Origin of the sequence: Oceanobacillus piezotolerans (assembly GCF_003665065.1) — a bacterium.
Taxonomy (GTDB): Bacteria; Bacillota; Bacilli; order Bacillales; family Amphibacillaceae; genus Oceanobacillus; species Oceanobacillus piezotolerans.
Map to the genome: position 1 here is coordinate 403,698 of NZ_RCHR01000001.1, position 230,686 is coordinate 634,383.

Annotated in this window: 247 protein-coding genes, 1 other RNA gene and 4 pseudogenes (2 of these 252 only partly in view); 175 read left to right on the forward strand and 77 right to left on the reverse strand. The window is 36.0% G+C overall.

Features of this window, described 5'->3' with window-relative positions; genetic code table 11:
- Positions 1 to 522: the final stretch of a peptidoglycan D,D-transpeptidase FtsI family protein gene (locus D8M04_RS02000; protein ID WP_121520893.1), read on the forward strand. It extends 1,638 nt beyond the left edge of the window; only the last 522 of its 2,160 coding nucleotides appear in the window; its start codon lies off the left edge, out of view; it ends in the stop codon at positions 520 to 522.
- Positions 523 to 744: 222 nt separating this feature from the next.
- Complete coding sequence (phoU, locus tag D8M04_RS02005) at positions 745 to 1,398, forward strand: phosphate signaling complex protein PhoU (RefSeq protein WP_121520895.1); 654 nt, start codon at positions 745 to 747, stop codon at positions 1,396 to 1,398.
- 72 nt (positions 1,399 to 1,470) lie between these two features.
- On the opposite strand, the gene D8M04_RS20315 is transcribed toward phoU, so the two are convergent.
- Positions 1,471 to 2,052 carry an MltG/YceG/YrrL family protein gene (locus D8M04_RS20315; RefSeq protein ID WP_246001091.1) on the reverse strand — a complete coding sequence of 194 codons (582 nt, stop codon included), beginning with the start codon at positions 2,050 to 2,052 and terminating at the stop codon, positions 1,471 to 1,473.
- A gap of 11 nt (positions 2,053 to 2,063) precedes the next feature.
- Positions 2,064 to 2,285, reverse strand: coding sequence for a hypothetical protein (locus tag D8M04_RS02015; protein WP_121520897.1), 222 nt, complete (start codon positions 2,283 to 2,285; stop codon positions 2,064 to 2,066).
- Between the two features lie 234 nt (positions 2,286 to 2,519).
- On the opposite strand from D8M04_RS02015, the gene rpmG reads away from it, so the two are divergent.
- The 6 genes from rpmG (at position 2,520) to D8M04_RS02050 (ending at position 9,560) form a co-directional block, all read left to right on the forward strand.
- On the forward strand, positions 2,520 to 2,669 hold the full coding sequence (gene rpmG / locus D8M04_RS02020; RefSeq protein WP_121520899.1) for a 50S ribosomal protein L33: 150 nt from the start codon (positions 2,520 to 2,522) through the stop codon (positions 2,667 to 2,669).
- Positions 2,670 to 3,135: 466 nt separating this feature from the next.
- On the forward strand, positions 3,136 to 4,689 hold the full coding sequence (locus D8M04_RS02030; protein ID WP_121520903.1) for a rhomboid family intramembrane serine protease: 1,554 nt from the start codon (positions 3,136 to 3,138) through the stop codon (positions 4,687 to 4,689).
- Positions 4,690 to 4,777: 88 nt separating this feature from the next.
- Positions 4,778 to 6,235 (forward strand): spore germination protein, encoded by a 1,458-nt coding sequence (locus tag D8M04_RS02035; protein WP_121520905.1) that lies wholly within the window; start codon positions 4,778 to 4,780, stop codon positions 6,233 to 6,235.
- A gap of 74 nt (positions 6,236 to 6,309) precedes the next feature.
- Positions 6,310 to 6,510 carry a YqgQ family protein gene (locus D8M04_RS02040; protein ID WP_121520907.1) on the forward strand — a complete coding sequence of 67 codons (201 nt, stop codon included), beginning with the start codon at positions 6,310 to 6,312 and terminating at the stop codon, positions 6,508 to 6,510.
- Positions 6,511 to 6,515: 5 nt separating this feature from the next.
- Positions 6,516 to 7,487 (forward strand): ROK family glucokinase, encoded by a 972-nt coding sequence (locus D8M04_RS02045; RefSeq protein ID WP_121520909.1) that lies wholly within the window; start codon positions 6,516 to 6,518, stop codon positions 7,485 to 7,487.
- A 174-nt stretch (positions 7,488 to 7,661) separates the two neighbouring features.
- Positions 7,662 to 9,560 carry an LTA synthase family protein gene (locus tag D8M04_RS02050; protein WP_121520911.1) on the forward strand — a complete coding sequence of 633 codons (1,899 nt, stop codon included), beginning with the start codon at positions 7,662 to 7,664 and terminating at the stop codon, positions 9,558 to 9,560.
- Between the two features lie 667 nt (positions 9,561 to 10,227).
- Here D8M04_RS02050 and D8M04_RS02055 read toward each other — a convergent pair.
- On the reverse strand, positions 10,228 to 10,401 hold the full coding sequence (locus tag D8M04_RS02055) for a DUF2759 family protein (protein WP_121520913.1): 174 nt from the start codon (positions 10,399 to 10,401) through the stop codon (positions 10,228 to 10,230).
- Between the two features lie 162 nt (positions 10,402 to 10,563).
- Here D8M04_RS02055 and D8M04_RS02060 point away from each other — a divergent pair, with 162 nt between their 5' ends.
- Complete coding sequence (locus tag D8M04_RS02060) at positions 10,564 to 11,187, forward strand: MBL fold metallo-hydrolase (protein ID WP_121520915.1); 624 nt, start codon at positions 10,564 to 10,566, stop codon at positions 11,185 to 11,187.
- A gap of 295 nt (positions 11,188 to 11,482) precedes the next feature.
- Here D8M04_RS02060 and D8M04_RS02065 read toward each other — a convergent pair whose 3' ends face one another.
- The 9 genes from D8M04_RS02065 to comGA all read right to left on the reverse strand — a co-directional run bounded on the left by D8M04_RS02065 (position 11,483) and on the right by comGA (position 16,000).
- Positions 11,483 to 11,725, reverse strand: coding sequence for a DUF2626 domain-containing protein (locus tag D8M04_RS02065; protein WP_121520917.1), 243 nt, complete (start codon positions 11,723 to 11,725; stop codon positions 11,483 to 11,485).
- A gap of 73 nt (positions 11,726 to 11,798) precedes the next feature.
- Positions 11,799 to 12,044: a methanogen output domain 1-containing protein gene (locus D8M04_RS02070; protein ID WP_121520920.1), complete on the reverse strand. Its 246-nt coding sequence runs from the start codon at positions 12,042 to 12,044 to the stop codon at positions 11,799 to 11,801.
- A gap of 97 nt (positions 12,045 to 12,141) precedes the next feature.
- On the reverse strand, positions 12,142 to 12,528 hold the full coding sequence (locus D8M04_RS02075; protein ID WP_121520922.1) for a hypothetical protein: 387 nt from the start codon (positions 12,526 to 12,528) through the stop codon (positions 12,142 to 12,144).
- Positions 12,497 to 12,916, reverse strand: a complete 420-nt coding sequence (locus D8M04_RS02080) for a ComGF family competence protein (RefSeq protein WP_222928570.1) — start codon at positions 12,914 to 12,916, stop codon at positions 12,497 to 12,499. The genes D8M04_RS02075 and D8M04_RS02080 overlap by 32 nt, the downstream gene beginning before the upstream one ends.
- On the reverse strand, positions 12,897 to 13,271 hold the full coding sequence (locus D8M04_RS02085; RefSeq protein WP_121520926.1) for a hypothetical protein: 375 nt from the start codon (positions 13,269 to 13,271) through the stop codon (positions 12,897 to 12,899). The genes D8M04_RS02080 and D8M04_RS02085 overlap by 20 nt, the downstream gene beginning before the upstream one ends.
- Positions 13,222 to 13,644, reverse strand: coding sequence for a competence type IV pilus minor pilin ComGD (gene comGD / locus D8M04_RS20675; RefSeq protein ID WP_121520928.1), 423 nt, complete (start codon positions 13,642 to 13,644; stop codon positions 13,222 to 13,224). The genes D8M04_RS02085 and comGD overlap by 50 nt, the downstream gene beginning before the upstream one ends.
- Complete coding sequence (gene comGC / locus D8M04_RS02095; protein WP_121520930.1) at positions 13,641 to 13,964, reverse strand: competence type IV pilus major pilin ComGC; 324 nt, start codon at positions 13,962 to 13,964, stop codon at positions 13,641 to 13,643. Before comGC ends, comGD begins: the two co-directional genes overlap by 4 nt.
- Positions 13,965 to 13,977: 13 nt before the next feature.
- The gene (gene comGB / locus D8M04_RS02100; RefSeq protein ID WP_246001112.1) at positions 13,978 to 15,030 is read right to left on the reverse strand and encodes a competence type IV pilus assembly protein ComGB; all 1,053 of its coding nucleotides are present in this window, start codon (positions 15,028 to 15,030) and stop codon (positions 13,978 to 13,980) included.
- Positions 14,990 to 16,000, reverse strand: coding sequence for a competence type IV pilus ATPase ComGA (gene comGA / locus D8M04_RS02105; protein ID WP_121520934.1), 1,011 nt, complete (start codon positions 15,998 to 16,000; stop codon positions 14,990 to 14,992). The genes comGB and comGA overlap by 41 nt, the downstream gene beginning before the upstream one ends.
- Positions 16,001 to 16,166: 166 nt before the next feature.
- Between comGA and D8M04_RS02110 the strand changes: the two genes are divergently transcribed.
- Positions 16,167 to 16,343: a YqzE family protein gene (locus D8M04_RS02110; protein WP_121520936.1), complete on the forward strand. Its 177-nt coding sequence runs from the start codon at positions 16,167 to 16,169 to the stop codon at positions 16,341 to 16,343.
- Between the two features lie 33 nt (positions 16,344 to 16,376).
- Here D8M04_RS02110 and D8M04_RS02115 read toward each other — a convergent pair whose 3' ends face one another.
- Both D8M04_RS02115 and D8M04_RS02120 read right to left on the reverse strand, forming a co-directional pair.
- On the reverse strand, positions 16,377 to 17,150 hold the full coding sequence (locus D8M04_RS02115) for a YqhG family protein (protein WP_121520938.1): 774 nt from the start codon (positions 17,148 to 17,150) through the stop codon (positions 16,377 to 16,379).
- Positions 17,137 to 18,789: a DEAD/DEAH box helicase gene (locus D8M04_RS02120; protein WP_121520940.1), complete on the reverse strand. Its 1,653-nt coding sequence runs from the start codon at positions 18,787 to 18,789 to the stop codon at positions 17,137 to 17,139. The genes D8M04_RS02115 and D8M04_RS02120 overlap by 14 nt, the downstream gene beginning before the upstream one ends.
- Positions 18,790 to 19,288: 499 nt before the next feature.
- Between D8M04_RS02120 and D8M04_RS02125 the strand changes: the two genes are divergently transcribed.
- Positions 19,289 to 19,471, forward strand: coding sequence for a hypothetical protein (locus tag D8M04_RS02125; RefSeq protein WP_121520942.1), 183 nt, complete (start codon positions 19,289 to 19,291; stop codon positions 19,469 to 19,471).
- Between the two features lie 131 nt (positions 19,472 to 19,602).
- Here D8M04_RS02125 and D8M04_RS02130 read toward each other — a convergent pair whose 3' ends face one another.
- Positions 19,603 to 19,983 (reverse strand): rhodanese-like domain-containing protein, encoded by a 381-nt coding sequence (locus tag D8M04_RS02130; protein WP_121520944.1) that lies wholly within the window; start codon positions 19,981 to 19,983, stop codon positions 19,603 to 19,605.
- Between the two features lie 343 nt (positions 19,984 to 20,326).
- Between D8M04_RS02130 and D8M04_RS02135 the strand changes: the two genes are divergently transcribed.
- The 6 genes from D8M04_RS02135 (at position 20,327) to D8M04_RS02160 (ending at position 27,478) form a co-directional block, all read left to right on the forward strand.
- Positions 20,327 to 22,888, forward strand: a complete 2,562-nt coding sequence (locus tag D8M04_RS02135) for a vitamin B12-dependent ribonucleotide reductase (protein WP_121520946.1) — start codon at positions 20,327 to 20,329, stop codon at positions 22,886 to 22,888.
- A 235-nt stretch (positions 22,889 to 23,123) separates the two neighbouring features.
- On the forward strand, positions 23,124 to 23,381 hold the full coding sequence (locus D8M04_RS02140) for a TnsD family Tn7-like transposition protein (protein ID WP_121520948.1): 258 nt from the start codon (positions 23,124 to 23,126) through the stop codon (positions 23,379 to 23,381).
- A 351-nt stretch (positions 23,382 to 23,732) separates the two neighbouring features.
- Complete coding sequence (locus D8M04_RS02145) at positions 23,733 to 24,695, forward strand: helix-turn-helix transcriptional regulator (protein WP_121520950.1); 963 nt, start codon at positions 23,733 to 23,735, stop codon at positions 24,693 to 24,695.
- 75 nt (positions 24,696 to 24,770) lie between these two features.
- Complete coding sequence (locus D8M04_RS02150; RefSeq protein ID WP_121520953.1) at positions 24,771 to 25,403, forward strand: type 1 glutamine amidotransferase family protein; 633 nt, start codon at positions 24,771 to 24,773, stop codon at positions 25,401 to 25,403.
- Between the two features lie 578 nt (positions 25,404 to 25,981).
- Positions 25,982 to 26,404 (forward strand): transcriptional regulator MntR, encoded by a 423-nt coding sequence (mntR, locus tag D8M04_RS02155; RefSeq protein ID WP_121520955.1) that lies wholly within the window; start codon positions 25,982 to 25,984, stop codon positions 26,402 to 26,404.
- Between the two features lie 180 nt (positions 26,405 to 26,584).
- Positions 26,585 to 27,478: a patatin-like phospholipase family protein gene (locus tag D8M04_RS02160; protein WP_121520957.1), complete on the forward strand. Its 894-nt coding sequence runs from the start codon at positions 26,585 to 26,587 to the stop codon at positions 27,476 to 27,478.
- Between the two features lie 10 nt (positions 27,479 to 27,488).
- Here D8M04_RS02160 and D8M04_RS02165 read toward each other — a convergent pair whose 3' ends face one another.
- Positions 27,489 to 27,869 (reverse strand): SA1362 family protein, encoded by a 381-nt coding sequence (locus D8M04_RS02165; RefSeq protein WP_121520959.1) that lies wholly within the window; start codon positions 27,867 to 27,869, stop codon positions 27,489 to 27,491.
- Between the two features lie 337 nt (positions 27,870 to 28,206).
- Here D8M04_RS02165 and D8M04_RS02170 point away from each other — a divergent pair, with 337 nt between their 5' ends.
- From D8M04_RS02170 to spo0A, 25 genes are all read left to right on the forward strand, one after another.
- Positions 28,207 to 28,704, forward strand: a complete 498-nt coding sequence (locus tag D8M04_RS02170) for a YqhR family membrane protein (protein WP_121520961.1) — start codon at positions 28,207 to 28,209, stop codon at positions 28,702 to 28,704.
- Positions 28,705 to 28,934: 230 nt separating this feature from the next.
- Complete coding sequence (locus D8M04_RS02175) at positions 28,935 to 29,996, forward strand: M24 family metallopeptidase (protein ID WP_121520963.1); 1,062 nt, start codon at positions 28,935 to 28,937, stop codon at positions 29,994 to 29,996.
- A gap of 136 nt (positions 29,997 to 30,132) precedes the next feature.
- Positions 30,133 to 30,690, forward strand: coding sequence for an elongation factor P (efp, locus tag D8M04_RS02180; RefSeq protein WP_121520965.1), 558 nt, complete (start codon positions 30,133 to 30,135; stop codon positions 30,688 to 30,690).
- A 127-nt stretch (positions 30,691 to 30,817) separates the two neighbouring features.
- Complete coding sequence (spoIIIAA, locus tag D8M04_RS02185) at positions 30,818 to 31,801, forward strand: stage III sporulation protein AA (protein WP_121520967.1); 984 nt, start codon at positions 30,818 to 30,820, stop codon at positions 31,799 to 31,801.
- Positions 31,737 to 32,249, forward strand: coding sequence for a stage III sporulation protein SpoIIIAB (spoIIIAB, locus tag D8M04_RS02190; protein WP_121520969.1), 513 nt, complete (start codon positions 31,737 to 31,739; stop codon positions 32,247 to 32,249). Before spoIIIAA ends, spoIIIAB begins: the two co-directional genes overlap by 65 nt.
- A gap of 18 nt (positions 32,250 to 32,267) precedes the next feature.
- Complete coding sequence (spoIIIAC, locus tag D8M04_RS02195; protein ID WP_121520971.1) at positions 32,268 to 32,468, forward strand: stage III sporulation protein AC; 201 nt, start codon at positions 32,268 to 32,270, stop codon at positions 32,466 to 32,468.
- A 12-nt stretch (positions 32,469 to 32,480) separates the two neighbouring features.
- On the forward strand, positions 32,481 to 32,870 hold the full coding sequence (gene spoIIIAD, locus D8M04_RS02200) for a stage III sporulation protein AD (protein ID WP_121520973.1): 390 nt from the start codon (positions 32,481 to 32,483) through the stop codon (positions 32,868 to 32,870).
- Positions 32,871 to 32,901: 31 nt separating this feature from the next.
- Positions 32,902 to 34,077, forward strand: coding sequence for a stage III sporulation protein AE (gene spoIIIAE, locus D8M04_RS02205; RefSeq protein ID WP_121520975.1), 1,176 nt, complete (start codon positions 32,902 to 32,904; stop codon positions 34,075 to 34,077).
- A 1-nt stretch (position 34,078) separates the two neighbouring features.
- Positions 34,079 to 34,705, forward strand: a complete 627-nt coding sequence (spoIIIAF, locus tag D8M04_RS02210; protein WP_246001092.1) for a stage III sporulation protein AF — start codon at positions 34,079 to 34,081, stop codon at positions 34,703 to 34,705.
- Entirely contained in the window at positions 34,702 to 35,337 is a 636-nt protein-coding gene (gene spoIIIAG / locus D8M04_RS02215; RefSeq protein ID WP_121520979.1) for a stage III sporulation protein AG, read from the forward strand. Before spoIIIAF ends, spoIIIAG begins: the two co-directional genes overlap by 4 nt.
- Before the next feature lie 16 nt (positions 35,338 to 35,353).
- Positions 35,354 to 35,977: a SpoIIIAH-like family protein gene (locus D8M04_RS02220; RefSeq protein ID WP_121520981.1), complete on the forward strand. Its 624-nt coding sequence runs from the start codon at positions 35,354 to 35,356 to the stop codon at positions 35,975 to 35,977.
- 410 nt (positions 35,978 to 36,387) lie between these two features.
- Complete coding sequence (accB, locus tag D8M04_RS02225) at positions 36,388 to 36,900, forward strand: acetyl-CoA carboxylase biotin carboxyl carrier protein (protein ID WP_121520983.1); 513 nt, start codon at positions 36,388 to 36,390, stop codon at positions 36,898 to 36,900.
- 15 nt (positions 36,901 to 36,915) lie between these two features.
- Positions 36,916 to 38,271 (forward strand): acetyl-CoA carboxylase biotin carboxylase subunit, encoded by a 1,356-nt coding sequence (gene accC / locus D8M04_RS02230; RefSeq protein WP_121520985.1) that lies wholly within the window; start codon positions 36,916 to 36,918, stop codon positions 38,269 to 38,271.
- Between the two features lie 26 nt (positions 38,272 to 38,297).
- Positions 38,298 to 38,690 carry an Asp23/Gls24 family envelope stress response protein gene (locus tag D8M04_RS02235; RefSeq protein WP_121520987.1) on the forward strand — a complete coding sequence of 131 codons (393 nt, stop codon included), beginning with the start codon at positions 38,298 to 38,300 and terminating at the stop codon, positions 38,688 to 38,690.
- A 640-nt stretch (positions 38,691 to 39,330) separates the two neighbouring features.
- The gene (gene nusB, locus D8M04_RS02240; protein WP_121520989.1) at positions 39,331 to 39,714 is read left to right on the forward strand and encodes a transcription antitermination factor NusB; all 384 of its coding nucleotides are present in this window, start codon (positions 39,331 to 39,333) and stop codon (positions 39,712 to 39,714) included.
- 16 nt (positions 39,715 to 39,730) lie between these two features.
- The gene (gene folD / locus D8M04_RS02245; protein WP_121520991.1) at positions 39,731 to 40,588 is read left to right on the forward strand and encodes a bifunctional methylenetetrahydrofolate dehydrogenase/methenyltetrahydrofolate cyclohydrolase FolD; all 858 of its coding nucleotides are present in this window, start codon (positions 39,731 to 39,733) and stop codon (positions 40,586 to 40,588) included.
- Positions 40,581 to 41,933 carry an exodeoxyribonuclease VII large subunit gene (gene xseA, locus D8M04_RS02250; protein WP_121520993.1) on the forward strand — a complete coding sequence of 451 codons (1,353 nt, stop codon included), beginning with the start codon at positions 40,581 to 40,583 and terminating at the stop codon, positions 41,931 to 41,933. The genes folD and xseA overlap by 8 nt, the downstream gene beginning before the upstream one ends.
- The gene (locus tag D8M04_RS02255; protein WP_121520995.1) at positions 41,923 to 42,156 is read left to right on the forward strand and encodes an exodeoxyribonuclease VII small subunit; all 234 of its coding nucleotides are present in this window, start codon (positions 41,923 to 41,925) and stop codon (positions 42,154 to 42,156) included. Before xseA ends, D8M04_RS02255 begins: the two co-directional genes overlap by 11 nt.
- 2 nt (positions 42,157 to 42,158) lie before the next feature.
- Complete coding sequence (locus tag D8M04_RS02260; protein WP_121520997.1) at positions 42,159 to 43,043, forward strand: polyprenyl synthetase family protein; 885 nt, start codon at positions 42,159 to 42,161, stop codon at positions 43,041 to 43,043.
- A 756-nt stretch (positions 43,044 to 43,799) separates the two neighbouring features.
- Positions 43,800 to 44,063 (forward strand): hypothetical protein, encoded by a 264-nt coding sequence (locus D8M04_RS20625; protein ID WP_342772613.1) that lies wholly within the window; start codon positions 43,800 to 43,802, stop codon positions 44,061 to 44,063.
- Positions 44,064 to 44,087: 24 nt separating this feature from the next.
- Positions 44,088 to 44,909, forward strand: a complete 822-nt coding sequence (locus tag D8M04_RS02270; RefSeq protein WP_121520999.1) for a TlyA family RNA methyltransferase — start codon at positions 44,088 to 44,090, stop codon at positions 44,907 to 44,909.
- Positions 44,902 to 45,351, forward strand: coding sequence for a transcriptional regulator AhrC/ArgR (ahrC, locus tag D8M04_RS02275; protein ID WP_121521001.1), 450 nt, complete (start codon positions 44,902 to 44,904; stop codon positions 45,349 to 45,351). Before D8M04_RS02270 ends, ahrC begins: the two co-directional genes overlap by 8 nt.
- 21 nt (positions 45,352 to 45,372) lie before the next feature.
- A complete protein-coding gene (gene recN, locus D8M04_RS02280) occupies positions 45,373 to 47,076 on the forward strand; it encodes a DNA repair protein RecN (protein WP_121521003.1) in 1,704 nt (567 codons plus the stop codon).
- 236 nt (positions 47,077 to 47,312) lie between these two features.
- Complete coding sequence (gene spoIVB / locus D8M04_RS02285; RefSeq protein ID WP_121521005.1) at positions 47,313 to 48,599, forward strand: SpoIVB peptidase; 1,287 nt, start codon at positions 47,313 to 47,315, stop codon at positions 48,597 to 48,599.
- A 240-nt stretch (positions 48,600 to 48,839) separates the two neighbouring features.
- Entirely contained in the window at positions 48,840 to 49,616 is a 777-nt protein-coding gene (gene spo0A, locus D8M04_RS02290; protein WP_121521007.1) for a sporulation transcription factor Spo0A, read from the forward strand.
- A 190-nt stretch (positions 49,617 to 49,806) separates the two neighbouring features.
- Here spo0A and D8M04_RS02295 read toward each other — a convergent pair whose 3' ends face one another.
- Both D8M04_RS02295 and D8M04_RS02300 read right to left on the reverse strand, forming a co-directional pair.
- A complete protein-coding gene (locus D8M04_RS02295) occupies positions 49,807 to 51,153 on the reverse strand; it encodes an aspartate kinase (RefSeq protein WP_121521009.1) in 1,347 nt (448 codons plus the stop codon).
- A 167-nt stretch (positions 51,154 to 51,320) separates the two neighbouring features.
- Entirely contained in the window at positions 51,321 to 51,563 is a 243-nt protein-coding gene (locus tag D8M04_RS02300) for a DUF2627 family protein (RefSeq protein WP_342772614.1), read from the reverse strand.
- Positions 51,564 to 51,757: 194 nt separating this feature from the next.
- Between D8M04_RS02300 and D8M04_RS02305 the strand changes: the two genes are divergently transcribed.
- From D8M04_RS02305 to D8M04_RS02335, 7 genes are all read left to right on the forward strand, one after another.
- Positions 51,758 to 53,803 (forward strand): sigma-54 interaction domain-containing protein, encoded by a 2,046-nt coding sequence (locus tag D8M04_RS02305; protein ID WP_121521011.1) that lies wholly within the window; start codon positions 51,758 to 51,760, stop codon positions 53,801 to 53,803.
- 157 nt (positions 53,804 to 53,960) lie between these two features.
- Complete coding sequence (locus D8M04_RS02310; RefSeq protein ID WP_121521013.1) at positions 53,961 to 55,058, forward strand: Leu/Phe/Val dehydrogenase; 1,098 nt, start codon at positions 53,961 to 53,963, stop codon at positions 55,056 to 55,058.
- 142 nt (positions 55,059 to 55,200) lie between these two features.
- Positions 55,201 to 56,625, forward strand: a complete 1,425-nt coding sequence (gene lpdA, locus D8M04_RS02315; RefSeq protein ID WP_121521015.1) for a dihydrolipoyl dehydrogenase — start codon at positions 55,201 to 55,203, stop codon at positions 56,623 to 56,625.
- A 67-nt stretch (positions 56,626 to 56,692) separates the two neighbouring features.
- The gene (locus tag D8M04_RS02320) at positions 56,693 to 57,679 is read left to right on the forward strand and encodes a thiamine pyrophosphate-dependent dehydrogenase E1 component subunit alpha (protein WP_121521017.1); all 987 of its coding nucleotides are present in this window, start codon (positions 56,693 to 56,695) and stop codon (positions 57,677 to 57,679) included.
- A gap of 11 nt (positions 57,680 to 57,690) precedes the next feature.
- Complete coding sequence (locus tag D8M04_RS02325; protein WP_121521019.1) at positions 57,691 to 58,674, forward strand: alpha-ketoacid dehydrogenase subunit beta; 984 nt, start codon at positions 57,691 to 57,693, stop codon at positions 58,672 to 58,674.
- 23 nt (positions 58,675 to 58,697) lie between these two features.
- Entirely contained in the window at positions 58,698 to 59,954 is a 1,257-nt protein-coding gene (locus D8M04_RS02330; protein ID WP_121521021.1) for a dihydrolipoamide acetyltransferase family protein, read from the forward strand.
- Between the two features lie 84 nt (positions 59,955 to 60,038).
- Positions 60,039 to 60,470, forward strand: coding sequence for a BrxA/BrxB family bacilliredoxin (locus D8M04_RS02335; protein WP_121521023.1), 432 nt, complete (start codon positions 60,039 to 60,041; stop codon positions 60,468 to 60,470).
- A gap of 602 nt (positions 60,471 to 61,072) precedes the next feature.
- Here D8M04_RS02335 and prli42 read toward each other — a convergent pair.
- Complete coding sequence (prli42, locus tag D8M04_RS02340; RefSeq protein WP_121521025.1) at positions 61,073 to 61,222, reverse strand: stressosome-associated protein Prli42; 150 nt, start codon at positions 61,220 to 61,222, stop codon at positions 61,073 to 61,075.
- 138 nt (positions 61,223 to 61,360) lie between these two features.
- Between prli42 and D8M04_RS02345 the strand changes: the two genes are divergently transcribed.
- The 5 genes and pseudogenes from D8M04_RS02345 (at position 61,361) to D8M04_RS02370 (ending at position 67,243) form a co-directional block, all read left to right on the forward strand.
- Positions 61,361 to 63,001, forward strand: a complete 1,641-nt coding sequence (locus tag D8M04_RS02345) for an acyl-CoA mutase large subunit family protein (RefSeq protein WP_121521027.1) — start codon at positions 61,361 to 61,363, stop codon at positions 62,999 to 63,001.
- A gap of 11 nt (positions 63,002 to 63,012) precedes the next feature.
- Positions 63,013 to 63,793: pseudogene (gene mce, locus D8M04_RS20110) on the forward strand (methylmalonyl-CoA epimerase); the annotation flags it as partial.
- Positions 63,794 to 64,057: 264 nt separating this feature from the next.
- Positions 64,058 to 64,705, forward strand: a pseudogene (locus tag D8M04_RS02360) (carboxyl transferase domain-containing protein); the annotation flags it as partial.
- Between the two features lie 42 nt (positions 64,706 to 64,747).
- Positions 64,748 to 65,875, forward strand: coding sequence for a M20/M25/M40 family metallo-hydrolase (locus tag D8M04_RS02365; protein ID WP_121521031.1), 1,128 nt, complete (start codon positions 64,748 to 64,750; stop codon positions 65,873 to 65,875).
- A 117-nt stretch (positions 65,876 to 65,992) separates the two neighbouring features.
- Positions 65,993 to 67,243: a DNA polymerase IV gene (locus D8M04_RS02370; protein ID WP_121521033.1), complete on the forward strand. Its 1,251-nt coding sequence runs from the start codon at positions 65,993 to 65,995 to the stop codon at positions 67,241 to 67,243.
- A 33-nt stretch (positions 67,244 to 67,276) separates the two neighbouring features.
- On the opposite strand, the gene D8M04_RS02375 is transcribed toward D8M04_RS02370, so the two are convergent.
- From D8M04_RS02375 to D8M04_RS02385, 3 genes are read right to left on the reverse strand one after another with little or no spacing between them, the layout of a single operon-like run.
- Positions 67,277 to 68,647 (reverse strand): aldehyde dehydrogenase, encoded by a 1,371-nt coding sequence (locus tag D8M04_RS02375; RefSeq protein ID WP_121521035.1) that lies wholly within the window; start codon positions 68,645 to 68,647, stop codon positions 67,277 to 67,279.
- Between the two features lie 10 nt (positions 68,648 to 68,657).
- Positions 68,658 to 69,584: a ribonuclease Z gene (gene rnz / locus D8M04_RS02380; RefSeq protein WP_121521037.1), complete on the reverse strand. Its 927-nt coding sequence runs from the start codon at positions 69,582 to 69,584 to the stop codon at positions 68,658 to 68,660.
- Positions 69,585 to 69,603: 19 nt separating this feature from the next.
- Positions 69,604 to 70,341 carry a glycerophosphodiester phosphodiesterase gene (locus D8M04_RS02385; RefSeq protein ID WP_121521039.1) on the reverse strand — a complete coding sequence of 246 codons (738 nt, stop codon included), beginning with the start codon at positions 70,339 to 70,341 and terminating at the stop codon, positions 69,604 to 69,606.
- A gap of 76 nt (positions 70,342 to 70,417) precedes the next feature.
- Between D8M04_RS02385 and D8M04_RS02390 the strand changes: the two genes are divergently transcribed.
- Positions 70,418 to 70,747, forward strand: coding sequence for an iron-sulfur cluster biosynthesis family protein (locus tag D8M04_RS02390; RefSeq protein WP_121521041.1), 330 nt, complete (start codon positions 70,418 to 70,420; stop codon positions 70,745 to 70,747).
- A gap of 104 nt (positions 70,748 to 70,851) precedes the next feature.
- Here the strand turns inward: D8M04_RS02390 and D8M04_RS02395 are convergent, their stop codons facing one another.
- Entirely contained in the window at positions 70,852 to 71,769 is a 918-nt protein-coding gene (locus tag D8M04_RS02395; RefSeq protein WP_121521043.1) for an aldo/keto reductase, read from the reverse strand.
- A gap of 186 nt (positions 71,770 to 71,955) precedes the next feature.
- Between D8M04_RS02395 and D8M04_RS02400 the strand changes: the two genes are divergently transcribed.
- The 17 genes from D8M04_RS02400 to D8M04_RS02480 all read left to right on the forward strand — a co-directional run bounded on the left by D8M04_RS02400 (position 71,956) and on the right by D8M04_RS02480 (position 85,696).
- On the forward strand, positions 71,956 to 72,504 hold the full coding sequence (locus D8M04_RS02400) for an NUDIX hydrolase (RefSeq protein ID WP_121521045.1): 549 nt from the start codon (positions 71,956 to 71,958) through the stop codon (positions 72,502 to 72,504).
- Between the two features lies 1 nt (position 72,505).
- Positions 72,506 to 73,678 (forward strand): endonuclease Q family protein, encoded by a 1,173-nt coding sequence (locus D8M04_RS02405; RefSeq protein ID WP_121521047.1) that lies wholly within the window; start codon positions 72,506 to 72,508, stop codon positions 73,676 to 73,678.
- A gap of 97 nt (positions 73,679 to 73,775) precedes the next feature.
- Positions 73,776 to 74,417 carry a stage II sporulation protein M gene (gene spoIIM / locus D8M04_RS02410; RefSeq protein WP_121521049.1) on the forward strand — a complete coding sequence of 214 codons (642 nt, stop codon included), beginning with the start codon at positions 73,776 to 73,778 and terminating at the stop codon, positions 74,415 to 74,417.
- 178 nt (positions 74,418 to 74,595) lie between these two features.
- Positions 74,596 to 75,075, forward strand: coding sequence for a ferric iron uptake transcriptional regulator (gene fur, locus D8M04_RS02415; protein WP_121521051.1), 480 nt, complete (start codon positions 74,596 to 74,598; stop codon positions 75,073 to 75,075).
- Between the two features lie 160 nt (positions 75,076 to 75,235).
- Positions 75,236 to 75,442, forward strand: a complete 207-nt coding sequence (locus D8M04_RS02420) for a DUF4227 family protein (RefSeq protein ID WP_187695393.1) — start codon at positions 75,236 to 75,238, stop codon at positions 75,440 to 75,442.
- Positions 75,443 to 75,446: 4 nt separating this feature from the next.
- The gene (gene xerD, locus D8M04_RS02425) at positions 75,447 to 76,340 is read left to right on the forward strand and encodes a site-specific tyrosine recombinase XerD (protein ID WP_121521055.1); all 894 of its coding nucleotides are present in this window, start codon (positions 75,447 to 75,449) and stop codon (positions 76,338 to 76,340) included.
- A gap of 240 nt (positions 76,341 to 76,580) precedes the next feature.
- On the forward strand, positions 76,581 to 77,762 hold the full coding sequence (locus tag D8M04_RS02430; RefSeq protein WP_121521057.1) for a D-alanyl-D-alanine carboxypeptidase family protein: 1,182 nt from the start codon (positions 76,581 to 76,583) through the stop codon (positions 77,760 to 77,762).
- A gap of 105 nt (positions 77,763 to 77,867) precedes the next feature.
- Positions 77,868 to 78,221: an anti-sigma F factor antagonist gene (gene spoIIAA / locus D8M04_RS02435; protein ID WP_121521059.1), complete on the forward strand. Its 354-nt coding sequence runs from the start codon at positions 77,868 to 77,870 to the stop codon at positions 78,219 to 78,221.
- The gene (spoIIAB, locus tag D8M04_RS02440) at positions 78,218 to 78,658 is read left to right on the forward strand and encodes an anti-sigma F factor (protein WP_121521061.1); all 441 of its coding nucleotides are present in this window, start codon (positions 78,218 to 78,220) and stop codon (positions 78,656 to 78,658) included. Before spoIIAA ends, spoIIAB begins: the two co-directional genes overlap by 4 nt.
- Before the next feature lie 11 nt (positions 78,659 to 78,669).
- Entirely contained in the window at positions 78,670 to 79,425 is a 756-nt protein-coding gene (sigF, locus tag D8M04_RS02445; RefSeq protein ID WP_121521063.1) for an RNA polymerase sporulation sigma factor SigF, read from the forward strand.
- Positions 79,426 to 79,954: 529 nt separating this feature from the next.
- The gene (locus D8M04_RS02450) at positions 79,955 to 80,575 is read left to right on the forward strand and encodes a stage V sporulation protein AA (protein WP_121521065.1); all 621 of its coding nucleotides are present in this window, start codon (positions 79,955 to 79,957) and stop codon (positions 80,573 to 80,575) included.
- The gene (locus D8M04_RS02455) at positions 80,553 to 80,984 is read left to right on the forward strand and encodes a stage V sporulation protein AB (RefSeq protein WP_121521067.1); all 432 of its coding nucleotides are present in this window, start codon (positions 80,553 to 80,555) and stop codon (positions 80,982 to 80,984) included. Before D8M04_RS02450 ends, D8M04_RS02455 begins: the two co-directional genes overlap by 23 nt.
- 63 nt (positions 80,985 to 81,047) lie before the next feature.
- A complete protein-coding gene (locus tag D8M04_RS02460; protein ID WP_121521685.1) occupies positions 81,048 to 82,487 on the forward strand; it encodes a spore germination protein in 1,440 nt (479 codons plus the stop codon).
- A 128-nt stretch (positions 82,488 to 82,615) separates the two neighbouring features.
- Entirely contained in the window at positions 82,616 to 83,923 is a 1,308-nt protein-coding gene (gene lysA, locus D8M04_RS02465; RefSeq protein WP_121521069.1) for a diaminopimelate decarboxylase, read from the forward strand.
- A 250-nt stretch (positions 83,924 to 84,173) separates the two neighbouring features.
- Complete coding sequence (locus D8M04_RS02470) at positions 84,174 to 84,608, forward strand: peptidylprolyl isomerase (RefSeq protein WP_121521072.1); 435 nt, start codon at positions 84,174 to 84,176, stop codon at positions 84,606 to 84,608.
- A gap of 17 nt (positions 84,609 to 84,625) precedes the next feature.
- Positions 84,626 to 85,087 (forward strand): M50 family metallopeptidase, encoded by a 462-nt coding sequence (locus tag D8M04_RS02475; protein WP_121521074.1) that lies wholly within the window; start codon positions 84,626 to 84,628, stop codon positions 85,085 to 85,087.
- Positions 85,088 to 85,318: 231 nt separating this feature from the next.
- Complete coding sequence (locus D8M04_RS02480; protein WP_121521076.1) at positions 85,319 to 85,696, forward strand: GNAT family N-acetyltransferase; 378 nt, start codon at positions 85,319 to 85,321, stop codon at positions 85,694 to 85,696.
- 209 nt (positions 85,697 to 85,905) lie between these two features.
- On the opposite strand, the gene D8M04_RS02485 is transcribed toward D8M04_RS02480, so the two are convergent.
- Entirely contained in the window at positions 85,906 to 85,992 is an 87-nt protein-coding gene (locus tag D8M04_RS02485; protein ID WP_121521078.1) for a YjcZ family sporulation protein, read from the reverse strand.
- Between the two features lie 140 nt (positions 85,993 to 86,132).
- On the opposite strand from D8M04_RS02485, the gene D8M04_RS02490 reads away from it, so the two are divergent.
- The 15 genes from D8M04_RS02490 (at position 86,133) to D8M04_RS02560 (ending at position 100,854) form a co-directional block, all read left to right on the forward strand.
- Positions 86,133 to 86,873, forward strand: coding sequence for a segregation/condensation protein A (locus D8M04_RS02490; protein WP_121521080.1), 741 nt, complete (start codon positions 86,133 to 86,135; stop codon positions 86,871 to 86,873).
- Between the two features lie 3 nt (positions 86,874 to 86,876).
- A complete protein-coding gene (scpB, locus tag D8M04_RS02495) occupies positions 86,877 to 87,464 on the forward strand; it encodes an SMC-Scp complex subunit ScpB (RefSeq protein WP_121521082.1) in 588 nt (195 codons plus the stop codon).
- A gap of 652 nt (positions 87,465 to 88,116) precedes the next feature.
- A complete protein-coding gene (locus tag D8M04_RS02500) occupies positions 88,117 to 88,971 on the forward strand; it encodes a superoxide dismutase (RefSeq protein WP_187695394.1) in 855 nt (284 codons plus the stop codon).
- 132 nt (positions 88,972 to 89,103) lie between these two features.
- Positions 89,104 to 90,192, forward strand: a complete 1,089-nt coding sequence (locus tag D8M04_RS02505; protein ID WP_121521084.1) for a D-alanyl-D-alanine carboxypeptidase family protein — start codon at positions 89,104 to 89,106, stop codon at positions 90,190 to 90,192.
- Between the two features lie 4 nt (positions 90,193 to 90,196).
- The gene (locus tag D8M04_RS02510; RefSeq protein WP_121521086.1) at positions 90,197 to 90,784 is read left to right on the forward strand and encodes a nucleoside recognition domain-containing protein; all 588 of its coding nucleotides are present in this window, start codon (positions 90,197 to 90,199) and stop codon (positions 90,782 to 90,784) included.
- Positions 90,784 to 91,314: a spore maturation protein gene (locus D8M04_RS02515; protein WP_121521088.1), complete on the forward strand. Its 531-nt coding sequence runs from the start codon at positions 90,784 to 90,786 to the stop codon at positions 91,312 to 91,314. Before D8M04_RS02510 ends, D8M04_RS02515 begins: the two co-directional genes overlap by 1 nt.
- 73 nt (positions 91,315 to 91,387) lie before the next feature.
- On the forward strand, positions 91,388 to 92,119 hold the full coding sequence (locus D8M04_RS02520) for a pseudouridine synthase (protein WP_121521090.1): 732 nt from the start codon (positions 91,388 to 91,390) through the stop codon (positions 92,117 to 92,119).
- Between the two features lie 71 nt (positions 92,120 to 92,190).
- The gene (gene resA / locus D8M04_RS02525; RefSeq protein WP_121521092.1) at positions 92,191 to 92,763 is read left to right on the forward strand and encodes a thiol-disulfide oxidoreductase ResA; all 573 of its coding nucleotides are present in this window, start codon (positions 92,191 to 92,193) and stop codon (positions 92,761 to 92,763) included.
- A gap of 29 nt (positions 92,764 to 92,792) precedes the next feature.
- Positions 92,793 to 94,436: a cytochrome c biogenesis protein ResB gene (resB, locus tag D8M04_RS02530; RefSeq protein ID WP_121521094.1), complete on the forward strand. Its 1,644-nt coding sequence runs from the start codon at positions 92,793 to 92,795 to the stop codon at positions 94,434 to 94,436.
- A gap of 160 nt (positions 94,437 to 94,596) precedes the next feature.
- Positions 94,597 to 95,784, forward strand: coding sequence for a c-type cytochrome biogenesis protein CcsB (gene ccsB, locus D8M04_RS02535; protein ID WP_121521096.1), 1,188 nt, complete (start codon positions 94,597 to 94,599; stop codon positions 95,782 to 95,784).
- 278 nt (positions 95,785 to 96,062) lie between these two features.
- Positions 96,063 to 96,779, forward strand: a complete 717-nt coding sequence (locus tag D8M04_RS02540) for a response regulator transcription factor (protein WP_121521098.1) — start codon at positions 96,063 to 96,065, stop codon at positions 96,777 to 96,779.
- Positions 96,779 to 98,545 carry an ATP-binding protein gene (locus D8M04_RS02545; RefSeq protein WP_121521100.1) on the forward strand — a complete coding sequence of 589 codons (1,767 nt, stop codon included), beginning with the start codon at positions 96,779 to 96,781 and terminating at the stop codon, positions 98,543 to 98,545. The genes D8M04_RS02540 and D8M04_RS02545 overlap by 1 nt, the downstream gene beginning before the upstream one ends.
- A gap of 94 nt (positions 98,546 to 98,639) precedes the next feature.
- Positions 98,640 to 99,065: a DUF4430 domain-containing protein gene (locus tag D8M04_RS02550; protein WP_121521102.1), complete on the forward strand. Its 426-nt coding sequence runs from the start codon at positions 98,640 to 98,642 to the stop codon at positions 99,063 to 99,065.
- Positions 99,066 to 99,142: 77 nt separating this feature from the next.
- A complete protein-coding gene (sigX, locus tag D8M04_RS02555; RefSeq protein WP_121521104.1) occupies positions 99,143 to 99,676 on the forward strand; it encodes an RNA polymerase sigma factor SigX in 534 nt (177 codons plus the stop codon).
- On the forward strand, positions 99,676 to 100,854 hold the full coding sequence (locus tag D8M04_RS02560) for a hypothetical protein (RefSeq protein WP_121521106.1): 1,179 nt from the start codon (positions 99,676 to 99,678) through the stop codon (positions 100,852 to 100,854). The genes sigX and D8M04_RS02560 overlap by 1 nt, the downstream gene beginning before the upstream one ends.
- A gap of 687 nt (positions 100,855 to 101,541) precedes the next feature.
- Here D8M04_RS02560 and D8M04_RS02570 read toward each other — a convergent pair.
- Positions 101,542 to 101,784 carry a ferredoxin gene (locus D8M04_RS02570; protein WP_121521110.1) on the reverse strand — a complete coding sequence of 81 codons (243 nt, stop codon included), beginning with the start codon at positions 101,782 to 101,784 and terminating at the stop codon, positions 101,542 to 101,544.
- Positions 101,785 to 102,118: 334 nt separating this feature from the next.
- Between D8M04_RS02570 and D8M04_RS02575 the strand changes: the two genes are divergently transcribed.
- The 8 genes from D8M04_RS02575 to D8M04_RS02610 all read left to right on the forward strand — a co-directional run bounded on the left by D8M04_RS02575 (position 102,119) and on the right by D8M04_RS02610 (position 110,111).
- Positions 102,119 to 102,958, forward strand: a complete 840-nt coding sequence (locus tag D8M04_RS02575; protein ID WP_158595075.1) for a helix-turn-helix domain-containing protein — start codon at positions 102,119 to 102,121, stop codon at positions 102,956 to 102,958.
- An 11-nt stretch (positions 102,959 to 102,969) separates the two neighbouring features.
- The gene (locus D8M04_RS02580; protein WP_121521114.1) at positions 102,970 to 104,523 is read left to right on the forward strand and encodes a RecQ family ATP-dependent DNA helicase; all 1,554 of its coding nucleotides are present in this window, start codon (positions 102,970 to 102,972) and stop codon (positions 104,521 to 104,523) included.
- A 191-nt stretch (positions 104,524 to 104,714) separates the two neighbouring features.
- Positions 104,715 to 105,026 carry a hypothetical protein gene (locus D8M04_RS02585; RefSeq protein ID WP_121521116.1) on the forward strand — a complete coding sequence of 104 codons (312 nt, stop codon included), beginning with the start codon at positions 104,715 to 104,717 and terminating at the stop codon, positions 105,024 to 105,026.
- A gap of 50 nt (positions 105,027 to 105,076) precedes the next feature.
- The gene (locus D8M04_RS02590; RefSeq protein ID WP_121521118.1) at positions 105,077 to 105,862 is read left to right on the forward strand and encodes a metallophosphoesterase; all 786 of its coding nucleotides are present in this window, start codon (positions 105,077 to 105,079) and stop codon (positions 105,860 to 105,862) included.
- A 111-nt stretch (positions 105,863 to 105,973) separates the two neighbouring features.
- Positions 105,974 to 106,552, forward strand: coding sequence for a genetic competence negative regulator (locus D8M04_RS02595; protein WP_121521120.1), 579 nt, complete (start codon positions 105,974 to 105,976; stop codon positions 106,550 to 106,552).
- Between the two features lie 33 nt (positions 106,553 to 106,585).
- A complete protein-coding gene (locus D8M04_RS02600) occupies positions 106,586 to 107,509 on the forward strand; it encodes a D-alanine--D-alanine ligase (protein ID WP_121521122.1) in 924 nt (307 codons plus the stop codon).
- Positions 107,510 to 107,640: 131 nt separating this feature from the next.
- Positions 107,641 to 108,921 (forward strand): Glu/Leu/Phe/Val family dehydrogenase, encoded by a 1,281-nt coding sequence (locus D8M04_RS02605; RefSeq protein ID WP_121521124.1) that lies wholly within the window; start codon positions 107,641 to 107,643, stop codon positions 108,919 to 108,921.
- Between the two features lie 212 nt (positions 108,922 to 109,133).
- Positions 109,134 to 110,111, forward strand: coding sequence for a YpdA family putative bacillithiol disulfide reductase (locus D8M04_RS02610; RefSeq protein WP_121521126.1), 978 nt, complete (start codon positions 109,134 to 109,136; stop codon positions 110,109 to 110,111).
- Between the two features lie 21 nt (positions 110,112 to 110,132).
- On the opposite strand, the gene D8M04_RS02615 is transcribed toward D8M04_RS02610, so the two are convergent.
- Positions 110,133 to 111,101: an asparaginase gene (locus D8M04_RS02615; RefSeq protein ID WP_121521128.1), complete on the reverse strand. Its 969-nt coding sequence runs from the start codon at positions 111,099 to 111,101 to the stop codon at positions 110,133 to 110,135.
- A 90-nt stretch (positions 111,102 to 111,191) separates the two neighbouring features.
- On the opposite strand from D8M04_RS02615, the gene prsW reads away from it, so the two are divergent.
- The 37 genes from prsW (at position 111,192) to D8M04_RS02800 (ending at position 142,766) form a co-directional block, all read left to right on the forward strand.
- Positions 111,192 to 111,830 carry a glutamic-type intramembrane protease PrsW gene (prsW, locus tag D8M04_RS02620; RefSeq protein ID WP_121521130.1) on the forward strand — a complete coding sequence of 213 codons (639 nt, stop codon included), beginning with the start codon at positions 111,192 to 111,194 and terminating at the stop codon, positions 111,828 to 111,830.
- Positions 111,831 to 112,021: 191 nt separating this feature from the next.
- The gene (gene sleB / locus D8M04_RS02625; RefSeq protein WP_246001114.1) at positions 112,022 to 112,807 is read left to right on the forward strand and encodes a spore cortex-lytic enzyme; all 786 of its coding nucleotides are present in this window, start codon (positions 112,022 to 112,024) and stop codon (positions 112,805 to 112,807) included.
- A 17-nt stretch (positions 112,808 to 112,824) separates the two neighbouring features.
- A complete protein-coding gene (ypeB, locus tag D8M04_RS02630; protein WP_121521134.1) occupies positions 112,825 to 114,168 on the forward strand; it encodes a germination protein YpeB in 1,344 nt (447 codons plus the stop codon).
- A gap of 178 nt (positions 114,169 to 114,346) precedes the next feature.
- On the forward strand, positions 114,347 to 115,003 hold the full coding sequence (locus D8M04_RS02635; protein WP_121521136.1) for a flagellar brake protein: 657 nt from the start codon (positions 114,347 to 114,349) through the stop codon (positions 115,001 to 115,003).
- Between the two features lie 269 nt (positions 115,004 to 115,272).
- A complete protein-coding gene (gene cmk, locus D8M04_RS02640) occupies positions 115,273 to 115,950 on the forward strand; it encodes a (d)CMP kinase (RefSeq protein WP_121521138.1) in 678 nt (225 codons plus the stop codon).
- 19 nt (positions 115,951 to 115,969) lie between these two features.
- Positions 115,970 to 116,572 (forward strand): lysophospholipid acyltransferase family protein, encoded by a 603-nt coding sequence (locus D8M04_RS02645; protein WP_121521140.1) that lies wholly within the window; start codon positions 115,970 to 115,972, stop codon positions 116,570 to 116,572.
- Between the two features lie 84 nt (positions 116,573 to 116,656).
- Positions 116,657 to 117,790 carry a 30S ribosomal protein S1 gene (rpsA, locus tag D8M04_RS02650; RefSeq protein WP_121521142.1) on the forward strand — a complete coding sequence of 378 codons (1,134 nt, stop codon included), beginning with the start codon at positions 116,657 to 116,659 and terminating at the stop codon, positions 117,788 to 117,790.
- A 625-nt stretch (positions 117,791 to 118,415) separates the two neighbouring features.
- A complete protein-coding gene (locus D8M04_RS02655; protein ID WP_121521144.1) occupies positions 118,416 to 119,021 on the forward strand; it encodes a YphA family membrane protein in 606 nt (201 codons plus the stop codon).
- Entirely contained in the window at positions 119,018 to 119,899 is an 882-nt protein-coding gene (locus D8M04_RS02660) for a YIEGIA family protein (protein WP_121521146.1), read from the forward strand. The genes D8M04_RS02655 and D8M04_RS02660 overlap by 4 nt, the downstream gene beginning before the upstream one ends.
- Positions 119,900 to 119,914: 15 nt before the next feature.
- Entirely contained in the window at positions 119,915 to 120,100 is a 186-nt protein-coding gene (locus tag D8M04_RS02665; RefSeq protein ID WP_121521148.1) for a capping complex subunit for YIEGIA, read from the forward strand.
- Positions 120,101 to 120,220: 120 nt separating this feature from the next.
- Positions 120,221 to 121,531 carry a ribosome biogenesis GTPase Der gene (gene der, locus D8M04_RS02670; RefSeq protein WP_121521150.1) on the forward strand — a complete coding sequence of 437 codons (1,311 nt, stop codon included), beginning with the start codon at positions 120,221 to 120,223 and terminating at the stop codon, positions 121,529 to 121,531.
- Positions 121,532 to 121,542: 11 nt separating this feature from the next.
- Positions 121,543 to 122,580, forward strand: a complete 1,038-nt coding sequence (locus D8M04_RS02675) for an NAD(P)H-dependent glycerol-3-phosphate dehydrogenase (RefSeq protein WP_121521152.1) — start codon at positions 121,543 to 121,545, stop codon at positions 122,578 to 122,580.
- A 59-nt stretch (positions 122,581 to 122,639) separates the two neighbouring features.
- The gene (locus D8M04_RS02680; RefSeq protein ID WP_121521154.1) at positions 122,640 to 122,900 is read left to right on the forward strand and encodes a stage VI sporulation protein F; all 261 of its coding nucleotides are present in this window, start codon (positions 122,640 to 122,642) and stop codon (positions 122,898 to 122,900) included.
- A gap of 260 nt (positions 122,901 to 123,160) precedes the next feature.
- Positions 123,161 to 123,358: a DUF2768 domain-containing protein gene (locus D8M04_RS02685; protein WP_121521156.1), complete on the forward strand. Its 198-nt coding sequence runs from the start codon at positions 123,161 to 123,163 to the stop codon at positions 123,356 to 123,358.
- Positions 123,359 to 123,378: 20 nt separating this feature from the next.
- A complete protein-coding gene (locus D8M04_RS02690; protein ID WP_121521158.1) occupies positions 123,379 to 124,107 on the forward strand; it encodes a hypothetical protein in 729 nt (242 codons plus the stop codon).
- A gap of 309 nt (positions 124,108 to 124,416) precedes the next feature.
- On the forward strand, positions 124,417 to 125,895 hold the full coding sequence (gene spoIVA, locus D8M04_RS02695; RefSeq protein ID WP_121521160.1) for a stage IV sporulation protein A: 1,479 nt from the start codon (positions 124,417 to 124,419) through the stop codon (positions 125,893 to 125,895).
- Positions 125,896 to 126,221: 326 nt separating this feature from the next.
- On the forward strand, positions 126,222 to 126,494 hold the full coding sequence (locus D8M04_RS02700) for an HU family DNA-binding protein (RefSeq protein WP_121521162.1): 273 nt from the start codon (positions 126,222 to 126,224) through the stop codon (positions 126,492 to 126,494).
- Between the two features lie 83 nt (positions 126,495 to 126,577).
- Positions 126,578 to 126,802 carry a trp RNA-binding attenuation protein MtrB gene (gene mtrB, locus D8M04_RS02705; protein WP_121521164.1) on the forward strand — a complete coding sequence of 75 codons (225 nt, stop codon included), beginning with the start codon at positions 126,578 to 126,580 and terminating at the stop codon, positions 126,800 to 126,802.
- Between the two features lie 107 nt (positions 126,803 to 126,909).
- Positions 126,910 to 127,644: a heptaprenyl diphosphate synthase component 1 gene (locus tag D8M04_RS02710; RefSeq protein ID WP_121521166.1), complete on the forward strand. Its 735-nt coding sequence runs from the start codon at positions 126,910 to 126,912 to the stop codon at positions 127,642 to 127,644.
- 36 nt (positions 127,645 to 127,680) lie between these two features.
- The gene (locus tag D8M04_RS02715) at positions 127,681 to 128,388 is read left to right on the forward strand and encodes a demethylmenaquinone methyltransferase (RefSeq protein WP_121521168.1); all 708 of its coding nucleotides are present in this window, start codon (positions 127,681 to 127,683) and stop codon (positions 128,386 to 128,388) included.
- Positions 128,389 to 128,456: 68 nt separating this feature from the next.
- The gene (hepT, locus tag D8M04_RS02720; protein WP_121521170.1) at positions 128,457 to 129,428 is read left to right on the forward strand and encodes a heptaprenyl diphosphate synthase component II; all 972 of its coding nucleotides are present in this window, start codon (positions 128,457 to 128,459) and stop codon (positions 129,426 to 129,428) included.
- Positions 129,429 to 129,562: 134 nt separating this feature from the next.
- Positions 129,563 to 130,009, forward strand: coding sequence for a nucleoside-diphosphate kinase (gene ndk / locus D8M04_RS02725; RefSeq protein ID WP_121521172.1), 447 nt, complete (start codon positions 129,563 to 129,565; stop codon positions 130,007 to 130,009).
- Positions 130,010 to 130,270: 261 nt separating this feature from the next.
- Positions 130,271 to 131,065 carry a CheR family methyltransferase gene (locus D8M04_RS02730; RefSeq protein WP_281277105.1) on the forward strand — a complete coding sequence of 265 codons (795 nt, stop codon included), beginning with the start codon at positions 130,271 to 130,273 and terminating at the stop codon, positions 131,063 to 131,065.
- Positions 131,066 to 131,199: 134 nt separating this feature from the next.
- Positions 131,200 to 132,369, forward strand: coding sequence for a chorismate synthase (aroC, locus tag D8M04_RS02735; protein WP_121521174.1), 1,170 nt, complete (start codon positions 131,200 to 131,202; stop codon positions 132,367 to 132,369).
- On the forward strand, positions 132,369 to 133,442 hold the full coding sequence (gene aroB, locus D8M04_RS02740; RefSeq protein ID WP_121521176.1) for a 3-dehydroquinate synthase: 1,074 nt from the start codon (positions 132,369 to 132,371) through the stop codon (positions 133,440 to 133,442). The genes aroC and aroB overlap by 1 nt, the downstream gene beginning before the upstream one ends.
- Entirely contained in the window at positions 133,439 to 133,813 is a 375-nt protein-coding gene (aroH, locus tag D8M04_RS02745; protein ID WP_121521178.1) for a chorismate mutase, read from the forward strand. Before aroB ends, aroH begins: the two co-directional genes overlap by 4 nt.
- The gene (locus D8M04_RS02750; protein ID WP_121521180.1) at positions 133,810 to 134,910 is read left to right on the forward strand and encodes a prephenate dehydrogenase; all 1,101 of its coding nucleotides are present in this window, start codon (positions 133,810 to 133,812) and stop codon (positions 134,908 to 134,910) included. Before aroH ends, D8M04_RS02750 begins: the two co-directional genes overlap by 4 nt.
- 33 nt (positions 134,911 to 134,943) lie before the next feature.
- A complete protein-coding gene (gene aroA, locus D8M04_RS02755; protein ID WP_121521688.1) occupies positions 134,944 to 136,230 on the forward strand; it encodes a 3-phosphoshikimate 1-carboxyvinyltransferase in 1,287 nt (428 codons plus the stop codon).
- A gap of 143 nt (positions 136,231 to 136,373) precedes the next feature.
- Entirely contained in the window at positions 136,374 to 137,639 is a 1,266-nt protein-coding gene (locus D8M04_RS02760) for a tetratricopeptide repeat protein (RefSeq protein ID WP_121521182.1), read from the forward strand.
- Between the two features lie 36 nt (positions 137,640 to 137,675).
- A complete protein-coding gene (locus D8M04_RS02765) occupies positions 137,676 to 138,251 on the forward strand; it encodes a ReoY family proteolytic degradation factor (protein WP_121521184.1) in 576 nt (191 codons plus the stop codon).
- Positions 138,252 to 138,380: 129 nt separating this feature from the next.
- Positions 138,381 to 138,833 (forward strand): YpiF family protein, encoded by a 453-nt coding sequence (locus tag D8M04_RS02770; RefSeq protein ID WP_121521186.1) that lies wholly within the window; start codon positions 138,381 to 138,383, stop codon positions 138,831 to 138,833.
- A gap of 159 nt (positions 138,834 to 138,992) precedes the next feature.
- A complete protein-coding gene (locus tag D8M04_RS02775) occupies positions 138,993 to 139,505 on the forward strand; it encodes a QcrA and Rieske domain-containing protein (protein WP_121521188.1) in 513 nt (170 codons plus the stop codon).
- Between the two features lie 6 nt (positions 139,506 to 139,511).
- The gene (gene qcrB / locus D8M04_RS02780) at positions 139,512 to 140,186 is read left to right on the forward strand and encodes a menaquinol-cytochrome c reductase cytochrome b subunit (RefSeq protein WP_121521190.1); all 675 of its coding nucleotides are present in this window, start codon (positions 139,512 to 139,514) and stop codon (positions 140,184 to 140,186) included.
- Between the two features lie 18 nt (positions 140,187 to 140,204).
- The gene (locus tag D8M04_RS02785; RefSeq protein ID WP_121521192.1) at positions 140,205 to 140,984 is read left to right on the forward strand and encodes a menaquinol-cytochrome c reductase cytochrome b/c subunit; all 780 of its coding nucleotides are present in this window, start codon (positions 140,205 to 140,207) and stop codon (positions 140,982 to 140,984) included.
- A gap of 72 nt (positions 140,985 to 141,056) precedes the next feature.
- Positions 141,057 to 141,632: a lipoprotein heptaprenylglyceryl N-acetyltransferase LhaT gene (lhaT, locus tag D8M04_RS02790; RefSeq protein ID WP_121521194.1), complete on the forward strand. Its 576-nt coding sequence runs from the start codon at positions 141,057 to 141,059 to the stop codon at positions 141,630 to 141,632.
- 141 nt (positions 141,633 to 141,773) lie between these two features.
- Positions 141,774 to 142,034 (forward strand): sporulation protein YpjB, encoded by a 261-nt coding sequence (locus D8M04_RS02795; RefSeq protein WP_121521196.1) that lies wholly within the window; start codon positions 141,774 to 141,776, stop codon positions 142,032 to 142,034.
- A 54-nt stretch (positions 142,035 to 142,088) separates the two neighbouring features.
- Positions 142,089 to 142,766 (forward strand): zinc metallopeptidase, encoded by a 678-nt coding sequence (locus D8M04_RS02800; protein ID WP_121521198.1) that lies wholly within the window; start codon positions 142,089 to 142,091, stop codon positions 142,764 to 142,766.
- Between the two features lie 29 nt (positions 142,767 to 142,795).
- On the opposite strand, the gene D8M04_RS02805 is transcribed toward D8M04_RS02800, so the two are convergent.
- A complete protein-coding gene (locus tag D8M04_RS02805) occupies positions 142,796 to 143,671 on the reverse strand; it encodes a YitT family protein (RefSeq protein WP_121521200.1) in 876 nt (291 codons plus the stop codon).
- Positions 143,672 to 143,960: 289 nt separating this feature from the next.
- Here D8M04_RS02805 and D8M04_RS02810 point away from each other — a divergent pair, with 289 nt between their 5' ends.
- The 12 genes from D8M04_RS02810 to nth all read left to right on the forward strand — a co-directional run bounded on the left by D8M04_RS02810 (position 143,961) and on the right by nth (position 156,203).
- Positions 143,961 to 144,287 carry a nucleotide pyrophosphohydrolase gene (locus D8M04_RS02810; protein ID WP_121521202.1) on the forward strand — a complete coding sequence of 109 codons (327 nt, stop codon included), beginning with the start codon at positions 143,961 to 143,963 and terminating at the stop codon, positions 144,285 to 144,287.
- Between the two features lie 75 nt (positions 144,288 to 144,362).
- Positions 144,363 to 145,154, forward strand: a complete 792-nt coding sequence (gene dapB, locus D8M04_RS02815; RefSeq protein ID WP_121521204.1) for a 4-hydroxy-tetrahydrodipicolinate reductase — start codon at positions 144,363 to 144,365, stop codon at positions 145,152 to 145,154.
- Between the two features lie 24 nt (positions 145,155 to 145,178).
- Positions 145,179 to 146,312 (forward strand): N-acetyl-alpha-D-glucosaminyl L-malate synthase BshA, encoded by a 1,134-nt coding sequence (gene bshA, locus D8M04_RS02820; RefSeq protein ID WP_121521206.1) that lies wholly within the window; start codon positions 145,179 to 145,181, stop codon positions 146,310 to 146,312.
- Positions 146,312 to 147,514, forward strand: a complete 1,203-nt coding sequence (locus D8M04_RS02825) for a CCA tRNA nucleotidyltransferase (RefSeq protein WP_121521208.1) — start codon at positions 146,312 to 146,314, stop codon at positions 147,512 to 147,514. The genes bshA and D8M04_RS02825 overlap by 1 nt, the downstream gene beginning before the upstream one ends.
- On the forward strand, positions 147,490 to 148,470 hold the full coding sequence (locus D8M04_RS02830; protein WP_121521210.1) for a biotin--[acetyl-CoA-carboxylase] ligase: 981 nt from the start codon (positions 147,490 to 147,492) through the stop codon (positions 148,468 to 148,470). The genes D8M04_RS02825 and D8M04_RS02830 overlap by 25 nt, the downstream gene beginning before the upstream one ends.
- Positions 148,471 to 148,514: 44 nt before the next feature.
- A complete protein-coding gene (dinG, locus tag D8M04_RS02835) occupies positions 148,515 to 151,310 on the forward strand; it encodes an ATP-dependent DNA helicase DinG (RefSeq protein ID WP_121521212.1) in 2,796 nt (931 codons plus the stop codon).
- A 271-nt stretch (positions 151,311 to 151,581) separates the two neighbouring features.
- Positions 151,582 to 151,755 (forward strand): YpmA family protein, encoded by a 174-nt coding sequence (locus tag D8M04_RS02840; RefSeq protein ID WP_121521214.1) that lies wholly within the window; start codon positions 151,582 to 151,584, stop codon positions 151,753 to 151,755.
- A complete protein-coding gene (locus tag D8M04_RS02845) occupies positions 151,718 to 152,251 on the forward strand; it encodes a cell wall elongation regulator TseB-like domain-containing protein (protein ID WP_121521216.1) in 534 nt (177 codons plus the stop codon). Before D8M04_RS02840 ends, D8M04_RS02845 begins: the two co-directional genes overlap by 38 nt.
- Before the next feature lie 15 nt (positions 152,252 to 152,266).
- Positions 152,267 to 153,448, forward strand: a complete 1,182-nt coding sequence (locus D8M04_RS02850) for a pyridoxal phosphate-dependent aminotransferase (RefSeq protein ID WP_121521218.1) — start codon at positions 152,267 to 152,269, stop codon at positions 153,446 to 153,448.
- A 24-nt stretch (positions 153,449 to 153,472) separates the two neighbouring features.
- Positions 153,473 to 154,765: an asparagine--tRNA ligase gene (gene asnS / locus D8M04_RS02855; RefSeq protein ID WP_121521220.1), complete on the forward strand. Its 1,293-nt coding sequence runs from the start codon at positions 153,473 to 153,475 to the stop codon at positions 154,763 to 154,765.
- 96 nt (positions 154,766 to 154,861) lie between these two features.
- Positions 154,862 to 155,542, forward strand: coding sequence for a DnaD domain-containing protein (locus D8M04_RS02860; protein WP_121521222.1), 681 nt, complete (start codon positions 154,862 to 154,864; stop codon positions 155,540 to 155,542).
- Positions 155,543 to 155,546: 4 nt separating this feature from the next.
- Entirely contained in the window at positions 155,547 to 156,203 is a 657-nt protein-coding gene (nth, locus tag D8M04_RS02865) for an endonuclease III (RefSeq protein WP_121521224.1), read from the forward strand.
- Positions 156,204 to 156,328: 125 nt separating this feature from the next.
- On the opposite strand, the gene D8M04_RS02870 is transcribed toward nth, so the two are convergent.
- Both D8M04_RS02870 and recU read right to left on the reverse strand, forming a co-directional pair.
- Entirely contained in the window at positions 156,329 to 159,184 is a 2,856-nt protein-coding gene (locus D8M04_RS02870) for a transglycosylase domain-containing protein (RefSeq protein ID WP_121521226.1), read from the reverse strand.
- 17 nt (positions 159,185 to 159,201) lie between these two features.
- On the reverse strand, positions 159,202 to 159,792 hold the full coding sequence (gene recU / locus D8M04_RS02875) for a Holliday junction resolvase RecU (RefSeq protein ID WP_121521228.1): 591 nt from the start codon (positions 159,790 to 159,792) through the stop codon (positions 159,202 to 159,204).
- Between the two features lie 89 nt (positions 159,793 to 159,881).
- Between recU and D8M04_RS02880 the strand changes: the two genes are divergently transcribed.
- Positions 159,882 to 160,829 (forward strand): DUF2515 family protein, encoded by a 948-nt coding sequence (locus D8M04_RS02880; protein ID WP_121521689.1) that lies wholly within the window; start codon positions 159,882 to 159,884, stop codon positions 160,827 to 160,829.
- A 163-nt stretch (positions 160,830 to 160,992) separates the two neighbouring features.
- On the opposite strand, the gene D8M04_RS20240 is transcribed toward D8M04_RS02880, so the two are convergent.
- The gene (locus tag D8M04_RS20240; protein WP_222928571.1) at positions 160,993 to 161,103 is read right to left on the reverse strand and encodes a spore protein; all 111 of its coding nucleotides are present in this window, start codon (positions 161,101 to 161,103) and stop codon (positions 160,993 to 160,995) included.
- Positions 161,104 to 161,270: 167 nt separating this feature from the next.
- Here D8M04_RS20240 and D8M04_RS02885 point away from each other — a divergent pair, with 167 nt between their 5' ends.
- From D8M04_RS02885 to D8M04_RS02925, 9 genes are all read left to right on the forward strand, one after another.
- A complete protein-coding gene (locus D8M04_RS02885; protein WP_121521230.1) occupies positions 161,271 to 161,486 on the forward strand; it encodes a hypothetical protein in 216 nt (71 codons plus the stop codon).
- A 162-nt stretch (positions 161,487 to 161,648) separates the two neighbouring features.
- The gene (locus D8M04_RS02890; RefSeq protein ID WP_121521232.1) at positions 161,649 to 161,999 is read left to right on the forward strand and encodes a DUF1798 family protein; all 351 of its coding nucleotides are present in this window, start codon (positions 161,649 to 161,651) and stop codon (positions 161,997 to 161,999) included.
- A gap of 90 nt (positions 162,000 to 162,089) precedes the next feature.
- A complete protein-coding gene (locus D8M04_RS02895; protein ID WP_121521690.1) occupies positions 162,090 to 162,491 on the forward strand; it encodes a cytidine deaminase in 402 nt (133 codons plus the stop codon).
- A 164-nt stretch (positions 162,492 to 162,655) separates the two neighbouring features.
- Complete coding sequence (gpsB, locus tag D8M04_RS02900) at positions 162,656 to 162,964, forward strand: cell division regulator GpsB (protein WP_121521234.1); 309 nt, start codon at positions 162,656 to 162,658, stop codon at positions 162,962 to 162,964.
- Between the two features lie 67 nt (positions 162,965 to 163,031).
- Positions 163,032 to 163,418: RNase P RNA component class B (rnpB, locus tag D8M04_RS02905), an RNA gene on the forward strand.
- 135 nt (positions 163,419 to 163,553) lie between these two features.
- Positions 163,554 to 164,696, forward strand: coding sequence for a THUMP domain-containing class I SAM-dependent RNA methyltransferase (locus tag D8M04_RS02910; RefSeq protein ID WP_121521236.1), 1,143 nt, complete (start codon positions 163,554 to 163,556; stop codon positions 164,694 to 164,696).
- Positions 164,672 to 166,189: a carboxypeptidase M32 gene (locus tag D8M04_RS02915; protein ID WP_246001094.1), complete on the forward strand. Its 1,518-nt coding sequence runs from the start codon at positions 164,672 to 164,674 to the stop codon at positions 166,187 to 166,189. The genes D8M04_RS02910 and D8M04_RS02915 overlap by 25 nt, the downstream gene beginning before the upstream one ends.
- A 76-nt stretch (positions 166,190 to 166,265) precedes the next feature.
- Positions 166,266 to 167,357 carry a type III polyketide synthase gene (locus tag D8M04_RS02920; RefSeq protein WP_121521240.1) on the forward strand — a complete coding sequence of 364 codons (1,092 nt, stop codon included), beginning with the start codon at positions 166,266 to 166,268 and terminating at the stop codon, positions 167,355 to 167,357.
- The gene (locus tag D8M04_RS02925; RefSeq protein ID WP_121521242.1) at positions 167,357 to 167,869 is read left to right on the forward strand and encodes an isoprenylcysteine carboxyl methyltransferase family protein; all 513 of its coding nucleotides are present in this window, start codon (positions 167,357 to 167,359) and stop codon (positions 167,867 to 167,869) included. The genes D8M04_RS02920 and D8M04_RS02925 overlap by 1 nt, the downstream gene beginning before the upstream one ends.
- Before the next feature lie 187 nt (positions 167,870 to 168,056).
- Here the strand turns inward: D8M04_RS02925 and D8M04_RS02930 are convergent, their stop codons facing one another.
- The gene (locus tag D8M04_RS02930) at positions 168,057 to 168,257 is read right to left on the reverse strand and encodes a cold-shock protein (protein ID WP_121521244.1); all 201 of its coding nucleotides are present in this window, start codon (positions 168,255 to 168,257) and stop codon (positions 168,057 to 168,059) included.
- A 296-nt stretch (positions 168,258 to 168,553) separates the two neighbouring features.
- On the opposite strand from D8M04_RS02930, the gene D8M04_RS02935 reads away from it, so the two are divergent.
- The 6 genes from D8M04_RS02935 (at position 168,554) to D8M04_RS02960 (ending at position 172,339) form a co-directional block, all read left to right on the forward strand.
- Positions 168,554 to 169,153, forward strand: a complete 600-nt coding sequence (locus D8M04_RS02935; protein WP_246001095.1) for an HD domain-containing protein — start codon at positions 168,554 to 168,556, stop codon at positions 169,151 to 169,153.
- A gap of 301 nt (positions 169,154 to 169,454) precedes the next feature.
- Positions 169,455 to 170,411 carry a thymidylate synthase gene (locus tag D8M04_RS02940; protein WP_121521248.1) on the forward strand — a complete coding sequence of 319 codons (957 nt, stop codon included), beginning with the start codon at positions 169,455 to 169,457 and terminating at the stop codon, positions 170,409 to 170,411.
- 29 nt (positions 170,412 to 170,440) lie between these two features.
- Complete coding sequence (locus D8M04_RS02945; RefSeq protein ID WP_121521250.1) at positions 170,441 to 170,929, forward strand: dihydrofolate reductase; 489 nt, start codon at positions 170,441 to 170,443, stop codon at positions 170,927 to 170,929.
- A 98-nt stretch (positions 170,930 to 171,027) separates the two neighbouring features.
- Positions 171,028 to 171,225, forward strand: coding sequence for a twin-arginine translocase TatA/TatE family subunit (locus tag D8M04_RS02950; RefSeq protein ID WP_121521252.1), 198 nt, complete (start codon positions 171,028 to 171,030; stop codon positions 171,223 to 171,225).
- Between the two features lie 128 nt (positions 171,226 to 171,353).
- Positions 171,354 to 172,109, forward strand: a complete 756-nt coding sequence (tatC, locus tag D8M04_RS02955; protein ID WP_121521255.1) for a twin-arginine translocase subunit TatC — start codon at positions 171,354 to 171,356, stop codon at positions 172,107 to 172,109.
- Between the two features lie 14 nt (positions 172,110 to 172,123).
- Positions 172,124 to 172,339: a YozE family protein gene (locus tag D8M04_RS02960; RefSeq protein WP_121521257.1), complete on the forward strand. Its 216-nt coding sequence runs from the start codon at positions 172,124 to 172,126 to the stop codon at positions 172,337 to 172,339.
- An 84-nt stretch (positions 172,340 to 172,423) separates the two neighbouring features.
- Here D8M04_RS02960 and D8M04_RS02965 read toward each other — a convergent pair whose 3' ends face one another.
- The gene (locus D8M04_RS02965; protein WP_121521259.1) at positions 172,424 to 172,753 is read right to left on the reverse strand and encodes a YolD-like family protein; all 330 of its coding nucleotides are present in this window, start codon (positions 172,751 to 172,753) and stop codon (positions 172,424 to 172,426) included.
- A 242-nt stretch (positions 172,754 to 172,995) separates the two neighbouring features.
- Here D8M04_RS02965 and vrrA point away from each other — a divergent pair, with 242 nt between their 5' ends.
- The 4 genes from vrrA to D8M04_RS02985 all read left to right on the forward strand — a co-directional run bounded on the left by vrrA (position 172,996) and on the right by D8M04_RS02985 (position 175,487).
- Positions 172,996 to 173,541, forward strand: a complete 546-nt coding sequence (gene vrrA / locus D8M04_RS02970) for a VrrA/YqfQ family protein (RefSeq protein WP_121521261.1) — start codon at positions 172,996 to 172,998, stop codon at positions 173,539 to 173,541.
- Positions 173,542 to 173,619: 78 nt separating this feature from the next.
- The gene (msrA, locus tag D8M04_RS02975; protein ID WP_121521263.1) at positions 173,620 to 174,582 is read left to right on the forward strand and encodes a peptide-methionine (S)-S-oxide reductase MsrA; all 963 of its coding nucleotides are present in this window, start codon (positions 173,620 to 173,622) and stop codon (positions 174,580 to 174,582) included.
- Between the two features lie 47 nt (positions 174,583 to 174,629).
- Positions 174,630 to 174,836 carry a DUF6501 family protein gene (locus D8M04_RS02980; RefSeq protein WP_121521265.1) on the forward strand — a complete coding sequence of 69 codons (207 nt, stop codon included), beginning with the start codon at positions 174,630 to 174,632 and terminating at the stop codon, positions 174,834 to 174,836.
- 87 nt (positions 174,837 to 174,923) lie between these two features.
- Entirely contained in the window at positions 174,924 to 175,487 is a 564-nt protein-coding gene (locus D8M04_RS02985) for a histidine phosphatase family protein (RefSeq protein WP_121521267.1), read from the forward strand.
- On the opposite strand, the gene D8M04_RS02990 is transcribed toward D8M04_RS02985, so the two are convergent.
- Entirely contained in the window at positions 175,476 to 176,666 is a 1,191-nt protein-coding gene (locus D8M04_RS02990; RefSeq protein ID WP_121521269.1) for a M14 family metallopeptidase, read from the reverse strand. The two genes, D8M04_RS02985 and D8M04_RS02990, sit on opposite strands and share 12 nt — an antisense overlap.
- A 227-nt stretch (positions 176,667 to 176,893) precedes the next feature.
- Here D8M04_RS02990 and D8M04_RS02995 point away from each other — a divergent pair, with 227 nt between their 5' ends.
- The 3 genes from D8M04_RS02995 (at position 176,894) to D8M04_RS03005 (ending at position 180,118) form a co-directional block, all read left to right on the forward strand.
- The gene (locus D8M04_RS02995) at positions 176,894 to 177,130 is read left to right on the forward strand and encodes a ferredoxin family protein (protein ID WP_121521271.1); all 237 of its coding nucleotides are present in this window, start codon (positions 176,894 to 176,896) and stop codon (positions 177,128 to 177,130) included.
- A 107-nt stretch (positions 177,131 to 177,237) separates the two neighbouring features.
- Positions 177,238 to 178,761, forward strand: a complete 1,524-nt coding sequence (locus tag D8M04_RS03000; RefSeq protein WP_121521273.1) for an FAD-dependent oxidoreductase — start codon at positions 177,238 to 177,240, stop codon at positions 178,759 to 178,761.
- Positions 178,762 to 178,978: 217 nt separating this feature from the next.
- Positions 178,979 to 180,118 carry a glycosyltransferase family 4 protein gene (locus tag D8M04_RS03005; protein WP_121521275.1) on the forward strand — a complete coding sequence of 380 codons (1,140 nt, stop codon included), beginning with the start codon at positions 178,979 to 178,981 and terminating at the stop codon, positions 180,116 to 180,118.
- 198 nt (positions 180,119 to 180,316) lie between these two features.
- On the opposite strand, the pseudogene D8M04_RS03010 reads toward D8M04_RS03005, so the two are convergent.
- The 6 genes and pseudogenes from D8M04_RS03010 to D8M04_RS03035 form a co-directional block, all read right to left on the reverse strand.
- A pseudogene (locus tag D8M04_RS03010) lies at positions 180,317 to 181,284 on the reverse strand (LAGLIDADG family homing endonuclease).
- 207 nt (positions 181,285 to 181,491) lie between these two features.
- The gene (locus tag D8M04_RS03015) at positions 181,492 to 182,697 is read right to left on the reverse strand and encodes an alanyl-tRNA editing protein (protein ID WP_121521277.1); all 1,206 of its coding nucleotides are present in this window, start codon (positions 182,695 to 182,697) and stop codon (positions 181,492 to 181,494) included.
- Between the two features lie 40 nt (positions 182,698 to 182,737).
- Entirely contained in the window at positions 182,738 to 183,445 is a 708-nt protein-coding gene (locus D8M04_RS03020) for a hypothetical protein (RefSeq protein WP_121521279.1), read from the reverse strand.
- Between the two features lie 286 nt (positions 183,446 to 183,731).
- Positions 183,732 to 183,884 carry an ATP-binding cassette domain-containing protein gene (locus D8M04_RS03025; protein ID WP_121521281.1) on the reverse strand — a complete coding sequence of 51 codons (153 nt, stop codon included), beginning with the start codon at positions 183,882 to 183,884 and terminating at the stop codon, positions 183,732 to 183,734.
- Positions 183,885 to 184,025: 141 nt separating this feature from the next.
- Positions 184,026 to 184,370 (reverse strand): VOC family protein, encoded by a 345-nt coding sequence (locus D8M04_RS03030; protein WP_121521283.1) that lies wholly within the window; start codon positions 184,368 to 184,370, stop codon positions 184,026 to 184,028.
- Between the two features lie 117 nt (positions 184,371 to 184,487).
- A complete protein-coding gene (locus D8M04_RS03035; RefSeq protein WP_121521285.1) occupies positions 184,488 to 187,019 on the reverse strand; it encodes an AAA domain-containing protein in 2,532 nt (843 codons plus the stop codon).
- A 495-nt stretch (positions 187,020 to 187,514) separates the two neighbouring features.
- Between D8M04_RS03035 and D8M04_RS03045 the strand changes: the two genes are divergently transcribed.
- Positions 187,515 to 188,480: a GGDEF domain-containing protein gene (locus D8M04_RS03045; RefSeq protein ID WP_121521289.1), complete on the forward strand. Its 966-nt coding sequence runs from the start codon at positions 187,515 to 187,517 to the stop codon at positions 188,478 to 188,480.
- A 35-nt stretch (positions 188,481 to 188,515) separates the two neighbouring features.
- Here D8M04_RS03045 and D8M04_RS03050 read toward each other — a convergent pair whose 3' ends face one another.
- Together D8M04_RS03050 and D8M04_RS03055 are read right to left on the reverse strand one after the other, a co-directional pair.
- The gene (locus tag D8M04_RS03050; protein ID WP_121521291.1) at positions 188,516 to 189,385 is read right to left on the reverse strand and encodes an EAL domain-containing protein; all 870 of its coding nucleotides are present in this window, start codon (positions 189,383 to 189,385) and stop codon (positions 188,516 to 188,518) included.
- 300 nt (positions 189,386 to 189,685) lie between these two features.
- Positions 189,686 to 190,237: a short-chain dehydrogenase gene (locus tag D8M04_RS03055; protein WP_121521293.1), complete on the reverse strand. Its 552-nt coding sequence runs from the start codon at positions 190,235 to 190,237 to the stop codon at positions 189,686 to 189,688.
- 341 nt (positions 190,238 to 190,578) lie between these two features.
- Here D8M04_RS03055 and D8M04_RS03060 point away from each other — a divergent pair, with 341 nt between their 5' ends.
- Positions 190,579 to 191,343 carry a tyrosine-protein phosphatase gene (locus D8M04_RS03060; protein ID WP_121521295.1) on the forward strand — a complete coding sequence of 255 codons (765 nt, stop codon included), beginning with the start codon at positions 190,579 to 190,581 and terminating at the stop codon, positions 191,341 to 191,343.
- Between the two features lie 102 nt (positions 191,344 to 191,445).
- Here D8M04_RS03060 and D8M04_RS03065 read toward each other — a convergent pair whose 3' ends face one another.
- Both D8M04_RS03065 and D8M04_RS03070 read right to left on the reverse strand, forming a co-directional pair.
- The gene (locus D8M04_RS03065; RefSeq protein ID WP_121521691.1) at positions 191,446 to 191,619 is read right to left on the reverse strand and encodes a DUF2187 family protein; all 174 of its coding nucleotides are present in this window, start codon (positions 191,617 to 191,619) and stop codon (positions 191,446 to 191,448) included.
- Positions 191,620 to 191,727: 108 nt separating this feature from the next.
- On the reverse strand, positions 191,728 to 193,014 hold the full coding sequence (locus D8M04_RS03070) for a glycosyltransferase family 2 protein (RefSeq protein ID WP_121521297.1): 1,287 nt from the start codon (positions 193,012 to 193,014) through the stop codon (positions 191,728 to 191,730).
- A gap of 456 nt (positions 193,015 to 193,470) precedes the next feature.
- On the opposite strand from D8M04_RS03070, the gene D8M04_RS03075 reads away from it, so the two are divergent.
- Positions 193,471 to 193,797, forward strand: a complete 327-nt coding sequence (locus D8M04_RS03075; protein ID WP_121521299.1) for a four-helix bundle copper-binding protein — start codon at positions 193,471 to 193,473, stop codon at positions 193,795 to 193,797.
- A gap of 256 nt (positions 193,798 to 194,053) precedes the next feature.
- Here D8M04_RS03075 and D8M04_RS03080 read toward each other — a convergent pair whose 3' ends face one another.
- Together D8M04_RS03080 and D8M04_RS03085 are read right to left on the reverse strand one after the other, a co-directional pair.
- Complete coding sequence (locus D8M04_RS03080) at positions 194,054 to 194,230, reverse strand: helix-turn-helix domain-containing protein (protein ID WP_121521301.1); 177 nt, start codon at positions 194,228 to 194,230, stop codon at positions 194,054 to 194,056.
- Positions 194,231 to 194,396: 166 nt separating this feature from the next.
- Positions 194,397 to 194,741, reverse strand: a complete 345-nt coding sequence (locus tag D8M04_RS03085; RefSeq protein ID WP_147436750.1) for a hypothetical protein — start codon at positions 194,739 to 194,741, stop codon at positions 194,397 to 194,399.
- A 49-nt stretch (positions 194,742 to 194,790) separates the two neighbouring features.
- On the opposite strand from D8M04_RS03085, the gene D8M04_RS20320 reads away from it, so the two are divergent.
- A complete protein-coding gene (locus tag D8M04_RS20320; protein WP_246001096.1) occupies positions 194,791 to 194,985 on the forward strand; it encodes an NADPH-dependent FMN reductase in 195 nt (64 codons plus the stop codon).
- A gap of 256 nt (positions 194,986 to 195,241) precedes the next feature.
- On the opposite strand, the gene D8M04_RS03095 is transcribed toward D8M04_RS20320, so the two are convergent.
- The 7 genes from D8M04_RS03095 to D8M04_RS03125 form a co-directional block, all read right to left on the reverse strand.
- Positions 195,242 to 195,418: a hypothetical protein gene (locus D8M04_RS03095; RefSeq protein WP_222928572.1), complete on the reverse strand. Its 177-nt coding sequence runs from the start codon at positions 195,416 to 195,418 to the stop codon at positions 195,242 to 195,244.
- Positions 195,419 to 195,422: 4 nt separating this feature from the next.
- Complete coding sequence (locus D8M04_RS03100) at positions 195,423 to 196,175, reverse strand: type II toxin-antitoxin system SpoIISA family toxin (RefSeq protein WP_121521307.1); 753 nt, start codon at positions 196,173 to 196,175, stop codon at positions 195,423 to 195,425.
- A 192-nt stretch (positions 196,176 to 196,367) separates the two neighbouring features.
- Entirely contained in the window at positions 196,368 to 196,880 is a 513-nt protein-coding gene (locus tag D8M04_RS03105) for an RDD family protein (RefSeq protein ID WP_121521309.1), read from the reverse strand.
- A 71-nt stretch (positions 196,881 to 196,951) separates the two neighbouring features.
- Complete coding sequence (locus tag D8M04_RS03110) at positions 196,952 to 197,842, reverse strand: TIGR01777 family oxidoreductase (RefSeq protein WP_121521311.1); 891 nt, start codon at positions 197,840 to 197,842, stop codon at positions 196,952 to 196,954.
- A 263-nt stretch (positions 197,843 to 198,105) separates the two neighbouring features.
- Positions 198,106 to 198,294, reverse strand: coding sequence for a hypothetical protein (locus D8M04_RS03115; RefSeq protein WP_121521313.1), 189 nt, complete (start codon positions 198,292 to 198,294; stop codon positions 198,106 to 198,108).
- A 203-nt stretch (positions 198,295 to 198,497) separates the two neighbouring features.
- On the reverse strand, positions 198,498 to 199,829 hold the full coding sequence (locus D8M04_RS03120) for an FAD-dependent oxidoreductase (RefSeq protein WP_121521315.1): 1,332 nt from the start codon (positions 199,827 to 199,829) through the stop codon (positions 198,498 to 198,500).
- A 341-nt stretch (positions 199,830 to 200,170) separates the two neighbouring features.
- Positions 200,171 to 200,992, reverse strand: coding sequence for a Cof-type HAD-IIB family hydrolase (locus D8M04_RS03125; protein WP_121521317.1), 822 nt, complete (start codon positions 200,990 to 200,992; stop codon positions 200,171 to 200,173).
- A gap of 232 nt (positions 200,993 to 201,224) precedes the next feature.
- Here D8M04_RS03125 and D8M04_RS03130 point away from each other — a divergent pair, with 232 nt between their 5' ends.
- Positions 201,225 to 202,004, forward strand: a complete 780-nt coding sequence (locus D8M04_RS03130) for a class I SAM-dependent methyltransferase (protein ID WP_121521319.1) — start codon at positions 201,225 to 201,227, stop codon at positions 202,002 to 202,004.
- A 61-nt stretch (positions 202,005 to 202,065) separates the two neighbouring features.
- Here D8M04_RS03130 and D8M04_RS03135 read toward each other — a convergent pair whose 3' ends face one another.
- From D8M04_RS03135 to D8M04_RS03190, 12 genes are all read right to left on the reverse strand, one after another.
- Positions 202,066 to 203,103 (reverse strand): serine hydrolase domain-containing protein, encoded by a 1,038-nt coding sequence (locus D8M04_RS03135; RefSeq protein WP_121521321.1) that lies wholly within the window; start codon positions 203,101 to 203,103, stop codon positions 202,066 to 202,068.
- Positions 203,104 to 203,271: 168 nt separating this feature from the next.
- Entirely contained in the window at positions 203,272 to 203,811 is a 540-nt protein-coding gene (locus D8M04_RS03140) for a GNAT family N-acetyltransferase (protein ID WP_121521323.1), read from the reverse strand.
- 103 nt (positions 203,812 to 203,914) lie between these two features.
- Positions 203,915 to 204,397: a GNAT family N-acetyltransferase gene (locus D8M04_RS03145; RefSeq protein ID WP_121521325.1), complete on the reverse strand. Its 483-nt coding sequence runs from the start codon at positions 204,395 to 204,397 to the stop codon at positions 203,915 to 203,917.
- A 267-nt stretch (positions 204,398 to 204,664) separates the two neighbouring features.
- Positions 204,665 to 205,855 carry a DUF4317 domain-containing protein gene (locus D8M04_RS03150; protein WP_121521327.1) on the reverse strand — a complete coding sequence of 397 codons (1,191 nt, stop codon included), beginning with the start codon at positions 205,853 to 205,855 and terminating at the stop codon, positions 204,665 to 204,667.
- Between the two features lie 334 nt (positions 205,856 to 206,189).
- Positions 206,190 to 207,419 carry an erythromycin esterase family protein gene (locus D8M04_RS03155; protein WP_121521329.1) on the reverse strand — a complete coding sequence of 410 codons (1,230 nt, stop codon included), beginning with the start codon at positions 207,417 to 207,419 and terminating at the stop codon, positions 206,190 to 206,192.
- 180 nt (positions 207,420 to 207,599) lie between these two features.
- Entirely contained in the window at positions 207,600 to 207,800 is a 201-nt protein-coding gene (locus tag D8M04_RS03160; protein WP_121521331.1) for a DUF2188 domain-containing protein, read from the reverse strand.
- A 72-nt stretch (positions 207,801 to 207,872) separates the two neighbouring features.
- Positions 207,873 to 208,409, reverse strand: a complete 537-nt coding sequence (locus tag D8M04_RS03165; RefSeq protein ID WP_121521333.1) for a hypothetical protein — start codon at positions 208,407 to 208,409, stop codon at positions 207,873 to 207,875.
- Positions 208,410 to 208,511: 102 nt separating this feature from the next.
- Positions 208,512 to 209,489 carry an HD domain-containing protein gene (locus D8M04_RS03170; RefSeq protein WP_121521335.1) on the reverse strand — a complete coding sequence of 326 codons (978 nt, stop codon included), beginning with the start codon at positions 209,487 to 209,489 and terminating at the stop codon, positions 208,512 to 208,514.
- A 235-nt stretch (positions 209,490 to 209,724) separates the two neighbouring features.
- On the reverse strand, positions 209,725 to 212,061 hold the full coding sequence (gene helD / locus D8M04_RS03175; RefSeq protein ID WP_121521337.1) for an RNA polymerase recycling motor HelD: 2,337 nt from the start codon (positions 212,059 to 212,061) through the stop codon (positions 209,725 to 209,727).
- Between the two features lie 230 nt (positions 212,062 to 212,291).
- Positions 212,292 to 212,828 carry a GrpB family protein gene (locus D8M04_RS03180; protein ID WP_121521339.1) on the reverse strand — a complete coding sequence of 179 codons (537 nt, stop codon included), beginning with the start codon at positions 212,826 to 212,828 and terminating at the stop codon, positions 212,292 to 212,294.
- Positions 212,829 to 212,868: 40 nt separating this feature from the next.
- Positions 212,869 to 213,084 (reverse strand): hypothetical protein, encoded by a 216-nt coding sequence (locus D8M04_RS03185; RefSeq protein WP_121521341.1) that lies wholly within the window; start codon positions 213,082 to 213,084, stop codon positions 212,869 to 212,871.
- An 18-nt stretch (positions 213,085 to 213,102) separates the two neighbouring features.
- A complete protein-coding gene (locus D8M04_RS03190; protein ID WP_121521343.1) occupies positions 213,103 to 213,624 on the reverse strand; it encodes a P-loop NTPase family protein in 522 nt (173 codons plus the stop codon).
- A 541-nt stretch (positions 213,625 to 214,165) separates the two neighbouring features.
- On the opposite strand from D8M04_RS03190, the gene D8M04_RS03195 reads away from it, so the two are divergent.
- A complete protein-coding gene (locus tag D8M04_RS03195) occupies positions 214,166 to 214,930 on the forward strand; it encodes a TerC family protein (RefSeq protein WP_121521345.1) in 765 nt (254 codons plus the stop codon).
- Between the two features lie 306 nt (positions 214,931 to 215,236).
- Here D8M04_RS03195 and D8M04_RS03200 read toward each other — a convergent pair whose 3' ends face one another.
- The 6 genes from D8M04_RS03200 to D8M04_RS03225 form a co-directional block, all read right to left on the reverse strand.
- A complete protein-coding gene (locus D8M04_RS03200; protein ID WP_121521347.1) occupies positions 215,237 to 215,995 on the reverse strand; it encodes an ABC transporter ATP-binding protein in 759 nt (252 codons plus the stop codon).
- Between the two features lie 4 nt (positions 215,996 to 215,999).
- Entirely contained in the window at positions 216,000 to 218,315 is a 2,316-nt protein-coding gene (locus D8M04_RS03205; RefSeq protein ID WP_121521349.1) for an ABC transporter permease, read from the reverse strand.
- Between the two features lie 341 nt (positions 218,316 to 218,656).
- Entirely contained in the window at positions 218,657 to 218,836 is a 180-nt protein-coding gene (locus D8M04_RS03210; RefSeq protein ID WP_121521351.1) for an aspartyl-phosphate phosphatase Spo0E family protein, read from the reverse strand.
- A gap of 291 nt (positions 218,837 to 219,127) precedes the next feature.
- Entirely contained in the window at positions 219,128 to 221,248 is a 2,121-nt protein-coding gene (locus tag D8M04_RS03215) for a glycoside hydrolase family 3 protein (RefSeq protein ID WP_246001097.1), read from the reverse strand.
- A 394-nt stretch (positions 221,249 to 221,642) separates the two neighbouring features.
- On the reverse strand, positions 221,643 to 222,122 hold the full coding sequence (locus D8M04_RS03220) for a GNAT family N-acetyltransferase (RefSeq protein WP_121521693.1): 480 nt from the start codon (positions 222,120 to 222,122) through the stop codon (positions 221,643 to 221,645).
- Positions 222,123 to 222,376: 254 nt separating this feature from the next.
- Positions 222,377 to 223,345 carry a DMT family transporter gene (locus D8M04_RS03225; RefSeq protein WP_121521353.1) on the reverse strand — a complete coding sequence of 323 codons (969 nt, stop codon included), beginning with the start codon at positions 223,343 to 223,345 and terminating at the stop codon, positions 222,377 to 222,379.
- A 144-nt stretch (positions 223,346 to 223,489) separates the two neighbouring features.
- Here D8M04_RS03225 and D8M04_RS03230 point away from each other — a divergent pair, with 144 nt between their 5' ends.
- Positions 223,490 to 224,368: a LysR family transcriptional regulator gene (locus tag D8M04_RS03230; protein WP_121521355.1), complete on the forward strand. Its 879-nt coding sequence runs from the start codon at positions 223,490 to 223,492 to the stop codon at positions 224,366 to 224,368.
- A gap of 598 nt (positions 224,369 to 224,966) precedes the next feature.
- Here D8M04_RS03230 and D8M04_RS03235 read toward each other — a convergent pair.
- From D8M04_RS03235 to D8M04_RS03250, 4 genes are all read right to left on the reverse strand, one after another.
- Entirely contained in the window at positions 224,967 to 225,530 is a 564-nt protein-coding gene (locus tag D8M04_RS03235) for a DUF6434 domain-containing protein (RefSeq protein ID WP_121521358.1), read from the reverse strand.
- Entirely contained in the window at positions 225,527 to 226,399 is an 873-nt protein-coding gene (locus tag D8M04_RS03240) for a metallophosphoesterase (RefSeq protein ID WP_121521360.1), read from the reverse strand. The genes D8M04_RS03235 and D8M04_RS03240 overlap by 4 nt, the downstream gene beginning before the upstream one ends.
- Before the next feature lie 231 nt (positions 226,400 to 226,630).
- Complete coding sequence (locus D8M04_RS03245) at positions 226,631 to 226,936, reverse strand: spore coat protein (RefSeq protein WP_121521362.1); 306 nt, start codon at positions 226,934 to 226,936, stop codon at positions 226,631 to 226,633.
- Positions 226,937 to 227,149: a hypothetical protein gene (locus D8M04_RS03250; RefSeq protein ID WP_121521364.1), complete on the reverse strand. Its 213-nt coding sequence runs from the start codon at positions 227,147 to 227,149 to the stop codon at positions 226,937 to 226,939.
- Between the two features lie 256 nt (positions 227,150 to 227,405).
- Here D8M04_RS03250 and D8M04_RS03255 point away from each other — a divergent pair, with 256 nt between their 5' ends.
- Positions 227,406 to 228,263, forward strand: a complete 858-nt coding sequence (locus D8M04_RS03255; protein WP_121521370.1) for a manganese catalase family protein — start codon at positions 227,406 to 227,408, stop codon at positions 228,261 to 228,263.
- 137 nt (positions 228,264 to 228,400) lie between these two features.
- Here the strand turns inward: D8M04_RS03255 and D8M04_RS03260 are convergent, their stop codons facing one another.
- From D8M04_RS03260 to D8M04_RS03270, 3 genes and pseudogenes are all read right to left on the reverse strand, one after another.
- Positions 228,401 to 229,387, reverse strand: coding sequence for an acrylyl-CoA reductase family protein (locus D8M04_RS03260; protein WP_121521694.1), 987 nt, complete (start codon positions 229,385 to 229,387; stop codon positions 228,401 to 228,403).
- A gap of 470 nt (positions 229,388 to 229,857) precedes the next feature.
- A complete protein-coding gene (locus D8M04_RS03265) occupies positions 229,858 to 230,331 on the reverse strand; it encodes a DinB family protein (RefSeq protein ID WP_121521372.1) in 474 nt (157 codons plus the stop codon).
- An 88-nt stretch (positions 230,332 to 230,419) separates the two neighbouring features.
- Positions 230,420 to 230,686: pseudogene (locus D8M04_RS03270) on the reverse strand (VOC family protein) (it continues 124 nt past the right edge of the window).

A 230,686-nucleotide genomic window follows, 5' to 3' on the forward strand; every position in this document is an offset into this window, starting at 1 on the left:
GGATACCGTGTTGCACCGCATTTCTTAAAAGAAGTTCGTGAACCATTGCCGACGGATGAGAAGCTAGGTCCAATCTATGAAGCAAAGCATACCGATGTTTTAAATAGAATAGATACGGAACATATTGATCGCATTCAGGAAGGCTTTCGCAGGGTGTTTCAAGAACAAGGTGGTACGGCTAGAAGTACCTTTGCTGGTAAACCTTATAATCCTGCCGGAAAAACAGGTACAGCAGAAAGCAGGGTTTATAAAAATGTGAATGGGGAAATAGTAGGGTATGATACTATCAACCTCAACTTGGTCGGTTATGCACCATTTGATAATCCGGAAGTTGCATTCGCTGTTATCGTTCCTGGCTTAAGCCGCGGACATAGTAATTATCCAAATTATACGATTGGCGAAAAGATCCTAGATACTTACTTTGAAATGAAAAAAGAAAGAGCATCAGGAAAATCGAATAATAATGGGGAAGAAGTAGAAGCTGAATCTAGTGAGACAGAATCTGATGATACAGATGAGTAACATGCTAAAAAGTCTAAAATTCCATAAATGAATTTTAGGCTTTTGTTTTTAATATTTGCTTTTATGGGTATATATAAATTCCTGATATAGAATTTAAATAGGTAATGCAAGATTTTTCAATATTAACATAAGATTATAACAAATTTCATGCTAACTTAACATTATTTGTATATAATAAGAAAACACGTTATAAATTGTAATAGCGAAGGAGAGATATTTATTATGGCAACGCGTGGGCAGTTCCAAAGTGAAATAGAGGGGTTAAACAAACAAATTGTACAACTCGCTATTGCTTCAAAAGAGGCGTTAAACAACGCAATGGATTCATTGTTTGAACAAGATCTAGACAAAGCAAATTCGATAATAGAGAATGATTATGAAATTGATCGTGGTGAAATTGAAATTAATGATAAGGCAATTTTGTTAATCGCAAAACAGCAGCCTGTTGCACGAGATTTAAGAAGAATTATTATCGCATTAAGAATTGTAACAGATATCGAACGAATGGCTGACAATGCGAAAAATATTGCAAATTCTACCATCCTATTAGGTAAGAATTATAGCTCTATACCACAGGATTTAAGAAAAATGCAAGAGATGATTTTAAAGATGCTACAAACGGCAATATTAGCTTTTCAAAATGAAGATATTGCACTTGCAGGTAAATTAGCTGAGATGGATGATGATGTAGATAAATTATATAAAACGATTGTAAGCGAACTTCTTGGAGAGACTGCGACAAACCCAGATAAGATTCAATATGTAATGCAAGTAGCGTTTACAGCTCGTTACTTAGAGCGGTATGCAGATCATATTACCAATATTGGAGAAAGTATTCTTTACTTAGTAAAAGGTGAAAATTACAGCTTGAACTAAATGAAATTCTCATACCGATGGTTATCTAAACAGCCCCCCCTTTATTGAATAAAGGGGGGGCTTAATATTGTTTTAATTGGCTATAGTCTCAGCTATTTCGTAAAAGCTCATATCACTTGTTAAAGTGTATTCCCCAAGTTGTACATATAAGCTATAATCATTTTCATTAAGATATTGATCGAATTCAAAAGCATCTTCTATAATATTGTTCTCTTCAAGCAATGAACTGATCTCAGAAGTAAGCATTCCAGGTTTAATGGATATCTTGTAACTTGCTGCTTCGTTGGTGTTTTCTTCTTGAGTCTTTTCTTTTTCTTTTTCTTTTTCCTCATCGGCTTCTTCAGTATTGCTTTCCTTGGTTTCTTCAGTGTCTGATTCTTTCTTTTCTTCTGTATTAGTCGATTTTTGTTCCGTGTTCTCTGCAGGCTTTTTATTAGCTTCAGCAGTTTTAGCACTGCTTTCGGAACTTGGGACTGTTAAAGTAATATATTCTTCACCTGATAGCACATAATACCCGCTATCCTCAACGAGAGGAATTAATTCCTCTGCACTATATTCTTCTATACCTTTTTCGTCAAAGAATTGTAGTCCAATAAGCATTATGACTCCAGCAGTAAGAAGACCGACAGAAAAATACCGTAAAACTTGTTTCATAGGTTTCTCCTTTATTTACTAGTTTTTGAAATCATGTCTTGATCAAGTCCTTCGGGTAGTAATTCCTCTTCAAGGATTTTAATCTTTTTCTTCATCTGATATGTATCTTGCATTGTTGTAATCGATAATTGTTCAACCTGACTTTCTAAATCTTCAAATTTATCATTCACAAAATACGATAAAATGAATAAAGCTACTGCAACAATTAGGATGGCAATTACTGCATAGATCATTTATATACCTCCTTTTTAGTCTACGAATGCTAATCAACCAATCATAGATTTATTAAATGACAAAAAGAGTCATAATTTGTCACATTAATAGTTATAACATAGAAAACGTACTTAGGGAAACTCTAATTATTTTCCAATTATTATTGATTGTTTTCCCAAATTCTGATATTATTATTGAGTCTGAAATGATTTGTACTATCGATTAGCAAGTTTTTATAGTTTGGAGGGAAAATCATGCGCGTAAACATCACTTTAGCTTGTACTGAGACAGGTGAACGTAATTACATTACTACAAAAAATAAACGTAAAAATCCTGAGCGTATCGAGCTTATGAAATATTGCCCACGTCTTAAAAAACACACTTTACACCGTGAAACTAAATAATAAAAATAAGAAAACCCTTGTCATTTGATAAGGGTTTTTTTTATTTGAATAAATAGAGAGGAATAAGTAAAAATTAACCCTAAACGTTTAATAGAAGAAGGTGTGATTAGATGCGTGTCTTATCCTATTTCGTTATTATCTTTACCTTGATATCAGTCCTGTTTAAGTGGAGATATCGAATATTAAACACAATCTTAGCAGTTGGGTTTTTTAGAAAAGTAGCTGTCCGATTTTCCATGAATATCCCGCAGTTAAGGAATCAGCTTATTCCAGGATTATTCGGAGACAAGTTAAAGGATTATCAGAATTAATCGAAGGAAGTTGCGTTTAGAGCAACTTCTTTTTTGTTCTATATTTCATGGAGGTTTGTTATGATTAGATAAAATGATGCTTATGAAATCGAGGTACACATTACTGTTTAAACGGTGAACAAGATTTTTATTACTCATCTAGGGTTGGTGAATATATGTATGTAAATGAACAATATTATCTTTATAAAATAGCATATCAGCTTGTAACAGAAATGGAATTTGATATTTTACATATTGATTCAAATAATCATGAAATCTGGTTAGAAAAATATGAAGACAAGTTATCAAAAGTAGTCCGGCTTATCCATAAAGGTTTTGACTGGAAAAATCATTTAAAAAAAGATGTTGCTATCGTATTCCAGAAGACAAGAAATCTTAAACGCTTTATAAGAGGAAAAGAGATTGAGCTTCATAATATTTATGTTTCTACTTATCCACCTGTCGATGATTGGGAACTTCTCAAAAGGCCTATGAAATTAAAGGATAAAGCCAAAATCAATATGCGTGTATATTACTTTGATAGCAATAGCAATCATGAAGAGCTAGAAAGATTCCAACAACAGGCAGGAGTAAAGATTAATTTAGATGGCATAGCCTTAAGTACGTATGAACAAGAAAAAGTAACTGGAGATTATAAGCAATTTCTCATTGAAAAGCTTACATATAGAAGAAATGAAGTGGAAAATATTTTTACATTTGGAAAGCCGTTTTTCACCTATCTGATAATAGCACTTAATATTTTTATGTTTATTTGGCTAGAAGTAAGCGGCGGGAGTACTCAGATTGACACGTTAATTGATCTTGGTGCCAAATATAACCCTGGTATGATAGAGAACAATGAGTGGTGGCGTATCATTACCTCGATGTTTTTGCATATTGGTATTTTACATTTACTAATGAACTTGATTGCAGTGTACTATCTGGGAACAGCAGTCGAACGTATTTTTGGCAAATGGCGCTTTTTAATTATCTATCTATTAGCTGGTATAGGTGGCGGGCTGGCCAGCTTTGCTTTCTCGACAAATATATCTGCTGGTGCTTCTGGAGCGATTTTCGGTCTATTTGGTGCTCTGCTATTTTTTGGTACCGTTTATAAACAGGTCTTTCTCCAAACCATAGGAACAAATATTATTGCCATTTTAGCTATTAATCTTTTACTTGGTTTTATGGTCGAACAAATCGATATGGCAGCTCACATAGGCGGATTAATTGCTGGATTTATTGCATCTGCTATTGTAAATGTTCCTAAAAAGAAACAGATGAAAAGCCGAATTATCGCAAGTATTGGTTATCCTTTAATGTTGATTACTCTGTTTTTAATTGGCTATTACAATAATCTTCATAATCAAACTTATCACTTAATGAAAATAGAAGAATTATTATTAGCTAACAACTACACGGAGGTTGTAGAGGCAGCAACGGATGGATTAGAGCTGGAAGGTGATGATGAAGCGATCTTATTATTTCAACGATCCTATGCCTATTTAAAGCTGGGTAATATAGAAAAGGCTATTACGGATCTGGAAGAAAGTACGACCTATAATAACGCACCATCAGAGGCCTACTTTAATTTAGCTTTGTTGTATTACAATCAAGGAAACATAGATAGAGCTGCAGAATATATAGCAGAAGCGTACAAGAAGGATAGAAGTAATCCCGATTACCAAAAATTATATGAAGAAATCACAGGTAAATCGGTGGACAAATAGGGCGGTTATTCTTACACTCCTCTTTCCGTATAGAAATCATTTCTTCGTTAACACTAGAAGTAAATGAGGAAAGAGAGGTGTGAAAAACTTGGAGACAGAAAAACAGCCATTATTCGATTCATTTTCTAAAAATGTGGAATATATAAATAACCATTTAGGTGTGGATGAGAGTTTTGATTTAGTAAGGTTGGATTTAGAATATGCCGGTAGAGATATGGCAATATTTTTAGTGGATGGCTTTGCTAAAGACGATATTATGCACTTATTGATGAAATTCCTAGCAAAATTAAAACCAGAACAACTAGAGCCCGATACACTAAACAAGTTATTAAAAACATATATTCCTTATATGGAGTTAGATCAGATAGATGACTTAAATAAAGCAGCAGACTCCGTTTTGGCTGGTACTACAGCTTTAATAGTAGATGGTATAGATAAAATTATACTTATTGATGCACGGACTTATACGGTTCGTTCTCCAGAAGAACCAGATTTAGAACGAGTGGTAAGGGGCTCACGTGATGGGTATGTGGAAACAATCGTATTCAATACTTCTTTAACCCGGCGTAGAGTAAGAGACAGATCTTTACGTATGGAGTATCTGCAAATTGGCAGAAGATCAAAAACAGATGTTGCTGTCTGTTATTTAGCTGATATTGCTGATCAAAAAAGGGTAGACCACCTAAAACATATCTTAAAGAAAATAGATACCGATGGATTACCAATGGCAGAAAAAACCATTGAAGAATTCTTAAGTGGCAGACACTGGAACCCTTATCCATCCATACGTTATACGGAACGTCCTGATACAGCTGCAGCTCATTTATATGAAGGTCATGTTTTAATCATTATTGACGGGTCTCCGAGTGTGATGATCACGCCTTCTACCTTTTGGCAGCACCTGCAGCATGCTGAAGAATACAGGCAAAAGCCACTTGTGGGAGCTTATTTGAGAATGGTCCGGTATTTAGCAGTCTTCTTATCGATTTTTCTTTTGCCACTATATTATTTATTATCTGTTCAACCCGAGTTATTGCCAGCAGCATTAGAATTTATTGGACCAAACGAAAAAGGAAATATACCTTTACTGATTCAATTCTTGCTCGCTGAAATTGGTATGGATGTCTTACGTATGGCCGCTATACACAGTCCCTCTTCTTTAGCCACGGCACTTGGGCTAGTAGCTGCTATTCTAATTGGACAAATATCAGTAGAAGTTGGTTGGTTCTCTAATGAAGTCATTTTGTATATTGCTGTTGCTGCAATTGGAACTTATGCTACTCCAAGTTATGAAATGAGCTTGGCTAACCATATTGTAAGGATTGTCTTATTGCTTATAACAGCTGCATTCGGTGTAATTGGATATGTGGTAGGTATTACCTTATGGATTATTTATCTTGCTAGAATGGAGACATTCCGAATTCCTTATTTTTGGCCGTTTTTACCTTTTTCCTCATCAGGTTTTAAAGAAGTATTATTGCGTACTCCCGTTCCGCTTCACAGAAAGCGACCAGATTTCTTACATCCCCAAGACCCCGATCGTTAATGATCTGGGTCCTTTTTTTGGGTTAAAAATGTATTAAGTTATTGGAATTTGATATAATGGAGGTTGGTGATTAAATGAAAACTGTTTATGATGTCCAACAAGTATTGTTGAAATACGGAACACTTATTTATACTGGGGATCGTATTGGAGACCTGGAATTAATGGATATGGAATTGTATGAGTTATTTTCTTACCGATTTATTGAAAAAGAAACATATATGATAGGGAAATTGATTTTAAAAAAAGAAATAGCAAGATTAAAGGGAACGGAGTGAGCATTTTGAATAAAGAAATGATGGTTGGTGTAGATATCGGAGGTACAACTATTAAACTGGGATTTATTTCCCAAGAGGGAGAAATCTTAACTAAGTGGGAAATACCCACTAATACTGCTGAGGCTGGTCACTTTATTGTTGAGGATATATGGAACGCCGTTCATTCGAAATTAACACAGCTTTCCATTCCAAAGGAGAATATTCTAGGGATTGGTGTAGGTGCACCAGGTTTTATAGAAGCAGGTACCGGGCTGGTATATGAAGCAGTTAATATTGGTTGGAAAAATTTAGGATTAGCGAGAGAATTAAAAGAAAGATCCGGATTACCTGTATATGTCCAAAACGATGCTAACATTGCAGCTTTGGGAGAAAACTGGAAGGGTGCTGGACATCAAGCAAACAACATGATTGCTGTAACACTTGGCACAGGCGTTGGTGGAGGAGTTATAGCTAATGGAGCTATCTTAAACGGGGAAACTGGAATGGCTGGAGAGATCGGCCATATTAAGGTGGAGCCTAATGGTCAAAAGTGTAATTGTGGCGGTTATGGCTGTTTAGAGACAGTGTCATCTGCAACAGGAATTGTCCGTCAAGCATTAATAACGATAGAAGCAAATCCAGATAGTGCACTTGCAAAAGTAATGGAAAAATACGGGAGTGTATCCTCAAAGGATGTTATTGATTTAGCAGAACGAGGAGATGAACCAAGTAAACAAATTATCTCCTATTCTATGGATGTGCTTGGGCGGGCAATTGCAAATATGGCTACGATAATTAACCCTTCTATTATTTTAATTGGGGGCGGTGTTTCAAAAGCAGGTGATCCTTTGCTGCAAGAGGTGAAAAAGGCATTTCAGAAATATGCCATTCCAAAACTTGCTGAAGCCTGTGAAATTAGACTAGCTAAGTTAGGAAATGATGCTGGAATCATAGGTGCTGGATTTTTAGTATTACAGAATGTAAATAAATTGAAATAAAATAAATATTACAGGTTTATTATCTTCATAAAAGTGATATCATATTAAATGAATATTAATTAATTGTAAACTGAATGAAACCTTTTTTAAGTTAAATACGTCATATACTATGAATTGGAAACACCACTCGCATCCATCAATAGATTTAGATGGTTGGAGATGAGGAGGAATTTTATGAAATCTAAACTTCCAAGAGTACCACTATATGTTACAGCAAGCTTGTTGTTCGGTTTAAAAATATATATCACTTACCGCTTCTTGTTTGATATAGAGCTTGAAAATAACATGCAAGAGCTTATTTTATTTATTAATCCATTTGTATCTGCTTTTTTATTATTAGCAGTTAGTGTTTGGTTTAATAAACCGTCCAGACAAAGGAAGTATATAAGATATTCTGTGTTTATTGCTTCTTTTATCGTATATGCTAATCTAGTATTCTATAGACAATTTACTGATTTTATTACGATACCACAATTATTCATGGGAAGTAATATGTCAGATTTAGGATCTAGTATTCTAACCTTAATAAAGCCATATGATCTTCTTCTATTTTTGGATGTAGTGATTATTTGGGTGTTAAGTAAGAAGAAGCAGGAGAAATTAGTTGTTAACTATCAAAAAAGAGGTAAGGTATTTGCTCTTGCAATGTCCCTATTATTAGTTGCTGGTAATTTCTTCTTAGCTGAAATGGAAAGACCTCAATTATTTACTCGTGGGTTTGACAGGGAATATTTAGTTAAAAATATTGGGTTGTTTAATTATCATATTTATGACATCATCCAACATTCCAAGGCGGAATCGCAGCGAGTGTTTGCAGATGGAAATGAACTTAATGACATAAATGAGTATATTGACCAAAAAGTCGCACCAGATAAGAAATCAGATATGTTTGGAGCTGCAGAAGGGAAGAACGTTATTTGGATTAATGCAGAATCCCTTCAAAGCTTTGTTATTAACAATGAAGTAAATGGGGAAGAGGTAACACCATTCTTAAATAGTTTAATAGAAGACGAGGATACGTTTTATTTTGACAATTTTTACGAGCAGACAGGGCAAGGTAATACATCCGACTCTGAGTTTCTTGTAGAGAATTCATTATATCCTTTATCACGTGGTGCAGTATTCTTTACGCATGGTGGAAATGAGTATCACGCTATGCCAGAAATCCTAAGTGAAGAAGGATACACCTCTTCTGTACTGCATGCAAATAATGGCAGTTTCTGGAATAGATTTCAAATGTATGATAGTTTAGGTTTCGACCATTTCTATGATGAAAAAGCGTACGAGATTTCCGCTGAAAATTCTGTGGGCTGGGGATTAAAGGATAAACCATACTTTGAGCAGTCCATAAAATACTTGCAATCCATGGATGAGCCATACTATGCGAAATTTATAACACTTACAAACCATTTTCCATTTGAATTGGATGAGGAAGACAGATCCATTGAACCGTATAATTCTAACTCAAATACGTTAAATAATTACTTCCCAGCGGTTCGTTATATGGATGAGGCGATAGAAGATTTCTTCAATCAACTCGATGCTGCAGGTTTATATGAAGATTCTATCGTTGTAATTATGGGAGATCATATTGGTATTAGTGCGAATCACAATAAAGCAATGGCAATGTATCTAGGTAAAGAAGAAATTACACCTTATGACCAAGTGCAATTACAGCGTGTACCATTGTTTATTCACATCCCTGGAAATGGAGAGGGAGAGGTGATCTCTGAAGTAGCTGGGCAAATTGATATGAAACCAACGATATTAAGCTTGTTGGGAATAGAAGCAAACAAGGATATTTACTTTGGCAATGATTTATTTTCTGAAGATCGAAAAGGATTTATTGCCTTGAGAAATGGTGATTTTGTTAGTGATAATTATATATCTACAGCAGGAGTATGTTATGACCGCGAAACAGGAGAACCTGTTGAGGTACCTGAAGACAGCACGAATGAGGAAGAAACAGCAGATGCTTGTAGCGGTATTGGAGAAATGGTTCAAAAAGAATTGCAGTACTCCGATGATATAATCTATGGGGATCTATTAAGATTTCATGATTTTGAAGAGTAAAAAAGGGTCGTCATTTGATGACCCTTTTTTTGTTGGCTTTTAAATAAAGTGGGAACCAATTTTATTCAAATTAGTGCAAGGAACCGCTGCGGAAATACACTCCGCTTTCCGCTGGCGCTGCTGAGCCTCCTCGAGACTGTCGTCTCTGTGGGGTCTCACCTAGGCTTTCCGATGAACAGGACGTTCTAATGTCGGTGTTGGCCACAGGATGTGGCCGTTTTTAACCGACCTCCCGCAGGAATCTCCGCGTATTTCCTCCGCTAAGTTTGAGCTTTTCGACTTTCGTATTTATTACTGCAATAAGACATTAAATGAAGATCTATGAGACGTTATTAACAGTACTTACACAACAAATAAAGCAGAAAATCTCAATTAGCGTAGGCAGAATACGTAGACTCCTACGGGAATAGCACGTGTCCGAAGACCCCGCAGCGGTGGTTTTTCCGCGAGGAGGCTGAGGCCGTGCCCGTGGAAAGAGGAGTATTCTGCCGAAGCGGCTTCTAGCGCACACCATCATTAGAACAAGCGAGAGTATGATCAGAAGAATCCGACGTAGTGAAAATGTTATTTCCTCTCAATTGCGAAGATAAGAGCAAAAAAAGAATAAAAAATAAAGGCAAGGTAGCTTGTACCTTGCCCTTATGAGAAAAAGTTTACGTTTTCATTATTATAGCGAAGATAGTTCAGAAATAATGGTTGCAATAGAAAAGAAACCAAAAGCAATAGCCGTCAGCCCTGAGAAAAGTAATGCCAGGATATTCTTATACTTTAACTGGCGTACGATAGATACTACAGCTAACAAGGCTACCAATAAAAATAGAATTCCTAAAACGATATTCATTTTTAAACCTCCTTTGCCCATTCTCCCCTAAGTAAATTGATTGAAATTTACTTTTATATTAATATGTAAGTACATAAATACTAATATCATTTTATAATAATGAATAGATTTTGTCGAGATAAATGAAGGCATTTTCATTATATTCAGATCAGAGGAGAAAAGATGGAAGTTCATTCTTTACCAGTAGGGCCTATTGGCACAAATTGCTATTTAATTGTAAAAGAAAGGGAAGTACTAATTGTAGATCCGGGCGGAGAGCCTAACAAAATAATTCGCTTTATTGAAAATAACGGCTACCAACCAATGGCCATATTATTAACACATGCACATTTTGATCATATTGGTGCGGTGGATGAGTTACGAAGTAAATATGCGGTAGAGGTTTACATTCACGAGACAGAGCAAGACTGGTTAAGTGATCCAAAGCTAAACGGTTCTTATGCTTTCATTGGAAAAGAGATAGTCGTGAGGGATGCGGACCAACTATTTAATGAAGGGGAATTAAAGATTGGCGGATTTTCCTTTCAAGTTGCACATACTCCCGGTCACTCGCCGGGCAGTGTCAGTTTTATTTTTAGTAACGAAGAGTTCATTATTGGGGGAGATGTATTATTTAGAGAAGGTATTGGCCGAACAGATTTGATTAACGGGGATATAAAACAGCTTCAGTTATCGATTAAGGAACATTTCTATACTCTTCCTGAGAACTATAAAGTATATCCAGGCCATGGCCCGTTAACTACTATAAAACATGAGAAGATGAATAACCCATTTGTTGCAGGTTAACTGGCTGTAAGATTCTTCATGAGAAGAATTCAGGTAGAATACAAGGATTGTGAGCGGGAGAGTGATTCTTGTCAAACGCTCTATTCATTGGGGCTCCAGGAAGTAGATCGCAAAGACATTGCAACAGAAGGTTTCGGTGAGGGTAGAAAGCGCAGATCACAGGATATAGCGGGTATAGTCTTAGTTCCTCCTCACCGGTGCGTAAAAGAACTTCCTACAGAGTGAAGTTTCACTCAAACCCAGCATAATAGTAAAAAGAACCCAGCACTCTGTAGAAATAGAGCTGGGTTCTCTTTTAATGGCCGAAACCGGGTACTAGTATAAATTCGGAATACCATGTAAATCCAATCATAAAAATTGTACAATAAGCACCGAATAAATACATATACATTCTCTCAGACAACTTCAAATAACCTAATGTAAGGAAAAATACCGTTTGAGCCAGGAATAATAACGCTGCCCCATTCATATCTCCAACATAGAACATTACTGTGAATATCCCTGTCCAAAAGGCAAGTACACGAAACATTCTATCCATGCAAAGTACCCCCTTTAGTTAACGTTATCATTGCTATTATAAACAAAATTTTCCAACTTGTAAATGAAACTTATCAGACACCGGGGATATTTGCGGTATATAAACAATTTTCGCAACCATTGGCAATCGTGTTTTCTTCCATGAATAGCTCTACGTCGTTAAACAATGCCTGAAACATTCCTTTAATAAAGGCATGGTGCATTTGACAAATTAGATCGGGATTTATTGTCACGGCTTCTTTAAAAGGGCAATTATTAACTTGAAAAGATACAGAATGCTTTTCTTCATTATATTCGAATTGTGAATACAAGCCTAACATAGAAGAAGCTTCTTTAAGCAGGATTACTTTTTGCTCCGTGCTACGTAATTTGCAGGCAATAATCTACCATGCAGTATTTAGCGGGGAGAAATCCCCGCTATTGAATAGGATACTCCAACCTAAATGTATCAGATATAGTGTAGCTTATAGGTTCGTTTAGAGGATAGATGGTAAAGGAAGCATGGATGGCTGTTTCTGTAACTGATATAAGTGTTATTTTAACTTCGCCATCAGGAAGTGAATAAGACCTCTCTTTACCAGGTGGAAGAGCAGAAGTGAGTTCATCTTGAAACAATACTCTAGAACTTTGGAAGAGTGTTTCTATTTTTACTTGCTGGATTTGATGCTTTGTCATATTCCGTTCATTAATAAAAAGCTGTATATTTGTATTCACTACTAATATCAGAATAGCAATGATAAATAAGACAACTGGAAACATGAAACCTCTTTGATTATCTATGATAATTGGAAATCGTCTTTTCATAGGTATCTCCTAGCAGGTTGGTAACCTTAATTCTCACCCCATATGTGTAAGAAGTTACTTGAAATGCCTTAACGTCACGCAAATAAATTTCATGTCCTCTTCCATCTAATTGTCTTCTTATGACATCTTGGTACAATGAGAAGCTGACTACCGAATCGTCTTCTTGTATTAATGTAAGCTTTTCCTCTTGAATAAGTGTCTTTTTAGCATGAATAACTTCATCGCGTATCAATTGGAAAAAATGATGTACTGCTAACTCTTCATAATTCGATTGATGATGTACACTATTTATTAAATATCCTATAAAAGGCAAGGTCATGCTTATGATAGCTATCGCAACAAATAAAGTGATAAAGGAAAATCCTTGTTCAGTTCGGTGGTATTCCATACAAACATATTTCTTCCATTTTTTCCCTTGCATTTTCCCATTGAGCACATCCTTTTATATAAATTAAATCTTTTTCAATAGATAATTCAACAAGCTGGTTGTTTATTTGTTCTTTAGAAGAGTGAGGCAAAGATTCTTTTGTCCAAAGATAGATTTGTAGTTCATCGTGAAGAGCATGCACGATATGGCGCCTATTATCCAGTATCGATAGTTCTTTATCCAGTTGTGAGATGAGAGGGATAAAAAATATGATTACCGTTAAGAGAAGGGTAGAAGCAATGATAACCTCCACTAAGGTAAATCCTTCATCTTTGCAAGATGTAAAACCTCCCTTTGCCAAATGGAAAGATGGCATGGTAATTATCCTCCTTATTTGAAAAAACAATGGTTCGTGGTTTTAAGACTGTGCCTGACTTGTTAAAAGAGAGTTTATCCTCTCCACGTGTATCGATCGACCATTGTGGCGGATAATCTCTAGAGATATAGGCTTTAGTACCACGATAAAGTATATACTTATCCTGAAAGAACTGGATACGTAGATGTTCATTAGATGTAGCAGTTATCGTTTGTAAATACATCACATCCGATTGGAATAATTCTAGAAATTGCTGTCCTCGAATTTTCTCTAAAGTTGTGCTTTTTATGATAGGGGTAATTAGTACAAAGACAGAGAGAATACTTAGTGCAAGCAGTAATTCTAATAATGTAAAACCATAAGAATCCCTCATGTCGAGGTAGAATCATAAGGATTAATAATTTGATGGTTACTGTCCATTTCTAAATCTTCTCCATTTGGACAAGTTGTTTGTTCTTCTTTAATATAGCTATTGTTTACAAGCTCATCCAAACTTGAAGGATAGTCGTCATTTTCGATATAGAATGTTTCAACTTGAGCTTGAACTAGAGAAACAAGGGCATCGCAGCCTTTCTCGTTAACATCAGCTGTTCTTCCGCTTAGATTCGGTACAATTAGAATGATGAGAACCGTAATAATCATTAAGACAATTAACATTTCAATCAAAGTAAACCCTTTATTATTACTATACATAATGTTACCTCCATTATATTGTTTTGATTAGTTGAAACATGGGCCACATAAGCGTAACGTAAATAAATATAACGAATAAACCAATTGCTAAAAATAAGATTGGCTGAATGAGTGTTATCAGTTTAGTTATCTGTTGTTCAATCTCTTCTAATTTAAACTCACTGTATAGGGCTAAATCCTTCTCCAGAATTTCTGCATCAGAATTTTTATGGAAAATGGTTGTTAAGTGATTTTCTAAAAATGAGAAGTTGGACAGGATGTAGGAGAGATGGATACCTTTGGATAGTTCATTCATCATGATAGAAGAATAGTGGGCGATAAGGGGTAATCGCTTCTGATTTGCCATATGATATATAATATCTTTAAACGGGATTCCAGATTTTAATAATGAACGAAAATGGGTTGCAAAAAAATAGGAGGTTTGTACTTTTAAATACTGTCGATATACGGGAATACGTTCAAGAATCCTTATTTGCTCTTCGATTGGTAATTTAGGTTGTACATATTTCCATAGTACTAAGAAAACTAAACAGGTAAGAACAACAAATAATGTACACGTAATAAGGAGGTCAACAGATAAGATTGAGAGCTTTACAGTGGAATAGGATTTCGGATTTGATTGGAACATATCTACAAAGGAAGGTAATATGGTTGTTTTAATAAAAAAGAGCAGGATTGTGAAAATAAAGATTAGAAACAATGGATACCGGATTATTTGTTGAAACTTTTTCGTGTGTCTTATACGCTGCTTAAACATATTGGAACATTGTGCTAAACTTCCTTCTAAATCATTATTGGCTCGAACGAAAAATAAAAATGTGGTAATTGATGAATCGAACCCAGCTTTATCCATTGCTTTATCAATGCTTGCTCCATGTTTTAATTCGTGAATAATATGATCGGCTGGTTTCACAAATGGCCTATCCCATTTTAAAGCTTCTAAAGCTTCTATTGTTGAGTATCCATTGTTTAATAGTTGATATAGTTTTTCAATAAAACGCTGTTGTTGTTCCTTTGTTATTTGATTATTTTGTTTCATGGTAAGTTTCTTCATTGATAAATCCATATGCAAATGCTTTCCTCCTTAATTTCTCAAATGTCTCTAATTGAAAATCATGGACATCAACTCCTTTCACAGCTTTCTCAAGATATTCTCCTTCTAAAAGTTCAAGAATAGCAGCTCGTTTTTGAACAGTATTAGGCATATGGAGGGGAATTAATTGGGTGGAAGCTACAGCGATAAGTGTTTGTATAATATCCATCTTTCGAATTCCCATCTCTAGTAAACGCTGAATAGTTCCAACAGCATTTTTAGCGTGAAGCGTACTAAGAACTAGATGCCCCGTTAATGCGGCTTCAAACACGAATGAAGCAGTATATTTATCTCTAATTTCGCCAATCATAATAATATCCGGATCATGCCTAAGTGCAGCCTTCAATCCTGTTTGGTAAGTAACTCCAGCTTTCTCATTGACTTGTACTTGCAGGATATCCTGTAACTCTTTTTCAATAGGATCTTCCAATGTAATGGTTTGATATGATTTTTCCTTAAGGATGGTTTCAAGCAGTGTATATAAAGCTGTTGTTTTTCCACTGCCAGTTGGTCCTGTCAATAAGATTAAACCAGAACGGTTTGCAATCCATTCTTTAATCCTTTTCACCTGGTAAGGAAATAAAAAGAGGTCTTGAAGGGAATATTGTTGATCTTGTGGAAGAATACGAATGGCTAGGCTTTCCATATTGTTCAAAGGTAAGGTAGATAAGCGAAGGGAATAGGATGCATTGTTCTGTTGATATTGATAAGCACCGTTTTGAGGTTTTCTCGTTTCTCCTATGTCCATGCCGGAGATGAACTTATAGTGGGATAGCAGCAAATGATAATGTTGTGGTGTTATTTTCTTATAGAGCATTCTTTTCCCAAGTATGCGAAAATATATATTAGTCGCGCTGGGAAAGGGAGAAAAATGGATATCGGTTGATTCGCGGAGAAGTGCGGCTTTCAGCAATTGGCCGGAGAAAGTGAAGGAAGTATTCAAGGATTAAACTCAACTCCTGTTTCATATCAAATTGTCTTGCGTATAAAGATTTCGACAGGTTCTCTTATAACCCTTCTTTTTTCGTGTAAATTTAATGTAAATTTGAATAGAGATATATTCGCAGTTTAAACTATCTATACGAATTTCTAAAAGAGGTGACTATTAAATGTCAGGAAATGATTATATCAAGTTTTTAACAGAACAATTTGTCTCTTATATGGATTTGCCACCAGAGGAAAAGAAAAAGCGAAGAGTTGAAGGAAATGAACGGCCCAGTATTTCAAATCGTTGGTTTGGAGTATTACCTTTTGCTTTTAAATCGATAAGGAAAAAGGCAGAATAGCGGTTTGTCTCTGACTGCTATTCTGCCTTTATATTAATTTAAAAGATAAAAAATTCCGCCATTGATGGTTTCAATTGAAATAATCGGGCTATATCTTTCTTTTATGGCTTCCATCTCTTTATTCATTTGTTCACTATGTTCTTCGTCCTGATAGAAATGACGGAGGGTTTTTAATTCTTCATTTAGGGTTTTCAAAGAATCTTGTGCCCATTCATGTGTTTGATTTTCAATATAATTAAGAATGACAGATTCAATTCTCTTAAAGCCACTTTGAATTTTAATCATAGGAGAAATAGTATAGCAATAATCACTAATCGTTGCTTGTAAGGGCAGGGTTTTAAGATGATTCATCATTTCCAATTTCATATTACCTGTGACTAATTGTAAACCAATGGATATGATTTCATCCTTTTTATGTTTGCCTCTGTAACTAACTTTTAAATTTGTAACTAACCAAGGATAAAGAGCTGTATTCTTCGTCGTTGTAACTTGCTGAAAAAGCTTTGTATATCGTTCATTCTCTTTTAAATGGCGAATTAACTGCTGTAATCTTGGGCTTCCAAAGTGAATCCATTCACCCTTTTCTGCTTCACGTTTTTCTGGGTTCGTAATTAGGGTTAGTGTCATGGGCTCCCCATCTCTGCCGATTTTTTTAATGTAATGCCAATAAAATGGACGATTCATAATGGCTCGGTCCATTTCCTCGGTTAATTGTATTTGAAGGACCCCGTCTTGATTAGTTAGAATCTGACAATGGTGATTGGTAAAATAATCATGTAAAAACTGATTAAGATTAGTGATTGCCATACCTCTCAGCCTCCTGTTCCCCAAGAGAATGTTCTATGATACTCGTTAGGTTGTCTAGTTTAATTTTAACTTCACCAATAGAATTCGATTCAGCATAGATTTTCTCAATTTCACTTTCCATACTGTTAATATTTAAATCCGCTAAAATATCATCTAAATTTCCAATTACTTGTTCGAAGAGATTAATTTTCTCATATAATAATGTCATAATGTGTTCTTCCATCGTCTCTTTTATGGCAAAATTATAAATCTGGACATCCTTTTCTTGTCCATATCGATGTATTCTCCCAATTCGCTGCTCTACTCTCATAGGATTCCAAGGGAGATCATAATTAATCAAGTGATTACAAAATTGTAGATTTATTCCCTCTCCACCCGCTTCGGTTGCGATTAATACCTGTACATGGTCCTTGAACAGCTGTTTCATCCAATCCTTTTTACTGCGTTTGAATCCACCACGGAAAGGGACGGATTTAAAGCCATGTTGCTGTAAGTACCATTGCAGATATAATTGACTTGCCCGGTATTCAGTGAAAATAATGACCTTCTCATCGCCTACCTCTTTCATAATATCCACTACACGCTTTGCTTTGGCATGATGGGGGAGTCTTCCGATTTTTTCCATTATATTTTGTACAATAGGGTTATCGCCATACTCCTCTATACTCTTCTTTAATGACAGAAAGCAGGCCTCTCGGGAGGAACAAAGTTCTCTTAAATAGGTTATTTTTGAAAAGGTAGAGAAATTTTGAGTAGTTGCTTCCAGTTCCTTATACACTTCCATCTCTTCATTAGAAAATTCTATCCATACTGTTTCTATATTTCGCTTTGTTTGGTTTAATGCAGTAGCTTTCCTTGTATTTCTAATCATTACTTTCTGAATTAGCTGTTTCAAGTAGGCATCCTGTTTAATGTTTTTCCGGTCTTTTCCATACCTGTCCAGGAAGCTTTCATAATTGCCTAGATGGCCAGGCTTAAGAATCGAAATGAGATTAAATACTTCAATTAGCTGATTTTGGACTGGGGTAGCAGTAAGCAATAAGCAATATTTCTTTTTCAGCGATTGAACAAATTCATAGTTTTTCGTTTTATGATTTTTTAACTTATGCGCCTCATCTATAAGTATAAAATCATATTCCATTTCTAAGATATTCTCTCTGTTGGGTGAGCGTTTAGCTGTATCCAAGGACGAAATAATGACATTTTGATCCCAGCTATAATTCTTTCGATGAGCCACAGCGGGAATATAAAACTTCTCATTCAATTCCCTTTCCCATTGCGAGACAAGGGAAGCAGGTACAAGAATCAACGCATTATTAACTAAGCCTCTTACCATGTACTCTTTTAGAATTAAACCGGCTTCGATTGTTTTTCCTAATCCTACTTCATCTGCAAGAATGGCTCGCCCATTCATAAGTTCAATTGCCGTTTCGGCAGCCTTTATTTGATGTTCTAAAAAGGTTACATGTGGGAGATATTCCAACGCTTTTAGTCCTGTAAAAGTAGGGCTGCTAGTTGTTATTTCTGCTTCATAAGCCATTGAAAATAGCTCCCAGCTTGAAAAAGTTCCATCTTTTTCTAGTCTTGATTCTAACTCATTGATAAATTGTAAATCTTTCTTTATTTGAATAGAATCCATGCTTTTACTTCCTTTATATATTAATGTATTAATTAACTGAATTTTATGTAATGATTTTATGAACTTCTGAAAATTATAGTATATTGTAATTATGCTGGTAAGTAAGAGTTAGATACTGGCAAAAAAAGAGTGCAATATATAGTATAACCAACAATTAAATTTATATGATGCAGATGATTAAAAGGGGAGAGCATACTAGGATAGTAACTCCAAAGGAGCAAGTGATACTTGAATATCTCAGACAAAGAGTTTATTTTATGACACAACTCTGGTAAGTTTACATTTTATATATTATGTAAACTAATTGCGAAGCAAATACTTATGAAGGATAAATGCGCTCATAAGTGTGCAACTCCCTGGATCTACCTTATAATCACCATTGTATAAATGTATTCGTTTATCAGACAGTAAACAGAAGTAATTATATAAGAACTTTTATATATTACTAAACGGTTACTTGGCTTTGTTTATCATCCTTTTGAACGTAGAAGAAGCAATGATGATGGAACCAACTGAAATCGAATACAAAGAAACGGTAGATGAATTGATTGAATCCAGGCTTCAAATTGAACGAGAGACAGAAGAAAATCTAGATATCATCCTAGAAGCACCCCATCTCACGGTCATAAAACGCATGGATGAAGCGTTAACTGCACGTCAGCCTGTGCTAAGAAACAAGTAAAGTGAATAAAAAACCCTCAAGGTTAAACTTGAGGGTTTCTATTTTATGTCAGGAGTATAAAGAATGTTCTTGCTGTGATGGAGAGAAATGATAGAATGGCTTCCATGACTCGCAAGGTTTATTCTTTTAATCTAAAAGCGTTTGCCTGTTTTAATCTTTCCTGTCCATTTCTTGAATCCACCTTTTAATTGGTAGATTTCCTGGTAACCTTGTTTATGCAAAAGATGAGCTGCTCTCGCTGAACGGGAACCACTTTGACAATAGAGATATACTGGTTTGTCTTTACGCATTTCGATAAGTCTTTGCTTCATTTGGGTAACAGGAATATTTCTAGCACCAAGAATATGACCACGCTCAAATTCTTGCGGTTCACGTACATCAATTAATTGTGCTTTCCGATAACCTTTTACAAATTCATCTTCTGTAAGTACTTTTAAATAAGCACGCTGTCTATAGTAGCGGAAGATGCCAACTGCCAGTATTACTAAAATAGCTATGATTAAAAATTCCATTTTACTTCCCCCGTCTTTCTAATGTACAAATTATATTATAGGTTTATTTGCGAGTTTTTAAAAGCTTTTTATCTCGAACATAGGTTTTGCATTTCCTTCAAGTCTCAAAAAAGGTTGTTAAGGAAAATTACCGCATAATTGTCTTTTATAATCTACTTCTTTCGACGTTATTCTTGCATTATCATATTTGACATTTTCCATTATTTAGGATTCAATCACAATATATAGTAATTATATTAAATTTAAATACAATATGTTGAGTTTGATTGTCTATGTGTGGTATGTTTATCTTATCATATTTTTAAACATTATAAATACAAATATAGTCAAAGGGTGAGATGAAATGTCAATTTTTGTCAATAAAAGGGATAATATCAATATTGAATCATTGAATAAAGATATAGATTTATTTACTGCTGTTTTTCCTATTACAGATGATATGAAACTAACACATAAAGGTGTGTCTCGTTTAGTAATGCTTGATCGTTACTCATTCAAAGATACCACGAAAAAGACATTAAAAATTGGGGATTTTGTTGTACTTACAGTAAAAGCAGATCCGAAGTTTCCTGCAAGAGGACTTGGATTTATTCAGTCTATCGACTGGGATAAGAAAGAGGCGGAAGTAAAAGTAGAGGCAGACTATCTATCTGTGCTGGATGATGAAAAGGAAGCAGAGACAGGGATTGTAAAACGCTCACTTGACACGATTGATAAACCACTGGAAATTTTCTATGAGCAAATTGCAAAAAGAAATGCAAAGGGTCTTTCGGTTGTAGAGAAGACAGAAGAACAGCAAAATAACTGGTTTGAAGCTTTTTATAGTGAGTTGTCTCAATTAAATTTCATTCCTGCAGGACGGGTATTATATGGTGCAGGCTCTGAAACGGAAGTCACCTATTTTAACTGTTATGTCATGCCATATGTTAAAGACTCACGTGAAGGCATCTCTGACCATCGTAAAAAAGTAATGGAAATAATGAGTCGTGGTGGAGGAGTTGGGACAAACGGCTCCACACTGCGTCCAAGAAATACGCTTGCAAGAGGAGTAAACGGTAAATCATCTGGTTCAGTGTCTTGGTTGGATGATATTGCGAAATTAACACATTTAGTGGAACAGGGTGGTTCAAGACGTGGAGCTCAAATGATAATGTTAGTAGACTCACACCCTGATATTATTGAATTTATAATTTCCAAGATGCAGAATCCAAGAATTCTTCGTTATCTAATTGAGAATACAGAAGATGAACAGATTAAAAAGCTAGCACAAGAAAAATTAAAGTTCACTCCACTCACCCCAACAGAAGAGGACCTTTATCAAGGGATTCTAAATTACCGAAGTATACCAGGTCAAGGTGGATTTACGGATGCGGTTCTTCAGGAAGCAGAGTTGAAATTGAATACAGGTGGAACTTATTCTGTTCAAAATCCTGATTTCTTAACCGGTGCCAATATTTCTGTCTGTATTACGAAAGATTTCATGGAAGCAGTAGAGAATGACGATTACTACGAACTTCGTTTCCCTGATGTGGAAAACTATACAGAAGAAGAAATGAAAGCATACAACGAAAAATGGCACGAGGTTGGAGATGTTCGTAAATGGGAAGATATGGGATTTGGTGTTCGTGTTTACCGGAGAATGCGTGCTAAAGAATTATGGAAATTGATTAATATTTGTGCGACATACTCAGCAGAGCCAGGCATTTTCTTTATTGATAATGCAAATGAAATGACCAATGCAAAAAGCTATGGCCAGCAAGTAGTTGCGACAAATCCTTGTGGGGAACAGCCTCTTGCGCCATACTCTGTCTGCAATTTGGCAGCAGTAAATCTAGCAGAAATGGCTGATAAGAATACAAAAACAGTTGACTTTGAAAAATTAAAGGCAACAGTTGAAGTAGGAGTACGTATGCAAGATAATGTGATTGACGCAACTCCATACTTCTTACCTGAAAATGAAAGACAAGCACTTGGCGAGCGTAGAATTGGTTTAGGTGTAATGGGTCTTCATGACTTGTTGATTTACACAGAGTCACAATATGGTTCAAAAGAGGGCAATGAGCTTGTAGATAAAATTTTTGAAACGATTGCTACTACTGCTTACCGCACTTCAATTGAGTTAGCAAAAGAAAAAGGAAGCTTTCCATTCTTAGTTGGTCAAAGTGATGAAGAGACGAAACAGCTGCGTGAGGCGTTCATCGATACTGGTTATATGAGAAAAATGCCAGAAGATATTCGTCAAGGAGTTCTCGAATACGGTATCCGTAATTCTCATCTGCTGACTGTTGCGCCAACTGGAAGTACAGGAACGATGGTTGGAGTAAGTACTGGTTTAGAGCCTTATTATTCCTTCTCTTATTTCAGAAGTGGACGACTAGGTAAATTCATCGAAGTTAAAGCCGATATTGTACAAGAATATTTGGATAATCACCCTGAAAGTGATCCAGAGAACTTACCAAATTGGTTTGTTACTGCAATGGAACTTTCTCCGGAAGCACATGCAGATACACAATGTGTTATCCAGCGTTGGGTAGATAGCTCTATCTCAAAGACAGTAAATGCGCCTAAGGGTTATACAGTTGAGCAAGTTGAGAATGTCTATGAGCGTCTTTACCGCGGTGGAGCAAAAGGTGGTACAGTATACGTAGATGGAAGCCGTGATTCCCAGGTATTAACATTAAAGGCAGAAGAAAACACGTTTGAACAAACAGAATTGTTCCCAGAAAAGGATGATAAACCTAAGGTTGTATTGATGGATACGGTACAAGAGCTAGGTACAACGAGTGTAACTATTGGTTCAGAAGTAGGAAATACATGTCCAGTTTGTCGGGAAGGTACGGTAGAAGACATAGGTGGATGTAATACTTGTATAAGTTGTGGTGCACAATTAAAATGTGGTCTTTAAATTGATGAACATGAGCCAATTGTGGCTTTGAATCAAAGTTTGATAATTTAAAAAAAGATTGATAAACTGTATTAAAGTTCGATAGAAAACAACCTTTTCGGTATGATAGCCGTAAGAGGTTGTTTTTTTTTATATTTCTGAAAAATACAGTTTTGAATGTTACCTAAGTATTGTCTGATATTTATTCGAAGGGCTAGTTTACTTCAAATGAACCATTTAATTAGGAAGAGGTTTCATGGCAAAACGAAAATGTTCATCAGAGAGGAAGTTGAAGGATGCTACTGACTGGGAAATGCGAGATCAAGAATATTATCAAAAGATAAAGGAAGTTTATCCCGAATTAATGGCATTAGAAAAGCCAGTTAGAATTACAAGTACATTATTTAGCAAACGATTAAATATATTCAACCTCTCAGTTAAAAGTTATGAGGAAAAATTGCCACAGACTTACAAGTTACTTAATGAAATTACAGAAACAGTTCAAGAGTTCTAATTCGACGTTGTTGCATAGTGATAGATCGAAAGATTAAGGGAAACTTGTGCAATAGAAACTAAAAATTTTAAATATATAACCTTATTTAGAGGAGCAGACAGATATATAAATAAAGAATAGAGATTTCAAAGTGTCTGACCTAATTGTATTAATCTTTGATCCGTAAAAGATCGTGGAATAATACAGTTAATAGGTTTTACTAAAATATTAAAAATCAATTGTGAAGAATTATACTTCAACCTAACAAGAGCTAATTTAAGGAAATAAGCTATAATTAAATGTGAAAACAGTATAAATTCCTTATTGCTAATTAGTAACTTGATAATAAAATCAATATAGAGGTGGATTTATATGCCTAAAATTGACAATTTACTAGCAATCCTATGGATGCTAAGTTCAGGTAAAAAGATTACTGCAAAACAAATCTCAGAAAAATTGGAGATGAATATAAGAACTGTGTATCGTTATATTGATACACTTTCAACAAGTGGTGTACCAATAATTTCAGACACAGGTCATAACGGTGGATACACTTTAATGAACAATTTTATTGAAGCTCCTCTTTTTTTTGATTTTGAGGAGCAAACCTCACTATTTCACGCTGCTGTTTTTGCAGAAGAAGCCGGATATTATGGAGGTGAAGCACTAAATAGGGCTATTTCAAAACTAAGCAACTATTCGAATCAAGAGCAAGGAACAAAGATAAACAAACATTTTAATAGTCTTGAAGTAATAAGTCGATTAAGTTCCCCCTCACTGGTCCCTTTATTGAAGGAGTTGGAGATGTCCGTCACTGACAGGTACTCAGTTAAAATTCATTACCCTAAGAGTGGCGAAAAGCAATTAAAGTATAGATTGCTCGACCCGTATAGAATTGTCTATTGGAATAATAAGTGGTATGTGATTGGATTTTGTCATCTTAGGAATGAGATTCGCAGTTTTAGAGTAGACCGAATTAAAAGCTTAATGCTAACTGAAAATAAATTTAATCGGGCAGAAAATTTTTCAGCAAGTGGCTTTTTTATGAAAAACCTTCTTCCAACTATAGAAGATAATGAAAGAATTACTTCTTTAGTTATTAATGGGGATAGAAGGACGTTAGATGATATTTGCCAACATTGGTTTTTAGGACATTATTTACAAGAACGGACTTTAAATCAAGCAGTATTTCTTCTTGAAAAAGATATGCTACATACATTTGTACCTTATTTACTTTTAGCGTATGGTAAATCTATTCAAGTTATTGAGCCAATAAGTCTAAAGAAAAGACTTGTTGAAGTTTTGACTGATTTAATGAAATTTTATCAAGTATGAAAACTTCCCTGACGGTAGTTGTCAGGGAAGTTTTATTATAATAGGATATATCAATTGGGATTGGAGTGTTATTATATGCACACAAAAAATGTTTATCTTTATGTATTTAATACAATGTCAGACTGGGAATATGGTTATTTAATTGCTGAACTAAACTCAGGAAGATATTTCAAAAAGGACTTAGCACCTTTAAAAGTAGTTACAGTAGGAGCTAATAAAGAAATCATTACAACGATGGGAGGTCTGAGCATAAAACCAGATACTTCTCTTGATGAATGTACTTTTGAGGGGAAAGATCTTTTAATCTTACCGGGTGGGACTACTTGGAGAGAAGATATTCATCAACCTATCTTGGAAAGAATTGGCGAATCTTTAAGGCTTGGAACTATTGTTGCTGCAATTTGTGGTGCAACTGAGGGTCTCGCAAACATGGGATACCTAGATTCTAGAAAACATACAAGTAATGACTTAGAGTATATTAAAATGGTATGTCCTAATTATAATGGAGAAAAATTTTATGAGATTGGGCCTGCGGTATCTGATGCGAATTTAGTTACTGCATCAGGAGTAGCGCCTCTGGAATTTGCGATGGAAGTATTAAAAAAAATAGATGTATTTACACAAGATACATTACATTCATGGTATAACTTAAATAAGACTCATAAACCTGAATACTTCTTTCAGTTAATGGATTCAATAAATGGATGAGCTATATAATTAGCTTTGTTAAAATTAGAACTGGTAAATAATTTCTTTGGTAATTATGATGGAACGATCCTCAAGCAAAAATGGCAGTTGCCTTATTTTGTTGATATGCGTGAACCGAGTAAATTGCCCATAGACAAAATAATAGAACTGCATTTGCTTTAATCCTATGCAAACGGGTGCGTTAGTTGAAGATCGGATCTCGGAAAGTTATCAAACTTTTTTACAAAGGATGTTTAATGTATCACAAATAAAGACCCCGTTTTGATCAATCTTTTTTTTCAAAATAGGGTCTTTTGATTTCACGTAAAATGTGGGTTTGTGAGGTATTTTTGATCAAACTTTAATTCAAAGTAACACCAATGTGAAAACATAGGCTCTCTTTTTTATGTCCCGGCTTTCATCTATACATAAATGTGAACCCTTTTAAGAGTATTACATCTGGTAATGGAATGCTCGATGGGATTCAACATGACCTACTGTATAGGTGAAAAGCTTGTTTCTCAACTAACTTTACGATATTCTTGAATAAGAAACAATTTTGCACAATATAAATATTTTTTCAAAGTGAGGGGTTCTTGTTGCCAACACCAAGTATGGAAGACTATATTGAACAAATATATAAGTTAATTGAATCGAAAGGTTATGCTCGCGTTTCCGATATAGCTGAAGCTCTGGCTGTACATCCTTCATCTGTAACCAAAATGGTACAAAAATTAGATAAAGATGAATATTTACACTATGAAAAATACCGAGGCTTTATGTTAACAACAAAAGGAAAAAAAGTAGGCGAAAGATTAGTGTTTCGCCATGAATTATTAGAAGAATTTTTAACGATAATTGGAGTAGAAAAAGAAAATATTTATGAAGACGTAGAAGGAATAGAACATCACTTAAGCTGGAATTCTATTGACCGAATTGGAGACTTAGTTAGTTATTTTAAGGATGACGAAAAAAGGCAATCAGATTTACGCGATATTCAGGAAGCATCAGCAGAAGAATAAGCATAAGATTCTGGGCTGGATATTTGGCTCTTAGGATGGAAGACATGCATGAGGCATATAGAAAGATATGGCGTGTCTTCAGTATTCTAGTCCTGATTTTTAACTTTTAATAAATATGATAGACAAGTTCTATTTTTCTCTCCTTCTTTTTACACTATATAGTAAGAAAGGGGAGTGTGAATGAAAATAGATGCAGTGTTTTCTGGTGGTGGTGTGAAGGCTTTTGCATTTGTTGGCGTTTTAAGAAGCTTCGACGATCATAATTTAATTATAGAAAGAGTAGCTGGAACATCGGCAGGTGCTATTGTTGCATCCCTCATAGCTGCAGGTTACAGATCCCACGAAATGACAGAAATCATCGATAAACTGAATTTACAAGCTTTATTAGATCCCCCATGGCTAACAAGATATATACCCTTCAGTAAATGGTTATTCTTATACTTTCAATTAGGTATAAATAAAGGCGATAAACTAGAAAAATGGTTAAATCAATTGCTTGCAGAAAAGAATGTTAATACATTTAGTGATATTAAAGAAGGATATTTAAAGGTGGTTGTAAGTGATTTATCTCTGGGGAAGCTAGTTATCATACCAGATGATTTAGAAAGAATCTATGGGATTAATCCAAACTACTTTCCAGTATCCAAAGCAGTACGGATGAGTGCAGGATTTCCTTATTTTTTTATGCCAAAAAAATTGCCTGGTAAAGGAGCCTATAAAAGTATTATGGTAGATGGGGGACTTTTAAGTAATTTTCCATTATGGATTTTTTCAAATGGGGATAAGCAAGAGAAACGTCCGGTTATAGGGGTTAAATTCACTGAAGATATTGAAAAACAGAATAGCCCTCATCAAATATCTAATGCGTTCGATATGTTTACCGCTTTGTTTGCTACCATGAAACAAGCGCACGATGCTCGATATATTTCTAAGTCAGAAAAAAACAATATTATTATTGTACCCGTAGAAGGGATAGAAACGGTAAATTTCCATTTGGACGATATAACTAAAGAGCAATTATACATTGTTGGCAGAGAACGTGCAGACCAATTTCTGCAATTTTGGCCTAAATAAAAGACCGAGATCAAAAAGATGCTCGGTCTTTCCTTTTGGTTTTATTACCTTCAATTACTCTAAGGTGATTGGTTGAACGTTTGGTACGTTTCTTTTTTATAGGGCTTGCTTGTTTTTTGTTGGTGGCAGATTTGAAGGAGACGGGTTTATCAGCTTTATATTTGGCTTTAGACTGGCGTACTGCCTTTTTATATTTCTTCATATCATTGGTAGAAGTTTTGCTTCTGGTCATCACGAAATAAATGATGGCAGCGATAACAACCCCAATACCAACCATAATTAAAATATTCTTGAAGAAGCCGCCTGGATTTGTGAAAAGCTGTGTAAATAAACCAACAATTGCAAATCCAATAATGACAAAAAATAATAATGAAAGTTTATTACGTGCCATCTGAAATCTCCTCCTATTGAAAAAGGTCTTATATATAGAATAATTTAAATTTATTCTCTTATATTATCTATACCGTTTTTCCTTGTTCCTTAAACATATAATTAAGCCTCATTTACCATTATTAAGATTTTTGCCTATTTATAACAATTTATTCAGTTTATGGGTATATTTTTATTAACACATATTTATGATTGTTAAAATTATCCTTTGTTTAGATATTAATTATAGCCTTATTTAGTCTTTTTTTCTAGTCATTCTGAAGGTTAATTTTACCTATTCAGCCATTAGATGATTTATATCTTTCATATTGGAAATAATACTGCCTGAGGTGGTTAAAATGAAAGGAAATAAGAAACTAGAACAAAATAAACACATTGAAACATTACCTTTATTACCTAGGTCGCTCCTTACTGGATTTATTGGAGGGATCTTTTGGAGCACGATAGCGATCTTGATGTATTACTTTAATTTTTCTGAAGTTTCCCCTAGGTTGTTTATTCTAAGGTCCTGGCTTAAAGATGAATGGACGGATGGTTGGCTAGGTGATCTAGTATCGATTATCCTGGTTGGGCTCATATCCATTATTGTCGCACTTATCTACTATAGTACACTTAAAAAAGTGAATTCAATGTGGGCAGGGGTACTTTTTGGGATTGTCTTATGGTGTCTTATTTTTCTGTTATTTCAGCCGATCTTTAACAATATTCCTAGTTTTAGTGAATTACAACTAAATACAATTGTCTCGACATTATGTTTGTATATATTATACGGTGCATTTATTGGTTACTCCATCTCTTATGACTATCATGATACACAGGTACGGGAAACCACGTAAATATGAATACTTCTATGTAGTTCGGAATGAAATGGAACAAGGCCTTTAAGGCAAATATGGAATGGATCGCTGTAAATCGTTATTCAAATGAAAGGTTTTATGATAAACTAAAAAATAGTTAAAATTTAACAGAACGATTGAGTTCTAAGAAAAAAGTAATAGTTTAATTTAAAAAGAAAAAAGAGCGATTGTAATTTTGTCAATGTTTGTTGATAGAAGGGGATGTAAGCGTGGAAAAATTAGCTAAATTAAAAAACGCATTGAGCGAACATGAATTGGATGCGCTTTTAGTAACAAGTCCAATTAACCGTAGATATATAACAGGGTTTTCTGGAACTGCTGGAGTTGCTATTATCACTAATGAAGCAAACCGTTTTATTACCGATTTTCGATACACAGAACAAGCAACAGCTCAGGCTACCCATTTTGAGGTTATAGAACATAAGCAGCAAATAGAGCTAGAAATAAAAACACAACTAAAAGACTTAGGTGTAAAACGTGTAGGTTTTGAACAAGATTATGTTTCTTATAAAACTTATGAGTCATATAACAAATTGTTTGATGTTGAATTGGTTCCTGTTAGTGAATTAATTGAAGATATTCGTCTTATTAAGACAAGTGAAGAGCTTAGTATTCTAAAGCAAGCAGCAGAAATTGCTGATAATGCTTTTGAACATATTAAGTCTTTTATTAAACCTGGCGTAAAAGAGATTGAAATTTCCAATGAACTGGAGTTCTTTATGAGAAAGCAAGGTGCTACTGCATCCAGCTTTGATACAATAGTTGCATCAGGTGTTCGTTCAGCACTTCCTCACGGTGTTGCTACAAATAAAGTAATACAGTCAGGTGAACTAGTTACATTGGATTACGGTGCACTTTTTGATGGATATTGCTCTGATATTACTAGAACGGTTGCTGTTGGAGAAGTAAGTGAGGAGCTGAGAAATATCTATAATATTGTACTTGAGGCTAATATTCGAGGCTTAAATGGAATTAAACCAGGTATGACTGGGAAAGAGGCCGATGCTTTAACTCGAGATTATATAAATGAGAAAGGTTATGGCAAATACTTTGGCCATTCCACCGGTCACGGCATCGGCTTAGAAGTACATGAAGGCCCAGGGTTATCCACTCGTTCGGACCAAACTTTAAAATCAGGAATGGTTGTCACTGTAGAACCAGGAATTTATATTGCTGGATTAGGTGGGTGCAGAATAGAAGATGATATAGTTATTACGGAAAACGGTAATGAAAGACTTACATTTGCGCCGAAGGAATTTATCGAATTATAGATTGATTTATTACAGGTAAAGAGGTAACGACTCCCACATTAATTAGTTCATAGAAATAAAGTTGGATTGAGTTTGTAAGGGAGAAACGAAACCTCACCTTAGAGTGATGTTTACTTATATTTTAGGAGGAATAGCAATGATTTCAGTAAATGATTTTAAAACAGGATTAACAATTGAAGTAGATGGCGATATTATGCAAGTAATAGAATTTCAACATGTAAAACCTGGAAAAGGTGCAGCATTTGTTCGGTCGAAGTTACGTAACTTAAGGAATGGAAATATCCAAGAAAAGACATTCCGTGGTGGAGAAAAAGTTGGTAAAGCACATATAGAAAACAAAAAGATGCAATATCTATATGCTTCAGGTAATGCACATGCATTTATGGATATGAATACTTACGAACAAATTGAAATTCCAGCTGAACAAATCGAATACCAGTTGAAATTTATGAAAGAAAACATGGAAGTGAACGTTATTAGCTACGAAGGGGAGATTCTTGGTGTGGATCTACCTAATAATGTTGAACTTGAGGTAATTGAGACAGAACCAGGAATTAAAGGAGATACGGCAAGTGGAGGTTCAAAGCCAGCTACAGTTGAAACTGGCCATGTAGTTCAAGTGCCATTTTTTGTCAATAAAGGAGATGTACTTGTTATTAATACATCAGATGGAAAATATGTATCTAGAGCTTAATAAGTAGAAATTCATTAACAGTCCTTATTTATAAGGGCTGTTTTTTTATTTTGTGACAAGTCATAAAATACCAAAGGAATCATACATTTTACTATATAGCAATACTTATAAAAGAAAGGGAAGTTTTATGGATGAGATTTTAAGAGTATTTCCTGTTGAATTGAGACAAGCTCTAGAATTGAAGATAAAGCAGCGCTGGACCGTGTTACAGGAGATTAGAATCCGCTTAAATAGACCGATTGAATTGAATTTTGATGAGAGTACAGAATGGATCTCAGGAATTCTTCCAACGAAGCAGGATGCATTATTCATAGTGAATCAACTAAGTGAATTCTCTTTATATCGGATGGCTGATGAGTTGCGACAAGGCTATATTACAATTGAAGGTGGACATCGTGTAGGCTTAGCTGGAAAGGTAAATACATTAGATGGTAACGTCAAAGCAATTGGACATATTACTTTTTTTAATATTCGTATTGCCAAACAAAGAATAGGAGCAGCCACACCAATTATCCCCTATATATATAAAGGTAACTATCTGAATACACTTATTATTGGGCCGCCGCAGACAGGTAAGACAACCCTTATTCGCGATATTACACGGACTATGGCTTCCGGTTGGGGGAAGGTACGGGCTCAAAAAGTTGGAGTTATTGATGAAAGAAGCGAAATAGCTGCATCCATAAATGGAATACCACAGCATGATGTTGGTAGGCGAACGGATGTGCTGGATGCTTGTCCGAAAGCTGAAGGAATGATGATGATGATTCGTTCTATGTCCCCAGATGTACTCGTGGTGGATGAGATAGGAAGTAATGATGATGTTAAAGCGTTACAAGAAGTAATTCATGCGGGTGTCAAAGTAATTTGCTCAATCCATGGTTTTAGCTTGGAAGAAGTAAAAAGGCGACCTTCTCTGCAAATATTATTTAAGCAAAGAGTCTTTGAACGAATTATCGTTTTAGATAAAGCCAAAAAACCGGCATCTATTAATATATACAATCAAAGTGGGTTGGATATCTATAAAGAATCGAGGTGGAGCCCTTTTGAAATGGATCGGGGCACTTCTGTTTATCAGTATGACGACCTGGATGGGCTTCGAATGGAGTAACCGTTTAATGAATCGCCCGAAGCACATTAGACAATTAAAAAATGCACTGCAAATCTTAGAGGCAGAAATGATATACAGTCAATTACCACTAAAGGACGTTTTTTTCAGTATCTCTAAACAAATTCCAGAACCAAGTAAGTCATTCTTCAAAGAATTAGGAGAAAGCATTCAAGAACAACCACATCACTTTTATTCCTTTTGGACAAGCAGTGTAGATAATCTCATAGTACGTTCTAGTCTCGGAAGCAATGAGAAAGAGATATTATATCAATTTGGCAGGACGATTGGCCAACATGATTATTATCAACAACAAAAACAAATTCACCTTACCTTAAGCCATTTGGAGCGGGAGCTGGAAGAAGCCCGTGATAATCAATTTAAATACAGCAAAATGGCGAAAAGTTTAGGAATACTAGCAGGTTTATTTGTCGTATTGCTGCTCATCTAGAAAGAAAGGAGTTAGTCCATGTTTACAGATGCAACCGTATTATTTCAAATTGCTGGCATTGGGATTATTGTGGCATTCATCCATACGATCCTTAAACAAATGGGAAAAGAGGAAATAGCACAATTTGCTACATTGATTGGCTTTATCATTGTATTAGTTATTGTTATCAATGGACTTTCGGATTTATTTAACCAAATCAAATCTGTATTCCTTTTTTAGGAGTTAAAAAACATGGATATCTTACAAATTGTATTGCTGGGAATTATTGCAAGTATTGTTTTTATAATTTTACAACAGATAAATCGTTCCTTCGCTTTTTTTATTGCTTTCGTTACAAGCCTTATCATTTTACTGGCGATTATTCAACAGATAAATATTATTTTCGATCTGATTAAGACATTAGGTCAACAGGCAAATGTTAGTGGATTATATTTAGAAACGATTTTAAAAATAATTGGAATTGCATATATTGCAGAGCTTGGTGCTAGTTTAACGAAGGAAGCTGGCCTGTCCTCCGTAGCCAAAAACATCGAGTTGGCAGGTAAAATATTTATTATATTATTAGCTGTACCAATCATTACTGCAGTAATAGAGGCAATTATTAATTTCTTGCCGGCTTAGTAAATGTTAATAAAGGAGGAAAAAAGAGTGAATGAAATGGAATAGAGCATGGATCGTACTTATATTCACTTTCATTTTTCTCTTTGTAGGACAAGGTTCCGCTTTTGCAGCAGTAGAAACCAAGGAGTTGAATGAGACTTTACTAGATGAAATCTCATTAGAGGGGGTAGAAGGCTATTGGGACCAACTTACTAAGGAATATGGCAGCTACTTACCCGAATTGGAAAAAACATCTGTTTATGAATTCATTAAAAATCAAGAATCCATATCTATAAAAAATGTATTGATAGGCTTTATCGAGTATCTTTTTCATGAAATTATTGTAAATGGAAAATTGTTAGGAATGCTTATCATGTTAACTTTGTTCTCCATTTTATTACAAACCATGCATTCAGCATTCGAAAAATCTGCTGTTAGCAAAATTGCCTACTTTGTTGTCTATACGATCTTAATCTTTATTGCTTTAAATAGCTTTTATGTTGCTGTTTCTTATGTGGAGGAAGCAATTCAGACGATGACAAGCTTTATGATTGCCCTTTTACCTCTTATATTAGGTCTTATGGCTACTTTCGGTAACTTAGTATCCGTATCTTTCTTTCACCCAATCATCATTTTTCTTATTAATGTAAGTGGAGTTTTAATCTCCGCTTTCGTTCTGCCATTACTATTTATATCTGCTATCTTAAAAATAGTTAGCAGTATTACCGAGCGTTATAAAGTAACACACTTAGCCAATTTGTTTAAATCTGTCAGCATGGGAACGTTAGGTGTGTTTTTAACGATATTTTTAGGAGTTATATCGGTCCAGGGTACTGCAAGTGCAATTCAGGATGGAGTAGCACTGAAAACGGCTAAATTTATAACCGGAAATTTTATACCAGTTATCGGTAGAACATTTACCGATGCTACAGATACGATTTTAAGTGCTTCCTTACTACTGAAAAACGCAGTAGGGGTTATAGGATTATTAATTGTGCTATTTATCTCGTTGTTTCCTGCACTGAAGGTTATTGCAATTGCTTTAATTTATAAAATAGCTGCAGCTGTTTTACAGCCGATTGGCGATGGGCCTGTTATTTCCACTTTAAATACGATCAGTAACTATATTTTATTTATCTTAGCAAGCTTGTTAGCGGTTTCTATTATGTTCTTTTTAGCTATCGTTATAATTGTCGTTGCAAGCAATCTTACCATGCTATTACGTTAGGATGATAATCTTGGAATTAATTATACAGTGGGTCACACAAATAATCATTTTTGTTATATTAGCAACTATCCTTGATCTTATTATACCTTCTTCCGCCATGAAGAAATATATTCAACTAGTGGTGGGATTAATTTTAATCCTAATTTTATTAAATCCTATCTTTTATATACTGAATATTGATATAGATAGAGCGTTAAATTCCTCATTCCAGCAGTTGAATCAGATAAAAAGTACAGAGGGTTCGGTAGAAAATTTAATTGAATTGCAAAAAAAAGAGATACAAACGACTCAAGATGCATATATTTTAGAACAAATGGCTGTCCCATTAATAGATTTAGCAAAAGAGCCTCTAATTGAAGGGCATAACTTAGAAATCACTAACCTAGATTTCCAATTTTCTACTAATCAGCAATTCACTTATGAGGATCTTCAAGAAGTCATTGTTACTGTCAAAAATTACGAAAAAGGGGAGGGAGAAATGGGGGTAGTTGAAGATGTAGTAATTAATACGAATGAACCTATCGAAAATGAAGACAGGCATGAAGACGAAGTAAAATCTCTTTTAACAGAACTATGGGGTCTGGAAGATAAAGAGATAACCATTTATTGGGAGGGAGGGTCATCTTGAAAAAACTCTTCGAGAAAATCTTTCAACCAAAAAAATCAGAATCAGGGAAGAGCAGCTTAAACAAAGTTGGGTATGTCATAATTCTAGGTTTGGTTGGCCTACTACTTATTATCTTAAGTAATATCTTCTCAACTGAAAAAAATGAAGCAAACCCAAACAACGAAATGCAGCTAGAGGTGAAGGAGGAAGTAGAGGTCTCTAATTCCGAGAAGCCAACTGTTTCAGGTGAAGTTGACGAACTAGAAGCAAGTTACAAAGAAGACCTTGAAGCAATGCTTAATAAAATACATGGAGTATCAGAAGCTGAGGTAATGGTAAACCTCTCTTCAACAAACGTCAATGTATATGAGAAGAACCTCATTCGAGGAGAGCAATCTACAGATGAATCTGACCGTAACGGAGGAACGAGAAAAGTAGACGACCAATCGGAAGAGACCCAGGTTGTGTTTGTAAGACAAGGTGATAGAGAAGTTCCTTTATTGGTTAGGACTGACCGCCCAGAAGTAAGTGGAGTGTTTGTCGTAGCGAAAGGCGCCGAAAATGCCAATATAAAAAACTGGATTGTAGAAGCAGTTTCTAGAGTACTCAATGTTCCAACTCATAGAGTTTCTGTAATGCCAAAAAGTAATTAATGGGAGGAATTTGAAAATGTTAAAAAAGCAAACAGTTTGGTTACTTACCATGCTAAGTCTTATGATTGTTCTAAGTGTGTACTATATTATTTCTCCAAACAATGATGATCTAGCATACATTGATAATGGACAAACAGATACAGAGCAACCAGCAACTACAGACCAACAGGAAGCTGAGGATACCGCTGGAAATGCAGAAGTGAATGAGATGACAAATGTTGGAAATAGTGATGAATTATTTACCTCCATTCGTATGGAGCTTCAAGATGATAGGAGTATGGAGATTGAACGCCTTGAAGATATTGTAGCGTCTAGTAATGCAAGTGTGGAAGAAAAGGATAAAGCTTTACAAGATATTGATGTTCTAGAAGGACTTTCTACTAAAGAATCTATTTTAGAGCAATCCATCCTTCAAACAGCTGAATATGAGGATGTCTTAGTACGTTCTGCTGAGGATAAAGTTCATGTACATGTAAAAGCAGGGGAGCTTCTTACAAATACAGAGGTCGTTAATATCATGCAAATGGTTCGTGATGAATACGGAGAAATTACGGTAGATGTTAATTTTGAACCAACGGAACAACAAGATGACGGATCTGAAGAAGATGGAGAAAAGGGTGAGGGAGAGGGAAGTGAATAAGGACTAACTGCAACTGACGGAGTAAATCGTAAAGAAATCTAGACAAAAGTCTAGATTTCTTTACGTATTTTAACATTCGCTTTTATAGAAAATCATTGATATAATCTTTTTATCGCAGGTTAACTGGTTATAAGGCCCTTAACAATAAGAACTCAAGAAGAACACAAGAATAGTAATTCTTATCCATTGTCCGATTCGTTTAAGGTCCTTATACTCATACCCTTGATGGTAGGTAGCACTCTGCTGGAGATAAAAGAACCCCCAAACTGATCGAAGTTTCGTTTTATTAATGTTGGGGTTTAGATAATTCTTGAACGGATGCATGATTTTATCGTAGAATGTTAGAAGGAGTTATTAGTACCTTGTATTAATTACTTGATATATTAAATATAGTAAAAGGGGTGCCACGCATGTTAAAGGTACAAGAAATTCGAGAATTGATTAAATTAATTGATCAATCGAGCATCGATGAATTTACATATGAATCTGATGGAACGACTGTTTCAATGAAAAAATCAAACACTGCTCCACAAGTAGTGAGGGAAGCAGTAATAAATACGCCGGTGCAAACAACTGATACTAAACTTGTAAAACCAGAACCGGTTATAGAAGCAAGAAAAGAAGTGGATATGGAAAAAGAAAATCAAAAAACAGAGCAGGAAAATACAAGTATAAGTAGTTATGACCACGAGATTGTCTCACCTATGGTCGGCACATTCTATTCTTCTCCAACACCAGAGAGTGATCCTTTTGTATCGATTGGAAGCAATGTTCAGAAGGATACAATAGTATGTATCGTAGAAGCAATGAAACTATTCAACGAAATCGAAGCAGAGGTATCTGGTGAGATCGTTGAAATATTGGTAGATAATGGGGAACTAGTTGAGTATGGTCAACCATTATTTAGAGTGAAGACAAAGTAGTAAGGGGATGAGCCTGTGATTAAAAAGCTGTTAATAGCTAACAGAGGTGAGATAGCCGTTCGTATCATTCGCGCTTGTAAGGAATTAGGGATTGAAACGGTGGCGGTTTATTCTGAAGCTGATAAAGAATCACTTCATGTCCAATTAGCGGACGAAGCATATTGTATTGGTCCCAAGCTAAGTAAGGATAGTTACCTTAATTTTACAAACATTATGAGTGTCGCAACACTTACCAATGTAGATGCAATACACCCAGGTTATGGGTTTTTAGCGGAGAATGCTGACTTTGCAGAAATTTGCAAAGCCTGTAATATACAATTTGTAGGACCTACTTCAGAAGCTATTCAAAAAATGGGAATTAAGGATATAGCCCGAGAAACAATGAAGCAAGCGAACGTTCCGATTGTACCTGGTTCAGATGGGATTATTGAAAGTGAAGAAGAGGCTACCCGAATTGCAAATGAAATAGGTTATCCAGTTATTATCAAAGCTACTGCTGGTGGCGGTGGAAAAGGAATTCGTGTAGCTCGAAGTGAAGAAGAACTGATTAAAGGGATTAGAGTTACGCAGAAAGAGGCAGAAACAGCATTTGGAAACCCTGGTGTTTATTTAGAAAAGTTTATTGAGGACTTTAGACACGTTGAGATTCAAATACTAGCCGATAAGCATGGCAATGTAGTTCATCTTGGAGAAAGAGATTGCTCTATTCAGCGCAGACTTCAGAAACTGATAGAAGAGTCGCCATCTCCTGCATTAACACCTGATATAAGAGAGAAAATGGGAAAAGCCTCCGTAAAAGCAGCTAAGGCAGTCAATTATGTTGGGGCTGGAACTATTGAATATATATTTGATAGAAAAACAAAAGAGTTTTACTTTATGGAAATGAATACTCGTATTCAAGTTGAACATCCAGTAACAGAAATGATTACAGGAATTGATCTAATTAAAGAGCAAATTAAGATTGCAGATAACGAAAAGCTTTCATTTACACAGGCAGATGTAACGTATGAAGGCCACGCTATAGAATGTAGAATAAATGCCGAGAATCCATTTAAAAACTTTATGCCTTCAGCAGGAGAAGTGACAATGTATTTAGCTCCTGGCGGCTTAGGTGTGCGGGTTGATTCTGGGGCATATCCTGGATACAAAATACCTCCATACTATGATTCCATGATTGCTAAGCTCATTGTCCACGCTTCGACTCGTGAAGAAGCGATTAATAGGATGAAACGTGCATTAGATGAATTTGTGATTGAAGGTGTCCATACAACCATTCCTTTTCACCATCTAATAATGGAGAATAACGTATTTATTAATGGTGATTTTAATACAAACTTCCTAGAAGAAAACCCAATTCTAGAAAAGGAATAATTATCGATTATTAAAGGAGTGATACCATGAGTGAACAACCTTTGTTAAAAGTAAGTGATAATTCGACCTTAGGTAAAGTTGAAATTGCTCCAGAAGTAATAGAAGTAATCGCTGGGATAGCTGCCACAGAAGTAGAAGGATTATATGCTATGAGAGGAAACTTTGCCTCTGGAGTCGTTGAGCGACTAGGCAAGAAAACTCATAGTAAGGGTGTGAAAGTTGAATTAACGGATAACGGTGTGACCATCGACCTGTTTGTTCTGCTGCATTTTGGAGTCTCTATTCCAAAAGTTGCCCAAGAGATACAAACTAATATCAGACAGTCTTTAAAATACATGACAGCACTTGAAATTAATGAAATTAATATCCATGTTGTTGGCATGCATATGGACGGAAAAGAAAATACTGAAGTAAAATAATGCTTTATGGTCAAAAGGAATTCTGCCTTTTGACCCTTCTTTTTTTAGACAGGCATCTAGTTGTTAATTAATATGATAGATAGACTGCTGATTAGTTTAATTCAAGATAGTGCGTTAATATCGCTCCGGAAATACACTACGCTTTCCGCGGGCGCTGTTGAGCCTCCTCGTGCTAACGTGCGGGGTCTCACCTAGGCTTCTCATCCCGCAGGAGTCTTCGTGTATTTCCTCCGCTAGTATAGCGCTATAAAGAAAACACAACTTCTCATAAGAAGTGATTGTAGCGGAGGGCAGTCGACTCCTGCGGGAAAAGCAACAAGCGAAGACCCCGCAGGAAGTGGTCTTCTTCCGAGGAGGCTGAGACGTTGCCCGCGGAAAGCGTACTGCCCGCAGCGGAAATCACCAGCATATATTTTCCAGTGTGTTTTCGGTGTGAACGATAAACTATCTTGAATTCAGTTAATCAACATTTTCTATCAACTGAGGAGGAAGATAAAGAATCAGCTGAATATTTATTAACGGACTTTTTTAAGCATATATTTACAGTGTAGGGCTTGTTATCTTCATTAAGGTAGTTTCTAGCGTTGCATAATTAATCATGTTATTATTTGTAAGAGAGTGATTAAAAGGAGTTAAAATAATGAATAGACATACAGCAAGAGAAAAAGCTTTTCAGGTTTTGTTTCAACTTGATTCGAATGATATGGAAATAAAGCAAGCAATGGAATCCTTCTTGCCAGAGAGAGAACAAGAGGATATATTTTTGCGCACCTTGATCGAAGGTGTTGCAAGTAATAAAGACGAGATTGATACACTTATTAAAGACAACTTGGAGAGATGGTCATTCAATCGTATTGCAACTGTAGAAAGAACAATATTGCGAATTGCTACTTATGAATTAAAATATATAGAAGATATCCCTGAGAATGTATCCATTAATGAAGCGGTAGAACTAGGGAATAAGTACGGGGACGAGAAATCAGGCAAATTCATTAATGGTGTATTGTCAAAAATAATGAAATAAAAGGGGACCTTGAGAAATGTCTGCAGATATAATAAATGGAAAAGACTTAGCCCAGGAGTTACGGGCGAACATGAAAGAAGAAGTCTCACAATTAGTTCAAATGGGAATTACTCCTCATTTAACTGTTCTGTTGGTGGGTGATAATCCGGCATCTAAATCATATGTGAAGGGTAAAGAAAAAGCAGCCAAGGAAGTTGGTATTTCTTCTTCATTAATTGAATTACCCGCTTCTACCACAGAAGATGAATTGTTGGAAACGATTATTCAACTTAATAATGATGACTCCGTCCACGGAATTTTAGTACAACTGCCATTGCCGCAACAAATTAGTGAACGGAAGGTAATTGAAGCTATCGACCCATCCAAGGATGTAGATGGCTTTCATCCTGTTAATATTGGAAGAATGATGGTTGGTGAAGATACTTTCCTGCCTTGCACTCCATATGGAATCCTTACCATGCTGAAATCTAGAGATATTGTGATAGAAGGTAAACATGCAGTTATTATTGGAAGAAGTAATATAGTTGGTAAGCCTGTTGGTCAGTTATTACTTAATGAAAATGCAACTGTAACTTACTGTCATTCCAAAACGGAGGATTTAAAAGAACTTACAAGGCAAGCGGATATTCTTGTGGTGGCAGTAGGCAGACCGAACGTAATTACTGGAGACTTTTTAAAAGAAGGTGCAGTAGTTATTGATGTAGGAATAAATCGTTTAGAAAATGGGTCATTAACTGGGGATGTAGATTTTGAAGATGCGAAGGAAAAAGCCGCATATATTACTCCAGTACCAAAAGGGGTTGGGCCGATGACAATTGCAATGTTACTTAAAAATACAATTAAGGCGGCTAAAGGGCTGGTATCCGTTGAATAATCAGTATTTAACCGTAACGGCCCTTACAAAGTATATAAAACGAAAAATAGACACAGATCCTCATCTAAAAAATATATGGCTCAAGGGAGAAATTTCTAACTTTAAACACCACTCCCGAGGTCATATGTATATGACGATAAAAGACGATCAGGCCAGAATACAGGCAGTCATGTTCGCAGGTAATAACAGATATATGAAGTTCCAGCCTGAGAATGGCATGAATGTATTAATCAGAGGCGAAATAAGTGTTTATGAAGCGCATGGTCAGTATCAATTATACATCGCTCAAATGGAACCAGATGGTATTGGTGCCTTATATCTCGCTTTTGAACAATTGAAAGAAAAGTTAAATAAGAAGGGTTATTTTGATCCAATATACAAAAAAGATATACCGTTATATCCAAAAGATATCGGTGTAATTACATCGCCTACCGGGGCAGCAGTGAGAGACATTATTACAACGATCAAAAGACGTTACCCTATTGTTAACATTACAGTTATTCCAGTGTTAGTTCAAGGGCCGAATGCGGCTAAGTCTATTAAGAATGGTATAGAGATAGCGAATAGAGCTGGAAGCTTTGACACATTGATAATTGGACGTGGCGGAGGGTCTATTGAAGAACTGTGGAGCTTTAATGAGGAAATCGTAGCAGACGCGATATTCCATTCATCTATTCCTATCATTTCTGCTGTCGGCCATGAGACAGACACCACCATAAGCGATTATGTAGCAGATTTGCGAGCACCCACACCGACAGGGGCGGCTGAGCTGGCTGTTTTATCAAAAGAAGAATTGAATGAAAAGATTTTTACTTATAAACAAGCATTAACGAGAGAATTAAATAGGGATATTAGAAATTACCAAAGTCAACTAGCAAGATTAAAGAATGCGTATGCATTTCGATATCCAGAACAATTATTAAAACAAAAAGAACAACAACTAGATACTGCTGTAGAGAGACTTCAGAGAATGGTATTAAAAGAACAGCAAAGACACCAGTTGAAATTAAATGGATTAATAAAGCGGCTAGTAGCTCAGCATCCCGAAAAACAATTAAGAGAAGCGTTGCTGCGAATAGAAGGAAATGTAAAAAGGCAAAATAACGCACTTAACAAAATAATAGAGTCAAATAAACTTCAACTAGCATCCTACATAGATAAATTAACATTATTAAATCCTTTAGAAATAATGAAAAGGGGATTTACCTTACCATATAAAGAAAACGGTCAGATTGTTAAAACCGTAAAAGACCTAAAAAGAGACGATCAAATAACTCTAAAATTTAGGGATGGTACTGTGGATTGCCAGGTAGTAGAAGTGGAGGAGAAAAGAAATGACAAATAAGGAAGAGATAACATTTGAAGATGCGATGAAGAAACTTGAAGAAATTGTTGAAAAATTAGAAGAGGGAGATGTCCCTTTAGAAAAAGCAATTAATTATTATCAAGAAGGCATGACGCTTTCCAAGCTTTGCAATGACAAATTGAACAATGTGCAAGAGAAGATGGCTCACATTATGAATGAGCAGGGAGAAATAGAGCCATTTGAAGTACAGGAGGAAGAATAGTCGTGGGGTATAACATAAGTGAATATATTGACCATTATAAAGAAATCATTGAAAAGGAAATTACTGTCTATTTTCAAAAGATGAATGTCCCTCAACAATTAAAGGATTCAATGATTTATTCCTTAGAAGCTGGAGGGAAGAGGCTAAGACCAATTCTACTTATTGCAAGTTATGAAGCTTATAGTAAAGATATTTCAAAAGTCATATCATCAAGTATTGCATTAGAAATGATCCATACTTATTCACTTATACATGATGATTTACCGGCGATGGATGATGATGATTATCGGAGAGGAAAACTTACAAATCATAAGAAGTTTAATGAAGCAACAGCAATCTTAGCCGGAGATGCATTATTAACCACCAGCTTTGAAGCAATTGCTAATGATTCGAAGTTAACGGCAATAGAAAAAGTAGAAATTATAAAAATGTTAGCCCAGTGCAGTGGACCTAAAGGAATGGTTGCTGGACAAATATTAGATATGGAAGCCGAAGAAAAAGTGGTTAGCTTGGAAGAGCTTGAAAAAATCCACACCTTAAAAACAGGAGAATTAGTTCGATTTGCAGTTTATATTGGTGGTTATCTTGCTAATGCATCTAAAGAACAATTAAGTGCTTTAGAAGATTTTGCCTATTATTTAGGGTTAATTTTCCAAGTTCAAGATGATATTCTTGACATAACTGGTGAGGAAGAAAAATTAGGAAAGCCAGTTGGAAGTGATGAACAAAATGAAAAGAGTACTTACCCGAAATTGTTGGGATTGGAAGGTGCTATTAGCAAAAAAGAGAGCTACGTAAAGAAAGCCAAGGAAGCACTCATAAAGGCTGAAGCTGAGAACTCTTATTTAATGGGAATTACGGATTATTTTAGTCAAAGAGATCACTAATTACTTACATTTAGGTAATCGAAGAATAGAGTTTTTGGTAACAATTTGTTATAATAACAAGTATCAAAGTAATGTTGCGGTATTCTAGTCAGTCCTCCTTTATCCGAAGGCGGGCCTAAAATCCGCCAAAGGGCACATCGATAAAGTTCCTTGTGTTCGCTTGAGGCGCCCAGCCTTGGGACGATGATGGGAGTTGAGGATTTCGATCGTTCCACAACGCATGTAGCCTCCGTCCGATACGCGCGGAGGCCCATCTCTATGGTGAAAAGTAAGCCTAGTTAGTTACTGCGATGGAATAGGGTATGGACCAGCAATAGATGGTTAGAGATACCTAATAAGCAGTGTAGCCTTCCTTGAGTTGTCCAAATACAGAGGTATATACTTGGGAAAATATACTGGAACAAAGCCACAGTTCTAACCTTTAAATGACCATTCCTCATACATGACTGTATTAAAGATAGAGGTATATATAAAATCACAACTAAAACGATCGTTTAATTTCAGTCTAACTATTGCCGTTATCACATTCGTGTTAGCGGCTATTTTTTCAGTCGGTATTAAGTGGTAACTCGATTAATTATAGTTTTGATTATTGTATCAAAAGGTGTCGTTTTTAAATGCTTGGAATTGCTTTCAACTGAAGGCGGAAGAGAACCATTCCAGGTATGACAGCAGACAAAGTAGCAGGTGCCAAAGAAGCCGTATATATTGTGCGAAATGCTGACCGTTTTGCAGGTTTTTGTTAAAATGTAATAGGTGATATTAAGTATTTTTATTGGTACCGCATCGGCAGTAGTCAACTTACAAATTGCTGCGCTGCTGGACTATCGCGAAGGATCATCTGGACAGATTATTCTTTCTACGTTCATGACTAGTGTTATTGCTGCATTAACGGTCGGTGGAAAGGCTGTCGAGAAGAGTTTTGCCATCAACTCCTCTACTCATATTATTTCTTTTGCAGGGAGAGTATTATACTATATAGGAGATAAAACTAATATTAAAATCATACCAAAGAAATAAGTTGCAAAGGGATTGCGTGATATAATGAAAAAAATAAAGTTAGATGAATTATTAGTGGAACGAGGCTTAAGTGAGAATATTGATAAGGCGAAGCGGATGATTATGGCAGGACAGGTTTTCTCCGAGCAGGAAAGGTTGGATAAACCTGGCATGAAGGTAAAAACTGAAATTCCTCTCCATATAAAAGGAAAAAAACTTCGTTACGTTGGTCGAGGGGGTCTTAAGCTAGAAAAGGCATTAAAGTATTTTGACATTTCCGTAAAAGATAAAATCTTAATTGATATTGGTTCCTCAACAGGAGGATTTACGGATTGTGCCTTGCAATTCGGAGCCAGTATGAGTTATGCAATAGATGTTGGTTATAATCAGTTAGATTGGAAGCTGCGAAATGATGAACGTGTAGTTGTGATGGAACGAACAAACTTCCGCTATGTTACCAAAGATATGCTAAAAAAGGGTTTTCCCAATTTAGCAAGTATAGACGTTTCATTTATATCTTTAAAGCAAATGCTTCCCGTGTTAAAAACGTTATTGACAGAGACGAGTGATGTGGTAACCCTAATAAAACCTCAATTTGAAGCTAAAAGAGAACAGGTTGGAGAAAAGGGTATTGTCCGTGATCGACTTGTTCATATGGAAGTTATTGAGGAGATGATTAGATTTACAGAAAAAGAAGGCTTTACATTTGTCAATTTAACGTATTCACCGATAACTGGTGGAGAGGGAAATATCGAATTTTTAGCGCATTTCGTATGGAAAAAAGAAATTCCACCCAACAATATAGATATAAAAGCAATTGTAGACGAAGCACATCTTTCGTTAATTAAAGGAGAAAAAGATGAGTAAAATACAACGACATCTAAAGATTCGTGAATTAATTACAGAGAAAGAAATCGAGACCCAAGACGACTTAGTTGAGATGCTAAAAAAGTTAGGATTCAATGTTACGCAAGCTACTGTATCAAGAGATATAAAAGAGCTTGAATTGGTAAAAATCCCTATTGCAGATGGCAGGTATAAGTATAGCCTTCCTGCTGATCGAAGGTATAATCCATTTAAAAAGTTAAAGCGTTTAATGACAGATGTATTTGTTAAAATTGATTCGGCTAATAATCTGATTGTATTAAAAACGTTACCAGGAAATGGAAATGCCATTGGTGTATTAATAGATAGTTTAGATTGGGATGAAATCCTAGGTACAATTTGTGGTGATGACACCTGTCTAATTATTTGTAAAACTACAGAAGAGGCAGAGGAGATTAAAGAACGCTTTATAGAAATGCTATAAAGCAAATCGGGGTGAATAGTAGTGCTTACTGAATTGTCTATACGAGACTTTGCTATTATTGATGAAATCAGTGTTACTTTTTATGAGGGATTAACCGTATTAACTGGTGAAACAGGAGCAGGAAAATCCATTATTATTGATGCAATACAATTATTAGCTGGTGGTAGAGGCTCTGTTGATTATGTTCGACATGGTACGAAAAAATGTGAAATTGAAGGGCTTTTTATACTTGAGGATGACAATCATGACATTTATCGTATTGCGGAACAGTTTGGAGTAGAAATAGTTGATGGACAAGTTGTTCTAGAAAGAGTTATTACTGCCTCTGGCAAGAGTATTTGTCGGGTTAACAGTAAGCTCGTAACATTAGGAATTCTAAAAGAATTTGGTAGAACACTTATAGATATACACAGTCAACATGAAACACAAAGTTTAATGGATGCAGATCATCATATAGACTTTTTAGATTTGTATGATCCAAAATTGATTTTAAAAGCGAAGGAAGAATATCTTGTTTTATATAATAAACTCAAAGCATTACAGAAGCGCTATAAGCAACTGAATGAAAACGAACAAGAAAACGCCCAACGCTTAGATTTGTTACAGTTCCAGCGTAATGAACTAGAAGAAGCGAATCTTTCTCCAAATGAAGATGAACAGCTCGAATTAGAGAGGCAGTCTTTAATGAATTTTGAACGTATATATACTTCTCTTAATGATACATACAATGCTTTATATGGAGAGAGTAAAGGATTGGAATGGGTTAATAAAGCGCATCTGGCACTGGATGAGAGTAAAAGATATGATACATTTATTAACGAAAAAGCAGAAGAAATGGCAGAGCACTATTTCGCTCTAGAAGAGTTAACCTATGATTTAAGAAATCACATGGATCGTCTACAGTATGATCCAGAAAGATTAAATGAGATTGAAGCAAGGTTAAATGAGATAAATCGATTGAAAAGAAAATATGGTTCTACTGTAAATGATTTATTGACATATCAAGCTAAAATAGAAGAAGAAATAGAACAAATTACAAATAAAGATACCCATCTATCTTCGTTGCAAAAACAAATGGAAGAAGTAGAAAAAGACGTCAAGCTTGAAGCGGACCAGTTACATGATTTGCGTAAGAAATCAGCAGAGCGTTTAACAAAAGCTGTTTCTAAGGAATTAAAGGACTTATATTTAGAAAAAGCTTCGTTTGACATTGCTTTCGAAAAAGAAGAACAAAACGGTAAGGTCCAATACAACCAAAATGGATACGATCATGTCAGCTTCCTTATCTCAACGAATCCAGGTGAACCGTTAAAGGAACTGAGCAAAGTGGCATCTGGTGGCGAACTCTCAAGAATTATGCTTGTATTGAAAAAATTATTTGCTAAAAGTCAAGGTGTAACGAGCGTTATTTTTGATGAAGTGGATACCGGGGTTAGCGGAAGAGTGGCACAAGCAATTGCAGAAAAAATTTATCAAATTTCTGTCAATTCGCAAGTGCTATGTATTACTCATTTACCACAGGTAGCTGCAATGGCAGATACCCATAAATTTATACAAAAACAGCTAAAAGGAAAACGTACTATAACAAGTGTTAAGGAGTTAACAAAGGAAGAGCAGATTGTTGAACTAAGCAGAATGATAACAGGAACTAAGTTAACTGAGACAGCAAAAGAACATGCGAAGGAGTTACTGGATTTAGCTTATTCATTCAAGGTAAAGGCCTAATATATTTTTCCATATATAAGAATATTTTCTATCAAAAAGCCAGAAACTATACCATCTGGCTTTTTTTATATGAGGACCCTTTCGTTTTAGCTAATTATGCATGTAAACCTTCATTTATAAAAGGAAATGTTAAACATCTTTTCTTATCTTTCTCCAGTTTAAAACATCTCCTAAGGGTCAAATTAAAAGTACAGAGAAATAAATGGTGTGGGTAAAAACAAGGAGAGTGAACCATATTGAAGCCAAGGAAGTTAAATCGTATCAGACAATGGATAGGCGTTTTGCTCCTTATTGCAGTTATTGCAATTCCTATGTTTACCCCAATTAACAAGTACCTTTCTATTCCTAAAGAAGTGGTTACTTTTAATAATGAAATTCCTGTAGATGTTCCCAATTTAGGCAGTAATGTGGAATTAGGAACTACAGACGAAAGTATGTTGGCAATAGATTCCTCTGCATTCTATCCAAAAGAAGCTGGAAATAGTGAGCTGGTTTACGAAGTCAATGGGTTCCCAATAAAGAAGGTTAACCTTTCTATACTAGAGGATTTAAAGGTAATTCCAGGCGGACAGTCAATTGGAGTTCAATTACAGACATTAGGTGTTCTTGTAGTAGGCCATCATCAAGTTAATGGTAGTGATAAAGCAGTATCTCCCGGCGAAGAAGCGAATATTCACGTTGGTGATGTTATATTAAAAATAAACGGGACACCTGTTAAAGACATGAATGAAATTAAAACTTATGTTGACGAAGCGGGAAAAAACAATAAGGATTTAGACATCACGATTAAAAGAGGGAAAGAAACCATTGATACAACTTTGCATCCATTATTAGATAAGAAGGAAGATGCATATAAGATTGGATTATATATCCGAGACTCTGCAGCGGGTATTGGAACAATGACTTTTTATGAACCTAAATCAAAAAAATATGGTGCATTAGGGCATGTGATTTCGGATATGGATACTAAAAAACCAATTGAAATTCACAATGGCACAATAGTGCGTTCATCCGTTACATCCATTGAAAAGGGAAATAACGGAATCCCAGGGGAAAAGCAAGCTAAATTCTCTATTGAGGATAATCAGATAGGCAATATTACAAAAAACAGTCCCTTTGGGATATTTGGTGAGTTAAATCAGCCGATTACAAATGGTTCTTATGATAAGCCGATGCCAGTTGCTTTATCACATGAAGTTAAAGAAGGACCAGCAAAGATATTAACAGTTGTAAATAATGAAAAAGTAGAAGAATTTGATATTGAAATCGTAAGCAGCGTTCCACAAAAATTTCCTGCAACCAAAGGAATGGTCATAAAGATAACGGACCCAGAATTATTAAAGCACACTGGTGGGATTGTACAAGGAATGAGCGGGAGTCCAATTATCCAAGATGGAAAAGTAATCGGTGCAGTGACCCATGTATTTGTCAATGATCCAACAAGCGGGTATGGTGTTCATATCGAGTGGATGCTTCAAGATGCAGGAATTGAAATTTATAATACAGAAAAAGAAGCTAGCTAATGACAAGATTTGTTATGGTTCTCCATAGCAAATCTTTTTTGTGTGATTTTAGCTCAACAAGTATTCGCTAAAGGACGAGTGAATGCGCGTTTTCAAAATAATAGTCCCCTAATGTTGGCACTATATGTTATAAACAAAAGAATGAATAAAATTATTGAATGATTTTGAATAAAAAAAAGGATAATTAGAAAATTTGTAGAATATGTTTATGTGGATATAAGATTAAAGGAGGAGCTTTGGTTGGATAAAATTTCAGTTTGCTTAGTGGATGATAATCGTGAACTTATTCAAATGATGGAAGAATATTTTAGTGATTTAGAAGATATTGAAGTTATTGGTACTGCATACAATGGTAGAGACTGTTTATCCATGTTGGATGAATTAAATCCTGATGTATTAATTTTAGATATTATTATGCCGCACGTAGATGGATTGGCTGTATTAAATGAAATCAGAAATAGTGATAAAAGCAGTAAACCAAATGTCATAATGCTTACCGCTTTTGGGCAAGAAGAAGTGATGAAAAAGGCAGTTAACTTAGGGGCGTCTTACTTTATCTTAAAACCATTTGATTTAGGTCATTTGGCAGATCAAGTACGTCAAGTGGAAGGGAATCAGGTAGTACAATCAACGGTGAAGAAGCCAACGAAAAAGGAGAAAAAACAAGATTTAGAAGCAAGCATTACGAATATTATCCATGAAATTGGGGTTCCTGCTCATATTAAAGGATATATGTATTTAAGAGAAGCCATTACGATGGTTTATAATGACATTGAGCTCCTCGGTTCCATCACTAAGGTATTGTATCCAGCCATAGCGAAAAAGTTTAATACAACAGCATCCAGAGTAGAAAGAGCTATACGACATGCAATAGAAGTTGCCTGGAGCAGAGGGAATATTGAATCTATATCAGCTTTATTTGGTTATACGATTAATATTTCTAAAGCGAAGCCAACTAATTCAGAGTTCATTGCAATGGTAGCCGATCGACTTCGCCTGGAACATAAAGCAAGCTAAAAAATATTACTGTACAGAACTGTACAGTAATATTTTTTATTGACAGTGGCACATATTTGCTTGGTTCCAAAAATTAAATCAGTTAAGTATACTCCCGGAGGAGGTATTTCTCCTGAAGTTAAATACATATCTATACCTGCCTTATAAATCCAACCATGGATTTGGCCACAGGTTAAGAAATTATTGTTTTTCAATCAAAAAATGAATGATACAATGCGGTAATTGCTTTGTCTAAGTCGTTAGCCTGAATCCCAAACATCATGGATACCTCTGACGAACCTTGGTTAATCATCTCAATATTCACATTCGCTTTTACAAACGCAGATGTAGCTTTATTAGCAACACCGATCGTATTTACAAGTCCTTCACCAACAACCATAATGACTGCAATTCCACGTTGAAGACTTACTGTATCTGGATGCAATTCATTATTAATGCGATTTATAATCATTTCCTCTTTCTCAGGTGTCAAATTTCTTTCCCTAATAATGACCGACATATTGTCTATTCCAGATGGTGCATGTTCAAAGGATATTCCTTCGTCTTCTAGAATATTTAGCAATTTACGACCAAAACCTATTTCTCTATTCATGAGATATTTACTTACGTATAAGCTGCAAAAACCTGTATCACTTGCAATTCCAGAAACGCACTGATCATTTACTTCTCTTTCAGCAACAATGTAAGTACCTCTTGCTTCTGGATTATTTGTATTTTTAATACATACAGGTATCCTCGCCCTAATTGCTGGAATAAGTGCTTCATCATGGAAAACGGAGAATCCTGCGTAAGATAACTCCCTCATTTCTTTATAGGTTAGAGTAGTAATTTCCTTTGGATTTTCAACAATATTAGGATTAACAGTATAAACCGAGTTAACATCTGTAAAATTCTCATACAGAGAAGCCTGAACACCCGCGGCAATAATAGAACCAGTAATATCTGATCCACCCCGGGAGAAGGTAACTAACTTGCCTTCCTCAGAATATCCAAAAAATCCAGGTATTACAAATACACCATCTTTATCACGGAGCGTGTAAATTTTCGCTAGGCTATCTGGTAAAATTCGGGCGTTACCTGGTTCATCACTAACAATGATACCCGCTTCTTTAGGATTTATGTAGGAAGATGAAATGCCGATATCTGACAAATACGCACTGATAATTTTTGCATTGGAATCCTCTCCAATTGCTTTAATAGCATCCATCTTCATATTTGAGTCTACGTTCAACGCAAGTGTTTGCTTTATGGTAACTTCAATTTCTTCGATAAGTGTTTGAGAGAGATTAAGTTCTAAAATAATCTCATTAAATCGTCCCAATACTTTAGTAAAGTACTCCTCGTATTCTTCATTACTAATATAGGCTGTCCCCATTTTGATTAGCATATCTGTCATTTTAAAATCATCTTTATGTCGTTTGCCAGGTGCAGAAACCACGATGAATTTCCGTTCCTGGTCTCCTTTAATAATTTCTCCTACTTTTTTTATTTGTGTTGCATTTGCAACCGAACTACCTCCAAATTTTGCTACTTTCATTACTGGTCCCCCATTTAAACATTATTTTTAATAATAACACAATAATTCGATAAATCTAGGGGGAATTTTTTAATACTTGGCTCCCCCTTAAGGCACTTCACTAATATGTAGATTACTTTAACTCTCTAATTAATTACATCTCTAAAAGTATAAAAAAAGATGGTGCATTATCCATCTTTTTCATCTTTATTTTTAATTGCACGATAATTATTCTTACGATCCCGATAGATTACGAATCCCCCGATAAAAGCAAGTCCAAATCCAAACAAAAGCAGACCGACTAGAAACTGTACCCCTGAGTTGAGTAGAACATGATAATATTCTGCAAAGATAGCATCACGCATTAATTTAATACCATATACAGCCAATAAGCCAGGAATGAATAGTAAAAGTAAAGCAACGATTCTCATTATGATTCCCCTTGTAACATCAGTCAAGTTAAGTATATCAAATTTTAAGAAAAATAGTTAGAGAAACCAACATTTAGTTATCATAAAGGGTAATGTGTTTTTTAGTATTTTTTAACTGAGACTCATAACATCTTGGCTAAATTTTGCATAATCACGTATGATAGAGTCATGCAAGAATTTGCAGGGGGGATGGGATGAAAAAAGTTCTGATTATTGGTGCAGGTAAGGGAGGAAGTATTTTATTAAAAATCTTTCTAGAAATCAAAAGCATGGAAATTATAGCAATTATTGATAAAAATGCCAATGCTCCAGGAATAGAGTTAGCAAATAACCATCAAATTCCTACTGATTATGCATATGAGAAATGGTTGTCAAAAGCTGATATTATTATTGAAGCAACAGGTGATAAACAAGTATTAGAAGATTTGATGAAGGTAAGCCAATCTATTGTTATACCTGGCTCCATCGCTTACATTATTTCTGAATTATTTGATGAGAAAGAGTCGTTACTAGATCAATTCCAACAGTTATTAAAGAACCAAGAGCTAATATTAAGTCATATACATGATGGCATGATTATTATTAATAGCAAAGGAAATATAGAATTTGCCAATGATAGCGCATTAGAGATGTTAGGAATAAGCAGGAATGTATTAATTGGCAAGCCGATGGACTCTATTATAAGTAATACAAATTTGTTAAATGTTCTAAAGACTAAAGAAAAAGAAATAAACCAACCATTTCGGCTCGAGAATGGAAAAAATGTTATTACTACTCGTATACCAGTGATAAATGCTGACAATAAGTTAGTTGGAGCTTTTGCTGTCTTCAAAGACCTTACAGAAGTAATAAAATTAGCTGAAGAGAATACCGACCTAAATGAAATAAAGACAATGTTTGAAGCTATAATTAAATCGTCGGAAGAAGCTATAAGTGTAGTTGATGAAAAGGGATTAGGCTTAATGATTAATCCTGCTTATACCCGCCTTACTGGCTTGGCCGAAAAAGAGGTCATAGGTAAACCCGCAACCACAGATATATCTGAAGGGGAAAGTATCCATATGAAGGTGCTTGAAACAAAAAAATCCTTCCGGGGTGTTAGGATGAAAGTCGGACCTAAAAAGAAGGATGTAATAGTTAATGTAGCACCAGTTATTGTTAAGGGCAAAGTAAAGGGAAGCATAGGTATTATTCATGATGTAACGGAAATTAAATCACTTACGAAGGAATTGAAAATAGCTCGGCAAATTATTCGAAGTTTGCAGGCCAAATACACATTTGATGATATTATCGGAACTTCACAGGAAATGACATTGGCACTTGAACAAGCTAAAGTTGGGGCCAAAACACCAGCAATTGTTTTGTTAAGGGGAGAGTCAGGTACTGGGAAGGAATTATTTGCACATGCCATCCATAATGAAAGTAACCGTAAGCATAATAAGTTTATCCGGGTCAATTGTGCAGCGATTGCTGAGTCTATTCTAGAAAGTGAATTATTTGGTTATGAAGAAGGAGCTTTTTCAGGTGCTAAGTCAGGTGGAAAAAAAGGTCTATTTGAAGAAGCAAACCATGGCAGTATTTTTCTAGATGAGATCGGGGAACTCTCTTTAAACATGCAGGCAAAGCTTCTTCGGGTATTGCAAGAAAACGAAATCATCCGAGTTGGGGGTACTTCCCCAATTATTGTTGATGTACGAATTATCGCTGCAACCAATTTAAACTTGGAGCGTGCTATCGTTAATAAAACTTTTCGGGAGGATCTTTATTATCGCTTAAATCGTTTACCGATTTATATTCCTACGTTAAAGGAAAGACAATCTGATTTACCTGACTTGGCAAGGCATATCATACAAAAGATCAATCAAGATTATGGGAGAAATGTACAAGATATCAGTGAAGGTGCATTAGCGAAATTACAGAATTATGACTGGCCCGGAAATGTAAGAGAACTAGAAAATATTTTGGGAAGAACAATGATTTATATGGGCAACAATGAAGAGATTATTGAAAGTCGGCACATTCCCCAATTAGAATTGAGTTCTTCAAAGCTGAAAACTGGAAAATCTGATTCATCTAAATTTCCTATCCAGTCATTACAACAAGTAATGGAGCAGTCTGAGAAGGACTATATTCAGCAAATTTATATGTACCATGATTATAATAAAACAAAAACAGCTGAAACTTTAAAAATATCTATTCGAAACTTGTATTATAAGTTAGAAAAGTATAATCTAGAATAGGATTGCATGCAAGTTTTTGCATGATTGAAATATATTGCAGATTAATATAATTAACTTACTAATAAATGAAGCGCTTACATTAATTGTATTGTTGGCATGAGTTTTGCTTGCTAGTTTATGGGGCTTTCTTTAAAGAACATTTAAGGGGGATAAAGATATGGAAATCTTTAAGAATATGGAAGAATATGATTATGAACAATTGGTTTTTTGCCAGGACAAAAATTCAGGTTTAAAAGCTATTATTGCTATACATGATACAACGATTGGCCCAGCGCTAGGTGGAACTAGGATGTGGACATATCAAACTGAAGAAGATGCCATTATTGATGCACTTAGACTTGCGAAAGGAATGACTTACAAAAACGCTGCTGCAGGATTAGACTTAGGCGGTGGTAAAACGGTAATTATTGGTAATCCAAAGACTGATAAGAATCCAGAATTATTCCGTGCGTTTGGCAGGTATATTCAGAGTCTCAATGGCAGGTATATCACAGCTGAAGATGTTGGTACAACAGTGAAAGATATGGATATTATTCATCAAGAAACAGATTATGTGACTGGTATATCACCTGAGTTTGGATCCTCTGGAAATCCATCACCTATTACTGCATATGGTGTTTACAGGGGAATGAAAGCTGCAGCGAAGGAAGCATTTGGTGATGATTCCTTAGAGGGAAGAACGATTGCTGTACAAGGTGTAGGAAACGTTGCTTATACACTATGTGAATATCTTCATCGCGAAGGTGCTAAACTTATAGTAACAGATATCAACCAAACAGCAGTACAACGTGCGGTAGAAGCATTTGGGGCAAAAGCAGTAGACCCTAATGATATATACGATGTAGAATGTGATATTTATGCACCTTGTGCGCTAGGTGCAACTATTAATGATAATACGATAAACAGAATAACAGCGAAGGTAATTGCTGGTTCTGCAAATAACCAATTGCAACGTTCTTCACATGGAGATATTCTTTTCGAAAAGGGAGTTGTATATGCTCCTGACTATATTATTAATGCTGGGGGAGTAATCAATGTTGCAGATGAATTATATGGTTATAATCGAGAGCGAGTTCTTAAAAAGGTTGAAATGATTTATGATAGCGTAATGAATGTTTTTGAGATTTCTAAGAGAGATGGTATACCGACTTATTTAGCTGCAGACCGTATGGCTGAAGAGCGGATTGAATCTGTCAGAAAATCAAGAAGACAATTTTTAAGAAATGAACATCATGTATTAAGCAGAAGAAAGTAATGTGAAATCTACTCTATCAGGGGGATGTTTCGCCCTCTGATAGAGATATTAACCACCTAAAGCCAAATCATCTGCAGTAATCGATCCAATAATTTTTCCATTCTTTTGTTTTAAAAAGGTACAATAAAGGAGCGTTTGATAAATGACAGAATCATTCGACTTAGTAGTTCTTGGCGGGGGAACCGGTGGGTATGTTGCAGCAATTAGAGCAGCACAACTAGGAATGAAAGTAGCCGTTGTAGAGAAAGAAGATTTAGGGGGCACATGTTTGCACAAGGGGTGTATCCCATCAAAAGCCCTTTTGCGCAGTGCAGAGATTTATAGACAAACAAAACATGCAATAGAATATGGAATTGAAACAGATAATGTTCGTCTGAATTTCCAGAAGATTCAAGAAAGGAAAGAGAACACCATTTCTAATCTCCACCTGGGAGTACAAGGTTTAATGAAAAAAAATAATATTGAAGTTTTCAAGGGAATTGGGCGTATTTTAGGTTCAAGTATTTTTTCTCCAATTCCTGGTACCATCTCAGTAGAATATGAAAATGGAGAGGAGAATTCAATTCTTATACCTAAGCAGGTTATTATTGCAACTGGTTCCTCTCCTAGGACATTGCCTAATTTAGAGATTGACGGTACACAAGTGCTTCATTCGGATCATGCATTAACTATGGAGGAGCTACCTAGTTCTATCGTTATAATTGGAGCTGGAGCTATTGGCATTGAATGGGCTTCCATGCTAGCAGACTTTGGCGTTGAAGTAACTATAGTAGAATATTTGGATAGAATCTTACCTGCTGTGGATGAAGAAATTTCCAAAGAAGTGGAAAGACTACTAAAGAAAAAAGGCATAAAGTTTATGAAAGGAACAAAGGTGCTGCCAGAGTCCTTAGTTAAAGATCATTCCAATGTAAGGATAGATGTAGACAGGAATGGTGAAATAGAAACAATTTCTTCCGAGAAAATATTGGTTTCTGTAGGAAGGAAAGCAAACATAGAGAATATTGGTCTGGAAAATACAGATATTGAATTGGAAAATGGTTTTATTCAAACAAATGAATTTTGTCAAACGAAGGAATCTCACATTTACGCTATAGGAGATGTAATAGGAGGAATGCAGCTGGCTCACGTTGCTTCTCATGAAGGGATCGTTGCAGTAGAGCATATGGCAAATGAAAATCCTACTCCATTAAATTATCTCCATATTGCCAGTTGTATCTATTCTCATCCCGAGGTTGCTAGTATTGGTTTAACAGAACAACAAGCGTTACAGCAAGGATACAATGTGAAGGTTGGAAAATTCCCATTTAAGGCGATAGGGAAGGCATTGGTACATGGTGAGAAAGAAGGATTTGTTAAAGTGATTGGGGATAAAGAAACAGACGATATACTTGGTGTTCACATGATAGGACCGCATGTAACAGATATGATATCTGAAGCAAGTCTTGCAATGGTATTGAATGCCACACCATGGGAGATATCCCAGACAATCCATCCGCATCCGACATTGTCCGAAGTGATAGGTGAAGCTGCCTTAGCTGTTGACGGAAAGCAAATCCACGGATAAAGAGGTAAATGTGGCACAGTGAAAAAATTACTGTCCACCTATTGGATAAATAAAGGGAGGCACTTATATGAAGAATAGGCATGAAATGTTAGGTATGACAGATGAACAAGTTCTTTCTATCTACGAAATGATGCTACTCGCTAGAAGATTAGATGAACGGATGTGGCTATTAAATCGTTCGGGAAAGATTCCTTTCGTCATTTCCTGTCAAGGACAAGAAGCAGCACAAGTAGGTGCCAGCTTTGCTTTAAATAGAGAAATTGACTATATTGCTCCATATTATCGTGATTTAGGGGTTGTATTATCATTTGGGATGACAGCAAAAGAGTTAATGTTGTCAGCTTTTGCCAAAGCAGAGGATCCTAATTCAGGCGGTAGACAAATGCCAGGCCATTTTGGGCAGAAGAAGAATCGTATTTTAACTGGTTCTTCACCTGTTACGACACAGGTTCCCCATGCAGTTGGTGTTGCGTTAGCTAGTAAAATGGAAAATAAAAACTTCGTATCATTTGTGACATTAGGTGAAGGATCCTCCAACCAGGGTGACTTTCATGAAGGATTAAACTTTGCTGGAGTTCATAAACTGCCAGTGATTACCATGGTAGAGAATAATAAATATGCTATCTCCGTACCTATGGAAAAACAAATAGCAAGTGAGAATGTATCCATACGGGCGAGTAGCTATGGAATGCCAGGGGTTACTGTGGATGGAAATGATCCATTGGCAGTCTACGAGGCTGTAAAGCAGGCGAGAAATAGAGCTGTGAATGGTGAGGGTCCAACACTAATAGAAGCTGTATCTTATCGATTAACTGCTCATTCCAGCGATGATGATGACAAGTACAGAGAAAAAGATGAAGTCAATGAGGCGAAAAAGCAAGATGCTATCGTAACATTTGCAGATTATCTAAGAGATGTCAATGTCTTAAATGAAGAAATAATAGAATCCATAAATCAAAAGATCATGGAAATAGTGAACGAAGCAACTGATTATGCAGAGTCAGCTGCATATGCAGATCCAGAACATGCATTACGTTATGTTTATGAAGAATAGGGGGGAATTAAATGGCAATTATGACATATATTCAGGCAATAACATCCGCTCTGAGAGAAGAAATGCTAAGAGATGAAAAAGTATTTGTATTAGGAGAAGACGTAGGGAAGAAAGGCGGTGTTTTTCGGGCTACTGATGGCTTGTATGATGAATTTGGCGAGTACCGCGTTTTAGATACTCCATTGTCCGAGTCTGCCATAGCGGGTGTAGGAATAGGTGCCGCTATGTATGGAATGCGTCCCGTTGCGGAGATGCAGTTTGCAGATTTCATCCTTCCTGCTGTAAACCAAATTATATCAGAAGCAGCCAAAATTCGTTATCGCTCGAACAATGATTGGAACGTTCCTATGACGATAAGAGCTCCGTATGGTGGTGGAGTTCACGGGGCACTCTATCATTCTCAATCAGTGGAAGCTATATTTGCTAATCAACCAGGGCTAAAGATTGTCATGCCTTCCACTCCATATGATGCTAAAGGACTTCTTAAAAGTGCTATACGAGATAATGATCCTGTTCTTTTCTTTGAGCATAAACGAGCCTATCGCCTATTAAAGGGAGAAGTTCCGGAAGAAGACTATACTCTACCAATTGGCAAAGCAGAGGTAAAGCGCGAAGGTGCAGATATTACGGTAATCACATATGGTTTATGTGTTCACTTTGCCCTGCAAGCAGCAGAAAAATTGGAAAAGGAAGGAATTAGCACTCATATTCTTGATCTACGTACGGTGTATCCGCTTGACAAAGATTCCATTATTGAAGCAGCTAAAAAGACTGGAAAAGTGTTGTTAATTACGGAAGATAATAAAGAAGGAAGCATTATTGGAGAAGTGGCTGCTATTATAGCTGAAAATTGTTTGTTTGATTTAGATGCGCCGATCAAAAGACTCGCGGGCCCTGATGTACCGGCAATGCCGTATGCACCTACTATGGAGAAGTTTTTTATGATTAATCCGGAAAAATGTGAAAAGGCAATGCGCGATTTAGCTGAATTCTAAATTGGAATTGGAGGGATACTCAGGTGACTACAGAAAAAATAACCATGCCCCAACTCGGGGAAAGTGTAACAGAAGGAACAATTAGTACTTGGCTTGTAAGTGTAGGAGATAAAGTCAATAAATATGATCCAATAGCAGAAGTATTGACAGATAAAGTAAATGCGGAAGTGCCTTCATCTTTCACTGGAAAAATAGTCGAATTAACAGTGGAGGAAGGGAAAACTGTAGCTGTCGGTGATGTTATATGTATTATTGAAGTAGAAGGAAATGATAGTGTAACGACTGAGCATGAAAATAAAGAAAATGTAGTATTAGAAAAACAAAATACTGATCATACAGATCATTCCATGAAAAAGAGATACTCTCCTGCTGTCTTAAGATTAGCACAAGAGAATGATATTGATTTAACTTCTGTTATGGGAACAGGAAGAGGTGGCAGAATTACCCGCAAGGATATTGAAAAGCTCCTTGAGACAGGTATAACAAATTCAACAAATAATCCATCACAACCTCGTGAATCCCATGAAAGTAATAAAGGCAAGTCAACCGCTCCTGCTGAATCAGTTTCAGCTGCTCTCGATGGGGATATAGAAATCCCTGTAACTGGAGTACGAAGAGCCATAAGTGAGAAGATGGTTCGGTCAAAACAAGAAATTCCTCATGCTTGGATGACAGTGGAGGTAGATGTTACAGACTTAGTATCTTTTCGAGATAGTAAAAAGGATGAATTTAAGCGGAAAGAAGGGTTTAATCTTACTTATTTTGCTTTCTTCGTAAAAGCCGTTGCTACAGCCCTAAAGAAATATCCTCAACTAAATAGTACTTGGGCTGGAGATAAAATCATCCAGCGCAAGGATGTCCATCTATCCATTGCTGTTGCAGCAAATGATTCGTTATTTGTACCTGTTATTAAGCATGCAGATGAGAAAAGTATAAAAGGAATTGCGAGAGATATACATGAGTTGGCAATGAAGGCAAGGGAGAAACGACTTACACAAGAGGATATTCAAGGTGGTACCTTTACAGTGAATAATACTGGTTCTTTCGGCTCTATCCAATCCATGGGAATTATTAATCATCCACAGGCAGCTATATTGCAAGTAGAGTCAATTGTTAAACGCCCTGTAATTATAAATAATATGTTCGCAGCAAGAGACATGGTTAATCTTTGTCTTTCACTTGATCATCGAATACTGGATGGTCTGATATGTGGACAATTTTTAAGAGAAATTAAGCAAACGCTGGAAAAAATGAATGAAGATACCATTTCGATTTATTGAATAAGTAAAAAATATTGAATTAAATAATTAATCTTGTTAATCTAAGATTAGGCATTTATATTCTGCGGTAAGGAGAGGGATATTATGGATTTTAATTTGTTCATGAACGACATTGTTAATGCTGCAAGGAAAGATATAGTAGAGGCGGGCTATGATGAGTTAACAACACCTGAAGAAGTAGATCAAGCATTTGCAAAAGAGGGTACGACCCTAGTAATGATAAACTCTACTTGTGGTTGTGCTGGAGGAGTAGCAAGACCAGCAGCTGCTAATTCTATTCATTTCGACAAACGTCCCGATCATCTGGTTACAGTATTTGCGGGCCAGGATGCTGAAGCAACAGAAAGAGCTAGAGAATATTTTGAAGGTTTTCCTCCTTCATCCCCTTCATTTGCTTTAATGAAAGATGGCAAGGTTGTTACTATGGTAGAACGCCATGATATTGAAGGACACAGCCCTATGGAAGTTACGAGCAAGCTTCAAGAAGTATTTGATAAATATTGCGAAGAAGTTTAATAACGTTTAAAAGGTGATTCTAATTATAGAATTACCTTTTTTATTATGAAAACAAAAGTGTAGTAAATAAAACAAATTTTGGATAAACTTCTGATTAGTTTAATTCAAGATAGTGCATAAAACGCCCGGAAACACATTGAAAATATGTGCTCGTGATTTCCGCTGCGGGCAGTACGCTTTCCGCGGGCAACGCCTCAGCCTCCTCGGAAGAAAACCGCTTCCTGCGGGGTCTTCGGCTGTTGCTTTTCCCGCAGGAGTCGACTGCCCTCCGCTGCAATCACCTCATTATAGCTGGGTAGTGTTTCCTCTATAAATTGTTTAAAGATGAAAAAGCACAATTCAGCGAAGGAAATACACGGAGACTCCTGCGGGATGAAAAGCCTAGTTGAGACCCCACAGAGACGTTAGTCTCGAGGAGGCTCAACAGCGCCCGCGGAAAGCGTAGTGTATTTCCGTAGCGGTTCTCAGCACTATTCTAAATTCAGTTAATCAACATTTTCTATCAACTATGAATCATTTTATAAAAAACAATACACAAATCAAAAAAAGCAAAGACTACCTATCCAGGTAAATAGTCTTTGCATTTTTTAGTTGAAGGATTTTTATAAATAAATAAAATATGCTAATCCTGCTGTTATTGTAGACAGAACCATAGCAAGAATCATAATATAAACGATTAATTTTTGTCTTTTTGCGCGTTTGGATTGTCTTTTAGTCATATGATTATTTTTATTTGATGTAGTACTAGCCAAATTAAGTCCTCCTTTAAATCCAGCGAAACCTACTTTCATTGTAACTTGAAAATTAACTCTGGACAAGTACTAAAAAGAGATCGAAAAAATAATATATAGAGTATTGTTAGAAAATAAGGGAAAGGAGGCACTTCCTTTATGGATGAGAAACATCATGCTGAAAAAGCAAATTGGGAGAAATTGGTGGATCAAACTTTAAAGCGCTTTCCTGAGAGGTCGCAGAATTTTACAACCTCCTCTAGCATTAAAGTAAAACGTCTCTACGATTCTGAGCCGGAAAGCAATCAGCTAGGATATCCTGGAGAATATCCTTACACAAGGGGTATTCAGTCAACGATGTACCGCAGTCGCTTATGGACAATGAGACAGTACGCAGGATTTGGTTCTGCAAAAGAAACAAATAAGCGCTTTCGCTATTTATTAGAGCAAGGACAGACAGGCTTATCGATCGCATTTGATTTACCAACACAAATTGGCTATGACTCTGATGATGCTATGTCAGAAGGAGAAGTTGGGAAGGTAGGGGTCGCTATCGATACGCTAGCCGATATGGAACAATTGCTTGATGGTATTCCACTAGATAAAGTTAGTACGTCGATGACGATTAATGCCCCTGCATCTGTGTTGCTTTGTATGTATTTAGCTGTAGGTGACAAACAAGGTGTTTCCCTTTCAAAATTAACTGGAACGATACAAAATGATATTTTAAAAGAGTATATAGCAAGGGGAACCTATATTTTCCCGCCAAAGCCGTCTATGCGCCTTATTACTAATATCTTTGAATTCTGTCATGATTACGTGCCAAAATTTAATACAATTAGTATCTCCGGCTATCATATCCGGGAAGCTGGGTCCAATGCGGTACAAGAAGTCGCATTCACAATTGCGAATGGTATGGCTTACGTAGACGCTGCTATTGAATCAGGACTAGAAGTAGATGATTTTGCACCAAGGTTAGCCTTTTTCTTTAATGCTCATAATAATTTCTTTGAAGAAATAGCTAAATTCCGGGCAGCTAGACGGATATGGGCTAAGATTATGAAAGAACGCTATCACGCTAAAAGTGAGAAAAGCTGGAAGCTGCGTTTTCATACCCAAACTGGTGGTTCTACATTGACAGCTCAACAACCCGATAACAACATTGTGCGTGTAACTATGCAGGCGCTTGCTGCAGTGTTGGGAGGCACTCAAAGTCTGCATACAAACTCCCGAGACGAGGCATTGTCATTACCGACTGAAGAATCCGCTCGTATTGCATTGCGTACACAGCAAATCATTGCATATGAAAGTGGCGTCGCGGATACAATTGATCCATTAGCGGGTTCTTACTATGTTGAATCGTTGACTCTTGAAATAGAAAAAGAGGTTCAAAAATATTTAGAGAGAATTGACGACATTGGTGGAGCAGTAAAAGCCGTTGAAGAAGGATATATGCAGCGAGAAATACATCAAAATGCATATCAGATTCAAAAGAACATTGAAAATCAAGAAGAAATTATCGTAGGGCTTAATAAATTTCAATTAGAAGAGGAAGTAGAACCGGATCTTCTTAAAGTTGATGAAACATTGGAGAAAGAACAAATCGCTTCTCTTATTAAAATAAAGCATGAAAGAGATGAAAATGCTGTACAAAAAGCATTGGCTACATTAAGAGATGATGCATGTCAGCCACAAGTAAATTTAATGCCTGCAATATTGGAAGCAGTCAAAGCCTATTGCTCAGTAGGAGAAATATGCAATGTTTTTAGAGAAGAATTTGGAGAATACACTGGAGTTTAAGGAGGATTTAGATGGGGAAAAAGATTCGGGTGTTAGTTGCTAAGCCAGGGCTAGATGGGCATGACCGAGGTGCATTGGTCATTTCACAAGCATTAAGAGATCATGGAATGGAGGTTATCTATACGGGGCTTCGTCAATCTCCAGTTCAAATTGCACAAGCGGCAATACAGGAGGATGTAGATGTTATTGGATTATCTTCTCTTTCAGGTGCGCATAAAACTTTATTTCCTAAGGTAATTGAAGAATTAGAAAAAAGAGACGCAGCAGATATTCCTGTCATTGGTGGCGGGGTAATACCTAGTGAAGATATTCCTTACCTTTTGGAAAAAGGAGTAAAGAAGATCTTTACAAGTGGATCATCGACAGATTTACTTGCTAACTATATTAAAGAACTGATTGAACCAGGGAAAAAGCAGAATCAGCCACCAAAAAAGATAGCTCATATGGAGTAGCGGTTCCTTCCATTGATGAATCTTTGGGGTTATATACGGATGTATTAGGAATGGAGCTAATAGGGGTAGAGGAAGTAGAATCAGAAGGAGTGAAAATAGCATTTATTAAAATTGGGGATACACAATTAGAACTGTTAGAGCCATTACATGAAGATTCCCCAATAAAGACTTTTCTAAAAAAAGAGGACCAGGAATTCATCATATTGCCTTAGAAGTAGACGAGATTGAAGAACGTTTAAAGCAGTTAAAAGCGCAAGGGTTGCAACTTATAAATGAGAAACCAAAAGAAGGCGCCCACAAAACACAGGTTGCATTTATTCATCCGAAATCTTTCAGTGGCGATGAACGAATTGAAAAGCAGCATGCTAAGGGAAATATGACAGAAAGAGAGCGGATTACATACTTGCTTGATGATGAAACATTTGTTGAGTTAAACCCATTTATTGAAACCCGGTCTTCGGACTTTGGAATGAATCATAATTATACAAAAGGAGAAGGGGTTATAACTGGTCCATTACTGCTGCTATCTTCTTTCCATGCATTTCACCAAGGGCTCCACCATAAACTGTAAAATCTTGTGCAAAAGACGATGATAGTTCTCTTGGAAATCCATGAGCATTTTGCTAAAAATATTGTAGTTGGATTTGCCCGAATAAAAGGGCGGGGAGTGGTTTAGTTTGCAACCCAAGTATTTAGCTGGTGGGCTTGATATTGATTCGAGTGACAAGGCTGCAAGATTTATCCGTTTCTGTGACTCCTTTAATATTCCTATTATTACATTTGAGGATGTTACTGGCTTCTTCCCCGGTGTACAGCAGGAACATGGCGGGATTATTCGACATGGAGTGAAGATACTTTATGCCTATTCTGAAACAACCGTTCCTAAAATAACAATAATAACACGAAAGGCCATTGATGGGGCTTATGTGGCTTTAAATAGTAAATCTATTGGGGCAAATCTTGTCTATGCTTGGCCAACACAGAGATAGCGGTTATGGGGCCAGAAGGAGCAGCAAATATTATTTTCGCAAAAGAAATAGCAGAAAGCGATAATACGGAGCAAACTAGAAAGGTTAAAATTAATGCTTACCGAGAAAAGTTTGCTAACCCATATATTGCTGCAGGTTTAGGAATGATAAATGATGTGATTAATCCAAGGGAAACCAGGATTAAACTTATACAAGCGTTAGAGATGCTGGAAAATAAACAGGAGAATAGACCTTACAGGAAGCACGGTAATATTCCTTTGTAAAAAAATGAACTTGTAGTAACCTAGTATCAGGAGGTTATGATAATGACAACAGTGAACGAAGAAAGATTAGTAAAAGAATTTTTTGACTTAGTTAAAGTGAATTCTGAAACAAAGCATGAAGGAAATATAGCTGCTGTTTTAAAGCAAAAATTCTCTGAGTTAGGTGTTCATGTGATAGAGGATGATAGTAAAGAACGAACAGGCCATGGAGCCGGAAACTTAATTTGCACTTTAAAGGGAAATAAGGAAGGAGTAGATCCAATTTATTTCACTTCTCACATGGACACAGTTGTACCAGGTAATAATATCAAGCCATCTATTGTAGATGGACAGATAGTCTCAGACGGTACAACAATATTAGGTGCTGATGACAAAGCTGGTTTAGCAGCTATTATCGAAACGCTTCGCTTGATCAAGGAGCAAGATACCAAGCATGGAGATATTCAATTTATTATTACCGTTGGAGAAGAATCTGGTCTAGTAGGAGCGAAAGCATTAGATCCAAAGATGATTCATGCAAAGTACGGCTATGCACTAGATAGTAATGGTGAAGTAGGAGACATTATTATAGCCGCTCCAACACAAGCAAAAATTTCTGCCATTATAAAAGGAAAAACAGCACATGCTGGTGTAGAGCCGGAAAAAGGAATCTCTGCTATCACCATAGCGGCAAAAGCCATTTCGAAAATGCCACTGGGGAGAATTGATGAGGAAACAACTGCAAATATTGGACGCTTTGAAGGTGGAAAGCAGACAAACATTGTGGTAGATCATGTAGAAATCTTGGCAGAAGCTCGTTCACTTGTACCTGAAAAAATGGAAGCACAGGTTGACAAAATGAAAAAAGCATTTGAAGAAACAGCTAAGAGTTTTGGCGGTGAAGCGGATGTCAATGTGAAGATAATGTATCCTGGGTATAAACAGAACGCAGGCGATCAAGTAGTAGAAATTGCTAGAAAAGCCGCTAAAGCAATTGGCAGAGAGAGCAAGCTGCTGAAAAGTGGTGGAGGAAGCGATGCTAATGTTATTGCTAGCTTTGGAATTCCTACGGTAAATCTTGCAGTAGGATATGAAGGAATTCATACAACAGACGAACGAATTTCTGTAGCGAACTTAGTTAAAGTGACAGAGTTAGTAGTTGCCATCATTCAAGAAGTTGCAAATAGTTAATGACCAAGACACCCTTCCAAAAGAAAAAAGGGTGTCTTTCTGTGTTATAATGATTATAGAAAAAAGGGTACACAGGAAGTTGTGACTTCTCTGAACCCAAAAAAGGATGTTTGAACAATGGCAGTTTCTAATCAGAGGAAGGGCCGAATAATATTTCATATTGATATGAATTGCTTTTATGCATCCGTTGAAATGGCATATAATCCAAGTTTGAAGGGGAAACCTATAGCAATTGCAGGGAATCCGGAAGAAAGAAGAGGGGTCATCGTAACTAGCAGTTATGAGGCAAGAGCTAAAGGGGTTAAAACCACCATGAATATTTGGCAAGCGAAAAAACTTTGCCCAGATCTAATTGTGATGAAACCAAACTTCGATCGTTATCGTGCCGCCTCTAGGGAACTATTTAGAATTTTGTCTGAAATCACCCCTTACGTGCAGCCTGTATCGATTGATGAAGGATATATGGATGTTACGGATGTTCATCAATCCAATAATGCTTTAGAATTAGCTCATGTTTTGCAACAAAAAATTCTAATGGAATTGGACTTGCCGTGCAGTATAGGAATTGCACCAAATAAGTTCCTGGCTAAAATGGGGTCGGATATGAAGAAACCACTCGGAATTACCGTACTGCGTAAACGGGAATTAAACAAAACATTATGGCCACTATCTGTTAGCCAGATGTATGGCGTTGGTGAGAAAACAGCGGATAAGTTAAATGCACTGGGAATTGAAACAATAGGTGATTTAGCAAAATCAGATACCTATCAATTAAAACAGGTATTCGGAATAAACGGTGAGCGCTTGAAGAACCGAGCGAATGGCATTGATCTTAGACCGGTAGATCCTGATGCTATCTACGACTTTAAAAGTATTGGAAATTCTCAAACCCTGCCTGAAGATACAATAGATATTGACCAAATTAACAAGCTAATGACCCAATTGGCTGATAATGTCGAAAGGCGAATGAAACGAAAAAATGTAGCAGGTAAGTCTGTTCAGCTCATGATTCGCTACCATAATAGGAAAACCATTACTAGAAGCAAGAAGCTCCAAAGTTATATTGATAAGAAAGAAGAAATATTGATCATTGCTCAGGATTTATTCCATAGACATTGGACGGAAGAGCCAATCCGATTATTAGGGATTACTGTTCAAGACGTGGAGGAAAAACAAAATATAGGTAAGCAATTAGATTTGTTTACGTATGAAGATGATGCGAGTAAAGAAACTCTATTTAGTACGATAGATAAGCTTACAGAGAAATATGGGGAGAATCCTTTTATTCGTATACAGGGAATAGATACAAATAATGATCAACCCCGAACTAGCTTTCAAAAGGATTTCTTAGATGATTTTAAGAAATAGAGTAGAGAAGTAGCTTAAGTAAAGACTACTTCTCTATTTCATTATACCTTTTAAGACTTTGTCATTCACTTTTCCACCCGGATAACGGAAGGGCAGGTCAAATTTTGTTGTTTGCTTTAAAATACTCTTGGTGTGTGAGAATGTATCAAAACTATATTTTCCATGATATGCTCCAGTACCACTTGCTCCGACTCCTCCAAATGGAAGATGTGGGTTTGCTAAATGGAAAAAGGTATCATTAATGGAACCCCCACCAAAGGAAACATATTCAATAACTTGCTGCTGGATTGTTTCATTCTCACCAAAATAATATAATGCGAGCGGCTTTTCACCCATTTTTATTTTATACAGGGCGTCGTCTAAGCTGGAAAAGCTAACTACCGGCAGAATAGGACCAAATATTTCCTCCTGCATAATTGGATCTTCGAAAGTAATCCCATCTAAAATAGTAGGTTCAATCATCAGTGTCTCTCTGCTTGCATTCCCACCATGTATAATGGTTCCATTGGTTAAAAACCTCGACAATCTATCAAAATGCGGCTCATTAATAATTCGTGTATAGTCTGCATTGCGCAACGGATTTCTTCCATAAAAAGCACGAATGTATCTTTTCATTGATTTCAGGAATTTAAACTTGACTTTATCATGGACAAAAACATAGTCAGGTGCAACACACGTCTGACCTGCATTCGTAAATTTTCCCCAAGCTATCCGTTTAGCTGCTAGATTAATATTAGCGTCTTCATCTACAATTGCAGGGCTCTTCCCTCCCAGCTCTAATGTTACTGGTGTAAGATGCTCACTTGCAGCCTTCATGACTTCTTTACCAACCTTTGTACTTCCCGTAAAGAAAATATAGTCTACTTTTTCTTTGAGTAAGGCTAAACTTACTTCTTTTTCTCCCTCAATAACAGCAAAATACGATGAATCAAATGTTGTTTTGATTAGTTCAGCAAGTAAGGATGAAGTTGCTTTAGCATGCTCAGATGGTTTTAAAATAACACAATTACCTGCAGCAATGGCACCAATAGCAGGTGCTACGGCCAATTGTAATGGATAGTTCCATGGTGAGATAATTAAAGCAACGCCATACGGTTCTTTCATGATATAGTTTTTTGTCCCTTTATGTGTCATTGGAGCAGTAACTTTCTCGGGAGTCATCCAGTGACGAAGGTTTTTAATTGCGAAATCAATCTCAGTATATAAGAAGCCGATCTCGGTCATTAATGCTTCATGTTTAGATTTATTTAGATCTAGCCTTAAAGCACGGTAGAACTTCGATTCATTCTTTTTTAGCATATCTTTTAGCTTTTCCAGTTGTTTTTTTCGGAATTCATATGTCATGGTATTCCCATGCCTGAAATAGGTATGTGCATCTTCTACTATTTGTTTTATTCGCTCCATACTAGTCTCCTTATTGTTGATATTCAATGGATGTATGATAGAAATCTTCTGCTATAACTGTATTCTCGAATAGCTCTTGTGCTTCTCTTAAAAGGGACTGAGTTGTCTCATTTTGATATCGAGAAGAGATATGTGTTAGAACTAATCGTTTTACATTTCCGTTACGTGCCAGTGCTGCTGTTTGAGTAGTAGTAGAATGGTAGTAATTCTTGGCTAACTCTTCATGTTCTTGAGCAAATGTGGCTTCATGTACCAACACATCCGAGTTCTTAATAAATTCTATATGTTCGTCCCGATAACGAGTATCACCAAGGATAGATACTATCCGCCCTTTTTTATTTGGACCTATAACATCCTTCCGAAAAATAACCTGTCCATTATCTAATATCACACTAGGATTCTCTTTGATTTTACTATATATAGGACCTGGTTTTATGCCTAAATCCATTAATTTGTTAACTAGTAATTCACCAGGGCGATCTTTCTCTATTATTCGATATCCAAAGGATGGTATGGCATGGTCAAGCTTTTTTGCATAAACGTGAAAGGCTTCTTCTTCCACAATTATTCCTTCGTCAATCTCAATGATTTCTAAAGGGTAAGTGAGATGTGATTCGCTTAAGGTGAGGCTAGTCTCTATATACTGCTTAATCCCAACAGGACCATAAACTGTTAGGGCTTCCTCTCCTCCCTGAAACGACCTGCTGCTTAGTAAACCTGGTAAACCATAAATATGATCACCGTGTAAATGGGTAATAAATATCTTGTTTATCTTTCTTGGTTTAATGGAAGTTTGTAAAATCTGATGTTGTGTTGCTTCTCCACAATCAAATAACCATATATGATTGATTTCTTGTAACAATGAAAGCACAATGGCAGTTACATTACGTTCCTTAGAAGGTAATCCTGCTCCTGTGCCCAGGAATGTTAACTCCATATGTAAATCCTCCGCTTTTTTATTTCGGGTAATGTTCCCTTCTGATAGTTCGAGCGATATCTGGCACATCTGTAAATATACCATTACAACCTAAATCAAAGCTTTTATAGATGGAAGGGGACGTATTAACCGTATATACTCTTACTTTCATATTCGCCATTTTGCTTTCTTCTATAATCCTGCTCGTTAATAATCGGTACTTAATATGAAGAGCGTTCGCACCTAGATGTCTAGCGCTAGTTACTAAGTTTTTATTTTTCCTAGAGGTCAATAATGCAATTTCAATGTATTGATTTAAAGCTTTTAAACGATTGACACTTAAAGGATTAAAAGTAGATAGTACGGTTTTATCAAGGAGCTTATAAGCTTTTAACATATCGTAAACTATAAACTCCAGATTTTTATAATCAATTTTGTTATTTTTTAATTCAATATTAACCTTTAAAGGTTTGTACCTGACCCAGGCTAAGAACTCCTCTAACGTTGGAATAATTTGACCAGAATAATTATTGCCAAACCAGTTACCAGCATCCAGCTCTTTTAATTCATGATAGGTATAATCTTTCACAAGTCCAATTCCATTTGTTGTTCGACTTAATTTTTCGTCATGGATCAAAATAGGGATATTATCTTTCGTTAATTGCACATCCGTTTCAATCCCATCGGCTTGCATCTTATATGCTAGTTCAAACGCAGCCATTGTGTTCTCAGGAGCATATTTACTTGCACCACGATGTGCATAAATTTCTGTACCCATCTTTATCCCTCTTTCATAATCATCTGTTTTTAACTTAATTGCAAAACATGATATGATAGCTACTGAGGTGATAGTCTTGCAATTAAGTATAACACCAATTGCCGAAGAAAAATTGAAAGAACTCAGAAATAACGACAGCAGTTATCTATTACTATGGTACGATACAGATGGCTGTGGTTGTGGAGTAAATGGATTACCAACCATTCGTTTTACCAATGAAAAGCAACCTTTTCATGTACAGGTCTCAAATGCAGTGTACCCAACTATCATAGCAAAACAACAAGCTGTATTCTTTGCCGAAGATATGAAATTGGATTATAAAAATGGTTCTTTCCGATTAACTACTTCTGAAGAAATGCTTAATCCGTTTATTCCAGTACAGTCTATATTAGAAAAAAAAGTTTAGGTTGATACAGTATGTATCAACCTTTTTAAGTCCCAAGGTTATAATCTCATGTTTTTCTAGCAAAGATTTTGCTTCATTCAGTAGAGGATCGGTCCCTTAAAGTCTTATCTATGCTGTTTATAGGTTATAGCTTTGGTTAGATCTTGTAATTCCTCATATGTTTCTTTAGAAAAAGTGGAAGGTTGATAATTGTTGACATTTTCTTTTACCTGTTCTACTGAACTAGCACCAAATACAGCAGAAGCAACTGCTGGATGATGTAAAACATATTGAAGTGCGAGTTTTTGGATTGATTCTGATTTACTATACTGCTTTAATTCCTGATATATGTTTAATAATTCCTGATATGAATAATCAAGGTAACCGTCTCGTGCCTTTTTCTCAATGACTTGTTCTCCGGTATCACTAAGCATACCTTTCCCGAGAGGCCCTCTAGCGAGAACGCTTATTTGGTTTCGTTCTAATAAATCCAGAACTTCTTCCTCTGGTCGACGGTCAAGTAAATTATATTGTGTCATTACACCATCAATAGAAGACTTCTCTACATATTTGCGAATGACATTTGGCCGAATAGAGGAGATGCCATAAGCTCTTATTGCTCCTTCTTTCTTTAACGTTTCAAACGCCAAAATAGTTTCATCAATCGGATCGTCTATTGTTCCTCCGTGGAGCATACAGAAGTCAATATAGTCCGTATTTAATCTGCGAAGGCTATCTTTGACCGCTCTAATTATATAAGTTTTTGATGGGTCCCAAAACCACTTCTTTTTATTTTTGTCAAAGTGATTTCCAACCTTTGTAGTTAAAATAATTTGATTGCGCTTATCTTTTATTACGTCACCGACAATTTCTTCATTTAGGCCAAAATCATATAAATCAGCAGTGTCAATGTGGTTAATACCAGCATCAATTGCATAATCGATAATCTGTTTTGCTTTTTCTTTATTTGTTCCCAGAGACATTGCACCAAGAGTAAGTTCCGTAATATAAATATCTGATTTCCCTAATTGAATTTTCTTCAAAGTGACCCTCCGTTCAGATAGTGTTCTCCTTTTCTACTATAGCGTGTTCTTCTTTATATTTCATCTGATTCGACCAAAGATGCGTATGTATTCTTAGATTAATCTTAGTCATTCTAGCAAGCAAAATGCCTCATTCCCTTAACTGTGATAAAATAAATCTAACTTATAATGAGGAAGGTAAATACTATGAATAAATTTGAGGAAAAAACGATAAAGACAGAGAAAATATTTGAAGGGAAAATTATTAGTCTGCAGGTGGATGAAGTAGAACTGCCTAACGGGAAAACATCCAAACGGGAGTTAATTAAACATCCAGGAGCGGTAGCTGTAATTGCTATTACGGATGACAACAAAATCGTATTGGTAGAGCAATATCGTAAACCGTTAGAGAAGACATTGGTTGAAATACCAGCAGGGAAATTAGAGGACGGAGAAAATCCTATTATTGCAGCTATAAGAGAATTAGAAGAAGAAACCGGTTATACTACAAATGATCTGCATTTTGTTACTTCCTTTTATTCTTCTCCAGGATTTGCTGATGAGCTCCTGCATATTTATATTACCAACGAGCTTACGAAAGTTGATAATCCAAAACCTGGTGATGAAGACGAGTTTGTGGAAGTTTTAGAGTTAACATTAGATGAAGCAAAACAGCTTGTTACAGAGGAACGCATACATGATGCAAAGACAAACTATGCAATACTGTATCTACACGCATTAGAAGGAAGGGAATAAGTTGAATCAACTCTTTGCAGACTTGCATATCCATATAGGTCGAGATATGTATGACAAACCAGTTAAAATTACTGGCGCAAAGCAACTAACTTTAACGAATATATTATTGGAATCAAGTAGAAATAAAGGGATAGAGTTGATTGGAATAATTGATTGTCATGTCCCTGCTGTTCAGGAAGAGATAATCCGACTGATAAACGAAGGACTAGCCTATGAACTCGAAGAAGGTGGTATTCGTTTTGAAAGGACAACTTTAATTTTAGGCTCTGAGATAGAAGTTTATGATGAACATTGTCAAGGTCCGATTCATGTGCTTTGTTTTTTACCTAATCTCCATGCAATGGAAGAGTTTACGGCATGGTTGGCAAAACGGATGAAAAATATTACATTAAGTTCGCAACGTTATTATGGAACTGGAAAAGCACTTCAGTATAAAGTAAAAGAACTTGGTGGACTCTTTATACCAGCACATATATTTACTCCCTTTAAGAGCCTATATGGAAAAGGGGTGAAACATAGCTTATCTGAAATACTGGATGCCGATTTAATTGATGCGATGGAATTAGGGCTAAGCTCAGATACGATGTTAGCAGACCAAATCAGTGAGCTTCATCGGTACACGTTTGTGACAAATTCGGACGCACACTCTTTGGCCAAGATAGGTCGTGAATATCAAGAAATGAATATGAAGGAGGCGTCCTTTCAAGAATTGAATTTAGCATTACATGAAGTGGATGGGAGAAGAATTAGCAGGAATTTTGGTATGGATCCAAGATTGGGTAAATATCACTCAACCGTTTGCAGTCAATGTTTTACCCCTGTTTCATACTCGGCATCTACCTGTCCAACTTGCGGCTCAAAGAAAATTATCCGCGGAGTAATAGAGAGAATAGAGGAATTAAGTGACGGAGTTAAGCCAAATAGAGAAAGACCTACGTACCAATATCAAGTCCCTCTAGAATACTTACCCGGTCTAGGTCCTAAAACCTATCAAAAATTACTAAAGAACTTTTATACTGAAATGAATATCATTCATAAGGCAACTTTCGAGCAGTTAATTGAAGTAATTCCTGATAAGCTTGCTAGAAGTATTGTCGATATGAGGAAAGGGAACCTTTTCGTTCGCAAAGGCGGAGGAGGTCGTTACGGAAAGATTCTACCGGAGGAACTTTGAATAGAATTTAAGAGATTTACTAGATTTAGGAATGATTAATGGGAATCCTTCATATTTTTTAATATAAGCGTCATTATGGAATGGAGGATTCCCAAAAATGTATAGTCGTAATAGAGCTCTTATATTCGAGCATATAAAAGAACATGCAAAGATCTACTTATTTATGATTATTTTATTTTTAACAGGTATTATTTTTGGAGCAATTATAGTAAACAGTATGCATTTTATACAGAAACAGGACTTGTTTTTTTACCTTGAACGGTTCTTCGGCCAAATTGTAAATGAGCACGGAATTGAAAATAATATTATTTTGAAAGAAAGCTTCCTTTACCATGCAAAATACTTGTTTCTACTTTTCTTATTAGGCTTATCAGTGATTGGTTTACCATTAATTTGGGTACTGTTATATGTAAAGGGACTAGTTATTGGCTTTTCTGTTGGATTCTTAGTTAATCAGCTTGGCATTAAGGGACTTCTTTTAGCTTCCCTTTCAATTGCTCCGCAAAATGTGATTATCATTCCTATCTATATTATAGCTGGTAGTGTAGCAATGATCTTTTCTCTCATATTACTCGGCAAATTATTTTCTCGTAGACCTTCCGAATCGATCGTACAGCCTTTCAGTCGCTATGCAGGGGCTTTCGTACTTTTAGTTGGTATATCATTTCTTGCCTCTATTGTAGAAGCGTATGTTGCAAATAATTCTATGACTTTACTCATTCAATCCCTATATGAATAAACATTTTACTTGGACGATGTAATTGTCCCAAAGTATCTTTAGAAATATTTCTACCTTTATTTTTAATAATTGATATTATATAATAATTATTATTAATATCAATTAGAATTAAAATACTTTGACACGACTTTTTTGGATGCATATAATAAAGATTGGGATATGAGGGAGGCAACCTGTTATGGAACATCGGATAGAGCGAATAAAAAAACAACTGCATGCACAAAGCTATAAACTAACTCCGCAAAGAGAAGCAACTGTAAGAGTGTTGCTAGAAAGAGAAGAGGACCATTTAAGTGCTGAAGATGTTTATCTATTAGTAAAAGAAAAAGCTCCTGAAATCGGATTAGCAACCGTTTATCGTACATTAGAATTATTATCCGAATTAAAGATTGTAGATAAAATTAACTTTGGTGATGGAGTATCTCGCTTTGACTTGCGTAAAGAGGGTGCTAAGCATTTTCATCATCATCTAGTTTGTATTGAATGTGGTTCAGTAGAAGAAATTGAAAATGATCTTTTAGAAGACGTAGAGAAAATTGTCCAAAAGGACTGGGGATTTCAAGTGAAAGATCATCGCCTCACTTTTCATGGCATCTGCAGACAATGCCAAGAGGCACAACCTAAAGGCAGCGGAGTAACAAGCTCATTAACCGAATAACTACTTACTAAATTATGTTATAGGGACGAAGAATGCTCAACGATGCCTTTTTTCCGTTTGGAAGGAGGCTTTTATTTTTTCTGTAGACCACGTATATAGTTGCATAAATTTGGCATATCTTTAATATAGGAAACTATTATCATTAAAGGAGATACGCCATATGAAACAATTAGTATGGGATACCGTGAAAGTATTTGTTATATTTACGATTTGTACTTGGCTTTTTTATTATGGGCTGCGATTAATGCATGCAGAATATGAAAACTATCATCGCTATGATCCGCCAGAGGGGCCTTCAGTTAAAGTGTTTCAATCCGATGAAAGTTTTATTGATAGATTTAATGTATTATTTCGATTAGAGGAGTAATTATATGCTAAAAGAAGCATTGGAGGATTATTTTCATTTTTTACAAATTGAGAGAGGATTATCCGATAATACTCTAAAATCATATAAAAGAGATTTAAGGGATTACATAGAATATCTCTCAAAGGAAGCAAATAAAGGGTCGTGGGATTTTGTTACCAGAAACGATATTATTACCTTCTTATATAAATTAAAAGACGGAGGGAAATCTACCGCAACTATTTCTAGACATATTGCTTCCATCCGTTCCTTTCACCAATTTCTTATAAGGGAACAAGTTACTACACAGGATCCAAGTTTACATATAGAAACACCGAAAAAGGAAAGAAAACTGCCGGATGTCCTTTCTCAACAAGAAGTGGAAAAACTGCTTATGATGAAAGAGGATACACCTTTAGCAGTTCGAAACAAAGCAATGCTGGAATTATTGTATGCTACAGGTTTACGTGTCAGTGAAATGATTACGCTTAGAATGAGTGATTTACATTTAACGATGGGCTTCATTCAATGTTTTGGGAAAGGGTCCAAAGAAAGAATTGTACCAATCGGAAATGTTGCTGTACAAGCTGTAGAAAATTATGTAAATCATGCAAGATCCCAATTGCTGAAAAAGCAAAATACCGAAAATGTCGTATTTGTTAACCAACATGGCAGGCCGTTGTCTAGACAAGGGTTTTGGAAAATATTAAAAAAGATTGCTAAAGAAGCAGGTATAGAGAAAACAATAACGCCTCACACATTAAGACATTCCTTTGCTACTCATCTCTTAGAGAATGGTGCTGACTTGCGAATAGTACAGGAAATGCTTGGTCATGAAGATATTTCAACAACTCAAATTTATACACACGTGACGAAAACTAGATTAAAAGATACATATCAGACTTATCATCCAAGAGCGTAATAAGTTATTTAACTGTAATCTTCCAAAAACTTGTATGAATTGATTGTTCATAAGATGAAGTTAAGCAAAGTGGGAAGAGGACTATTTTTCGCATTTTACACACGCTTATCTTTAAGCGAATATACATTCTTATAGTAAAACGAAAGACATCAGATTCTTGATGTCTTTTTATTTTTCTTCTGTATAATGAAAAACGCTTCTGGGAATCCTATGTGTATATTGACTGTTGGAGGTAAAACAATGAGAAAGCACAAGATATTGATTAGCATGATAGTTTCTATTTTCTTTCTTTCAACGATGCACGCTTATGCAGAGGAAGTTTCAGAAGAAAAGAATGAAACATTGAATCTAGCAGAGGAGGCGAAGTCAGCTATTTTAATCGAGCGGGACACAGGAACCATTTTATTTGATAAAAATGTACATGAAAAATTAGCTCCTGCAAGTATGACTAAAATTATGACACTCCTGTTAATTATGGAAGCTATTGATAAAGGTGAATTGAAGAAGGATGAAACAGTTCGTGTAAGTGAACGTGCTGCTTCGATGGGTGGCTCCCAGATTTTCCTTGAAGCTGGAGAAGAAATGAAAGTAAATGATTTAATAAAGGGAATAGCTGTTGCTTCAGGTAATGATGCAAGTGTTGCACTTGCAGAAAGGTTAGCCGGTAGCGAAGAGGCTTTTGTTCAGATGATGAATAAGAAAGTGAAGGAACTCGGTTTAGAGAACACAAATTTTAAAAATACAACAGGTTTACCTGCAGATGAGCATTTTAGTACGGCCTATGATATGGCTATCATTGCTAAAGAATTATTAAAGTATGAAGATATTACAAATTACACTTCCATTTATGAAGATTATCTAAGAAAAGGGGAAGAAAATGAATTTTGGTTGGTAAATACGAATAAATTAGTCAAGTTCTATCCTGGGGTGGACGGATTGAAAACAGGTTATACCAGTGAGGCCAAGTATTGCTTAACCGCTACTGCAGAAAAAGAAGATATGCGGGTTATTGCAGTGGTAATGGGCGCTGAAACACCTAAAGAACGAAATGCAATAGTATCTAGTATGCTGGATTATGCATTTAATCAATATAAAACCAACAAAATCTTTGAAAAAGATGAAGTGATTACAAATCTAGACTTGTTAAAAGCGGAAAAGGAACATGTAGATGTCGTGGCATCTGAATCGGTAAGCACCATTCATCCTAAAGGAGAGAATATAGACAATATATCGACAGAAGTCACGCTAAAACCAGATGTTGAATTACCATTACATAGAGGAGACAAAGTAGGAATGTTAAGAATTAAGAATGGCGAAGAAGTACTCTCGGAGATACCTCTTACAGTTAATGAAGATATTGAACAAGCATCTTATATAACTCTTTTTAAACGTACTATAAAAGAAATGGTGAAATATAGATAAATTCATCTACTTTCATAGAATAACTACTACTTTTGTCGGTTAGCAGGAAATGGCACCGCTCATAAAGAAAATAGAAAGTACAAGAAATTATGAGGAGGAATAAGTATGGGGCTTCAGTCAACGTTTGAAGTGAGAGAAGAAGTGTTGATTGTAAGGCTTTCAGGAGAGCTTGATCACCATGCAGCTGAAAGTCTGAGAGATAAATGGAAAGATATGATGTATTCTACATCGATTCGTCACGTTATATTAAACCTTGAAAATGTAACGTTTATGGATAGCTCCGGTATTGGTGTTGTTTTAGGGAGATATAAAGAAGTGCTGCAACTGGGTGGAGAAATGGTTGTATGCTCGATTACACCATCAATCAAACGTTTGTTTGAAATGTCTGGATTGTTTAAGATAGTAAGGCTGGAGGAGAATGAAGGGTTTGCTTTAGAAACATTGGGGGTGGCTTCATGAAGAATGAGATGGTTGTTGAATTTTCCAGCAGAAGTGAAAATGAATCGTTCGCGAGGGTAACGGTGGCTGCTTTTATTACTCAACTAGACCCTACGATGGAAGAAATAACTGAGATTAAAACAGTTGTTTCCGAAGCGGTTACGAATGCTATTATTCACGGCTATAACAATGAGCCTGATCATATGGTTTATATTAAATGCACCATTAACAATGGAGATATTGAATTAGTGATAAAAGATAATGGTGCAGGAATTGACGATCTGGATAAGGCAAGAGAACCTTTATATACATCGAAACCTGAATTAGAGAGATCTGGCATGGGTTTTACAATTATTGAGAATTTTATGGATTCAATTGAAATCACCTCTTCACCTTCTGAGGGAACTACGCTACATTTAACAAAGCAGCTTTCTAAAACAAAAACGGTATATAATTAGGGATGCACGCTATGAACGTAAATGTAAAGAAGAATAAGCGTGATGAGTCTCTTAAGGATGAGCAGGTGAAGGATTATATTTTCAGAAGCCAGCAAGGGGATAAAGAAGCGAGAGACTTTTTGGTAGAGAATAATGTAAGACTTGTTTGGTCTGTAGTTCAGCGGTTTATTAATCGGGGATATGATCCGGATGATTTATTTCAGATAGGTACTATCGGCTTGATTAAATCAATCGATAAGTTTGATTTATCTTATGACGTGCGATTCTCTACTTATGCCGTTCCAATGATTATAGGAGAGATCCAGCGTTTTATTAGAGATGATGGCAGTGTAAAGGTAAGTCGTTCATTAAAGGAAATTGGAAATAAAGTTCGTAAAAAGAAGGACGAATTGACCAAACAATATGGTCGTTCCCCTACCATTAATGAGATTGCAGAAGCATTGGAAATAACTCCTGAAGAGGTTGTACATGCACAAGAAGCAGCCAAATCCCCTCATTCTATTCATGAAACGGTATTTGAGAATGATGGGGATCCAATCACACTCATTGATCAGATTGCAGAGCAGGATACTAGATGGTTTGATAAACTTACATTAAAAGAGGCAATTAAATCACTAAATGAGAGGGAAAGGCTAATCATTTTCCTCCGATATTACAAAGACCAAACGCAAACAGAAGTTGCTGAGAGGTTAGGCATCTCCCAAGTTCAAGTCTCTCGTTTAGAGAAGAAAATATTAAAAGACATGAAAACAAATATGGGATCATAAGAACCATCACATGTGTGGTGGTTTTTTTGTGGTCTAGGAAATTATAAATTGAACGACCTGTGGATATTTCTTATCATGAAGAAAAGCCACGTCCGGCTCCAACGCCAAGCAACTAGCAGATCTTTTGGTGGGGCGAGCATTGCGCAGTCCCAAACTTCACACTCCTCCACTACGATAACGTTCAACTTAGTTGAACTTCCTTAATCCAGTCATAGGTTGCGCCGACTAAAACCGGCTTCCGCCAACGTCGGCGTACCCCATAAAGGGGCATGTTTCCTTTATCTCATTGCGGGTAAGAGAAGTTCCGACTAAGAACGCCACATCATGTGGCACGTCGAACCACCCCACGTCCTGTGGCGCGCAGTTTGTACGCTGCTAAACGGGCGCTTACGCCATTGTTGTGGAAGGAATATTCACTAAATCTGCTTTCGATTGACATTTTAAGGTGGTGAATAGGACATACTGAGGATAAATTTAATCCTACAAACAAATACTATCCATAAGTGATTAGGAAGGATGAGGATTTGTCTTGACAAATATCGTCTATTTAAGAGTAAAGAAAAGTGTAGAGATTCCTTACTTAAAAGAAATACGTTTGGAGGACATTGCCTTTGTTTCCACGAATGACCCTAAGCTCAAGAAAAGATTAGAGGAAATCCCATTATACCGAATGACTAAAAAGGATAACAACCTTGTAGTGATTGACAGTTTCTTAATTGTTGAGCATTTAACTGCTCTATACCAGGATATTGATATCCAGCTAATAGGTCCAACGCAGTCAATTGTAAGAGTTTCACCGAAGAGTAAAAAAACTGCAGTGCCAATCTTGGTAGTTGTTTGGATATTATTATTTATTGGTACGTCGATGACCATCATGAATTTTCATTATGATGTAAGTATGCAGGAAGTGCATCAAAAACTCTATTATCTGCTCACTGGGGAGAGAAACGAATACCCTTTATGGATTCAAATCCCATATTCATTTGGTCTAGGAATTGGTACGTTATTATTCTTTAACCACTGGTTTAATAAAAGATTTAACGAAGAACCTAGTCCGCTTGAAGTGGAGATATATAACTATCAACAAGACCTCGATCATTATCTAAACCATTATGAGAATAAATATAATGGTCGGAATCATACTCCTTAATCTGCTTCAGATTGTAATTGGATTTAGCGGAGGTCTTGCAGTAGGCGGAGGATTTGTTGCATTTATAACTGTATTAGGGATTATTCCTAGATTAATTCAACTCAGTAAAACAAATAACTATATAAAAGTATATAGTGGCTGCGTTATTCTTGGTTTGTTATTCGGTTCTTATTTATCCTTTGCGGATGTAAATTTAAACCATCCTGTTATCCTGCTCTTTATATGGGGGATGTTTCATGGAATATTTAATGGAATGCTGGCCGCAGCATTAACAGAAGTATTAAATGTGTTTCCTATTCTTTCAAGAAGAATTCGTGTAGATAGAAATCTCTTATTGTTATTGATGGCAATCATGTTCGGAAAAATATTTGGTTCTCTTTTTCAATGGTTATATTTTGTGAAACTGTAACAAAGAGTGGAGTGGTACACTGTGGAGCATACTAAAAACAAAATTCCGGTATCTTCGAATATAATGCAAAATAAATCTTATATGGAGGAACGGCTTGGAATAGGTGTGTCTTTCGACATAGGATTTCGTGAGATTATAATTTTAAAAAAGAAAGTTCAGATTTATTATGTAACTGGCCTTTGTGATACCTCAGTGATTCAAGAACTGATGAAAAAGCTGATTGAGATTAACGACTTTGAAAGTAATATAAGAAAGCTTCCAGAAATTATTGAAAATAGGTTAGTTCATCAGCAGGTTGATCCTTTGCAAACCATGGATGAAATATCTGATCAGATTTTATCAGGCTTGGTTGCTATATTTGTGGATGGATCTAGAACAGCCTTAATAGTGGATGTTAGAAAGTATCCAGGAAGAACCCCTGAAGAACCAGATACTGAAAAAGTTATAAGAGGGTCTCGTGATGGTTATACAGAAAATATTATTGAAAATACTGCTTTAACGCGAAGAAGGCTGCGAGATGAGAGACTCAGGCATGAGATGTTAAAGGTTGGAGAGCGGTCCAAGACAGATGTCTGTATTAGTTATTTGCAGGATATTGCTGACGATGGATTAGTAAAATATATCAAGGATAAGATTAGTGAGATTAAAGTTGACGGAGTAACGATGGCAGATAAAACAATAGACGAATTCTTTATTGACCGAAAGTGGAATCATTATCCGTTAGTTAGATACACAGAACGCCCTGATGTGGCTGCAAGCCATTTGTTAGAAGGACATGTCTTAATTATCGTGGATACCTCACCAAGTGTTATTATTCTGCCAACGACTTTTTTTCACCACTTACAGCATGCTGAGGAGTACCGGCAAACGCCAGCGGTTGGGACGTTCGTTCGTCTTATTCGGTACCTAGGGGTGTTTGCTTCTCTATATTTATTACCACTATGGTTGCTGTTCGCTATGGATCCTACATTGTTACCTAAGGAACTTGCTTTCATTGGAATTAATGAAGAAGGAAATGTTCCTATCGTTTTACAGATAATACTTGCCGAGATTGGAATAGAATTTTTAAGAATGGCCGCCATTCATACGCCAACTCCGTTATCCACTTCGATGGGGCTAATAGCTGCCGTATTAATTGGCCAAATCGCTATTGACGTTGGCTTATTTAGTCCTGAGGTAATCTTATATGTTGCAGTAAGTGCAATTGGAACATATGTGACACCAAGCTATGAATTAAGTGTTGCTAATAAACTTACTAACTTATTCTTAATTCTTGCTGTAGGATTCTTTGGTGTAATTGGTTTTGTTGTAGGATTTTCAATACAGCTATTGTATTTAGTGAATCTAAAATCATTAAAAACACCATTTTTATGGCCTTTCCTTCCATTCAATTCAAAAGCTATTATGCATATTTTCTTGCGTATTCCGGTTCCATATTCCAATGAAAGACCAAGTATTGTTCACCCTAAGAATAATTATCGCCAGCCAAAACGAAAGAGCTAAGGTATTCGCTCTTTCGTTTTCTTCTTCATTATGATAAAGTATTTTTATCGTGCAAGGACCTGAATGCTGGGAGCTCACCTTGTTGTGTGCAATCAGCCGGAGAACATTAGATTTAGGGGGAAAAAATTATGATAATAGATCGTCATCCATTTCCGGTTAATTCACTTGGCCACTTAGAAATTGGTGGTATAGACACAGTTACTCTTGCAGAAAAATACGGAACCCCGCTTTATGTTTATGATGTTTCGATTATTAGGAAAAATGCAAGGGATTTTGTCCAAGCATTTGATCAGTTAGGAGTAAAATCAAAAGTTGCTTATGCAAGTAAAGCCTTTTCATCTATTGCAATGCTGCAGGTAGCGAAACAAGAAAATCTTTGTTTAGATGTTATCTCTGAGGGAGAATTATTCACTGCATTAAAAGCGGATTATCCAACGGAGCGAATACATTTACATGGAAACAATAAAAGTGTTTCTGAATTAACCATGGCAATTGAAAATAATATTGGATGTATTGTTGTCGACAATTTTCGTGATATAGAATTACTTGATAGATTAACTGCTGAGCATGGGAAGGACGTTCATGTACTCATGCGCGTAACTCCTGGTGTAGAATCCCATACCCATGAATATATTATGACAGGTAATGAAGATTCAAAATTTGGATTTAACTTACAAAACGGACAAGCAAAGGAAGCTTTTGAGCGTATCCTGCAAGTGGACAGGATTCATTTGGACGGTCTTCATTGTCATATCGGTTCGCAAATATTTGAAACTGACGGTTTTAAAGTAGCAATCGATATGCTTTTCCAAGAGATTAAGAAATGGAAGGAGCAATATAATTATGTTCCTGAAGTCTTAAATCTGGGGGGAGGATTTGGAATTCGATATACAAAGGAGGATGAACCACTTCCACACCGTGTTTATGTAGAGGGGATGGTGGAAGCTGTTCAGCAACAAGTTGAAAGTTTGGAGATTCCGATGCCCGAAATATGGATTGAACCAGGTAGATCTATTGTAGGTAACGCAGGGATTACACTTTATTCTATTGGCTCTATTAAAAACATACCGGGAATAAGAACGTATGTCTCTGTCGATGGAGGCATGACGGATAATATCCGGCCGGCACTTTACCAGGCTAAGTATGAAGCTATTATAGCCAATAAAGCAACTGAGCCAACGATAGAAACAGTTTCCATTGCTGGAAAGTGTTGTGAATCTGGTGACATGTTAATATGGGATTTACCAGTGCCATCCGTAGAAGCTAATGATATACTTGCAGTTTTCTCTACTGGAGCGTATGGGTATTCCATGGCCAGTCACTATAATCGCCTACCGAATGCGGCGGTTGTTTTTGTAGAAGATGGCGTGGATAAATTAGTAGTACGCAGAGAAACATACGAAGATATATTAAAAAACGATCTGTCTTATCTTTAAGATGAAGTAATTCACTTTTCTGCTTTTTCTTTAAATATATTACGAAGTCGTTGTACCTGACAATTTTATTTACGAATTTGCGCTAAATAAAGGCTAAAGAAGACTTATTGTTTCATTCAGTTAACCATTTAGTAACCAAGGAAATGATATTAGTTGAAAAGAACTTGTGACATGGTAAAATTAATACGAAGTAGAAGAACAAGTTATTTCAGACTGATCGATAAATTTACCGATAAGGGAGATAAAATAAATGGCAAAAACAGGTTATATCTTAATGGAAAATGGAAATAGAATTGAATTTGAACTATATCCAGACGCAGCACCAGGAACGGTAGCTAATTTTGAGAAGCTGGCAAATGAAAAGTACTATGACGGATTAACTTTTCACCGTGTTATTCCAGGATTTGTTAGTCAAGGTGGATGTCCAATAGGTAATGGTACTGGAAATGCTGGATATACCATTAAATGTGAAACGGAAGGAAATCCTCATAAACATGTAGAGGGATCTTTATCTATGGCCCATGCTGGTCGAGATACAGGAAGTTCTCAATTCTTTATCGTTCATGAGCCACAACCGCATTTAAATGGAGTGCATACTGTTTTTGGACAGGTTACTTCTGGGATTGATTATGCTAAAGCAATGCAAAATGGGGACGTAATGAAGGAAATTAGAGTATCAGAATAGATCCTGATTAATCTTTTATGATTATATTATTGTTCTTTTATTTATTATTGATCGTTTCGCCTATTAGTATTTTTTTTCATGAGTTAGGACATGCAATTGGAGCAATGAAAGTAAAGGCAAATTCTGTTTCCTTAACAATTGGAATGGGCGAAAAGCTTTTCTCACTTTCAATGAGGAATTTGAGTATAGTCATTAATAAAATGTACTTTATGGGAGGAGTTACGAAAAGCAACCGTAATTCTGACTATAAAGTGCATGAACAAGTACTTATTAGCTTAATGGGCCCGTTTGCGAATGGTGTCTTATCTATCATTCTACTTATATTATATTTTTATTTCCCAAATCCAAATCTTTATTTTGAAATAGGAATTGGATTTAACATATGGCTGTTTATAACGAATCTCCTCCCAATACGCATTAGAGGAAAGAGTACAGATGGCTATTTAATCCTTGAAGCACTATCCACAAAACATGAATAGATGTATTAATATCATTTAATCTGGAAATAATAGAATCATATGCTTTTGGTTTAATTGTAGAAAATACATATCTACTCGTTATTACTGAACTAAGATATTCACCATAGGCTATGACTAATGCTGAGTTATCTAAATATCGTTATTTGACAAACGGATAAATTAGTGCCATTAATATAAATATACTTCTTCACTTTAATCAAAATAAGTAAGCAATTATTAAGAGGGGTTTATATGTTAATTCGTTTTAAGAAAAATTTAGAAAAAATAGCGATGGGTTTACTGTCCTTTATGCCGGATGAAAAGAAAGACGTAAAGAGATTGCAGTTTACTATTAAAGAATATGAAGCAAACCCAGATTGGCAATTGTTCTTATGGAAAGAGGACGATGATGTCCTAGGAGCTATTGGAATCAGAATAGAAGATAATAAAGATGCAATTATTCAACATATTTCAGTGAATCCATCTCATCGGAATCAGGGATTGGGAAAAAGAATGGTAAATGAGTTGAAGCAGCAGTTTTTAGACCAGTATAATATATATCCTGCTGATGAAATTAGAGAGTTTTACAGTAAATGTAATGATAAGCAATCGGAGCCTAATGAGCAGTAGTAAAAACCAGCCCAAATTTGGGCTGGTTTTTAACTGGGATATTTATTGCAGGTTAACTTGCCTTAAGAAACCCGCCATTTAGGATTCAGGAATTTGAAGAAGGCAACTGTTTCTTGTCAAATTCCTGATTCTATCAAGCCTGCGATTCCTTTTTGTGATACTAACCGCTCAGTGGGGTTCTACCCCTCTGAGCGAAGATTCACTTTACCTTAATACCAAGCTGCACCAACAATAATTAGAAGAATGAACAATACTACGATTAACGCAAAGCCAGTGTTGTAACCACCTGCACTCATAACTCAATTCCTCCTTTGTTATCTTCTTTATATAAATGCTTTGTAATAGCATTTATCTTACGTTAATAATTTATGATTTTATGAGGCTCTTTGTATGGGCGAATAGGAGATTTTTAAAACGAATGGAGGTGGCTTATAAAATGAGTCATACTTATCAAGTTAAATTAGATACATTTGAAGGGCCGCTTGATTTGTTATTGCATCTGATTAACAAATTCGAGATTGATATTTATGATATCCCTATGGCTGAGATTACTCATCAGTATATGGATTATATACATACCATGCAAAAATTAGAATTAAATGTAGCTAGCGAATACTTAGTGATGGCAGCCACTTTAGTTGCGATTAAAAGTCAAATGCTTCTACCCAAGCAAGAGATATTAGATGAAGTAGAAGAGGAATACATGGAAGACCCGCGAGAAGAACTAATTGGACGGTTAATTGAATATCGCAAGTATAAAGAAGCGGCTAGTAAGTTACAAGAAAAGGAATTGGAAGAAAGCCATCTATTCACACGTGCACCTGTTGTTTTTGAAGAATTAACTGAGGAGAAACCGATAGTTAAAAAAGGGGATCTCTCTGTTTATGATATGCTCCATGCACTAGGTAAAATGTTTCAGCGTAAGAAATGGGATGAGCCATTGGATACAAAAATAAGCCGGGCGGAAATTCCGATTGAAGAGCGGATGAAAGATGTACTTAATGTGGTAAAAACATCAAAAAATGGAGTTGCTTTTGATAGTCTGTTTCCATTTCCGTCCAGAACCCATATCGTTGTTACGTTTATGGCCTTATTGGAGTTAATGAAAAACAACTCGGTTTATTGTGAACAGGAGAACAACTTTGAAACATTATATGTGTTTTACGCGGAGGATTAAAAAGTGGAAATACTAGAATTAAAAGGTGTAGTCGAAGGATTATTGTTTGCAAGCGGTGATGAGGGAATCTCCCTCCATCAATTATGCAAACTACTTGAGGTCTCTGAAGAAACAGCTACTCATATAATTAATGAGTTGAAATTTGATTATGAACGTTCAGATAGAGGAATAATGATTATACAATCCCATGATATTCTTCATTTAACTACGAAGCCTGAGCATAGCAGATTTTACAAGAAGCTGATAGAAGTTCCGCCGACCTCTAAACTGTCGCAAGCTGCACTGGAAACTTTGGCAATTATAGCTTATAGACAACCAATTACTAGAACAGAGATTGAGGAAATACGTGGTGTGAAAAGTGACAGACCCGTTCAAACATTGCTCGCTAGATTGCTAATAGAGGAAATAGGGAGAAAAGATAGTATTGGAAGACCGATACTATATGGAACATCAAAAGAGTTCTTAACTTTTTTTGGTCTAACATCACTGGAGGAACTGCCGCCATTGCCAGAAACCGATCAAACCGAGGAAATAAATCAAGAAGCCGATCTATTTTTCGAACGTTTTAGTGAAGAAATACAAAATGATTAAAACAACTTACATTTTCTTAATGTAGGTTTTTTTGCTTTATGTATTTTTTAAATGTAAAAGATGGGTAGACTGCGAAACTATTTAATTCAGTAAATTGATGCTAAAAATATCTGGAAACACCTGGAGTTATGCGCTGGTGATTTCCGCTACGGGCAGTACGCTTTCCGCGGGCAACGCCTCAGCCTCGGGCCAACAGGACGTTGGTTACAAAGGCGTTGCCACAGGACGTGGCGTTCTTAGCCTTTGATCCTTCTCACTTCCTGCGGGGTCTTCGGCTGTTGCTTTTCCCGCAGGAGTCGACTGCCCTCCGCTACAATCACTTCATGTAATTAGGACGTGTTTCCACTATCTAATGTCTACAGATTAAAAAGCACAATTCAGCGGAGGAAATACACGGAGACTCCTGCGGGATGAAAAGCCTAGGTGAGACCCCGCAGTGCGTTAGCACGAGGAGGCTCAGCAGCGCCCGCGGAAAGCGTAGTGTATTTCCGCAGCGGTTTTACCCACTATCTCGCATTAAATTAATTAACATTTTCTATTAACTGCGTATGATTAAGAATAACAAGTTATGTGAAAGGGGTATTTCGTTGTAAAGAATTTCATTATTATTATCACGTTGCCTGCCTTTTAGGCATATGTTACCGGGGAGGCGATGATTTTGGATAATACGATGTCATACTTAAAGGAATTAGAATCCTGGGTAAATGAGGTTCAAGGACTTCTTGGCAATGCCAAGTTAGATGATAACCAAAGTAAATTATGGAGAAATCAATTAGATGAATTAAAGGACGAGGTGAAACGTTTAAAAGCTAAAGAAGTGATTACGGAAAAAGAAATTATCTCTTTACAAAATAAAGGAAAGCAAATAAGCAATCGGTTCATGTATCATAACGAAAAAAGAGTAATTGCTTATGGAGAGCATAAGCTTCCACCATTGCCGTATGAATATAATGCATTAGAACCCTATATAAGTGAGGAAATAATGCGCCTTCATCATGACAAGCATCATCAATCCTATGTAGATGGATTGAATCGAGCTGAAAAGAGATTATATCTGGAGGAAACAAATAAAGAAACGTTGAAACATTGGTTACGTGAACAAGCATTTCATGGTTCTGGGCATTATCTGCATTCCATTTTCTGGAACAATATGACTCCACGTTCAACTAAGAAACCAGTTAAAGAGATAAAAAGACAAATAGAAATGGACTTTGGATCATGGGAGCAATTTAAGAATAAATTCTCTGATGTTGCGAATTCTGTAGAAGGAGTAGGATGGGCGATATTATTCTGGAATCCTCCAAGTAACAGATTAGGGATACAATCAGTTGAAAAACATCAGTTATTTAATATAGCAGATTCTATTCCCTTGCTTGTATTGGACGTTTGGGAACACGCATATTATCTGCAATATCGAACAGGAAAAGATAAGTACATCGAAAATTGGTGGAATATTGTGAATTGGAATGATGTTAACCAGCGTCTCTTAAATGCTAAACATCTATAAATTATATTTTTATAGCAAATAATATTTTTATAGCGAATCCTCCTATTGCAGCGAGATTTTGTTTTTGTTCATATGCTTCGAAGTCTTGCATAAAATGATTATTGACACCAATACAGTGGGAGGATTCTAAACATGAGGTATATAAAGCTCGTTATATTATTATTACTGGTACAACTGATTTACCCATCTATTGGACAAGCAGCTCCCAGTGTATCAGCCAATAATGCAGTCTTAATCGAACAAACAACTGGAAGAGTTTTGTATGAAAAAGCTGCACATGAACAACAGTCTATTGCCAGTATTACAAAGATAATGACTGCAATTATTGCAATTGAATCGGGTATGATGGAGGAAAAAGCCACAGTTAGTAGAGATGCGATCTATACAGAAGGATCTTCGATTTACTTAGAACAGGGAGAGAAAATTACTATTGAAGATTTAGTATACGGATTAATGCTTCGTTCTGGTAATGATTCTGCTGTTGCAATTGCTGAACATATAGGGGGAAGCTTAGATGGCTTTGTGTACTTAATGAACGAGAAGGCAAAATGGTTAGGAATGACGAACACTCATTTTGATAATCCGCATGGTTTAGATTCGGACAACCATTATTCCAGTGCATATGATATGGCTATCCTTATGCGTTATGCAATGGAAAATAAAACTTTTCAGAAGATTTCAGGTACGACATCCTATCAATCAGAAAATCGATCTTATAGCTGGCGTAATAAAAATAAACTTTTAACTCAGCTTTATGATTATTGTACAGGTGGAAAAACGGGATACACTAAGAAAACTGGCAGGACATTAGTTTCTACAGCTAGCAAAGATGGTATGGACTTAATTGCAGTTACTTTAGATGCTCCTGATGATTGGAATGATCATATTTCTATGTTTGAGTATGGTTTCCAGCAATATAAAATGGATTCGATTTCGGAAGATGGATTTGCCGAATTCCGTATAAAAGATATAAGTAAAAATATTGTTGGATACTTAAATGAGGAAATTAAGTATCCTCTAACAGAAAGCGAAGCATCCAGTTTACAAGTAAAAAATTATATTTTAAAGGAACCAGAAGATGAAACGATCGGAAAGCAACTTTTTTATTTGGAAGATACTTTAATTGCGGAGGCCCCTATATACTCTAAACAGCAAGCGGAAAGACAACCCACCATGCTCTCCGATATGCTATCTTTCTATAATGAGCTGGTAGGAAAGTGATAATATGGTAAATGTTATTTGGGCGTTTATGGCGATGGTTGGCATTATATTTGCGATGTTTAACGGAACGATGGAGGAGGTAAATAAAGCTTTATTTGAGAGTGCAAATGACGCAGTTAAACTGTCTATTGGATTAATTAGTATTCTAGTATTTTGGCTAGGGATTATGAAAATAGCAGAGGAAGCGGGTATTCTAAAACAACTTACGCGACTTTTAAGACCGATAGTAGCAAGATTGTTCCCGGAAATACCAAAGGACCATCCTGCCCTTGGATACATTTTATCCAATTTCACAGCAAACATTTTCGGTCTTGGGAATGCAGCAACTCCCCTAGGTATAAAAGCAATGGAACAACTGAAGGAATTAAGTGGTGACGATAAAGCTTCCCGCTCTATGATTACATTTCTTGCTATTAACACAGCGGGATTAACCTTAATTCCTACTACTGTGATTGCTATTCGTATGCAGTATAACTCGGCAGCTCCTACCGAAATTGTGGGTACTACCATTATGGCAAGTTCATTTACATTGATTAGTGCATTGCTTTTAGATCGATTCTTTTATTATCGAAGTAAGAGGAGGAAGGATTAATGGGTATTTTTACAGCAATAAGCACTTGGATTATACCAATTTTCCTACTTATTGTCCTCTTGACTGCAACACTAAAAAAAGTTCCTGCATATGAATTATTTGTGGAGGGAGGAAAAGAAGGCGTAAAAATAGCATTTTCTTTACTTCCTTTTTTAGTAGGAATGCTCGTATCTATATCTATTTTAAGAAGCTCAGGAGCACTTGAAGCTATAATTCAACTTATTTCTCCTTTTTTACTATGGGTTGGGGTGCCACCAGAAATCGTCCCATTGGCACTTGTCAGACCAATATCTGGCAATGCGGCACTTGGTGTAACGACGGAGTTAATCGCTACACACGGCCCAGACTCTTTTCTAGGTCGATTGGCTTCTACTATGCAGGGCAGTATGGATACCACTCTATATATTCTTACTGTATATTTTGGTGCAGTAGGAATTAAGAAAATGGGTTATGCCTTAAAAGTTGGACTTTTAGCAGATTTAGTTGGTATAATTATGTCTATCATAATCGTTACCCTTGTATTTGGATAAGACGAAAAGCTAGCGTTAACGAATCGTTAACGCTATTATTATGTATATAAAAAATGATAAGCATGGTGATAAAATGACAAATAACCAAGAAAGATTACAGAAGGTAATTGCTCAAAGTGGAGTTACTTCAAGAAGAAAAGCAGAAGAGCTTATTCTAGATGGAAAAGTAAAAGTGAATGGAAAGGTTGTTCTTACATTAGGAACAAAAGTATCTCCGAACGATAAGGTCGAGGTAAATGGTGTTCCTTTAGAAAAAGAGCCGCCAGTTTATTATCTTCTGTATAAGCCTCGCGGAGTTATTTCCAGTGTGAAGGATGATAAGGGAAGAAAGGTAGTAACAGACTTATTAAGTGATGAGATCACGGAGCGGGTGTTTCCAATCGGCCGACTGGACTATGACACTTCTGGTGTGATTTTATTGACCAATGATGGAGAATTCGCTAATTTGCTGATGCACCCAAGTCATAAAATCGATAAAGTCTATGTGGCAAAAATAAAAGGAATACCAACGAAAACAGAATTATTACAATTAAGGAAAGGTGTTAAATCTGGGCAAGACGTTTTAAAAGCTGTCCAATATAGAATAATCTCCTCAGATAAAAAGGCAAATACGACATTAATCGAGCTAACACTTCATCAAGGAAAAAATCGTCATGTAAGAAGAATGATGGAAGAAATTGGTTACCCGGTGCAGAAGCTAAAAAGGGAAAAATTTGGTTTCTTGACGGTTGAAGGATTAACTCCTGGCGAGTATCGCCCATTAAACCCTAAAGAAATAAAGCAAATGAGAAATTTGGCACAATAAGAATTGTTAAATAATAGTCAAATTTTCGAGAATGCTTAGGTGGTATAATGGCAAAAGGAGAGTGATTAACAATGGGGATTGAAGAGGCAAAGATTAAAAAACATAAGAAAAAAAGAAATCGCTTTATCTTTCGTATCAGTATATTGGCTGTCTTAGTGGGTGCGACAATTTTTGCACTTGTATCTAACTCGAGGGCAGATAACACGATTTACCGTGCGGGAGATCAAGCACCTGATTTTCAACTGCAACAAATAAATGAAAACAATGAATGGGAGACAATTCAATTAAGTGATTTTAAAGGCAAAGGTGTAATGCTGAACTTCTGGGGAACTTGGTGTAAGCCTTGTGAAGCGGAGATGCCATATATGCAATCTCTATATCCTGAGTACGAAGAGAAAGGTATAGAGATTATTGCTGTTAGTTTAGATAATACCAAACTAGTTGTCGATCGATTTATCGATAAATATGATTTAACTTTTCCTATACCACATGATGTAACCGGCGAAGTAAGGGATTTATATAAAATCGGGCCAATACCAAGCTCTATTTTCATTAATCCAGAAGGGGAAATAGAAACGGTTGTTAATGGTGCTTTAACATTAGATAGATTAGAAGGCTATTTACAAGAGATACAACCGAAGTAAAATACATAAATCTATTGTGAGGGGTAAACATGAAAGAAGTTAAATGCGATTGTGGGCATATTAACCCGCATGGTACAGTTCTTTGTGAATCTTGTGGGAAACCGATAGAGGGCAATCAGCATATCGATGGAAATGACAATCATAAGCTATTGAATATGAGGTATGACGGTACAGCAAGACGTTCACAAACCTATAATAAATCCATCATCGATAAGATATGGAGTTTTTTCTCTTCTGTAAAAGTTGGGGTATGGTTAATTATACTAGCTTTGATTGCGTCTATTATAGGAACGATCTTTCCACAGGAAATGTACATACCAGCAGAAGCACCTAACCGTGACCCGGCAGTATTTTATGAGGATCAATATGGTATTTTAGGACTGATTTATTACCAACTAGGATTCCACAATTTATATAGTTCTTTATGGTATATGATTCTCATTGCACTTATTGGAGTTTCTTTAGTTATTTGCAGCTTAGATCGATTTGTTCCACTATATAAAGCATTACGTAATCAAAAGCCGCGGAAGCATAAGTCGTTTTTATCGAGACAACGCTTGTATAGTGAGTCAGACGCCATTTCGGAAGAAGACTATCAACTTATCAAAAAAAATCTGAAGAAAAATCGCTATAAAATAGTAGAAGAAAATGGGCATTTATTGGCTGAAAAAGGCAGGTTTTCACGGTGGGGTCCATATGTTAATCATATTGGCCTTATTATTATATTACTAGCCGCTATTTTACGTAGCATCCCTTTATTCTATATGGATGAATACGTATGGGTTAGAGAAGGGCAGCAAATCGTTATTCCTGGTACAGAAGGACAGTATTATATCGAAAATAAAGACTTTATTTTAGAAACACATGATGAAAACGATGAGCGATTTCGTGAAGCAATTATGCAGGAGGGTTCCGTTCCTAGTAATTTCCAAACCGATGTTGTAGTCTACAAAGCGGAAAAATCAATTCCAGGAGCAAAGCCTGAACTTAATGCAATCTTGGATGATTCTATACAAATGAATGCTCCGGTCAAGTTTGATGGATACTCAATATATCAACAAGGCTATCAGCTAAACGAGTTTACTAATATGACTTTTAAATTACATAAAACAGAGGATGCAGAAGAAGAAGCACTTGCTACTTTTACAGTTGATTTAACAGAGCCTGAATCACAATATGAATTGGACAATGGTTATCGCGTAATATTGGATCAATATTATCCGGATTATTATTTAGATGACAATGGAGAGCCTGCATCTGAGACAAACTTCCCAAGAAATCCAGCGTTTGTTTTTATTGTATATCCTCCAGATAACACTGAACCGGAAGTCAGTTTTCTAGGGATTGGTAGAAATATAGATGCTACTGGTGCAAACGAATATAAACTAGGAATTTTGGATTTCGAAATGCATGATGTAAGTGGATTAATCGTAAAATACGACCGCTCTTTACCATTCTTCGGGATTGGGGCAGCTATCTTTATGATAGGGGTAATACAAGGGATGTATTGGCAGCATCGAAGAGTTTGGTTGAATCGAAATGAAAATGGAGTGTTGATGGCCGCTCATACGAATAAAAACTGGTATGGTATTAAAAAAGATATAGAGAAAGCGATTCAGAATACTGATATCAAAATGGTGGAAGATCAACAGGAATTAGATGAAAAGGGCTGATTTTCTATTCTTTCAGATAGGCAGTTTAAAAGATTCGTAGAGAAGTGGATTTCATCTTGACGTCTTTACGTCCTATGTATGTGAAAAACAATCTCATTTGCTAAAAGACAAGCACTTGGTAAGTTTTTCAAATGGTCAAACAAACGAGGAGGATTTGGGAATGGAATTACTTAATATTAGTAGTACAGCGCTTTTTATTGCCTTTTTACTCTATTTAATTGCAACACTTTTCTTCGGCGCAACTATTCGGGATAAACGCACAGATAATAAAAAGGGAATCGCAGGAAAAGTTGCAATTACATTAACCATTATTGGTTTTATATCTCAATTAGTATATTTTATAACGAGATGGATGGTAACAGGGCATGCACCAGTGAGCAACTTATTCGAATTCACTACTTTCCTTGGTATGGCACTTGTACTAGGATTTATCATTTTATACGCATACTATAGATTGAGTTTTTTGGGTTTATTTGCATTACCAATAGCTATGATTATAATTGCTTATGCAAGTATGTTTCCGACAGAAGTCGCCCCATTAGTACCTTCCTTGCAGAGTAATTGGTTAACGATTCACGTGACAACCGTGGCAATCGGACAAGGTATCTTAGGGATAAGTTTTGTTGTTGGATTAATGTACTTAATTAAACAAGTTGATCAAACAACTAGAAATAAGAAGAATACTTGGTTAGAAATTGTTCTTTATATATTATTTTTATTCATTGGATTTATAGTTATTACAAGTTCATTTAATTTTGCTAATTACCGTGCAGAATTTGAATATCCTTTAGGCAATCAAATTGCTACAACTGAATATCACTTGCCAGCTATAGCTGGACCGAATGAAGGTGTTTTATTAACAGATGGTGCCTTCAGTCCTTTATTTGAAACGCCAGCATGGTTTCAAGGTGAGGATGCTGGAAGCAAGTTTAATACGTTAATCTGGTCTATACTTGCTGGTACTGTATTATATGGCATTGTTCGCTTGATAATAAGGAAGAGAATTGGAGCTGCTCTACAACCATTACTTCGGAATGTAAAAGCTGATTTATTAGATGAAATCGAGTATCGATCTGTAGCGATTGGTTTCCCGGTATTTACCTTGGGAGGATTAATATTTGCTTCGATCTGGGCGGAAATCGCTTGGGGAAGGTTTTGGGGTTGGGACCCTAAAGAAGTGTGGGCACTCATTACCTGGTTCTTCTATGCTGCATATTTACATTTGAGATTATCCCGCGGATGGCATGGAGAGAAATCTGCATGGTTAGCGGTAATCGGATTTGGAATTATTATGTTTAATTTAATTGTGGTAAATCTTGTTCTAGCAGGATTACACTCATATGCTTAGTATTTTAATGAAACGGGATATCTTATATATGGTATCTCGTTTTAATATAATGTAGTCAGTCAGGATCCTCCGACTATAATGATGCATAGGCATTTAAAAGACAGGAAGAATTGACTTGAATGTTTTTTGTTAAAGATTAGTTAGGTATAAAGTTAACATTCAAGACCTAATATAAGTACACATATTCAGGGAGGAGATGCAGAAGATGCATTACTTATACATTTGAAGGTTTTTCAGTTATAATTGCTGTAATTGATTGTTGAATTAGGGGGATTCTCATGGAACAAGAAACTAGAATATTAGTTGTAGACGATGAAGAAAGAATTAGAAGATTAATTCGCATGTATTTAGAGCGAGAAGACTATATTGTGGAAGAAGCAGAGAATGGGAAAGAAGCACTGGATAAGGCTTTGGCGACCGATTATGATGTTATTGTATTAGATATAATGATGCCAGAAATGGATGGTATCGAGGTATGTCAGGCACTAAGAAAAGAAAAAACAACCCCTGTTATTATGTTAACAGCAAAAGGTGAAGAAGCGAACCGAGTACAAGGGTTTGAGGTAGGAGCCGATGATTATATCGTCAAGCCGTTCAGTCCTAGAGAAGCGGTATTACGGGTAAAAGCTATACTCCGCAGAGTAACTCAAACATCTTATAACGATCAGGATACGGCATCTAAAAATATTCTTGTTTTTCCTCATATTACAATTGACAATGATGCGCATCGTGTTACGGCGGATGGGGAGGAAGTGAGTCTTACTCCTAAAGAGTATGAATTACTTTGCTTCTTGGCTAAGTCACCGGATAAGGTTTTTAACCGAGAACACCTTTTGAAAGAAGTATGGCAATACGAATTTTTTGGTGACCTGCGTACAGTAGATACACATGTGAAAAGATTAAGAGAAAAATTGAGCAAAGTATCCAAAGAAGCCGCGAAGATGATTGTAACGGTTTGGGGTGTCGGCTACAAGTTTGAGGTAGATGATAAGTAATGTTCTGGCGAAGTGTAGTAGGTAAACTTGCGGTTACAATTATTTTTTTAGTTTGCTTTGTATTATTTATCCTTTCCATTTTCTTATTGCAATTCTTTGAGAATTTACATATTGATAACGCTGAGAATGATATGATGCAAATGGCGACTAAGATATCATATCTGGTTGATCAACAAGAAGATCATGCATTCATTGAAGAAACGACTGAGTTGATTAAAGACCCGTCCAGCCGCATTGCTATCATCTATCCTAATGGTGAAATGTGGGTATCCGGAACAGCTGATGAATCACTTCAAGCTTTTCAAAAAAGCTGGCTGCAAAATAGTGATGATTTGACAGAAGTACTCACTGAAGATCAGCAAGTAAAGAAGGAGATTATTCTTCCTGATAGTGACGTCGAAGTTATCATGGTTGGAACGCCTATATTGAATAATGGTGGTGTATTTGTTTACCATTCGTTAGACATGATTGATCAAACAAGAACGGAAACAAGTAAAATTATCTTTCTTGCTGCAGGGGTCGCTATTATTCTAACTACTTTTTTTGCAGTGTTTCTCTCTACACGTATCACTTCTCCATTAATTAAAATGCGAGAGGCTGCTCATGAGCTAACAAAAGGTGAATTTAATACGAAAGTGCCAATTCTTACACATGATGAAATTGGGGACTTAGCTATTGAATTTAACCGAATGGGTAGGCAATTGAAATTCCATATAAATGCATTACGTCAAGAGAAAGAACAATTCTCCAGTATTGTAAGTTCTATGGCAGATGGAGTTGTTACGCTTAACCGAAATGGTGATATGATTGTTACAAATCCACCAGCTGAGAAGTTTATTGAAGATTGGTATTTTGAACACAATATGACAATAAATTCGAATAACCCTAAGTTACCTCACGAATTACACGAGGTCCTGCAAGAAGTTATTGGTGGAGAGAAGAAAGTATTGAAAGAAATTATAATTCAAGGCAGGAACTATGTAATGCTCATGACCCCTTTATATGATGGCACTCATGTACGTGGAGCAGTTGCGGTTATTAGAGATATGACAGAAGAACGAAGATTGGATAAATTACGGAAAGATTTTATTGCAAATGTTTCTCATGAACTACGTACACCGATTTCTATGTTACAAGGTTATAGCGAGGCCATAGTTGACGATATTGCAGAAAGCAAAGAGGAAAAGAATGAATTAGCAAAAATCATTCATGAAGAATCCTTAAGGATGGGCAGATTAGTTAATGATTTGCTTGATTTGGCTAGAATGGAAGCAGGACATATTCAACTTAATAGGGAAATAGTAGAAATGGACAGTTATGCCGAAAGAATTCTTCGCAAATTTCAAGGCATCGCAAATGATAGTCATATTAAATTAACAATTGATAAACAAATAGAAGTTGAAACAGCTCATATCGATATAGATAAGGTAGAACAAGTTTTAACAAATTTGATTGACAATGCATTGCGACATACAAGTGAATTTGGATATGTACATGTATCACTTAAAAATACTAAAAAAGAGTTGTTAGTTTCCGTAGAGGATAATGGTAGTGGTATTCCTGAGGAAGACTTACCATTCGTATTTGAGCGATTTTATAAGGCTGATAAATCGAGAACAAGAAACGCCAAAAAGAAAGGAACTGGTTTAGGACTAGCTATTGCGAAAAATATAGTAAGTGCGCACAATGGCACCATTAATGTGAAAAGTAAATTAAATCAAGGTACGACATTTACTTTTAGAATCCCTAACCAAACAATGAATTAGAGTCACTAGATAAAGCTTCGTTTAATTTTAGCTAACTCTCTCTAAATACGAAGAGTTAGCTATTCTTATCTTAAAAATAAAGGACGTGTTCTCAGTGAAGAAATTATTATTATTCTTGTTTATTATTATATTAAGTATCCTTGTTGCATGTACGGAAGACAACAAGGATACAGAAAGTAATATTCGAGTAACAACAACAGATACCTCAAGTGGGGATGAGGTAGAAAGTGGACATGCTAGAATTACGATATCACTTTATGATGGTGAGCAGTATCTGTCAGAACTCGAAGTCCCAATAGAGGACGGTACGTTATTATTAGATGTCATGGAAGAAAATTTCTATATTGAAACAAATGATAATGAAACCGAGATTACTTCAATTGAGAGAATGGCTGAAAGCGAAGAAGAGAAAACCAACTGGACATATACCGTAAATGGAGAAACTCCTTCTGTTACGGTAGATGAATATGAATTATCTTCTGGAGATAAGATTATCTTTGATTTAAAAGAGTTAAAATAAGTTTATAATGGTAATTATTCAATCCATTGTAACCATTTATAGTATAAAACGACAAATATGGTGACCGGAGGATCGTTATGGAGCCCGTCTTTGATCAATTTTATGAAAAATACCATCAAGACTTATTTCAATTTGTATTTTATATGGTAAAGGATAGAGAGGTAACAGAAGACCTCGTTCAGGAAATTTATATAAAGGTATTAAAATCATATTCTTCTTTTAAGGGAGAAAGCAGTGAAAAGACGTGGTTATTCTCTATAGCTAGACATGTAACATTTGATTATTTTCGTTCACAGAAAAGAAAAAGAAATAGAATCATGGACTTTTTTGATTGGGGAGAGAAAGGCGAATCAATCCCCGATCAAAATGCAAAACCTGAGGAACTAGCGATACAATCGGATGAACTCAGAAGAATTTATCAATTGTTGGATAAATGTACGGTTGATCAAAAGAGTGTTTTAATATTACGTTTTATTCAATCCTTCTCAGTTCAAGAAACGGCTAAAATATTAAACTTTAGTGTTAGTAAAGTAAAAACCACACAACATCGAGGTTTAAAAGCTTTAAGGAAGCATTTAGATGAGATGGATCAGAAAGGAACGGAAAAATAATGAAAAAAGAGGATTGGAAAGACAAGGAAATTAGGAAGTTACTTCAAGAAATGCCAAAAGTAACAGATGAAATTCCGAAAGTAATATTGTATGAGCAAATCTCCAAAAAATTAACCGATGATAAACCAGCAAAAAATCAAAAAATAAAGTTAATCCCCGTTTTTACTACATTAGTGGCTATCTTTCTATTGAGTGTTATTCCCTTCTTGATAAATGATAGGAATCAGATTGCGAACAATTATGCTCTTGACTACAAAGATATGGAAAATACCAATGAATCAACGGAGATTATGATAAGTGAAGATTCATTAGAAAAGTCAGGAGAAGAGAGCACAATAGCAGACTATCATGATTCGACAGAATTAGAAATGGGTGACTTAGAGACAATAAAAGATTCAAATGTTGTTCATTCTGTGGGTAACGATTCAAGTATTGTCTTTGCTGCTGTTGCTGATAAGCAATTCCAATATGTAATACCAGTCTCTTTTATTGTTCCTAATAAAAATAGTTTAAATGAAAATTATAAGCAATTAGACAATTATATGAAGGAAGAAGGCTTTTCATCTGAATATTTATTCGAGGGCGCTTCTTATGAAATAGAGCCTGAGAATAAAGAAGTGAAAATTCAATTACCTACAAATTTTTCCATAGATAGCTCTGCAGAAGCCAATTTATTTAAAGATATCATTCAAACGATGTTTTCCCCATATGGAATAGAGAAAGCTGTTCTGATTTCAGAAGGAGAAGAACCAATAGATTTAGGTCCTATTGGTCAAATAAATGAGTTACGCATTCAAGAGAGCAATAAAGCTAGTTACAAATTATATAATAGTGAATACCTTGTACCTGTGCCTCATCAACTGGAAAACAACATTAGTGACGCTATCATGGAAATGAAAAACAGTGAAGAAGCATTCAATCTCACTAAGACGATTCCTGATTCTATTCATTTTTCTGTTGAATCATTTGATTCAGAGCTCGATTTGTTCTATACAGGGGACTCAGTAATAGAAGAAACAGAAGAATCAATTACGATGATTGAGGCAATTTTAATGACTGCCAAAAGCTATGGATTTGAAACGGTCAGATTTAATGAGATGGGGATTGATGCGATTGGTCATTATAATATGAATGAACCAATCCAAGTTCCGACTGCTGTCAATCCAATAGTCAAATAAAAGAAAAGAAGGTGTCCTAACAACTACCCTTTGGTGACACCCTTTTTTGTTTGCTTTTTAGATAGACTGCTGATTAGTTTAATTCAGTATAGTGCATAAAAAGCCCGGAAACACATTGAAAATATGTGCTCGTGATTTCCGCTACGGGCAGTACGCTTTCCGCGGGCAACGTCTCAGCCTCGGGCCAACAGGACGTTGGTCACAAAGGCGTTGTCCCAGGATGAGACGGTCTTAGCCTTTGAACCTTCCGCACTTCCTGCGGGGTCTTCGCTTGTTGCTTTTCCCGCAGGACAAGGAGTACTTCGGCAGCGATACATCGCACGAAGAAAAAGTGCCTTTCTTTTTCGAGGAGTCGACTGCCCTCCGCTGCAATCACTTCATTATAGCAGGGTGGTGTTTCCTCTATGAATTGTTTAAAGATGAAAAAGCACAAGTCAGCGAAGGAAATACACGGAGACTCCTGCGGGATGAAAAGCCTAGTTGAGACCCCGCTGAGACGTTAGTCTCGAGGAGGCTCAACAGCGCCCGCGGAAAGCGTAGTGTATTTCCGGAGCGGTTCACAGCACTATTCTGAATTCAGTTAATCAGGATTTTCTATCAACTTTTAATTAAATAGAAACCTGTTTTATTTCTGGACTTGTCTTTTTTCTAATCAGCTTCTCATGTATACTAAAGATAATAGATGATTTAACCTATGTCTTTCTCATAGAAGGGTGTACTGGCTATTTTTATGGAATCAGTCGGGCAGCCTTCGAAAGCATCATAAACATCATCTTCATCTTCTTCCGGAACTTGAACTAGTCCTTGATTATCATCAATGAGACAATAGGAAATCCCTTCATCGTCGTAATCGAATATATTAGGTGCACTGGCTCCACAAGCTCCGCAAGCAATGCAAGTGACCTTGTTTACCATCGTAAATAAAGGCATTTTCCCTCTCCTCCTAAAACTGTAAGGTTTTTACCTTTTGAAAACATACGTCTTTATATGCTTTCATCTTTTACACTTTCCTTTCTTATTGTAAAATGATTTATATACAAATTCAACGATAATATGAGTAAAGGACGGTGCCCCTTTGTTATTTGAGTCCATTTTAATAACCTGTTTTTCCTATATTAATGGGGAGCGAACCCCCTCTAGTGTTTACCATATTTTAAAAGGAAAAAGGTCCATTCAAACGTTGCAGGATACTCATATTTATAAGCTAGAATCTTTTTATGGAATTTATAAACAATTAAAAAGACAGGACTTTGAGAATAGAATTGTGAAATTAGAAAGAGCAGGCGTGTTAAAGAGATATCAGGATAGTTTTATAGTAACAGGGACTATAAATAGTAAATTACAAGAAGAACAACTTTTTAATGGATTAACTTTTTATAATAAAGTAGAAATATTCTATAACCGACTTCTATTGCTTATTCAAACTCTAACTAATACTAAATATCAATCCTATTCTTTTATTCCAGTGGTGGAGGACAAAGAAGCAGAAATTTGGGTTAAGAAGGTGTATAAGAAAGTTAAGGGTAAAGAAAAAGATGTACTAAAGAAACTCTATCTTGAGCTTTATGAAGTATTATCGAGGGTAAAGGCTGTAGAAGTAGGGATATTCGTTGATAGATTGACAGGATACAAGCATTATGGAATGAGCGTTCCACAGTTGGGAGAAAAGTATAAAAAAAGTGTTGATGATGTACAGTTAATATTAGTATGTACTATTCACCAAATCATTGAAAATGTAGAAAAAGAGGAGAAAACCTCCCTTCTCGCATTTCTTTTACAAGACACTTTAGAAGTTAGTCACTTGACGAAATCAGCGTACGATACGTACCTCCTTCTGCTAAAGGGTAAAACTCCAGATAAAATTGCATTTGTAAGAAGATTAAAAACTAATACGATTTATGATCATATAGTAGAAATTGCACTTTCTGATTCTGAATTTGCTATAGAAGATTTTGTGAATCAAGAGGATGAACAGGCAATTACACAGGCAATTACTAGTACGAATTCCTATAAGCTAAAAGACATCAAGGCAAACGTTAATGACAAGATCAGTTATTTTCAAATCAGATTAGTATTAGCAAAGAAAAATCGATTACATAAATAGGGTGATTATCGGTGACAATTATAGATACTTTAGAACAATACTTACAGAATATATTTCATTATCCTGAATTCCGTGAAGGTCAAAAGGAAATTATTGAAGATGTCTTAGCTGGAGAAGACGTTTTAGGAATTCTACCTACTGGTTCTGGGAAATCAATTTGTTACCAACTGCCAGCTATGCTGCTTGAGGGACTAACTATTGTAGTTTCCCCATTAATTTCCTTAATGATGGACCAAGTCAAAGAGTTAAAAGCTAATAATATAAGAAAAGTTATCGCCCTAAATAGTTTTCTAGCCTGGCAGGAAAAGAAACGCATTTTAGAGAAACTAAATGAGTATAAACTCCTGTACATATCACCAGAGCAATTACAACAACGAGACGTTTTAGAAGCGTTAAAGAAAATAAAGGTAAGTCTTTTTGTTATTGATGAAGCGCATTGTATTTCACAATGGGGACATGAATTTAGACCTGATTATCTAAAGTTAAACCGTGTTATTGAGTTACTGAAACATCCTAGAACGTTAGCTTTAAGCGCAACTGCCACTCCTAAAGTGCAAAGGGATATTATTTTATCACTTGGGAAACCAGACATGAAAAAGCATATATACCCAATGGATAAGCCGAATATCGCACTAGTAATTGAAAAAGCAGCTAATGATCAGGAAAAGGACAAGCGCTTATTAACAGTACTGGAATCCTATCAAGTACCTACTTTAATCTATTTCTCCAGTCGGTCAGCTACAGAATCTTGTGTAAAACTATTATTGCAGCATCTGCCTCATTTACGGATTGCATATTATCATGGTGGTATGGATCAAATGGACCGCATACATATCCAACAACAGTTTATGAACAATCAATTGGATATTGTTTGCTGTACAAATGCATTTGGAATGGGAATTAATAAGAGTAATATTCGACTAGTTATCCACTATCATTTTCCAATGCAGGTCGAATCTTATATACAGGAAATTGGGAGAGCTGGGCGAGACGGTGAATTTTGTATAAGTTTAGTCCTTTTTTCACCTGCTGATGTACATATTCCTGTGCAAATGATAAAAAATGAGTTACCTAATGAGAAAATGATAAAAGAGATGTTCCATTATTTATACACTTTATCATTAAAAGATGAATTGTTACCTACAAGTGAAGCAGAAATAGAGAATCGCCTCCAATTAAATGAAATCCAATGGCGATTTTTACAATACCATCTTGAAAAACATGGTATGATAGTTGATAATCATGTTATTTATAATGAATATAATTGGAAGCAGATATATAATGAAATTATTAATATTGTTAACGAACGCACAACTTTAAAACAAACGAAGTTACAAGAGATGGTGGATTGGATCCAAAGTGAGAGCTGTTATCGTAACAGTCTCTATCAAAGTTTTCAATCAACTATTCGAGAACCTGATTCTTATTGTTGCAGTAATTGTGGATTTAAAATCAGTGATCTTAGAGTATCTAAGCCTATGCGATATGATAATGAAAACTGGGAAGTACGATTAAAAAGTTTACTTCTTGGGGATCCCATTGAAACGGTAAAAATAATGGACTAGCAATCAGTAATAAAGTTTAGACTTGGACGTTCCCGGCATATGTTAGTTATCAAAAAGGATTAAGCTATTTGTATTAATTTATAAAGTAACTTTTTCATTGGATAATTTATTGATAAAAACATAGAAATGCATTTAACGGTAAATATTTCTAATAGGTTAATCTTTCGTTTTCATTGTGAGGTGGGGAAAGTATGAATGAGAAAGCTGATAAAAACATGGATCAGGCAGATGAACTAAGAGATTTAATTGAAGAAATTGAGGAAATAGGAAACGGGAATGAACAAGAAGATGAAAGTTCCGTCAAGATGGAGGAAGAGCCTAGTAGAGAAATCGATATTTTAAATCTGCCACCGAGAAAAGAAGTTCACACGAATAAGGCTAAAGCACATCTAAAGTTAAGAACACCATTTATTCGTTTTCTTCTAGTTATTGTTTTACTTGCAGCCGTAATCATTTCTGCATATTATTATTGGGGAGAAGGCATGTTTAGTCTATTGATGTAAATGGTTGCTGTTTTACCCGATTCTTATCAACATAAAGGAGCAGATATTTATTGAAAAAAACGATAAGCATTATTATAATCATAATGCTGTTTCCTGTTTTCCTTTTATATATGCTAATGAAGGCACACCGTGATAAAATAAACGTGAATATTATTGAGGATTGTAATCTCCCTGATGTATTTCATGAATTTACTATTTTTTTTATCACGGACATTCATAGAAGAAGGGTTAAAGATTCTACTCTATCAAGGATAAACCTACCAATTGACATTGTTGTCATAGGTGGAGATTTAACTGAGAAAAATGTTCCATTAAAACGTACAAAGGAAAACATCAGAAAGTTAAAAAGATGGAATGCACCAATATATTTTGTTTGGGGAAATAATGACAGAGAAGTCGATAGTGTAAAACTAATATCAATTCTCCGTAATGAGGGAGTCATCATTTTAGCAGATGATTATTCAGAACTAAAAAGATCCAATTCTGTTATAGATTTGATTGGTTTTGATTATTCTCCTACATATGAATCGGTGACTAATGAAATCATTGCAGAAAAGAGTACAAATGCTTACAAAATCTTAATTACACATACCCCACAATCGTTTTATCATTTACCGAAGCAAACACGAAGCATGCTAAACCTTGTGTTAGCAGGTCATACACACGGTGGACAAATAAGAATAGCGGGGTTTGGACCTTATGAAAGAGGTGCATTACAAAAAAGGGGTAAAACCCATATTTTAGTAAGTGAGGGCTATGGGTATACCATTCTTCCTTTTCGATTGGGAACAAATGCAGAGTGTCATACAATAAAATTAATGCAAGTGAATCAATAAATCTGCTGTTCAACAATTATTCTAATCGCATATAGTGTATAAAGTGTCATTCTTGTATCAATAAAGTTAATAAATACGATTAAATTAAGATAAATAAAGGAGGATGCTGGTATGCGAATTGAACGTTTGTCTGATAATCAATTTACTATTTTTTTATCTTTTGATGATTTAGTGGAAAGAGGTTTTACAACAAACGATATCTGGAATGATGCATCAAGTGTCCGAAATTTGTTTAGTGACATGATGCATGAAGCAAGTTCAGAGCTTGGCTTTGAACTTGATGGGATGCTGCTTGTTCAAGTTTATTTGATGCAAGCACAAGGTATGCATATAACTGTTACACAGAATTATGAAGATATGAATTGGGATGATGACTTCATTGAAATGAAAGTCACATTAGATGAGAGCAAAGAGCTTATGTTTTCATTTTTTGACTTTGAAAATATAATTCAAGTAGTAAATAATTTAGCTTCCTTAAATATTGATGGCGGACAGATATATTATTACGATAAACGTTATTATATGTTATTAACAGAAGAAGATATAAATGAATTGGAAAAGGAAGATATTATTGCTGTTATGTCAGAATACTCTTATCCAAGTATCATTACATCCCATCGGCTTAAAGAATATGGAAAAATTATCTATGACAAGCTAGCAGTTAAACAAATTATTCAACAATTTTATTAAAGAATTCGTAGGTACGTAGAGGAGTTGCATACAATGAAGATTGCAGTATTATATGGTGGTATATCTGGAGAAAGAGAGGTTTCTCTTTCTTCTGGCAAGGGAATAATACAAGCATTAAAGCAAAAGGGCCATGAAGTAATTGGGGTTGATTTCAACCCTAATAAGTTAGAAGAAATTCTTCAACTAAAGGTTGATCTCGTATTTATTGGATTACATGGTAGATATGGAGAAGATGGGAAGCTACAAGGCTTGCTTGATATGCTGGGAATCCCCTATGTTGGTTCAGGTGTATTGGCCTCTGCGTTAGCAATGGATAAGTCAAAAGCGAAACAGATTTTTGAAAAAAATAATATCCCAGTAGCTAGAAGTGTGACATATACAATAAATCAACCATCAGATGTTGATGTTATTAAAAATAGTATTAAACAGACATTCCAAGTTCCTTTTGTAATTAAACCGAATGAAGAAGGTTCGACTTTGGGTTTATCTATTATTGAGAATGAAGAAGAAATAGAGTCAGCTATTGAAAAAGCAACGAAAAGTGATAAGAATATTCTTGTAGAAAAATTTGTAAAAGGCAGAGAAGTGACAGTTCCTGTATTAGGAAAGCCTGGAGAGGAAAGGGCATTGCCAATTATAGAAATCATACCTAAGAATGCTTTTTATGATTATGAATCCAAATATGCTCCAGGTGGGAGTGAACATATTGTTCCAGCTGCAATCGATAATAAGTTAACGATGCAGATACAGGAATATGCGGTTTTGGCTCATCAGGCTTTAGGATGTGAGACCTATTCAAGAGTAGACTTTATTCTCGGAGAAGATAATGTGCCAATTATTCTAGAAGTAAATACATTACCCGGAATGACACCTACTAGCCTATTTCCTGATTCGGCAAAATCTATTGGCATTAGTTACGAAGATATGATTCAGGAATTTGTGCAGCTTTCTGTTTAAACAGTATTATTCAGTTAAGTTGGAAAGTTTAAACTATACATTTTTTATTGCAAATTCCTACTAGAAGTGTATACTATTCACTGAGTCTAAGCGTTTACAAAATACTTATGCATATTGTAGGAGGTAAGTTCATGGTAGCCGAGAAAGCAGCAGATTCTACCAATAATAACCAAGAGAATATGGATGTATTAGTTTCTACTCGAGCTGTAATCAAAAATGCATTGGAAAAATTAGGTTACCCAGAAGAGGTATTCGAACTTCTTAAGGACCCATTAAGAATGCTCACTGTTCGTATTCCAGTCCGTATGGATGACGGTTCTATAAAAGTATTTACTGGTTACAGAGCACAGCATAACGATGCAGTTGGCCCAACAAAAGGTGGGATTCGTTTCCATCCTAAGGTTACAGAGAAAGAGATTAAAGCATTATCTATATGGATGAGTTTAAAAGCAGGAATTGTTGACTTGCCATATGGTGGTGCCAAGGGTGGAATAATTTGTGATCCTAGGGAAATGTCTTTCCGTGAATTAGAAGGGTTAAGTCGTGGATATGTTCGTGCCATCAGTCAAATTGTTGGTCCTACAAAAGATATTCCGGCTCCCGATGTTTTCACAAATTCACAAATAATGGCATGGATGATGGATGAATACAGCCGGATAGATGAATTTAATAGTCCAGGTTTTATTACTGGAAAGCCACTCGTGCTTGGTGGATCACATGGTAGAGAAACTGCTACAGCAAAAGGGGTTACAATTGTTCTCAACGAAGCTGCTAAGAAAAAAGGATTGCAAGTGAAAGATGCGAGAGTGATCGTGCAAGGGTTCGGAAATGCAGGAAGCTACTTATCTAAGTTCTTGCATCATGCTGGAGCGAAAGTGGTTGGTATTTCTGATGCTTATGGGGCATTGTATGATCCGAATGGTTTAGATATTGAATATCTATTAGATAGAAGAGATAGTTTTGGTACAGTCACGAAATTATTTGATAATACGATCACCAATAAAGAATTATTGGAACAAGAATGTGATATTCTAGTACCTGCAGCTGTAGAAAATCAAATTACTAATGAAAATGCCCATAATATCAAAGCAAAAATTGTAGTGGAAGCGGCAAATGGCCCTACAACAATGGAAGGAACAAAGATTTTAACTGATCGCGGTATCTTACTTGTTCCTGACGTTTTAGCATCTGCTGGCGGTGTTACGGTTTCGTATTTTGAGTGGGTTCAAAATAATCAAGGATTCTATTGGGAAGAGAATGAAATTGAGCAAAAGCTCAATGAAATAATGGTTAAAGCCTTCAATACCATTTATAATACAGCGGAAACACGTCGAGTAGATATGCGGTTAGCAGCATACATGGTTGGCGTTAGGAAAATGGCTGAAGCTTCGAGATTCCGTGGCTGGGTATGATTTTTTGTAAAAAGACGAAACTCTTATCGTTTATATGAAGGATAGGAGTTTTTTCTTTATGAGTACAAACAAAAGTAGTTTAAGTGGGAAGAGAATGCTGTACAGCAAACAATGGATCAAATTATATTCTTGATGGTCTTTCTTTGCGGTGCAAGTATCCCAAAATGTTAATAGAGTATTGCTTTATTATAGATTTAGAGGAAGTGTTATCTTTGCAGAAAGAAAAAGTAATTATTATTGGTGGGGGTCCTTGTGGTTTATCATGTGCAATTGAATTACAACAGCAAGGTATAGATGCACTTATCATTGAAAAAGGGAATATCGTGAATACGATTTATCATTATCCTACCCATCAAACCTTTTTCAGTTCCAGTGATAAGCTGGAAATTGGAGACGTTCCGTTTATTACTGAAAATAAAAAGCCAGTTAGAAACCAAGCGCTTGCTTACTACAGGGAAGTAGCCGCTCGTAAGCAATTGAGAATGAACACGTTTGAGAAAGTTGTCGATGTAAAGAGCTTTGATGGTGTTTTTCAAGTAGAAACCGTTAACAATACTGAAAGCAGAAGGACATATTTTTCTGAAAATGTTATTGTTGCAACAGGTTATTATGATCAACCTAATTATATGGAAGTCCCGGGTGAATCATTGAATAAAGTGATGCATTATTTCAAGGAAGCGCATCCTTATTATGATAAAAATGTAGTTGTAATTGGAGGAAAGAACTCTGCCGTAGATGCGACGCTAGAGTTACATAAAGCTGGTGCTCATGTTACAGTACTGTATCGGGGTGAAACTTACTCTAAAAGTATTAAACCTTGGATACTTCCGGAATTTGATTCACTGATTCGAAAAGGAATTGTCAAAATGGTATTTAAGGCACAAGTTAAAAACATAACAGACAGCTATGTTGAATATGAAGTAGATGGGAAAAGCTCTCGGATTCATAATGACTTTGTATTTGCTATGACAGGTTACCGTCCAAATTTACCATTTCTTGAACAGATTGGTGTACAAGTAGATATGAAGACTGGTAAACCATGGTATAACAATGAAACTTATGAGACCAATATTCCCGGTATATATATAGCTGGTGTCGTAGCTAGCGGATTTAATAACAATGAAATATTTATTGAAAATGGACGTTTTCACGGCAATTCTATTGCCAATCACATAAGGAAGAAATCATAGAATAATACTATGATTTCTTTCTTATTCATTTGCAAAAATTTCAGCAAGCCTTTTAAGGTCTTTCGTATGCTCTAGGGCTATCATTAATTTTATTCTAGCTTTTGGACCAGATAAACCATTGCCGAAAATTATTCCCATCTCTTTCAGCTGCTTTCCTCCACCAGCATAACCATATGTTGGTTGGACGTATCCTTTAAAGCTTCTGGATACTAGAACAACTGGGATTTTTGCATTATTTATTTGTTCAAGTACTGGAATGGTTTGTTTTGGCAAGTTCCCCTGACCTAAACCCTCCACCACAATGCCATCTGGTTTAGCGTTATATATGGCATTCATAAATAGATTATCCATACCAGCGTAGGCTTTAATTAAAAAGACATTCGAACGCAATTCGGTGATTGGCAGTTTTTTTCTAATAAGGTTATTACGGTGAAAAACAATGGAATCCTTGGTAATCATTCCAATTGGGCCAAATTGGGGACTTTGAAATGTGGCGACATTACTTGTTGAAGTTTTGGTCACAGTTTCAGCAGGATGAATCTCATCATTCATTACAACCAATACACCTTTTTCCCATGATTGATCCTCACTCGCAACGCGAATAGAAGTAATAAGGTTATAAAGAGCATCTGAACCAATCTCATTGCTAGAGCGCATTGCTCCAGTAATAATAATCGGCTTTTTTGTGTCAATAACTAAATCTAGAAAATAGGCTGTTTCCTCAAGTGTATCTGTTCCGTGCGTTACCACTACTCCGTCATAGTTAGATAAAGCCCAATTGATTTTCTTTGCCAATTCATGCATATGGGTTGGAGTAATATGCGGAGAAGGCAGATCAAATAGGATATGTTCATTGACATCAATTGGGAAATCCAAATGTTTTGCTATATTTGCTAACGGATGTTGAGAGGTTGAATTAACTTCACCTGTTTCTTTGTTTTCTAACATGGAAATAGTACCACCAGTATGTATGATAAGGATTTTCTTCATACTGAACACCTTCTATATAAAAATTATTATTTTCATACTACTTCCAACATGATACGATAAAATAAGACTGTTGGAAAGAGGTTCTAAAAAATGTTTGCTATATTATCTGCAGGTTTAGCACCTACCATAGGATTACTATCATATTTCTATCTAAAAGATAAAGTGACAGAGCCGTTGTCCTTAATTGTAAGGACGTTTATCCTAGGTGCTTTATTAGTATTCCCAATTATGTTTTTGCAATATGCGTTTGCAGAGGAGAATGTAACAAATAATCCTATTATTCAATCCTTTTTCCTTATCGCATTCTTTGAAGAATTTTTTAAATGGTTTATTTTTATGTTTTCTATGTATCGGCATCCAGAATTTAATAATCACTATGATGGGATTGTCTATGCTGTATCCATTAGCCTTGGATTTGCAACTGTAGAAAATATATTATACTTAATTACAAATGGAATTGAATATGCTCTATTCCGGGCAGTGTTCCCTGTATCTTCACATGCTTTATTCGGTGTGATTATGGGATATTATCTTGGTAAAGCAAAGGTAATGCCGGAAAAAAGTAATTGGAATAAAGGTCGAGCATTATTCGCTCCATTCCTTCTGCATGGAATATATAATTACATATTAATTTCCATTAAAAGTAATTGGATTTATTATTTGTTCCCTTTTATGATTGCACTATGGTTTCTTGCTCTTCGCCGCGCAAAAAAAGCAAATCAGTGGTAGTTTATCCCTCCGTTATTAAATATCGGAGGGATATTTTTGTACATTTAATTTACTCTACATAACATATCAATACGATTTATGAATAAAAAGGCAATTTACTCAAAAAATACTCCTACAATATCTTGTTTTTGCAGGAGGAAAAATGAATGATTTCAAAAAAGAGGTTCTTTTTATGCTTTATCCTTAGCTTTATGATAGTCGGAATATATGAGGTTGGGCCGAAACAAAATGCAGAAGCATTTAGCAATCAAGTTATCCAGCATGGTGCTGTGGGTGATGACGTTATCGAACTTCAGGCTAGATTGCAATATTTGGGTTTTTATAACGGGAAAATTGATGGTGTCTTTGGTTGGGGTACATATTGGGCATTGAGAAATTTTCAATATGAATTTGGACAAGACATTGATGGATTAGCTGGACAAGAAACAAAGCAAAAATTAGTAGATGCTAGCGAATATGATGAGCAGTTTGTAAAGCAGCAAATCGCAAGAGGGAATAAATTTACCCATTACGGCGGTGTGGAGAGAGAGAAGCAATCAACTAACAGAGGTGGCGGAGGCAATGAAGCAGCTACTCCGGCACCTGAGACAACGAATACGGCGGTGAATGTACCACAAGGATACTCGCAGAACGATATTCAATTAATGGCAAATGCTGTCTATGGCGAAGCAAGAGGAGAGCCTTATGAAGGTCAGGTAGCAGTAGCTGCAGTCATTCTAAATCGAGTAGAAAGCTCTACATTTCCCAATACAGTAGCTGGAGTGATTTTTGAGCCCCGCGCTTTTACAGCAGTTGCGGATGGGCAAATTTGGTTGACTCCAAATGATCGTGCTCGGGAAGCTGTGCTTGATGCTATTAATGGATGGGATCCAACTGGCAATGCACTTTATTATTTCAATCCGGATACAGCTACCTCTGCTTGGATTTGGACGAGACCGCAAATCAAACAAATTGGTAAACATATATTCTGTAAATAGAAAGGTGTGAGAAGCAGATGATAAGATGGATTTTAATTGGTATATTAACTCTTGGTATTGCTGGAACAGCTTTTTGGGGGTATCAGGAACATCAAGAAAAAAATGCGATTTTAACGCAAGCTGAGAACACGTACCAGCGATCATTTCATGAATTATCGTATTATATGGATTTGTTACATGATGAAATTGGAACAGCGCTTGCGATGAATTCAGACCAAAGACTATCTCCGCAAATGGTAGAGATATGGCGACTGACTTCTGAGGCTTCTAGTAACGTAGGTCAGTTACCCCTAGGGTTATTACCATTTAACAAAACAGAAGAGTTCCTTTCTAATATTGGAGACTTTACGTACCGAACAGCGGTTAGAAATCTAGACGATGAACCACTTACGGAAGAGGAAACCAAAACTTTACAACAATACTATAAACAGTCTAGCGAGATTGAGCAGGAATTAAGAGAAGTGCAGCATTTAGCATTAGAGAACAATTTGAGATGGATGGATGTACAGCTTGCTTTGGTTAATAATGAAGAGCAGTTGGATAATACAATTATTGATGGATTAAAAACGGTAGAAGATAAAGTAGGTGGTTATTCAGAAGCCAACATTGACTCTTCAGTAATTGGTATTTCAAATCAACAGAATGAACCATATAAATCCATTACAGGTAAAAAAGTTTCTGAACAAGAAGCTTTAAATATTGCCAAAGATTTATTTGAAGTCAAAGATAGTGATAAATTAACCATTGCAGAATCTGGAAAAGGTGCTGATATTCCCATATATAGCGTTTCATATAATGGTGATGATAAGCATGCCTATACGGATATTAGTCAACAAGGTGGGAAGCCCTTATCATTATTAATTAATCGTCAAATTAATGAAAATAAGATTAGCTTAAATGAGGGACTGAAAAAAGCAGAGGAATATGTCAATAGATTGGGTTTTGATGATATGATATTCTTCCGGAGTAGTGAATACGGTAATACGGGTGCTTATTCTTTCTTATCTAGCCAAGATGGTGTAAGAATATATCCTGATGCTATCGAGGTAAAAGTCGCATTGGATAACGGAGATATCATGGGAATTACCGCAGATAATTACTACCGAAACCATAAAGAAAGGGATATACCGGAACCGAAAGTAACAAAAGAAGAGGCAAAGGAAATGGTTAATCCAAATGTAGATATACAAGAAGAGTACCTTGCTGTGATTGATAATGATTTAGGTGAAGAAGTATTGACTTATGAGTTCTTAGGAACTTATGGTGACGATACTTATCGTATCTTTATCAATGCGCTAAATGGAATGGAAGAGAAGGTAGAGAAGCTAGGCGGTACAGAAATAAATTATGCGATCAATTAGGGATAGGCAAAAAGCCTTTCCCTTTTTACTAATTTTTGTAATAATAGGTGTAAAAGGTTGTTAAAATAGCCTGGTAAAAATGGCACAGTGAGGTAAGCGCGACAGTATTTTGCTTCTTTACTTTCTTACCTGGGATTATGGTTACGATAGAATCTAAAGATTGGCTTGGGGGATTATAATGAAACTAGGGATACAACTGACTATTGAAACAGTAGATATGGACTCGAATCAATTAAAGAAATACCGCTCGAAAATTATTGAGATAACTGAAGAATATTTAATTATTGATTATCCCATTAGTGTAGATACCAACAAAACAGCATTTCTAGCAAGAGGTACTCATTTTAAGGCATCATTTGTAGAGAATGAGGTAGTGTACAAATTTAGAAGCAAAATTATTAAGAATGCTAAATTGAAGGTTCCTGCTCTCGCTGTCAAATACCCTGAAAAAGAACAAATAAAAAAAGTACAACGGAGAGAATTTGTTCGTATCGACACGGCGGTTGATGTCACTGTGCATAGTGTTAACGAATCATTTGAGCCAATAGTTACTGTGACATCAGATATTAGTGGAGGCGGTATATCTATTATTATTCCGCATGAAGATTACTTTCAAAAAGGCGATCGTGCCCAGGTAATGCTGGTTTTACCCATGCTTTCCGGGAGATATTATTATATTAAAGCAGAAGTAGAAGTAGTGATCAATAGGAGTATATCTAATGGGGTAGTTGCGTCATCGCTTAAGTTTATATCTATCGAAAAAGATGCTCAACAAAATATTCTACAATTTTGTTTTGAGAAACAGCGAGAAGCGAGGCAAAAAGAATTGATTTAGGATAGACCAATATTTTCTTTGTGTGATATGATTAACTATAGGCATGATATAAATAGCATGACTGTTCATTTAAAGGGATTTTTCAATCAATAAATGTATTAAGGATACTAAAGGATATAAAGCAAAGGTATAAATCTGTTAGTTTTAGTTAATCTCGCTAATCTATTGATTATGAAGATCTGGCGATGCGCAGAATGGCTGTTTATTGATAGGTCAAGAGTTAAACAGAGGTATATTCAATTTGGTTTTGAGAGGAATGAAGGTTTTAAATGAAAGATTATATTGCAATCGCCATTGATGGCCCAGCTGCTGCAGGAAAAAGTACAGTAGCTAAAATCGTAGCGGAGACATTGTCCTATGTTTATATCGATACCGGCGCAATGTACCGAGCGATTACTTTAAAAGCATTACAACAAGATTTGGATTTAAATGATGAAGCTGCTATTTTGGAATTGTTATTACATACAAAAATTGAATTAAATAAACAGGAGAAAAGCCAAATCGTCCTGTTGGATAATGAGGATGTAACAAACGATATTCGAACAAGTGAAGTAACTAATAATGTATCTTATGTGGCTAAGCTCCCTAAAGTACGTAAGGAAATGGTAGAACGTCAACAAGCATTGGCTGATAACCGTGGTGTGGTAATGGATGGGAGAGATATTGGTACTCATGTCCTACCTAAAGCAGAAGTGAAAATATTTCTTGTCGCAAGTGTAGATGAAAGAGCAAAGAGGAGACATGAAGAGAACCTTAAGAGAGGAATTGAATCTTCCTTAGAAGAATTAACGCGGGAGATAGAGAATCGAGATTTTATTGATTCCAAGAGGGAGACCTCTCCTTTAATTAAAGCAGATGATGCAATAGAATTAGATACTACTTCTCTCTCTATAGATCAAGTTGTACAAGAAATATTAAATGAGGTTAATCGTTACTTTAACCAATAGTTTTTAAAGGAGAATGGAGATGCTCTATAAAGTAGCCAAAACGGTTGTGGCGATTTTACTCTTTCCACTATTTCGTATTAAGGTGATTGGAAAAGAAAATATACCTAAGCAAGGACCAGTTTTATTATGTTCTAATCACATTTCCAATTTTGATCCACCTGTTGTAGGTATCACTTCAACCCGGGACATTTATTTTATGGCTAAGGGGGAATTATTTGAGAAAAAATTTCTTGGTACTCTATTAAGAGGGATTCATGCATTTCCTGTTAAGCGTGGTTTAGCAGATAGAAATGCTTTAAGAGAAGGACTAAAAATACTAGAAGATGGACATACGTTAGGTTTGTTCCCCGAGGGAACGAGAAGTAAAACTGGGGAGATTGGTAAGGCGTTAGCTGGAGCAGGCTTTTTTGCTTTACGCTCTGAAGCAGCAGTTGTACCTTGTGTGATTATCGGTCCATATAAAGCAGGTTCCCGATTAAAGGTTATCTACGGTAAGCCAATGGATATGGAAAAATACCGTTCCAGTAAAACATCAGCAAAAGACATGGCAGATGCTATTATGAAAGAAATAAAATCACTAAAGGAAAAGTATATAGAGGAAACTACTTTACTTGACAAATAAATATAATTATTAGAAGTTATAAAAAGAACAGATAAATTTTTTTATAATATATATCTTTTTAATTGGATTTAGGAGGCTATGGTGATGAGTGAAGAAAACAAGGAAATTCAAGAAATTAATGTAGGTGATACTATAACAGGAACAGTTGTGAAAATAGAAGATAAACAAGTTCTTGTTGATATCGGCTATAAAACGGAAGGTATTCTGCCAATAAGTGAACTTTCTAGTTTGCATGTTGAAACTCCTGGTGATGTAGTAAAAGAGGGAGATACGCTTACGCTTCAAGTGAAAAAGGTAGAAGATGATGAAGTTATTGTTTCGAAAAAAGCAGTAGATGCAGAAAAGGCTTGGAAAGAACTTCAGCAAAAATACGAAAACAATGAAATCTTTGAAACAGAAGTGAAAGAAGTAGTTAAAGGTGGACTTGTTGTTGATGTGGGATTACGTGGCTTCATCCCTGCATCATTAGTGGAAACTTATTATGTAGAGGATTTCTCAGATTATAAAGGTAAAACTCTTGCAGTTAAAATTGCAGACTTAAACCCAGAACAAAACCGTATTATCTTGTCTCATCGAGCAGTAGTTGAAGCAGAATTAGATCAAAAGAAAAAAGAATTATTCGAATCCCTTGAAGCGGGCCAGGTATTAGAAGGTACTGTGCAAAGAATTACAGATTTCGGAGCATTTGTTGATATTGGGGGAGTAGATGGTCTTGTTCATATCTCTCAATTATCCCATGAGCATGTCCAAAAGGCTTCTGATGTCGTTTCTGAGGGTGATAAGATAAATGTAGAAGTACTTTCAGTTGACCGTGATAATGAGCGAATATCCCTTTCTCACAAGAACACACTTCCTGGACCATGGACAAATATCGGAGATCGCATTAAAGTCGGCGATACGCTTGATGGAACAGTGAAGCGTTTAGTGAATTTTGGTGCTTTCGTTGAAGTACTTCCTGGTGTTGAAGGATTAGTGCATATTTCTCAAATAGCAAATAGACACATCGGAACCCCGCAAGAAGTACTAGAAGTTGGTCAATCTGTAAAAGTAAAAGTTCTTGATGTAAACGAAGATGAAGAACGTATTTCATTGAGTATAAAAGAGCTAGAACAAGAGCAGGAAGAAAAGGAATATAAGCAATACGAAAAAGATGATGAACAAACAGGTTTCCACTTAGGTGATCTAATTGGTGATAAACTAGATAAATATAAGAAATAACAAAGGACAAAGGGTGTGCCAAAAAGGGTAAGTAACTTATCTTTTTGAGCTCATCCTCTTTTTTATTTAGTTAGTTTTTTGACGTTAAATAAGTTCAAACTGAGCGGTTAATAAAAAAATGCTGATTAACTGAATTCAGAAGATGTTTGATGAATAAATCTAAACACACACACTGGAAACAAGCGCTCGTGATTTCCGCTACGGGCAGTACGCTTTCCGCGGGCAACGCCTTAGCCTCCTCGGAAGAAAACCGCTTCCTGCGGGGTCTTCGGCTGTTGCTTTTCCCGCAGGAGTCGACTGCCCTTCGCTCCAATCACTTCATGTTTAATAGTTTCTCCTTATACATTGTTTAAAAGCACAAACCAGCGGAGGAAATACACGAAGACTCCTGTGGGAGGAGAAGCCTAGTTGAGACCCCGCAGTGCGTTAGCACGAGGAGGCTCAACAGCGCCCGCGGAAAGCGTAGTGTATTTCCGGAGCGGATTTTACGCACTAACTTGAATTAAACTAATTAGAAATCTATCTAAAAAAAGCGTAACAATAAGTAAGGCTTTGCCAATGGCTCTGTTTCTGTATACAATTTCCAATTTCTAGCAATAATGGCTAGTAATGGGAGGTGTGTATATTGGAAAGTGGAGTTCTTTTTTATTGGTTTTGTTGGATTCTTTGGATACTTATAACTTTTTTTATGGATAAAGGACGAAAAAGGAGTTTATTAGCTATTTGGTTGCTGATTACCATTATAAGCTCTGCTTTTATGATTACAATAGGACAATTTCATATTTCAGCTTCCTTTGTTGTCATGCTTTTTGGCTCGTTTATTTTGATTGCTACTCGTCCTCATCTTTATTTTCATCTCTTTGCAGCATTTACAGTATCCATCGGTTATGCAGGACTGCTATTTTGGGAAAAAATCTCACCAATTTGGATTATCCTCCCCCGAATTGTCTTTTATTCCGTCATTATAGGAATCCTGATTTCCTTATTAAGCAAAAACTATTTCAGTCAAATAAGTATTTGCTTATTAGGAATGCTTTCTGGAGAATTAATCCATAGTTTGACATTAACAAGCTATGGTTTAGATGAGATCGCTGCAGAAACGCTTTTTTTAGACACTTTATTATCAACACTATTATTATTGACATTTCTAGCCATACTACTTAAAGGGAAAAGAAAATACGTGAGATTTATTCATCACTATAAACAGAATCCGAGGTGGCAATTGAAATGAATGAATATACTTACGCTATAATTTTCGGCGTAGTAATAGGAACGATTACTAGAATAATTATGCTTAGAACGGATTATCGTCAATACCCGACCTACTTACATGGGAAAATTATTCATGTTTCTCTTGGCTTTATTGCTGCGTCTTTAGGATCCCTGATTGTTCCAGCAATTATGGAAAAGGAGTACACGGCAGTTACGCTTTTAACAGTCGCAGCAACACAGTTCAGAGATGTACGAAATATGGAAAGAAACACCCTTAATGAGATAGATGGTTATGAATTAGTTTCACGTGGTAAAACCTATATTGAAGGCATTGCGATTTCTTTTGAGAGCCGGAATTACCTTGTTATTTTTACAGCATTTATAGCTACGTTAATATTCATTCTAGGAAATGTTTTCTTAGCTGTTATCGCAGCTATTATTTGCATTGTAATCGCTAAGGTGTTGATGAGCGGATCAACATTAAAGGACATTGTAGATATTGAGTATCAAGAAGTTCATTTTGAAGGCGCAGGATTGTATGTTGATAATATTTATATTATGAATATTGGGCTTCCGGAGCGACAAAAAGAAATTTTGAAATATGGAATGGGTTTCATTTTAGTGCCAAAAAATATGAATGAAATCAATACTATTGCTAATTTAGGCCAGAGACAAGCTATCTTGCATGATGTCTCCGTGTCGCTTGGTGTATTTAAGGATTCTGGCACACCGGCGCTAACTCCTTTAATAAAGCGTGATTTGGATGACGGACGTTTAGGGGTATTTGTCCTTCCTCAGGTCCGGGATATTGAGAAGGCCAAAAAAATTATTGGTTCTGTGCCAGTACTGGAAAGTGCCATTAAAATGCCTTCCAAATCTAGCACACATAATTCGTAAGGAGGAAAATTATAAATGATGTTAGAAAAGGCTATCTTGGCTATTATTACAATGGACAAGTCGAAGGTAGATGGCGGTGCTCCTATTTTTATTTGTGGGACTAAAAAAGAACTTGAATTGATTGCAGCTAGCTTAGAAGCAATTACAGATGGGATTGCTCACGCGTTGAGTGATGAACTATTTATTATTGTAAAACACTAATACTCCGATTTGTATTGGACCATAGTTTAGAACACGCTCTAATATTAATTGTTAATATTTTCTTCTTTTGCTAGAATGTATTAATGGTGAGGAAATAGAACTCGGAAAGAGAGGCTTTATATGAGGAAATCGGTAGTAGCAATTGTTGGGAGACCAAATGTAGGAAAGTCAACCATTTTTAATAGATTAGTTGGAGAGAGAATTTCTATTGTAGAAGATATACCTGGTGTAACAAGAGATCGTATTTATGCACAAGCTGAATGGCTTAATCATACTTTTAATTTAATTGACACGGGTGGAATAGAAATTGGTGATGAACCATTACTTATCCAAATGCGTCAGCAAGCAGAGGTTGCTATTGATGAGGCTGATGTTATTATTTTTATTGTAAATGGAAAAGAAGGTATAACAGCTGCGGATGAAGAAGTAGCTAAGCTTTTATTTAAGTCTAACAAGCCTATTGTGCTTGCTGTGAATAAAATGGATAATCCTGAAATGCGTGAGACAGTTTATGAGTATTATTCACTTGGATTTGGTGAGCCATTTCCAATCTCAGGTTCCCATGGTCTTGGACTTGGAGATATGCTAGATGAAGTTGTCAGTTATTTTCCGGATACTGCAGAAGATCAGATGGATGAGGATACCATTTATTTCAGCCTTATCGGTAGACCTAATGTCGGAAAATCGTCCTTAGTTAACTCGATTTTAAATGAAGAACGAGTAATTGTAAGTGAAATAGAAGGTACAACTAGGGACGCAATTGATACTCATTTCGAGCGTGAAGGACAAAAGTTTGTCATTACCGACACGGCCGGAATGCGTAAACGGGGTAAAGTATACGAGTCTACTGAAAAATACAGTGTACTTCGAGCGCTAAAAGCTATCGAACGTTCTGATGTCGTATTAATACTTATTGATGCAGAAACGGGAATAAGAGAGCAAGACAAGAAAATTGCCGGTTACGCTCATGAAGCGGGAAGAGCAATCGTCATTGTTGTGAATAAATGGGATACTATAGAATCGAATGAAAAAGCTATGAAGGAATTCGAAACAAAAATTCGTGCACATTTTCAATACTTGGATTATGCTCCGATTGTATTCTTGTCTGCGAAAACGAAAAAGAGATTGCATACGCTTATCCCAGCGATCAAGCTGGCGAGTGAGAGTCATGCTAAACGCATCCCAACGAATGTATTGAACGACGTTATAATGGATGCGATAGCTATGAATCCGACTCCAACATACAAAGGAAAACGGTTAAAGGTACTGTATGCAACCCAGGTAGCCGTAAAGCCGCCTAGCTTTGTCGTATTCGTTAATGATCCTGAATTAATGCATTTCTCCTATGAGCGTTTCTTAGAAAACAAGATACGGGATGCATTTGGATTTGTAGGGTCACCAATTAAAATCTTCGCTAGACGCCGTCAATAGGGGGTAATATATTGAAAGAAATTGCAGTATTGGGTGCAGGAAGCTGGGGGACTGCATTAAGTTTGGTCCTAGCTGATAATGGCCATAAAGTACGTTTATGGTCACACCGAAAAGAACAAGCCGATGAAATAAATCAAACACATCAAAACTTGAAATATTTGGATGTTACGTTACCAAGTAATATTGTGGCATATAGTGATGTGGAATCATGTATAAGTGGCGTGAAAGCAATAGTTATCGTAGTTCCTACAAAAGCAATCCGAGAGATGTGCAAACAGCTTAACAAATCCATCGAACCGTCCATACCAATTATCCATGCGTCTAAAGGAATTGAACCTGTCAGTTTGAAAAGAGTATCACAAATGATTAGTGAAGAACTAGATGATTATAAGTATGAGGATATTGTAGTACTATCTGGTCCCAGTCATGCTGAGGAAGTCGCTTTGCGACATCCAACAACTGTTACTGTTGCATCATTAAATAGTGAACACGCTAAATTAGCACAGGATTTATTTATCAATGAATCCTTTAGAGTTTATACAAGTTCAGACGTATTGGGAATCGAGCTAGGTGGTGCCTTAAAAAACATTATAGCCTTAGGTGCAGGAATCTCGGATGGATTAGGTTATGGAGACAATGCCAAAGCAGCTCTAATGACTAGGGGACTTGCAGAAATTGCACGACTTGGTACGAAGCTCGGTGCTAATCCACTCAGTTTTCTTGGATTGTCTGGAGTTGGAGATTTAATCGTTACCTGTACAAGTGTGCATTCTAGAAATTGGCGAGCTGGAAATTTACTTGGTAAGGGCCATAAACTTGAAGATGTATTGAAAGAGATGGGAATGGTGGTTGAGGGTGTCCGCACAGTTAAGGCTGCCTATCAATATGCAAAAGAAGAGAATGTGGAAATGCCAATTACAGAAGGGATTTACCAAGTCCTTTTTGAAGGTAAGAAACCTAATGAAGTAGTAGAGCAACTTATGAATCGTTCGAAACGTGAAGAAATGAATGATATTGCACATTTATTATATGAACGTTACGCAAGATAACACGCATAGCCTCCCCTTGCATATAATAACTTGAACAATGAATGCAAGGAGGAGAATGTGTGAATCAGTTTCAGAAAGGCTTATTTGACAAAATTCAACAGAACTCAAATATTAACCCCGAGGATATATACAAAGTTGCAGATTCTGTTAAAAACGCTAACTTTTCCGACGAAAAAACAGTAAGAGGATTAGTAAGACATTTAGCTAAGCTTGCAAACAAGCCTCTTACAAAGGAAAAGGAAGATAAAATCGTACAAACCATAGTCAATAACAAAATTCCTAAAGATCCGCAGTCTTTAAATCAATTATTTAAAAAGTAAGATTCTTGGGCAAGTGAGGATACAATATTACTAAACATCGCATAATATAAATCGCACAAGCATTCATGGATAGAGTCCGCTTGGATATTATTTAGTCACCCCGGGATGAAGATAGCCCCCTTCATTCCGGTTTTTTCAATTGTCATAATCTTAATTCCGGCATAGTTGTAAAAACAGAAGAATAAGAACTTATTAATACTTCGAAAACCTTTCCTGTGTTATAATACGTGTTGCAAACAAGATGTATAGGGGTGAACAATATGTCGGTTTCCATGCTTAAAATGTATATTTCATTTGCGGGAATGATTTTTTTATTTCTTTCATTAGGGCTAATTTACTTAAGTAGAAATAAACTGACTGGTCTTTTAGCTGGAATTGTTTCATTATTAGCTTTTATTTGTCTACTGCTAGGGGGATTAATTATTATTTACATCGTTATAACAGGACCTACGAGATAACAGCCTAAGGGGAGATTTTCATGAGGAATACATATAGAATAAATTTAGGAATAATTATTATTTCCTTATTATTAAGTGGTTGTTTGTATCCAGATAGTGAACGTAGCGAGAATCAGGTTCCTTACGAAGATCAGCTTAAAGTGGTACAAGATGCCGTTGATCAGTACCAAAATGATCTAAATGGTCTTGTTCCCATTCGTACAAAGCCTAATGATACACCTATTTTCGAAAAATACTTAATCGATTTTTCTTTATTAAAGGATAATCGTTATCTATCTGAAATACCAGGAAACGCTTATGAAAAAGGCGGAATATATCAATATGTTCTGATTACGCCTGATACAAATCCAACTGTGAAATTAATTGACTTGCGAATCACAGAAGCTATCCGCAGTTTAAATGTTAAATTGGATATTTATCGTGATGAACATCTATATCCTCCATTCGGAGAGAAAATTGAAGAGAATGTATTTATGATAGATTATAAGAAATTGGGGTTAGAAGCAACTCCTACTGTGAAAAGTCCATACTCCAATGAGCAGTTGCCAATTGTAATGGACGTCGATGGAATGCTTTATGTTGATTATCGGATTGATTTAGCTCATGCTTTGTCTCATTATGAGCATGATTATGAAGAAGGGGAGGACATCCGCTATATACTAGCAAATAATACACCCTTTGTACCCGCATACTCCTTGCCATATACGATTAGAAATAATGAGCCAGTATTTCTAAATGGTAAAGATTAAAAAGAGAATTTATTTATCATAATATAGAGCCCTTGTAATATATATTGTTGCAAGGGCTTTATTTTTTTATTTTTCCCTTTTATTCGGACAGTATATATTTCCATTAGAGGATTGGAATGAACTATGAGTGTGAAGGGGAATCGGCTGTCAGTAGAAGCTTGAGATAGTTACAATTTACTCCGCTTGAAAATAAATGATGCTTTTCACAGTAATTTAAGTCATATTTTGATAGGACAACATCATAGACTTTTAATGTCAATTAATCGTAGTTTATCTTTGAATTTAGCAAGGAGATCGGGAGGGGATCTTTTGGAGAAGATTGATGTTTTTAAAGATATCTCTAAGCGGACAAATGGAGACATTTATCTCGGAATAGTAGGGGCAGTCCGCACTGGGAAATCAACGTTTATCAAAAAATTTATGGAGCTCGTAGTTTTGCCAAACATTGCTGATCCTAGTGAACGTGATAGGGCTCAAGATGAATTGCCACAAAGTGCTGCAGGTAAAACCATTATGACAACAGAACCAAAGTTTATACCAAATCAGGCTGTTTCGGTAAATGTAGAGGAAGGTCTAAACGTTAATATCAGACTAGTCGATTGCGTTGGTTACGCTGTCGAAGGGGCAAAAGGATTCGAGGATGAAAATGGACCAAGAATGATAAACACCCCATGGTATGAAGACCCGATCCCTTTTCATGATGCAGCAGAAATTGGCACAAGAAAAGTAATTCAAGAGCATTCTACGATTGGTGTTGTCGTTACGACAGATGGGACGATTGGAGAAATTTCACGTTCTTCTTACGTTGATGCAGAAGCACGAGTAGTAGAGGAATTAAAAGAAGTTGGCAAGCCGTTTATAATGGTTATCAATTCAACCATGCCAACCAGTCAGGAAACAGAGATCTTACGCGAACAGCTAATACAGGAGTATGATATACCTGTTCTTGCGATGAGTATTGAATCCATGACAGAGCACGATGTACACAATGTATTAAGGGAAGCGCTATTTGAATTCCCTGTTCTAGAAGTGAACGTAAACCTACCAAGCTGGGTCATGGTATTGAAAGAGAATCATTGGTTGAGAGAGAATTATCAAGATGCTATTCAAACTACTGTTAAGGATATTAAACGTCTGCGGGATGTGGATCATATTGTCGGTAATTTTACTGAATATGATTATATAGACAAAGCTAATCTGGCTGGAATTGAGATGGGCGATGGGGTAGCTGAAATTGACCTTCATGCACCAGATTACTTATATGATCAGGTGTTAAAAGAAATCGTGGGAGAAGAGATTAGAGGAAAAGATCATCTACTTGAATTAATGCAAGACTTCGCTCATGCGAAAAGAGAGTATGACCAAGTTGCTAGTGCATTGCATATGGTCAAACAAACCGGTTACGGTATTGCAGCTCCAACTCTTGAAGATATGATTCTTGATGAACCTGAAATTATTCGCCAAGGCTCTCGATTTGGGGTGCGATTGAAAGCAGTGGCTCCGTCGATACACATGATTAAAGTTGAAGTGGAGTCGGAATTCTCACCAATTATTGGGACAGAGAAACAAAGTGAAGAACTGGTAAGATACTTAATGCAAGACTTTGAAGAAGATCCATTATCCATCTGGGAGTCCGATATTTTTGGCAGGTCACTGAGTTCTATTGTTCGAGAAGGAATACAGGCGAAAATCTCTTTAATGCCAGAAAATGCGAGATATAAATTAAAAGATACCCTTGAACGAATTATTAACGAGGGAACAGGTAGCTTAATAGCAATTATCCTTTAGCAGCTTTTTACAGGCTGCTTTTTGTTTTGGTGGGAAATTTATATTTAGGAATAAATTGCTTTACATAAGGTTTTACTTGTATTATTGTGATTACAATAGGTATTTACCAAAATTTAACCGATTTTTCATGTTTTTGGTAATAAAATTCTCTGTTTTGGATACTTATTGTTGAATTTTCTTGGAAACTCAGTTAATATAAGCCTTGTCATACATTCCTTTTTGGTAAAATGACGTATAAAAACAGGCAAAATAGTAAAGTAATGAACTAAGAATATTATTTTGTACTGGTTTCTAAGGTAGTTAGATTTTGGGAGGAGGTGAATGTCATGAATAAAACAGACTTAATTAATGCAGTAGCTGAGAAGAGCGAACTTTCTAAAAAGGACGCTACAAAAGCTGTAGATGCAGTATTTGAATCTGTCATGGATTCACTTAAGAATGGTGAAAAAGTACAATTAATCGGATTTGGTAACTTTGAAGTACGTGAACGTTCTGCACGTAAAGGTCGTAATCCGCAAACTGGTGAAGAAATCGAAATCCCTGCTAGCAAGGTTCCAGCTTTCAAACCAGGTAAAGCCCTTAAAGAAATCGTTAAATAAGGCATTACATAGGGCAATCAAAGGGTACGTTAATCAACGTACCCTTTTTATATATTAGGATGTTAAAAAGGAGGAATGAGCCTATGAGCGAGATTCATGATAGATCAGATTTCTTTGTAATCAAGGCATTAGAAGATGGCGTTAATGTTATGGGATTAACAAGAGGCTCAAATACTAAATTTCATCATCAAGAAAAATTAGACAGAGGCGAAGTAATGATTGCTCAATTTACAGAACATACCTCAGCTGTTAAGGTTAGAGGGAAGGCACTCATTCAGACTAGTCATGGGGAAATGCAAACAGAATAAACTAAAGGAATGGTTGCCGAAGAAAATCAATCATTTGGTTCATGTTAGATTTATGCTATAATAACTAATGCAGTCAATGAGTGGTAGAAAGGCAATAGGTGATTTCTATGAAGACATCTAACATGGAAATAGAATCAGTAAAAAAACATATAGAAGAAGTAATGCATTACCCATACATAGAAAGGTTTTTAAATAAACCGATAATCGACGAGGAAAAATTAGCTGTTATAATGACGATCATACATAATCAGTCAGTCCTCTCAGAAATAGAAAAAGAACGCTATATTACAACCGCAGTTTTGGTACAAGTAGCACTAGATACACATGAACGTGTACTTGAATCCCATGAAAGTAATCCAGAATTTGATAGACTTCCTAATCAATTAAAAGTTTTAGCTGGTGATTACTATAGTGGCTTATATTATTACCTATTGTCTGAAATAGATGATATTCAAATGATTCATATATTAGCAACAGCTATTAAAGAAATAAATGAAAATAAAATGAACTTATACTACATGAAATATTTTTCGATAGACGAATATTTGGAACTGGTGAAAAAGATTAACTTTGGATTAATTGACCATATTTCGGTATATTTGAATGACACATCCTTAAATGATGTAGCAAGTGAATGGCTTTTACTCTGTCAACTGACGAAGGAAATAGATGTGTTGGAGCGAGAGCAAAACACACAAAACGAGAACCCTGATAGCTTCTATCAACAACTAGTACATGTTTGGAAGACGAAATCCCTTTCTCTTAGCAATAAAGTTGGCACTATACCAGACAAACATGCTACATATCAAAAATATTTGAAATCGCGTATCAGTAATTGGTAAAAACGAATACTCTAAAGTAGAGGAAGGGAAAAAAAGATGCAAGAACAATCAAAAGAAGAAAAAGTCCATCATGTTTTTGAAAAAATCTACAAAAATTACGATTCGATGAATTCCATCATTTCTTTCCAAAGGCATAAAGCGTGGAGAAAAGATGTCATGAAGCGCATGCAAGTGAAACAGGGATCCACAGCTCTAGATGTATGTTGCGGAACAGGGGATTGGTCACTAGCATTAGTGAATGCAGTCGGAAAAAACGGAGAGGTCACTGGCTTAGATTTTAGCAAGAACATGCTTTCTGTTGCCGCCCGAAAAAAAGAGCAGCTTGGTATTGATAATCTAGATCTAATTCATGGGAATGCAATGGAGCTTCCTTTCGAAGACAATAGCTTTGATTATGTAACGATTGGGTTCGGACTAAGGAATGTGCCGGATTATATGACTGTACTAAAAGAAATGTATCGAGTTGTTAAACCAGGTGGTAAAGTCGTATGTTTGGAAACTTCGCAACCAAGCATGATAGGATTCAAACAATTATATTTCTTTTACTTTCGTTTTATTATGCCGATTTTCGGTAGGATATTTGCTAAAAGCTATAAAGAATATTCTTGGTTAAACGAATCTACTAGAAATTTTCCCGACAAAAGAGAATTGAAGCAGATGTTCTTTAAAGCTGGTTTCTCAAGTGTAGATGTAAAAAGCTATACCGGTGGTGTAGCGGCAATGCATATGGGATTCAAAAAATAGGCAACAGAATGTACACCTTTTAATCTATGAAGAAGGTGTAACGGATAGTGAAAATAAAGGTGAACCACATGAAACTTCCAAAAACTTATGGATTTTTAAAAAAAGATTTAGATATAATAGAAGAAGCATTACATCGGGCAATTCAAGCTGATCATGAGGTACTGAATGAAGCTGTAACAGCTTTGTTAAATGCTGGTGGAAAGCGAATAAGACCGGTATTTGTTGTGCTTGCTGGACAGCTTGGTGATTTTAATGCAGAGAAGGTTAAAAAGGTTGCTGTCTCTCTAGAGTTAATACATATGGCAACGCTGGTTCATGATGATGTAATAGATGAGGCAGAACTTCGACGAGGTAAGCCCACTGTTAAAACGAAATACGGTAATCGTGTAGCAATGTATACGGGCGACTATATTTTGGCAAGAGCCCTAGAAGAGATAACTTCCATAGAAGATAAGGCAGTTCATCGCATTCTGTCTAAAACCTTAGTAGAAGTTAGTATTGGCGAAATTGAGCAAATCAGAGATAAATATAACTGGAATCAATCACTTAAAGACTATTTGCGTAGAATTAAACGTAAAACAGCATTACTAATCGCTACTAGTTGTAAATTAGGTGCAGTAGTCTCTGGTATGTCTGAAAGAGATTCAAATAAGCTATATCAATATGGCTATAATATTGGGATGTCTTACCAAATCATAGATGATATATTAGATTTCACTTCGAATGAGAAGGTTCTGGGAAAACCCGCTGGGAATGACCTATTGCAAGGAAATATTACATTACCCATTCTCTATGCAATGGAGAACGCCGATTTTAAAAAGTCCTTGCAAGACCGTTTCCAAAGTCCGGAATTAATTACAAAAGCTGAAATGAAACAGTTCATACAGCACCTGGAACATACAGATGCTATTAATCGTTCCTATCAGTTAAGTAATCAATATTTAGCAAAAGCCTTAAAAACCCTTGAGGGAATACCTAATCATCGAGCAAAGCGAACACTAGAGGATATTGCTAAATTTATTGGAAAAAGACGTTCATAGTCTTTTTCTAATGAAACCATTCTTTTGGTTAACCTATCAAATATATCAAAGTTCTCTGAAAACTATTGTTATTTTCTAATTTATTTGATAGAATTTTAAGGGTTAATTCAATATACATAAAAAGAGGTGTAAGGATGGAGAAAACATTTATCATGGTAAAACCAGATGGGGTACAACGTAACTTAGTAGGAGAAATTGTAAGCCGTTTCGAAGCAAAGGGCTTTCAATTAGTAGGGGCAAAGTTAAAGCATATTCCTACCGAGTTAGCAGAACAGCACTACGGGGAGCACAAAGAAAAGCCTTTCTTTGGAGAATTGGTAGATTTTATTACCTCAGGTCCAGTTTTCGCAATGGTTTGGCAAGGAGAGAATGTAGTTAAGACTGCTCGCAATATGATGGGAAAGACCAATCCAGGCGAAGCTGCACCGGGAACAATTAGAGGTGACTTTGGATTGACAGTTGGAAAAAATGTCATCCATGGATCAGATTCATTAGAGAGTGCTGAAAGAGAAATTAATCTTTTCTTTAATGAAGAAGATGTGCTTCTATATGACAAGCAAGACAGTGCATGGATATATTAATAGATAAAAAGTGCAGAAATCAGTGGAGGTTAACCCCCCACTGATTTTTAGCAGCAGGGCATATAGTTAATATATCCTCTCTTTGTTTTGTTTCTACCCGTTTAACGCACAATGCGCTCAAGGGCTCATACCCACGTGGTGCTGCTAATTCTCAGTGGAGTTGTAAGCAAAATCACTGAGTAAAGTATCACTTTATTTGGCCAGCTTGTATTACTTTAGTGTAAAACCTCCGTTATTTACATAGCGGGGGGTTTTTTCAAAATGAGAGGAAGAGCCAACAAGATGAAAGACGACTATTACGATTTTATTGAAAAAATAAATAAAAGAATAGGAATAGAGCTTAGGTTATACAAGGAAACGCAAATGAGACGGCGAATTACTACACTAAGGGATAAAAGAGGTTACTCTTCATTTGGATTATATTATCAAGCATTGTTTTCTAATAAAGAACTGTTAGATGAATTTATTGATAGATTAACCATTAATGTATCTGAATTTTATCGGAACCCAAAGCGTTGGGATGTTCTTATTGAGAGGATTATTCCTATCCTATTAAAACAGAAATCTAAGATTCAAATATGGAGCGCGGCTTGTTCCACTGGTGAGGAGCCTTATAGCCTCGCTATGGCGATGAAGCATAACTTCCCTACCACCTCATTTCAAATATTGGCAACAGATATTGACGAAAACGCACTTAAAAAAGCGAAGAATGGGGTATACCTCGAGCAAGCATTAAAGGACTTACCAAAAGTTTATAAGGATAAATATTTTGTTGAACAAGAGAATATGTATCATATTGATCATTCGCTTAAGCGTTACATAACGTTTAAGAAACATAATTTATTAGCAGATATCTATCCAAAGAAAGTGGATTTAATTGTTTGCCGAAATGTACTTATCTACTTTACGGAAGAAGCAAAGAACCAAATATATCAGAACTTCTCTAAATCTTTGGAGGAACATGGTGTTCTATTTGTTGGTAGTACAGAACAAATCTTTAATCCAAATCAATTTGACCTATCGCTAATTGATACCTTCTTTTATCAAAAGTCTTAACCAAGTATACTACGAATTCTTAATATTAAAACAACATTTTTTGTTAGTATTTCTCACACAAGTAAAAAAAGATATGCTATAGTAATTAGAAAATCTTCAGCATTTTTAAATATTCATGCAAAGGAGAATGTGAATTGCGATACTTAACTGCAGGAGAATCACATGGAAAACAACTTACAACAATAATTGAAGGAATACCAGCTAGAATGCCAATTGTACAGGATGATATTAATCAGTCTTTACTACGCAGACAAGGCGGGTATGGCAGAGGGAAAAGACAACAAATCGAAAAGGATTTAGTTGAAATAACAGGTGGCATTCGCCATGGATATACGCTGGGTTCTCCTATTTCACTTGTTATTAACAATGATGACTTTAAACATTGGACAGATATTATGGGAGAAGACCCTCTTGAAGAGAATGCAAAGATACGACGAGTCGTTTCAAATCCACGACCCGGACACGCTGATTTAAACGGTGCATTAAAATATGGCCATCGTGACATGCGCAATGTATTAGAACGTTCTTCAGCAAGAGAAACTGCAGCAAGAGTAGCGGCCGGTGCTGTTGCTAAAACTCTATTAAAACAGCTTGGTATTGAAGTTGCAGGATATGTAAAAGAAATTGGTGGGATTCGCGCTCAGGAAATCGAAGGCTTAACGATGGATGAACGGATTTCACGTTCCCAAAATTCCCCTGTGATGGTGTTGGATAAGGATGCTGAACAACAAATGATTCAGGAGATTGATAAAGCAAAGAATGAAGGGGACACACTTGGAGGAGTATGCGAAGTATATGTGGAAGGCATGCCGGCTGGTGTTGGCTCTTATGTACACTATGATCGCAAGCTCGATGCAAGGCTGGCAAGTGCCGTTGTTAGTATCAACGCCTTTAAAGGGGTTGAATTTGGTATCGGATTTGATGCAGCCAAAATGCCAGGAAGTGATGTGCATGATGAAATCGCCTGGAACGAAAGCAAAGGATATCATCGTACATCTAATCGCCTAGGTGGATTCGAAGGTGGGATGACTTCGGGGATGCCACTTGTTATTCGAGGCGTAATGAAGCCGATCCCTACGTTAATGAAGCGACCTTTACAAAGTGTCAATATCGAAACAAAAGAAGCCTTTAAAGCTACGGTTGAGCGTTCTGATCCTTGTGCAGTGCCAGCTGCTTCGGTAGTAATGGAACATGTAGTTGCCTTTGAGCTTGCTAAGGCTATTACGGAACAATTTCCTAGTGATCAATTCTCTAACTTAAAGAAAGCAATAGACGAATACCGAGAAGAAATTAGGTGTTTCTAATGAAAGAAATTCTTATTCAGTCTTCTTCACATGCTTATAAGGTAATTATTGGTGAAAGATTGCGTTTCGAACTTAAGAATTATTTGAAAAAACAATATTCCTCCATTCTTATCATTACCGATGAAAAAGTTGGTTCCCTATATCTATCTGATATAAGAGATACTCTTTCAAATGAAAATGTTTTTGAGACGATCATACCAGTGGGTGAGCAATCAAAAAACATTGAAGAATACTACAGATTACATACGTTTGCATTATCGAATGGGCTGGATCGGAATTCTCTCATTATTGCATTAGGTGGCGGCGTTGTTGGTGATTTGGCTGGCTTTGTGGCTGCTACCTTTATGAGGGGGATTGATTACATTCAAGTACCTACAACCATTCTTGCTCACGACAGCAGTGTTGGAGGAAAGGTAGCAATAAACCATGAGCTGGGAAAAAATATGATTGGCAGTTTTTATCCGCCGACAGCAGTTTTTTATGATGTGGATACACTTTCCTCTCTAAGTGATCAAGAAATACGCTCTGGATATGCAGAAATTGTTAAGGAAGCACTTATACAGGATTCGGCTATGTTTCATTCATTAATGAACACTAATTTATCTGAAATGTCTTCTAAGAAATTACAACATTATATTTCCTTCGGCATTCATGTTAAAGCTCAAATCGTTGAAAATGACGAAAAGGAGATGGGAGCAAGAAAATATTTAAACCTTGGTCATACTCTCGGGCATGCCTTGGAAGCGAACTTAGGATATGGCGCATTGACACATGGAGAAGCTGTAGCAATAGGTTTATTATTTGCATTACATATAAGTGAAGATATTTCAAAGAAGGATTTAGGCTTCCACACTCTTTATCAGTGGATGGATAAGAACAACTACCCTTTATCCATCGATAAATGGGATTCAGAAGCAATCATTCAAACAATGAGATCAGATAAAAAAACTACTAATCATCAAATTCAAATGGTATTACTAGAGGATATAGGAAATCCAATAGTAAGAGTAATGAAAGATGAAGAAATACGCAATTATTTAAATACTTTTTATAGAAAGCTGGTGACAAAATGACTCGGGGGGTCAGAGGAGCAACAACAGTAGTTGAGAATGAAGAAAAAGAAATATTATCCAAAACAAAAATTTTAATACAAGAGATGATTCAAGCAAATACAATTCAAGCTTCGGATGTCTCCCATGTGTTTATTTCCGTTACTAAAGATTTAAACCAAGCTTTTCCAGCAAGCGTATTAAGGGATATACCTGGTTGGAAATACGTTCCAGTGATGTGTATGGCTGAAATCGATGTACCAAAAGGATTAGAAAAGTGTATTCGAATCATGATGGTTACAAATATAAACACTCCACAAGAAGAAGTGAAGCACATTTTTCAAAACGAGGCAGTCAAACTTCGCCCAGATTTAGTAAAGGGTGGAAAGGCGTGAAAAAAAATATTGTCGTTGCAGGGCTTGGTTTAATAGGTGGATCCTTAGCGAAGAGTATGATGCTGGCTGAGGAAAACCATGTTATTGGTTATGATGTCAACCAGGATTCGCTTGATTTTGCATTATTTAATGGAATTATTCATCAAGCAGCAAATGAATTTTTAAATGCTATTCAAGATGCTGACTTCATTATATTTGCAACTCCTATATCTGAAACAATTAGTTTGATAAATGAGTTAAATCAAACCTCATTGAAAAAAGATGTCATTGTTTCAGATGTTGCTTCTGTAAAAAGCTCTGTTATTAACACTGCTAAAGAACTTACGAACGAGCGAATTACCTTTATTGGCGGGCATCCGATGGCAGGCTCGCATAAAAAAGGGATAAGTGCAGCGAAAGCTCATTTATTTGAGAATGCAATGTATGTGCTAACACCAGCTTATCGCAGCACTCCAGAGAAGTTGTCTGCATTAAAAGAGATTTTACAAAACACGAAGAGTAATTTTGTAGTATTGAATGCTGAGGAGCACGATGAGATGACAGCCGTCATTTCTCACTTCCCACATTTAATAGCTTCGTCACTTGTTCACCAAGCAAGTAAGTGGCAAAACAAGCATGCCTTCTTGCCCAATCTGGCAGCTGGAGGTTTTAGAGATATTACTAGAATTGCCTCAAGTAATCCTGAGTTATGGCAGGATATCTTTTACCATAATAGACAAAAGGTATCTCAGTTATTGAAAGATTGGATTGAGGAAATGGCAAATATCAAAGAGTTGATAGATACAAACGAGAAAGAAAAGATGGTACATTTCCTTAAAGAGGCTAAAAACTATCGAGACGGATTACCAGATAAGTCTATTGGTGCAATCCCTTCGTTTTATGATATTTACGTTGATATCAGGGATCAGCCTGGGGCATTGGCTTCTGTAACACTGCTGTTGGCAAATAAAAATATTAGTATCAAAAATATTGAAATTCTCGAAATCAGAGAAGGTATTACAGGTGCGTTGCGTTTGAGCTTCTACTCAAAGAAAACGCAATTAAAAAGTATGGATATCTTACAACAGCATGGATTTGAAGCCATGATACAAGCATAATAGAATAAGGGAGGAGTGTATTCAATGGGTGAAATGACGTTAAAACCTTTTCCATACAGACTTTTCGGAGAAATACAAGTTCCAGGCGATAAATCGATTTCTCATCGAGCAGTTATCCTAGGTTCAATCTCAAAGGGAGTAACTAGGGTTACCAACTTTCTTGATGGAGAAGATTGTATGCGTACGATTAACGCATTCCGTGCAATGGGAGTAGAGATTGATAAACAGGGTTCCACAGTTAAGATAAATGGAAAAGGCATTGAAGGGTTACAAGAACCATCCGATGTATTATACTTTGGGAACTCAGGAACTACAACAAGACTAATGCTTGGAATCCTATCAGGATTGCCCTTTTTCTCAAATATTAGTGGAGATGATTCACTTTCTAAACGTCCAATGGACCGAGTAATCATTCCATTAAAAGAAATGGGTGCAACCATTGATGGCAGAAATAACGGAAATTTACTTCCACTAGCAGTAAGGGGTGGAACTTTAGCTGGTTTGGACTATACACTACCCGTAAAAAGCGCTCAAGTTAAGTCAGCCATTATATTAGCTGGACTATTAGCAGAAGGGGTAACAAGAGTAACGGAAATAGCGCAGACCAGAGACCATACCGAGAATATGTTAGAAGCATTCGGGGCCGATATTGAAAGGGATGGGTTAACTACAACTATTACCAATAATGCAAACTTGCAAGCCACAGACGTTCAGGTGCCTGGAGATATATCCTCTGCTGCGTTTTTCCTGTCTGCGGCGGCTATAATCCCTGATAGCGAAATAACATTGAAAAATGTCGGACTTAATCCCACACGTACTGGAATTCTCGATGTATTGAAAGCTATGAAGGCGAACCTCGAAATAAGTAATATTAGAACTGTTAGTGGGGAGTCGATAGGAGATATAACTATTAAAAGTTCAACATTAAAAGCAACAACTATTGAAGGAGATATTGTACCTCGCTTAATAGACGAGATACCAATTATTGCCTTACTTGCTACACAGGCTGAAGGTGTAACAGTAATAAAGGATGCAGAAGAACTAAAAGTAAAGGAAACAGACAGAATTGAGGCAGTGGTAGATGTATTATCCACACTAGGTGCAAGAATTAAAGCTACTGATGATGGGATGATTATTCATGGAAAAAAACCACTTAATGGTGGGCAAGTATCCTCTTATCATGATCATCGAATTGCCATGATGGCTGCGATTGCTTCTCTTATTGCATCAAATGATGTCACGATCGATGACGTTGATTCTATTTCCGTATCTTATCCTAGTTTTTTCGAACATTTAAACAGCATAAAAGGACCTGCATAATGTAGGTCCTTTTCGAATTAAATTAAAAGGATATGTGCTTAATACTAAGCTACAGCTGCTATTTATGTTATTCTTTTATTAAAGAAATACATAGCATAATAGAACGAAATTGTTCTTGGTTGCTTAGAGAAAGGATGTTCTCAATGGACACCATTACTAAAGCCTATCAACTCATCGAAGATCAACATGCAGAAGAGGCAGTGGATCTGCTTAATCGCTATGTTAAAGAGGCAAACGACAATGAGAAATTCATGATAGCACAAATGTACATACAGCTGGGATTTTATGAAGATGCAAGTGACTTGTTACATGAACTCTTAAATAAATACCCAACCGAAACAGAAATTAAGATAACATTAGCCGATATTTATATAGAATTGGAACAAGATGAACAGGCAATACAATTATTAGTAGAAATCAAAAAAGATGACCCCTCATATTTACAATCACTCATTCAACTTGCTGACCTTTATCAAGCACAGGGGTTATTCGAAGTTGCTGAACAGAAGCTTTTAGAAGCTAAAACCATTGCTCCTAATGAGTTGGTTATCGACTTTGCCTTAGGGGAGTTATATTTTTCAATTGGCGAATACCAACATGCCATTATATATTATGAAAAAGTAATCTTGGAAAAGGAAGAAATTGGTTCCATATCAATTAATAGTCGTTTAGGAGAAGCTTATGCAGCCTCAGGTGAATATGAAAAAGCATTAACCTATTTTAAAGAAGATGATAATACGGATCCTGACCGTTTGTTTAAATACGGATTTACTGCTTTCCAAGCGGATCGAATAGATATTGCTATTCATGCATGGGAGCATGTTATTGAACTGGATGCCTACTACCATACAGTATATTATCATCTTGCCAGGGCTTATGAAGAAGAAGGCCGAATAGATGAAGCTTTTGAGACAGCAATGAAAGGGATTAATATGGACGAATACCATAAGGAATTATACTTTCTTGCAAGCACTTTGGCGCATAAACTTGGACAAACTGAAAAGAGTATTGAATTAGTTAAACAATCTGTAGCGTTAGATGCAGACTATAAGGAAGCAGTGCTGTTTCTAGTGGAACAATATAAAAAGAACGAAGACCAAGAGGCAGTCATTGACCTCCTCTTGGAAATTAAAAAGATGGGGGCTGATGATTCCCTTTATGATTGGGAATTAGCCCGAGCCTACAATGAAAATGAATCTTATGATGATGCATTAAAATGCTACCAAGAAGCATATAATAGTTTAAATCAGGATAGTGACTTCGTGAAAGAATACGGTTATTTTTTAACTGAAGAAGGGAGGATACAAGAGGCAATTAGAGTCTTTCAGAATTATATGAGCTTAGAACCATTAGACGGGGAAGTTGAAGCGTTTTTAAATCGTTTAAGACTGTCACAAGACCAACTGTAGATTGGTTAAAATGATTAAATGAAGGAGGAAAAATTAATGAATACTCCTGTCTCCGTAAAAGAAAAAAAGAATTTTATCCAATGGTTTTTAAAACATTATCAGCTAAAGAAAAGGGAGAGTGTGTGGATTCTCAACTATATCTTAAACCATAAGCAAATTTTAGAGAATGTTCACTTTGTAAGAGATGTGAAATTTTGCCCAAGAGGAATTATTATGACATCACAATGTTCTTCAGAAGTTCCTTTTCGCTTTTATAAAAATCATTTAGTAACGACAGATGCGGAAAAATCATTTCATGACATTCGATTAAATCAGGACGAAGATTTATATATCCAGCTTAATTTTCTAAATTCGCAGCAAGATCCGAATTACGTAATAGTTCTCGAGGAAAATCCATTTGTCCCAGAAGATTACTTAATAACAAGCAAAGACAAAGTGCTGGCCAAACAGCTTTTGGAACAGACGCTGTTTGAATCGAAAAAGATAAAACTACAAAAAGAGATTGACTTGGCATTAGATGAATTAGATCAAGAAAAGTTTAAGAGTTTAGCTGATGAATTAAACCGTCTTGAGGCGGCTTATCTTAATCAACCTAAATTGCAAAAGCAATAGGTTGATTTTTTTTGATTATGTTTATTATAGAGAATTATGTCATTTTAAGTAAACGCTATCTTGCCAACTTTTTCTAATTAAGATAATATTGAATGTAGAAGTTCATTTACATAGAAGGGGGAGAACAGGATGCGGTGGCATAAAACAGATGTCTCTCAATACGTAGAAGCAAAGGAGTATATTGACTCCGCAGTAATCCCTTTGATTTCTTTAGACTTTAGTCTGGATATCGAGAAAAATGCCGCACAAAATGAAATCCTGGAAATATTAGCTAGTCAATTGGAAAGAGAGTTAACTGGCCGATTGATGCTAGTTCCTAGTTACTACTACATTAAAACAGGCAACCGGGAAGTGGAGATTAGTAGACTTAATAATTGGGTGGAACATATAAAAACCCAACCATTTAGACATGTGTTTTTCTTGACATTTGATTCAGCATGGAAAAAAGAAGAACAAGCATTACAAGGATCTCTAATTTGGCTGCCGGGAATACAATCAGGGGAAATTAATTCTAAAGAAATGCAAGGGATGGTACGAGAGCAAGTCGTTCAGATCGGTGAATTGATTCGATCATATTGGTAATAAACATAATATTTATAAAAGTAATTATTTCATACAATTGCTGGACTTGCTTTAAGGTTATTTATTGACCGAATAAATAGATTACGCTATCATTGGAATTGTCCTAGTATTTTGTAAAAATGTACATGTCTGTGATTACCTAAAAGGGGGGGAAGATTCATGAGCAACAAAAAGCAACAGGTATCCCGAAGACAGTTTCTTAATTATACGCTTACAGGTGTTGGGGGATTTATGGCAGCAGGGTTATTAGTTTCTCCTTTGCGTATGGCTATTGATCCTGTATTAAAACACTCATCTTCTGGAGATTTTGTGAATGTAGGAATTTCTGTAGATGAGATTAATGATACACCACAACGTATTGATTGGACTGTGGAACAAGTAGATGGCTGGTATAAATCGGAGCCAAGTCGTTCTGCTTGGGTTTATAAAGATGAGAATGGGGATGTAGTGGCATTGTCCCCGATCTGTACACACCTAGGCTGTGTTGTATCTTGGGAGGGCAGCGATCAGCACCCAGATCACTTCTATTGCCCATGTCACAATGGGCTATATACCAAAGACGGGGTCAATGTACCAGGAACACCGCCATTGGCACCATTACCTGTGTATGAACAAGAAATAAGAGATGGTATTCTATTCTTAGGGAATCCGATAGAAAGAGAGGGGGCGTAATAACTTATGTTGCAGAAAGTTTATGATTGGATAGATGAACGGATAGATATTACGCCTATTTGGCGCGATATTGCTGACCATGAAGTACCCGAACATGTTAATCCCGCTCATCACTTTTCCGCATTTGTATACTGTTTTGGCGGTTTAACATTTTTTGTAACCGTTATTCAAATTTTATCAGGTATGTTCCTAACCATGTATTACGTGCCGGATATTGAAAATGCTTGGAAATCAGTTTACTACTTACAAACAGAAGTTGCGCATGCGCAGATTGTACGTGGTATGCACCACTGGGGCGCTAGTGTCGTTATCGTTATGCTATTATTACATACATTACGGGTATTTTTCCAAGGGGCATATAAGAAACCTCGTGAGCTTAACTGGATAGTTGGAGTGTTGATCTTTTTTGTTATGCTTGGTTTAGGTTTCACTGGATACTTGCTGCCTTGGGATAATAAAGCATACTTCGCGACACAAGTTGGTCTCGAGATTGCTGGACAAGTTCCATTCATTGGAGAGCAATTGAGAATCTTATTAGCGGGTGATGCAACAATAGTTGGTGCACAAACTCTGACACGATTCTTTGCCATTCATGTGTTCTTCTTGCCAGCAGCTTTATTTGGACTTTTAGCTGTACACTTTATTCTAATTCGAAGACAAGGTATCTCAGGACCATTATAAAAAGGAGGGGAAAGCGAGATGCATAAGGGTAAAGGTATGAAATTTGTAGGTGATTCCCGAATCTCTGCAGAAAGAAAATCACAAATACCTAAAGATTATTCAGAGTATCCTGGCAGAACAGAAGCTTTTTGGCCCAACTTTTTATTAAAAGAATGGTTGGTAGGTGCAGTATTTTTAGTTGGATTTCTTACATTAACATTGATTCATCCTTCCCCATTGGAAGGAATGGCTGATCCAACTAATGCCTCCTATATACCATTGCCAGATTGGTACTTTTTATTCTTATATGAACTATTGAAATATCAATTTGCAAGTGGAGACTATATTCTATTAGGGCTTCTTGTCCTTCCAGGTTTAGCTTTTGGTGCGCTTCTTTTAGCGCCATTCTTAGATAATGGGCCAGGACGCAGACCAAAACAACGACCAGTTGCGGTTGGGATGATGATTCTTGCATTGGTTTCCGTTATTTTCTTAACATGGCAATCTGTTCATGTAGTCGACTGGGAAGCGCGCGGAGAAGCAAATAAACCTGTTCCTGAATCGGAAGTTGCGGTTGATACAGAGCATGAAGGCTATGCAGCCTATGAAGCAAACTGTATGACCTGTCATGGTGCCGAGTTAGAAGGTGGGTCAGCTGCTCCTACACTAGTCGGCATTGAATATACTGCTGAAGAGATTCAAACAATCGCTAAAGAAGGTACGGGCAATATGCCTGCCGGATTGTTTACTGGTTCTGATGAAGAACTTGAACAGCTTGCTGATTTTATAATTAGTGTGAATGAATCTGCTGCAGAATAATGATTTCAGTTAAAGAACACCTTGCCAAACATTTTGGTATAGGTGTTTTTTCTCTAAAGAGAGGGTAAATCCATGATTAAATACATATTACTTGATAAACGATTCTTAATTGCGTTATTTCTAATAAACTTTCTTGGAACCATTTATGGCTATATCTGGTACGAAAGCCAGCTTGCTATAACTCCTGATATATTCTTGATATTTGTACCGGATAGTCCCACCGCTACTCTGTTTTTTACTATCTTTTTATTTTTCTTTATTTTCAACAGAAATGTACCATATATAGAAGCGTTAGCAATTATCACTTTATTTAAATATGGAATTTGGGCAGTTGTGATGAATCTTCTTACATTAGTCGTCCAAGGAAACCTTCACTGGACTGGATATATGCTAATGGCTTCTCATTTAGCGATGGCCATACAGGGTCTTTTGTATGCTCCTTTTTATAAGATAAAGCTACGTCATATTGTAATTGCCGCAATATGGACCTTACATAATGATGTGATTGATTATGTGTTTGGGATGATGCCAATCTACTCTTCCCTAACCGATTATATGAGTGAGATAGGTTATTTTACATTTTGGCTTAGTATTTTGTCTATATTCATTGCGTACTATTTAACAATAAAGAAAAGGGATGTCCTATAAAATAATAGTGTTATTAACAAAACTCGTAACATATAATTATAAATAAAATAAGTATCTGCATGAGATAAAGTAACCTACGTTTCAATGCTGTCCATTCAGCATACCCTCTAATGCACAAGAGAAAAACGTGAGGTGATCTCTATGGAAAAGAGGAAGTTCTTGCAGAAAGTGTGGTTACTGGCATCGTTCATAGGGATTTTCATTATTTATCTATTCGGAATTATTACTATCCATGCTAATTCGTTACTAGTTACTGGAGAAGAAAAGACGTCTAATTTAACACCATTTATATGGTCCGTCCTCATAATCGGCGGAAGCATAGTAGTAGTATTATCCTATGTTAGTTGGAGAAAATACAAAGGCCAGAAAAGAAAAAAGCAGCGCGACAAAATAATTGACTAACCTTATATTATTGACTAAAATTGACCATAAGGACACTTAAATGGAGGAATGTAAATGCTAGGGTATATAATATATTTTGCTCTGTTAATTCTTATTCCCTTATGGGCACAAGGGAAGGTAAAAAGTACCTATAAGAAATATTCACAGAAACCTACCTCTTCCTATTTAACAGGTGTGGAGGTCGCTCGTAAAATTCTGGATGATAATGGGTTATACGATGTGCATATTGAAGAAACGAGAGGCATGTTATCAGACCACTACGATCCGCGTAAAAAAGTAGTTAGACTATCTACTGATAACTACCATGGTCGTTCTATGGCAGCATCAGCTGTTGCCGCACACGAAGTAGGGCACGCAATCCAAGATCAACAGGAGTATGCGTTCCTGAGATTTCGCAGTGCATTAGTACCAGTAGCTAATCTGGGATCGAATTTGTCAATGATTCTAATTATTGCCGGAATAATCTTTAGTGCTGCTGATTGGATTCTATTAGGAATCATCTTTATGTCTGCAGCTGTATTATTCCAGCTTGTTACACTGCCTGTTGAATTCGATGCTTCTAATCGAGCAATGGCACAGCTTGTTTCAAGTGGAGTGATCCGAAATAATGAAGAGCGGGAAACGAAGAAAGTGTTAAACGCGGCGGCAATGACTTATGTAGCGGCTGCATTAACAGCACTTCTAGAGCTTGGAAGATTTGTATTAATATACTTATCAACAAGAGAAGAATAGAAAAAGGATGGCGAATTGCCATCCTTTTTCTATTCTTCATTTAGTGGTTTTTTATTTTCGTCGAGCGTAAAACCTTCTCCTAAAACATCATGAACGGTCGTAACAGCAACAAATGCATGTGGATCGAGACTGTTAATGATACTTTTTAAGCGGAATAGCTCGTTTCTGGCAACGATACAATAAAGAACGTCACGTTGTTCTCCAGAGTAACTGCCTCGTCCATTTAATACAGTAACCCCACGATCCATATCTTTCATAATTTTTGCTGCAATTTCATTACTATGCTCTGAAATAATAGTGGCGCCTTTAGCTGAATATGCCCCTTCTTGCAATAGGTCAATTACTCTTGCTCCGACATAGACTGCAACTAAGGTGTACATTCCTTCTTGTAAGTCCAGAATTAAAAAAATGGAGGTGGTAATAACAACTAAGTCAAATAAAAACATGGTTCTACCCATGGTCCAACCAGCAAATTTATTGACAAGGCGGGCAATAATATCTACACCACCAGTTGTTCCACCATATTTAAATATAATTCCTAGTCCTACACCGATAAATACACCAGCAAATAAAGCAACTAATAGCATATCGTTATGCAGGTGAATTTGAAATTGATAAGTTTGGAAGATGCTTAAAAATACAGAAACTGCTACAGTACCAATAATCGTGTATAAAAATGTTCTTCGGCCGATGAATTTCCAGCCGATAATGAATAAGGGGATATTTAAGACTATATTAGAAATAGCTGGATCAATTTCCCATAGGAAATAAAGCAGTAACGTAATACCAGTAAATCCGCCCTCGCCAAGATTGTGCTGCATATTAAAATGAACGATACCAAATGAATATATAGCAGAGCCTAAAAGAATATATAAGATATTCTTAATTCTTAACCCGAAAACCATGTAAAACCCTCCAAACTTTTCCATTACCTTTAAATACTATTTCATTATAGTCATTTAATCCGTTTTGAACAAATGATTAGATAAACAACCTTCTGACCTGAGCTAATTTCTCGACTTAATACTTTTGGCTTGAAATCGTTTATAGTTCCAGTCTTGTTCCTTTAATGATAAAAGCATAGAGATTCAGATTAATTACCTCTAATGTAAAGTAAATGATTTGTCAAAAGAGTAACAATTAGCTAACATGAGAGAAGGAGAATAGTAGAACAGGAAGGAGTTAGCACTCATTATGACTGTCTATAACACAAAAGAAATTCAAGAAAGAGTAGATCTTTATATTTCACAATACAAAGAAGGTTATTTTTCTCCGCTTAGTATGGTTGCAAGATTAGCGGAGGAAACTGGCGAATTAGCAAGAGAAGTTAATCATTATTATGGGGAAAAACCAAAGAAAGATACAGAGAAAGAAAAATCTATCGAAGAAGAGCTTGGCGATGTTATTTTTGTGATCGCTAGCTTTGCAAACTCCTTAAACATTGATTTATCCGAATCCTTCAATTTGGCAATGACTAAATTTGAAACAAGAGATAAGGATCGATGGACGAAAAAGGATTGATTAGGGCATAAGAAACCTTAAACTAATACAGTACCAAGATTTTCACCACCTACTGTAGACAAAGGAGAAGTTTAAATGATAAATATAATAATTGCAGGACCACGTGGAAAAATGGGGAAAGCGGCTATTAACATGATTTGTGGAGAAGATACATTTCGCTTAGTGGCTTGTATAGATAGAATAAATAATGGTAAAACATTAAAGGAAATAGATGGTTTGCCAAATTTGGATATTCCTATTTATGATGATGCCGAAGTTTGTTTTCAATCGACGAATGCAGATGTATTTGTTGATTTGACAATTCCTGAGGTTGGATTTTTACATACAAAGGCAGCTATTAAACAAGGTATTCGCCCGGTGGTTGGTACTTCAGGCTTTACTTCCGAGCAAATTGCAGAGTTAAAACTACTAGTAAAAGATAATAACATTGGTGGTATCATTGCTCCTAATTTTGCAATCGGTGCTGTTCTAATGATGAAATTTGCACAAATGGCTGCAAAATATCTTCCAGATGTTGAAATAATTGAAAAACATCATGACAACAAACTCGATGCTCCTTCTGGCACTGCAATTAAAACAGCGGAGTTAATTCGTGAAGTAAGAGGATATAAGAAACAGGGTCACCCAGAGGAGAAGGAAACGATTAATGGTGCAAGAGGTGGAGAATTAGACGGTATGCGAATTCATAGTGTTCGATTACCAGGACTTGTTGCTCACCAAGAGGTCGTGTTCGGCGGAGCTGGGCAGACATTGTCCATTAAGCATGATTCGCTAAATCGCAGTTCTTTTATGGACGGTATTAAGTTTTCTATACATAAATCAATGGATTTAGATGAACTTGTATATGGATTAGAGAATATTATTTAAACTTTCAAGGAAGCGAATGATTTTATGAAAATTGGCATTACGTGTTACCCCACAGTAGGTGGTTCAGGAGTTATAGCGACCGAGTTAGGAAAAATGCTGGCGGAACTTGGGCATGAAATTCATTTCATCACCTCCAGTGTACCATTTCGACTTACGCGTATTCATCCACGAATTTTTTATCATGAGGTTGAGTTAAGTCATTATCCAGTTTTTCAATACCCCCCATATGACTTAGCGCTTACGTCAAAAATGGCTGAGGTCATCGATCAAGAAAAACTTGATATACTGCATGTTCATTATGCTATGCCACACGCTATTTGCGCTATTCTAGCCAGGGATATAGCAAAACAAGATGTAAAGATTGTCACCACTCTTCATGGAACTGATATTACTGTATTGGGAATAGACACCACTTTCAAGAGCATGATTAAACATGGCATTGAACAGTCCGATAGGGTTACCGCTGTTTCACAGAGTCTGGTTAATCAGACAAAGACGATGCTCCAAACCGAAAAAGATATCAAAGTCATATATAATTTTGTTAATGAGCATGAATACTATCGTAAGGAGCTTCCAGAGTTAAAGCAACAATATGAAATTGAAGACGACGAAAAGGTTCTTATTCATATTTCAAACTTTCGAAAGGTGAAGCGTGTGCATGATGTAGTGCATACATTTGCTGAGGTTAATAATAAAGTAAAAAGTAAGCTTTTGCTTGTTGGGGATGGTCCTGAATACACCTCGACTGTTCAACTCGTATATTCTTTAGGACTTGAGGAATCTGTTCTATTTTTAGGCAAGCAGAACAATATTAGTGAACTACTTTCTATTTCTGATTTATTATTATTAATGTCGGAAAAAGAAAGCTTTGGGCTAGTATTGCTAGAAGCGAATTCTTGTGGCGTCCCGTGTATTGCAACCAATGCTGGAGGAATTCCGGAAGTTATACATCACGAGCGAACTGGTTTTATAGTAGAGATTGGAGATATTTCTGCTGCCGCTAATTTTGCGCTTGAGTTATTACAGGACGAGGAGACATGGAATCGGTTTTCCGTTCAAGCTTATAATGATGCGGCAGAGAGATTTGAATCCAGTAAAATAGTTAATCAATACATCGCTTTATATGAAGAGCTTGTAAAGGAAATTGGGGAAAAATGATGCAAAATCAATGGTTTATGAATGCACTGCCAATCATTGAGACAATTGAAAAGCATGGCTACCAAGCGTTTTTCGTAGGAGGCTGTGTAAGGGATTTATTATCGGGGAGACCAATTGGCGATATAGATATTACAACTTCTGCCAAACCAGAAGTAATCCAGGAATTGTTTGATAAAGTCATTCCGGTTGGTATTGAACATGGGACGGTAATTGTACGCTATAATCAGGTAAGTTATGAAGTAACCACCTTTCGGTCAGAAGGAGAGTATTCTGACAATCGCCACCCTGATGAAGTGACTTTTATAGACGAATTGGATAAAGATTTAGAACGCCGGGACTTCACTATTAATGCTTTAGCGATGAACAAAGATGGAGAGATAATTGATCTATTTGGAGGCCAAGAAGACATCCAGCAGAAAATTATTCGAACTGTCGGGAATGCTTCAGAGCGTTTTAAAGAAGATGCCCTGAGAATGATACGCGCTTTAAGATTTTCAAGTCAGTTAGGTTTTCGGATTCATTCTAATACATTAAAGCAAATGACCACTTTAAGAAGTGATATTCAACATTTAGCGGTAGAGCGTATAGAAAAGGAATGCGCTAAACTTTTTGCAGGTGATTACGTATCTTATGGTGTCAATTATTTAGAGCAAACTGAAATATATCGTTATTTACCTGTGTTTTCTAAGTATCCAATTCTGATAGAGAAGGTGAATCCTGATCTGAATCCTTTATTATCGTTTGGAGAATGTATTGCTTATTTTCATTTACTTTTACCTGATGTTACGGTGAAAGAATGGATTAAATCCTGGAAGTGTTCCAATCAATTATTAAGAGAAGCAAATGAAATTGTTACTGCTTATCACCAGTATAACAATATTGGATTAGACAACTGGCTTGTTTATAATCTTGAGACTGACTTTTATGAAGGATTTGTTCGGGTTTCCAATTTAATGGGCAATAATAGAAAAGTTTCACTGGACAATTTATTCAAATTACAGAACGAACTGCCGATTCAATCCAGAAAAATGTTAGCGATAAATGGTAATGATTTAGTTGCCCTTTTTCCCGATGCTAAAAAAGGGCCTTGGCTGCAAAAGCTATTACGGGACATTGAAAAAGCTGTAGTTTATCGAGAAGTACCAAATTCGAAACAAGAGATAAAGGAGTGGATAAGATGCAATCCACCCGTAATAAATTAATTGATATACTATCGAATAATAGTGATACTTATATTTCAGGCCAAGCTATTTCCGAACAGCTTCAAATAAGCAGAAGTGCCATTTGGAAACATATGAAGGAATTAGAGAAAGATGGATATGTAATAGAAGGGAAATCTAAACGAGGTTATCGTATTTTAGAATACCCTAATAAGCTTAGTGGAAATACAATTAAATGGGGATTAGAGACAGAATGGCTTGGTAAAGAGATTATCTATAAAGATACACTAAAGTCTACGCAGATTTTAGCACATGAGCTTGCCCAAGGTCATGCACAACATGGAACAGTTGTTGTTGCTGGAGAACAAACCCAAGGACGAGGAAGAATGGATCATACTTGGGAATCATCTAAAGAAAAAGGAATTTGGATGAGCTTTATTTTGAGACCGGAAATTGCTCCAAATCAAGCACCGCAGTTGACGCTATTAGCTGCAACAGTACTAGCAGAAGTATTGCGAAGAGATGTTGGAGTGGTTCCGATGATAAAGTGGCCAAATGACCTATTAATTAACCGGAAAAAATGTGCAGGTATTCTGACTGAAATGCAAGCTGAACAGGATCAGATTTGGTATGTTGTATTAGGGATGGGTATTAATGTAAATCATACTCTAGATGACTTCCCAAAAGATTTACATTCGAGAGCCACCTCGTTAAAATTAGAAACAGATAAGACTTGGGAAATACGTGACCTTATACAAAAGATTTTGGTTACGTTTGAGAGAACATACAATACATACCTGGATAACGGCTTTTCAGTGATAAAAGAAAGATGGGAAAAAGATGGATTTCGGATTGGAGAGCAAATTAAGATTAAAACGTTGAGAGACAAGTGGGAAGCACCTTTCCTTGGAATTGCAGAGGACGGGGCACTACAAACAAAAACACCAAACGGTGAAGAAACAAAGCTATATTCAGCCGAAATTGATTGGTTCTCTTAATAGATAACGGGTATGGTAAGATTTAGAAAGTTAGGTGGATATATATGGATAAATTTGTTGTCATCGATTTAGAGACAACTGGTCATTCTCCAGCAAAGGATGATAAAATCATAGAAATCGGTATCGTTGTAATTGAAAACAACCAGATTACCGATACGAAAACAACTTTTTTTAATCCGGATCAATCTATTCCACCTTTCATATCGAATTTAACAGGAATAACCGATGCAGATGTAAAGAATGCACCTTTCTTTCATGAAAAGGCAGATAACATCGTTCATATCTTTGAGGACAGTTATTTAATTGCTCATAATGTTCCTTTTGACTTAGGATTTTTAAATGCAGAGTTAGAAAAAAATGGTAGATCTAAGCTAACTAATCCAGTGATTGATACGGTCGAGTTATCAAGAATTTTGTATCCGGAAGCTCCAAGCTATAAGTTAGGACAGTTAGCGGAATTTCTTGATATCAGGCATGACGATCCTCACCGTGCTCTGTCAGATGCGTATGTAACAGCTAAATTATTCTTAAAACTATTGAAAAAGCTACATTCACTTCCATACGAGACCGTCAATGGCATGCTTGAATTAGAAAATATGCTTCACTCCGATTTATATGAGCTATTGTATGAAAGGCAGCAGGCACTTGCTTTTTCTAATGATGAAGAGAATATAGAAAGCTTTCAGGGTCTGGCTTTTCGTAGAATAGATGTAGAAAAAACGGAGAAAGAGAGCCTAGATGAATCCTTTGGAACACTTCTAGATGACATATATGAAGAAAATGGAGTGCTGTCGCAACATATTCCGAATTACGAGAAAAGATCTGGCCAACGAGAGATGTCTGAAGTTATATTTGACGCTTTTCACGGGCATTCACATGCTTTAATTGAAGCAGAGACAGGTACAGGTAAATCATTAGCCTATTTAATTCCTGCAATTTATGATGCAGTAAAAACGAAACAACGAATTGTCATAAGTACCTATACGACTCAGCTGCAGTCTCAATTAATTGACCATGAAATTCCATTAATAGAAAAGTTATTTCCATTCTCGTTTCGAGTAGCTATTTTAAAAGGCAAGAATCACTATATAAGCCTTGAAAAGTTTGCACATGAACTTTTCTATCCTTCAGAGAACAATTATGACATTGCATTAACGAAAGCGATGCTACTTGTATGGCTTACTGAAACAGTTACTGGGGATATCGAAGAACTAAATTTACCTTCTAGCGGATTTATGTTCTTTAAGAAAATTTCAACAGAAGCGGAAGGAATGATGGATCCACAATCGCCGTGGTTTTCAAAATCTTATTATCAAAAGGCTAGAAAAAAAGCAATGCAAGCAGACATTATTATTACGAACCATGCTTTATTATGTACCGATATGTTTAATGATTATTCATTTATACCGAACTATAAGCGAGCAATCATTGATGAGGCTCATCACTTTGAGGATACAGCTGCTCATCATTATGGCCTTAAGCTCGATTATAATCATATTCAATACTTATTAAATCATATTGGACATAAAGAAGAAGGAAAAATGTTTGGCAAATTAATTGCTCGTTTTTCAGAGTTTCATGATCAACTTCCCATTGATAATTGGGATAATATATTGGATGAGCTTAAGTTTGAAGTGGAGGAATTATTTCGCAGTCTTTATGAGTTTGTCGCAAATAAACGATCCAATTCCAACTCCATCAGTGATATAGGAAGGCTGCAATGTCGTTTAGATGAGCTGGAGCAGGAAGAGGTATGGAACTTCTTAGAAGAAAGGGTAACAAGAATTACTTTTTTCATACGTGATTTAATTCATATTTTAGCGATGATAGAACAAGTTCTTGAGCTTAATGAAGCACTTGATAAATTTGATAAAGATGATATGAACGGAATGACAGTAGTACTGCAGGATTTAATTGATGGATTTGAACAATTATTCCTTGTAGAAGATGTGATACCTCAAGTGAAGTGGGTAGAAGCAGATACAAAAGGAAGCCGAAACGCCGTTTATCTATACAGTGAGCCAACTGATGTTTCTACATTGTTAGGTTCCACTTTCTTTGAGCAGAAAGAAAGTGTTGTATTAACGAGTGCTACGCTAACAATGGACAAATCGTTTAACTTTATTCAGGAGCGATTAGGGATTTCATCAGAACGATTGTTTACCAAAAAAATCGATTCTCCGTTCTCTTATGAGAATCAAGTCCAACTAATGATTCCAAATGATTTCCCAGATATTAAATTTGGAAAGATGGATGATTATATTTATGCTACTTGTGAAGCTATTCTTTCGCTAGCGGATATAACAGATGGAAGAATGCTTGTTTTATTTACTTCTTATGATATGTTGAAAAAATCATATAACTTGCTTAAGGAAACAATGGATCTCGATCAATATGTGTTAATTGGTCAAGGAATAACTAGTGGAAGCAGAGCAAGACTGAAGAAAAACTTCCAAACCTTTGAAAAAGCGATTTTACTGGGAACAAGTTCTTTTTGGGAAGGTGTAGATATACCAGGGGAAGATTTATCTTGTTTAGTGATTGTTCGTTTACCTTTTCAACCGCCTAAACATCCTGTATATGAGGCGAAGGCCAGACATTTAGAAGAACAGGGAAAAAATGCATTTATGGAGTATTCATTGCCAAATGCAGTTATCAAGTTCAAACAAGGCTTTGGTCGATTAATTCGTGCAAATAATGATCGGGGTATAGTGTTTGTTTGCGATGCAAGAATCAAAAAAACAAGATATGGGCGGTATTTCACTTCATCCATTCCTGCAGTTCCTATTACGTATGATTCTACGGTCCGTATTATGGAAAAGGCAAAACAATGGTTCTAATTGAAAGTGGATTCGGTTATGATTTTGCGTAAAAAAATGAATTAAAACACAAAAAATACTGATGCAAATAAATCACATCAGTAGTATAGTAAAATAATGGTATGGGTTTTGAATGTTGTTGACTATTTAAATGAGCAAAACATAGGGATAAGTAATTTTACTACATCTTGTTCATATCAACTCAACGTAGTTCTATTATGAGCATATAGCAGAGATACTATGTGTAACAAGTTTTGATAAAACAGGAAGCAAGTGATTTGGAGGGGAAAACATGGATAATAATAAAATTGAAACATTATCAACGATAAGAATTCAGTATTCCCAAGACCTGTATAAGATTGTTGACTTATTAAACCGAACTTTAAAGGAAGATGATTTAATGTTTGGATTAGCATTGGATGATGAAAATGAAGAAGAAGCTATTTTCACTATCTACAGGACCTAGTTGGCTTAAAATCGTCTCTCTTTCCATAAGTGTTTTGCTTATCATTGCTATTGTATATGGGATATATTTATATAATACGATTTACGATTCAAAAACGGTTGGTTTTAATGAGACGGTAAATACCATTATTGAACAGACATCCATCTCGGATGTAACTAGTGTGGAAAGATTTCATGGGGATGAGGCTTACCATGTAGTTCTTGGTGAAACAGAAAAAGGGGAAGAACAAATTATTTTCTATCCTTTAGAAGGTAAAGAGAAAAACATCACCTCCGTTCCTACTTCAGAAATATTGCCTAAAGATGCAATACTTCAAGATTGGTACAATTCCTGTGACAGCTGTAAATTTGTCAGAATAACACCCGCCATTTTGGAGGATGACGTTCTATGGGAAATTGCCTACTATACAGAAGACGGAAGATATGGATTGGATTACATTTCTATGTATGATGGTACATTACATGAGCAGTATTTTTTCAGAAAGATGTTTAATTAGGGAGGAGCAAGTAGGATGCAATTAGCAAATCGAGTAAAAACATTGACACCCTCTTCAACATTAGCAATTACAGCAAAAGCAAAACAGCTAAAGCAAGAAGGGCATAACGTCATCGGTTTAGGTGCTGGTGAACCTGATTTTAATACTCCGGATTATATATTAGAGGCTGCTGCAAAAGCTATGAACGATGGAATGACAAAATATACACCAGCTGGTGGAACACTTGAATTAAAAAAGGCAATTGCTGCCAAGCTTGAGAGAGACAATCAATTAACTTATGATTTAGATGAGATTATCGTTACTACTGGAGCTAAACATGCGCTTTATACTTTATTTCAAGTTCTTTTAAATGAAGGTGATGAAGTAATTGTCCCTGCTCCTTATTGGGTAAGTTATCCCGAACAAATTAAACTTGCCCAAGGCACACCTGTTATCGTAAAGGCAATTGAGGAAAATGAATTTAAACTTACTCCAGATTTATTAGAATCTGCAATTACATCGAAGACAAAAGCTGTAATACTTAATTCACCAAGTAACCCTACAGGTATGATGTATAGTAAAGATGAATTAAAGGCGCTTGGAGAAGTATGTTTAAATCATAATTTATTTATTGTATCTGATGAAATTTATGAAAAACTGATATATACGTCTGAAAAGCATGTTTCCATTGCTTCTATCTCACAAGAATTAAAGGAATCAACCATAGTAATTAATGGGGTTTCTAAATCACATTCTATGACAGGTTGGAGAATTGGCTATGCGGCTGGGCCAAAGATGATTATTAAAGCAATGACGAATTTAGCTTCTCATTCCACTTCTAATCCTACCTCTATTGCGCAATATGCAGCACTTGCTGCTTACGAAGCAAATGACGATGCAGTAGAAGAAATGAAGGAAGCATTTGCCCAACGTTTAGATGTTTTTTATACTTTATTAAACGATATTCCCGGAATAACGTGCCAAAAGCCTAAAGGAGCCTTTTACATTTTTCCGAATGTAAAAGAGGCAGTAGCTGCGAATGGTTTTTCAAATGTGGATGATTGGGTAGAAGCGATTTTAGAAGAAGAGAAAGTAGCTCTTGTTCCCGGTTCAGGTTTTGGGTTCCCAGATAATGTGCGTGTGTCTTATGCGCTCGCATTAGAGGATATCGAAGAAGCTGCAAAACGAATAAAACGATTTGTACTGAACCATCAATAATGTAAGAATGAAGGAGAATTACCTATGAAAACAACAATATCACAAGTATCTAAGCATTTAGATCAAACAGTTACCATTGGAGCATGGTTGGCGAATAAACGTTCAAGTGGAAAGATTGCTTTTCTGCAATTGCGTGATGGAACTGGATTTATGCAAGGTGTCGTAGTGAAAAGCGACGTATCTGAAGAAGTTTTCCAAACAGCAAAGAATCTGACACAAGAAACTTCTATGTACATAACTGGAAAAATTGTAGAAGATACACGCTCTGCTTTTGGATATGAAATGCAAGTTAGCGAAATTGAAGTAATTCATGAAGCTGTAGATTATCCTATTACTCCGAAAGAACATGGTGTAGAATTTCTAATGGATCACCGTCACCTATGGCTACGTTCTAAGAAACAGCATGCCGTTATGAAAATCCGTAACGAAATCATTCGTGCGACGTACCAATTCTTTACTGACAATGACTTTGTAAAGGTCGACCCACCGATTTTAACAGGTTCTTCAGCGGAAGGAACAACAGAACTATTCCATACGAAGTACTTTGATGAAGAAGCATATTTATCTCAAAGCGGGCAATTATACATGGAAGCAGCTGCAATGGCACTTGGAAAGGTATTCTCTTTTGGCCCAACTTTCCGCGCTGAAAAATCGAAAACCCGCAGACACTTAATAGAATTCTGGATGATTGAACCAGAAATGGCATTTATGGATCATGAAGAAAGCTTAAAAGTTCAAGAAAACTATGTAAGCTTTCTAGTGCAATCTGTTCTTAATAACTGCAAGCTAGAGCTTGATGTTCTAGAAAGAGATATTTCTAAATTAGAACAAGTAAAAGCACCATTTCCTAGAATCTCATATGATGATGCAATTACGTTATTAAAAGAAAAAGGGTTTACGGATATTGAGTGGGGAGAAGATTTTGGCGCTCCGCACGAAACAGCAATTGCAGAGAGCTTTGATAAACCAGTATTTATTACAAATTATCCAGCTGAAATAAAAGCATTTTATATGAAGCCAGATCCAAACAGACCTGAAGTAGTGTTATGTGCAGATTTAATTGCCCCTGAAGGTTATGGTGAAATTATTGGTGGCTCCCAACGTATTGATGATCTAGAATTAATGAAAGAACGGTATGAGCAGCATGGATTAAATAGCCCAGCATACCAATGGTACTTGGAACTAAGAAAATATGGAAGTGTTCCACATTCAGGATTTGGTCTTGGGTTAGAACGCTCTGTTGCCTGGATTGCCGGAGTGGAACATGTACGTGAAACAATTCCATTCCCAAGATTATTAAATCGACTATATCCTTAAGAAAAGTTTTTAAAAATAATGGGATCCCTTGCCTGAATGTAAGCAAGGGATTTTCCATTCAATCATGCATGCTATACTAAGTTAGAGGTGTTCAACATGTCAAATTCATCTTCTTTTCAGAAAATATTATTGGATCAATTGCCAATTCCAAATCGATTAATAACAAGTTATGCGACGCTTGGCTTAAATGAAGTAGAAGTAATGGTTATCATACATCTTATTAGATCTTTTCAGGAAAACAAGTATTTTCCCACTCCTCAAGAAGTAGCAGATAGAATGACTATCACTGAAAAGGAATGTGCAAATATTCTTCGTAAATTAATACAAAAAGGCTATCTTGCTATGAAACAACAGGAGAACGAACAGCAGCAACTAAGTGAGATATATTCATTAAATCCCTTACTTGAAAAGCTCTATACGGAAACACCTGTAAAGGAAGAAGAACAGACAGCAGATGGAACTATTTTTATTCTCTTTGAGCAGGAATTCGGACGACCTTTGTCTCCATTCGAAATCGAAACCATTAATATATGGCTCGATGAGGATAAGATAGCTCCGTCTTTGATTAAAGCTGGCTTAAGAGAGGCAGTTTTAATGGGAAAACTTAATTTTAAATACATTGATCGAATATTACGTGAGTGGAAGAAAAAGGGGATTCATTCTGTAGAACAAGCAAGAAATGCAAGTAAGCCATTTCATCAAAATCAAGATAAACGTGGCGAATCACCTAAGAAGAGAGATACATCATTTTATTACAACTGGTTAGAAGGAGACTAGATACATGTTAAATAAAAGTGAAATTCGTTACTCTCTGGATGTAATGGCGGAGATGTTTCCAGATGCAAAGGGGGAGCTAGTACACTCCAATCCTTTTGAGCTCGTGATTGCGGTCTTGTTATCCGCCCAATGTACAGATAAGCTAGTAAATAAAGTGACAGCTACCCTTTTTCAAAAATATAAAACACCAGAAGATTATTTGGCCGTTCCTTTAGAAGAACTACAAGAAGATATTAGGTCTATTGGATTATATCGGACTAAAGCCAAAAATATTCAGAAGTTATGCCAAGCTCTGATTGATAAATTCGATGGAGAAGTGCCTCGAAAGAAAGAGGAGCTTATGAGTTTAGCTGGAGTAGGAAGAAAAACAGCAAATGTGGTAGCTTCCATTGCTTTTGATGAACCAGCAATCGCTGTTGACACTCATGTTGAGCGTGTATCCAAGAGATTAGGTATTTGTAGATGGAAGGATTCTGTTATTGAGGTAGAAGAAACGCTAATGCGAAAAGTACCAAGGGAAGAATGGAGCATTACCCATCATCGAATGATATTTTTTGGCAGGTATCATTGTAAGGCAAGAAATCCTAATTGCCCTGAATGTCCATTATTAGACTTGTGTAGGGAAGGCCAGAAACGGATGAAAAAAAGGGTTATAGAATAACAAGTGGTCTTTTAGCGTAATGTTTTCCTTAAGATTAGCTAAAAATAATAAAGGAGTAATCAGGCAATTTGCCTGGTTACTCCTTTAATTTCACTTTAGCGGGATCTCATCCACTTCATTTTATTTTATTCTTCACCATCGGAAGGTTCTTCTGGTGTCTCAGGTTGCTCAGGTTCATTTACTTCTTCTGAAGGTTCCTCTTCTTCCTGAGGGGGAGCATTAGATTCCTCTTCATCATTTTCTTCATTGTTTGGGTTTTCCCCGTTATTTCCATTATTACCTTCATTACCTTCATTACCATTATTACCGTCATTACCGTTGTTACCGTTATTATCATTACCATTCTCGTTATTCTCATTCTCATTGCCATCATCAGGATTTTCAGGCGTATCTTCTGCCGGGATATCTACTTGAACACTTGCAGGCTCGCCTCGAACACCTTCATTATTTCCTCTTTGTCCGATAGGTGTGACTTGAATGGTATATGTTTGCCCTGGAGCTGCTCCACTGATTTCAATTCCTTGTGATTCTACTGTCTGGGTTTGCCCATTGGCAGATACTTCAAATATCGCCGGAGGACCATTGTAACTCCAGTTTACATCTATAATTCCTTGGTCTCCAAGGTATTCCGCAGACAATCCTTCAACAGCAGGAAGTGATTCTTCCTCAGCTTCTCCTACGGTAACTGTTGTGGTGGCTGGATCACTGCGACTTTCACTGTCATCATTGCTAACTGCAATAACTTGGAATTGATACTCACCAGACTCAACGTCTGAGATGGTCATACTTTGTTCCTCCGTAGAAGAGAGGGTCTGCATTTCGCCGCCATTGACACTTGCTCTAACTTCGAAGTTTACATTATTGCCATTATAATTCCAGGTTAGATTGATTGAATTATCTTCTTCATTGTACTTACCTGATAAGTTTGTTACAGGATCTAGTTTATCAAATTTTTCAGAAGTGGAAGATGGTTCATTTCCCTTCACAAATAGTTCAGTAATTATTTGACTAGATGGTGTATAAGAACTTGGCAGGGCAGGTGGATTTGATCCTCTTTCTACATCCACTTCCACAACAGAACTTGGTCGTTCGAAATCAGGAGTTTCCACGTCTTTGGAGATTTCAGTCATTACTAATCTGAATAGGTCTCGGGAAATTCCAGTGTCCGAAATAGGAAGTCGTTTATTTTCTTCACTATATTCACCCGTCCATACGGCTATAGTATAGTTTGTTGTATATCCTGCAAACCAAGAATCTGCAGCCTCTCCTGTATCTGGCAAGTTGGTTGTCCCCGTTTTACCAGCAAGTGGTAATCCTGATACATTTGCTCGAGTACCAGTTCCTTCCGTAACCACATCTTTCAACATATCTGTAACCATATAAGCAGTATAATCCGACATAGCTGCTTCTGATTCTGGTGTTAAATCAACTTCACGTCCATCAGGGAATTCGACTTTCGTAACAGCGTATGGCTCATTGTATATTCCTTCGTTACCAAATGCCCGATAAGCACCAGCAAGACCTAATGGAGTCGTCTGCATTGTTCCTCCACCAATTGAATCTGTTAGGATTGCTTGATCATCTGGGAATGTCATACCAAGGTTTTTGGCAAATTCTTTCGCGTTTTCAGAACCTACTTCTTCAAATAACTTCACAGCTGCGACATTAATGGATTGTACTAATGCTTGTCTTGCTGTTACCCATCCTGAATGGCTGCGAGTCACGTTATTTATTACTTTATCGCTACCAGCAATTTCATATGGTTTATCATCATTAATTTGATGATAGGTAGAAATTTTATTGTACTCAATCGCAGGACCATATGCTAGAAGTGGTTTAGCAGTTGAACCTGGTTGCATGCTACCTTGAATCGCATAGTTGTACTGTCCTGTATCCCGATTTCTTCCACCTCCAATAGCTCGTATTGCTCCACTATTGGTATCCAATACTGTTAAACCTGCTTTGAAATTCTCGTTAGGATATTGAATTGGATTTTCTTCACTATCGGTAAGCAAGAATTCTACATATTCTTGTGCATTTGTATCGATAGTAGTATGGATAGTTAATCCATCGGTATTAATGTCAGCACCGTCTAATTTTTCACTTACTTCTTGTTCTACTTTTTGGATAAATGCATCATATTGTCGTGACTCTGGTCGTTCTTCTGTTAATAAAGAAGTAATATCTACTTGACGAGCTTCTTCTGCTTGTTGCTCTGTAACCTTGTCATGACGAACCATTAACGTTAATACAGTATCCATTCGGTCATGCATTAAGTCTGGGTTCTCAAAAGGATTATAAGCACTAGGACGCTGAGGTAGACCTGCTAAAATAGCTGCCTCGGCTAAGGTTAGCTCACTCAAATCTTCTTTACCAAAATATGTTTCAGATGCTTTCTTAACCCCATATGCGCCAGCACCATAATAAATCTTATTTAAATACATTTCCATAATTTGTTCTTTTGAATATTGGCGTTCAAGTTGTAACGCAAGCCATGCTTCTTGCACTTTTAAGCTCAGTTTCTTTTCGGGAGTAAGAAATGATTTCTCAACTACCTGCTGGGTGATGGTACTTGCTCCTTGTGATCCAAATCCACTAGTAAAGTTAGCAATTACAGCACCGCCAATTCTTCGAAGGTCAATCCCCGGGTGAGAGAAGAATCTTGCATCCTCAGTAGCAATGACTGCATCAATCAATACTTCAGGTAACTCTTCATATTCTACTTTGTCACGGTTTTCGGCCCCAAGTTGTGCAAACTCCTCACCACTTTGATCTAATAGGGTAGATGCATAGGCACTTTGCAATTTCTCTGGGTCTAGATCTGGAGCGGTTGCAATCCAATATGTTATAAGAGCTGTCATACCTATTCCAATTAATACAATAAGTGAAAGTATAATGAATACAATTCTTTTCCATAATGGTTTCTTTTTCGTTTTCTTTTGTTTTCTTCTTGCAGTTCGTGATTGGCTATTTTCTGCCATTACTTTTACCTCCGTCTCTAAAAATACAGCCTATCTATAATTGATAAATAATCGACTCTGGCATGATAGTGAAAGGGAATAAGATAACTACAATCTTTCACCGTTTCATAGGGAATTGATTTTCTACCACCCTTGGATTTGTTGTACCAGTGAGCAAAGAGCGCCTCTGCTGGCATATAATACGTTTCATTATGTACTGTAAAACGTATTATGAGAAAGCAAATGCCGTGGTGATGCACAATGGATTCCATGTGTTTAATTTGATGCTCATGTATATTTGCTAAAGGAAATGAAGTTTTGTTTTTGGTTTCTTTTGCTTCGAAATCTACATATTTTCCACGATATAATCCATTATAATCTGTAGTGGACGCCTGTTTAAAATAAGCTTCGGTAATTACTGCAGCACTTCGTCTAGGGTAGTGAACATTGACGATCTGCACTGGTGTCGGTTTTTTGTGAATAACTGCTTTGTCTAAATCCAAATAATATTGATTAGTCACGTTTATATCTTCTTCAAGTGTCATTCCTCTGTTACTAAAGATATGGTTGCCTTTATTCTGAGAAGGGCTCGCTGGAATGGTACGCTTATGCCCATTTGGATAATTCATATATATCCTCCTAATTACTACAGTATCATATCAAAAACTAATTGTAATTGGTAACATTATGTATGTCACACGCGAAAGTTGGGAAACAAATGTTAAATTGGAGTTCATATATACATTATATCTTAAAATTAACAAAATCTCAGAATAAGGATAACATCTCCAGAACAAAGGCATACCAACAATTTTATGTAGAATATCCAGAGATTAAATGGGCATTCCTAGCTAGTGTTGTTTCCAGAAATGCCGGATGGAATATGACGGATTTAGCATTACCAAGCTATCAGGCACTTTTAGGAAGACAAGAAAGAGAAAGACTATTTATGACCTATGAAAGAGCAAATTGGTTAATCTTCTCAGATGCATACCCCCAATTGCTCATCTATAAACTTTCTACCCAAGAAAAACGACCTCTATTTCAATTATTAACATATTTTCATGTCTCTAAATTTATGATTAAGGAATGGCTGCACTTCTGGAAAACAAAAGATCGAGAGAGATTGATGACTTCTTTAATCATTAATGAACAAAATATAATTGAACATCCGGTCATAAATCAACCCTTTTTTTCCAGGCAAGTATTTCACAAATTACCTTATAAAATGCAGGATTTATTTCTTATGAGTGCAGTTATATTGCCAACTAAAACAGATGAGTTGATTGGCTTATATGTCAACCGTTTCACAAATTTAGATAAGCGGATTCAAATTGGTAAACAACTTGGTGCAATTCTCTTTGATTATGAGGTGTTTAAACAGATTCATTCTTTTACTTCGTCGGTTGAGCATACAGGTTCTAGACGAGATTATGAAAAATATAAAAGACCGATATTTACGCATCAACCGGTGCTAAGATTGACCTATCCAGTTATTACACACCAAGATACAATTCGAAAAGATTGGTACCCATTTGGGGGTAGCATTCCAAAAGACTGGTTTGAATCGGTTAATCCTCCCCAACAAATAGATATTCAACATTCTTTCTACTTTAAAAGAGCAGTTTTCGATATGTATGCTTCATTAAAAATGAAAATAAAGTAAGTGAAAGGGATTCGTTCTAAAACGAATCCCTTTCACTATAAGGTGCTCTACAAGTTCACTTTGACTAACTGACAAGTCATTGCGAAAAAGTAAGACCAACCTCATAGATTTGAGAAACAATAGAATGGGGCAGAAAGTCAACCGCCTAATTGTCCTAAAATCATCATGTCGATGGACGATTCGGTCCGTTTAATTTCTTATCCCCTTGGATAGCTGTCGACTTTGCTTTTTGCTGTTGTCTTTCTTTTCTCTGGATTTCTTTGCTTTTATCCATTGTTAATCCTCCTTATAAATAACTTCATGCTTAGTGTGTCTAATTTTATAGAAATGATAAGTAATTACACTAGTTTTGTGTGTTTTTTTCTAGTTTTGTCGAGCGTGAAGGAGTTATTTTATTTATCACGAAATAATTTCAGTAAGAATATTAAATGGGGTGAGGATATGACTGTAGCAATAAATAAACTGGAAGAGGTGCCAGTCGGGGTTACTAGAAAGCAGTTTGAAACGTCCTTACAGGAAATTCAGAATCAAATAAGATTAATTGACCAGAGGTTGATGATGAAGGTTGAAAATGAAATTGGATGGCAACATAAATACACAAAGAATAAAGTAACAGTGCTAGGGGATGAACTCAAAGCAATAAACAAAGTTGTTTAAATATGATAAAGTAGAGAGAAGTAAAGGAGAATAGAGTAAGGGCTGTCCCTTGCTCTATTTAAACCAGTTTTCATCTTCAATAGGAGATGAAAGAACTTGGCTTGTTAGCCATCCTATATTTACAAAGCCAAACTTTTTAATAGGTTAAACAAAGGAGTCAACATGGAAGTCATAAATCAAACAGAACAACTGTTAAAACATCTTCATCTATTAAGAGAGCGTTTTGAAATCGAAACTCCTCCGGAAAACTTAAAGGACAGAGATTTTTTCCAAAAAGTTAAACAGGAAACCTCTCCTATCTATGATTTAATTGCAGCATGGGAAGAAGCAGCTTTAATAGCAGTAAAGACGAGAGAAGTAACCGTACATCCTCATCAAGTAACTTCCACAAGAGAGAATATGGAATTGTTGCTAATGCATAGTTACTATAAGGATGTGAGAAGAAGAAGGTATATGGAATATTATAAGTCCATACAATATATCTTTGAGCAGTTGCTACACGATCTCAAGTAAAACTTTACAATAGGAGAAATATCTTTTATACTTTTTTCACTATAAGATTAATTCATACATATTCAGAGCTGAACAAGAAGGGTGACAATGATGACAAAGAATAAATTAATTGAGGAAGCTATTTCCGTTCGACAAAGGGCTTATGTACCATATTCTAAATTTGCTGTTGGAGCCGCTCTATTGACAAAATCAGGTAAAGTTTTTACTGGTGGGAATATTGAAAACGCAGCATATTCAGTTTGTTGCTGTGCAGAGCGTGTTACGATATTTAAAGCTTTATCCGAAGGCGAAAATGAATTCATAGCAATGGCAGTTGCAGCGGATACAGAACGACCAGTACCTCCATGTGGGGCGTGTCGGCAAGTGATGAGTGAGTTCTTTGATAAAGAAATGGAGATTCATCTTACGAATATCAAGAAAGAAACAAAAACATTCAAAATGAAAGAGTTATTACCATTTTCGTTCGGTACAGAGGATTTACTGGGTAGCTAAGTCTTCAGGTGAAAATACTCACAGATAAAAGAGGAGACTGATATTCAGTTTCCTTTTTTATGATATAATATAGATATAATAGACTCTGTAGCATATGCTGAAAATAAAATTCATAAATATCAAAATGGAACAAGCTGTAAGTAGAATGATAAAGAGGTGGTTAAATGAGTTTAAATAGAGTTCAGTTAAATGGAAAAGAGATACTAGAAAAAGATTTTAAAACTGCGATGCGTGGTTACAATCAAGAGGAAGTAGATGAATTTCTTGATGTTGTAATTCAGGATTATGATAACTTTCAAAAAGAGATTGCAAGGCTAAACCAAGAAATTGAGCGATTGAAAAAATCCTCAACCGAGCAAACCAGAACACGTTCTAGCCAGCCGCCTACACAGGTTAATTATGATATTCTAAAACGTTTATCCAACTTAGAAAAAGCGGTTTTTGGTAAAAAGTTTGCGGATTCTGAAGGTTAAGAGCTAATTCCAATCAATTCCATTGTTCATTTTTATAAAACGTGTTATGATAATATAACGTTGTTAAATACTCATGTAATCGCTGTGTACGATACGTATGCAGAGGAAAGTCCATGCTCACACAAACTGAGATGTTTGTAGTGTTCGTGCTTGATGAATTCATAAGTCAAGGTAGCAAAATTTTGCTAACGGCAGGATTTGCTCCTAAGTTTGTTCGCAGATATGGAGCAAAACCTTGAAAGTGCCACAGTGACGTAGCTAAGTTGGAAACAACTTAGGTGGAACGAGGTAAACCCCACGAGTGAGCAACCCAAATAATGGTAGGGGCATCCTTTAGTAGAGAAATGAATCGAACGAGGGACAAGTCTTTTTGGCTTGTAGATAGATGATTGCAGCCGGAGTACGAGGTTGACCGCCGTTTGCAGTACGAGGGTACAGAACATGGCTTATCGAGTATTTAATAGGTCAATTTAATTAAAAATTAATAAAAACCTTTTCTATCTACATAATGTAATAGGAAAGGTTTTTTTGTTTGGTATCTTTTATGTTAAACTAAAGAAAATTTCTTATTAAGAAGGGACTTTTTTATATGAAAAAGGTTACATTAATTGCCACCGCGGCAATGGGATTAGAGTCTATTGTGGCAGATGAAGTACGCCAGCTTGGATATGAAGTGAAAGTTGAAAATGCGAAAGTTATTTTTGAAGCACCTATTACCGCAATTCCCAGGTGCAACCTATGGCTTCGAACAGCAGATCGAGTAAAGGTACAAGTGGGACAGTTTACAGCAACATCATTTGATGAACTGTTTGAAGCAACGAAAGCATTGCCGTGGGAACATTTTATTTCGGAGGATGGCCAATTCCCAGTGTCAGGAAAATCGGTGAAGTCCACCCTGCATAGTGTGCCAGACTGCCAGAAGATTGTAAAAAAGGCAATAGCGGAAAGGTTAAAGCTTAAGTATGGAGTAGCTTTTAAAATGCCCGAGAGTGGTGCGATGCATAAAGTGGAGGTAGCTCTTCTAAAGGACGTCGCTACATTAACTCTCGATACTTCTGGTACTGGTTTACATAAAAGAGGCTATCGCAGAGATCAAGGAGAAGCACCACTAAAAGAAACGCTGGCAGCGGCTCTTGTATTACTTACAAATTGGAAACCAGATTACCCCTTAATAGATCCGTTTTGTGGTTCTGGCACCATTCCAATTGAAGCTGCTATGATAGGCCAAAACATAGCACCTGGATTTAATCGTAATTTTGATGCGGAAGATTGGTATTGGGTGAAACAAAGGCATTGGGATGAGGCATTCCAGGAAGCGGAGGATAAAGCAAATTATGACCAGCCTTTAAATATTATTGGATCAGATATTAATCACAAATTGATCAACATTGCTTCGGAAAATGCTTTAGAAGCAGGACTTGGTGATTTGATTACGTGGAAGCAAATGCAAGTGAAAGATTTAAGCCTTCATGGAGAGAATGGATATTTAATAGGAAATCCACCTTATGGCGAACGACTAAGTGATACGGAAACTGTAGCAGAGATGTATAGAGATCTTGGTAAGATTATGGTGGACCATCCTACATGGAGTGTATATGTTATTACGGCCTATGAGGATTTCGAAAAAGAATACGGCCAAAAGGCAACGAAGAAACGGAAATTATTTAATGGATTTATCCAAACGAATTATTATCAATATTATGGAAAATGGAAAAAGGAGGAGGAACTATGAGCACAGCCAAACTAGAAAAGGAATTTTTAGAGTTCATTCATGAAATGGATGCTTACCGGGAAGTAATTATGCTTACACACTGGGATATGAGGACTTATATACCTGCAAAGGGTGTTGAGCAACGCGCAGAAGTCGTTGGATTTCTTGCAGAGAAGCTCCACCACTTGGAAACTTCAGATAAAATGAGAGACTTTATTGATGGTTTAAAAGAAAATGAAACAGATGACTTCATGACGAAGCTTGTTGATGAGTGTGAGGAAACGTATAACAAAAGCAGCAAAATTCCTCCTGCTGAGTACAAGGAATTCGTGATGCTTCAATCAAAGGCTGAGGCTATATGGCAAGAAGCAAGACAAAAGGCAGATTTTACTATGTTTCAGGATTCCCTTGAAAGAATAGTGGAGTTTAACAAGAAGTTTGCAAATTATTGGGGCTTTGAAGGAAATATATATGATGCATTGCTAAATAATTATGAACCTGGTATGACTACAAAAATCTTGGATGATGTATTCCCTAAATTACGGAATTCCTTAACGGAGCTATTAAAAGAAATTACCGCAAGTCCAGTCAAGCCAGATGCATCTATATTAAAAGGTCATTTTCCAAAAGCAAATCAAAAGGCATTTACCATTGACATACTAAATGATATGGGTTATGACTTTAAGGCTGGTCGCTTGGATGACACGATTCATCCATTTGAAATTACGTTAAATCAAAGTGATGTACGGATTACCACAAGATATGATGAAGAAGATTTTCGAATGGCTGTTTTTGGAACCATTCATGAGGGTGGCCATGCACTGTATGAACAAAATATAAATCCGAAACTTAGAAGAACGCCATTAGCATCTGGAACTTCAATGGGAATTCATGAATCACAATCTTTATTTTGGGAAAACTTTATTAGTAGAAGCAAAACTTTTTGGCAAAGATATGAAGACCTATTTAAAGAATACGCACCAAAATCGTTTCATGTAATAGAATTTGACGATTTTTATCGTGCAGTTAATGAAGTGAAACCTTCCTTTATTCGAATTGAAGCGGATGAACTAACTTATCCTTTACATATTATGGTCCGCTATGAATTAGAGAAGGGATTAATAAATGGTGAAATAGAGGTGAAAGATCTGCCAGCACTTTGGAATGAAAAGATGGAAGAGTACCTCGGAATAAGACCGGCAAATGATAGAGATGGCGTTCTCCAAGACATACATTGGGCCGGAGGAGACTTTGGATATTTTCCCTCCTACGCTCTGGGCTATATGTACGCTGCCCAATTCAATCATGCCATAGCAAAAGATCTAGAGGTTGAGGAGCTTGTGAGACAAGGTAATCTAAAAACCATTCAATCCTGGTTAACCAGTCATATCCACCAATATGGAAAAACGAAGAAGCCGTTGGAGATTTTAACAGACGTTACAGGGGAAGGACTTAATCCAGATTACCTCGTTCAATATTTAACCAATAAGTACAAAGAGATATATCAATTGTAAGAGAGGATGTTCAGAGAGTAATGTTTAACTTCTTTTTGAACAGATATGGGGAAAATATATAACATAAGGTGAGTTCATGACATACATTTCTTCAACGGGTATTAGTGTGCCTAATTACCCTTTACAACAAGAGGAAGTAAAAGAGCTTGTTAAAAATGTGTTTTCCTATAATAATCGACAGGTAGAGCGTCTTCTGCCTGTCTTTGACCACGCAGAAGTTTCCACAAGACAGTTTGTTGTAGAGAAATCATGGTTCGAAGCGGAACATAGCTTCCAAGAAAGAAACCACCTGTATCAGCAGTTCGCGATTCAGCATGCTGTAAAGGCAATAGATGATTGCTTAATGAACCGTGATTTTTTACAAACTGACATTCCTTATGAAGCCATTGATCTAATTATCTATGTATCAAGTACAGGGATCTCCACTCCTTCGATCGATTGTTTCCTACTTAATGAAAGACCATTTCGCACCGATATTTCTCGCATGCCATTATGGGGGCTAGGTTGTGCAGGCGGGGCCATAGGATTAGCACGTGCACACGATTGGGTGACAGCCAATCCCGATAAAAATGCATTGCTTGTTTGCTGTGAGTTATGCAGCCTTACTTTCCAAAAAGGAGATGTAAAGAAAAGTAATATTGTTGGAACAGCATTATTTGGAGATGGGATAAGTGCCTCTTTACTAATTGGGGATGACTCTCCAATGCTTTCTCATTTGAAGGATATCACTTACCCAAAAATTAAGAAATCAAGCTCTTATACAAAGAGAGATAGTACTTCTATTATGGGCTGGGATGTTACCAACGAAGGCTTAGAAGTTGTTTTTTCGAAAAGCATTCCTGCATTAGTTTCGACTTTTTGGAAAGAACATATAAATACGTTCCTGGATCAATCTGCATTAATAAAAAAAGACTTATATTCTTATATTGCTCATCCTGGGGGAAAGAAGGTACTTGAGGCCATGGAAGAGGTATTGCAATGCTCCAGGGAGAAGTTAAAGCACTCGTACAATGTATTAAAACACCATGGCAATATGTCGTCTGCTACTGTTATTTATGTATTACGGGAATGGATGAAGGAAAATATCCTACCGCATCAAAAGAGCATTTTAACTGCATTAGGACCAGGATTCAGTTCAGAAATTCTATTATTGGAGTGGGTAGCATAATGGCAATCTATATGAGCTTATTGTTTTTATTTATCCTCGCACAACGACTAATCGAGTTGGTTATTGCAAAACGCAATGAGCAATGGATGAAGGAGCGAGGAGGTATTGAGTTAGGTAGTGAGCACTATAAATGGTTCATCGTTCTCCATACGCTATTCTTTATATCGATTTTGTTTGAAGTTCTGTTAAGAAGTAACGCTATTGAATTTCACAATGTATTGTTTGCCATATTTATTTTGCTTCAATTGGCAAGGGTATGGTGCATACAAACATTAGGAAGATTCTGGAACACTAAAATCATCGTTTTACCAAACGTTTCCTTAATTAAAAAAGGACCTTATAAGTATATGAAGCATCCGAATTATGTGATTGTCGGGCTGGAGCTTATGACTATTCCACTTCTTTTCAATGCTTACTGGACTGCTGTAATATTCCCTGTTCTTCATCTAATCCTATTGAAAATCCGTATCCCTGCCGAAGATACTGCATTAAAAAAAGTAAGTAAAACGTAAGGACGGTGCCAAAAGGGTTGATCAATAGAAGTATATGATTACCGCAGATTCACTTTATTATGTTCCAGCTTCTATTGGATAGATAAAAGGTTTCGTATACAAAGAAATCATTGATTCAATATGTTACAAAATTGCACAAAAAAGCAGAAATCCTCGGGATTTCTGCTTTAAATAATTGGTAAGATAATTACTTTTTAACAACGTTAGCTGCTTGTGGGCCACGTTCTCCTTCAACAATTTCGAAAGTAACTTCCTGGCCTTCTTCAAGTGATTTATAACCTTCTTCTTGAATAGCAGAATAATGCACGAATACATCGTTTCCTTCATCAAGCTGGATAAATCCATATCCTTTTTCGGCGTTAAACCATTTTACTACTCCATTTTCCATGTAAATAAGCCTCCTAAACACATTCACGCAAAAACGTGGTAATACAAAGCAGAAAGACAAATTACATTAAAAAAGGCAACTTCTATAGAAGTGTAGGATCATTGTTACATCCACTTCTATAGAAGTTGCCTGTTTATTAATGAATCCGTACATCTTCTTTGCTTGGTCCTACTATAGCTTATTTAGAATTCATAGTCAAGAATTTGAATTTAAAATAGTGGATGTTTTTCGAACAGTTCCAATTGAATAAGGGAGATATCTTCATGGTACAATGGGAAAGAAAGGGGGGCTTAGCATTGAATGAGAAACAAATAGAAATGATCAAATCCTATGTTAATAAGCTTTTTCAAGCCGATACAACTGGACATGATTTCTACCATTTAAAGCGCGTCACATCACTAGCTAAGCACATTGCTAAAAGAGAGCAGGCAGACATTAGTCTCACTGTAGCAGCGGCTTGGTTGCATGACGTGGGGGATGAGAAACTGTTCCCTGATCCAGACAATGCAAGGAGAGAACTGCGACACTTTTTATTCTCAATTGGGATAACTAAAGAGGATATCGATAGTATATTTGATATTATTTCAAACATTTCATTTCGAAAAGGAAAAACCCCTCGCTCATTCGAAGGTAAGATAGTTCAAGATGCTGATCGACTGGATGCAATCGGGGCAATTGGTGTTGCTCGAACCTTTGCTTATGGAGGTTCAGTTGGACAGCCAATCTATCATGAAGAAATGAATGAACACTCTATACAGCATTTCTATGATAAATTATTAAAGATCACAGAATTGATGCACACTAGCACTGCAAAGCAAATAGCGAATGATAGACATCAGTATATGGTAGACTTTCTTACTCGTTTTGAAAAAGAATGGTATATGATGGCTGATTAATCCTTGACTCTTAAGCAGCAATTGCCCTAATGTTTTATTCAAGGTTACTTATACAAAATCTATTGGGAGAACCGGCATAAATCAAATCACGTTACCAAGCCTATTGGAGGAGCTATAAAGATCTCACAGCTTCAGGCGTTTATTTTGGGACAGTCTCGGATTATGAAAGCCATTATGCAGCTATTTCTACTGTTTATATTCAGGCTATTCTATCTATTGCTATTTCATGGAAAGAATACGTATATAATTCTGTTTGTGTTACAATACAATTAATATTCATAGATAGATGGAGGGAATCTTCATGGTTACTGGAGAGAGAGCATACTTACAACTTTGTAAAGATATATTAGCAAACGGCAGTGGCCGAAATGATCGAACAAATACAGGTACATATTCCATTTTTGGATATCAAATGCGTTTTAATTTAAAAGAAGGGTTTCCACTATTAACCACGAAACGAGTTCCTTTTAAACTAGTTGCTTCTGAATTGTTGTGGTTTATCAAGGGAGACACCAATATTCGTTATTTGCTGGAAAATAACAATAATATATGGAATGAATGGGCTTTTGAAAAATGGATTAAAAGTAAGGATTACACAGGACCTGAAATGAATAACTTTGGCATTCGCAGCCAGCAGGATGAAGCGTTTAACAAACAATATCAAGAGCAAATGACTATATTTAAAGAGAAAATACTTACAGATAATATATTTGCTGAGAAATACGGTCATTTAGGTGATGTGTATGGTAAACAATGGAGGAATTGGAAGACTTCACAGAACAATTCGATTGATCAATTAAAGAATGTTATCGAACAAATTAAACATAATCCAAATTCAAGGCGCCATATTGTATCAGCATGGAATCCGGAAGATATTCCAAATATGGCTTTGCCGCCATGTCATACGATGTTCCAATTTTATGTAGCGGATAATACATTATCCTGTCAGTTGTATCAACGAAGTGGGGATGTCTTTTTAGGTGTACCTTTTAATATTGCCAGCTACGCACTTTTAACTCATCTAATCGCACATGAATGTGGATTAGAGGTTGGAGACTTTGTTCATACACTGGGAGATGCACATATTTATAAAAACCATATTGAGCAGGTTCAAACGCAGTTAGAACGAGACATAAGATCTTTGCCAACTCTAAAAATAAACAAAGAAAAACAATCGATTTTTGATTTTGAGCTATCAGACTTTGAAATTGTAGATTATAACCCGCATCCAACAATTAAAGCGCCGATTGCTGTTTAATTAAAACAACATAGCAAAGGGGAATTCTTATGATATCTTTACTATTTGCAATGGATAGGAATCGTGTTATCGGATTGAACAACGACCTTCCATGGCATTTACCAAAGGATTTACAATTCTTTAAAAGAAAAACGACAGGAAATACCATTGTAATGGGAAGAAAAACATTCGATTCTATTGGTAAAGCTTTACCAAATCGAAGAAATGTAGTGTTAACGAGTCAGAAAGATTTCGCTGTTCCAAATGTAGAAGTAATTCATGATCTTGAAATATTTAAAGCATGGAATAAGAGCAATCCTGATGAAGAATATTTTGTTATTGGCGGAGCCCATCTATTCGAACAGATATTAGATATAGCGGATCGCATGTACGTAACATTTATTGATGAAGAATTTGAAGGGGACACCTATTTCCCAGCTTTTAATGAGCAGGATTTTAAAATGACATCGAAAGAACAAGGGGAAAAGGATGATAAAAATCCCTATGACTACTACTTTATTCAATATGACCGCACTTAATGTGATAATAACTTGTCCGTTAAAAGATAAACGTGGTATTATAGGAATATAAATAATAAAGCGTTTTATTATATTTTCTATAAAGAAGGTGTACGTATATGGCAAGCATAGGGGTACCTGGTTTAATTTTAATTTTAGTTATTGCCTTAGTAATCTTCGGACCGAAAAAGCTACCTGAGATTGGTAAGGCAGCTGGACAAACCCTTCGCGAGTTTAAAAAGGGTGCGAGCGAATTAACCAGTGATGCAAAAGAAGAAATCGATGAAGCGAAAGCAGTCGCGCAGAAGAAAGATTAATTCATTACTTACTTTCAGAGTTAGCGTAAACACGCAGGAAAGCAAAAGTAAATGATAAGAAATTATGAATCGAAGGTGTAGGGCGTGGACCTTACATCTTCTTTTATGCTTGTTCAAGGAGTGTTTATATGGGAGAGAATCAGCCACATGATAAAGATATGGACGTTGTTGGACATCTGTCCGAGCTGAGAAATCGCTTAATCGTTACGATCGTTGTCTTTTTTATTTTCCTTATTATTGGATTTCTTTTTGTTGAAGACATATATTATTTCTTTGCAAAAGACTTAGAATTTAAGCTAACGGCAATTAGTCCGGGCGAAATACTATGGGTCTATTTCGCGATGGCCGGGTTAATTGCTGTTGTTGGTACAATACCGTTATTATCCTATCAAATTTGGGCATTTGTAAAACCTGGATTAACTCCTAAGGAAAGAAGGGTATCCTTAGCGTACATTCCTGCTTTATTTTTCCTATTTATTGCTGGCTTGGTGTTTGGATATTTGTTATTTACCAATCTGGTTATCCCATTCTTGCTAACATTAAATAACGGAATGTTTGACGTCATGTTTACCATTGATCGATATTTTAAATTCTTAATTCGTGTGACGTTTCCTTTGGCGCTTCTTTTTGAGTTACCTATCGTAGTGATGTTTTTGACAAGCCTTGGTATTATCACACCAGAATTCATGAAGAAGTGGAGAAAATACGCCTATTTTGTATTAGTCGTTATCAGTACCCTAATTACACCACCTGATTTCATTACACCAATACTCGTATCGATTCCATTAATTATTCTTTACGAAATCAGCATTCATTTGAGTAAAATCGTTTATCGTAAGAAGGAAGAAAAGCATAAAGCATTTATGAACGAAGAAAGTGTTTAAGTTAGGAGGATTAGATGCGACCATTTTATCAATTTTTAATGACATATCGTGGTAAGCCGCATGATGAAGAAAGTCGTTTAGCGGAATGGGCATTTGCGGATCTTGAATTTCCAAAGTATTCGACTGATTATAATGAGATAAGTATTTATTTAGAAATGAATAGCCCATTTCCTAATGCGCTGCCAACATTTGACTCCTTGTGGGAAGCATATGAGTCTAGGTTTAAATAAGAATGGTTAAAAGGTTTCCTTTTTGATGAAAAAGTGGGGTAGAGTCCGAACGTAGAATGAAATTCGTTTGGACTCTACCCTTTTCTATTGAACAGTGACAGATATAACCTGTGTAAAAGGTATAGATAGATTACTTCCATCTTCGAGCTGTAATCGTACAGAGGCTTGATTCCCTTCTAACTGTATAATTTTCCCTGTATAATTCACGGTAAAGCCTCGTTGATAGGTGGCAATTTCAATAATAAAGTCATTCATCTGAGCTTCTTGCAATTGATATTGAATTAGCTCGATTTCTTGTTCATCAAGCAGCGGCTTTGTCACATAGAGATCTTCCTGCCAAAGCTCTCTTAATAACGCAACATGTTCCGGGAGCATTAATGATGTCCATTTGATACTTCCTCTGTCTTGTGGCATATGTTATTCACCTCTTCTATATTATAAACGAACAAACGTTCCGTAGTCAAATTCCATTAAGTACTTATACTTACATCCTTTTACTACATTCGCCAAGAAGCTTAATGAATTGTAGGAATTTGTTAGTTCTTGCGCTTACCCAGGAAATATTGCTACTGATATTAATGAATTGGCAGCCTACACCTTTCTTGTTATCAAGCGTATGATATTCTAGGTAAATTGGCTCTAGAAGGAGGATAGATATGTTTGGACCTCAAACACCATTTCGTAATCAATATCCAATGCAAATGAGACAGCCACCGATGCAAATGAGACTGAATCCGATGCAGATGAGACAGAACCCAATGCAAATGAGACAGAATCCGCTGTCGTTTTTAGGGCGGAATAGGATGAATCCCTTTAGCTTTCTAAGTCGAAATACAGGATTACAGCAGATGGTAGGATCACAACCACAAATAACGTCCGTGGCAACAAAGGGATTGGGTGGAATATCTAAAACATTAACAAACGTGCAGCAAGTCTTAAAAGCCGTTCAATCTGCTGCTCCAATTGTTCAAGAATATGGACCCATGGTAAAGAATCTACCTGCAATGTATCGGATGATGAAAGCTTTTAAGAGTATAGAAAAAGAAACGGATGAAACGGAAACGAGTAAAGAAATAACAGATAAAGAAATAACGGATGAAAAGGTAGTAAAAGAAGCTGATGGAGTGGATTACAATAAAGAAGAGGTAGAAGCACCGGTTAGAAATAGAAAGGGCGGTTCCACTCCGAAACTTTATATATAGGAATGCACTATACTTGATTTTTTCAGCAAAAAAAGAAAAAATAGATATAATAAATAATACAGTAATGGAGGATATTACATGACTGCAAAATTAGAGAAAGCGACTTTTGCTGGTGGATGCTTCTGGTGTATGGTGCAGCCATTTGACACAAGACCTGGTGTACAAAGTGTTGTATCAGGTTATACAGGTGGCCATGTAGAAAATCCAACGTATGAACAGGTCTGTTCTGATACGACTGGACATGTAGAAGCGGTGCAGATTACATTTGATCCTGAAGTTATGCCTTACGAGGAGCTTGTAAATACATTTTGGCAGCAGATTGACCCAACTGATCCAGGTGGGCAGTTTAATGATAGGGGAGAATCATATCAGACAGCGATTTTTTATCATAATGAGAGACAAAAGGAAATCGCTGAACAATCCAAGCAAGCTTTAGATGAAAGCGGAAAGTTTTCCAAGCCAGTCGTTACAAAAATTCTCCCTGCTAAACCTTTTTACTTAGCTGAAGAAAAACACCAAGATTACTATAAGAAACAATCCTTCCATTACCGTTTATATAAAAAAGGTTCTGGAAGAGAAGACTTTATTAAAAGTAACTGGGAAATGAAGCTTGATAAAGAAAAACTGAAGAAAGAACTCACTCCAATCCAATATCATGTTACCCAGGAAAATGGTACAGAAAGACCTTTCCAAAATGAATATTGGGATAATGAGGAAGAGGGCATTTATGTGGATGTGATTACAGGTGATGCACTATTCTCATCGAGGGATAAATATGATGCAGGATGCGGATGGCCAAGCTTTACAAAACCTATCGATTCTTACCAAGTTACAGAACATATGGATACCACTCATGGGATGATACGGACTGAAGTGAGAAGTCAGCGTTCTAATTCACATCTTGGTCATGTATTTGAGGATGGACCAAAGGAAGCGGGAGGACTGCGTTATTGCATGAATTCTGCTGCAATGCGGTTTATACCTAAAGGAAAAATGAAAGAAGAAGGATACGAAAGATATTTATATTTATTTGATAAGTAGTCAATAACAATATTATGTAAACTGATTGAATAGGAGCGGAACGGAAAATGATTCATTTAAATTGGCAAGACAGAGAAACCATTAAACAAATTAAATGTGTACATGCAGATGCAAAAAAATTTGTAGTAAACAATAAGCTTACGCCAGGTAAGGTATACGATGTCAAAAATGAAACAGAAGAATTCTATTTCATTATGGATAATAGTAATCGAATAGGTGGTTTCTTAAAGGATTATTTTCAAGAAATTAAATAACAGGGTATTACCCTGTTATTTTTATTTCTTTTTGTCGATACTTTTGTTATATTAAAGGAAAGTAATAATCAAAAGGGAATGATTATTTTGAAAAATATTTACTTAGTTCGACATTGTTCTGCAGATGGTCAGCATAAAGATTCTCCTCTAACAAAACAAGGGCTTAAACAATCACGCGACCTGTGCCGCTTCTTTATGGACAAAAATGTGAAGATAGATAGTATTATTTCAAGCCCTCATTTACGTGCAATAGAAAGTATTAAGCCGTACGCCAATGAGAAGAATCTTTCTATTGAGATAGAGGAAGCCTTGATGGAACGTATCCTAAGTGAGGAACCTCTCGAGGACTGGATGGACATTCTTGAAGACTCGTTCTCGGACTATGATTTTAAAATAAGTGGTGGTGAATCTTCCAATGAAGCATTATCTAGAGCGAATCGTGTACTACATAAAGTTCTCGAGGATGATGCTTTAAGAAATGTCATTATGGTCACCCATGGCAACTTACTTTCACTAATAATCAGTCAATATGATTCCTCGTTTGGTTTCCGTCAATGGATGAAGTTACAAAATCCAGATGTTTACCGACTGACTATAGCTGACCAAGATAAATCCCTAGAACATTTATGGAATGGCTCTTTATACGTATAGGGAGGCGATTAGAATCCCTAACGTTTGTTGATAAATCTCTTCAAAGTCTTCTATAGGTAATGGATTTACACCACTGCCTAACTCTACAGTAAAGCCGGGTCTTCTAAATTCCTGTATAAACCAATCCTTATAACCTGCATAGCTGTCTGTATATTGTATTGGTGTGTATCCAGAAACGCGTGCATACTCATTCACAATTGTTTCAGATATAGATGGTTCAAATCCCTCAAACCCCCAAAAAATTACCTTTCCTTGTGTATGTAGTGCATTCATTATTTCTATTTTCCTACTGTACTGCAGATCTGCCATAGCAATAGCTTCCGGTTCTGATAATGGATACGGACCAGGATAATCCCTCGGTTGAGGTGTATTTGGCTTTCGGTCTCTTTCAATTTCCCATAAGGCTGGAAATTGATTATTTAAATCAACTCCATTTATATTAGCCTTCCAGTCAGTGAAGTCTTCGCTCTGATTATTTATCCTCAACACTTGCTCTCTTAATTCTCCAGCCGCATTTGCTCCATTTATAACTAAGTTCACGCCATCAGGATTCACCATTGGTACGAGAGACAGCCGTGTACGATTAAAAAGGGGAAACATAAATAAACCACGAATAGGAACATTATTTGTAAGGGACATGGCATATTCGTTCAAAAATCTCAATATCACTGGGGTAGTAATCCATTCATTAGCATGAAAGGAGCCATTGGTATGGATTTCTCTCGTTCCTATTCCAATCTGTACTTCAATAATTTCCTTTCCTAATACCGAGCTTCCAATAGACCCACTTGTAATAAAAGGATAAATAGATAGTAACTGGTTTAAATCTTCTCGCATTTTTTCATACGTATAATTACTTATATCATTCACGATCATGGTTGTAACTCGTTCTGGAAGTAGAATAATTTGCCCAACCTGTAAATAGGCAGGGTTTGCACTTTGATTTAACAATTGAATCGTATCCAAAGGAATATTATTTGCCATAGCTATTGTCCACAGGGTATCATTTTCTTTAATTATGTAATCTCTTATTTGGTAGCCTGGTATCCGAATGATATCTCCAACACTTAATTGATTATTTGTCGCTTGGGGATTGGAGGCCTCTATTAAAGTGAGGGAAATTCCGAATAATTGGCTATAATACCATAGTGAGTCCCCGGGTCGAACTTGTACTTCCATACATTAACCCCTTTCTTTAACACATCTATTAACTGAAACTTTAATTTATTATTATTAAATAGTATGATTAATAAAAGGAAAGATGAGTGTTTCTTTCCAAGAATAGAGTATAATGGTAGTAGGATAATAATCCAGTACTGGTTAAAAATGGTGTTTTTGTTTCCGAAATACGTTATACTGAAAAAGTTATGAACTACATACTCTAATATTAGTAGGAGGAGATACAATTGGCATTTGTCATTACATCACCTTGTAAAACGGAAAAAGCTGGAGAATGTGTCGAGGTTTGTCCCGTTGATTGTATAGAAGAAGGAGAAGATATGTTCTTTATCGATCCGGATATTTGTATAGATTGTGGAGCGTGTGAAGCAGTTTGCCCAGTAGAAGCTATCTTTATGGAAGATGAAGTTCCTGAAGCAGAAAATGAATATATTGAGTTAAACCGTAAGTTTTTCCAAGGTTAAGTTTTCCAGCCCACCATACACTGTATGGTGGTTTTCTTTTTGATATAATTTGGCTATTTCTGGGAATACTGATAATAATTTCAGTATATGAGAAAGGAAGAATCAAAATGACTCAATCAGAAATGCCCGCTTTTCCTGAATCTTATTGGCATGACTCCGTAAAATTTCCTACGTTTTCTAAGGTAGAGGGAACTATTAAGTCTGAAGTCGTCATTGTCGGTGCTGGCATTACCGGAATAACAGCAGCATATCATTTATCACAGCAAAACGTTAAAGTAGTAGTGTTGGAGGCAGGTTTGATTGGAAATGGAACAACCGGTCATACTACAGCAAAGATTACCGCACAGCACGGAATAATATATGATGAATTTATTCAACACTTTGGGTTGGAAGGTGCTGCAAAATATTATAAGGCACAATCAGAAGCCAAAGCATATATAAAAGATACTATTAATAAATTACATATTTCGTGTGACTATAAAGAAGAGGATGCGTATATTTATACCAACCAAGATAATTATCTTTCCACTTTAGAAAAAGAGAAAGCTGCTTATGATCAATTAGGGATTGAAGGAGAAATGACAAATCATATTTCTTTACAGGTTCCGCATAAGGCGGCGCTAATCATGAAGAATCAGGCACAGTTTCATCCACTTAAATACCTAAAAGCATTAGTTGAGGAATGTACCAAAAATGGTGTGGAATTTTACGAGAATACGACAGCAATGGATATGGAATACAATACGGCACCCGCAGTTATAACAAGAGACGGACATCGTGTTTACGGTAAACATATTATTGCTGCCTCACATTTCCCTTTTTACGATAAAGAGAGCTTTTATTTTACTCGAATGTATCCCGAACGATCGTATATTATAGCTATGAAAGCAGAGGACGAATATCCAGGTGGTATGTACATAACTGCCGAATCGCCAACGCGCTCCATCCGTTCTGCGACCATTAACGGGGAAACGATTTGGATAATTGGCGGAGATAGTCATAAAACAGGGCAAGGTAAATCAACAATAAAACATTATGAGAGTCTGAAAGCATTTGCAGATAGTCATTTTCGGGTAAAAGATTATATATATCGTTGGTCAGCACAGGATTTAACAACGATGGATAAAATGCCTTACATCGGGGCTATTAAAAACACAGATGCTTCTATTATGGTAGCCACCGGCTTCAGAAAATGGGGAATGACCAATGGTACGATTGCCGGGAAAATTCTCGCAGATAAAATTCTTGGCGTGAAGAACGATTATGCTAGTGTTTTTATTCCATCCAGATTTCATAGCGACCCAGATTTAAAGAAATTCATGGAAATTAATGCAGACGTTGCTAAGCATCTATTAAAAGGGAAACTTGAATTTACAGATAACTCGATTGAAAAACTACAACCGGATGAGGCGACAATAACTCGTATTGATGGACAGCGAACAGGTGTTTATAAGGATAAACATAATAAGCTATTCGCTGTAGATACCACATGTACCCATCTTGGCTGTGAGGTTGAGTGGAACTCAGGAGACCGCTCATGGGATTGCCCATGTCATGGGTCAAGATTTTCAATTACAGGAGAAGTAATGGAAGGACCAGCAAAAAAACCACTGAAACAGAGAAAAGTATAATTGCCCATAAGAAAAAAGCAACTCAATACTGTTGCTTTTTCTTATGGGCAATTTTTTTGCAGTATAATTTTAAAAATACCTTAAGAATAACGCTAATTTTTTTAAAAAATTAGATTCCTATATTATAATATAATAGGAATCTTTTAATAACTGCAGCCAATCTTATAATTTACCATTGTAATAAAAGAGATTGGAAAGAGGAAAGGAATTTTAGATTTTGAGAATAGCACTTGTCACAGAAACATTTTTACCTTCAACCGATGGAGTAGTAACACGTCTAACACAAGCAATCAAATACCTTCAGAGACAGGGACATGAAGTTCTAGTCATAGCACCTGATTTAGGCGTATATGAATATGAAGGTGCGAAGGTGGTAGGAATTAAACCAATTACTTTACCCTTTTATCGATCTAAGAAGTTTGCGCCTCCGTCTATCAAAGTAAAAAAGATCATTGAAGAATTTCAGCCAGATATAGTGCACGCAGCAAATCCTGCATTGGTTGCAGCGTCAGCGGTAAGATATGCAAAGCAATTAAATTTGCCGTTAATTGCCTCCTATCATACCCACGTTCCTAAATATATGGATTATTACAAGATTTATAAACCGGCTAAACCTCTTATGTGGGCTTGGATTAGAAAGCTGCATAATTCGGCGAATCTTAATCTGTGTACATCTGGAGCGATAAAAGACGAATTAGTTGAACAGAATATTAAGAACTTACATGTGTTACAACGTGGGGTAGACGTAGAAAACCGTCATCCGAAGTTTTATGATGAGAAAATGAGAGATCGATTAACAAAGGGCGATCAGTCCAAGAAATTGCTTATTTTTGTTGGTAGACTTGCAATTGAAAAAGAGATACATAAAATTAAACCATTATTAGATGCACGAGATGATTTAGCGCTTGCTATTATTGGGGATGGTCCAGCCAGAAATGAGCTGATGCACATTTTCAAGGACACAAATACCGTTTTCACAGGCTTTTTACATGGTGAGGAGTTATCTAAAGCATTTGCTTCAGGAGATGCATTTGTATTTCCATCTGTTACAGAAACACTAGGATTAGTAATTTTAGAGGCAATGGCTTCAGGACTGCCAGTGGTAGCTGCAAAAAGCGGACCAACGATGGAGCAAATTATTGACGGTGAAACGGGATTATTATTTGAAAATGAAAATGTAGAAAGTATGATGGCTGCAATTGATAGATTAGAAAATCAAGCGCATTTAAAAGAAATGAAACAAAACGCCAGACAAGAAGCTGAAAAATTTGCTTGGGATAAAGCATCACAACAATTATTCCAATATTACCAGCAAACGATTGAGATACATAATAAAAATACGGCCGTACAGAAATAATTGTACGCCGTATTTTTATTTCAAATATATTGATAGCAATATCTGAGATAAAAAAAATTTAAATTTTTATCTCAATATCTTAAGTTTACTTATATATTGAGATGGATTTTGGCTTTTTTAGGATTACTTCCTATAATAAAGATTATGTTAACTAGTAAAATTATAAAGAAATAAACAGCTATATTAGTAACTGTTTTTTCATCCCCCTATTCTGTTAATAATATCTAAGTTATGTTTAAAAAGATCATCGTTTTTATACCATCTTTTTGGTGTTTCTGGTTTTATTCCTATACATTCACACGTTAAATTTATAGAATTAGTCAAAGCGAAAATCACTAGGAAATTCAGTTTACGCCTTCTAATTCCTGAATTTGTGTTATCTAAATGTCTATCATTTAGATCTTCTAGCTTAGCTAATTCTTTGTCGAACATCTTATACTTACGTAGCAAATATAGTTCTTTATCTTTGTATATCCAGTTTGAGAATCTTTTTACAGATCTTCTGCCTCTAATATGAAGTCTAAAATTATTTTCTTGTCTAACCAATTGCGGAAAAAATCTTTCCTCACTAGCAGTTCATGTAGAACATTTATAAACACTTCAGAACCAGAAACAAAGGTCACTGTATACTTTTCATAGTTAATATATCCATCCCCATCAAAAAATCCACGAATAAAATGATTCAAAAATCGCCCAGGTACTTGAGGAAACTGTAGTGTACGGGATTTATTCGCTGTCATTCCATGTATTTCAATTAGATCATCTTTCATAATTTTGCTATTCAAATTTAAAATATAAACACCAGTTTTCTTATTTTGCTGGATTGGATGATTGGATCCAAGCTCTTTTCTAATATCTTCTAAAATATATTTTTCCTTTTGCGCAAAGCTTACTAATTGGTTTTTCCCAGAAATCATCCCATCAGCAGCAAAAAACCCTAAAATATAAGCCATATTGTTGGACCATATTTTAAAATAATTTTCATTCAATGTATATTTCCGTTTCCAGCTACCTCTTGCCCGTTTTTTTATTTTATTATCGTCTAATATCATGTTTACATATCGAGATGATATATTAGCAAGCTTTGCTATAGTTGTTGTGCTTTCCCCTTGTTGATAAAGAGTAATAATTTCCTCGGTTGTTAATGTTCGCTTCCTGTTACTCATGACACGTCGCCCTCCCTTGTAGAACGTTTGTTCCCTTTTTGGTAATTATACCATATGTTACGTGTTATTATTAAATTATTTTAAAGAATAAAGCACATTACTTTGTTTACTTACCTAGAATTCAAGTTCACCAACTTTTAGGATGGAAATATTTATTAAATATAATAAAAAATCAAAACAAGAACAAGTAGCTCTTGTTTTGATTGACTAGAAATCAGTCGATATTACATTCAACATCTTATCTATTAAATCTTCAGGAGAAACCTTGGGCTCTCCCCCGCCTTGTGCAAAGGAATCACTTCCTCCGCCTTTTCCATTAATTGCAGGCAAAACATCCTTTAATAGTTGATTCATATTTTGATCAAGATCTTCACTTCTCGCACAAATAACTTGAAGCTTTTCTTCCTTTTTATTTACAAATAGAACTAAAATACTGTCTTCATTTTGTGTGATATGTTTTGCTAATTGTTGGAGCTCTGTGATTGATCTATCGATAGATATATTTTTCACTAAATGAAAATGATCTGTATCTATTGATTCTTCAATGAGCTTGCTTCCTTCCTGCTTTAAAATCTCCATTTTTAATTCACTAATCGTTGCTTCAAAGATCTTTTGTTGCTCTATCAACCGCTTTGCTGCAGACTCTAAATCCTCTTGAGGAGCATTTAACAAAGGGGTTAACCGTTGGATAATCCGATGTTTTTCGTGCAGCTGCTTGAGTACTCTTGTTCCACAAACAAAATGAATCCGTATCTTTTTCTTTTGCTTTTCCCACTGAAGAATCTTTAACTGATTTACCTGGCCCGTGCTATTTGGATGTGTGCCGCCACAGCCATTATAGTCAAATTCAGGGATAATAACGAGACGAATATTATCTGTGACAGATAACGCCTTTCTTAATGGATATTGATGGATTTCATCTTCGGTTACCCATTTAGTTTCGATCGGTCGATTCTCTAAAATGATTTGGTTCACTCTTTCTTCCGCTTTATTGGCTTCCTCCTCTGTAAGCGTTGTAATGTCAAGGTCAACCGTACATGTTTCTGTACTTAAGTGGAAGCTCACTGTTTTATAACCAAATAGTTCTTCAAAACTAGCGGATAATATATGTTGGCCAGCATGCTGTTGCATATGATCTAAGCGACGTATCCAGTTTACCTTTCCGTAACAGCTATCTTCTTGTAAGGGTACATCGATAAAGTGCCTAATCTCCCCTTCTACATCCTCTACGTCATATACTTGTACATGATTCAACGTCCCTATATCATGGGGTTGTCCACCGCCAGTTGGGTAAAATGCCGTCTTATCCAAGACTACGTAAAGACGCCCTTTTTGATCTTGTCCTTTATGAAGAATTTTGGCTGAGAAAGTATCTATGTATGGATCTTGATAGTATAATCTTTCAGTATGCATGAAATCACTCCTTAGCAAGCATTAATTTACTAGAAAAGTATTATAAACTCTTACTATTAGATAGTCTAATAAATATAAATATAGCTATAAAAGAATACAACATAATCCAGATAAATGGAAAAGTTGATAATTCAAGGATGGATTCCCCGCTCCAATTCATTAGTGGTAATTGAGTTATTACGGAAGGAGGGATAATCCAAACGATATTCCTTATAGTATGAGGTAAAATACTATATATCCCTATTGCTGAAATCGATATGGTAAGAGTTAATGCTAATCCACCGTAGGAATTAATTGGGCTGCTCATTAAATTCCTACTAAATAAACTGCCAACACTCAAACCTAGTAAAGATAAAAGCAGATGATTAATAAAAGAAATAAAACCGATCTGTATCGAAACGGATTCACTAAACATTTGGAAAACGATTGGATATACAAAAGCAAATAAACTCAGCCCTAAACCAATCATAAAGGTGGTAAGCAATTTAGATAAGTAATAACGAGTCCTGCTCTGCATATGGAGAATGATAATTTGAGTCTGGACTGGATCGTCTAATGCTAAAACGCTAATCGCTAGCCAGGAGGAAATGATGTAAAGAAATAAAGCAGTCACAGCATAGCTGTCAATAATTGGATTTGGGGTGTAAGTATAAAATAGGACGATTAAAATGATATACATAGCGATTGGTAAGAAATATTTATGAGATCGTATATAATCCCTTAAACTATACTTTGCTAATTCAATCATTATCATCTCTCCTAGTCTTGGGATATCCCAGGTGAATAATCTTCGTTATATTTAATAGAGTTAGTTGAAACAGCTTCTATACTGCCTTTCTGCTCAAGTACTCTAGCTAAAATTTTATCGCTATTATTTTGATAAACATAAAGGATCAAGTGATCTTCCTTTTGATCTACCTTTACAACTTCTGTCCAATTCTTCACAGCAGATATGTCAATATGCTTTACTTCAATAACTTTTAATTTCTCTTTAATTGAGGAAGCAGGGTCCTTTATATAAATATTCTTATCTTTTATGAAATAAGTTGTATTAATCTTTTCCCTACCCCATTATTGCCAAGGATTCCAATACATTCGCCCTCTTTGATTGATAATGAAATTTCTTCTAGTATTCCTTTATTAGCGTATTTTTTCGTTACATGTTCTAGTTCAATCAAATTATTCATTATAGGCTCCTGTCACAATTACCATTCAAAATGTATTTACATTTCATTATAACATTTAGATGGCAGTTAATATCAAAAAGCGCATGAGGAGAATGCGCTTTTTGATATTGTATGATTATTCTAATCTACCAGCCACTAGCTTTAACACGCACAAACCATTAAATGATTTCCATCTGAATCCTTAAAGTTAAAATAATGGCCAAATTGAATATCTGTCGTAAGCTCAATACCTTTCTTTTTCATCTCCAGATACGATTCTTCAATATTCTTTGAATTAAAATGAAATGCTGGGACTTTGTAAATGGATTCTGGATCATAGATTTTACTATCTAGCACAATTTGAGGGTTTTTCATTGGAATAACATATAAATGGCCATGCACAATTTCCCCTTCTGGTTCAATCCCTAGTAAATCACAATACCAATCTCTGGCTTTTTCAATATTACTGACTGGAATAAACAATGCACCAACTTCTTTTTCGATCATAATTCGGCCTCTCCCTTCTATTAACTCGCCCTATAATAATTCGTTAACAGGCAATGCATTTCCTCCTATATTACAAGAAGACAGATGAACATATTCATCTGTCTTCTTGTAATATTTCTATGAAAGTAAAGTGTTAATAGCAATCTCTTCCTTACAGTTTGTGCATTCTACGGCATTCACAGGATAATCATCTTTAACATCAAGTGTGGAATGACAGCTTTTACAGCGTAAATCCACATATTCCATATACTTCTCCAGTATATAGCGAGGGTTGCTGTTGCTTCCACAATATGAGCAAATAAGCTTGGTAGCCCCATTACTAGAAACGTCAATCTTCCTGTTACTGCGACAGTTTGGACATTGTGCCCATGTTGCCACATATTGATGTAAGGAGTAGTCAGGACGCTGGCTTATTACTTTTTGCTGTTCTCCTTCATTTGAGTGCACTGGTTCTTCTAAACTTAAAAACTGATTGAGAAGCTCAATTACATTACTAGCAGCAAGTCTGCAGGTCAAATATGGTTCTTCAATAGCAGAATTAAAGGAAAGCCCATGCATAATCGGACTTCCAACCCAGAGTGTCGATCCGTCGATTTCTATAAATGACATTGCAATGTCCCTAGGAATAAGTGCATAAGAACGGAGCAAAATATCCTGCTTTCTTGAAGTAATGAACGTTATGTCCACACGGCGACTTATCGCCTGTAATAATTGCCAAAGTTTAGTATTGATTTTTGCTGGAAAGGGAGCCGAAATGGTTATCTTCTTAGCAGCCTTTAGGTCCCTTGCCAATCTATCGAAGGGTTCGCCTTCAAACCATTGAAGATCAGGATGGAATGTATCTGCTAATATCCTTGGTAAATCCTTTTTGGTATAGCTTCCATTCATGGTTTCTAAATGATCGGATAAGGCACGAACAGCTTTCTCTTGTGGAATTCTAGATTTAATATATTGTCGATCTGCTATCGTAATGAATTTCCCTTTAGCTCTTGTTACCGCAACATTGATTAAACGGTCGCTTTTAGAATTGGTTAAAAGAATGCTTGGACGTTGTTGCGGGTAGCTATCTACCTGGTCAAAGATAATAATATCTCGCTCAGAACCTTGAAATGTATGAATCGTCGCTGCGATGACTCTATCGGTATCAATTTGTTTCCGGTTATCTGGAAGAAGTGCGTCGATACAGGCATTCACCAATTTTGTTTGGGCTCGATAAGGGGAAATATAGCCGATGCTTCCATTTCCTTTACCTGAAAGAATAAGTTGCATGGCTAATAACGCAGATACTACATTAAATCGAGAATCGGTTGCAGTATCCTTCAGACAATAAGTACCCGACTTAGAAGTATCTACTAATACCGAAGCTTCATTCGGAAAAGGCAGCTTATGGACAATCTGCTCTCGTTTTTTCACCATAGCCTTATCATCTGAAACCATGTTTTTATAGATAAATTGATTTGTGAAGCTTGATATATCAGGATGCATTCTTCGTTGTGTTTTCAGCATAAAAAGATTTGGGTGAGAAAGACCAGCATCTACAGCATCAATAATTTTGGTAACTTTGAAAATATCATTCCGAAGCCATTTTTCTACCAATCGATGCTTCGCTTGAGCAATCGGTGCAAGCTGTTTAAAATCTCCACAAACAATTAGCTTCTTCCCTAACGATGCTGCAAAGGCAATTTGGGGAATGTAGGCCATACTTACTTCATCAACCACAATCATGTCATATTCATTTTTAAAAACAAAAGGGTCAATGATCGCTTTTGCTAAAGTAACTCCGAGTACTTTAGCGTTTGCAGCAAGCTCGCCTTCTTTTTCCTTTCGCTGCATACGAATTTTCCTTAATTCAGAATCACTGTATTGTCCTTTTCCAAGTGAATAAGTGTCTACTTGTAGATGTGGATATTCTCGTACAATAATATCTTGAGACAATACATCCCGAAGTGTTTTTAGTTTCTCATTGGTACTAAAACCATATCGTACTATTTCTCCGGATTTCCAGCTTTTCTTTTGCTGTACTATCTTCGCTATCTCTTCTACAAGGACATCCACTGCAGCATTACTTTGTGCCAAAACCAATATTTTCTTACCGGATTGATAGTGCCTGGCAATCATTCTTGCTAGTGTATATGTTTTACCAGTACCAGGAGGTCCCCAAATATAAGTAGTAGGATTATATTTTGCACGAAGAATAACTTCATGCAAAGGGTTTTTAGCCTGAGGATGTTTCGCTTTCGATTTACCTGAAATCGCCCTTGCCATTCTTTTTGATTTTATGGAATGTCCTAGACTCTCTTGCAATCGGTTTGTTAGAGCAACTAATAATTCCCATGACTCACTTATTAATAAGGCTTCTTCTATCTCTTTCCGATTATATGAATCAATTTTAACGATCAAATCGTATCCATTAGTTGAAAGCACTTCACCTTGGTAATCTTCATTTTGAATTCTGAGTACGACCGGAGAGCCATCCGGCAAACGTGCTTCCTCAAGAGCCCTAAACCAGTAAATAGCTTCTTTTTCATACCGGCTAATCATTTCTCCGTTAAAAAGCGGAAGCTTCCTTCCTCCCTGCTTCTTGTTCTCTTCTATTTCAATTTGTAAAGCTTTCTTCCAAATCAGTATTATGTCTTCCATTGTTGCCATGTTGATGTCCTTTCCATTCTAAAAGGTTTCTTAATGTCTAGGTATTGAGTTAAGCTATAGACGAACACCTACGTTCCAAATCATGCAGATAGAAACTTTTTATCTAGTAAATAACTATTTTATCATACTTTTAACTGGCAAAATATTTCCATATTTTCCCAAATTAGATGGAATTTAAGCGACATATAAGTTAAAATAGTACATAATAATCAGGTAAAATATCACAAAAATACCTTAGATTAACACTGAGTTTACGAAAAGTTAATATTTCAGTTGTACAATATAAATAGAGTGGTTAAAGATAGATAGCAGTAACTCAAAATTCTATAAATTCCTGAGGCCAAATCCTCCATTTATGTCCTTCCACTTTAATTTATGCATAGAAGGCCCTAACAAAGGATTTGAACTATGGAATTCTTTGCTATGTACTACTGAAACAATCATCATATATAGGGAAAATAATAAATTTATTGAAGAATACAGAGGGGACTTTTTATGCATATCGTAATTGGAGATATTGCAAGGGAAGCAATCACCGTAACACCAACTACAAGGTGTGAAAAGGTTTATTCGACATTTGTTGAACAGCCTTCCATAGAGGGGATTGTAATAGTTTTAGAGGCACAGCCTATTGGTCTGGTAATGCGGACCAGCTTCTTTCAAAAGCTATCAACCAAATATGGGTTCGATCTTTTTATGCAGCGCCCTATTGAACTGGTGATGGACCGTGAATTGTTAACTGTGGATTATACGACAGCGTTAACAGAGGTGAGTACCCTTGCAATGGAACGTAAGCAAGAAAGTCTTTATGATTATGTGATCGTGACGAAGCAAAAACAACTTTATGGAGTTGTTAGTATTCGTGAACTAATCATGAAGCTTTCAGAAGTACAAATTAATATCGCTAAGTATTCGAATCCATTAAGCGGATTACCTGGTAACCATATTATTGATTCAACCTTAGAAAAAGTGCTGGGTTATCAGCGATATACGGTATTTTATATTGATCTTGATAATTTTAAAGAATTCAATGATACATATGGTTTTAAAGAAGGCGATGAATTAATTAAAGAAACTGCCAATATTATTCAAAATACAATTACTACTAATAGCAAACATTTTGTTGGACATATTGGGGGCGATGATTTTATTGCTGCTGTTCCCCACTATCTGCATGAGGATATCTGCAGATTGATTATTTCCAGGTTTGAACAAGCCATTTTACGTTTTTATCGCAATGAAGATATTCAGCGCGGATATGTAAAAACCTTAAACCGAAAAGGAGAACTAGAGAATGTTCCATTGGTAAGTATATCCATCGCTGTTATACAGAATAAACATGTATCTATCTCGTCTGTTGATGCATTAAGTAAAGAAGCGGCAGCTGTAAAAATGAAGTGTAAAGCCACAGAAGGTAGTGTATTTCTTACTTTAGATGACATTCAAAAACAAATATATTGAAATAAAAAAGATCGAGCACATTGTTCGATCTTTTTTTATATGTATTGAATTGCTTTATTTATATAATTACCTGGCAAAGTGCCTGTATGGAGTGTTGGTCGAGGTTTACCCAAAGCATAACCTTGCCCAAAATCCACTCCCATCTTACGCAAGTAAGCAAATTCCTCGGCAGTTTCTATACCTTCCGCTATTACTTTTGTACGAAATTTAAAAGCAAATTCCAGAATAAGTTCGACTAAGTGCTGCTTTTCTGTTTGCTCCTCTATATTCCGAATCAGTGACTTATCGATTTTAATATACTCTGGCTTCAAATAAAGCAGTGTTTGCAAGCTATTATAACCTGTTCCCGCATCATCTACGGCAATTTGGAAACCTCGTTCCCTGTAATCCTCTATAATCTTTTCGAACTTCGCATAATTAACTACCGCTTCTTTTTCAGTAAGCTCAAGTACAATTTGGTTAGCAGCAATATTGTGATTGCTTAATAAATCTAGTGTAATTCCTTCTTGATAACTCGGATCGGCTAATACTTGGGGCTGAATATTGAGAAAGATAATAGCGTCATCCTTCTTACTTAGTGAATTAACCTGCTTTTGATATCTTTCTAAAGCTAAGTTTCGGATAAAACGTTCTACTAAAAACAAATGTTTACTTTCTCCCACATAATCGTAAAATGAATCGGTAGTCGGAAAGTTAGGCGTTTGCTCAGGACGGTTTAATATCTCATAACCAATCGTTGAACCATTATGTAGAGAAACAATCGGTTGGAAAAAGGTTTGGAACCTTTCTGTATGTAAAAGACGTAAAATTTCTTCATTTTTATTAAAATCCTGGTATATTGATTTGCGATTTGCACTTAAATATCGGATAAAGTGCATCGATTTATTAATCAGATTTGTTTTCATAGTTCCACCTTTAGCTGAATAAAGTTGTCGTGATGCTTATTCTAATTTTAAAGGTTAAATATTAAGGAACCTATTAAGTTATGTTAATTTAATGTAAAGAATAAAGCTTATTAGTATCTTTGCTTTATTTCAAAAACTCTACTTGAAAAATGTTGATAGTTGGGTTAGTTTACAAGAGTTAAGTTTATATATTTGCAGCAAATTTTAGTCTATGTTGTTACACTGTCTCAGATGTAAAATTAAAAAAATGATGAGAAAACGAATTATAAAAGGGTTCAAGTATATGAGTTTCGACTTCTTCTATGGTCGCTTTTCCCAAGGTTCCAGCCTACCTACAGTATGGATGAGTTTCTTATCCTCCATCGCTTGGATTACTCCATTCGATATTTCTGAATCTGTCAGCCATCTTGACTGATTCCCATTGTTGATGACAAAACCGAGCTGTATCTGGTGATACGTACACTGACTGGGTACATTTGCTCTCTCTTTCATTTCACTGAAATTAGCACTGCTTCCCAGTATATGATATAAATCCCAGTGCAGATCACACTTTGTTACTTCCTCTATGATTGTGAACAAAGCTTTTTTTCCTATGGAATGAATCCACGCAACAACTAAAGAAATTGGACCATTTATCTCAATACATACACGAAGTTTTTCTTCTAATGTGAAGGTATCTGTATAGTCTACATACAATGGAGTGATTAATGAAGGATCGTTTGCCTCCATGATCAATCGTTCCATCCTCTCTTGACTTCTAGCGATAATCGATACGTGGTAACCGTTTTGAGTTAGCCATAAGGAAGTGGTCTTTAACATTCCTGTTCCGCCAACAACTAAAGCATGTTTCATTTTTTTCTCCCCTTTAATAATTTAGTCATCATATCTAATAAAAAAAGATTTATTCATTCACCTGATGTCTTAGGAAAATGGAAACTTAGACGACTATGCAGATTATAGTAACTAAGTTATAAATAAACTAAGGAAGAATATATCCAATATATATTAACATATTATTAATCAGATAGTTTAATATATTCACTTTTTAGTAACCAATAATGTTACAATATAATCATACACTCATAAAGATTACTAAGTAAAGTTAACAAAAAGGCAACGCCACCTTAATATGTATAAAGTATAATGTGTTCTAAAGGAGATGTATTTAAAAAAGGAAATTATGGGGGGATTACATGAAAAATGCAAAATTAAACTGGGTTCGTTTACCTATTGGAGAAATTGAAAACTGTCGTGATCTTGGCGGTTACAACACTGCATACGGGCAGCAAACAAAATGGCACGCATTTTTAAGATCCAGTGAATTAAGTAAACTAACAACAGAAGATATTGCCTTTCTAAAAGAGTACGGAGTCAATACCGTCATAGACTTAAGAAGAAAAGATGAAATTGAACAATTCTATAATCCACTAGCAGACTTAAATTCTTTCACTTATCACAACATCTCCTTTATTACAGAACGAGCTTCTGATATTACAAGATACCGTGACAACGCAGATTTCTTTACAATGGGGGATTTCTATATAGAGCTCCTTAAGCAGCATAATACTGTAAAAGCTCTATTTGAAACAATTGCATCTGCGGAGGAAGGTTGTGTGCTGTTTCACTGCCAGGTCGGCAAAGATAGAACAGGTGTATTAGCAATGCTGTTGCTTTGGCTTGCAGGCGTTGTTAAGAAAGATATTGTATCCAATTATGAAGTCTCCTTCTCTAATCTGGAATCTCTTCATGAGTTGAAATTAAAGGTAGATAATCCTAGATTTCTAATATCAGATCGTGAGGATATATTAAAAGCTTATGACTATGTGTACGAAAACTTTGGAGATGCGGAGAATTATCTTAAACATATCGGATTAACAGAGGAAACAGTCGAATTGGTTAAGGAACGATTTATTGAGGACTATCAAGATGTACCAGTAGCGGCTGCTATTGAAGATTAAAACACGGTAGTGGGATTGATATTGCCCTCTATCCTCATTTTAAATTTCAAAGAGAAAAAACAACGCCCATTCTAACTAAGATAGGCGTTGTTTTTGGTTGGATTATACAATCTCATAATGTTTATGTCCTACTATCGTCTTGTTTCCTTCAAATATTTGATCTGTTTTATTTTCTGTGATTTTTACCATAACAGAATTCGTATAAATTTTTTCTACGATTCCTTTTACTCCAGATTTAAATGCGATTTTATCGCCAATTTCAGCATGGTGATTCATACTCACGCCGCATCCACCCTTATTAAAGTATTTTTGTATCTTAACTTAATGATATATTAAATTTTGTGAATAAGAAAGTTAAATGGCAACTATCTGTTAATCGATTCTCTACCTTACATCATCCATGGACTTTACCACAGTGTGTGCAATTGGTTTCCATTCTACATCTCTAAATAGGGCCACTAGTGCTATTGGGATATATGTAAACATGAATAATGGAAAAGTGACTGTATACCATATTTTCTTCCAACTTGAGCAATGGATCTTCTTCCATTCACTAATGGTTGTAATAAGTCCCAAAATATACAAAATACCATAATACCATCCAAAAGCCTTAAACATTGCAGCAGAAGTTGCTTGTATAATCTCTTTGCTATCAAAGATCCCCGCGATACCAGCTAAATAGAATAGAAGATTAATTGAGATGGTAAAACAGGAAATCAGCATGGCTGGCATAATCGTCATGGTCATATCAAAGCAGGAGAATCGATTTCGCTTACCTTTAAATATATGACGTACTAAGTCTTTTCCATACTTTGAAAAGACCTGATAAAATCCCTTGGCCCATCTTAAGCGTTGATTCCAGGATTGCTCAAATGTCACCGGCTGTTCATCATAGAATACGGCATTACGACAGTAGCCTATTTTCTCTCCTTTGATAATTTGCGATACGGAAAACTCAATATCCTCTGTAAGGAGATGGTGTATCCATCCCCCATTTTTTCTAATCAAATCTGAGTGAACTAGAAATCCTGTGCCTGAAATAGCGCAGCTGGTATTTAGAGTCATTCTGGGGAGATTAAGGTACTCCGCTTCGTGTAAGAACCATAATCCGTATCCGGCCGAAATCCAATTCTGGTCATAATTTTTAGAATTACGATAGCTGGTAACGACACGATACCCACTGTTAAAGGTCTTATTCATTTCCGCTAAGTAATTCTCATCCAGCAAATTATCAGCATCGAATACAAAGTAACCTTGATATTGTTTCGATGCATATTCACGATCAATAATGTGAAATAGATAATCTAACGCATACCCTTTTCCAATTAAATCGAGATTAAACCTTTCAATTACTATCGCACCCGCATCTCTTGATACTTGGGCGGTGTTATCCGTACAATTGTCTGCAACTACAAAAACGTCAACTAAATCCTTAGGGTACTTCTGTTTTTTAATACTATCAATAAGATGGCCAATAACAAGTTCTTCATTTCTTGCCGCAATTATTACTGCGTATTTGTTTAATGGAGATTGATTTTGAATATTTTTTTGTCTTTTCCCTTTAAATAAAGCGACAAACATATAAAAAATTTGATAGGAATAGAACGCTGCAAATAACAAAAATGTAAAAAAATTAACGTTATGAACCAACGCTGTAATGTCTATATCCATGCCGATACCCCCGCGTCTTATGTAATGGTTTTTCTACCCAGTTTTTTACTTTTACTTACATGATGACAATCTAGAAGATTCTTTTTAATGAAAGGCATCGAGGCAATCATGCGCTATCTTATCCCCTAAGTGCTAAGTATAAAATAGTTATATAAATTTAAGATGAATAAGTTGTAAAAACTTGGTAAATTTTTTATCGTATAATATTTAAAAGCATTAGAAACAGCGTGAGATATATTAGATCTTACGCTGTTTCTAATGCTTCGATATACGGTTACAAAAAAATTATATAAGTAATAAATATTATCCATCTATTGCAGTAAAGCAATTCATGAATTTCTGACATCGATTACTCATAATACCATTTCTTAGCACGCAATTTCTCGCCTTACTATGTTTTATTTTTACTCTATCGGGAATAGTCTTTATAAAATACAAACTTAAGGAGGTTCTACAATGGCACACGAAAAATATAATGAATTACTACAAGCTTTACATGAATGTATGGCCGCATGTAACCATTGTTATGATGCGTGTTTACAGGAAGAAGATATGCAAATGATGGCTAATTGCATTCGATTAGACCGGGAGTGTGCTGATATTTGCGGTTATTTAGAACAAGCAATTGCAAGAAACTCTGCCTTTGTTGGCCAGCTTGCAAAGGTTTGTGCAGAAATTTGTGAGGCATGTGGACAGGAATGTCAAAAACATACACATGAACATTGCCAACGATGTGCTCAAGCTTGCTTAAATTGTTCCGAAGCATGTAAACGAGTAGCATAATGATTATAAATCCTGCTCAGAGAAATATCTGAACAGGATTTTAATTTTAGTTAATGCAATACCATATCTATACTGCGATTCAATCCAACCAGATTCTCTAAATGTGTAATTATTTGTGCAGTCTTCTCTGTGAAGGCAAGGTACGTAATGAGTCAGGATTATGTCGAGAATCATAAGTTTCTTTGTAATTTCTTAGTTACTGAGGATGATCTCTTTACCTTTAATCTCCTGCATCACTTCGATACTCCAATATATCTCAAGGTTGACAATTCAATGCCTTACATATTGCGTCTAATGAAGAAATACGGATGGCTTTAGCATTGCCATTTTTTAAAATGTGGAGGTTTGACATAGTGATTACAACCTTCTCTGATAGCTCTGTTAAACTGATTTTCTCTTCCTCTCCTCTACAAAAACTATCTGTCTGTATCAAATAATAAAAGCGACACTTATGCAGTATCGCCTTTTACAAGAACTAAATCTATCCTTTTTTCCTTTATTTTAGTAATAATACGTTACAGTATTTCATTGCGGTCTAACATGTAAGGAATTGCTGATTGTATAAATAACTCAGGCGATACTTCCTTGGCGCTCCTTCTTCATTCGATAGAAGCTCCGTATATTCCCCAACTGAGTACTGCAGCTATAATTGGTAACCCTTCTTCCTCTTCCCCCTTTTCTCTTACTAGCATATCATATGATTTTCTTAACCTGTTCACGAATAATACGTGCAATTGTATCTTCGTAACCGCAATGGCAGCGGTTGGATAAGGACCTTGAAATTCGGTTACTGCAATAAACAGCTTTATAATTGAATCTTTGTTTAGCATACTATTTTCGTAAAGCTTTCCATTCAAATTAATTAATAATACCTCCAGAAGAACTTTCTCTAATAGATCATAGATATCTTCAAAGTGGTAATAAAAGGTCGCTCGATTGATCATAGCTTCAGTGGTAATATGAAAGATCAATGAACTTGATGGATTTGTCTTTGTGGTTGCAGATTACAATAAAGGTATTACATCTGGATTAAAAGATGCTATCGATTACCTTTATCCTGAATGGAGCAACAAGGCTGCCGGAATTGTAAGTTATGGTTCTACTTTAGGTATTACTGCAGAGCAGCACCTTCGACTAGTTCTTACTGTGCCAAAAGTTGCGACTGTCGGTACACAGCCTGGTATTTAGTCTTTTCACTGATTTTATAGACATGCGTGAGTTTAATTCCGCTGAATTCCATATAAACACTGTCAATACTATGCTAGATGAAGTGGTGTCCTGGTCTACTGCATTGAAGACGATAAGATAGTAATAGAGAAGCATAAGAAACCTTGTTTTCTCATGCCTCTCTATTATGTTTTTTTTACATTGTTTTTATTGTATCTATTATTCTTATGTTTTCTACATCGGCTTACTTCATTCGCTCTCTACGAAAGTTCTTTGCTTATTTATTTCTGCGGGTCCATTCTCTTAAAGAACTGAGTGGCCCTTTTTTCATTTTTCTTAACCGTTTTAGTAGTTGTTCATTTTTTTTCACAAGCTTCATATGAGCATTGGACATTCCAGGATCAGCTAACGGTAAATTTAATCTCTTTTTTCCTGTTTTTTTATTATTACCCATCATTTTATTCACCGTCCTTGTCGTCAATCTGAATATCTACTGCTAATGTATATACCATTAATAACATATTGATGATGTTAACATCTACATCGTAAATTCCAACCTCTTCACTATTTGTTGATACTTTTGCAACATAATCTTCATCCATAACCCATAATGGCATTAACATTAAGTTGTCTTTTGAAGAATAATAAGCCTTATTGATACTTAATACTCTTTCTACCTTGCCCTTTGGCGTGTTTTCCAGAACAATCTCTTTCTCTTTTTCTGTTCTATAAGGCAGGATATCAATATTCAACAATTCGAGCATGGCATACTCATTAAAGAAATTTTCTAAACCTTGAACGTACTCTTCTTTACTTCTAGTATATTTAGGGTATTCATAAGAGTTCACAACCTTTTCCATATTGTTTACTTTTTGGTTGGTTACATTTAAAAAGCCTTGGGTTTCATCAACTTGTTTTTCTCTTACTTTCAATTCGTGACCGCCTAATTTTACAATGTATAGATTAAGGAATACCAAAGAATCTACAATAAGAAAAACAACCAAAACGATGAGATAGTTCTTCCAATTGGTAAATAAACTAATCGGCTCATTTGTTAAATATATTAAGCAACCGAGAATAAGTATTAAGTACCAAACCTTTCGAATGTTATCCACATTACTTACAATATCCTTCTTAAACCACGATAAAGTGGTGTAAATGATCAAAAGTAAAAAGACAATCCATACACCCGCTAGCATAAAGTTCTCCAAGGATTTTCACCTTCCTGAATGATGTAGATTGCCATTCATTTCTTCAACAAACGCTTCCTGCTATGATTCGGTGAGATAAATAAAATTATATATTATAAAAACAAGAAAAAATTGAGGGATATAATAAAGGTTTACATAATTTTATTATTGTCACTTGCACAATTTATGTCTTAACTAATTAGCGGTGTACCACTATACTTTCACAACATACATTCCTACTAGCTTATCGTACACAGACTGTTTCTTTTTGGAGAAAACGGCTGATAAAATATAGACTAGTATTAGAACGTAAATGACACCACCAATTACAAAATAGATAAGAGGAACTTCTCCATCCCCGATATAGATAAGCCGATAAACAAGAAAGTGCGAGAGTTCCCAAGGCAAGAACTTAATGATGGTGCGATATGTTAACCTAATTATACTTGGTGATTCTCCATTTTTCTCAATCACTTTGATACCTGTTGTCTTTTTTCCAAAAGATTGTCCAATCCGATTGGAATCACTAATGATAAAATAAAGGGATATAGGAAGTGTAACCATTAGAAATCCTGAAAGCTCGGCTAGAATAGGAGATTGTTTAAATAAATCTTGCAGCGAAGGAAAAAGAAAGATATTAATAATAAGAACAATCATTAAATAAGCAAGGATAAGTAAGTAGTCAATCATGAATGCTTTGAAACGATTAATAAATGATGCGTACATGGGTATCCCTCATTCTCTATGTTCTAATGAATCCAACCATAAAATCTAAGCGATAAATTCGTCTTGAAGGATCAACTTTCTAAAAGAATATCTTTCAGGGTTTTCTCAAGAGTTGCATATTTAAATCTATAACCTTCCTTCTCCAATCGTTCTGGGATAACCCAACGGCTTTTTAATATCAGTTCGGTTTCTGTCCGGATGAGAGCGGCACCCATTTCTAACATCCATTTAGGCAAAGGTAAGCCAAATGAGCGATTCATATTCAATCGTAGCAATCTCATTAATTCCTCATTCGCTAAAGGCTCTGGCGCAGAACAATTAAACACGCCTTTTAAGTTATCCCTATCTTTAAGGAATTGTATAATTTGAAATAAGTCTTCTACATGAATCCAGCTAAACTTTTGTTTCCCTGAGCCTTGAATTCCACCAAGTCCAAACTTTACCAAATTCCGGTAAGGTCCCAACACTCCTCCGTTTTTCCCTAAAACAATTGCAATACGAAGCGTGATTTGCCTCGTTTTTGGTAAATCAAACCCGAAAAACACTTCCTCCCATTTCTTTGCTACATCTACAGAAAATCCTGTGCCAATGTCTCCCGTTTCTTCTGTCATTGGACGATCTTCCGCGTGCCGATAAATGGTGGCCGTACTCGAATTAATCCACAAACATGGCGGATTATCACATCCCTGGATAGCGCTGCCTAGTATATTAGTAGTAATAAGTCTTGATTCCATAATCTCTTTTTTATTGCTATCGGTATAACGGCAATTGACAGATCTGCCTGCGAGATTGATTACTATTTCAGCATTTTCTATTGCTTTTTTTATTCCAGGAGTATCATTCCATGATATGTATGAAGATTGTCTAGAAATAATGATTACTTCGTATCCTTGTTCGATAAATCTTTTTTTAAAATATTCTCCAATAAAGCCCGTGCCCCCCGCTAAAACAACTTTATTCATCGATATCCTCCAATCCATTATCTAATTAGCTTACAGGAATTCTGTTCCGAATTATTAATTCTATTTATAAGTGTGCTTAACGCTTGGCAACTAACTAATTTTCTAACTAATAAATCCTAATAATTTAATTTTATCCTACCATAATTTTTCTTTGCATAGCTAACAGTATCATAATTTTCAAAAATCATTTTTAAAATTTAAAGGACTACCGGCGTAAAACTCGGTAGTCCCTCTGTATTTTGAATAATGTACAGTCTAACTCATTAGAATACACTATATTCATTGTTGGAAACTATCTCTAAACTTTGCATGGTTGGTCGGTCCTCAACTATGAATGTAATTCCTTCTGCTTGGCTTTGACCAACAGTTGTAGCCATATAAATAATTATTAAGATGGTGGCAATTATAATGGTGGATATAAGGATTTTTGTTCTCCATCTCATTTTTCTCATGAATGCATTCAGCTCCTATACAAGTTGTTTTCATTTATGATGTCTACTTTTTATATTCCCGACATTCATGTAATCTAACCATATTGTTTAGCAGATGAACATTGCATTGGATTAATTGTAAAAAGCTCGTAATGTTGTTATTTCTAACATGAACGAGGGTATACTATTTCATTTCAGCTCGGGCACAGAAAGATAAAACGAATCTACTTCACCTTTCTCGCTATTTGCTGTATTGGATCCCAAACACCATTATATGGTGGTGCATAGGAAAGGTCTAAATCAAGCAGCTGGTATATCGTCATTTGATTGTATAGTGCAGTAGCCAATACATCGATTCGTTTATCTACACCTGCTTTACCAATAACTTGACCGCCAAGTAACTGCTTAGACTCTTTATGAAAAAGCAGCTTGATATGCAATCGTTCACCGCCTGGGTAATAGCTTGCATTGTGATCAGCTTCTCTGACTTGAATTTCATAGGAAAGCTTTAATTGCTTGGCCTCTTTTTCCGTGATCCCAGTCCTACCCAACGTTAAGTCAAAAAACTTCACGATGGAAGTTCCAACGATTCCCTTAAAGGCTTTAGGGTTGCCAGCCATATTTGCACCTGCAATTCTCCCCTGCTTGTTGGCGGTTGTACCCAGCGGGATATGGTCATCTAACTGCTTAATAATATGATAATGGGTCGCACAATCTCCTGCTGCATAAACATTAGGAATGGACGTTTCCATATAAGCATTGACCTGGATAGCTCCTTTATTGTTGATATGGATTCCAGTATAATTTAAGAAGTTCGTATTTGGCTTCACACCAATTGCCAGCAGCACCAAATCTGTCTGATATGATCCTTTATCAGTAATGATGGTATCGACATGTGTATCTCCTGAAAAGCCTTCGACAGATTCACCTAGAATAACTTCTACTCCATGTTTCTGTGCTTCTTCATGAATCAAAGCCGCCATATCAGGATCAAAAATAGGGGCGAGCTGTTCACCGCGCTGAATCAGCCTGACATTTTTTCCAAGCATACGAAAGCTTTCTGCCATCTCCAGACCTATGTAACCTCCCCCAACTATGCTAACCTGATGGATGTCCTCCGTTAAATCCGATATGATTTGCTCCGCATCTTGTAAGGTTTTTAGACTATGAATTCCTTTTAAATCCATGCCTTCCCAATTCGGAATAATTGCATCTGCTCCAGTAGCGATTAAAAGACGATCATACTTAATATGAAAAGTTTTATTTGTGTCTGTATGTACTCCTATTACGAGTTGTTTATCTATATCAATTTTTGTTACCTCTGTATATATGTGTGCATGGATATTGTATTTATCTCTGAAAGTATCTACACTGCGTACAATCACGTCATCTATATGAGGTACAATACCACCAATTACATATGGAAGCCCGCATTGACCATAAGAATAATCTTCACCACGTTCTAGTACGATTACATTCGCAGACGAATCTGTTCGTATAATTTCCATTGCGGCACTCATTCCTGCTGCAACTCCACCAATAATAACATAATCCATATCTCTCACTCCTTCCTGAATACTATTCCCGTATTCTAAATATCTCTAACCTAGGAACTAGTGAAAGCTACAGTAGCATTACTTAAACTTTTATAACGCTGAATAGTTTGCCCAAAAATTTTAACAATTCCCTTTTTTTAAAGAAATAATCAAACTTAAACATTTAGCTTTTTGGCAACTGAACTTGTAGTAAACTAAGAGCTGACTCCGTTTATTAATTGCAGTCTATGAGCAACATCTCTAATTTATCTCTTTAAAGTAGAAGCTGTCTCTATTTCTTCTTATAAAAAAAATCGTCCACATATAATTATGCAGACGATTTTATACTCATAAATATTCGATTATATAGATGCTACCTTATCTAACACAAACTTCTCAACAACTTTCGCTACTCCCTCATTCATATTAGTATCAGTTATATAATCAGCTTTACCCTTAATATCCTCGTTGGCATTCCCCATTGCAACACCTAGACCAGCAAATTCAATCATAGTTAAATCATTATAGCTGTCACCGATAGCTATCACTTCTTCACGCTCGATGCCTAGGGATTGAATAAGCTGGTTCAAGCTTTCCCCTTTTGTAATTCCCTTTTCTGTAAACTCTAAGAAATATGGCTTAGATGTAAGAATCGTGTACTTATCACTTAATTCAGGTAAAAGCTTTGCTTCTAAAGCTCTTATTCGCTCTGGTTCCTCGACCATTAATACTTTTACGACAGGAACGGATACTGCTTCCTTATAGTCTTCCACTAGTTTAATTGGTAATCCAGTCAATGTTGACTCAATATCCGTGTATGGATTGGATTGATCCGTAATAATTTCATCACCTATATACGTATGAATATAAACATCTTCACGACGGCTAACGTCATATAAAGTTTGCACATCTTCAATTGAAAGTGTACTGCTGAACATTAAATCGTTTGTTTGGCAGTTAATAATTTGACCGCCATTAAAGGAAAGAATGTAACTTCCATATTCTGCTAAGGAAAGCTCTTTCGCAATGGGCTGCATTCCAAATGTGGGACGTCCAGATGCCAGAACAACTTTCACACCCATCTTCTGCGCGTCCATCAATGCTTTCTTCGTTCGCTCCGAAATACTTCCATCCTCACGTAGTAATGTATCATCTAAATCTAATACAATCATTTTATATGTCATTTCTCTATTCCTTTCTATACTCACTCTCCATATCCTACTATAATTTGAAAGGGATTGAAATAGAAATGATTTTCTAGCATAGGATTCTAGAAAATACTGGGAAGATACATCCAGACGGCAATTCAATTTGTATAATTTTCTAATGTACTTTATAAAATATTGCTTATATCTATCATTTATACTTATAATAAATTACAAGCTTGAAAAATAGTGAAGAATAGAGAAGATGAATATGATAGTAACAACATCAGGCAGATCGACAGGTCATTTAGTAACACGGGCTAAGAAAATAGCAGATAAATATGACTTGTTCTATAAGGAGAGAAACGGTGTATCCGTTGAGACGATGAAAATAATGTTTCAGGATGATATCGTTGTAGTCGGAAAAGACCGGTTATATATTTCCCCTCAAAACCAGAGTGAACCACTCTTTTTCCATCCAAGCTTAGCAATCATTCGAGCAAAAAGAATACTAAAAGGAGAGCACGATCCCTTTATTACTAGTTCTCAGCTTCGGAAAGGAAAGTCTGTCCTAGATTGTACATTAGGACTTGGCGCAGACAGCATCATTGCAAGCCTGATTGTCGGTACTTGTGGTTCCGTTACCGCTTTAGAGGGAAATCCTCTACTGTTTCTGTTAACAACAGAGGGACTAGCGACGTTTTTAAGCGGAAATAAAGAAATCGACCAAGCCATCAGAAGTGTCGAAACAGTGCATACTGACTATTATTCTTATCTCAAGCAGGCTGATTCAGATTCCTTTGATATAGTTTACTTTGATCCAATGTTTCGCACAACCGTCCATACATCTACTAGCATGCAGCAAATACGTGAACAAGCAATTAAATCGGATCTTACAACAGAAATCTTAAAAGAAGCCAAACGCGTTGCAAAAGAGCGTGTGATTTTAAAAGACCATTGGAAAAGTGAAAGGTTTAGAGAATTAGGTTTCAAACAGCTAAAGAGAAAAAATTCTGTGTTTCATTACGGAATTATTGAATTAGGGGATTGACTGCGGCTTTATTAGAAGTAGTCAATCCCCCCTTCTTTTCCAGTAGAATACCACTATAAATTTAAAAGCTTAGAGACTGATATATTTCTCCGATGATTCCTTTCAATTGATGTACACCTAGATCTGTATTTGTCATAATAACTAACCCACTCTCTAAATAAGGGTAAGCCACCAGCATACACTGAAAGCCTATTCCCCAGCCCAGTGAAGAAATCTCCATTTTTTCATCAGAACTATCCAGAAACACCCCTAGTCCAGACCATTCCTTATCGCCTTGTGGGGATATTATGTCTTTTGCCCTGTTTACAGATATTCCTATTTTACTTTCCCCTTTTAAGGCATTCATTAATTCAATAACTAACTTGGATAGATCTGAAGCGGTTGTCCATAGTCCAGAGGCTGCTGGGTAAGGGTATATCGGATATTTTCCTTCTACTAAATTACCATCTTTGTTATGGCCGCAAGAAAAGTATACTCGCTCCGATTCTGTAATCGCCGTTGTGTACGTGCTATTTTCCATTTCTAATGGTACGAATATAAGTTCCCTCACCACTTGGTTAAACGGCTTTTCTGTAACATCTTCTATCAGTTGCTGTATGATACAGAAACCCGCATCTGAATAATAAAAATCACTCTCAGGTTCATATTTCACTTCAATAGGAGTTTGACAGTAAGGGGTTTTTCCTTCCAGAAGGTCAATTATTGAAGGATATCCTATAACCGGATTAAGGTCAGTAAAACTATCTTTAGGGTCTATAATTCCTGATTGATGACTGAGCAGGTTTCGTAATGTAACTTTTTTATTTTTTGTTAGTTTGTTCTCGGGAACTTTCCATGATTTAAGCCTCTTATTTACATCCTCATCCAAATCAATGAGACCAAGTTCTGCAAATTTCAAAACTAACATTGCTGTTAGAAACTTGCTAATCGAACAAGCACTGAATATAGAATGATTGTTCACTTTGGTATTTTGTCCTGCTTCTAATAATCCATAGTTTAACTTATTGCTTATCTGACTCTTTTCAATCAATGCAACACTTAGACCAACTGCATTATAGTGTTCCATACGTTGTTTAATATTAATATTATTTAGTTTCATAATAGCCCCCATGTTTTTCATTTTGTAGGAAATGAAAGTACGTTCTATTTTTTAATTACCAAACTATCCCATGATTCTTTTCTTACTAGATATATTACCTACTTTACAAAAACCTTTATCCCCCGAGTAGTTCGGGAAGTACATTTGGATAACCTAAGAGAAAGCATATCAGTATATTTCTTTTCCCATTATCATTTGTAAGCTATGATTTGATAAAACAGGAGCGTTTGTTTTAATTAACTCCCATCCTTTTTTTCTATATAAGTTTATTGCTGGGAGATTATTAACATTAGTTGTTAATACCGCAGTTCTATGATCGATCATCTCTAATAAAGTATCGTGTAATCTGCTTGCAATTCCAAGTCGCTTATAGGAAGGGCTTACTGCCAATTCTACAAACTCAAAACTATTATTTAACCAAGTATGAATCTCTATTTCTGATAACTGATTAGCAATTTTTTCTCTATAAAACTGTTTTGGTATACTAGTGTAGCCATAAGAAAAACCTACTATATTTCCCAGAGTATTTATTGCTTTAAGTCCTTTAAACCCTTCATAGTCTGCGTGCTTATTAATATTTATAATGGCCTTTTCTTTATCTTCAAGCGAAAAGTTCTTGTTTAAAAATGCGATACAATATAGCTCTCCAATCTCTTCCAGGTCAGGATCATTACAGTAAAACGGAGTAATTTTTATATTCTCTTTCATCTTACTTCCTCCAGAACTCTACTTGTGCTATAAAATAAAATACCTTTAATCTTCTAATACTTTAGAATCCCAAATTAGTTTTTCATCTATACGAAAAAGAATCTTATAAACTCTTACTTAATATTTCTCCTTGCAGACCGTCTAGTACACAAATCTTTTCAGATATAAAGCCCTGGTTAATTAATATTTTTCGGGAAGCTTTATTCTCTGGGTCAATTATGGCTTTAAGTATCTTAATATCTGAACGGTTTGCTATTTTAAGTAATTCACTGGCTATCTTTTTTCCATACCCCATTCTCCAATATTGCGGTAATATCATATATCCAATTTCAGCTTCATGTTTTTGATCTTTATTTAACGTTAAGTGACCAAGTCCAATAAATTCGGTGTTATAACAATCAGAGACTTTATACGAGCCAAATTCATTATTCTCTCTATTACGTTTTAATACTTTTTGAAACTTGGATTGGGCTTCATCATAAGGAAGGGATCGCTCCGTAATTTGTGCCATAACTTTTTCACTGGATACTAGGCTATAGTAAGAATCAAAATCATGTTCCTGAAACTTCGATAATTTTATTTCCATTCTGTTACTCCTATCTTTGATCTGAAAATTCATTTTCAATTATCAAGTCTTTACACTTAACAAATTGATGCTTTTTAACTCTGAATCATTTACTTACCACATCTACTCCTTATAATTTAGTAATGTTTCTAGTTGAAATAAAGGTTCCAATATTCAGATATAATAAAGTATGTCTTTACGTATTAATGCCATATTTCATTCTAACATAAATGTTTCCGAATCTTAAAAAAACAAGCTCTCATAAAAGAAAGAGCTTGTTGTCTATTTTTATTCTTCATTTTCTGAAGCTTGTTTAAATAGTGCTTCAGGAATCATCTCAAAGCCTTCTATCATGGTGTTCTCTTCTACTTCAATCATTAAACAAAGCTTCCCGTCTACATGTACTTGGCGAACATATCGTAAATCTTGTGGGCTTACGGATATGTCAGCAACTTTGGTTTTTATTTTTATTGATTTAGAGGTATATTTCGGTACAATACTTGTTGCTTTAAGCTCATATTTTTCATCTTCAATCACTTTTTTAAAGGCTGATTCTACCTTCTCTGGCTCGATATCTTGAATGCCACTGCTCTTAAGTACTTGTTCGACATCTCTGTAATCTAATTTCGGTGCTTCTTCCTCTTCATTTTCTTCAACTACACGATGTATCTCCTCGTATACATTGGATAGCATCGAAGTATTGATTTGATCTCCTGCTACGTCCTTCACAATTTCCTCAAAGACAATTTTATCATCTTCAGCAGTCATTGCTTCTTCAGCATCTAATACTTCTTCAATAAAATGATAATCTAATTCATACGCCTTTCCGGCTGAATATAAAACGCGATTAACGTTTGCAGCATTATTCGTGAAGCAAGGGAATAAAAACCCACCGATTGGCTGCTTCAGATTAATGACTGGATCAACGACGAAATGATATTTAAATTCCTTTTCTACATAATCAAACAGCAGCTCTTTCTTTGGATCTTGTGTCTTGTTGATACTGCATAGAATAAGGGAATGAGAATAAACTGTATCACGAATACTTTCTTCAGTCTCTTCATTGCTTGATTTGGTTGGCTTCAAATATTCGGCTCGAATAAAAGTAACTACAATATCCATCTCATATTGTTTATCCTTCAGCATCTTCTCAACGAGCTGCAGCATGTGTGCTTTCCACTCTTCTGTATCATTTGTCAAAATACCCTGATGAAGTATAAGCTGACTACTATTCTCTACGTCACGCTGGAATTTCAGTTCAAATAACTTTTGATCCAACTGACCTGTTAGAACCTTTTTGAAGTTGGCCAAAAATAATTCCTGCTGTTCCTGCTCCAGCATTTCAAATGGGGTGCTTTGGTGATGGTAGATATCGCTCGATTCCTTCATAATGTAAACGTTAAAAATGTCACTGATTTTCAATAAATCATTATTTAATTTAAATTGTTTTTTTATATCTGCTATATCTTTTTTATTCAAATTTTATTCGCTCCTAATATGGTAATCGATTCTTTAGCAATAATAATTCATTTATCATTGGAACTTTGTGATAATTTAAATCATTGAGGCTGAACGTTTCATCGATTTCGTAAATACTCTTTGCCAGTCACCAAGCCTCATGTAGTGATATAAAGGATTACTAGTTTACTAGATGGGATAGCTCATTCCTCCATTTTAACACATCATACGTGATAAAATAATACATAAGTAACTTGGCTGAGCTTCCATTCTTTAGACACTGTTATGGTTTTCCTTACCTTTATCTCTTTATGGGCAAAAAAATACCAGCCTTATGCGACTGGCAATTGACTCATTATATATATTTGGCTGGCGAAACTTCTTTTACAAGGATAGCGCCATCCATTTGATCTGCTGGAATAATTAAGGTTTGCATTGTACCATGATCCATGTAAACTGTTTTTCGAAATAGCCAACTATTTTCATCTACTTGCTCTGCTAGAGAAAAGTCGAGAAACGAGACTTCACAATCTACGGGGTTCATAAAATCTTCTAAGCTTTTTTTAGGAGGCTTTGAAACTTTCAGTATATTTCCTTTGTTATATGCCGCTTCTCCCTGGTACATATAAAGACCAAGATAATAAGAGACTTCTTGCAGTTCTTCGCTGATTAAAGTTCCCATTGGTTTATAACTTCGATCTACATTTTTATAAATATGGTTGTTATGGGCCCAAATAATGATTTTTTCATCTGGATAGATTTCCTGGCATAACCATGCTAAATTGTCTGCCATTATTTGATCCCGATATTTCAAGTAATCCCGATTCTTATTTGTAAGATGAATAAGAAAAAGTCGTTTGTTCTCCAGTATCTTGAGTAAAACCTTAAATTGAAGCTGTAAACCATGTGTATGGAACTCTTGTTTTAAGTGAATTAATGTTTGGTTAAGAGCAGCAATTTGCTCTGTTAATTCTGTAAATGCACGTTCGAATGCTTGTAAACTCTCCTTTGGGACGCGCTTCCTGCGGGCTTTATACATACCAAGACGATGATACCAATCAACCGAAGCCTTATGTACATGCTGAAAACTCTCTTTAAAATCTTTGTTAAGTCTAATTGGAATAGCATCTAAGAATTCCATTAATAAGCCTTGTTTTGCAGAGGGCTGGAAGTCGAAACCAATCATTTTCATATCGTTTGTCGCTTTCATAAATTGGAATAAAGGATAGGTTTCATGTGTTTTCCATAAAGAAAAGACGGATTTATCTATAAAATCTTCCATAGTAAGTTTATCTTTGAGGAAATTCGCAGTATAACATTCTGTTAGGCCACTTTCAAAAGCGATAACTCGAAAGCCCATTTTATGATATAAGAATTCAATCAGTTTTGATTTTAATAAGTTATGTTCAGCAACACCATGTCCATTTTCCCCAAGCCATACAATTCGCTTATTTTCTAATACATTTTCCAAAAAAACAAAATCCTCTATACTAGATTCAGATAACGAATCTAAATAGTATGAGTGCTTCTTTACCCACTCTAAAGATTTATTGTATTTATCCTTTCCTAATGAAAATAACGCCATGCTTACCTCCTATGTAATATGTGAATATCTTCTTCTATTCTTCATACGTAAGGAAGGCACAATAGTTTCAATTAAATGCGTTTACAAGTAGCATTTCTATTATTCAATATCGGATGTAAAGCCAATGTTCTTCAATCATCATTGATAATAATAAGGCACCTCTTAAGAGATGCCTTATTGCTATTTATAATGCTTTTCTTCAATTACATTATGTTGCTTATCAAGAATTAGAACTTTGCTTGGCTCGTTTTCTTTTGCCATCCTTTCAGCCTCTTCAATTGCCTCATCCTTAGAATCGTAAACCTCTTCTGGGGCCACGTCCTCCAGTTTCACCATCCAACTCGTTGCGTCGACATTTGGTGCTACACTATATGTCCTCATCATAAAACCCCTTTTTCTTAATTTATCATTCTATTTCCCTTTTAAATTTTTCAATAAACATAAAATGTGCTGTTATCTCATTTTTCGTGGCCAGATAAAATAAGAAATGGAAATAGCAAAATCAATACCAACAACTAAAGACCATAATTTTAAGGTGTCAAAAAATACAGAAACACGTTCTGTATCATTTACTAATAGAATCAACATATATAAAATACCAGCGCCTATTATGTATGCTATTAAATGCTGAAATGACCCTTTCAAGGAATGTCGAGCATAAGCATATCCATATAATTTCCCTGGCTTCTCTCCTTCTTTCTTTATATAGTATAGAAATCTCTGATCTGCCCAGCGGATCATACTCTTCCCAAACACAAGGGATACACCCAAATACATAGCGGCAATCGAATGGGCCATTGTAGCAGTTCCACCATTCAAAAGGTCAACAGTAACAATAATCAGTAGTAATAAGTCTATAACAGGTGTAAGAGCTAGAAAGAATATTCCTAGCGCCTTTCGATTTAATATATACCTCGATATTAAGCCAAGAATGATGACAACCCAAAAACCTACTTCAGCTGCGATAATACACCAAGCAATAAAATTCATACATCACCTCTTATTTTTATTCAACATTATTCAAATGATTGAACGATTTGTTTCTTCTAAATGTCTCACTAAACTTTGATTTTCATAGATGGTTATTAAACTTTAGTTAGAAATAATCTTCACATACATCCCATTTATCGCTTTCTCATAAGCTTCCCGATTCATCTCATCGACCTTCTCGGAAATCTTAGATGCTTTTACTAGCTTCGTTTTACAAGCAACTGTTGGGTTAATTATTCTAATTTTATTTTTACGGTATATATCGTATTCGTTTCTGTCTTCTTTGACATAGACATGCTGATTTATCGACTTTAACTGTTTTATTATTTCATCATCATTTGTATCTTGTAACTTTAAGATAAGTTCATGGTCCATTTTTAAGAAGTCATCAAAGCCAATATGACCTTTATTCATCGCCAATTTTAATGTCTTGGACAATCTATCATTCCCATAAATATTTAATGGGTCCATGAAGAAATCGATGACCTCTTTGTAATAAGTCTCTACAAACCATTCCGCTAAGTCAATGCTTTGTAGACATATTTTCCCGTCCACTATCATGATGTCACTCAGAAAGCGATGTACCTCTACTAAAGGAATATCTCCATATTCATACCGATCGCGTAAGGTATAATCTACTCTGTCTGCGCATAGTTCAGGTGCATCTTGTTCTAATATTGTCCAAGTTGAATTGTTGAATAGTAATTCTTCAAAGTCATAGCCATATTTCTCAAGAATTGCCGGAATCTCTGATTTTTCAATAACAGAACGGTAAAGACCTTCATGATAATCTTCCTTGCTATTATCGAAAACAAAATCAACTACATGTGAAAAAGCAGTATGGGAAACATCATGCAGCAAACCAGCAATTTGCTCTTCTATAGAACCGCCGAGTTTTCTAATTAGCAGCATCACACCTATGGAATGATCAAACCTGGTGACATTCCATTTCTCGTTGACAAGATAACTCGCACCGCCTTGATGAACCCCCTTTAGCCTTTGAACAGCTTTACAGCCTAACAAATCTTCTAACACCTTCTCAATCTCGAATTCTCCGTATAATTTATCAGATAGAATCATCTGTGCCTCCTAGTCTAGTTTTCTTAATGACTCTGAATATGCTGCTACTGCACCCCGAATAGTCCAATTAGCATGAAATGCTATTTATGTAACTTACAGTTGTGATTATCTATTTTTCAGCTTCTATAGTAGCATAAAAATTCTGAGTATACATTAACATAAAACGAAGACAATCCTTCAAGATTGTCTTCGTTTTACATATAATTTACCAAGAAGGTCCCTTGCCTTATTAACTTTAAGTTTCCAGAAAACCTTCTTCTATTACTTTTCGTAAAAATGGGCTCGGTTTGCCAACACTATACAGTTGCAAATAATGCATCGCCCTTGTGCAGGCAGTGTAAAAAATCCTCCGCAGGCTTTCATCACCATAATTTTGCTCTGACGCATCATATATAATGACAGCATCAAATTCGATACCTTTAGCCAAATAGGATGGTATCACAACTACTCCTTGCTCATATTCGATGGAACTGCTCTTTAAGAGTTTGATGCCATCAATTCTGGAGAGAGACTCAAATGCGCGCAGACTTTCCTCAGCAGATTTGCATATTATCGCGATACTGTTAACCCCTTGACTACGATAATTCTCTACCTTGGAAGTAATACATCCGTGCAGCTCATCATATTCATCTAATTGCTGCAGCATTGGTCGTTCCCCTTCCCGTTCAAACGGGATAATACTTTCTCCATTTGGAACGAGTCTTCGGGTAAATTCTATAATCGGTTTTGTCGATCGATAACTTCGGGCTATATTAATTACTTCTGTTTCATCCGGTCCGTAGAGACTGGTAAGTGTGTTAAAGTCACTTTTTTCACTGGCGTGTGCAAATATAGCTTGATTAAAGTCGCCTAGCACGGTCATTCTGGCAGCCGGGAACAAACGCTTTAAAAATTCAAATTGGAATGGCGAATAATCCTGTGCCTCGTCCACAACGATGTGTTTAATTGAACTGTTCGTCTGAAAGTCCAAAATCATCTCTTTCAAAAGTAAAAATGGAGTAGCGTCTTCATAGAATAATTTATCTTCATCGAGCATTTCCTGTGTTAGAGTACAAATAGCCGCCAAGTCTTTTGTCGTTTCTCCTTCCACCAATTGGTTAATTCGCAAAGAATCAGAAAAAAGCTGCCTGTACACTCCCTTAAAGTCAATGAATCGATATGCTTTGATTCTTTTTCGTAATGGCTTCATCTTTTGGTTAGCAATCAATTTGGCAAGCGCCTTTGGATCGACTTCATAATCAGCAATTGCCTCTCTTTTAAAACCTTGTTTTTTCGCTAAGTAGATCCGGGCCTTATGGTAATCTTCATTGCTAAGCAGTTCGATTTCTTCTTGCACCCATGGCCTTTTCCATTGGAGCTTTTGACTCTCTTTAATTTTATTTATGAGCCAATCCTTTAATTTTTCAAGTCTACTATGAAAACGGAGTGAGGTGTCGTGGTTATAAAACCTTTCTGTTATTTGTCGTGCAGTAACGATTGGTTCGCCTCTGAAAATAATATCTTTAAATAGCATCCCCGATACTTCCAGTGACTGTAGATAGGATTGAACCGCCTCAAAAAACAGAGTAGACCCTTTAAATCGAATACTCGCAAGCCTAGACCTGTATAATTGTGTATTCTCCGCAGTTAAGACATACTCTAATTGTTGATAAGGATTTTCGACTTGAAACTCTTTGATCAGCTTACGGTCCAAGTATTCCTGAAATGTAACCTGTTGCATATTCTCTTCGCCAAGTTCAGGCAGAACATTGGAAACATAACTGTTAAATATCGTATTAGGAGAAAATAATATAATTTGATCAGCACGAAGGTTCTCTCGATATTTATAAAGCAAATAGGCTATACGCTGAAGAGCAGCTGATGTCTTACCGCTGCCAGCTGCTCCATGAACAATGAGCAAGCTTCCGCGATCATGACGGATAATTTGATTTTGCTCTTGTTGAATGGTAGCTACAATATTGTGCATCTGTTTATCAGTCCCTTTACCCAGGACCTGTTGCAAAATCTCGTCTCCTATAGTGAGACTGGTATCGAACATAGATTGAAGAATGCCGTCGCGGATAATATATTGCCACTTTTTCTCCAACAAGCCTTCAATGACACCTTCAGGGATTGTATACTTCGCTGGGCCGGGCTGATATTCATAGTAGACACTAGAAATTGGAGCTCTCCAGTCATAGATAAGGATATTCTCCCCACTTGCATCAAAAAGAGTAGAAACACCAATATAGATTTGTTCTTCAGTTGAAGTACCTTCTTCCAGAAAATCAATGCGGCCAAAGTAAGGGACTCTCTGCATCCGACGTAGTATGGACAACCGCTTGGATGCATGTCTATGAGTGCTTTGGCTTACGGATAGTGCCTGAGCCTCTTGTCTCAGGCCTATGATGGTTTCAAGGTAATCATCAAAGGTATCTGTATTCACTTTGACTTCATCCCAAAAGTGTTTGCGGGTATGAATTACTTCGTTTTTACGCCTGAAAGTTTCTTCTTCCAATTTAGATATTTCTTCCCGAACGGTCTCCATTACGCTCTCGAGGCGCTTTTGCTCCATTTTAAATTGTTTATCCATAGCAAACACTCCTTAAAAAATATAAATAAGGGTTGACTAAAGAATAGATTATGTTGTATACTTAAGATAGGGATAATATAAGTAAATACAACTATTTATAGTCAATCTATATAACTGTATCACAATATTTAATAGTTTTCAATGTAATGGATTGAAAGAGCAGTATTTCATGTTTAAACATGAAATACTGCTCTTTTTATGATTCCATACTATGAAATTTTGCATTCTGATTAACTTTGCGTAATTTCTCCACAATTTAGCCTATACCATTTTACTGCCTTTTGCTCTATTTCTCTTACTAGCTCATTTTTTCCATTTATATATGCTTCTATATCCCAAGGGAACCGGTTTGCTAGCTGTTCCTTTAGAGCACCGTATTTGTTTCGTACCTTTGGGTGCGCTCTTAAATAGTCACGAAATGCAAGATGTCTAGTAATTTCCGGACTTCCTATTTGAAAAATATGTATATGGTGGGATCGGTTGTTTCCGCCTTTTTGGAAGAATCTTCGTCCAGTTATCCCATTCTCTCCCATTGGTTCATAACCTAGAAATTGCAAATCTTTATTATAATAATCCACTCTGCTTATCTCTTTCACAATAATCATAATATCGATAATTGGCTTAGCCTTTAAGCCGTGTACAGAGGTACTCCCTATATGATGAACTTCGACTAATTCCTCTCCAAAAGTGGAACGAAGCTTTTCTGCTTCCGACGCGAATATCCCAGCCCACTCCTCAGTGTAAGACGCTACTTCAACTTTTCTCAAAAAATCAATCCTTTCATATGTATCCGTAGAGAAAAGGTGTCTAGTCTTTTTTCTGACTTCGATGCCTTTTATCAGCTGCACTTAAAATAAATAAGATGGCAATAAAACAAATAGCCCCTTCTATCCATATTTTTAACCAGATTGGAAGTGGAATCATGAGGTCAAATAAAAAAAGAAATAAAGAACCAAATAATATAAGTCCAATACCTAATAATAACGCTATTCTTTCAGGGATTGCATTAATTTTATTAATCAATGATAATCATCCAATCTATTATATAGTTAATCTATCTATGTAGGCTTTAATCTCTTGTTTACTCTTTAAGATGATGATTTCTTTGTTCGGGTCTGTTTCTTTAAGGTTTTGAAATCGTTCTTTCATGGTTATTTTTCGATTATAGTAGGTTGTACAGATAAACTTGATAAAGGCCCAATCCAATTTTTCTTTGCATCCCTCTCCCATATCTGCTCTGGTCTTTCCAATATGGGTAAAGAAGCGTTTTGCTACGCGATATAGACACATAATCAGGGGCAGCTCTAAGTAGATTATAGTATCTGCACGGTCCATTCGAATTGGAAATGTACCAGTATAGTTCCCTTCAATTATCCATTTTTCTCGCTTTACGATAGCTTTCTGTGCCGATACAAATTCTTCTTTAGGAGCTTCCACCCAATTTGGTTTCCAATAGAAAGAGTCTAAATGATATACATTTATTCCAATTGCCTCCCCTAACTTTCTCGCAAAGGTAGATTTCCCTACACCTGCTGATACACCAATAATCATAATACGGTTCAACTTTAACACCCTCTCTTGCCAGAGATCATATTGCTTTCAAGTGAGTAAATCACTCCTAGGGAAAGCACGTATTACATATTCTTATTTTATCATGCCAGAATGTTAAATAATATGAAGATTAAATTTAATGTTATAAATTAAACAGGATTTTATAAAAAATCGATTAAGATAAGAAATTTTCTTTAAAATGTTTATTGACAGATGGATATAACCAAATTATACTATAAATATACATTTGAATAGTTCTCCTAAAGGGGAGTAGCTGATACAGCAGAGTCGTCATTTCGGAGTTGATTTTCTCCCGGTTCTGTTGGCAACATTTTGTTGTAGCAAGACCTTTATCTCGTCTGGTAAAGGTTTTTTATTGTTTTCTAAACCTTTACCGTGTCTGGTAAAGGTTTTTTTAATGCTTTTATCTAGACCGGAACTATCCATTTCATTAACGAAAGAGAGGAGTTTCGAAGGGTAGGTGGAAGGAATTCTTTAAACTTTAGAGGCTTTAGATTCAAAAAAAAATAGAAATATCTGAGGAGGATATTCTTTGGAATTGATTATATTTGAATACGCATGGGTATTGTTGTTATTAGTTGCTCTTGAAGGCTTACTTGCAGCCGATAATGCATTAGTTTTAGCGATTATGGTTAAACACCTTCCTGAAGAGAAAAGAAGAAAGGCCCTCTTTTATGGATTGGCCGGAGCGTTTGTCTTCCGATTTGCATCTTTATTTATTATTTCCTTCCTAGTCGATGTTTGGCAGATTCAAGCGATTGGAGCGTTATATCTTCTATTCATAGCTATAAATCATATTGTAAGGAAGCTCTATTTTAATAAGGAGAAAGAGACTAGCAAAGAAAAGAAGCAATCCGGCTTTTGGGGGACTGTCTTCAAGGTTGAATTGGCAGATATTGCTTTTGCAATAGACTCGATACTCGCAGCGGTTGCACTAGCAATGACTTTACCAAGCACAAATCTTCCACAAATTGGTGGAATGGATGGCGGGAAATTCCTAGTCATTTTAACTGGTGGGTTAATTGGCGTAATTATTATGCGGTTTGCTGCAAACTTGTTCGTTAAGTTGCTACAATCAAGACCTGGGCTTGAAATTGCTGCGTTTGCAATCGTAGGTTGGGTAGGTGTTAAACTTTCTGTTTTAACACTGGGACACAAGGATATTGCTATAATCCCCTATGACTTTGCTCATTCTACAGAATGGAAAATATTCTTTTACACGGTTCTAATTGGAATTGCTGCAGCTGGATGGTTTCTTACAAAAGAAAAGAAAGAAACTGAAAAACAGATCCCTTAGCTTTAAGGGATCTGTTTTTTTACAATGTAAATCGTAATTCATTTTCTTGAATTTATTATTGACCATATACTAAATATGATTCCTCTACTGCAATTATTATAAATGATCTTTCGTTGCCATTCAGCTAGTTACCCATTTACATCTTATCCACCTTCCCCAAAGGCCGTATAACATTAGCTTTTAACTTTGTTGGTGAATTTCTCTAAATTAGCGTTATAAAATATATCATATGCAATATTATATTAACATAATATCTATGATCTCCATGAACAAAAATAGCTTCTAATAAAACAAATTAAGCTCTTACTATATCCCTATCTCCCTCATTTTCACCATGACTTCCTCTACCCTATCATCCATATCCTTGGCTTCAAACTTTGGAAGTCTGCATTCACTTATAATCTCTCCATCTCGCATAAATAAAATCCGTTCCGTTCGCGCTGCCACCTTTGCATCATGTGTAACAAGCATCACTGCTGTACAGTTATTATTAATCTCTGAAAATAAATCCATCATCTCCTGGGAAGATTGCGAGTTTAAAGATCCCGTTGGCTCGTCGCCGAAGATAATTTCTGGATTGTTCATAAGCGCACGGCAAATCCCAGCACGTTGAAGCTGTCCCCCTGAAACTTCCGTAATATCCCGGTCCTCCAGTCCAGTAATCCCAACCCTTTTCATGATAGATTTAGCTTTCTTGACTATTTCTGTTTTATTTTTTTGATTATCTCGGACAGAAGGAAGAATAATATTATCAAGGATATTTAGATTCTTTAACATTGTTGGCTGCTGAAAGACAAATCCCATTGTTTTTCGACGGATATCGGATAGCTCATTTTCTGAAGCTGTCGCTAGATCTTTCCCGTTAATAATAACTCTGCCACTGTTTACAACATCCATTCCACTAAGCGCGAACATAAGCGTTGATTTTCCTGACCCAGAAGGTCCCATTAAGGAAACAAACTCTCCTTTGTTTATCTCAACAGACACACCATTCAGTACATTATGCTCTTCATTAAGCTTCCTAAAAGATTTTACGATATTCTCCCCAATAATTATCTTTTTCATCTGCTTACTCCTTTATATTTTCAGATATGTTTATTTTTCCTGTTCTCCATGTAGTAAAAACCGTTGCGAATAGCGTAGCACCAATCATCATTAATGGGCTGAATAGATAAGAATCAAGTGGGTCCACTGTAAACGAAAAAGTGGATGCCCCAAAGGAGCTGATGACCAAGCCGGCAAGTTTCTCTCCAATCGTATTTGCCAGAAGCGTGCCTATCACAATCCCGATAATCGAAACGAAAACAGAGCGTGTTATATACTGCAGTTGAATATCTGTGTTTGTAAAACCAAATGCCTTCATCACTGCAACCTGGTATTTATCTTTGGCTAAAAGCATATTCATAAACAATGATGTAATTAGGATTGTTATAACAAGCGCTATAGCAATCGAAGCATAAGAGCCCATTTCTACTGCGCTTATAATCGAACCAAGTGTCTGTGTCACAAATTCCTCAATGTCAGAGACCTTTGCAAAAGGGAAAGCATCTGTATATTCATTAACCACTTGTTCAACATGCGAATGGTCTGAGAGAGATACTGGAATAATGGTCCAAATCACAGTTGCTTCATCATCATCTGTGAACACTGCTTTCGCTGTTTTTCCACCGTTCGTAATATCCGAATATATTCCAATCATCGTGAAGGATCGCTCCTCCCCATCCTTCACCAAAGTCAGGATATCACCAACTTGCTTGCCCAGCTCATCGGCATTGATTTTGGAGAGTGCAATTTCATTATCCGCTTCCGGTGCTCTGCCCTCCGTATAAGCAATCGGAAAAATGGAATGATCACCAAGCTCTACCTTCAGATTCTCCTCTGAACCATCATCCATTTTTACTTGAAATGACTTCGTGGTTAGAACGGCATAACTTGATACGTCAGAATCAAGCTTTAACGCATCCACCATCTTTGGAACATCCTTTACATCGATTCCAGTTGTCTGTATTCGGAGGTCATAGTTGCCAATCCCCATATATTGGATAAAGCTTTTTGAGGAAATCGTGTTATACAGATTCTGGGGAACCATAATAATAAAGCTAGCTATCACCAGAACGAGCAACATCGTTATATAAAGTCTCTTTCTTGAAAGAACATCCTTCATTCCCAGAAAAATATTCGTATTCCATAACTTGTTTCTACTTAAAGTTAAGCGTTTTGCTTTTCTATTCCTATCCTGTGAAGTTCCAAATCGTATTGCTTCTGAAGCGGATATTTTCCGAAAGCCTCGAAGTACATTATTCACAAAGATAAGGATAGAGAAAAATATAAGAATGATACCAATGATTCCTAATAAGATTGCGTTAGCTGATTGGTCACTTTGCCCCATGTAGAGCCTAATATTTTCAAGCATCTTCTCTTTTAAGAAAAGTGAAAGGATAAATCCAAGGATACTTCCAACGGTCGCAATCACAGCATATTTAGCAATATATATCTTCTTAATATCAGAAACACGTAGTCCGATGGCCTTCATAACACCAATTTCACGATAATCTTCTTCCATTTTGGCGAGCAGCGTAAAACGAATACACATAAATGATATAGCTACAACAAGCCCGCTCACAAGAAGTATCACCCCTATCATCATCCCGTCTGAAATGCCATTCATCATTTTAAAGAGGGAGTATGTAACTGTTGGACCGTTTGCGTTTAGTCCTTTAGTGGAATAAGCCGTTTCGAATGCACCTATTTTAGAAGGATCCTTTAGCCGAAACTCAATCAAATACTCGATGTATCCAAGGCTTCTTAATTCCTTGTAGTCCCCTTCACTTACCAGAAACCGTTTAGACGCAGATAACGTGGAATTCATTTGTGAATCACGAAGAAATCCCGCAACAATAAACTCCTTCCCAGCAATTACGGCTCTATCCCCAACCTCTGCCAAGTTATCTTGTTTATAACTAATTGGGACATAGAGTTCACCGTCCGCCGCGTTAATGATATTTCCATCAAGGTCGAGCAGATAATCAAACTGCTTGTTTTGTGTGCTAAATCCATTATCCTGCACACTAGCTGCAAGTGTGTTCTCTCCTAAGGTTATCTCTGAACCTTCTAGATTGAGAAATTCAACTACCTGGAATTCCTCTACATTACTATTTTCTTTGGCAAAGGTCTGAAGCCTTTCAGTATCCAATTCACCTGCATGCATTTGCATAAAATGCGGTGTTTTCGCTTTCGTCATCATTGTATCCAATGCACTTGAAAGATTGACAGCAAGTATTGCTGCAAGAGAAACGAGCATTGCTGCAGCTGCAATGAAAATCATTGTTGTCAATGTAACAGCTTTACTTTTTACCATGTCATTACGAATAATTCTGTTATACATAAGCCACCTCCAATATTCAATTATCCTACTTCGGATTCCGATTTAATCATATCGTTAAAAGAAAACAATTTACATGATCCTAAGTAATATTCTTGATAGGCCTTAGGGCTTATTATTAGATAATTCTAACGGAATTAAATTAACGAGATTTGGAGGGATTAAGCTAGAAGTATATTCTAAGGAGAAGCTATTAGTAGACTTTAGCAATTAATTTTCATTTTCTTTATGTTTATAAGAGTAAATAGTTTTAATATAACGTCTAGTTGTTGTAATATATTTCCACACGAAAAAAGACAATCAAATGAATGACTGTCTTTGCCTTCTTTCTATCTTGCTCTATATTATTTACTACCCGAAAGGTCATCTGTAAATTTATTTAAAAGATCATCTAACTCTTGACTGCAATTTACGGTTCTTTTGTCAGCTAAACCATATTTCATACCAAGTTGTATCATTTTTCTTTTTTTCTCTAAAATTGCTGAAGGTAACTTGGATTGACCTGCGGCGTGTACTTGTTCCATCTAATCTCTTCCTCTCGTGATTTGAATAGATATTGTTTTTATTATAACCAAACAAAACAAGTATGCCAACTTCTTCGAGCTATTTCAATAGTTTCGACAAAGAAAGTCAAACTAATACAAATATATTCCGAAAGAAGTTGCAACGGTTTAAAATTTCTGATTACTAAGGGTATGTTTTGGTTTGGTCTCTCAATCTCTCTTTGATAGAATATCGGCTCTTTCTCCATCTTTTTTTCATAAATAACCCCCTTATAGTTGGGGGGATTCCAACTATAAGGGGGGGTAATTTAATTATTCATACCTTAAACCATGACCAAGTTTATATACATTACCATCGCTATCTTTATAAGCGTAACTTAATCCTTCTGACATATATTTATCTTTATCGTATCCTGGTACGTCATTAGGAGATACACAAGAACCGTCCATTCTTACAGCAATTACATCATCACTTGCTGGTAATGTTAATGGAAGCACACCAACCGGTTGACTGTTTCCTGCCATTACTTCCATTTGTGCCTTAAAGAATGTATCATATCCAGCCACTAATGCATCTGCCAAAGGTTCTACATTTCCTAAAATCCAAGGTAAGATGATGTTCACACTGATAACAACTTTACCACCACGGCTGTGAACACTATCTGCCACTTCTCTCAAATGATCCATACCGGTTAACGTTGTTTCTTGGTATAAAGCACCATCTACAGCAGATAAAACTTTATCTTCACAAATCTCAAGTTCTAATAAGCCAGGAGTTGCATCAAAGTATGCACCAGATTTTGGCTGTAAGAATAAAATCGCTGTATCTGCTTCTTCATAGTTATCCGTTAAATCAAAGATTCCAAGCTCTTTCGCTTCATTTCTAGCTTGCTCCGTATAAGAAGTCGCCTTCTCGGTTTCTTTATGGAATACTTCCACGTATACTTTCTTACCATTTCGCTTGTCAGCAGTTAATGGTAATGTTTGATTAGAGTTTTTCAAAACAGTTACCGATTTCTTATGTGCTTCATAAGCTGCATCCCAATGCTCTTTCGTGCTCACAACCGCTGTTGCTTGTTCTGGATCATTGTAAGTTCTTTCATCAAAAATACCTAATGCAAACATTTCAGTTAAAAGACGCACGTTAGCTTCATTAATACGTTTTTCACTGATCCAGCCTTTGCTTACGGCAATTTTCAAGTTTTCTATATCATTTGAGTCAGCAACAATATCTGTACCGGCATTTACCGCTTTCGCAAAACGCTCTGCTATACTGCGGTCTTCCACACCCCAGCTCATATTATTTACGATACCGCTGTCACTATTAATATAGCCTTTAAAACCTAATCTTTCACGAAGAATATGCTGGATGAAATAATGATTGAATGCAAATCCTACTTCTTCAAATGGAATATCATTTCCTTCAAATTCTTGTACCACACTCTTCTTAATGCTTGGAATAGAGTAGTAAGGCATAATGGATGATGTTCCATGCTCTGCTGCTGCTCTAAATGGCGGCAAATGGTATTTCTCTAAACTTCCTGGTGTTGGATAAAGATTCCATTTCCCTTCTGCATAGTGAGGGTCAAATCCATTTTCTCTCGCTCCACCACCTGGGAAGTGTTTCGTTGTCATAGCAATGCTGTTTTTGCCTATTTCAGATCCTTGGAATTCATCAATAATACGACCGATTGCATCAGAGATAAATTCTGGATCTTCCCCGAATGTACCATATGTACGCTGCCATCTTGGATCAGTAACGACATCCGCCATGTACATATACCCTTTTCGGATACCTGTTGCATCCCATTCTTTACGAGCGATACGAGCAAACTCACTAATTAGGGAAGCATCGCCTCCATTTTTAATATCCCCTTGCGCTGCAGCTGCAAGGCCAAGTGTTCCAGGCCAAGTCGAGAAGATACCGATTGCATCGTTCATACCGAAAACAGCTTCCGTATTTTCATTTCTGGAGTTGGATGTAACCAGGACGGGAATACCTAAGCGTGTTTCCTCTGCTACTTCATTCATAGCATTAATCCACTCTGCCATTTCAGATGGGCTGTAATTATCCCTTAAAATAAAATGACGAAGGTGCATGTTTTGAATCGTATGAGTTGTTCCAAAAATCTTAGAAGCAGCGAAAATGGTTTCTCCTTTTTCGATTACGCTTTCATCTAGGACGCCATTATGACTTGTCTTGTTCTTATCTTCTTGTGCAAGTCCCATTTTTCTAGAGTTAATCAGCATCATCCCGATTTTCTCATCAATATTCATTAAAGAAACTAAGTTTTCCGCACGTTCCTTTGGACTTAAACGCCAATCTTCATACGGGTCAAGTTTCCCATTATTATTTAAATCCTTAAATTGTAATTGATCCACTTCAATCAATTTCTTCTTTCTTACCTGTAACTCTGGTTGTTTTTGGCTCACGTTTATCCTCCTAAGTACTTTAGTTCCTATTTTCCCCATAAAAGAATATGTATACTCATTCACTCATGCTTCTTTTTAGAAAATGGATTTCTTGGTTAGTATAGCATGATAATGGTTAATTTGTCGTGTTTTCAGATTACAAAAAATAATACTAAATCGTGAAATGATAAACATTATTGAATAATAGCATAGATACTAATGGAAAAATAGAATCTCAAAATAAAAGTTCATGCAGCGCATTGACTGTGTGTTAGCACCGCAAGCGGAGACCCCAACCCTTGAACGAATCGTGAGTTAGACAAGAATCACGTCCCCGCTTACTATTCTTATATTCTACTCAAGTTCTTCTCGTTAAGGGTCTGATAGCCTGTTACCTGCGATAAAGTATGTTACACTAGGTTAACTTTTTTATATACCATGTATCACATGCATTATGTTCTGTTTCATCGAGTGGTTTTTCAAGCTGTTGAAATCCAAATTTACTGTAAAGAAGATTTGCTGTTTGAAGAATTTCCAATGTTTCTAAGTAACAATATGTATAGTGCTGTCGAGCGAAGTCTAATGCTACTGTCATCAACTCCTTCGATAGACCCTTTCCTTGTGCCTCAGGTACAATGTATAGTTTTTGTAACTCGCAAACCTGTCCCTTTATACCAAATGGTGCAATACCCACTCCACCAACTACTTTATCCTCATCATTTACTGCAACCCAGTACTTAGCATTATTTAGCTTTTTGTAGTATTGTGCCAAACTGCTCAGCTGGGGATCAAAATAGGCAGTTCCCGGAATGTTTAAGTTAAATGACTCCAAAGATCGTTTAATAATGTGCTCCATTGACTGATTATCTTTTTCTTCTATTTCACGAATATACAACTTTTTAACCTCCCATTTATGTAGTGTTTTCATTTAGACTAGGCTCCAATTTTCTGAATAGTGTATCATTTGCGAATTGGATAGATTGAAAGTCTGAAGAGCAGCTGCATTGGATTTTGTTCTGATTATATTTATCAGAGCTGACCTTCTTTCTATTAATTTTCTTAATACTAATTATCTACTAACGATATTACAAAAATAAAAATAGGAAAACCACTATCATGGCTTTCCTATTAAAAATATTAAACAAAAGTCTATGAAACACGGTGCCGTAATTTTGCTCCAGCCCTCTTCCTTGCTTCCTTCTTTTGAATCATTCGTACGAAAATATTATTAGATAAAAGAGAAACTATAATAAAGAAGGTGCCAACAAGGTCAAACACTGTAATATGATTTCCTTGTACAGTCGAAATGACAAGAGTAGTGACTGGTACAAAGTTTATGAATAATAATGCATTTAGTGGTGAAAGAATGCTTACACCAACATTCCAACCAACTAACGCAATTACACCTGGAAATATTATCATAAATAAAAGTTGTGGACTCACTGTTTGTACGACTTCTAAGGTTGGAACAGATATGTAACCAGTCATTGTTAGTCCAATAACAATAATCAGGGCAGTAAGCGTTCCAAGTAAACAACTTAATGTTGAGTATCTTAAAGCAGACCAACCACTGAACTTACTGCCACCCATTGTATATACGACCCAACCGATCACAGCAATAAAAATAAGCAAGGAAGGAATAATATCATCCGATGCTCTTATAAAAGCTCCAATATCACCTTTCGTAATCACTAACATTGCTCCAATAAATGATACGAAAACACATAGTAAAGTGAAGCGATGTGGGCGGCTTCTATAAATCACCCATGCAATAACTACGGAAATCATTGGCATTAGTGCCTCCATTACAGATGCAACCATTATCCCTGGCTCACCTAGTAAATCTTCTCCCCAGAAAATAAATAAATTATAGACTGTAAATGCCATTGTACCGAAAAACCAAAGCTGAAGACCTTTTCCTTCGAATTTGAAAGCCTTCTTGCCTTCTCTCCATAATAAAATCGGCACTAAAATAATCGTTACAGCTACGTAACGAATGATAGTAAAATAAAAAGGATCAATATGCTTAAAAGCTGAATGGGCAACTGGAAACATGGCCCCCCAAGAAGCAGCAGCAATAAAGCATAAAATCGCTCCAATTAATACACTATTTTTCATTTCCCTACCTCCTACTGCATTTCTAACATATCCATAATCTCTCATTTTTTAATATCTTGTAAAGTGAATAAAAATAATGATATCCATCATTTTTCGTGATATCATGTTATTTACCATGATAATAGTAAAGAAGGCGGGAAATCGATGGAGTTTAAGGATCTAGAAATCTTTCAAATGGTTGCTGAGAAGGGAACCATCACTGAAGCAGCTAAAGCTTTCAATTATGTGCAATCCAATATTACTTCAAGAATTCACAAGCTTGAAACGGAGTTAAATACCCCTTTATTTAATCGACATCACCGTGGGATGAGCTTGACACCTGAGGGGAAAAAATTACTATCGTATAGCAAAGAAATTTTGATTTTGACAAATGAAATGAAAAAATCCGTTCAAAATAAACAAGAACCATCTGGAAAGTTAGAGATTGGAACAGTTGAAACCGTTATTCACTTACCAAGAATATTATCTAGCTATGTGAAGAAATATAAAGATGTGGATTTATCGGTTTACACTGGTGTTACGGAAAAATTAGAAGAAGAAGTATTACAACACAAGTTGGACGGAGCTTTTGTTACAGAGGCAGAATTCCATCCTGACCTTGCATCGCATGAGGTGTTTCAAGAGGAGCTTGTGTTGATTTCAGATTTGCACGCTTCTTCACTGGATGAGCTGAAGAAAAAGCCATTCTTATGCTTTAGTGAGGGCTGTGGATACCGTGCAAGATTAGAAGATTGGTATAAAGATCAAAATATTGCTCCAACAAAAGTGATGGAATTCGGTACATTAGAAACCATCTTACGCAGTGTAATAATGGGACTTGGTATTACATTTGTACCAAGGTCAGCAGTTAATCATCTAGAGAAAAGTGGACGCATCCAATGTCATACACTTCCAGACCAATACAGCAAAATTAAAACGGTATTTATAAGAAGATCAGATAATTACCTAACCTCATCAATTGAAAAATTCATTGAAACCATTGAAATGAATAAACAAGTGTCCTTCGAGCCTGTGAGCTTTTAATTCCAAGTGACACTTAGTTTAAAGGGTATAAACTTCGGAAAGGTTCCGAGCTTATACCCTTTAATTTTAACTACAACTAAAACTAAATTTACTATACATTACTTCTTTATGAGATGTTGTTTTGATATAACTTTCCAGCCATACCAATATAAGAAGCTAAAACAGTAGCAGTGATTACAATCCCCACTAAACCATGGTAAAGTACTGCAGTATTTATTTTCGAGATGCGAATCCCGCTCCTACTATTACTCCTATAAAAGCAAATCCTTTTCTTAATATATCTTTCATTTATAACTCTCCTTCTGGTAGTACCTTGAAACAAGCTTAATCAACGCAAAAAAGACAGAGCTCTGGCATTATTAATCCCCTCCCTGTCCCTTTATCTGAAAGTTGTCATGTAAGAAGTAGTTCTCTAGTGATAAAAAACCCTTCTTAACAGAATGAAGTAAGTGTTATGTATAATCAATGACTGTAATTTATATTCGATTTCGACCTTTCAAAAATTAACTGCAATATAAATCAAGCAAATATGTACTAACTATTTTATCAAAAATTACGTTTCACACTGGGTATTTCTATTTTCACTGTTTCTTAAGGTTTATATTGGTTTATATTTATTACTTCCAGGTAATTTCTTAATTTCATTCCAGGCTGCAATGGCATCATTGCGACTTCTCCCCTTATTCTTTGGATCCGCGAAAAAATCACGGATATATTGATTATATTCAAATTGGGGTGCTATTTTTTTCTTGTAGGAAGGATCTTTCTTTCGTGCTTCTTCCTCATGCCATGCACTCACAGCATCACGATATGTTTTTCCAACATTGTCTTTAAAGTAATTTTGGATATATGTAGAGAAATGAAAGTTAGGAATGATAGACTTGAAAAATGTCCTAACATTCTGACTGCATCGATGGTTTTCAGTAATAACTGTATCAAGACTTAGGATTGTTTCAAGGGGTTTGGTGCTTCTCCTAGATTTTCTAACTGGTTTCTTAATTTCTCCTGTTTGGAGAAATGTTTCGATTCTATCATTTATCTCGATTTTTGTTCCTGTAGCACTCATTCCATTCTCCCTGCAAAACAATTGCAATTCTTCTTTTAGCCAATAATATTTCCTGAATTCTTCCACACTCAAATCCTTTGTCAGTTTTGGTCTCAACGTCCATTCTCCTTTGCCAGCAATTTCACAACCATAACTTCTGGTCTATTGAATATTCTAATTGGAATGATACTATTGCCCAGTCCCCTATTTACAATCATGGTTGTATTTTCATGGTGATAGGAACCAGATGTATAAAATGGCAACAATCCTTGATTCGGTGCAATTATTCCACCAAAAAAGGGAATTCTAAATTGTCCGCCATGAGCATGACCTGAAAAGACTACGTCAAATTCATATTCCTTATAAAGAGGAAATAACTCTGGTCGGTGAGACAACAGAATTCTAAAAGATGCTTCTTTCTCAACATTTTCGATGGCTCTTTGGATATTTACTTCAGCTTGCGCTTTATCGGTGTTAACCTCTTCTTTATTCACCGGATCATCGATTCCTATTAAATGTATTACATCCTTTCCAACGGCGATTTCCGATATTGTATTCCGAATAACGTGTACTCCTATATCTTTCAAGTTCTCTTCTAATAATTGGAATCTTCCTGAGCGCCATTCATGATTGCCAGTAACATAATATACAGGAGCTATCTGAACCAATTCCTCCATTAAAATAAGACTGTGCTCCATGTCCTCCTCATCACTCTTTGAATCGATTAAATCTCCTGTGAAAACAATCAAATCTGGTTGCTGTGACTCTACTTTATGTACTAATCTGACTTGCTCTTCACCAAAGGATTTACTGTGCAGGTCTGACAATTGGACGATGGTATAACCATGAAATGATTTAGGCAGTCTATCAGAATGAACACTAAATTCACTTGTGACAAGAGAGTTGTTTTGAAAATAAAAATACACAATAAATAGCAGCAATCCACCTAACAGGAGAATGCTTCTTATTCTCACTTTATTCTTCAATATGTATCTCAACCTTTATCTGATGAATAGTTTAGAAGTGAAACATCCATCCCTTCCTATTCTATATTAACACACCCCCTTTCCAATTTTTTACAATATAATCGACGAGCTCTTCTAATTGCTTCTTTTTTTAAATTTTTCTCATCTCTTATGATTCTAATTACTTGTATGAAGGAGCCAAAAAAGCGCATAGACAAGTTATGTCTAATGCGCCTTGATTAAAGAAATATATTATTTGCTATCAGTTGGCATTTTCATAGCTAAATCGGCTTTTTTACAATCATGCTCGACTTGTTCTTTTACATTATAAGCATGATACATTTCATTCTCGATCATATAAGTTGCAATTTTGTGATGAAGATCAATTGCATCATCCATTTGTTTTTTCAATACCTTATGAATTTCAGGACTGGCTGTTTCTGTAATTGCCACAGCATAGTTTCTTACTGCGGCCTTGGCAGATACTAGTAAATCAGTAGCAATCACTTCATCATTTATTAAATCTTGGTTACTTAATTTATCCAAAATGCTTGCCATTTAGATTGCCTCCTTATCTGCTTCTTCAAGAATTCCTTTTAATTCATCAATTGCTTTCTGTGAAGCTTTTACGTCTTCTTCCAACAATTTTCTGAGCTCTTTATCTGCTACCAGCCCTTGCATCATCGAGGATTTTGCTGCACTTGCTGTTTTTACGGTAAGAACTTCATGAACCTCTAGTACCTCATGGGGAGCATACTTTTTCTTTGCCATAGACAATAGCCTCCTTCATTACTTAAAAAATACTGATATTTTACTTTACCACCTAACTGAACTACCCAAACCCTTTAAAGAAAATCTCTAATAAAACATACCTTGGAACTACAGTCTATTGGTATATTATTAAATGACCTTCCTTTATATATTTGAAAGAGTATTTTATCTAACATAAAAACAAGCTGAATATCCAATCTCTTATTTAGGCAGAATAAGGGAGAATTATAAAAAGATGTGAAAGCGAGGGAACTCAGTGTATTTTTACAGGGAAGATTTGATTAATATGATTGTACCTGACAAGCCTGATCCAGTTGCAGCAAAGGTAATGCAAGAAATCCTAGGTGGGCACTTTGGGGAAATGCGGACCATGATGCAGTACTTTTTCCAGAGTTCGAATTTTCGCGGAACGGAAAAGAAATATCGTGATTTGCTTCGTGGGATTTTTTTAGAGGAAATTGCGCATGTGGAGCTTGTGCAGACAACCATCAACCATTTGTTGAATGAATCCGGAGAGCCGGGAGCAGGAGCGGAAAGCCCAAGTGGTGCGCCCTTGTCAAGCCCTGTACAGCAAGGCGCCAATCCTCATCATTATATTATAGGTGCACAGGCTTCTCTTCCGGTGGATGCAGCTGGTAACCCATGGAATGGATCTTGGGTATACAGTCACGGGAATTTGATTGGAGACTTATTGGATAACCTTAATTTAGAATCAACTGGTGTTCTGCAAAAGTCAAGAATATATGAAATGAGTTCAAATAAAACGTTTAGAGAAACACTTGCATTTTTAATTGTTCGTGACAATGCGCATCAAAATGCGTTTGCCAAAGCCCTTGAAACCCTTGGAGTAGATTGGGCGAAGTTGTTCCCTGTTCCGAACTATGATATTAATAAATACCCAGAATGCCGGAAATATGTTGAAATGGGCTTCCACAATGCACAATTTAATTTCAGACTGGATGATACCTTAATTGCAGAGGTTTTCTCTGGGAAATCTCCAAGTAGAAATGGTGGGGAGCTTCAGGTTACTCCACCACCGCAGGGGAATCCATTACCAGTAATGCCTGAGCTTCCAAATGAACATTCCCCAGGAACAAGTGATATGAATAGATAATTAGATAGGTTATTGTCCTTAAAATCCGTACTACTTCCTCTTAAAAAAATAGTACGGATTTTCTATGACGTATTTTGGTATTTTAACAATCACTGTTGCTTTAGTTTGCTGTAGAGCCTGAAATATTATTTTCCTCATTAAAGTTTAACCAATGTTCTTCCACGGACTTTACCTTCTAAAATCCTCCCAAGCACTTCTGGGAGCTCTGTTAATGAAACTTCAGTAACCATTTCTTCATTTAAAGCAGATGGTTTAAGATCATCACCGAGGCGGCTCCATGCTTCTAACCTCTTCTCCATTGGGTACATTACGGAATCAATACCAAGCCAGTTAATATTTCTCGCGATAAACGGGATTACTGTTGTTGCTACTTCTACTCCACCGGCTAATCCGCAGGTTGCGACAGATCCGCCGTATTTTAATGTGGAAAGGATATACTGCAGCGTTTTGCCACCTACAGGATCGATAGCAGCAGCCCATTTTTTCTCACGTGTTGGTCGTGAATCTGTATCGATGATCTCGTTTCGATGGATTATTTCTTTTGCTCCCAAACGTCTTAAATAATCTTCTTGGTCTGTTTTTCCTGTACTTGCTACCACTTCATAGCCTCTGCCAGCCAGCATATTGACCGCTATACTGCCTACACCACCTGTAGCACCTGCTACCAAAACTGGACCATCGTCAGGTTTTAGTCCAATATTTTCAAGTTTTACAATGGATAATGCTGCCGTTAATCCTGCTGTCCCAAGAATCATTGATTCTTTTAACGATAACCCTTCAGGAAGAGGAACAACCCACTCAGCAGGTACACGTGCTACCTCACTAAATCCGCCCGAATGTCCAGTGCCTAGCATGTAACTGGTAACAATCACTTCATCCCCTTCTTTATAACGTTCGTCTGTTGACTCTAGAACTGTTCCCGATAAATCAATTCCCGGTATTATGGGATAGGATTTAACCATCTGATGCTTAATTCCTACCAGGCCATCTTTATAATTGACGCTAGAATAAGCAACTTTAATAGTCACTTCACCATCTGGCAGATCATTTGTTGATAATTGTTTTACACCCAAATTCTTTTGGTCTCCAATATTATCTAGTACCAAAGCTTGAAAGGTATCCATATCTACCATCTCCCTTACCTCTATTTATCCATATCGTAACATATTCAGTTGGAAAAATAGTAATAGATAAGGGAATGATTTATAAATAGATATTAACTTAACTTTTTTTAAATCAAAATACATACTGCATAAGAAAAATTGCGTTTTTAATGTTCACTTATTCCTGTTGCAAGCAATAACAGAATAGCAAAAACTAACACAACTCCATTTCATATTGAAAATATGACACGTTTGTATACTATTCAAGAGCACATAGCAAATATAATACCAATAACGGATAAAATACTAAAAACAGTAATCCTAAATATATATCTGCATAAGGTCCTTTTTGAATATAGAAAAATACTTGTTATGACTGTTAATTAGACAATACACTTAATATATATCCTGCTTTCTTTACAATTTGAACTCCTCTAAATTATATTTTTACTGCCGAAAATAAACAAAATCTAAGTATGTTTCTTATTGGATTAAGAGATTAGCCCCCTACCTATAAAGTTAGCAGAAACTGGCTTTATTCCGATTTCCCTTGCCCATATCGATAATTGCCCAATATGGTGAATCTCATGAGCAATGATATGTCGCATGATTTCCCCCCAAGTATCTGTCACAATCTTCCCATCTGATAAGGTATCGTAAAACAAACGGTTCTCCATACTTGTATCCCATTGATTCACAAAATTCTCCACTTCTATATGAAATTGCGCATCCAATTCTCGAACTTTATTCAAGCTTTGATAATGAATAAAATCCTCTTGATAATCTGCTTTGTCTTGCATGAGGCGAATCCAGCTCCATTCCACATCGACTATATGGAAAAGGGTATATAATATACTTCCCACCCCGCCCGTTCTGTTTTTTAGAAGTTGTTCCTCACTTAAATTTTCACACCAATGATACCATTCTTCTCTAACCTTCCAGTTGTACTTAAAGAAATACTGCAAAAAAAGATCCCCCTTATTTATAAAATACTATTATCTTATAAAAATCCCCTTTTTGTAGGACACTAATAGATTGTCTTACCAACTGCACTTAATTATTACCAATTACTTTAATTCGTTCTTCTTCCTCTGCTTTGTCCAAGTATTCAAAGAAACCTAGAAGATTTCCCCAATGGATCTGAAAATGTCCCCCATTTTACAGGCACTTCTTCCCTGGAATGTACTTCAAATTTTTCTATGTTCAATTGTTTTACCAGTCTATCCCTTTCCCGTTCTATATCTGTTACACCTAATTGAAAGGAGCCACTTGCTTTTGTTGGCTCTCCTTCTACAAGTTGTAACCAGCATCCTGAAATAA

What these genes read in the sequence shown, in the direction of transcription:
- phoU (WP_121520895.1), top strand. Translation starts at nt 745, where the DNA reads ATGGCAACGCGTGGGCAGTTCCAAAGTGAAATAGAGGGGTTAAACAAA.
- D8M04_RS20315 (WP_246001091.1), bottom strand. Translation starts at nt 2,052, where the DNA reads ATGAAACAAGTTTTACGGTATTTTTCTGTCGGTCTTCTTACTGCTGGA.
- D8M04_RS02015 (WP_121520897.1), bottom strand. Translation starts at nt 2,285, where the DNA reads ATGATCTATGCAGTAATTGCCATCCTAATTGTTGCAGTAGCTTTATTC.
- rpmG (WP_121520899.1), top strand. Translation starts at nt 2,520, where the DNA reads ATGCGCGTAAACATCACTTTAGCTTGTACTGAGACAGGTGAACGTAAT.
- D8M04_RS02030 (WP_121520903.1), top strand. Translation starts at nt 3,136, where the DNA reads ATGTATGTAAATGAACAATATTATCTTTATAAAATAGCATATCAGCTT.
- D8M04_RS02040 (WP_121520907.1), top strand. Translation starts at nt 6,310, where the DNA reads ATGAAAACTGTTTATGATGTCCAACAAGTATTGTTGAAATACGGAACA.
- D8M04_RS02050 (WP_121520911.1), top strand. Translation starts at nt 7,662, where the DNA reads ATGAAATCTAAACTTCCAAGAGTACCACTATATGTTACAGCAAGCTTG.
- D8M04_RS02055 (WP_121520913.1), bottom strand. Translation starts at nt 10,401, where the DNA reads ATGAATATCGTTTTAGGAATTCTATTTTTATTGGTAGCCTTGTTAGCT.
- D8M04_RS02060 (WP_121520915.1), top strand. Translation starts at nt 10,564, where the DNA reads ATGGAAGTTCATTCTTTACCAGTAGGGCCTATTGGCACAAATTGCTAT.
- D8M04_RS02065 (WP_121520917.1), bottom strand. Translation starts at nt 11,725, where the DNA reads ATGGATAGAATGTTTCGTGTACTTGCCTTTTGGACAGGGATATTCACA.
- D8M04_RS02070 (WP_121520920.1), bottom strand. Translation starts at nt 12,044, where the DNA reads ATGTTAGGCTTGTATTCACAATTCGAATATAATGAAGAAAAGCATTCT.
- D8M04_RS02075 (WP_121520922.1), bottom strand. Translation starts at nt 12,528, where the DNA reads ATGAAAAGACGATTTCCAATTATCATAGATAATCAAAGAGGTTTCATG.
- D8M04_RS02080 (WP_222928570.1), bottom strand. Translation starts at nt 12,916, where the DNA reads ATGGAATACCACCGAACTGAACAAGGATTTTCCTTTATCACTTTATTT.
- D8M04_RS02085 (WP_121520926.1), bottom strand. Translation starts at nt 13,271, where the DNA reads ATGCCATCTTTCCATTTGGCAAAGGGAGGTTTTACATCTTGCAAAGAT.
- comGD (WP_121520928.1), bottom strand. Translation starts at nt 13,644, where the DNA reads ATGAGGGATTCTTATGGTTTTACATTATTAGAATTACTGCTTGCACTA.
- comGC (WP_121520930.1), bottom strand. Translation starts at nt 13,964, where the DNA reads ATGTATAGTAATAATAAAGGGTTTACTTTGATTGAAATGTTAATTGTC.
- comGB (WP_246001112.1), bottom strand. Translation starts at nt 15,030, where the DNA reads ATGGATTTATCAATGAAGAAACTTACCATGAAACAAAATAATCAAATA.
- D8M04_RS02110 (WP_121520936.1), top strand. Translation starts at nt 16,167, where the DNA reads ATGTCAGGAAATGATTATATCAAGTTTTTAACAGAACAATTTGTCTCT.
- D8M04_RS02115 (WP_121520938.1), bottom strand. Translation starts at nt 17,150, where the DNA reads ATGGCAATCACTAATCTTAATCAGTTTTTACATGATTATTTTACCAAT.
- D8M04_RS02120 (WP_121520940.1), bottom strand. Translation starts at nt 18,789, where the DNA reads ATGGATTCTATTCAAATAAAGAAAGATTTACAATTTATCAATGAGTTA.
- D8M04_RS02125 (WP_121520942.1), top strand. Translation starts at nt 19,289, where the DNA reads ATGATGGAACCAACTGAAATCGAATACAAAGAAACGGTAGATGAATTG.
- D8M04_RS02130 (WP_121520944.1), bottom strand. Translation starts at nt 19,983, where the DNA reads ATGGAATTTTTAATCATAGCTATTTTAGTAATACTGGCAGTTGGCATC.
- D8M04_RS02135 (WP_121520946.1), top strand. Translation starts at nt 20,327, where the DNA reads ATGTCAATTTTTGTCAATAAAAGGGATAATATCAATATTGAATCATTG.
- D8M04_RS02140 (WP_121520948.1), top strand. Translation starts at nt 23,124, where the DNA reads ATGGCAAAACGAAAATGTTCATCAGAGAGGAAGTTGAAGGATGCTACT.
- D8M04_RS02145 (WP_121520950.1), top strand. Translation starts at nt 23,733, where the DNA reads ATGCCTAAAATTGACAATTTACTAGCAATCCTATGGATGCTAAGTTCA.
- D8M04_RS02150 (WP_121520953.1), top strand. Translation starts at nt 24,771, where the DNA reads ATGCACACAAAAAATGTTTATCTTTATGTATTTAATACAATGTCAGAC.
- D8M04_RS02160 (WP_121520957.1), top strand. Translation starts at nt 26,585, where the DNA reads ATGAAAATAGATGCAGTGTTTTCTGGTGGTGGTGTGAAGGCTTTTGCA.
- D8M04_RS02165 (WP_121520959.1), bottom strand. Translation starts at nt 27,869, where the DNA reads ATGGCACGTAATAAACTTTCATTATTATTTTTTGTCATTATTGGATTT.
- D8M04_RS02170 (WP_121520961.1), top strand. Translation starts at nt 28,207, where the DNA reads ATGAAAGGAAATAAGAAACTAGAACAAAATAAACACATTGAAACATTA.
- efp (WP_121520965.1), top strand. Translation starts at nt 30,133, where the DNA reads ATGATTTCAGTAAATGATTTTAAAACAGGATTAACAATTGAAGTAGAT.
- spoIIIAA (WP_121520967.1), top strand. Translation starts at nt 30,818, where the DNA reads ATGGATGAGATTTTAAGAGTATTTCCTGTTGAATTGAGACAAGCTCTA.
- spoIIIAC (WP_121520971.1), top strand. Translation starts at nt 32,268, where the DNA reads ATGTTTACAGATGCAACCGTATTATTTCAAATTGCTGGCATTGGGATT.
- spoIIIAD (WP_121520973.1), top strand. Translation starts at nt 32,481, where the DNA reads ATGGATATCTTACAAATTGTATTGCTGGGAATTATTGCAAGTATTGTT.
- spoIIIAE (WP_121520975.1), top strand. Translation starts at nt 32,902, where the DNA reads ATGAAATGGAATAGAGCATGGATCGTACTTATATTCACTTTCATTTTT.
- spoIIIAF (WP_246001092.1), top strand. Translation starts at nt 34,079, where the DNA reads ATGATAATCTTGGAATTAATTATACAGTGGGTCACACAAATAATCATT.
- D8M04_RS02220 (WP_121520981.1), top strand. Translation starts at nt 35,354, where the DNA reads ATGTTAAAAAAGCAAACAGTTTGGTTACTTACCATGCTAAGTCTTATG.
- accB (WP_121520983.1), top strand. Translation starts at nt 36,388, where the DNA reads ATGTTAAAGGTACAAGAAATTCGAGAATTGATTAAATTAATTGATCAA.
- D8M04_RS02235 (WP_121520987.1), top strand. Translation starts at nt 38,298, where the DNA reads ATGAGTGAACAACCTTTGTTAAAAGTAAGTGATAATTCGACCTTAGGT.
- nusB (WP_121520989.1), top strand. Translation starts at nt 39,331, where the DNA reads ATGAATAGACATACAGCAAGAGAAAAAGCTTTTCAGGTTTTGTTTCAA.
- folD (WP_121520991.1), top strand. Translation starts at nt 39,731, where the DNA reads ATGTCTGCAGATATAATAAATGGAAAAGACTTAGCCCAGGAGTTACGG.
- D8M04_RS02255 (WP_121520995.1), top strand. Translation starts at nt 41,923, where the DNA reads ATGACAAATAAGGAAGAGATAACATTTGAAGATGCGATGAAGAAACTT.
- D8M04_RS02270 (WP_121520999.1), top strand. Translation starts at nt 44,088, where the DNA reads ATGAAAAAAATAAAGTTAGATGAATTATTAGTGGAACGAGGCTTAAGT.
- ahrC (WP_121521001.1), top strand. Translation starts at nt 44,902, where the DNA reads ATGAGTAAAATACAACGACATCTAAAGATTCGTGAATTAATTACAGAG.
- D8M04_RS02295 (WP_121521009.1), bottom strand. Translation starts at nt 51,153, where the DNA reads ATGAAAGTAGCAAAATTTGGAGGTAGTTCGGTTGCAAATGCAACACAA.
- D8M04_RS02300 (WP_342772614.1), bottom strand. Translation starts at nt 51,563, where the DNA reads ATGAGAATCGTTGCTTTACTTTTACTATTCATTCCTGGCTTATTGGCT.
- D8M04_RS02305 (WP_121521011.1), top strand. Translation starts at nt 51,758, where the DNA reads ATGAAAAAAGTTCTGATTATTGGTGCAGGTAAGGGAGGAAGTATTTTA.
- D8M04_RS02310 (WP_121521013.1), top strand. Translation starts at nt 53,961, where the DNA reads ATGGAAATCTTTAAGAATATGGAAGAATATGATTATGAACAATTGGTT.
- lpdA (WP_121521015.1), top strand. Translation starts at nt 55,201, where the DNA reads ATGACAGAATCATTCGACTTAGTAGTTCTTGGCGGGGGAACCGGTGGG.
- D8M04_RS02320 (WP_121521017.1), top strand. Translation starts at nt 56,693, where the DNA reads ATGAAGAATAGGCATGAAATGTTAGGTATGACAGATGAACAAGTTCTT.
- D8M04_RS02325 (WP_121521019.1), top strand. Translation starts at nt 57,691, where the DNA reads ATGGCAATTATGACATATATTCAGGCAATAACATCCGCTCTGAGAGAA.
- D8M04_RS02335 (WP_121521023.1), top strand. Translation starts at nt 60,039, where the DNA reads ATGGATTTTAATTTGTTCATGAACGACATTGTTAATGCTGCAAGGAAA.
- D8M04_RS02345 (WP_121521027.1), top strand. Translation starts at nt 61,361, where the DNA reads ATGGATGAGAAACATCATGCTGAAAAAGCAAATTGGGAGAAATTGGTG.
- D8M04_RS02365 (WP_121521031.1), top strand. Translation starts at nt 64,748, where the DNA reads ATGACAACAGTGAACGAAGAAAGATTAGTAAAAGAATTTTTTGACTTA.
- D8M04_RS02370 (WP_121521033.1), top strand. Translation starts at nt 65,993, where the DNA reads ATGGCAGTTTCTAATCAGAGGAAGGGCCGAATAATATTTCATATTGAT.
- D8M04_RS02375 (WP_121521035.1), bottom strand. Translation starts at nt 68,647, where the DNA reads ATGGAGCGAATAAAACAAATAGTAGAAGATGCACATACCTATTTCAGG.
- rnz (WP_121521037.1), bottom strand. Translation starts at nt 69,584, where the DNA reads ATGGAGTTAACATTCCTGGGCACAGGAGCAGGATTACCTTCTAAGGAA.
- D8M04_RS02385 (WP_121521039.1), bottom strand. Translation starts at nt 70,341, where the DNA reads ATGGGTACAGAAATTTATGCACATCGTGGTGCAAGTAAATATGCTCCT.
- D8M04_RS02400 (WP_121521045.1), top strand. Translation starts at nt 71,956, where the DNA reads ATGAATAAATTTGAGGAAAAAACGATAAAGACAGAGAAAATATTTGAA.
- spoIIM (WP_121521049.1), top strand. Translation starts at nt 73,776, where the DNA reads ATGTATAGTCGTAATAGAGCTCTTATATTCGAGCATATAAAAGAACAT.
- fur (WP_121521051.1), top strand. Translation starts at nt 74,596, where the DNA reads ATGGAACATCGGATAGAGCGAATAAAAAAACAACTGCATGCACAAAGC.
- D8M04_RS02420 (WP_187695393.1), top strand. Translation starts at nt 75,236, where the DNA reads ATGAAACAATTAGTATGGGATACCGTGAAAGTATTTGTTATATTTACG.
- xerD (WP_121521055.1), top strand. Translation starts at nt 75,447, where the DNA reads ATGCTAAAAGAAGCATTGGAGGATTATTTTCATTTTTTACAAATTGAG.
- D8M04_RS02430 (WP_121521057.1), top strand. Translation starts at nt 76,581, where the DNA reads ATGAGAAAGCACAAGATATTGATTAGCATGATAGTTTCTATTTTCTTT.
- spoIIAA (WP_121521059.1), top strand. Translation starts at nt 77,868, where the DNA reads ATGGGGCTTCAGTCAACGTTTGAAGTGAGAGAAGAAGTGTTGATTGTA.
- spoIIAB (WP_121521061.1), top strand. Translation starts at nt 78,218, where the DNA reads ATGAAGAATGAGATGGTTGTTGAATTTTCCAGCAGAAGTGAAAATGAA.
- sigF (WP_121521063.1), top strand. Translation starts at nt 78,670, where the DNA reads ATGAACGTAAATGTAAAGAAGAATAAGCGTGATGAGTCTCTTAAGGAT.
- D8M04_RS02455 (WP_121521067.1), top strand. Translation starts at nt 80,553, where the DNA reads ATGGTCGGAATCATACTCCTTAATCTGCTTCAGATTGTAATTGGATTT.
- D8M04_RS02460 (WP_121521685.1), top strand. Translation starts at nt 81,048, where the DNA reads ATGCAAAATAAATCTTATATGGAGGAACGGCTTGGAATAGGTGTGTCT.
- lysA (WP_121521069.1), top strand. Translation starts at nt 82,616, where the DNA reads ATGATAATAGATCGTCATCCATTTCCGGTTAATTCACTTGGCCACTTA.
- D8M04_RS02470 (WP_121521072.1), top strand. Translation starts at nt 84,174, where the DNA reads ATGGCAAAAACAGGTTATATCTTAATGGAAAATGGAAATAGAATTGAA.
- D8M04_RS02475 (WP_121521074.1), top strand. Translation starts at nt 84,626, where the DNA reads ATGATTATATTATTGTTCTTTTATTTATTATTGATCGTTTCGCCTATT.
- D8M04_RS02480 (WP_121521076.1), top strand. Translation starts at nt 85,319, where the DNA reads ATGTTAATTCGTTTTAAGAAAAATTTAGAAAAAATAGCGATGGGTTTA.
- D8M04_RS02485 (WP_121521078.1), bottom strand. Translation starts at nt 85,992, where the DNA reads ATGAGTGCAGGTGGTTACAACACTGGCTTTGCGTTAATCGTAGTATTG.
- D8M04_RS02490 (WP_121521080.1), top strand. Translation starts at nt 86,133, where the DNA reads ATGAGTCATACTTATCAAGTTAAATTAGATACATTTGAAGGGCCGCTT.
- D8M04_RS02500 (WP_187695394.1), top strand. Translation starts at nt 88,117, where the DNA reads ATGATTTTGGATAATACGATGTCATACTTAAAGGAATTAGAATCCTGG.
- D8M04_RS02505 (WP_121521084.1), top strand. Translation starts at nt 89,104, where the DNA reads ATGAGGTATATAAAGCTCGTTATATTATTATTACTGGTACAACTGATT.
- D8M04_RS02510 (WP_121521086.1), top strand. Translation starts at nt 90,197, where the DNA reads ATGGTAAATGTTATTTGGGCGTTTATGGCGATGGTTGGCATTATATTT.
- D8M04_RS02515 (WP_121521088.1), top strand. Translation starts at nt 90,784, where the DNA reads ATGGGTATTTTTACAGCAATAAGCACTTGGATTATACCAATTTTCCTA.
- D8M04_RS02520 (WP_121521090.1), top strand. Translation starts at nt 91,388, where the DNA reads ATGACAAATAACCAAGAAAGATTACAGAAGGTAATTGCTCAAAGTGGA.
- resA (WP_121521092.1), top strand. Translation starts at nt 92,191, where the DNA reads ATGGGGATTGAAGAGGCAAAGATTAAAAAACATAAGAAAAAAAGAAAT.
- resB (WP_121521094.1), top strand. Translation starts at nt 92,793, where the DNA reads ATGAAAGAAGTTAAATGCGATTGTGGGCATATTAACCCGCATGGTACA.
- ccsB (WP_121521096.1), top strand. Translation starts at nt 94,597, where the DNA reads ATGGAATTACTTAATATTAGTAGTACAGCGCTTTTTATTGCCTTTTTA.
- D8M04_RS02540 (WP_121521098.1), top strand. Translation starts at nt 96,063, where the DNA reads ATGGAACAAGAAACTAGAATATTAGTTGTAGACGATGAAGAAAGAATT.
- D8M04_RS02545 (WP_121521100.1), top strand. Translation starts at nt 96,779, where the DNA reads ATGTTCTGGCGAAGTGTAGTAGGTAAACTTGCGGTTACAATTATTTTT.
- sigX (WP_121521104.1), top strand. Translation starts at nt 99,143, where the DNA reads ATGGAGCCCGTCTTTGATCAATTTTATGAAAAATACCATCAAGACTTA.
- D8M04_RS02560 (WP_121521106.1), top strand. Translation starts at nt 99,676, where the DNA reads ATGAAAAAAGAGGATTGGAAAGACAAGGAAATTAGGAAGTTACTTCAA.
- D8M04_RS02570 (WP_121521110.1), bottom strand. Translation starts at nt 101,784, where the DNA reads ATGCCTTTATTTACGATGGTAAACAAGGTCACTTGCATTGCTTGCGGA.
- D8M04_RS02585 (WP_121521116.1), top strand. Translation starts at nt 104,715, where the DNA reads ATGAATGAGAAAGCTGATAAAAACATGGATCAGGCAGATGAACTAAGA.
- D8M04_RS02595 (WP_121521120.1), top strand. Translation starts at nt 105,974, where the DNA reads ATGCGAATTGAACGTTTGTCTGATAATCAATTTACTATTTTTTTATCT.
- D8M04_RS02600 (WP_121521122.1), top strand. Translation starts at nt 106,586, where the DNA reads ATGAAGATTGCAGTATTATATGGTGGTATATCTGGAGAAAGAGAGGTT.
- D8M04_RS02605 (WP_121521124.1), top strand. Translation starts at nt 107,641, where the DNA reads ATGGTAGCCGAGAAAGCAGCAGATTCTACCAATAATAACCAAGAGAAT.
- D8M04_RS02615 (WP_121521128.1), bottom strand. Translation starts at nt 111,101, where the DNA reads ATGAAGAAAATCCTTATCATACATACTGGTGGTACTATTTCCATGTTA.
- prsW (WP_121521130.1), top strand. Translation starts at nt 111,192, where the DNA reads ATGTTTGCTATATTATCTGCAGGTTTAGCACCTACCATAGGATTACTA.
- sleB (WP_246001114.1), top strand. Translation starts at nt 112,022, where the DNA reads ATGATAGTCGGAATATATGAGGTTGGGCCGAAACAAAATGCAGAAGCA.
- ypeB (WP_121521134.1), top strand. Translation starts at nt 112,825, where the DNA reads ATGATAAGATGGATTTTAATTGGTATATTAACTCTTGGTATTGCTGGA.
- D8M04_RS02635 (WP_121521136.1), top strand. Translation starts at nt 114,347, where the DNA reads ATGAAACTAGGGATACAACTGACTATTGAAACAGTAGATATGGACTCG.
- cmk (WP_121521138.1), top strand. Translation starts at nt 115,273, where the DNA reads ATGAAAGATTATATTGCAATCGCCATTGATGGCCCAGCTGCTGCAGGA.
- D8M04_RS02645 (WP_121521140.1), top strand. Translation starts at nt 115,970, where the DNA reads ATGCTCTATAAAGTAGCCAAAACGGTTGTGGCGATTTTACTCTTTCCA.
- rpsA (WP_121521142.1), top strand. Translation starts at nt 116,657, where the DNA reads ATGAGTGAAGAAAACAAGGAAATTCAAGAAATTAATGTAGGTGATACT.
- D8M04_RS02660 (WP_121521146.1), top strand. Translation starts at nt 119,018, where the DNA reads ATGAATGAATATACTTACGCTATAATTTTCGGCGTAGTAATAGGAACG.
- D8M04_RS02665 (WP_121521148.1), top strand. Translation starts at nt 119,915, where the DNA reads ATGATGTTAGAAAAGGCTATCTTGGCTATTATTACAATGGACAAGTCG.
- der (WP_121521150.1), top strand. Translation starts at nt 120,221, where the DNA reads ATGAGGAAATCGGTAGTAGCAATTGTTGGGAGACCAAATGTAGGAAAG.
- D8M04_RS02685 (WP_121521156.1), top strand. Translation starts at nt 123,161, where the DNA reads ATGTCGGTTTCCATGCTTAAAATGTATATTTCATTTGCGGGAATGATT.
- D8M04_RS02690 (WP_121521158.1), top strand. Translation starts at nt 123,379, where the DNA reads ATGAGGAATACATATAGAATAAATTTAGGAATAATTATTATTTCCTTA.
- D8M04_RS02700 (WP_121521162.1), top strand. Translation starts at nt 126,222, where the DNA reads ATGAATAAAACAGACTTAATTAATGCAGTAGCTGAGAAGAGCGAACTT.
- mtrB (WP_121521164.1), top strand. Translation starts at nt 126,578, where the DNA reads ATGAGCGAGATTCATGATAGATCAGATTTCTTTGTAATCAAGGCATTA.
- D8M04_RS02710 (WP_121521166.1), top strand. Translation starts at nt 126,910, where the DNA reads ATGAAGACATCTAACATGGAAATAGAATCAGTAAAAAAACATATAGAA.
- D8M04_RS02715 (WP_121521168.1), top strand. Translation starts at nt 127,681, where the DNA reads ATGCAAGAACAATCAAAAGAAGAAAAAGTCCATCATGTTTTTGAAAAA.
- hepT (WP_121521170.1), top strand. Translation starts at nt 128,457, where the DNA reads ATGAAACTTCCAAAAACTTATGGATTTTTAAAAAAAGATTTAGATATA.
- ndk (WP_121521172.1), top strand. Translation starts at nt 129,563, where the DNA reads ATGGAGAAAACATTTATCATGGTAAAACCAGATGGGGTACAACGTAAC.
- D8M04_RS02730 (WP_281277105.1), top strand. Translation starts at nt 130,271, where the DNA reads ATGAGAGGAAGAGCCAACAAGATGAAAGACGACTATTACGATTTTATT.
- aroB (WP_121521176.1), top strand. Translation starts at nt 132,369, where the DNA reads ATGAAAGAAATTCTTATTCAGTCTTCTTCACATGCTTATAAGGTAATT.
- aroH (WP_121521178.1), top strand. Translation starts at nt 133,439, where the DNA reads ATGACTCGGGGGGTCAGAGGAGCAACAACAGTAGTTGAGAATGAAGAA.
- aroA (WP_121521688.1), top strand. Translation starts at nt 134,944, where the DNA reads ATGACGTTAAAACCTTTTCCATACAGACTTTTCGGAGAAATACAAGTT.
- D8M04_RS02760 (WP_121521182.1), top strand. Translation starts at nt 136,374, where the DNA reads ATGGACACCATTACTAAAGCCTATCAACTCATCGAAGATCAACATGCA.
- D8M04_RS02765 (WP_121521184.1), top strand. Translation starts at nt 137,676, where the DNA reads ATGAATACTCCTGTCTCCGTAAAAGAAAAAAAGAATTTTATCCAATGG.
- D8M04_RS02770 (WP_121521186.1), top strand. Translation starts at nt 138,381, where the DNA reads ATGCGGTGGCATAAAACAGATGTCTCTCAATACGTAGAAGCAAAGGAG.
- D8M04_RS02775 (WP_121521188.1), top strand. Translation starts at nt 138,993, where the DNA reads ATGAGCAACAAAAAGCAACAGGTATCCCGAAGACAGTTTCTTAATTAT.
- qcrB (WP_121521190.1), top strand. Translation starts at nt 139,512, where the DNA reads ATGTTGCAGAAAGTTTATGATTGGATAGATGAACGGATAGATATTACG.
- D8M04_RS02785 (WP_121521192.1), top strand. Translation starts at nt 140,205, where the DNA reads ATGCATAAGGGTAAAGGTATGAAATTTGTAGGTGATTCCCGAATCTCT.
- lhaT (WP_121521194.1), top strand. Translation starts at nt 141,057, where the DNA reads ATGATTAAATACATATTACTTGATAAACGATTCTTAATTGCGTTATTT.
- D8M04_RS02795 (WP_121521196.1), top strand. Translation starts at nt 141,774, where the DNA reads ATGGAAAAGAGGAAGTTCTTGCAGAAAGTGTGGTTACTGGCATCGTTC.
- D8M04_RS02800 (WP_121521198.1), top strand. Translation starts at nt 142,089, where the DNA reads ATGCTAGGGTATATAATATATTTTGCTCTGTTAATTCTTATTCCCTTA.
- D8M04_RS02805 (WP_121521200.1), bottom strand. Translation starts at nt 143,671, where the DNA reads ATGGTTTTCGGGTTAAGAATTAAGAATATCTTATATATTCTTTTAGGC.
- D8M04_RS02810 (WP_121521202.1), top strand. Translation starts at nt 143,961, where the DNA reads ATGACTGTCTATAACACAAAAGAAATTCAAGAAAGAGTAGATCTTTAT.
- dapB (WP_121521204.1), top strand. Translation starts at nt 144,363, where the DNA reads ATGATAAATATAATAATTGCAGGACCACGTGGAAAAATGGGGAAAGCG.
- bshA (WP_121521206.1), top strand. Translation starts at nt 145,179, where the DNA reads ATGAAAATTGGCATTACGTGTTACCCCACAGTAGGTGGTTCAGGAGTT.
- D8M04_RS02825 (WP_121521208.1), top strand. Translation starts at nt 146,312, where the DNA reads ATGCAAAATCAATGGTTTATGAATGCACTGCCAATCATTGAGACAATT.
- D8M04_RS02830 (WP_121521210.1), top strand. Translation starts at nt 147,490, where the DNA reads ATGCAATCCACCCGTAATAAATTAATTGATATACTATCGAATAATAGT.
- dinG (WP_121521212.1), top strand. Translation starts at nt 148,515, where the DNA reads ATGGATAAATTTGTTGTCATCGATTTAGAGACAACTGGTCATTCTCCA.
- D8M04_RS02840 (WP_121521214.1), top strand. Translation starts at nt 151,582, where the DNA reads ATGGATAATAATAAAATTGAAACATTATCAACGATAAGAATTCAGTAT.
- D8M04_RS02845 (WP_121521216.1), top strand. Translation starts at nt 151,718, where the DNA reads ATGAAGAAGAAGCTATTTTCACTATCTACAGGACCTAGTTGGCTTAAA.
- D8M04_RS02850 (WP_121521218.1), top strand. Translation starts at nt 152,267, where the DNA reads ATGCAATTAGCAAATCGAGTAAAAACATTGACACCCTCTTCAACATTA.
- asnS (WP_121521220.1), top strand. Translation starts at nt 153,473, where the DNA reads ATGAAAACAACAATATCACAAGTATCTAAGCATTTAGATCAAACAGTT.
- D8M04_RS02860 (WP_121521222.1), top strand. Translation starts at nt 154,862, where the DNA reads ATGTCAAATTCATCTTCTTTTCAGAAAATATTATTGGATCAATTGCCA.
- nth (WP_121521224.1), top strand. Translation starts at nt 155,547, where the DNA reads ATGTTAAATAAAAGTGAAATTCGTTACTCTCTGGATGTAATGGCGGAG.
- D8M04_RS02870 (WP_121521226.1), bottom strand. Translation starts at nt 159,184, where the DNA reads ATGGCAGAAAATAGCCAATCACGAACTGCAAGAAGAAAACAAAAGAAA.
- recU (WP_121521228.1), bottom strand. Translation starts at nt 159,792, where the DNA reads ATGAATTATCCAAATGGGCATAAGCGTACCATTCCAGCGAGCCCTTCT.
- D8M04_RS02880 (WP_121521689.1), top strand. Translation starts at nt 159,882, where the DNA reads ATGTTAAATTGGAGTTCATATATACATTATATCTTAAAATTAACAAAA.
- D8M04_RS20240 (WP_222928571.1), bottom strand. Translation starts at nt 161,103, where the DNA reads ATGGATAAAAGCAAAGAAATCCAGAGAAAAGAAAGACAACAGCAAAAA.
- D8M04_RS02885 (WP_121521230.1), top strand. Translation starts at nt 161,271, where the DNA reads ATGACTGTAGCAATAAATAAACTGGAAGAGGTGCCAGTCGGGGTTACT.
- D8M04_RS02890 (WP_121521232.1), top strand. Translation starts at nt 161,649, where the DNA reads ATGGAAGTCATAAATCAAACAGAACAACTGTTAAAACATCTTCATCTA.
- D8M04_RS02895 (WP_121521690.1), top strand. Translation starts at nt 162,090, where the DNA reads ATGACAAAGAATAAATTAATTGAGGAAGCTATTTCCGTTCGACAAAGG.
- gpsB (WP_121521234.1), top strand. Translation starts at nt 162,656, where the DNA reads ATGAGTTTAAATAGAGTTCAGTTAAATGGAAAAGAGATACTAGAAAAA.
- D8M04_RS02910 (WP_121521236.1), top strand. Translation starts at nt 163,554, where the DNA reads ATGAAAAAGGTTACATTAATTGCCACCGCGGCAATGGGATTAGAGTCT.
- D8M04_RS02915 (WP_246001094.1), top strand. Translation starts at nt 164,672, where the DNA reads ATGGAAAAAGGAGGAGGAACTATGAGCACAGCCAAACTAGAAAAGGAA.
- D8M04_RS02920 (WP_121521240.1), top strand. Translation starts at nt 166,266, where the DNA reads ATGACATACATTTCTTCAACGGGTATTAGTGTGCCTAATTACCCTTTA.
- D8M04_RS02925 (WP_121521242.1), top strand. Translation starts at nt 167,357, where the DNA reads ATGGCAATCTATATGAGCTTATTGTTTTTATTTATCCTCGCACAACGA.
- D8M04_RS02930 (WP_121521244.1), bottom strand. Translation starts at nt 168,257, where the DNA reads ATGGAAAATGGAGTAGTAAAATGGTTTAACGCCGAAAAAGGATATGGA.
- D8M04_RS02940 (WP_121521248.1), top strand. Translation starts at nt 169,455, where the DNA reads ATGGTTACTGGAGAGAGAGCATACTTACAACTTTGTAAAGATATATTA.
- D8M04_RS02945 (WP_121521250.1), top strand. Translation starts at nt 170,441, where the DNA reads ATGATATCTTTACTATTTGCAATGGATAGGAATCGTGTTATCGGATTG.
- D8M04_RS02950 (WP_121521252.1), top strand. Translation starts at nt 171,028, where the DNA reads ATGGCAAGCATAGGGGTACCTGGTTTAATTTTAATTTTAGTTATTGCC.
- tatC (WP_121521255.1), top strand. Translation starts at nt 171,354, where the DNA reads ATGGGAGAGAATCAGCCACATGATAAAGATATGGACGTTGTTGGACAT.
- D8M04_RS02960 (WP_121521257.1), top strand. Translation starts at nt 172,124, where the DNA reads ATGCGACCATTTTATCAATTTTTAATGACATATCGTGGTAAGCCGCAT.
- D8M04_RS02965 (WP_121521259.1), bottom strand. Translation starts at nt 172,753, where the DNA reads ATGCCACAAGACAGAGGAAGTATCAAATGGACATCATTAATGCTCCCG.
- vrrA (WP_121521261.1), top strand. Translation starts at nt 172,996, where the DNA reads ATGTTTGGACCTCAAACACCATTTCGTAATCAATATCCAATGCAAATG.
- msrA (WP_121521263.1), top strand. Translation starts at nt 173,620, where the DNA reads ATGACTGCAAAATTAGAGAAAGCGACTTTTGCTGGTGGATGCTTCTGG.
- D8M04_RS02980 (WP_121521265.1), top strand. Translation starts at nt 174,630, where the DNA reads ATGATTCATTTAAATTGGCAAGACAGAGAAACCATTAAACAAATTAAA.
- D8M04_RS02990 (WP_121521269.1), bottom strand. Translation starts at nt 176,666, where the DNA reads ATGGAAGTACAAGTTCGACCCGGGGACTCACTATGGTATTATAGCCAA.
- D8M04_RS03000 (WP_121521273.1), top strand. Translation starts at nt 177,238, where the DNA reads ATGACTCAATCAGAAATGCCCGCTTTTCCTGAATCTTATTGGCATGAC.
- D8M04_RS03015 (WP_121521277.1), bottom strand. Translation starts at nt 182,697, where the DNA reads ATGCATACTGAAAGATTATACTATCAAGATCCATACATAGATACTTTC.
- D8M04_RS03020 (WP_121521279.1), bottom strand. Translation starts at nt 183,445, where the DNA reads ATGATTGAATTAGCAAAGTATAGTTTAAGGGATTATATACGATCTCAT.
- D8M04_RS03025 (WP_121521281.1), bottom strand. Translation starts at nt 183,884, where the DNA reads ATGAATAATTTGATTGAACTAGAACATGTAACGAAAAAATACGCTAAT.
- D8M04_RS03030 (WP_121521283.1), bottom strand. Translation starts at nt 184,370, where the DNA reads ATGATCGAAAAAGAAGTTGGTGCATTGTTTATTCCAGTCAGTAATATT.
- D8M04_RS03035 (WP_121521285.1), bottom strand. Translation starts at nt 187,019, where the DNA reads ATGGCAACAATGGAAGACATAATACTGATTTGGAAGAAAGCTTTACAA.
- D8M04_RS03045 (WP_121521289.1), top strand. Translation starts at nt 187,515, where the DNA reads ATGCATATCGTAATTGGAGATATTGCAAGGGAAGCAATCACCGTAACA.
- D8M04_RS03050 (WP_121521291.1), bottom strand. Translation starts at nt 189,385, where the DNA reads ATGAAAACAAATCTGATTAATAAATCGATGCACTTTATCCGATATTTA.
- D8M04_RS03055 (WP_121521293.1), bottom strand. Translation starts at nt 190,237, where the DNA reads ATGAAACATGCTTTAGTTGTTGGCGGAACAGGAATGTTAAAGACCACT.
- D8M04_RS03060 (WP_121521295.1), top strand. Translation starts at nt 190,579, where the DNA reads ATGAAAAATGCAAAATTAAACTGGGTTCGTTTACCTATTGGAGAAATT.
- D8M04_RS03065 (WP_121521691.1), bottom strand. Translation starts at nt 191,619, where the DNA reads ATGAATCACCATGCTGAAATTGGCGATAAAATCGCATTTAAATCTGGA.
- D8M04_RS03070 (WP_121521297.1), bottom strand. Translation starts at nt 193,014, where the DNA reads ATGGATATAGACATTACAGCGTTGGTTCATAACGTTAATTTTTTTACA.
- D8M04_RS03075 (WP_121521299.1), top strand. Translation starts at nt 193,471, where the DNA reads ATGGCACACGAAAAATATAATGAATTACTACAAGCTTTACATGAATGT.
- D8M04_RS03085 (WP_147436750.1), bottom strand. Translation starts at nt 194,741, where the DNA reads ATGATCAATCGAGCGACCTTTTATTACCACTTTGAAGATATCTATGAT.
- D8M04_RS03095 (WP_222928572.1), bottom strand. Translation starts at nt 195,418, where the DNA reads ATGGGTAATAATAAAAAAACAGGAAAAAAGAGATTAAATTTACCGTTA.
- D8M04_RS03105 (WP_121521309.1), bottom strand. Translation starts at nt 196,880, where the DNA reads ATGTACGCATCATTTATTAATCGTTTCAAAGCATTCATGATTGACTAC.
- D8M04_RS03110 (WP_121521311.1), bottom strand. Translation starts at nt 197,842, where the DNA reads ATGAATAAAGTTGTTTTAGCGGGGGGCACGGGCTTTATTGGAGAATAT.
- D8M04_RS03115 (WP_121521313.1), bottom strand. Translation starts at nt 198,294, where the DNA reads ATGAGAAAAATGAGATGGAGAACAAAAATCCTTATATCCACCATTATA.
- D8M04_RS03120 (WP_121521315.1), bottom strand. Translation starts at nt 199,829, where the DNA reads ATGGATTATGTTATTATTGGTGGAGTTGCAGCAGGAATGAGTGCCGCA.
- D8M04_RS03125 (WP_121521317.1), bottom strand. Translation starts at nt 200,992, where the DNA reads ATGACATATAAAATGATTGTATTAGATTTAGATGATACATTACTACGT.
- D8M04_RS03130 (WP_121521319.1), top strand. Translation starts at nt 201,225, where the DNA reads ATGATAGTAACAACATCAGGCAGATCGACAGGTCATTTAGTAACACGG.
- D8M04_RS03135 (WP_121521321.1), bottom strand. Translation starts at nt 203,103, where the DNA reads ATGAAACTAAATAATATTAATATTAAACAACGTATGGAACACTATAAT.
- D8M04_RS03140 (WP_121521323.1), bottom strand. Translation starts at nt 203,811, where the DNA reads ATGAAAGAGAATATAAAAATTACTCCGTTTTACTGTAATGATCCTGAC.
- D8M04_RS03145 (WP_121521325.1), bottom strand. Translation starts at nt 204,397, where the DNA reads ATGGAAATAAAATTATCGAAGTTTCAGGAACATGATTTTGATTCTTAC.
- D8M04_RS03155 (WP_121521329.1), bottom strand. Translation starts at nt 207,419, where the DNA reads ATGGCGTTATTTTCATTAGGAAAGGATAAATACAATAAATCTTTAGAG.
- D8M04_RS03160 (WP_121521331.1), bottom strand. Translation starts at nt 207,800, where the DNA reads ATGAGGACATATAGTGTAGCACCAAATGTCGACGCAACGAGTTGGATG.
- D8M04_RS03165 (WP_121521333.1), bottom strand. Translation starts at nt 208,409, where the DNA reads ATGAATTTTATTGCTTGGTGTATTATCGCAGCTGAAGTAGGTTTTTGG.
- D8M04_RS03170 (WP_121521335.1), bottom strand. Translation starts at nt 209,489, where the DNA reads ATGATTCTATCTGATAAATTATACGGAGAATTCGAGATTGAGAAGGTG.
- helD (WP_121521337.1), bottom strand. Translation starts at nt 212,061, where the DNA reads ATGGATAAACAATTTAAAATGGAGCAAAAGCGCCTCGAGAGCGTAATG.
- D8M04_RS03200 (WP_121521347.1), bottom strand. Translation starts at nt 215,995, where the DNA reads ATGAAAAAGATAATTATTGGGGAGAATATCGTAAAATCTTTTAGGAAG.
- D8M04_RS03205 (WP_121521349.1), bottom strand. Translation starts at nt 218,315, where the DNA reads ATGTATAACAGAATTATTCGTAATGACATGGTAAAAAGTAAAGCTGTT.
- D8M04_RS03210 (WP_121521351.1), bottom strand. Translation starts at nt 218,836, where the DNA reads ATGGAACAAGTACACGCCGCAGGTCAATCCAAGTTACCTTCAGCAATT.
- D8M04_RS03225 (WP_121521353.1), bottom strand. Translation starts at nt 223,345, where the DNA reads ATGAAAAATAGTGTATTAATTGGAGCGATTTTATGCTTTATTGCTGCT.
- D8M04_RS03230 (WP_121521355.1), top strand. Translation starts at nt 223,490, where the DNA reads ATGGAGTTTAAGGATCTAGAAATCTTTCAAATGGTTGCTGAGAAGGGA.
- D8M04_RS03245 (WP_121521362.1), bottom strand. Translation starts at nt 226,936, where the DNA reads ATGGCAAGCATTTTGGATAAATTAAGTAACCAAGATTTAATAAATGAT.
- D8M04_RS03250 (WP_121521364.1), bottom strand. Translation starts at nt 227,149, where the DNA reads ATGGCAAAGAAAAAGTATGCTCCCCATGAGGTACTAGAGGTTCATGAA.
- D8M04_RS03260 (WP_121521694.1), bottom strand. Translation starts at nt 229,387, where the DNA reads ATGGATACCTTTCAAGCTTTGGTACTAGATAATATTGGAGACCAAAAG.